217 protein-coding genes, 1 tRNA gene and 17 pseudogenes (2 of these 235 only partly in view) are annotated in these 222,296 nt (G+C 67.8%); 108 read left to right on the top strand and 127 right to left on the bottom strand.

Annotated features, from left to right (window positions below):
• The 3 genes and pseudogenes from C2R22_RS20930 to C2R22_RS27580 form a co-directional block, all read right to left on the bottom strand.
• A protein-coding gene (locus C2R22_RS20930; RefSeq protein ID WP_103427491.1) for a class I SAM-dependent methyltransferase crosses the window boundary here: on the bottom strand, nt 1-608 show its 5' portion. The gene continues 73 nt to the left of window position 1, outside the view; 608 of the gene's 681 nt are visible here — the first part of the coding sequence; the start codon lies at nt 606-608; the stop codon falls past the left edge of the window.
• A gap of 86 nt (nt 609-694) precedes the next feature.
• Nucleotides 695-1,252 carry a sensor histidine kinase gene (locus tag C2R22_RS20925; RefSeq protein ID WP_245902834.1) on the bottom strand — a complete coding sequence of 186 codons (558 nt, stop codon included), beginning with the start codon at nt 1,250-1,252 and terminating at the stop codon, nt 695-697.
• Nucleotides 1,253-1,368: 116 nt separating this feature from the next.
• A pseudogene (locus C2R22_RS27580) lies at nt 1,369-1,797 on the bottom strand (PAS domain S-box protein); the annotation flags it as partial.
• A gap of 298 nt (nt 1,798-2,095) precedes the next feature.
• Here C2R22_RS27580 and C2R22_RS20915 point away from each other — a divergent pair.
• Entirely contained in the window at nt 2,096-2,560 is a 465-nt protein-coding gene (locus tag C2R22_RS20915; RefSeq protein ID WP_103427488.1) for a DUF2391 family protein, read from the top strand.
• Nucleotides 2,561-2,610: 50 nt separating this feature from the next.
• Nucleotides 2,611-3,189, top strand: coding sequence for a DUF7090 family protein (locus tag C2R22_RS20910; protein WP_103427487.1), 579 nt, complete (start codon nt 2,611-2,613; stop codon nt 3,187-3,189).
• A 37-nt stretch (nt 3,190-3,226) separates the two neighbouring features.
• On the opposite strand, the gene C2R22_RS20905 is transcribed toward C2R22_RS20910, so the two are convergent.
• The 4 genes from C2R22_RS20905 to C2R22_RS20890 all read right to left on the bottom strand — a co-directional run bounded on the left by C2R22_RS20905 (nt 3,227) and on the right by C2R22_RS20890 (nt 6,291).
• Entirely contained in the window at nt 3,227-4,021 is a 795-nt protein-coding gene (locus tag C2R22_RS20905; protein WP_103427486.1) for a DUF7089 family protein, read from the bottom strand.
• Between the two features lie 437 nt (nt 4,022-4,458).
• On the bottom strand, nt 4,459-5,244 hold the full coding sequence (locus tag C2R22_RS20900; protein ID WP_103427485.1) for a Zn-ribbon domain-containing protein: 786 nt from the start codon (nt 5,242-5,244) through the stop codon (nt 4,459-4,461).
• A gap of 6 nt (nt 5,245-5,250) precedes the next feature.
• Nucleotides 5,251-5,643 carry a DUF2073 domain-containing protein gene (locus C2R22_RS20895; protein WP_103427484.1) on the bottom strand — a complete coding sequence of 131 codons (393 nt, stop codon included), beginning with the start codon at nt 5,641-5,643 and terminating at the stop codon, nt 5,251-5,253.
• Between the two features lie 6 nt (nt 5,644-5,649).
• A complete protein-coding gene (locus C2R22_RS20890; RefSeq protein WP_103427483.1) occupies nt 5,650-6,291 on the bottom strand; it encodes an Era-like GTP-binding protein in 642 nt (213 codons plus the stop codon).
• Between the two features lie 1,177 nt (nt 6,292-7,468).
• On the opposite strand from C2R22_RS20890, the gene C2R22_RS20885 reads away from it, so the two are divergent.
• On the top strand, nt 7,469-9,121 hold the full coding sequence (locus C2R22_RS20885; RefSeq protein ID WP_245902833.1) for a Cdc6/Cdc18 family protein: 1,653 nt from the start codon (nt 7,469-7,471) through the stop codon (nt 9,119-9,121).
• Between the two features lie 143 nt (nt 9,122-9,264).
• On the opposite strand, the gene C2R22_RS20880 is transcribed toward C2R22_RS20885, so the two are convergent.
• On the bottom strand, nt 9,265-10,041 hold the full coding sequence (locus tag C2R22_RS20880; protein ID WP_394342397.1) for a S26 family signal peptidase: 777 nt from the start codon (nt 10,039-10,041) through the stop codon (nt 9,265-9,267).
• A 957-nt stretch (nt 10,042-10,998) separates the two neighbouring features.
• On the opposite strand from C2R22_RS20880, the gene C2R22_RS20875 reads away from it, so the two are divergent.
• Nucleotides 10,999-12,564, top strand: coding sequence for a DNA-directed DNA polymerase II small subunit (locus C2R22_RS20875; RefSeq protein ID WP_103427482.1), 1,566 nt, complete (start codon nt 10,999-11,001; stop codon nt 12,562-12,564).
• An 8-nt stretch (nt 12,565-12,572) separates the two neighbouring features.
• Here C2R22_RS20875 and C2R22_RS25955 read toward each other — a convergent pair whose 3' ends face one another.
• From C2R22_RS25955 to C2R22_RS20865, 3 genes are all read right to left on the bottom strand, one after another.
• Nucleotides 12,573-12,785: a hypothetical protein gene (locus C2R22_RS25955; protein WP_216824764.1), complete on the bottom strand. Its 213-nt coding sequence runs from the start codon at nt 12,783-12,785 to the stop codon at nt 12,573-12,575.
• On the bottom strand, nt 12,782-13,063 hold the full coding sequence (locus C2R22_RS25950) for a hypothetical protein (protein WP_216824867.1): 282 nt from the start codon (nt 13,061-13,063) through the stop codon (nt 12,782-12,784). The genes C2R22_RS25955 and C2R22_RS25950 overlap by 4 nt, the downstream gene beginning before the upstream one ends.
• 186 nt (nt 13,064-13,249) lie before the next feature.
• Nucleotides 13,250-14,419: an SPFH domain-containing protein gene (locus tag C2R22_RS20865; protein ID WP_103427481.1), complete on the bottom strand. Its 1,170-nt coding sequence runs from the start codon at nt 14,417-14,419 to the stop codon at nt 13,250-13,252.
• A 131-nt stretch (nt 14,420-14,550) separates the two neighbouring features.
• On the opposite strand from C2R22_RS20865, the gene C2R22_RS20860 reads away from it, so the two are divergent.
• A complete protein-coding gene (locus tag C2R22_RS20860) occupies nt 14,551-14,730 on the top strand; it encodes a DUF7554 family protein (RefSeq protein WP_103427480.1) in 180 nt (59 codons plus the stop codon).
• A 68-nt stretch (nt 14,731-14,798) separates the two neighbouring features.
• Entirely contained in the window at nt 14,799-15,323 is a 525-nt protein-coding gene (locus C2R22_RS20855) for a 2'-5' RNA ligase family protein (protein WP_103427771.1), read from the top strand.
• On the opposite strand, the gene C2R22_RS20850 is transcribed toward C2R22_RS20855, so the two are convergent.
• The 18 genes and pseudogenes from C2R22_RS20850 to C2R22_RS20780 form a co-directional block, all read right to left on the bottom strand.
• Nucleotides 15,320-15,730, bottom strand: a complete 411-nt coding sequence (locus C2R22_RS20850; RefSeq protein WP_281259252.1) for a LysE/ArgO family amino acid transporter — start codon at nt 15,728-15,730, stop codon at nt 15,320-15,322. The two genes, C2R22_RS20855 and C2R22_RS20850, sit on opposite strands and share 4 nt — an antisense overlap.
• Nucleotides 15,718-15,942, bottom strand: a pseudogene (locus C2R22_RS27060) (LysE/ArgO family amino acid transporter); the annotation flags it as partial. The pseudogene C2R22_RS27060 and the gene C2R22_RS20850, both read right to left, overlap by 13 nt.
• A 37-nt stretch (nt 15,943-15,979) precedes the next feature.
• Entirely contained in the window at nt 15,980-17,317 is a 1,338-nt protein-coding gene (locus tag C2R22_RS20845; RefSeq protein ID WP_103427479.1) for a cytochrome P450, read from the bottom strand.
• Between the two features lie 194 nt (nt 17,318-17,511).
• Nucleotides 17,512-18,336: a hydroxyethylthiazole kinase gene (gene thiM / locus C2R22_RS20840; RefSeq protein WP_103427478.1), complete on the bottom strand. Its 825-nt coding sequence runs from the start codon at nt 18,334-18,336 to the stop codon at nt 17,512-17,514.
• The gene (gene thiE / locus C2R22_RS20835) at nt 18,333-18,977 is read right to left on the bottom strand and encodes a thiamine phosphate synthase (protein ID WP_103427477.1); all 645 of its coding nucleotides are present in this window, start codon (nt 18,975-18,977) and stop codon (nt 18,333-18,335) included. The genes thiM and thiE overlap by 4 nt, the downstream gene beginning before the upstream one ends.
• A gap of 105 nt (nt 18,978-19,082) precedes the next feature.
• Complete coding sequence (locus C2R22_RS20830; protein ID WP_343125780.1) at nt 19,083-21,272, bottom strand: ATP-dependent DNA helicase; 2,190 nt, start codon at nt 21,270-21,272, stop codon at nt 19,083-19,085.
• A gap of 126 nt (nt 21,273-21,398) precedes the next feature.
• Nucleotides 21,399-21,542, bottom strand: a complete 144-nt coding sequence (locus C2R22_RS25315) for a hypothetical protein (protein WP_162562582.1) — start codon at nt 21,540-21,542, stop codon at nt 21,399-21,401.
• 46 nt (nt 21,543-21,588) lie between these two features.
• A complete protein-coding gene (locus tag C2R22_RS20825) occupies nt 21,589-22,239 on the bottom strand; it encodes a hypothetical protein (RefSeq protein ID WP_103427476.1) in 651 nt (216 codons plus the stop codon).
• A 108-nt stretch (nt 22,240-22,347) separates the two neighbouring features.
• The gene (argF, locus tag C2R22_RS20820; RefSeq protein ID WP_103427475.1) at nt 22,348-23,250 is read right to left on the bottom strand and encodes an ornithine carbamoyltransferase; all 903 of its coding nucleotides are present in this window, start codon (nt 23,248-23,250) and stop codon (nt 22,348-22,350) included.
• A 1-nt stretch (nt 23,251) separates the two neighbouring features.
• The gene (locus C2R22_RS20815; protein ID WP_103427474.1) at nt 23,252-24,301 is read right to left on the bottom strand and encodes a [LysW]-lysine hydrolase; all 1,050 of its coding nucleotides are present in this window, start codon (nt 24,299-24,301) and stop codon (nt 23,252-23,254) included.
• Nucleotides 24,301-25,449 carry an aspartate aminotransferase family protein gene (locus tag C2R22_RS20810; protein WP_103427473.1) on the bottom strand — a complete coding sequence of 383 codons (1,149 nt, stop codon included), beginning with the start codon at nt 25,447-25,449 and terminating at the stop codon, nt 24,301-24,303. Before C2R22_RS20810 ends, C2R22_RS20815 begins: the two co-directional genes overlap by 1 nt.
• Nucleotides 25,446-26,348 carry an acetylglutamate/acetylaminoadipate kinase gene (locus C2R22_RS20805; RefSeq protein WP_103427472.1) on the bottom strand — a complete coding sequence of 301 codons (903 nt, stop codon included), beginning with the start codon at nt 26,346-26,348 and terminating at the stop codon, nt 25,446-25,448. Before C2R22_RS20805 ends, C2R22_RS20810 begins: the two co-directional genes overlap by 4 nt.
• Nucleotides 26,349-27,385: pseudogene (argC, locus tag C2R22_RS20800) on the bottom strand (N-acetyl-gamma-glutamyl-phosphate reductase).
• On the bottom strand, nt 27,382-28,257 hold the full coding sequence (gene lysX, locus C2R22_RS20795) for a lysine biosynthesis protein LysX (protein ID WP_103427471.1): 876 nt from the start codon (nt 28,255-28,257) through the stop codon (nt 27,382-27,384). The pseudogene argC and the gene lysX overlap by 4 nt, the downstream one beginning before the upstream one ends.
• Before the next feature lie 2 nt (nt 28,258-28,259).
• Nucleotides 28,260-28,439: a lysine biosynthesis protein LysW gene (gene lysW, locus C2R22_RS20790; RefSeq protein WP_103427470.1), complete on the bottom strand. Its 180-nt coding sequence runs from the start codon at nt 28,437-28,439 to the stop codon at nt 28,260-28,262.
• Between the two features lie 138 nt (nt 28,440-28,577).
• Nucleotides 28,578-28,736, bottom strand: coding sequence for a hypothetical protein (locus C2R22_RS25310; protein WP_162562581.1), 159 nt, complete (start codon nt 28,734-28,736; stop codon nt 28,578-28,580).
• Nucleotides 28,729-30,201, bottom strand: a complete 1,473-nt coding sequence (argH, locus tag C2R22_RS20785; protein WP_103427469.1) for an argininosuccinate lyase — start codon at nt 30,199-30,201, stop codon at nt 28,729-28,731. Before argH ends, C2R22_RS25310 begins: the two co-directional genes overlap by 8 nt.
• Nucleotides 30,202-30,205: 4 nt before the next feature.
• A pseudogene (locus tag C2R22_RS20780) lies at nt 30,206-31,434 on the bottom strand (argininosuccinate synthase).
• Between the two features lie 578 nt (nt 31,435-32,012).
• Here C2R22_RS20780 and C2R22_RS20775 point away from each other — a divergent pair.
• From C2R22_RS20775 to C2R22_RS20740, 8 genes are all read left to right on the top strand, one after another.
• Nucleotides 32,013-33,311 carry an O-acetylhomoserine aminocarboxypropyltransferase/cysteine synthase family protein gene (locus C2R22_RS20775; RefSeq protein WP_103427468.1) on the top strand — a complete coding sequence of 433 codons (1,299 nt, stop codon included), beginning with the start codon at nt 32,013-32,015 and terminating at the stop codon, nt 33,309-33,311.
• An 83-nt stretch (nt 33,312-33,394) separates the two neighbouring features.
• Nucleotides 33,395-34,489 carry an inorganic phosphate transporter gene (locus C2R22_RS20770; protein WP_103427467.1) on the top strand — a complete coding sequence of 365 codons (1,095 nt, stop codon included), beginning with the start codon at nt 33,395-33,397 and terminating at the stop codon, nt 34,487-34,489.
• A gap of 115 nt (nt 34,490-34,604) precedes the next feature.
• A complete protein-coding gene (locus C2R22_RS20765; protein WP_103427466.1) occupies nt 34,605-35,756 on the top strand; it encodes an inorganic phosphate transporter in 1,152 nt (383 codons plus the stop codon).
• Nucleotides 35,757-35,888: 132 nt separating this feature from the next.
• Complete coding sequence (fer, locus tag C2R22_RS20760) at nt 35,889-36,278, top strand: ferredoxin Fer (protein WP_103427465.1); 390 nt, start codon at nt 35,889-35,891, stop codon at nt 36,276-36,278.
• Between the two features lie 120 nt (nt 36,279-36,398).
• Nucleotides 36,399-37,430 carry a prepilin peptidase gene (locus C2R22_RS20755; RefSeq protein ID WP_103427464.1) on the top strand — a complete coding sequence of 344 codons (1,032 nt, stop codon included), beginning with the start codon at nt 36,399-36,401 and terminating at the stop codon, nt 37,428-37,430.
• 169 nt (nt 37,431-37,599) lie between these two features.
• Nucleotides 37,600-37,992, top strand: a complete 393-nt coding sequence (hisI, locus tag C2R22_RS20750; RefSeq protein WP_103427463.1) for a phosphoribosyl-AMP cyclohydrolase — start codon at nt 37,600-37,602, stop codon at nt 37,990-37,992.
• A gap of 5 nt (nt 37,993-37,997) precedes the next feature.
• Nucleotides 37,998-39,128 carry a DUF7118 family protein gene (locus C2R22_RS20745; RefSeq protein WP_103427462.1) on the top strand — a complete coding sequence of 377 codons (1,131 nt, stop codon included), beginning with the start codon at nt 37,998-38,000 and terminating at the stop codon, nt 39,126-39,128.
• Nucleotides 39,128-39,352, top strand: coding sequence for a hypothetical protein (locus C2R22_RS20740; RefSeq protein WP_103427461.1), 225 nt, complete (start codon nt 39,128-39,130; stop codon nt 39,350-39,352). Before C2R22_RS20745 ends, C2R22_RS20740 begins: the two co-directional genes overlap by 1 nt.
• 10 nt (nt 39,353-39,362) lie before the next feature.
• Here the strand turns inward: C2R22_RS20740 and glmM are convergent, their stop codons facing one another.
• Nucleotides 39,363-40,727 carry a phosphoglucosamine mutase gene (gene glmM / locus C2R22_RS20735; RefSeq protein ID WP_103427460.1) on the bottom strand — a complete coding sequence of 455 codons (1,365 nt, stop codon included), beginning with the start codon at nt 40,725-40,727 and terminating at the stop codon, nt 39,363-39,365.
• A 126-nt stretch (nt 40,728-40,853) separates the two neighbouring features.
• On the opposite strand from glmM, the gene hisA reads away from it, so the two are divergent.
• Entirely contained in the window at nt 40,854-41,576 is a 723-nt protein-coding gene (gene hisA / locus C2R22_RS20730; protein ID WP_103427459.1) for a 1-(5-phosphoribosyl)-5-[(5-phosphoribosylamino)methylideneamino]imidazole-4-carboxamide isomerase, read from the top strand.
• A gap of 258 nt (nt 41,577-41,834) precedes the next feature.
• Nucleotides 41,835-42,419 (top strand): imidazoleglycerol-phosphate dehydratase HisB, encoded by a 585-nt coding sequence (hisB, locus tag C2R22_RS20725; RefSeq protein ID WP_103427458.1) that lies wholly within the window; start codon nt 41,835-41,837, stop codon nt 42,417-42,419.
• An 8-nt stretch (nt 42,420-42,427) separates the two neighbouring features.
• Here the strand turns inward: hisB and C2R22_RS20720 are convergent, their stop codons facing one another.
• The 3 genes and pseudogenes from C2R22_RS20720 to C2R22_RS20710 form a co-directional block, all read right to left on the bottom strand.
• Nucleotides 42,428-43,687: a DUF5305 domain-containing protein gene (locus C2R22_RS20720; RefSeq protein WP_103427457.1), complete on the bottom strand. Its 1,260-nt coding sequence runs from the start codon at nt 43,685-43,687 to the stop codon at nt 42,428-42,430.
• 70 nt (nt 43,688-43,757) lie between these two features.
• A pseudogene (locus C2R22_RS20715) lies at nt 43,758-44,923 on the bottom strand (S26 family signal peptidase).
• A 171-nt stretch (nt 44,924-45,094) separates the two neighbouring features.
• The gene (locus C2R22_RS20710; RefSeq protein WP_103427456.1) at nt 45,095-45,721 is read right to left on the bottom strand and encodes a hypothetical protein; all 627 of its coding nucleotides are present in this window, start codon (nt 45,719-45,721) and stop codon (nt 45,095-45,097) included.
• 267 nt (nt 45,722-45,988) lie between these two features.
• Between C2R22_RS20710 and C2R22_RS27690 the strand changes: the two are divergent.
• The 5 genes and pseudogenes from C2R22_RS27690 to C2R22_RS20690 form a co-directional block, all read left to right on the top strand.
• Nucleotides 45,989-46,414: pseudogene (locus tag C2R22_RS27690) on the top strand (DUF7344 domain-containing protein); the annotation flags it as partial.
• A gap of 68 nt (nt 46,415-46,482) precedes the next feature.
• Nucleotides 46,483-46,701: a hypothetical protein gene (locus C2R22_RS20705; RefSeq protein ID WP_103427455.1), complete on the top strand. Its 219-nt coding sequence runs from the start codon at nt 46,483-46,485 to the stop codon at nt 46,699-46,701.
• Nucleotides 46,698-47,360 (top strand): COG1361 family protein, encoded by a 663-nt coding sequence (locus C2R22_RS20700; protein WP_103427454.1) that lies wholly within the window; start codon nt 46,698-46,700, stop codon nt 47,358-47,360. The genes C2R22_RS20705 and C2R22_RS20700 overlap by 4 nt, the downstream gene beginning before the upstream one ends.
• Nucleotides 47,361-47,494: 134 nt before the next feature.
• Nucleotides 47,495-47,998, top strand: a complete 504-nt coding sequence (locus C2R22_RS20695) for an amino acid-binding protein (RefSeq protein ID WP_103427453.1) — start codon at nt 47,495-47,497, stop codon at nt 47,996-47,998.
• A 583-nt stretch (nt 47,999-48,581) separates the two neighbouring features.
• A complete protein-coding gene (locus tag C2R22_RS20690) occupies nt 48,582-49,220 on the top strand; it encodes an IMPACT family protein (RefSeq protein WP_103427452.1) in 639 nt (212 codons plus the stop codon).
• A 26-nt stretch (nt 49,221-49,246) separates the two neighbouring features.
• Here C2R22_RS20690 and C2R22_RS20685 read toward each other — a convergent pair whose 3' ends face one another.
• From C2R22_RS20685 to C2R22_RS20675, 3 genes are read right to left on the bottom strand one after another with little or no spacing between them, the layout of a single operon-like run.
• Nucleotides 49,247-52,108, bottom strand: coding sequence for a TRAP transporter permease (locus C2R22_RS20685; RefSeq protein WP_103427451.1), 2,862 nt, complete (start codon nt 52,106-52,108; stop codon nt 49,247-49,249).
• On the bottom strand, nt 52,105-52,611 hold the full coding sequence (locus C2R22_RS20680; protein WP_103427450.1) for a DUF1850 domain-containing protein: 507 nt from the start codon (nt 52,609-52,611) through the stop codon (nt 52,105-52,107). Before C2R22_RS20680 ends, C2R22_RS20685 begins: the two co-directional genes overlap by 4 nt.
• Nucleotides 52,612-52,668: 57 nt before the next feature.
• Nucleotides 52,669-53,748, bottom strand: a complete 1,080-nt coding sequence (locus C2R22_RS20675; RefSeq protein ID WP_103427449.1) for a TAXI family TRAP transporter solute-binding subunit — start codon at nt 53,746-53,748, stop codon at nt 52,669-52,671.
• A gap of 172 nt (nt 53,749-53,920) precedes the next feature.
• Between C2R22_RS20675 and C2R22_RS20670 the strand changes: the two genes are divergently transcribed.
• The gene (locus tag C2R22_RS20670) at nt 53,921-56,086 is read left to right on the top strand and encodes a S9 family peptidase (protein ID WP_103427448.1); all 2,166 of its coding nucleotides are present in this window, start codon (nt 53,921-53,923) and stop codon (nt 56,084-56,086) included.
• Between the two features lie 3 nt (nt 56,087-56,089).
• Here the strand turns inward: C2R22_RS20670 and C2R22_RS20665 are convergent, their stop codons facing one another.
• Nucleotides 56,090-56,338, bottom strand: coding sequence for a DUF7569 family protein (locus C2R22_RS20665; RefSeq protein WP_103427447.1), 249 nt, complete (start codon nt 56,336-56,338; stop codon nt 56,090-56,092).
• Nucleotides 56,339-56,541: 203 nt separating this feature from the next.
• Here C2R22_RS20665 and C2R22_RS20660 point away from each other — a divergent pair, with 203 nt between their 5' ends.
• The 4 genes from C2R22_RS20660 (at nt 56,542) to C2R22_RS20645 (ending at nt 60,289) form a co-directional block, all read left to right on the top strand.
• On the top strand, nt 56,542-59,034 hold the full coding sequence (locus tag C2R22_RS20660; protein WP_103427446.1) for an ATP-dependent DNA helicase: 2,493 nt from the start codon (nt 56,542-56,544) through the stop codon (nt 59,032-59,034).
• Nucleotides 59,031-59,534: a KEOPS complex subunit Cgi121 gene (cgi121, locus tag C2R22_RS20655; protein WP_103427445.1), complete on the top strand. Its 504-nt coding sequence runs from the start codon at nt 59,031-59,033 to the stop codon at nt 59,532-59,534. Before C2R22_RS20660 ends, cgi121 begins: the two co-directional genes overlap by 4 nt.
• A 98-nt stretch (nt 59,535-59,632) precedes the next feature.
• The gene (locus C2R22_RS20650) at nt 59,633-60,064 is read left to right on the top strand and encodes a hypothetical protein (protein WP_103427444.1); all 432 of its coding nucleotides are present in this window, start codon (nt 59,633-59,635) and stop codon (nt 60,062-60,064) included.
• A gap of 42 nt (nt 60,065-60,106) precedes the next feature.
• Nucleotides 60,107-60,289, top strand: coding sequence for a hypothetical protein (locus C2R22_RS20645; protein ID WP_103427443.1), 183 nt, complete (start codon nt 60,107-60,109; stop codon nt 60,287-60,289).
• A 425-nt stretch (nt 60,290-60,714) separates the two neighbouring features.
• On the opposite strand, the gene C2R22_RS20640 is transcribed toward C2R22_RS20645, so the two are convergent.
• Nucleotides 60,715-60,787 (bottom strand) — tRNA-Gln (locus C2R22_RS20640).
• Between the two features lie 141 nt (nt 60,788-60,928).
• Between C2R22_RS20640 and C2R22_RS20635 the strand changes: the two genes are divergently transcribed.
• A complete protein-coding gene (locus C2R22_RS20635) occupies nt 60,929-61,507 on the top strand; it encodes an IMP cyclohydrolase (RefSeq protein ID WP_103427442.1) in 579 nt (192 codons plus the stop codon).
• Between the two features lie 126 nt (nt 61,508-61,633).
• Nucleotides 61,634-62,292, top strand: a pseudogene (locus tag C2R22_RS20630) (metallophosphoesterase family protein).
• 46 nt (nt 62,293-62,338) lie between these two features.
• Here the strand turns inward: C2R22_RS20630 and C2R22_RS20625 are convergent.
• The 4 genes from C2R22_RS20625 to C2R22_RS20610 form a co-directional block, all read right to left on the bottom strand.
• Entirely contained in the window at nt 62,339-63,523 is a 1,185-nt protein-coding gene (locus tag C2R22_RS20625) for an aspartate kinase (protein ID WP_103427441.1), read from the bottom strand.
• A gap of 194 nt (nt 63,524-63,717) precedes the next feature.
• Nucleotides 63,718-64,131, bottom strand: a complete 414-nt coding sequence (locus C2R22_RS20620) for a CBS domain-containing protein (protein ID WP_103427440.1) — start codon at nt 64,129-64,131, stop codon at nt 63,718-63,720.
• A 90-nt stretch (nt 64,132-64,221) separates the two neighbouring features.
• Entirely contained in the window at nt 64,222-65,283 is a 1,062-nt protein-coding gene (locus tag C2R22_RS20615) for a zinc-dependent alcohol dehydrogenase family protein (RefSeq protein ID WP_103427439.1), read from the bottom strand.
• Between the two features lie 96 nt (nt 65,284-65,379).
• Nucleotides 65,380-66,552, bottom strand: coding sequence for an NAD(P)/FAD-dependent oxidoreductase (locus tag C2R22_RS20610; protein ID WP_162562587.1), 1,173 nt, complete (start codon nt 66,550-66,552; stop codon nt 65,380-65,382).
• Between the two features lie 97 nt (nt 66,553-66,649).
• Here C2R22_RS20610 and C2R22_RS20605 point away from each other — a divergent pair, with 97 nt between their 5' ends.
• Entirely contained in the window at nt 66,650-67,609 is a 960-nt protein-coding gene (locus C2R22_RS20605; RefSeq protein WP_103427437.1) for an ornithine cyclodeaminase family protein, read from the top strand.
• A 26-nt stretch (nt 67,610-67,635) separates the two neighbouring features.
• Here C2R22_RS20605 and C2R22_RS20600 read toward each other — a convergent pair whose 3' ends face one another.
• The 4 genes and pseudogenes from C2R22_RS20600 to C2R22_RS20585 all read right to left on the bottom strand — a co-directional run bounded on the left by C2R22_RS20600 (nt 67,636) and on the right by C2R22_RS20585 (nt 72,899).
• A complete protein-coding gene (locus C2R22_RS20600; protein WP_103427436.1) occupies nt 67,636-69,294 on the bottom strand; it encodes a tryptophan--tRNA ligase in 1,659 nt (552 codons plus the stop codon).
• Nucleotides 69,291-70,342: pseudogene (gene endA / locus C2R22_RS20595) on the bottom strand (tRNA-intron lyase). The gene C2R22_RS20600 and the pseudogene endA overlap by 4 nt, the downstream one beginning before the upstream one ends.
• 57 nt (nt 70,343-70,399) lie before the next feature.
• Entirely contained in the window at nt 70,400-71,167 is a 768-nt protein-coding gene (locus tag C2R22_RS20590) for an Sjogren's syndrome/scleroderma autoantigen 1 family protein (protein ID WP_103427435.1), read from the bottom strand.
• Between the two features lie 61 nt (nt 71,168-71,228).
• Nucleotides 71,229-72,899, bottom strand: a complete 1,671-nt coding sequence (locus C2R22_RS20585; RefSeq protein ID WP_103427434.1) for a PGF-CTERM sorting domain-containing protein — start codon at nt 72,897-72,899, stop codon at nt 71,229-71,231.
• A 199-nt stretch (nt 72,900-73,098) separates the two neighbouring features.
• Here C2R22_RS20585 and C2R22_RS20580 point away from each other — a divergent pair, with 199 nt between their 5' ends.
• Nucleotides 73,099-73,749: an HAD family hydrolase gene (locus C2R22_RS20580; RefSeq protein WP_281259251.1), complete on the top strand. Its 651-nt coding sequence runs from the start codon at nt 73,099-73,101 to the stop codon at nt 73,747-73,749.
• Nucleotides 73,750-74,042: 293 nt separating this feature from the next.
• Here the strand turns inward: C2R22_RS20580 and C2R22_RS20575 are convergent, their stop codons facing one another.
• Both C2R22_RS20575 and secF read right to left on the bottom strand, forming a co-directional pair.
• Nucleotides 74,043-75,596, bottom strand: a complete 1,554-nt coding sequence (locus C2R22_RS20575) for a preprotein translocase subunit SecD (protein WP_103427432.1) — start codon at nt 75,594-75,596, stop codon at nt 74,043-74,045.
• Complete coding sequence (gene secF / locus C2R22_RS20570; protein WP_103427431.1) at nt 75,596-76,471, bottom strand: protein translocase subunit SecF; 876 nt, start codon at nt 76,469-76,471, stop codon at nt 75,596-75,598. The genes C2R22_RS20575 and secF overlap by 1 nt, the downstream gene beginning before the upstream one ends.
• Before the next feature lie 573 nt (nt 76,472-77,044).
• Between secF and C2R22_RS20565 the strand changes: the two genes are divergently transcribed.
• The 3 genes from C2R22_RS20565 to C2R22_RS20555 all read left to right on the top strand — a co-directional run bounded on the left by C2R22_RS20565 (nt 77,045) and on the right by C2R22_RS20555 (nt 79,990).
• Nucleotides 77,045-78,547 carry a lipopolysaccharide biosynthesis protein gene (locus C2R22_RS20565; RefSeq protein ID WP_103427430.1) on the top strand — a complete coding sequence of 501 codons (1,503 nt, stop codon included), beginning with the start codon at nt 77,045-77,047 and terminating at the stop codon, nt 78,545-78,547.
• A 135-nt stretch (nt 78,548-78,682) separates the two neighbouring features.
• On the top strand, nt 78,683-79,009 hold the full coding sequence (locus tag C2R22_RS20560; protein WP_103427429.1) for a hypothetical protein: 327 nt from the start codon (nt 78,683-78,685) through the stop codon (nt 79,007-79,009).
• Between the two features lie 573 nt (nt 79,010-79,582).
• Nucleotides 79,583-79,990 carry a cupin domain-containing protein gene (locus C2R22_RS20555; protein WP_103427428.1) on the top strand — a complete coding sequence of 136 codons (408 nt, stop codon included), beginning with the start codon at nt 79,583-79,585 and terminating at the stop codon, nt 79,988-79,990.
• Between the two features lie 16 nt (nt 79,991-80,006).
• On the opposite strand, the pseudogene C2R22_RS20550 reads toward C2R22_RS20555, so the two are convergent.
• Nucleotides 80,007-80,521, bottom strand: a pseudogene (locus tag C2R22_RS20550) (DUF5812 family protein).
• A 404-nt stretch (nt 80,522-80,925) separates the two neighbouring features.
• Between C2R22_RS20550 and C2R22_RS20545 the strand changes: the two are divergent.
• The 4 genes from C2R22_RS20545 to C2R22_RS20530 all read left to right on the top strand — a co-directional run bounded on the left by C2R22_RS20545 (nt 80,926) and on the right by C2R22_RS20530 (nt 83,718).
• Complete coding sequence (locus C2R22_RS20545) at nt 80,926-81,507, top strand: GNAT family N-acetyltransferase (RefSeq protein ID WP_103427427.1); 582 nt, start codon at nt 80,926-80,928, stop codon at nt 81,505-81,507.
• Nucleotides 81,508-81,674: 167 nt separating this feature from the next.
• A complete protein-coding gene (locus C2R22_RS20540; RefSeq protein ID WP_103427426.1) occupies nt 81,675-82,370 on the top strand; it encodes a CDP-alcohol phosphatidyltransferase family protein in 696 nt (231 codons plus the stop codon).
• Entirely contained in the window at nt 82,367-83,038 is a 672-nt protein-coding gene (locus C2R22_RS20535; RefSeq protein WP_103427425.1) for a CehA/McbA family metallohydrolase, read from the top strand. Before C2R22_RS20540 ends, C2R22_RS20535 begins: the two co-directional genes overlap by 4 nt.
• A complete protein-coding gene (locus tag C2R22_RS20530) occupies nt 83,038-83,718 on the top strand; it encodes a TVP38/TMEM64 family protein (protein ID WP_103427424.1) in 681 nt (226 codons plus the stop codon). Before C2R22_RS20535 ends, C2R22_RS20530 begins: the two co-directional genes overlap by 1 nt.
• Nucleotides 83,719-83,725: 7 nt before the next feature.
• Here the strand turns inward: C2R22_RS20530 and C2R22_RS20525 are convergent, their stop codons facing one another.
• The gene (locus C2R22_RS20525; RefSeq protein ID WP_103427423.1) at nt 83,726-84,235 is read right to left on the bottom strand and encodes a hypothetical protein; all 510 of its coding nucleotides are present in this window, start codon (nt 84,233-84,235) and stop codon (nt 83,726-83,728) included.
• Between the two features lie 158 nt (nt 84,236-84,393).
• On the opposite strand from C2R22_RS20525, the gene C2R22_RS20520 reads away from it, so the two are divergent.
• The 3 genes and pseudogenes from C2R22_RS20520 to C2R22_RS20510 all read left to right on the top strand — a co-directional run bounded on the left by C2R22_RS20520 (nt 84,394) and on the right by C2R22_RS20510 (nt 87,615).
• Nucleotides 84,394-85,482: a hypothetical protein gene (locus C2R22_RS20520; protein ID WP_103427422.1), complete on the top strand. Its 1,089-nt coding sequence runs from the start codon at nt 84,394-84,396 to the stop codon at nt 85,480-85,482.
• Between the two features lie 45 nt (nt 85,483-85,527).
• Nucleotides 85,528-86,813, top strand: a pseudogene (locus C2R22_RS20515) (glucose-6-phosphate isomerase).
• A gap of 52 nt (nt 86,814-86,865) precedes the next feature.
• A complete protein-coding gene (locus tag C2R22_RS20510) occupies nt 86,866-87,615 on the top strand; it encodes a CPBP family intramembrane glutamic endopeptidase (protein ID WP_103427421.1) in 750 nt (249 codons plus the stop codon).
• A gap of 252 nt (nt 87,616-87,867) precedes the next feature.
• Here C2R22_RS20510 and C2R22_RS20505 read toward each other — a convergent pair whose 3' ends face one another.
• Nucleotides 87,868-88,326 (bottom strand): NOB1 family endonuclease, encoded by a 459-nt coding sequence (locus tag C2R22_RS20505; RefSeq protein ID WP_103427420.1) that lies wholly within the window; start codon nt 88,324-88,326, stop codon nt 87,868-87,870.
• Between the two features lie 8 nt (nt 88,327-88,334).
• Nucleotides 88,335-88,565, bottom strand: a complete 231-nt coding sequence (locus C2R22_RS20500; RefSeq protein ID WP_103427419.1) for a PRC-barrel domain-containing protein — start codon at nt 88,563-88,565, stop codon at nt 88,335-88,337.
• 234 nt (nt 88,566-88,799) lie between these two features.
• On the opposite strand from C2R22_RS20500, the gene infB reads away from it, so the two are divergent.
• Nucleotides 88,800-90,596, top strand: a complete 1,797-nt coding sequence (gene infB / locus C2R22_RS20495) for a translation initiation factor IF-2 (RefSeq protein WP_103427769.1) — start codon at nt 88,800-88,802, stop codon at nt 90,594-90,596.
• Between the two features lie 204 nt (nt 90,597-90,800).
• Nucleotides 90,801-91,097, top strand: coding sequence for a hypothetical protein (locus tag C2R22_RS20490; protein WP_103427418.1), 297 nt, complete (start codon nt 90,801-90,803; stop codon nt 91,095-91,097).
• A 50-nt stretch (nt 91,098-91,147) separates the two neighbouring features.
• Here C2R22_RS20490 and C2R22_RS20485 read toward each other — a convergent pair whose 3' ends face one another.
• The 4 genes from C2R22_RS20485 to pepF all read right to left on the bottom strand — a co-directional run bounded on the left by C2R22_RS20485 (nt 91,148) and on the right by pepF (nt 95,345).
• On the bottom strand, nt 91,148-91,534 hold the full coding sequence (locus tag C2R22_RS20485) for a DUF5811 family protein (protein WP_103427417.1): 387 nt from the start codon (nt 91,532-91,534) through the stop codon (nt 91,148-91,150).
• A 127-nt stretch (nt 91,535-91,661) separates the two neighbouring features.
• Nucleotides 91,662-92,156: a pyruvoyl-dependent arginine decarboxylase gene (locus C2R22_RS20480; protein WP_103427416.1), complete on the bottom strand. Its 495-nt coding sequence runs from the start codon at nt 92,154-92,156 to the stop codon at nt 91,662-91,664.
• Between the two features lie 77 nt (nt 92,157-92,233).
• Nucleotides 92,234-93,457, bottom strand: a complete 1,224-nt coding sequence (pan2, locus tag C2R22_RS20475; RefSeq protein ID WP_103427415.1) for a proteasome-activating nucleotidase Pan2 — start codon at nt 93,455-93,457, stop codon at nt 92,234-92,236.
• A 97-nt stretch (nt 93,458-93,554) separates the two neighbouring features.
• Nucleotides 93,555-95,345, bottom strand: a complete 1,791-nt coding sequence (pepF, locus tag C2R22_RS20470) for an oligoendopeptidase F (protein ID WP_103427414.1) — start codon at nt 95,343-95,345, stop codon at nt 93,555-93,557.
• A 91-nt stretch (nt 95,346-95,436) separates the two neighbouring features.
• On the opposite strand from pepF, the gene C2R22_RS20465 reads away from it, so the two are divergent.
• From C2R22_RS20465 to C2R22_RS20445, 5 genes are all read left to right on the top strand, one after another.
• Nucleotides 95,437-96,111: an RNA 2'-phosphotransferase gene (locus C2R22_RS20465; protein WP_103427413.1), complete on the top strand. Its 675-nt coding sequence runs from the start codon at nt 95,437-95,439 to the stop codon at nt 96,109-96,111.
• An 87-nt stretch (nt 96,112-96,198) separates the two neighbouring features.
• Nucleotides 96,199-97,446: a magnesium transporter gene (locus C2R22_RS20460; RefSeq protein WP_103427412.1), complete on the top strand. Its 1,248-nt coding sequence runs from the start codon at nt 96,199-96,201 to the stop codon at nt 97,444-97,446.
• Nucleotides 97,447-97,519: 73 nt separating this feature from the next.
• The gene (locus C2R22_RS20455; RefSeq protein ID WP_103427411.1) at nt 97,520-97,888 is read left to right on the top strand and encodes a universal stress protein; all 369 of its coding nucleotides are present in this window, start codon (nt 97,520-97,522) and stop codon (nt 97,886-97,888) included.
• Nucleotides 97,888-98,418, top strand: a complete 531-nt coding sequence (locus C2R22_RS20450) for a GNAT family N-acetyltransferase (RefSeq protein WP_103427410.1) — start codon at nt 97,888-97,890, stop codon at nt 98,416-98,418. The genes C2R22_RS20455 and C2R22_RS20450 overlap by 1 nt, the downstream gene beginning before the upstream one ends.
• Before the next feature lie 79 nt (nt 98,419-98,497).
• Nucleotides 98,498-99,274 carry a hypothetical protein gene (locus tag C2R22_RS20445; protein ID WP_103427409.1) on the top strand — a complete coding sequence of 259 codons (777 nt, stop codon included), beginning with the start codon at nt 98,498-98,500 and terminating at the stop codon, nt 99,272-99,274.
• A 32-nt stretch (nt 99,275-99,306) separates the two neighbouring features.
• Here C2R22_RS20445 and C2R22_RS20440 read toward each other — a convergent pair whose 3' ends face one another.
• The gene (locus tag C2R22_RS20440) at nt 99,307-100,230 is read right to left on the bottom strand and encodes a hypothetical protein (protein WP_162562580.1); all 924 of its coding nucleotides are present in this window, start codon (nt 100,228-100,230) and stop codon (nt 99,307-99,309) included.
• Between the two features lie 119 nt (nt 100,231-100,349).
• On the opposite strand from C2R22_RS20440, the gene C2R22_RS20435 reads away from it, so the two are divergent.
• Nucleotides 100,350-100,652 carry a DUF7853 family protein gene (locus C2R22_RS20435; protein ID WP_103427407.1) on the top strand — a complete coding sequence of 101 codons (303 nt, stop codon included), beginning with the start codon at nt 100,350-100,352 and terminating at the stop codon, nt 100,650-100,652.
• Between the two features lie 6 nt (nt 100,653-100,658).
• On the opposite strand, the gene C2R22_RS20430 is transcribed toward C2R22_RS20435, so the two are convergent.
• The 6 genes from C2R22_RS20430 to C2R22_RS20405 all read right to left on the bottom strand — a co-directional run bounded on the left by C2R22_RS20430 (nt 100,659) and on the right by C2R22_RS20405 (nt 106,565).
• Nucleotides 100,659-101,123, bottom strand: coding sequence for a universal stress protein (locus tag C2R22_RS20430; protein WP_103427406.1), 465 nt, complete (start codon nt 101,121-101,123; stop codon nt 100,659-100,661).
• A gap of 313 nt (nt 101,124-101,436) precedes the next feature.
• Nucleotides 101,437-103,083 (bottom strand): dihydrolipoamide acetyltransferase family protein, encoded by a 1,647-nt coding sequence (locus tag C2R22_RS20425; RefSeq protein ID WP_103427405.1) that lies wholly within the window; start codon nt 103,081-103,083, stop codon nt 101,437-101,439.
• Complete coding sequence (locus tag C2R22_RS20420; protein ID WP_103427404.1) at nt 103,080-104,075, bottom strand: alpha-ketoacid dehydrogenase subunit beta; 996 nt, start codon at nt 104,073-104,075, stop codon at nt 103,080-103,082. The genes C2R22_RS20425 and C2R22_RS20420 overlap by 4 nt, the downstream gene beginning before the upstream one ends.
• Nucleotides 104,076-104,079: 4 nt before the next feature.
• Nucleotides 104,080-105,183 carry a pyruvate dehydrogenase (acetyl-transferring) E1 component subunit alpha gene (gene pdhA / locus C2R22_RS20415; RefSeq protein WP_103427403.1) on the bottom strand — a complete coding sequence of 368 codons (1,104 nt, stop codon included), beginning with the start codon at nt 105,181-105,183 and terminating at the stop codon, nt 104,080-104,082.
• A 142-nt stretch (nt 105,184-105,325) separates the two neighbouring features.
• Nucleotides 105,326-106,273 (bottom strand): lipoyl synthase, encoded by a 948-nt coding sequence (lipA, locus tag C2R22_RS20410; RefSeq protein WP_103427402.1) that lies wholly within the window; start codon nt 106,271-106,273, stop codon nt 105,326-105,328.
• Between the two features lie 67 nt (nt 106,274-106,340).
• A complete protein-coding gene (locus tag C2R22_RS20405) occupies nt 106,341-106,565 on the bottom strand; it encodes a YgaP family membrane protein (protein WP_103427768.1) in 225 nt (74 codons plus the stop codon).
• Between the two features lie 178 nt (nt 106,566-106,743).
• Between C2R22_RS20405 and C2R22_RS20400 the strand changes: the two genes are divergently transcribed.
• From C2R22_RS20400 to C2R22_RS20380, 5 genes and pseudogenes are all read left to right on the top strand, one after another.
• Complete coding sequence (locus tag C2R22_RS20400; RefSeq protein ID WP_103427401.1) at nt 106,744-109,083, top strand: DEAD/DEAH box helicase; 2,340 nt, start codon at nt 106,744-106,746, stop codon at nt 109,081-109,083.
• Between the two features lie 438 nt (nt 109,084-109,521).
• The gene (locus tag C2R22_RS20395; RefSeq protein WP_103427400.1) at nt 109,522-109,773 is read left to right on the top strand and encodes a hypothetical protein; all 252 of its coding nucleotides are present in this window, start codon (nt 109,522-109,524) and stop codon (nt 109,771-109,773) included.
• 105 nt (nt 109,774-109,878) lie between these two features.
• Nucleotides 109,879-110,253, top strand: coding sequence for a helix-turn-helix domain-containing protein (locus C2R22_RS20390; protein ID WP_103427399.1), 375 nt, complete (start codon nt 109,879-109,881; stop codon nt 110,251-110,253).
• A 178-nt stretch (nt 110,254-110,431) separates the two neighbouring features.
• Nucleotides 110,432-111,735: pseudogene (thrC, locus tag C2R22_RS20385) on the top strand (threonine synthase).
• 95 nt (nt 111,736-111,830) lie between these two features.
• The gene (locus tag C2R22_RS20380) at nt 111,831-112,337 is read left to right on the top strand and encodes a hypothetical protein (RefSeq protein ID WP_103427398.1); all 507 of its coding nucleotides are present in this window, start codon (nt 111,831-111,833) and stop codon (nt 112,335-112,337) included.
• 120 nt (nt 112,338-112,457) lie between these two features.
• On the opposite strand, the gene serA is transcribed toward C2R22_RS20380, so the two are convergent.
• Nucleotides 112,458-114,053 (bottom strand): phosphoglycerate dehydrogenase, encoded by a 1,596-nt coding sequence (gene serA / locus C2R22_RS20375; RefSeq protein ID WP_103427397.1) that lies wholly within the window; start codon nt 114,051-114,053, stop codon nt 112,458-112,460.
• Nucleotides 114,054-114,593: 540 nt separating this feature from the next.
• Between serA and serB the strand changes: the two genes are divergently transcribed.
• The 3 genes from serB to C2R22_RS20360 all read left to right on the top strand — a co-directional run bounded on the left by serB (nt 114,594) and on the right by C2R22_RS20360 (nt 117,276).
• Nucleotides 114,594-115,250 carry a phosphoserine phosphatase SerB gene (gene serB, locus C2R22_RS20370; protein WP_103427396.1) on the top strand — a complete coding sequence of 219 codons (657 nt, stop codon included), beginning with the start codon at nt 114,594-114,596 and terminating at the stop codon, nt 115,248-115,250.
• A 112-nt stretch (nt 115,251-115,362) separates the two neighbouring features.
• Nucleotides 115,363-115,719: a hypothetical protein gene (locus C2R22_RS20365; protein ID WP_245902830.1), complete on the top strand. Its 357-nt coding sequence runs from the start codon at nt 115,363-115,365 to the stop codon at nt 115,717-115,719.
• A complete protein-coding gene (locus C2R22_RS20360; RefSeq protein ID WP_103427395.1) occupies nt 115,720-117,276 on the top strand; it encodes a methyl-accepting chemotaxis protein in 1,557 nt (518 codons plus the stop codon).
• A 79-nt stretch (nt 117,277-117,355) separates the two neighbouring features.
• On the opposite strand, the gene C2R22_RS20355 is transcribed toward C2R22_RS20360, so the two are convergent.
• From C2R22_RS20355 to C2R22_RS20335, 5 genes and pseudogenes are all read right to left on the bottom strand, one after another.
• The gene (locus C2R22_RS20355; RefSeq protein WP_103427394.1) at nt 117,356-117,556 is read right to left on the bottom strand and encodes a hypothetical protein; all 201 of its coding nucleotides are present in this window, start codon (nt 117,554-117,556) and stop codon (nt 117,356-117,358) included.
• 104 nt (nt 117,557-117,660) lie between these two features.
• Nucleotides 117,661-117,906: pseudogene (locus C2R22_RS20350) on the bottom strand (metal-dependent hydrolase); the annotation flags it as partial.
• A 302-nt stretch (nt 117,907-118,208) separates the two neighbouring features.
• Nucleotides 118,209-119,636 carry a dihydrolipoyl dehydrogenase gene (gene lpdA / locus C2R22_RS20345; RefSeq protein WP_103427393.1) on the bottom strand — a complete coding sequence of 476 codons (1,428 nt, stop codon included), beginning with the start codon at nt 119,634-119,636 and terminating at the stop codon, nt 118,209-118,211.
• A 278-nt stretch (nt 119,637-119,914) separates the two neighbouring features.
• Nucleotides 119,915-120,604 carry a DUF5828 family protein gene (locus C2R22_RS20340; protein ID WP_103427392.1) on the bottom strand — a complete coding sequence of 230 codons (690 nt, stop codon included), beginning with the start codon at nt 120,602-120,604 and terminating at the stop codon, nt 119,915-119,917.
• 104 nt (nt 120,605-120,708) lie between these two features.
• Entirely contained in the window at nt 120,709-120,939 is a 231-nt protein-coding gene (locus tag C2R22_RS20335; RefSeq protein WP_103427391.1) for a hypothetical protein, read from the bottom strand.
• 157 nt (nt 120,940-121,096) lie between these two features.
• On the opposite strand from C2R22_RS20335, the gene C2R22_RS20330 reads away from it, so the two are divergent.
• The 3 genes from C2R22_RS20330 to C2R22_RS20320 are packed head-to-tail and all read left to right on the top strand — an operon-like array spanning nt 121,097 to nt 122,683.
• The gene (locus tag C2R22_RS20330; protein WP_103427390.1) at nt 121,097-121,573 is read left to right on the top strand and encodes a DUF4385 family protein; all 477 of its coding nucleotides are present in this window, start codon (nt 121,097-121,099) and stop codon (nt 121,571-121,573) included.
• 46 nt (nt 121,574-121,619) lie between these two features.
• Nucleotides 121,620-122,009, top strand: a complete 390-nt coding sequence (locus C2R22_RS20325) for a cupin domain-containing protein (RefSeq protein WP_103427389.1) — start codon at nt 121,620-121,622, stop codon at nt 122,007-122,009.
• Nucleotides 122,006-122,683: a hypothetical protein gene (locus C2R22_RS20320; RefSeq protein WP_103427388.1), complete on the top strand. Its 678-nt coding sequence runs from the start codon at nt 122,006-122,008 to the stop codon at nt 122,681-122,683. The genes C2R22_RS20325 and C2R22_RS20320 overlap by 4 nt, the downstream gene beginning before the upstream one ends.
• A 122-nt stretch (nt 122,684-122,805) precedes the next feature.
• Here the strand turns inward: C2R22_RS20320 and C2R22_RS20315 are convergent, their stop codons facing one another.
• The 3 genes from C2R22_RS20315 to C2R22_RS20305 all read right to left on the bottom strand — a co-directional run bounded on the left by C2R22_RS20315 (nt 122,806) and on the right by C2R22_RS20305 (nt 126,055).
• Nucleotides 122,806-124,626, bottom strand: coding sequence for a carbon starvation CstA family protein (locus C2R22_RS20315; protein ID WP_103427387.1), 1,821 nt, complete (start codon nt 124,624-124,626; stop codon nt 122,806-122,808).
• Nucleotides 124,627-124,790: 164 nt separating this feature from the next.
• A complete protein-coding gene (locus C2R22_RS20310; RefSeq protein WP_103427386.1) occupies nt 124,791-125,756 on the bottom strand; it encodes an ArsA family ATPase in 966 nt (321 codons plus the stop codon).
• 2 nt (nt 125,757-125,758) lie between these two features.
• Nucleotides 125,759-126,055 carry a hypothetical protein gene (locus C2R22_RS20305; RefSeq protein ID WP_103427385.1) on the bottom strand — a complete coding sequence of 99 codons (297 nt, stop codon included), beginning with the start codon at nt 126,053-126,055 and terminating at the stop codon, nt 125,759-125,761.
• A 142-nt stretch (nt 126,056-126,197) separates the two neighbouring features.
• Between C2R22_RS20305 and C2R22_RS20300 the strand changes: the two genes are divergently transcribed.
• Together C2R22_RS20300 and C2R22_RS20295 are read left to right on the top strand one after the other, a co-directional pair.
• A complete protein-coding gene (locus C2R22_RS20300; RefSeq protein ID WP_103427384.1) occupies nt 126,198-127,724 on the top strand; it encodes an amidase in 1,527 nt (508 codons plus the stop codon).
• A gap of 63 nt (nt 127,725-127,787) precedes the next feature.
• Nucleotides 127,788-129,092, top strand: a complete 1,305-nt coding sequence (locus C2R22_RS20295; protein ID WP_103427383.1) for a CobW family GTP-binding protein — start codon at nt 127,788-127,790, stop codon at nt 129,090-129,092.
• Between the two features lie 46 nt (nt 129,093-129,138).
• Here C2R22_RS20295 and C2R22_RS20290 read toward each other — a convergent pair whose 3' ends face one another.
• The 3 genes from C2R22_RS20290 to C2R22_RS20280 all read right to left on the bottom strand — a co-directional run bounded on the left by C2R22_RS20290 (nt 129,139) and on the right by C2R22_RS20280 (nt 130,270).
• Complete coding sequence (locus tag C2R22_RS20290; protein ID WP_103427382.1) at nt 129,139-129,360, bottom strand: hypothetical protein; 222 nt, start codon at nt 129,358-129,360, stop codon at nt 129,139-129,141.
• Between the two features lie 117 nt (nt 129,361-129,477).
• On the bottom strand, nt 129,478-129,888 hold the full coding sequence (locus C2R22_RS20285; RefSeq protein ID WP_103427381.1) for a polyketide cyclase: 411 nt from the start codon (nt 129,886-129,888) through the stop codon (nt 129,478-129,480).
• A 70-nt stretch (nt 129,889-129,958) separates the two neighbouring features.
• A complete protein-coding gene (locus C2R22_RS20280; RefSeq protein WP_103427380.1) occupies nt 129,959-130,270 on the bottom strand; it encodes a hypothetical protein in 312 nt (103 codons plus the stop codon).
• Between the two features lie 58 nt (nt 130,271-130,328).
• Here C2R22_RS20280 and C2R22_RS20275 point away from each other — a divergent pair, with 58 nt between their 5' ends.
• From C2R22_RS20275 to C2R22_RS20265, 3 genes are all read left to right on the top strand, one after another.
• On the top strand, nt 130,329-130,511 hold the full coding sequence (locus C2R22_RS20275) for a hypothetical protein (protein WP_103427379.1): 183 nt from the start codon (nt 130,329-130,331) through the stop codon (nt 130,509-130,511).
• Nucleotides 130,512-130,582: 71 nt separating this feature from the next.
• Nucleotides 130,583-131,263, top strand: a complete 681-nt coding sequence (upp, locus tag C2R22_RS20270) for a uracil phosphoribosyltransferase (protein WP_103427378.1) — start codon at nt 130,583-130,585, stop codon at nt 131,261-131,263.
• Nucleotides 131,264-131,436: 173 nt separating this feature from the next.
• Nucleotides 131,437-131,679, top strand: coding sequence for a ferredoxin (locus C2R22_RS20265; protein WP_103427377.1), 243 nt, complete (start codon nt 131,437-131,439; stop codon nt 131,677-131,679).
• A gap of 122 nt (nt 131,680-131,801) precedes the next feature.
• Here the strand turns inward: C2R22_RS20265 and C2R22_RS20260 are convergent, their stop codons facing one another.
• Complete coding sequence (locus tag C2R22_RS20260) at nt 131,802-132,542, bottom strand: bacteriorhodopsin (protein ID WP_103427376.1); 741 nt, start codon at nt 132,540-132,542, stop codon at nt 131,802-131,804.
• A gap of 225 nt (nt 132,543-132,767) precedes the next feature.
• Here C2R22_RS20260 and C2R22_RS20255 point away from each other — a divergent pair, with 225 nt between their 5' ends.
• From C2R22_RS20255 to C2R22_RS20245, 4 genes are all read left to right on the top strand, one after another.
• A complete protein-coding gene (locus C2R22_RS20255) occupies nt 132,768-133,625 on the top strand; it encodes a lycopene cyclase domain-containing protein (RefSeq protein WP_103427375.1) in 858 nt (285 codons plus the stop codon).
• Nucleotides 133,622-134,686, top strand: coding sequence for a Brp/Blh family beta-carotene 15,15'-dioxygenase (locus C2R22_RS20250; RefSeq protein WP_103427374.1), 1,065 nt, complete (start codon nt 133,622-133,624; stop codon nt 134,684-134,686). The genes C2R22_RS20255 and C2R22_RS20250 overlap by 4 nt, the downstream gene beginning before the upstream one ends.
• Nucleotides 134,687-134,770: 84 nt before the next feature.
• Nucleotides 134,771-134,947 carry a hypothetical protein gene (locus C2R22_RS25305; RefSeq protein ID WP_162562312.1) on the top strand — a complete coding sequence of 59 codons (177 nt, stop codon included), beginning with the start codon at nt 134,771-134,773 and terminating at the stop codon, nt 134,945-134,947.
• A gap of 73 nt (nt 134,948-135,020) precedes the next feature.
• Nucleotides 135,021-137,636 carry a DEAD/DEAH box helicase gene (locus C2R22_RS20245; RefSeq protein ID WP_103427373.1) on the top strand — a complete coding sequence of 872 codons (2,616 nt, stop codon included), beginning with the start codon at nt 135,021-135,023 and terminating at the stop codon, nt 137,634-137,636.
• Here the strand turns inward: C2R22_RS20245 and C2R22_RS20240 are convergent.
• On the bottom strand, nt 137,633-138,022 hold the full coding sequence (locus C2R22_RS20240; RefSeq protein ID WP_103427372.1) for a universal stress protein: 390 nt from the start codon (nt 138,020-138,022) through the stop codon (nt 137,633-137,635). The genes C2R22_RS20245 and C2R22_RS20240 overlap by 4 nt on opposite strands.
• Nucleotides 138,022-138,729, bottom strand: coding sequence for an Sjogren's syndrome/scleroderma autoantigen 1 family protein (locus tag C2R22_RS20235; RefSeq protein WP_103427371.1), 708 nt, complete (start codon nt 138,727-138,729; stop codon nt 138,022-138,024). Before C2R22_RS20235 ends, C2R22_RS20240 begins: the two co-directional genes overlap by 1 nt.
• Nucleotides 138,730-138,874: 145 nt before the next feature.
• On the opposite strand from C2R22_RS20235, the gene mdh reads away from it, so the two are divergent.
• Nucleotides 138,875-139,798, top strand: coding sequence for a malate dehydrogenase (gene mdh / locus C2R22_RS20230; protein ID WP_103427370.1), 924 nt, complete (start codon nt 138,875-138,877; stop codon nt 139,796-139,798).
• 398 nt (nt 139,799-140,196) lie between these two features.
• Nucleotides 140,197-140,820 carry a CPBP family intramembrane glutamic endopeptidase gene (locus C2R22_RS20225; RefSeq protein ID WP_245902829.1) on the top strand — a complete coding sequence of 208 codons (624 nt, stop codon included), beginning with the start codon at nt 140,197-140,199 and terminating at the stop codon, nt 140,818-140,820.
• Here the strand turns inward: C2R22_RS20225 and C2R22_RS20220 are convergent.
• Together C2R22_RS20220 and C2R22_RS20215 are read right to left on the bottom strand one after the other, a co-directional pair.
• Nucleotides 140,817-142,553: an excinuclease ABC subunit C gene (locus C2R22_RS20220; protein WP_103427369.1), complete on the bottom strand. Its 1,737-nt coding sequence runs from the start codon at nt 142,551-142,553 to the stop codon at nt 140,817-140,819. The two genes, C2R22_RS20225 and C2R22_RS20220, sit on opposite strands and share 4 nt — an antisense overlap.
• Before the next feature lie 166 nt (nt 142,554-142,719).
• On the bottom strand, nt 142,720-143,214 hold the full coding sequence (locus tag C2R22_RS20215) for a DUF7344 domain-containing protein (protein ID WP_449329040.1): 495 nt from the start codon (nt 143,212-143,214) through the stop codon (nt 142,720-142,722).
• Nucleotides 143,215-143,387: 173 nt separating this feature from the next.
• On the opposite strand from C2R22_RS20215, the gene C2R22_RS20210 reads away from it, so the two are divergent.
• The 3 genes from C2R22_RS20210 (at nt 143,388) to C2R22_RS20200 (ending at nt 145,667) form a co-directional block, all read left to right on the top strand.
• Nucleotides 143,388-143,690 carry a hypothetical protein gene (locus C2R22_RS20210; RefSeq protein WP_103427367.1) on the top strand — a complete coding sequence of 101 codons (303 nt, stop codon included), beginning with the start codon at nt 143,388-143,390 and terminating at the stop codon, nt 143,688-143,690.
• 85 nt (nt 143,691-143,775) lie between these two features.
• Nucleotides 143,776-144,750 carry an ABC transporter ATP-binding protein gene (locus C2R22_RS20205; RefSeq protein ID WP_103427366.1) on the top strand — a complete coding sequence of 325 codons (975 nt, stop codon included), beginning with the start codon at nt 143,776-143,778 and terminating at the stop codon, nt 144,748-144,750.
• The gene (locus C2R22_RS20200; RefSeq protein ID WP_103427365.1) at nt 144,747-145,667 is read left to right on the top strand and encodes an ABC transporter permease; all 921 of its coding nucleotides are present in this window, start codon (nt 144,747-144,749) and stop codon (nt 145,665-145,667) included. Before C2R22_RS20205 ends, C2R22_RS20200 begins: the two co-directional genes overlap by 4 nt.
• A gap of 46 nt (nt 145,668-145,713) precedes the next feature.
• Here C2R22_RS20200 and C2R22_RS27055 read toward each other — a convergent pair whose 3' ends face one another.
• Together C2R22_RS27055 and ligA are read right to left on the bottom strand one after the other, a co-directional pair.
• The gene (locus C2R22_RS27055; RefSeq protein WP_281259250.1) at nt 145,714-145,842 is read right to left on the bottom strand and encodes a hypothetical protein; all 129 of its coding nucleotides are present in this window, start codon (nt 145,840-145,842) and stop codon (nt 145,714-145,716) included.
• Between the two features lie 114 nt (nt 145,843-145,956).
• A pseudogene (gene ligA / locus C2R22_RS20195) lies at nt 145,957-148,061 on the bottom strand (NAD-dependent DNA ligase LigA).
• Between the two features lie 260 nt (nt 148,062-148,321).
• Between ligA and C2R22_RS20190 the strand changes: the two are divergent.
• From C2R22_RS20190 to C2R22_RS20165, 6 genes and pseudogenes are all read left to right on the top strand, one after another.
• Complete coding sequence (locus C2R22_RS20190) at nt 148,322-148,846, top strand: hypothetical protein (RefSeq protein ID WP_162562578.1); 525 nt, start codon at nt 148,322-148,324, stop codon at nt 148,844-148,846.
• Nucleotides 148,847-149,008: 162 nt separating this feature from the next.
• The gene (locus C2R22_RS20185; protein WP_103427363.1) at nt 149,009-150,292 is read left to right on the top strand and encodes an O-acetylhomoserine aminocarboxypropyltransferase/cysteine synthase family protein; all 1,284 of its coding nucleotides are present in this window, start codon (nt 149,009-149,011) and stop codon (nt 150,290-150,292) included.
• A pseudogene (gene metX, locus C2R22_RS20180) lies at nt 150,289-151,490 on the top strand (homoserine O-acetyltransferase MetX). Before C2R22_RS20185 ends, metX begins: the two are co-directional and overlap by 4 nt.
• Before the next feature lie 130 nt (nt 151,491-151,620).
• The gene (locus C2R22_RS20175) at nt 151,621-153,258 is read left to right on the top strand and encodes a S1C family serine protease (protein WP_162562577.1); all 1,638 of its coding nucleotides are present in this window, start codon (nt 151,621-151,623) and stop codon (nt 153,256-153,258) included.
• Between the two features lie 79 nt (nt 153,259-153,337).
• Nucleotides 153,338-153,787: an ester cyclase gene (locus C2R22_RS20170; RefSeq protein ID WP_103427361.1), complete on the top strand. Its 450-nt coding sequence runs from the start codon at nt 153,338-153,340 to the stop codon at nt 153,785-153,787.
• Between the two features lie 77 nt (nt 153,788-153,864).
• Entirely contained in the window at nt 153,865-154,857 is a 993-nt protein-coding gene (locus C2R22_RS20165; protein ID WP_103427360.1) for a sodium:calcium antiporter, read from the top strand.
• Nucleotides 154,858-155,144: 287 nt separating this feature from the next.
• Here the strand turns inward: C2R22_RS20165 and C2R22_RS20160 are convergent, their stop codons facing one another.
• The 6 genes from C2R22_RS20160 to C2R22_RS20135 all read right to left on the bottom strand — a co-directional run bounded on the left by C2R22_RS20160 (nt 155,145) and on the right by C2R22_RS20135 (nt 160,509).
• The gene (locus tag C2R22_RS20160; RefSeq protein WP_103427359.1) at nt 155,145-156,350 is read right to left on the bottom strand and encodes a cation:proton antiporter; all 1,206 of its coding nucleotides are present in this window, start codon (nt 156,348-156,350) and stop codon (nt 155,145-155,147) included.
• A 1-nt stretch (nt 156,351) separates the two neighbouring features.
• The gene (locus tag C2R22_RS20155) at nt 156,352-156,837 is read right to left on the bottom strand and encodes a cation:proton antiporter regulatory subunit (RefSeq protein ID WP_103427358.1); all 486 of its coding nucleotides are present in this window, start codon (nt 156,835-156,837) and stop codon (nt 156,352-156,354) included.
• Nucleotides 156,838-156,908: 71 nt separating this feature from the next.
• A complete protein-coding gene (locus tag C2R22_RS20150; RefSeq protein WP_216824763.1) occupies nt 156,909-157,127 on the bottom strand; it encodes a YgaP family membrane protein in 219 nt (72 codons plus the stop codon).
• Between the two features lie 140 nt (nt 157,128-157,267).
• Nucleotides 157,268-157,861, bottom strand: coding sequence for a diacylglycerol/polyprenol kinase family protein (locus tag C2R22_RS20145; protein WP_103427357.1), 594 nt, complete (start codon nt 157,859-157,861; stop codon nt 157,268-157,270).
• A gap of 3 nt (nt 157,862-157,864) precedes the next feature.
• Entirely contained in the window at nt 157,865-159,661 is a 1,797-nt protein-coding gene (gene glyS, locus C2R22_RS20140; protein ID WP_103427356.1) for a glycine--tRNA ligase, read from the bottom strand.
• Nucleotides 159,662-159,663: 2 nt separating this feature from the next.
• Entirely contained in the window at nt 159,664-160,509 is an 846-nt protein-coding gene (locus C2R22_RS20135) for a CBS domain-containing protein (protein ID WP_103427355.1), read from the bottom strand.
• A 307-nt stretch (nt 160,510-160,816) separates the two neighbouring features.
• Here C2R22_RS20135 and C2R22_RS25720 point away from each other — a divergent pair, with 307 nt between their 5' ends.
• From C2R22_RS25720 to C2R22_RS20120, 4 genes are all read left to right on the top strand, one after another.
• Nucleotides 160,817-160,981, top strand: coding sequence for a DUF7556 family protein (locus C2R22_RS25720; protein ID WP_173862824.1), 165 nt, complete (start codon nt 160,817-160,819; stop codon nt 160,979-160,981).
• Between the two features lie 107 nt (nt 160,982-161,088).
• Entirely contained in the window at nt 161,089-161,508 is a 420-nt protein-coding gene (locus C2R22_RS20130; protein WP_103427354.1) for a PPC domain-containing DNA-binding protein, read from the top strand.
• Between the two features lie 13 nt (nt 161,509-161,521).
• On the top strand, nt 161,522-166,576 hold the full coding sequence (gene polC / locus C2R22_RS20125) for a DNA polymerase II large subunit (RefSeq protein ID WP_103427353.1): 5,055 nt from the start codon (nt 161,522-161,524) through the stop codon (nt 166,574-166,576).
• A gap of 192 nt (nt 166,577-166,768) precedes the next feature.
• A complete protein-coding gene (locus C2R22_RS20120; RefSeq protein WP_103427352.1) occupies nt 166,769-167,083 on the top strand; it encodes a DUF7130 family rubredoxin-like protein in 315 nt (104 codons plus the stop codon).
• Between the two features lie 28 nt (nt 167,084-167,111).
• Here the strand turns inward: C2R22_RS20120 and C2R22_RS20115 are convergent, their stop codons facing one another.
• The 10 genes from C2R22_RS20115 to C2R22_RS20070 form a co-directional block, all read right to left on the bottom strand.
• The gene (locus C2R22_RS20115) at nt 167,112-167,516 is read right to left on the bottom strand and encodes a tautomerase family protein (protein WP_103427351.1); all 405 of its coding nucleotides are present in this window, start codon (nt 167,514-167,516) and stop codon (nt 167,112-167,114) included.
• 49 nt (nt 167,517-167,565) lie between these two features.
• Nucleotides 167,566-169,116 carry a sulfatase gene (locus C2R22_RS20110; protein WP_103427350.1) on the bottom strand — a complete coding sequence of 517 codons (1,551 nt, stop codon included), beginning with the start codon at nt 169,114-169,116 and terminating at the stop codon, nt 167,566-167,568.
• Nucleotides 169,117-169,370: 254 nt separating this feature from the next.
• On the bottom strand, nt 169,371-169,733 hold the full coding sequence (locus tag C2R22_RS20105; RefSeq protein ID WP_103427349.1) for a NifU family protein: 363 nt from the start codon (nt 169,731-169,733) through the stop codon (nt 169,371-169,373).
• Between the two features lie 114 nt (nt 169,734-169,847).
• Nucleotides 169,848-170,174: a DUF5783 family protein gene (locus C2R22_RS20100; protein WP_103427348.1), complete on the bottom strand. Its 327-nt coding sequence runs from the start codon at nt 170,172-170,174 to the stop codon at nt 169,848-169,850.
• Between the two features lie 174 nt (nt 170,175-170,348).
• Nucleotides 170,349-171,383 carry an ABC transporter ATP-binding protein gene (locus C2R22_RS20095; protein WP_103427347.1) on the bottom strand — a complete coding sequence of 345 codons (1,035 nt, stop codon included), beginning with the start codon at nt 171,381-171,383 and terminating at the stop codon, nt 170,349-170,351.
• 3 nt (nt 171,384-171,386) lie between these two features.
• Nucleotides 171,387-172,196 carry an ABC transporter permease gene (locus C2R22_RS20090; protein WP_103427346.1) on the bottom strand — a complete coding sequence of 270 codons (810 nt, stop codon included), beginning with the start codon at nt 172,194-172,196 and terminating at the stop codon, nt 171,387-171,389.
• Complete coding sequence (locus C2R22_RS20085; RefSeq protein ID WP_103427345.1) at nt 172,171-173,079, bottom strand: extracellular solute-binding protein; 909 nt, start codon at nt 173,077-173,079, stop codon at nt 172,171-172,173. Before C2R22_RS20085 ends, C2R22_RS20090 begins: the two co-directional genes overlap by 26 nt.
• An 86-nt stretch (nt 173,080-173,165) precedes the next feature.
• Nucleotides 173,166-174,593 (bottom strand): single-stranded-DNA-specific exonuclease RecJ, encoded by a 1,428-nt coding sequence (locus tag C2R22_RS20080; RefSeq protein ID WP_103427344.1) that lies wholly within the window; start codon nt 174,591-174,593, stop codon nt 173,166-173,168.
• Between the two features lie 191 nt (nt 174,594-174,784).
• Entirely contained in the window at nt 174,785-175,507 is a 723-nt protein-coding gene (locus tag C2R22_RS20075; protein WP_103427343.1) for an enoyl-CoA hydratase/isomerase family protein, read from the bottom strand.
• Nucleotides 175,508-175,571: 64 nt separating this feature from the next.
• Nucleotides 175,572-177,098, bottom strand: a complete 1,527-nt coding sequence (locus C2R22_RS20070; protein WP_394342372.1) for a helix-turn-helix transcriptional regulator — start codon at nt 177,096-177,098, stop codon at nt 175,572-175,574.
• Between the two features lie 345 nt (nt 177,099-177,443).
• Here C2R22_RS20070 and C2R22_RS25945 point away from each other — a divergent pair, with 345 nt between their 5' ends.
• Complete coding sequence (locus C2R22_RS25945) at nt 177,444-177,698, top strand: hypothetical protein (protein ID WP_216824762.1); 255 nt, start codon at nt 177,444-177,446, stop codon at nt 177,696-177,698.
• Nucleotides 177,699-177,786: 88 nt separating this feature from the next.
• On the opposite strand, the pseudogene C2R22_RS20060 reads toward C2R22_RS25945, so the two are convergent.
• The 3 genes and pseudogenes from C2R22_RS20060 to hemC form a co-directional block, all read right to left on the bottom strand.
• Nucleotides 177,787-178,529 (bottom strand): annotated as a pseudogene (locus tag C2R22_RS20060) (uroporphyrinogen-III synthase).
• Nucleotides 178,526-179,361 (bottom strand): annotated as a pseudogene (gene cobA / locus C2R22_RS20055) (uroporphyrinogen-III C-methyltransferase). Before cobA ends, C2R22_RS20060 begins: the two co-directional pseudogenes overlap by 4 nt.
• Nucleotides 179,358-180,440: a hydroxymethylbilane synthase gene (gene hemC / locus C2R22_RS20050; RefSeq protein WP_103427341.1), complete on the bottom strand. Its 1,083-nt coding sequence runs from the start codon at nt 180,438-180,440 to the stop codon at nt 179,358-179,360. The pseudogene cobA and the gene hemC overlap by 4 nt, the downstream one beginning before the upstream one ends.
• A gap of 126 nt (nt 180,441-180,566) precedes the next feature.
• Between hemC and C2R22_RS20045 the strand changes: the two genes are divergently transcribed.
• The gene (locus C2R22_RS20045) at nt 180,567-180,992 is read left to right on the top strand and encodes a hypothetical protein (RefSeq protein ID WP_103427340.1); all 426 of its coding nucleotides are present in this window, start codon (nt 180,567-180,569) and stop codon (nt 180,990-180,992) included.
• A gap of 28 nt (nt 180,993-181,020) precedes the next feature.
• Here the strand turns inward: C2R22_RS20045 and C2R22_RS20040 are convergent, their stop codons facing one another.
• Nucleotides 181,021-181,626 (bottom strand): hypothetical protein, encoded by a 606-nt coding sequence (locus tag C2R22_RS20040; protein ID WP_103427339.1) that lies wholly within the window; start codon nt 181,624-181,626, stop codon nt 181,021-181,023.
• A 150-nt stretch (nt 181,627-181,776) separates the two neighbouring features.
• On the opposite strand from C2R22_RS20040, the gene C2R22_RS20035 reads away from it, so the two are divergent.
• Nucleotides 181,777-183,159 carry an MATE family efflux transporter gene (locus tag C2R22_RS20035; protein ID WP_103427338.1) on the top strand — a complete coding sequence of 461 codons (1,383 nt, stop codon included), beginning with the start codon at nt 181,777-181,779 and terminating at the stop codon, nt 183,157-183,159.
• Between the two features lie 90 nt (nt 183,160-183,249).
• On the opposite strand, the gene hemL is transcribed toward C2R22_RS20035, so the two are convergent.
• The 6 genes from hemL to hemB all read right to left on the bottom strand — a co-directional run bounded on the left by hemL (nt 183,250) and on the right by hemB (nt 190,097).
• Nucleotides 183,250-184,587, bottom strand: coding sequence for a glutamate-1-semialdehyde 2,1-aminomutase (gene hemL, locus C2R22_RS20030; RefSeq protein ID WP_103427337.1), 1,338 nt, complete (start codon nt 184,585-184,587; stop codon nt 183,250-183,252).
• A gap of 244 nt (nt 184,588-184,831) precedes the next feature.
• A complete protein-coding gene (locus C2R22_RS20025) occupies nt 184,832-185,179 on the bottom strand; it encodes a P-II family nitrogen regulator (RefSeq protein ID WP_103427336.1) in 348 nt (115 codons plus the stop codon).
• Entirely contained in the window at nt 185,176-186,504 is a 1,329-nt protein-coding gene (locus C2R22_RS20020; protein WP_173862839.1) for an ammonium transporter, read from the bottom strand. Before C2R22_RS20020 ends, C2R22_RS20025 begins: the two co-directional genes overlap by 4 nt.
• Before the next feature lie 568 nt (nt 186,505-187,072).
• Nucleotides 187,073-187,426, bottom strand: a complete 354-nt coding sequence (locus tag C2R22_RS20015; RefSeq protein ID WP_103427335.1) for a P-II family nitrogen regulator — start codon at nt 187,424-187,426, stop codon at nt 187,073-187,075.
• Nucleotides 187,423-188,802: an ammonium transporter gene (locus C2R22_RS20010; RefSeq protein WP_103427334.1), complete on the bottom strand. Its 1,380-nt coding sequence runs from the start codon at nt 188,800-188,802 to the stop codon at nt 187,423-187,425. Before C2R22_RS20010 ends, C2R22_RS20015 begins: the two co-directional genes overlap by 4 nt.
• 314 nt (nt 188,803-189,116) lie before the next feature.
• Nucleotides 189,117-190,097 carry a porphobilinogen synthase gene (hemB, locus tag C2R22_RS20005; protein ID WP_103427333.1) on the bottom strand — a complete coding sequence of 327 codons (981 nt, stop codon included), beginning with the start codon at nt 190,095-190,097 and terminating at the stop codon, nt 189,117-189,119.
• A 338-nt stretch (nt 190,098-190,435) separates the two neighbouring features.
• Between hemB and C2R22_RS20000 the strand changes: the two genes are divergently transcribed.
• Nucleotides 190,436-190,972, top strand: coding sequence for a DedA family protein (locus C2R22_RS20000; RefSeq protein ID WP_103427332.1), 537 nt, complete (start codon nt 190,436-190,438; stop codon nt 190,970-190,972).
• Between the two features lie 85 nt (nt 190,973-191,057).
• Complete coding sequence (locus C2R22_RS19995; RefSeq protein ID WP_103427331.1) at nt 191,058-191,489, top strand: universal stress protein; 432 nt, start codon at nt 191,058-191,060, stop codon at nt 191,487-191,489.
• Between the two features lie 27 nt (nt 191,490-191,516).
• Here C2R22_RS19995 and C2R22_RS19990 read toward each other — a convergent pair whose 3' ends face one another.
• From C2R22_RS19990 to C2R22_RS19985, 3 genes and pseudogenes are all read right to left on the bottom strand, one after another.
• Nucleotides 191,517-192,722 carry an inorganic phosphate transporter gene (locus tag C2R22_RS19990; RefSeq protein ID WP_103427330.1) on the bottom strand — a complete coding sequence of 402 codons (1,206 nt, stop codon included), beginning with the start codon at nt 192,720-192,722 and terminating at the stop codon, nt 191,517-191,519.
• Nucleotides 192,723-192,899: 177 nt separating this feature from the next.
• Entirely contained in the window at nt 192,900-193,064 is a 165-nt protein-coding gene (locus C2R22_RS25715; RefSeq protein WP_173862823.1) for a DUF6757 family protein, read from the bottom strand.
• 171 nt (nt 193,065-193,235) lie between these two features.
• Nucleotides 193,236-194,044 (bottom strand): annotated as a pseudogene (locus C2R22_RS19985) (PHP domain-containing protein).
• Nucleotides 194,045-194,229: 185 nt separating this feature from the next.
• Between C2R22_RS19985 and C2R22_RS19980 the strand changes: the two are divergent.
• Nucleotides 194,230-194,514: a DUF5789 family protein gene (locus tag C2R22_RS19980; RefSeq protein ID WP_103427329.1), complete on the top strand. Its 285-nt coding sequence runs from the start codon at nt 194,230-194,232 to the stop codon at nt 194,512-194,514.
• A 204-nt stretch (nt 194,515-194,718) separates the two neighbouring features.
• Here C2R22_RS19980 and C2R22_RS19975 read toward each other — a convergent pair whose 3' ends face one another.
• Nucleotides 194,719-195,708: a DUF5784 family protein gene (locus tag C2R22_RS19975; protein WP_103427328.1), complete on the bottom strand. Its 990-nt coding sequence runs from the start codon at nt 195,706-195,708 to the stop codon at nt 194,719-194,721.
• Nucleotides 195,709-195,849: 141 nt separating this feature from the next.
• Between C2R22_RS19975 and C2R22_RS25710 the strand changes: the two genes are divergently transcribed.
• On the top strand, nt 195,850-196,023 hold the full coding sequence (locus tag C2R22_RS25710) for a DUF5786 family protein (protein ID WP_173862822.1): 174 nt from the start codon (nt 195,850-195,852) through the stop codon (nt 196,021-196,023).
• 11 nt (nt 196,024-196,034) lie between these two features.
• Here the strand turns inward: C2R22_RS25710 and C2R22_RS19970 are convergent, their stop codons facing one another.
• From C2R22_RS19970 to C2R22_RS19960, 3 genes are read right to left on the bottom strand one after another with little or no spacing between them, the layout of a single operon-like run.
• Nucleotides 196,035-196,745, bottom strand: a complete 711-nt coding sequence (locus tag C2R22_RS19970; protein WP_103427327.1) for a DUF7530 family protein — start codon at nt 196,743-196,745, stop codon at nt 196,035-196,037.
• Between the two features lie 16 nt (nt 196,746-196,761).
• Nucleotides 196,762-197,787: an NAD(P)H-binding protein gene (locus tag C2R22_RS19965; protein ID WP_103427326.1), complete on the bottom strand. Its 1,026-nt coding sequence runs from the start codon at nt 197,785-197,787 to the stop codon at nt 196,762-196,764.
• A gap of 25 nt (nt 197,788-197,812) precedes the next feature.
• Entirely contained in the window at nt 197,813-198,691 is an 879-nt protein-coding gene (locus C2R22_RS19960; protein ID WP_103427325.1) for a YkgJ family cysteine cluster protein, read from the bottom strand.
• A gap of 77 nt (nt 198,692-198,768) precedes the next feature.
• On the opposite strand from C2R22_RS19960, the gene C2R22_RS19955 reads away from it, so the two are divergent.
• The 3 genes from C2R22_RS19955 (at nt 198,769) to C2R22_RS19945 (ending at nt 201,346) form a co-directional block, all read left to right on the top strand.
• Complete coding sequence (locus C2R22_RS19955) at nt 198,769-198,990, top strand: DUF7561 family protein (RefSeq protein ID WP_103427324.1); 222 nt, start codon at nt 198,769-198,771, stop codon at nt 198,988-198,990.
• A 30-nt stretch (nt 198,991-199,020) separates the two neighbouring features.
• Nucleotides 199,021-200,880 (top strand): helicase C-terminal domain-containing protein, encoded by a 1,860-nt coding sequence (locus C2R22_RS19950; RefSeq protein WP_103427323.1) that lies wholly within the window; start codon nt 199,021-199,023, stop codon nt 200,878-200,880.
• 274 nt (nt 200,881-201,154) lie between these two features.
• Complete coding sequence (locus tag C2R22_RS19945) at nt 201,155-201,346, top strand: UPF0175 family protein (protein WP_103427322.1); 192 nt, start codon at nt 201,155-201,157, stop codon at nt 201,344-201,346.
• Between the two features lie 103 nt (nt 201,347-201,449).
• On the opposite strand, the gene C2R22_RS19940 is transcribed toward C2R22_RS19945, so the two are convergent.
• Nucleotides 201,450-202,583, bottom strand: coding sequence for a 60S ribosomal export protein NMD3 (locus tag C2R22_RS19940; RefSeq protein WP_103427321.1), 1,134 nt, complete (start codon nt 202,581-202,583; stop codon nt 201,450-201,452).
• A gap of 55 nt (nt 202,584-202,638) precedes the next feature.
• A complete protein-coding gene (locus C2R22_RS19935) occupies nt 202,639-203,298 on the bottom strand; it encodes a phosphoribosyltransferase (RefSeq protein ID WP_103427320.1) in 660 nt (219 codons plus the stop codon).
• A gap of 616 nt (nt 203,299-203,914) precedes the next feature.
• Here C2R22_RS19935 and htpX point away from each other — a divergent pair.
• The 3 genes from htpX to radA all read left to right on the top strand — a co-directional run bounded on the left by htpX (nt 203,915) and on the right by radA (nt 206,602).
• Entirely contained in the window at nt 203,915-204,799 is an 885-nt protein-coding gene (gene htpX, locus C2R22_RS19930; protein ID WP_103427319.1) for a zinc metalloprotease HtpX, read from the top strand.
• Nucleotides 204,800-205,405 carry a PspA-associated protein PspAB gene (gene pspAB, locus C2R22_RS19925; protein ID WP_103427318.1) on the top strand — a complete coding sequence of 202 codons (606 nt, stop codon included), beginning with the start codon at nt 204,800-204,802 and terminating at the stop codon, nt 205,403-205,405.
• A 165-nt stretch (nt 205,406-205,570) separates the two neighbouring features.
• Nucleotides 205,571-206,602, top strand: coding sequence for a DNA repair and recombination protein RadA (gene radA, locus C2R22_RS19920; RefSeq protein WP_103427317.1), 1,032 nt, complete (start codon nt 205,571-205,573; stop codon nt 206,600-206,602).
• 80 nt (nt 206,603-206,682) lie between these two features.
• On the opposite strand, the gene C2R22_RS19915 is transcribed toward radA, so the two are convergent.
• Nucleotides 206,683-207,093 carry a cupin domain-containing protein gene (locus C2R22_RS19915; protein ID WP_103427316.1) on the bottom strand — a complete coding sequence of 137 codons (411 nt, stop codon included), beginning with the start codon at nt 207,091-207,093 and terminating at the stop codon, nt 206,683-206,685.
• Between the two features lie 180 nt (nt 207,094-207,273).
• On the opposite strand from C2R22_RS19915, the gene C2R22_RS19910 reads away from it, so the two are divergent.
• The 10 genes from C2R22_RS19910 to C2R22_RS19865 all read left to right on the top strand — a co-directional run bounded on the left by C2R22_RS19910 (nt 207,274) and on the right by C2R22_RS19865 (nt 214,699).
• On the top strand, nt 207,274-207,672 hold the full coding sequence (locus C2R22_RS19910; RefSeq protein ID WP_103427764.1) for a DsrE/DsrF/DrsH-like family protein: 399 nt from the start codon (nt 207,274-207,276) through the stop codon (nt 207,670-207,672).
• Between the two features lie 10 nt (nt 207,673-207,682).
• A complete protein-coding gene (locus C2R22_RS19905) occupies nt 207,683-207,922 on the top strand; it encodes a sulfurtransferase TusA family protein (RefSeq protein ID WP_103427315.1) in 240 nt (79 codons plus the stop codon).
• A gap of 7 nt (nt 207,923-207,929) precedes the next feature.
• Nucleotides 207,930-209,072 carry an NAD(P)/FAD-dependent oxidoreductase gene (locus C2R22_RS19900; protein ID WP_103427314.1) on the top strand — a complete coding sequence of 381 codons (1,143 nt, stop codon included), beginning with the start codon at nt 207,930-207,932 and terminating at the stop codon, nt 209,070-209,072.
• Between the two features lie 9 nt (nt 209,073-209,081).
• Nucleotides 209,082-209,705: a DUF1641 domain-containing protein gene (locus tag C2R22_RS19895; RefSeq protein ID WP_103427313.1), complete on the top strand. Its 624-nt coding sequence runs from the start codon at nt 209,082-209,084 to the stop codon at nt 209,703-209,705.
• A 46-nt stretch (nt 209,706-209,751) separates the two neighbouring features.
• Nucleotides 209,752-210,105 carry a DUF7475 family protein gene (locus tag C2R22_RS19890; protein WP_103427312.1) on the top strand — a complete coding sequence of 118 codons (354 nt, stop codon included), beginning with the start codon at nt 209,752-209,754 and terminating at the stop codon, nt 210,103-210,105.
• Nucleotides 210,106-210,467: 362 nt separating this feature from the next.
• Entirely contained in the window at nt 210,468-210,662 is a 195-nt protein-coding gene (locus tag C2R22_RS27195) for a hypothetical protein (RefSeq protein ID WP_321169879.1), read from the top strand.
• 170 nt (nt 210,663-210,832) lie between these two features.
• A complete protein-coding gene (locus C2R22_RS19880) occupies nt 210,833-211,876 on the top strand; it encodes a zinc-dependent alcohol dehydrogenase (RefSeq protein WP_109745705.1) in 1,044 nt (347 codons plus the stop codon).
• Between the two features lie 412 nt (nt 211,877-212,288).
• The gene (locus tag C2R22_RS19875) at nt 212,289-212,672 is read left to right on the top strand and encodes a 6-pyruvoyl trahydropterin synthase family protein (RefSeq protein ID WP_103427311.1); all 384 of its coding nucleotides are present in this window, start codon (nt 212,289-212,291) and stop codon (nt 212,670-212,672) included.
• Nucleotides 212,673-213,755: a glycosyltransferase family 4 protein gene (locus tag C2R22_RS19870; protein ID WP_103427310.1), complete on the top strand. Its 1,083-nt coding sequence runs from the start codon at nt 212,673-212,675 to the stop codon at nt 213,753-213,755. It abuts the gene before it with no gap.
• Complete coding sequence (locus C2R22_RS19865; protein WP_103427309.1) at nt 213,752-214,699, top strand: class I SAM-dependent methyltransferase; 948 nt, start codon at nt 213,752-213,754, stop codon at nt 214,697-214,699. The genes C2R22_RS19870 and C2R22_RS19865 overlap by 4 nt, the downstream gene beginning before the upstream one ends.
• On the opposite strand, the gene sufU is transcribed toward C2R22_RS19865, so the two are convergent.
• The 7 genes from sufU to C2R22_RS19830 all read right to left on the bottom strand — a co-directional run bounded on the left by sufU (nt 214,696) and on the right by C2R22_RS19830 (nt 219,266).
• The gene (gene sufU / locus C2R22_RS19860; RefSeq protein WP_103427308.1) at nt 214,696-215,115 is read right to left on the bottom strand and encodes a Fe-S cluster assembly sulfur transfer protein SufU; all 420 of its coding nucleotides are present in this window, start codon (nt 215,113-215,115) and stop codon (nt 214,696-214,698) included. The genes C2R22_RS19865 and sufU overlap by 4 nt on opposite strands.
• A 182-nt stretch (nt 215,116-215,297) precedes the next feature.
• Nucleotides 215,298-215,807: a GNAT family N-acetyltransferase gene (locus C2R22_RS19855; protein ID WP_103427307.1), complete on the bottom strand. Its 510-nt coding sequence runs from the start codon at nt 215,805-215,807 to the stop codon at nt 215,298-215,300.
• A 70-nt stretch (nt 215,808-215,877) separates the two neighbouring features.
• Complete coding sequence (locus C2R22_RS19850) at nt 215,878-216,462, bottom strand: mechanosensitive ion channel domain-containing protein (protein WP_103427306.1); 585 nt, start codon at nt 216,460-216,462, stop codon at nt 215,878-215,880.
• Nucleotides 216,463-216,564: 102 nt separating this feature from the next.
• On the bottom strand, nt 216,565-216,858 hold the full coding sequence (locus C2R22_RS19845; RefSeq protein ID WP_103427305.1) for a hypothetical protein: 294 nt from the start codon (nt 216,856-216,858) through the stop codon (nt 216,565-216,567).
• A 14-nt stretch (nt 216,859-216,872) separates the two neighbouring features.
• Complete coding sequence (locus C2R22_RS19840) at nt 216,873-217,397, bottom strand: DoxX family protein (protein ID WP_103427304.1); 525 nt, start codon at nt 217,395-217,397, stop codon at nt 216,873-216,875.
• Nucleotides 217,398-217,681: 284 nt separating this feature from the next.
• Nucleotides 217,682-218,959, bottom strand: a complete 1,278-nt coding sequence (sufS, locus tag C2R22_RS19835) for a bifunctional cysteine desulfurase/selenocysteine lyase SufS (protein ID WP_103427303.1) — start codon at nt 218,957-218,959, stop codon at nt 217,682-217,684.
• Nucleotides 218,960-219,047: 88 nt separating this feature from the next.
• Nucleotides 219,048-219,266 carry a hypothetical protein gene (locus tag C2R22_RS19830; RefSeq protein ID WP_103427302.1) on the bottom strand — a complete coding sequence of 73 codons (219 nt, stop codon included), beginning with the start codon at nt 219,264-219,266 and terminating at the stop codon, nt 219,048-219,050.
• 135 nt (nt 219,267-219,401) lie between these two features.
• Between C2R22_RS19830 and C2R22_RS19825 the strand changes: the two genes are divergently transcribed.
• Nucleotides 219,402-220,334 (top strand): winged helix-turn-helix domain-containing protein, encoded by a 933-nt coding sequence (locus C2R22_RS19825; RefSeq protein ID WP_162562576.1) that lies wholly within the window; start codon nt 219,402-219,404, stop codon nt 220,332-220,334.
• Nucleotides 220,335-220,414: 80 nt separating this feature from the next.
• On the top strand, nt 220,415-221,761 hold the full coding sequence (locus tag C2R22_RS19820) for an FAD-dependent oxidoreductase (RefSeq protein ID WP_103427300.1): 1,347 nt from the start codon (nt 220,415-220,417) through the stop codon (nt 221,759-221,761).
• Between the two features lie 12 nt (nt 221,762-221,773).
• On the opposite strand, the gene C2R22_RS19815 is transcribed toward C2R22_RS19820, so the two are convergent.
• Both C2R22_RS19815 and C2R22_RS19810 read right to left on the bottom strand, forming a co-directional pair.
• Nucleotides 221,774-222,076 (bottom strand): DUF424 domain-containing protein, encoded by a 303-nt coding sequence (locus C2R22_RS19815; RefSeq protein ID WP_103427299.1) that lies wholly within the window; start codon nt 222,074-222,076, stop codon nt 221,774-221,776.
• Nucleotides 222,076-222,296: the 3' end of a tetratricopeptide repeat protein gene (locus tag C2R22_RS19810; RefSeq protein WP_103427298.1), read on the bottom strand. The gene runs 529 nt beyond the window's last position; the window shows 221 of its 750 coding nt (coding positions 530-750); the start codon falls outside the window, past its right edge; it ends in the stop codon at nt 222,076-222,078. Before C2R22_RS19810 ends, C2R22_RS19815 begins: the two co-directional genes overlap by 1 nt.

Here is a 222,296-nt window from a genome sequence, read left to right as displayed (position 1 = left end):
AACCCTTCGGTGGGAAACTCGTCGGCGGGGGGGATTTCGACCTCTCTGTCGGGGACGTTGTCCTGTCCGGCGACGTACAGGCCGGCCTCGCGGAACTTCGCTCTGTACTCGGGCGCGGACCAGCGCGTCATCGGGACCGAGATGCGCTCTTGCCACTCGTGGGAGTAGCGGTTCTCCTCGTAGAAGTTCACCGCGCAGTAGAACGTCCCGCCCGGCCGAAGGACCCGGTGCAGTTCTTCGAGGGTGTGCAGGGGGTCGGGAGCGTAGTAGAACGCCTCCATCGAGAAGCAGTGGTCGAAGCTGTCGTCGGCGAAGGGGAGCGCACCGAAGTCGCCGACGACGAACTCCACCGACTCGTCGTCGGTGTACTCGCGGGCGTTCTCGACCATTCCGGGCGCCCCGTCGAGGCCGACCGCCCGCCCGGCACCACCGGCTTCGCGGAGGGCGCGGGCGGCGTACCCGCTTCCGGAGCCGAGGTCGAGGACGGCGTCGCCCGACTCGACCGGCATCCGCGAGAGGACGTGTTTCGCGGTGTGCCAGTGGCGCTGTTCCATCCCGCGGTCACGGCCGTCGGCGGCCCACGCGTCGAACTCGTCGCGAACGCTCATGGTCGCTTGTGAACCGCGCGTGGCAAAACCGGTTCGACTCTCGGTTGTCAGAGACCGATCGAACTCATCGAACGGGAAACCGTGTCTCACACCGAGTCGGGAGAAACGCCGTTACAGCGGTCGACCGCAGAGATTTCGAAGCGAGCCCCACCGTCGGAGCCGCTGTCCACTTCGATGACCCATCCGTGGGCGTTGGCGATCTGTTCACAGATGGCCAGTCCGAATCCCATCCCGTCCGGACTGGTCGAGTACCCCATCTCGAACACGTCGTCCCGGTCGTCCTCGGCGATGCCGGGCCCGTCGTCTGCAACGTAGAACCCCCCGTCTTCGAGGGGACCCACCCTGACGGTCACGTCGGTCCCGACGTGGGCGACGGCGTTCGTGAAGAGGTTTTCGAGCAGTTCTTGGAATCGTGATCGGTCCGCAACGATTGTCGTGTCTCCCTCGACACCTAACTCGGCTCCATCGGTCTCGACGACGCACCACGCAGCCTCGGTCACCGTGCGGAGGTCGGTCGGTTCGGGGTCGAGGGTTTCCTTCTCCTCCCTCGCCAGCGTCTGGAGGTGGTCAAGCAGTTCTGCCGCCCGGTCGAGCGCCTGCATGGCCGTTTCGAGGTGTGTGAGGTCGCCGGTTTCGAGAGCCAACTGGACGTTCCCCCCGCGACGTTGAGGGGGTTGTTCAGGTCGTGTGAGAGGGCTGCGATGTGACTTTTCAACTGTCGGTTCTGTTCGAGGAGGATCCGTTCTCGACGGTCACGGGTGCAGTCGCACATCGTCACCGCGTATCCCACGTGGGTGTCTTGTTCACGGAGCGTCGTGAGTGTCACATCCGCCCAGAACTCCGAGCCGTCCTTGCGCACGCGCCATCCCTCGTCCGTGACACGCTCTTTTGTCTCCGCCTCCTGAAGGAGCCGGTCGGGAGCGCCAGCCGCGACATCGGACTCGCGTGAGAGAGTCGAAAGGTGTTCGCCGACGACTTCGTCGGCCGTGTACCCGCTGAGCGTCTCTGCACCCGCGTTCCACGTCCGGATGTGGCCGTTCTCGTCAAGCACGAAGACCGCACACTCGTCGATATTCTCGACGAGTAACTCGAACTGGAATTGGGTTCGCTGGGAGTCCTCTCGCGAACCCTCGTCGTCCCGCCAGTAGACGAGAGATCGATTAACTGTGAGAGAGTGGTCGACAGCCATACCTCAGAACACAGACGCCGGGGTGACTTGGTAGGTAACTACTGTCACGGACTGTTTCGAACTGTTTCGAACTGTTTTACACTGTTTCACGCGGCCGATATCGGCGCGTAGACGCGTTTTAGGGGCGCTCGACCGGTTTGGGGAGTCCGGCCGCTTCGACGGGCTGTTCGGACCGATTCCCACCGCCCACCCGCGAATGCCGCAACGGACAGACCGACTCAGGCGACCCCACTGGGAACCGACGTGGGACCGGCGTCTATCCCGTGCGGTCTTTACCGGCAGGGAACGGAGGAGAGGTATGGTCGGGAAGAACCGACGCTTCGCGCTCGCGGACACGGCCCAGCAGGTCGTCGGCGGGTTCCTCCTCGCCGGGCCGTTCGTCGTCACCGAGGAGGTGTGGGTGCTCGCGCGGAGCATGTCCGCCGTCCAGGGACTGTTGACGTTCGTCATCGTCCTCGCCATCGGCTACGGGACGCTGTACAAGGCCGACAACCGCGACCCCGACCGCGAAGCCGACATCGCCGGGGTTCCCGCGCGGTTCGTCTCGCTCATCCTCGTCTCGTACCTCTCGGTGTTCATCCTCGCGCTGGCGTTCGACGCGCCGGGGACGTTCCTCGCCGACATCGCGCAGGCGGACCCGGGTGCGGTCGACATCCTGGGGATGACCCTGAGTGGGGCGGTCCTCGGCGTCACGCTGAAGGCGACGAGCGTCGGTGCAATCTTCAGCGTCATCGGGGCGGCGACGGCCGACACGCTGTTTTAACATCCCTCGCCATCCCGCAGTCTTAAGTCGGTTCGGTCGGTCAATCGCGTATGGATTACACCCTCGCCATCGAGAACACGCCCGACAGTATTCCGGGCGGGACAGGGCTTCTCCTCCTCCATCCGAGCATCGGCGAGACGGACCGGATCGACACCGACTTCCTGAAGACCGACACCGACCACTTCCTCGTCGTCTCCACCCGAACGACGGCGCGGGAGGTCGAACAGAAACTCGAATACTACGACGTCGACGAGTCGCGTGCGGTCATTCTCGACTCCATCTCCGTCGAGCGCGGCTACTCGCGACGCCGAACCGAGAACATCCACTACGTCCGCTCGCCGGACGACCTCGCGGGCATCGTCGAGCAGGTCCGCACCTTCCTCGAAACTCACGACGGCAAACTCCGCGTGAGCGTCGACTCCGTCACGGAGATGGCGTACTACGCCGACGTGGACCAGGCGTACGCGGCGACGAAGGAACTGCTCGACCTCCTCGACGAACACGACGCCGTCGGCCTCTTCCACCTCTCGAAGGAGGTCCACGACGAGGAGACGCTCGACCGGTTCCGCGAACTGTTCTACGGCGTCATCGACCTCGACGTCGAAGGGACCGTCAGCTACGAGTCCTAGACGAGGAGGAGACAGAGACGAGTCCCGAGACGAGACGTCAGTCGTCCGCGCGCAACTGCTCGAACGTCTTCTCGGCCCACCGGACCGCGTACTCGGCACCGTGGTCGAGATACGCCCCCGTGTCGAGCGCGGCGAACGGGGCCGGGAGGTCGAGGTCGTGTTTCACCGCCGAACAGGCGTACTCGGTCGCGGCCGCGAACGAGGTCTTCCCGCGGGCGACTTCGGCAGGGAGGTCCGCGAGCCTCCCGGAGAGACGGTCACCGGCGTCGTCCCACGCGTCGTACAGGCCGGGGTAGTCGTCGTCCCACCCCCGGAAGACCTCGCGGGTCTGGAGGCCCACCCACGCGTCGTACAGCGCCGCGGCGACCTGGTAGACGTCGGCCGGGCCCGACCCGACCGCCGCGTCGAGGGCGACGTACCGCTCGCCGAAGAAGGGGAGGAAGCTCTCCGGAACGTCGAGCGAGAGTTCGACGAACGCCTCCGCGAGGAGAAAGTCGAGGAACGCGTCGGGCGTCCCGCGGGCGCGGTACTTCACGAGGACGGTCGGGGGGACCGTCTGCCGCGTCCACACGACCGTCCCGTCGTTGGGTAGCCCGATGGTGAAGTCGGAACCGGCGTAGTGTGCGAGCGTCTCGGGGACGTCGTCGGGGAACCACTCGCGCGGATAGCTCGCCGGGTCGAGCGAGTCGGCGAGCAGTCCCAGGTCCTCGGCGACGGCGGGCGGGAGCGTCTCGAAGTCCCGGCCGACGTCTAAGACGAGCGAGTCGGGGGCGTACGCGTCGTGGACGGCCGCGGCCTCTCCCGTGAGCGACCGGCGCTCGAACGTGGGCATCGGCGCTATCCGAACGCGGCGACGCCGATGAGAAGCAGCACCAACACGACCGCGAGGCCGACTGTCCCGAGCACGATCTTCGTCGCTTGGCTCATGTCCTCACGGTCTGGGGCCGGTCGCTTAAAAGCTTCAATTCCGGCCACGGCTGCGCTCCGCCGCATCTCACGCGTTCGCGTTACCGGTCCCACTGTGACCGCCGCCGGGGGCCAGAAACCCCTTCGTTTCCGGTGGAACGTGAACACGTGACAATCCGTCCTCGGGTATCGACTGCGGTACTCGAAGCGATGCAGTGTAGCGATTCGAGTGGAGTCTCGTCGAAGAACTTCTCACGGGGTTCCAGTCGAAGCGAAGGGGTTTAGTGGGTCCATCCGAAGGGGAGCGCTCGGTGGGGGAGAACCACCACTCGGAGGAGGAACGCGAGGAAAATTCGGGAGCGCTCAGTCGTCGCCGCGGTCGTCCCAGGAGCCCGGGACCTCGATGACGTACCTGCCGTCCTCCTGGAGGGAGATGATGTACTCCTGACGGTCGTACAGTTCCATCAGGTTGAGTTCGTACTGTCCCGGGCTGACGATCTTGATGCTCTCGAACTGGCTGTTGAGTTCCTCGCGGAGTTCTTCGAGGCCGGGACGGTCCTCGTTCTGTGGTTCGATGACGCGACCGTCGACCGATTCCGGAGTCTGACGGGACTGTGAGGCGGCGTCGGCGAGTTCGTCGGGGCTGACGAAGTCCGTCCGGGCGCTCGCTTGCGCGTGGTCCTCGGCGGGCGGGCGGGCGTCGTCCGTCCGTCGTTCGACCTCCGCGTCGTTTTGGTCGTCGGTCTCGGACGGAGGAGTCCCCTCGTCGGTCTCGGACGGAGGGGTCGACTGCGACGGGGCTGACGGGGCCGAATCCGCGGATGCGTCCGCCGTCGACGACGGGTCCGCGGACGGAGGCGGGGACGACCGGGACGGTGACGAGGACGGACGAGGAGGCGAATCGGCGGTGTCGGCCGGACCGTCACCAGCGTCGGTCGACGAACGGTCGGAGGGAGTCGGTCGGCCGGCCTCCGCCGCCGAGTCAGAATCAGCGGCGTCGTCCGTGGCTGGGGTCGAATCGGACTCCCGGGCGCGGGGTGAGGCGGGCTTGAACTGGAACTTGTTGCCGCCACAGTCGGGGCAACCCGAGAGCATCTCCTTGGAGCCGTCGGCGAACGTTCGCCCGCAGGTGGTACACTGGTGGGGCATCGGGGGTTACTTCCGCGAGACGAGCGCGCTGATGAAGTCCTCGTCCTTGTGGAGCGTCTTGATCTGGTTGGCGGGGCCGATGACGGTGAGCTTCTTCGGGGAGTCGCGGCCGATGAGTTTCCCGAAGAGGCCGCCGCTGCTTCCGCCCGTGGTGGGATAGGTCTCGATCTCGATGCCGTTGAACTCGTCGGGGCTGATCTCGGTCATCGTCACCTCGATGAGCTTCGACTCCTCGTCGGGGGAGAGCCCCTCTTCGAGGATGACGATGTTACCCTCGCGGACGCCGTCGAGGATGAGTCGGATCTTCTCCATCGACCGGAGCTTCTCCATCCGGGCGCCGCTGATGAGGTCTATCTGAACACCGTCGGGCGATTCCGGTTCGGGGGTTGCTTCAGGCATCGTGGCTCACCCGAAGTACTCCGCGATCTTCTCGTACACTTCGTCCATGTTCTCTCCTTCGAGTGCCGACAGGGGCACCGTCTCGTGCTGTGGGTAGGCGTTCGCGATGCGCTGGACGTTCGACTCGTCGAGGTCGATCTTGTTCGCGAAGATCAACACGGGGAGGTTCTGGCTCTCGATGATGCCGATGAGCATCGTGTTCACCTGGGTGAAGGGGTCCTGTGTCGAGTCGAGGACGTAGATGACGCCGTCGACGTCCTCCCGGAGCCAGTGCATGGCCTCGGCGACGCCCTCGGTCGCCTCCCGGGAGCGGCGGACCGCGTCCTCCTTCTCCATGTCGTGTTCGATGAACTCCTTGTAGTCGACCTTGGTCGTCACCCCCGGGGTGTCGACGATGTCGATGGTGACGGTCTTGCCGTTCCGCTCGATCTCGACGTTCTCCTTCCGTCGGGCGCGTCGGGTCTCGTGGGGAATGTGGCTTTCGGGACCGACGGCGTCACCGGTCCAGTCGCGTGCGATTCGGTTCGCGAGCGTCGTCTTCCCGGCGTTCGGCGGCCCGTAGATACCGATGCGCTTGGGCTCGGCGTCGACGAACAGCCGGTCGACGACTCGCGATATGCTGTCTCTGAGGTCTGTGAACAGTCCCATCCTGGCCTCCAGCGCCCTCTACGTTCCCGCAGAGGGGCGTATGCGGTTACAACATATTCCACTCCACTTAAGTCTGCGTCAGACATGCGTCATCGATTCCCACGACGCTTCCCTGCGGTTCTTGGGCGGTTGCGAAGACGGCGAAGACGCGGACAGGGCGCTCGAAGCGTTGTCACCCCCGCCCGAAACCCCTTCATTTCCGGTGGAGTCGGGCAGACGACAGCGCCGTCGCCTCCCCGACGGCGACCCCTGGTAGCGACACGAGGACGGGACGTGCTGTTGGCTCGGATCGATTGGCGTCGGAACGGTGGCGTCGGTCTTACCCGACGGTGAGTGATGCCCGCTCCGGACTGGGAACGCCGAGATACCGTGCCGGTCGGACGGCCCCCCACCCCTTCGTTTCGACTGGAACGTCCTCCGGGACTCCCCCTCGAAGCAGGTCGAGGGCGACTATCCTCTCTAGATACCTAGAAGAGCCCTTCGAAAATATGTTGTTGTACTGCAGTACGGATTTGGTTGAACGGAAGCTATCTTAGTTCTTTCTGTCTAGAGAGAGGCCCCACCCCCACCCCTCCCGTGCCCCGTTCCAGTTGAAACGAAGGGGTGGGGGGGTTCGTGATATCTCATAGACACGAGAGGGTCTGAACCGGGCAACCGCTCCGTCGACCCTGTTCCCGCCTCGCTCGCGCGCTCCGGTGGAACCCCCGATTCGCCTGCACCTCCCCGTCGTTTCGACTCCGTCACTCATCGCCCCGGTCCTACGCACCGTTTCCGCTCCAGATAATCGACGGAGACGCCGCCGGCGTCACGAACCGTCGCTCTCGCACCCGGTTCAGTTCGTCTCTCAGCGTCTCTCAGCGACTTCAAAATGTTTGTATTATTGATGGTTACTCGACTCGTGACCCCGTCTCAAACCCGTTCGTCCCCTCGTTTCAGGTCGACAGCGAAACGGCCGAAGAGCCGCGAATTCCGGCGTTTCCCTCCGGATTTCGGGTCGATTCGAGGTGAAACGTGGCTGGCGAGAGACAATCTTTTTATACCTCCTCTTCATCTGTTTCGTCTGCATCATCTGGACGCCTTTCGCGACCGTCCCGGCGGGACATGCCGGTACGCGCCGTGTATCCCACGATACACCGGCGTCAGGTCGGTTCTCCAGTTGAAATGGTGGGGTACGAACATGGGTGAAAACGAGGATGACACACGCGGTACGAACGACTACGCTCGACCCGAAGGAACGGACGTCGATGGGGCCCTCGACGAAACGAACGACGCGCACGACGCGACCGAGACGGACGATACAGACGGGACGGACGATACAGACGGGACGGACGGAACGGACGGGACCGCCCCGGATTCGGTCGAAGACCTGACCGACGCGGGCGAGTCCACCTCCCGACCGACGGCGGGCCTCGACTTCGACGAGGTCGTGCTCGAGGAGACGACGGAGAGTACCGGCCTGTTCGACGACCTGCTCTCCGGCGAGCCAATCTTCGAGAACAAGGAGGTGCTCCGACCGTCGTACACGCCGCACGAACTCCCCCATCGGACGGAGCAGATCAACCAGATGGCGACGATCCTCGTCTCCGCCCTCCGCGGGGAGACCCCTTCGAACATCCTCATCTACGGGAAGACCGGGACGGGAAAAACTGCCAGCGCGAAGTACGTCTCCCAGGAACTCGAATCCACGTCACAGAAGTACGACGTCCCCTGTGAGGTCGAGTACATCAACTGCGAGGTGACCGACACCCAGTACCGCGTCCTCGCCCAGCTCGCGAACAAGTTCATCGAGAAGAACGAGGCCGTCATCGAGAGCCAACTCGAACGCCTGCACGACCTCAAGACGCGTGCGGCCGACAACACGGACGTCCTCGCGGAGACGGAGTTCGACTCGCTCGACGCGCTCGACGCGCGCATCGAGAGCTTGGAGGCCGACCGCGAGGAGATGGAGACCGTCCCCATGACCGGGTGGCCGACCGACAGAGTGTACTCGACGTTCTTCGACGCCGTCGACTACCACGAACGGGTCGTCGTCATCATGCTCGACGAGATCGACAAACTCGTCGAGAAGTCGGGCGACGACACTCTCTACAACCTCTCGCGGATGAACTCCGAACTCACCAACTCGCGCATCTCCATCATGGGTATCTCGAACGACCTGAAGTTCACCGACTTCCTCGACCCGCGCGTGAAGTCCTCGCTGGGCGAGGAGGAGATCGTCTTCCCGCCGTACGACGCCACCCAACTGCGAGACATCCTCCAGCACCGCGCCGACGTGGCGTTCAAATCGGGCGCGCTGACCGACGACGTCATCCCGCTCTGTGCCGCCTTCGCCGCCCAGGAACACGGCGACGCCCGCCGCGCGCTCGACCTCCTCCGGACGGCCGGGGAACTCGCCGAACGCGGCCAGGCCGACACGGTCGAAGAGCGCCACGTCCGCCAGGCGCAGGACAAGATCGAACTCGACCGGGTCGTCGAGGTCGTCCGAACCCTCCCCACCCAGTCGAAAATCGTCCTCTTCGCCACCATCCTCTTAGAGAAAAACGGCGTCCGCAACATCAACACCGGCGAGGTGTTCAACATCTACAAGCGCCTCTGTGAGGAGATCGACGCCGACGTCCTCACCCAGCGCCGCGTGACCGACCTCATCTCCGAACTCGACATGCTCGGCATCGCGAACGCCGTCGTCGTCTCCAAGGGTCGATACGGCCGAACGAAGGAGATCTCCATCTCCGTACCCATCGAGGAGACCGAAGCCGTCTTACTCTCCGACTCCCGCCTCAGCGACATCGAGAACGCCCAGCCGTTCGTCCAGGCCCGCTTCGACAACTGAGCGGCGGGAGGATCGGACTCCACCCGTTCCACCCGAAACAGCCGTTCCTCCCGAACGAACCGATTCATCCGAAACAGTGGACACACCGGAAACGGCGGCTCCACCCGAAACGGTGGGTTCTGCCGACCTCCGTGCTCTCCGACTCAGGCTGCGGCCGCGTTCGGCGGAGGGGCCTCGACCACGTCGACCTGTGCGGTGTCCGCTTCGAGACGCTGACGGGCCTCGCGCTCTCCGGGAATCGGGTCCCTGTCAGTCGCGGTTGGTTCCACCGCCAGTTGTCGCGTCTCGTCCGTGACACGGACCTCCACGAGCCCGTACGCTCCCGTCTGGACGATGTCCGAGAGGCCCAGTCGAACCCAGCCCAGATACGGGATGCGGATCCGCGCGATTCCCGTGACCCACGAGGGTTTCACGGGTTCGGCGATGCCCGACACCTGGTCGTATCGGCCGTTCGCGTCGCCCTTCGTGATGAACCCGCCGTGCGGGGCGGGGCAGTTGCGGAGTTCGTCACAGCTGTCGGCGGAGATGAACTCGGGGTCCGCGCGGTCGTACCAGTTCTCCCCCTCTTCGACGTAGAACTCCGCGCGGTGGATGATGGGGGGGCCTCCCCGACCCGGGTCGTCGTAGACGACGACCGAACCCGGCCCGCCGAACGTGCGGTAGTCGATGTCGCTTCCCGTCTCGGCCGTCACGACACCTGTCTCCTCGTACGCCGCGTCGGGCGTGTACCGACCGGGCTCGGTGATGAACACGAGGTCACCCTTGTGCATGTGCGGCTCCATGCTCCCCGACTCGACGGCGACCATCGGCGGCCACACGCCGCTGACGCCGAACAGCACCAGTCCGACGAGGACGACGGCGCCGATACTCGTCCCGACCTCGCGCAGGAAGAACAACGGCCCCGACTGTGCGGTCCACAGCCGACGAACGAACGGCTCGTCCGTCTCGCTGCCGGGAACCGGGTTCGGCGCACTGTCGTCGGGCACGTCCGCGTCGTTCAGACTGCCCGCGTCGTTCAGACTGCCCGCGTCGTTCGGGCTGTCCGCGTCGTTCGGGCTGTCCGCGTCGCTCGGGCCGTCCGCGTCGTCGCCGACAGCGTCCGGTCCGTCACGACCACTGGACGGTGTCGTTGACTCGTCGTCGGGGTCAGAAGACGGGGTGGAGGGGCTGGTGGCGACCGCGTCGTCGACCGGGGATTCGTCGTCGTGCGAGGACCGGCGGCCCTCATCGGCGGTCATCACCTCTCTTACCTCCGCCCCGGATTTCAACCTTCTGGGTTGACAGTGTTTCCCGCGTTCGGTACGGGGAAGAGACGTGGTGGCTGCGGGTGGGGAGTGTAGTTTAGTGAGTGTATTCGCGAGCACGACGACCGCACGATACACGGGTGCAGTGGGGCCGCAGCCTCACCCACCCCGGCCGGTCCGGTCGGGCTTCGTCCCGGCCGGGACCCTCGCGCGCCGTTCGCTCCCGCCGGTCGCTCACTCCCGCGCCCCAGCCGCCGACACAGTGCGGTGGCGCGTGACGTCACGCGGTCCCGCCGCGTGAGGCACGCGCGAGGGATGAGTGAGTGACCGAGCGGAGCGAGGGAACGAACGAATCGGCTGGGGAGGGCGTGGCTTCACCGCGCCCGTACGCCGTGTGATCGCTGTCCCGCCCGCTGCTCGGTCGGCCGCCGTCTCTCCCGGTGTCCCACGCAGTCGCCATCTCGTCCGATGTTCACATCCCGTCCGGTGTTCACTGGTCGTCGTTTCCTTCTCCGGCTACGCGCCTGACGCGCACAGCCACGCCGACCGCTTCTCGACGTCCACTCACCGTCCACTCACGAAACCGAACACGTCGTCCGGCACGCTTTTCTCACGGCCTCACCACCTGCAGGTGTGCCGCTGGAGACGACGACACGCATCGTCCGCGAACTCGCTCGACACGGCTACAACGCCGAACGGGAGGCGGTCACGCTCATCGCGGGCGCGGACGACCCCGCCCGGGTGCTCGAACACGCCGTCGAACGCGCGCCCGACGGTGCCCTGCGGATCACGACCGACCACGTCCGTGCCGTCCTCGACGCCGAGACGACCCCCGCACCCGACCCACCCGGCGTCGGGAACGAGCCTTCCTCGGAGGCGTCCGCTCTGGACCCCTCCGTTTCGAGTGGAAACCAGGTGAAAGAGGCGCACTCTTCGAGCGACATTCCAGTTGAAACGAAGGGGTCTGTTCGCCCCCGAAACAGGGACACGACGCTTCAGTCGGTCGCCATCGACGGCGACATCACGGACCGGTCGACCGGGACCGGGGAGTACGACGACTTCGTCGCCATCTTCCGGGACCGATACGAGCGGCTCTCGAAGCAGTTGCGCGGGCGCGTCAACCACCGTCCCGCGACGGCCATCCAGGACATGCCGGGACGGAGCGACGCGGAGATGATCGGCCTCGTCAACGACATCCGCTCGACGGCGTCGGGCCACTGGCTCGTCGAACTGGAGGACACCACCGGCGTCTTCCCGTGTCTCGTGATGAAGGACAAGGACATCGCTTCTCTGGTGGAGGAACTCCTCCTCGACGAGTGCGTCGCGGTGTCGGGGACGCTCGCGGACGACGCCGGCATCCTGTTCGTCGACGACCTCTACTTCCCCGACGTTCCCCGCACCTACCGACCCTCGACCGCCGACCGCCACGTCCAGGCGGCGCTCATCTCCGACGTCCACGTCGGGAGCCAGGAGTTCGTCGCCGACGCGTGGTCGGCCTTTGCCGACTGGCTCCACACCGAGGAGGCCGACCACGTCGAGTACCTCCTCATCGCCGGCGACATGGTCGAGGGGGTCGGGGTCTACCCGAACCAGGACGACGAACTGAGCATCATCGACATCTACGAGCAGTACGAGCAGTTCGCGGAGCACCTCAAGGAGGTACCCGGCGACATGGAGATCGTGATGATCCCGGGGAACCACGACGCGGTTCGCCTCGCCGAACCACAGCCGGCGTTCGACGAGAACCTCCGCGAGATCATGTCCGCTCACGACGCGCGCATCACGGGCAACCCCTCGACCGTCACCGTCGAGGGCGTCTCGGTCCTGATGTACCACGGCGTCTCGCTCGACGAGGTCATCGCCGAACTCCCCGAGGAGAAAGCGAGCTACGACAACCCCCACCTGGCGATGTATCAGCTCCTGAAGAAGCGCCACGTCGCCCCGCAGTTCGGTGGGCGAATGCGTCTCGCTCCCGAGGAGAAGGACTACCTCACCATCGATACCGTCCCCGACATCTTCCACACGGGCCACGTCCACAAGCTGGGATACGGGAAGTACCACAACGTCCTCGCCGTGAACTCGGGCTGCTGGCAGGCACAGACCGCGTTCCAGAAGTCGGTCAACATCGACCCGGACGTCGGGTTCGCCCCCATCGTCGACCTCGACACGCTGAACCTGACGCTCCGGAAGTTCACCTGAGGCCGCTCCTACGGATCGAGCCGGTATTTGACCGTCTTCCGTCCCCCGAAGCTCGGGCCGCGTCCCTCCGCGTCGAACCCGGCGCTCTCGGCGACCGACGTGATCGTTTCGTCCGTCGCCTCGACGATGAGTTCGACGCTCATCCGCTCGTTCGTCGCGAAACGGATGGGCTCGCCGATGAGCCGTTCGCAGGCCTCGGCGGTCCCCCCGAACTGCGTCACGTACACCGTGTCCTCGCGCGCGTCGAAACTGACGAACCCGAGGACGCTCTCGGCCGTCCGGTCTTTCGTTCCTGCTCCGTCCCCCGCTCGGCGTCGCTCCCGTTCTCGACGTCGACGCCGGTGTCCATCTCGACATCGGCGTTCGGCCCGGGGTCGTTCTGTCGAACCGCGACGCGCACCGTCCGGTCGTGGACGACGTTGCGCATCACGTCCGCCGGCGCGTCGACGATGGCCGCCAGGGCTTCGGCGTCCGCTTCGACGGCGTCACGCACCTCCATGCCCCTCCTAGCCACCGACCCGATATAAATCTCCGTCGGTCGGTACCGTGTGACTCGGTACGGGCGAGATCCAACGGTACGAGTGGGGTGTGACTCGGTCTGTGAGGACCCGCTGTCGGAACTAGACGTCCAGCACGGAGGCTGCACAGGACACACGGATGCGGTGAAACCGCGGGCTCGTCCTCCTCAGTTCTCGGCTTCCTCGTACTCGAACTCCACTTCTTCCCGACTCCCGTTCGTCACGTCCGCCGCCTCCGCGACGAGTTCGTCCACGCTGTCGAGGTCGAGCAGTTCGCGCGTCTCGGCGTCGAACTCCCTGCTTTCGAGGCCGGCGGATTCCTGAACGTCGCTCCCGGTCAACTGCCGGCCGTATCTCCCGAGGAGCGAGGTGAGTTCCTGCGGGAGGACGTACGTCGTCGACGGCGCCTGGCCGATTCTCGCCAGCGTCTCCATCCCCTTGTCGACGATGGCGCGCTCGCCCATCGACTCCGCCGCTCTGGCCTGGAGGACGGTCGCGACGGCGTCACCCTGTGCTTCGAGGACCGCCGCCTGTTTCTTCCCGTGGGACTCGATGATGGCCGCCTGTTTCTCCCCCTCCGCACGCTCGATGGCGCTCCGGCGCTCGCCCTGCGCTTCGAGGATCATGGCACGGCGGTGTCGCTCGGCGGAGGTCTGTTCTTCCATCGCGTTCACCACGTCGGCGCTCGGGGTCACCTCGCGCACCTCCACCGACTCGACGCGGATACCCCACCGGTCGGTGGGTTCGTCCAGCTCTCTTCGAATTCGACTGTTGATCTGGTCGCGCCGAGAGAGCGTCTGGTCGAGTTCCATATCGCCCAGCGCCGCCCGAAGCGTCGTCTGCGCGAGCAGCGAGACGGCCCGCCGGTAGTCGTCGACTTCGAGGAAGGCGCGCTCGGCGTCCATCACCCTGATGTACACCACCGCGTCGGCCGTGACGGGCGAGTTGTCCTCGGTGATGGCCTCCTGTGAGGGGACGTCGAACGTCTGGGTCCGCATGTCGAACGCGTACGTCCGCGAGACGAACGGCGGGACGAAGTTCAGGCCGGGTCCGAGAAGGCCCTGGTACTCGCCGAAGACGGTGAGCGCGCGGGTCTCGTACGCCTCGACGATCTCGACGGCGCTGTACACGGCCGAGACGGCGAGCGCCAACACGGCCAGCCCGATGACCGTCACGGGCGTGATCGGGACCACGAGGAGGGCGAGCCCGACGAGGACCGCGGCGACCACTCCCGTCTTGAGCGCGCTGGAGAGCCCGCCGCGTTCGTAGACGGTGTCGGGCGACTCTCCGGAGGTGAGTCGGCCGACCGTCCGGCCGAGCCAGCGGAAGAAGCTCATACCGGACCTAGGGGCGTGGTCGTGATAAGGGTTGACGTGGACGACGCGACGAACGAGACGGACGCCGTGAGGGGTGAGCGGGACCACACGATGCACAAGACACTCGTACCGTTCTCTCCTCCCTCTCGTTGATGACACGCGCATCCATCGACGTCGAAGACCTGCTGAAGCTCGTTCTCGTGCTCGTGGTGGTCTGGCTCGTCCTCGAAATCGTGGGCGAGGTCGTCGGGCTGTTCACCGCGTTGCTCGGTCCCCTCGTCGGTGTCGTCATCGTCGTCGTCATCGTCCTCTGGTTCCTCGACTATCTCTGACCGCTCGGACGCCCGCCGGCCCACCTCCGAGACGAGACACTGAAGCGACTCCCCGACCAGTGTCGACCGTGTTCAGTCTCAACGTCCCCGTTCCCGGCGTCGTCTCGCGGGAGGCGGCGGAGCTCCGCCCCGCCCTGTCCGGCGCGGGCGTCACCCGCTTCCGCGACCGACACTCGCTCGTCGTCAAGCGGTTCGAGGACGCGCACGAGGAACGGCACGTGGTGCTCCCCAGACTCCGTGAGCGACTCCGGACGGTCCTCCGGGGACAGCCGGCGTTCGAGACGAGCGTAACCGGCGTCGACGTCTTCGAGAACCCGCCACGAGGGCCGGGACCGGTCGTCTACCTCGCGGTCGAGAGCCCCGGACTCTCCGCGCTGCACGACCGACTCGTCGACGCGTTCGGAGCCGTCGAGGGGCTGGAGGGCGACGACTACACCCCGCACGTGACGCTCGGCCGCGGCGGGAGGTTCGACGCCGACGTACTCGCCGACCTCTCGGCGCGGGTCGAACCCCTGACCTGGACCGTCTCCGAACTCGTCGTCTACGACGCCGCGAGTCGGGAGACGGCCGCGCGGGTGTCGTTGCCGGCCTAGAGGGTGAGGAATCGATAGGCCATGTAGCCCGCGACGCCCCAGATGACGAGCGCGGCGGCCGCATCGAGTTTGCCGAGCACCGCGTCCGCGGCGTCCGATTCGGTACGACCGAGCAGTCGCCCGCTCGCGGCGAGCGAGACGAACCAGAGCCACGAGACGGTGACGACGCTCCCGGCGAACACCCACCGCTGCTCGCCCTCGTACGCGAGCGCGCTCGTCCCGATGACGCCGACGGTGTCGAGAATCGCGTGGGGGTTGAAGAGCGAGACGGCGGCGGTGAAGCCGACCTGCCTCCGGGGGAGAGCGCCTCGCCGCCCGAAACGGAGAGCGCCGGACTCCGGTACACCTGCCAGCCGACGTAGACGAGAAACACCGCGCCGATTCCGAACAACCCCTGCTGAAGCCACGCGTTCCCGAGAACGGCGACGGAGACGCCAAACACCGCGAGCGAGACGAGGAGCGTGTCCGACAGCGACGCGGTGACGACTGTCGGGAGCGCCCGGCGAAAGCGCGGCTGGGTGGCCCCTTGCTGAAAGACGAAGACGTTCTGCGGGCCGAGTGCGACGATGAGTCCAACGGCGAGGACGACACCGTGGACGAGCGCGGTGAGGCGGGTCACGGTGTCGGAGCCGATGAGGACAGAGAGGGCGCTCCCGTTACCGTTCGACCAGCCGCATCTCCATCGGCTGCCGAGGGTGCATCGTCAGCGACCCGCGGAGGTCGAACGGCTCGTCGCGGGTGTATTCGAGGCGGTACTGCTGGCAGACGGTCCCCATGATGAGTCGCGCTTCGAGCAGCGAGAGCTGTTTGCCGATGCAGAAGCGGGGACCCCCGCCGAACGGGAAGTACGCGAACCGGTGTCTCGCGTCGGCCCGTTCGTCCAGCCAGCGGTCGGGGTCGAACTCCAGGGGCGCGTCCCAGTACCGCGACGAGCGGTGGACGGCCCACTGCGAGAGCATGACCGCGCTCCCCGCGGGAACGCGATACCCTCCCAGTCGCACGTCGACCTGCGGTTCGCGGAAGATGGTGTATACGGGGGGATAGAGCCGCATCGCCTCGTTCAGAACGGCTTCGGTGTACTCCATCGCCCGAACGTCGGCGAACGTCGGGCGCTGTCCCTCCAGAAGCCCGTCGAGTTCGTCGTGGACGCGCGATTCGACCTCGGGGTGCTGTGAGAGCAGGTACCAGGTGTACGTGAGGGTGAGCGCCGTCGTGTCGTGGCCCGCGAGCAGCATCGTCACCATCTCGTCGCGGAGGTTCTCGTCCGTCTGCTCGCCCCGGTCGCGGGCGCGCAGGAGGACCGAGAGGAGGTCCATCGGCTCCTCTCCGTCCCCGTACTGGGTCCCCTCCCGCTCGTCGATGAGGTCCCAGACGACCTCCTCGATGGTCGACAGCGCCTTCTTGTACTCGCGGTTCTCGCGGGTGGGCGCCCAGTCGGGGATGGCAAAGCGGAACGGGTTCGGCTCGAAGCGCGACCCGAGCGGTTCGAGGTTCTCCTGTACCGTCCTGACTCGGTCGTCGTCGATGGTCGCCCCGAACATCGCCTCGACGATGATCTTCACCGTCAGCCGGGCCATCTCCAGGTGGACGTTGATCACCCCTCCCTCGCGCCAGTCCGCGAGCATCTCCTCGGTGTAGTCGACCATCAGATCCGACAGGCCGGAAAGTCGCGACATCAGGAACGACGGCTGCGCCAACTCGCGTTGTGTCCGCCACGTCTCCCCCTCGCTCATGAGGAGTCCATCGCCGAGCAGGTCGCCGATGGCGTCGTCCTGGAACTTCGGTTTCCGGTACTTGGCGTCGTCGGTCACGAGCACCCGCTCGATGTCCGCGGGGTTCGTGATCATGTACGTGTCGATGGGGCCGAGTTCGAAGTGGGCGACGTCGCCGTACGCCTCTTCGACCGCCGTGATGAACTCGAACGGGTTCTTCGCGTACTGGCCGCTGTTCCCGATGAGTGGCACCCCCTTCGGACCGGGCGGTTCGGTGCTCATTACCCCTCCTTCGACTGGAGAGACATGAAGCGTTCGGCCCCACCTTTTTACGTCGGCGGGTCTCCTCGGCCGCCTCCGGCGGCCTGCGGGGACCCACCTCGCAAAAAGGTGGGTCAAAAACCCCCGGCGGTTCGCGGTCTTCGGCCGCTCTCCGCCGGTCGGTGTGCTCGACGACCGCCCCGCCTCGTGGTCGGTTACTCGACGACCTGGTCGATTCGACCTGTCGCGTCCGGGAGGTCAGCTTCCGAGAGTCCCGCGACGGCGTCCAGAAACGCCGTCTCGTAGCTCGCCGGCCCGAAGTACTCGCCGAACGCGCCGTCGGCCGCGAGTTCCCCGGCGAGACCGAACGCGGCGGTCCCGGCGAGCGCGGCCTCCTCGTTCGGGAGGGCCGCGGCGAACGCCGCCAGCGTCCCGCCGAGCATACAGCCCGTTCCGACGACCTGCCCCATCATCGGGTGCCCCGCGTCGACCTCGAAGGCGGCGTCGGCCGTCGCGACGATGTCGACCTCACCGGAGGCGACGACGACGGCGTCGACCTTTCGGGCGCACGCGATGGCCGTCTCGGCGATGTCGGCGTACTCGCCCACCGATTCGACGCCGCGCACCTCGGCGTCGTCGCCGACGAGCGCCGTCACCTCGCCGTAGTTCCCCTTCACGACGGCGACGTCGAGTTCGGTGACGAGTCGTTCGGCGACCCGTGACCGCGTCGGCGTGGCACCGACGCCGACGGGGTCGACGACGACCGGAACGCCGTGGTCGTTCGCCGCCTCGCCGGCCGTGACCATCGCCTCCTCGCCGCGTTCGCTCACGGTCCCCATGTTCAACAGGAGGGCGTCGGCGATGCTCACCATGTCGGCGACCTCCCGGGTGTCGTCGGACATCACCGGCAACGCGCCCCAGTGGAGAATCACGTTCGCCACCTGATTGACCGTCACCTCGTTCGTCAGGGCGTTCACCAGTGGCTGGTCCGCCTCCACTGCCGTCAACGCCGCGTCGAGGTCGATTTCTCTCGCCGTCATCGTCGGTTCCTCCCTGCCGCCACTGCCTCGGCCAGCCGTCTGGTGGCCGCCTCGGGGTCGTCAGCTCCCGTAATCTCGGAGACGACGGCGACGCCGTCGGCCCCTGCTTCGACGATATCGCCCGCCCGTTCGTGCGTCACGCCGCCGATGCCGACGACCGGGATGGAGACCGCCTCGCACACCGCTCGAACCCGGTCGAGGCCGATTTCGGTCTGTTCGGGCTTCGTCTCCTTCGAGCCTGTTTCGTACACCGCGCCGACACCGAGGTAGTCCGCACCGGCGTCTTCGGCGCGCGTCGCGCCCTCGACGGTCGACACGGACCGGCCGATGAGCGCCTCGGGGCCGAGTTGCTCGCGCGCGACGTCGACGGGGAGGTCGTCGTCACCGAGGTGGACGCCGTCGGCCGTTACCGCAGATGCGAGGTCGATGCGGTCGTTGACCACGAGCGGGACCTCGGCCTCGGCAGTCAACCGCCTGAGTTCCCGGCCGACGGCCAACCGTTCGCGGGCCGTGACGTGCTTCTCGCGCAACTGGACGACGTCGACGCCGCCGGCCAGTGCGGCCCGGACGACGTCGACCGTCGACCGCCCGTTCGTGTGGTTCGACTGTGTGACGAGATACGTCCCGAACGAGGTATTCATCGGTAGTAGTACCTGATTTTGGTCGCCGTGTAATAACCGTTGATGGACTCGTCCCCCGACGCGGAACTACCAGCATCGTCGACGGTGTCTCGCGCGTGACCCGCTTCAGGGCCGCGGCGGGTCGCCCGCGTACGCGTCGTGGTCGGTGAAGAAGTTCAGCATCGCGAACTTCGCCTTCTCGGGGGCGACGTCGACGAACTCCGTCCGCTCCTCCGTCGGAAACGAGCCGCGGACGCCGTACCGCCCCATGTCGCGGCTCTCCCGCGTGTACCGGCGGTCCAGCAGGAGTCGAACCCCGAAGTCGTCCGGCGAGCGGATGACTCGCCCGAGCGCCTGCCGCGTCTTCCGGATGGTCGGAATCTCGACGCCGTAGCGCCACCCCGCCTCTTTCCCCGGGTACGCCCGGTCGTACGCGTCCTGGACCGCCTCCATCCGCTCGGAGAGATGCGGGTAGGGAACGCCGACGACGGCGACCGTCCGCGCGTCGTCCGCGTCGAAGCTCACGCCCTCGCTCAGCGTCCCCCACAGCGAGGTGAACAGCGCGCCGTCGTCGCCCGCGACGAACTCCTTTCGAGCCGCCTCGGTGTCGACGTCGGAGCCGTCGAGCCACAGGTCCGTCCCGACTCCCGTTCCCCGTAACCGCTCGTAGTATCGCTCCGCCTCGGCGTACGAGGGGAAGAAACAGAGCGTGTTCCCCGGCGTGAACCGAAGGACGTCCCGCAGCGTGTCCGCGACCACCGCCTGCGTCTCGGGGTTGCTCCGCTCGGAACTGAAAAGCGGCGGCACGTCGACGGCGAGCGTCCGGCGGTTCGCTTCCGGGTAGGCGAGGCCGTACGCCATTGTCTCCGGGTCGTCCAGTCCCAGCACGTCCTGCGTCACGTCGAAGGGGCGGAGCGTCGCGCTCATCAGCACCGTCGCCGACACCTCGTCGAACAGTTCCTTCGTCACCTCCCGCGGGATGCACGTGTACAGCTCCGCCCGGCCGTACAGTTCGTCGGTGCCGCTGTCGCGCCGAACCGAGCACATCGGGTGCTGGCCCAGTTCGCCGCCCTCGTCCATCCACGTGGCGACGAACGCCGCCGCCTGCAGCGTCTGACACTCCTTGCGCGAGGTGGTCTCCCCGCGCTTGTACTGCTCTTCGTACTCCTCGTCCAGACTCTCGCCGAGTTGGAGTGCGAGTTCGACCTCCGTCGAGATGCCGCGGCCCTCGTACCGGTCGAGGAACGAGAGCGTGAGGTCGTCGCGGCGGTCGGGGTTCGAGACCGAGAGGTCGTACCAGTTCTCGCCGACCTGCTCGCGCTCGCCGAACGCCAGCGCCCCGTCGTACGTCTCACAGAGCGCGTCGTGAAAGGCGCGGAGGACGTTCTCCGCCGCCGCCGCCCGCGAGTCGTCGACGTCCTCTAACTCGGTGAGCGCGGAGGCGAGCGTGTTCTCCGTCAGCGTCCGCGTCGCGTGGTCCCTGGCGGCCGACTCGACGTTGTGCGCCTCGTCGAACACCGTGATCACGTCCTCGGGCTCGCGGCCGAGCCACCGGAAGAACTGCTCTCGAATCAGCGGGTCGAGCAGGTGGTGGTAGTTGCAGACGACGAGGTCGACGCCCTCCATTCCCTCTTTCAGCAGTTCGTACCCGCACAGCCCCTCCCGGTCCGCGTAGTCGTACACGTCTTCGGGGGTTCGAACGTCGTCGAACAGCCACGAGAAGAACGCGCCGGTGTCGCGGGTGAGGTTCGCCCGGTAGTGGTCGCAGACGTTGGTCGACTCGAACCCTTCTACTTCGGATTCGAGCGCGTCGAGTTCGTCGGTCACCGCCTGGTACGCGTCACCCGCGCCCTGGCCCCCCTCGCGCATGTCGTCGAGGAGCGTGTCGGCACGGTCACGGAGTTCCTCCATCTCCTCACGTTTCTCGACCAGGTCGCGCGTCGTGTCGCGGAGGGTCTGACACTCGCGGTAATCTACGTCTATATGGCACATCGACGCTTTCCCCTTGAACACCACGGCGCGGATGGGCTCCGTTCGGGTGATGGCGCGGGCGTCGGCGACGAACTGGCGCATCTGTTGGTGGACGTTCGTCGTGATGACGACCGTCTTGTCCGTCTCCCGGGCGTGTTCGAGCGCCGGCACGAGCGCCGAGAGCGTCTTGCCCGTCCCCGGCGCGCCCTCTAAGAGGACGTTCCGCTCCTCGTCGAGCGCCTCGGCGATGCGCGACATCGCCTCGGCCTGGTTCGGGTACGGCTCGTCGTACGGGAAGAACCGCCAGTGGTCCCGCCCGTCCGACGAGTCACGTGATGCTGCCACACCCGCTCTCGCGCCGCGATGGGCAAAAAACGCTCGCCCCTGCTACGCGGTAGCACTCGTTCACGAACCCCTTCATTTCCGGTGGAACTAACTGTTCACTCGGTTGAGAGTTGTACCCCGACTTCGTCACGTCCACACGCCGAGCAACCCGATGACGACGAGGAGGACGCAGAACCCGACGAACAGGGCGACCGCCCAGAGGAACAGTTTCCGGACGAGCGGGGGGAACACCTCTAGGCGGACGGGAAGCGGGAGGCTGTTCGAGTCCATACCTCACGTCGGACGAACCACGGTAAGTGTCTGGTGGCGCGCTCGCTCACGGTCGGCGGCCGACCATCGACCACCCACCCCCCACGACGGCGAGCGCGGTGAACGTCGCGCCCGCGGAGGCGGTCCAGACCGGCCCGGTCGGCGCCGCGTGTGCGAGGACGATGCCGACGACGGGCGCGACCGATCCGAGCAGGGTCGCCCAGCGCCGTCCCGTCTCCCGCGCGAGGGCGGTTCCGACCGTCGCTCCGCAGAGCGCGAGCACGCCGAGTGGGAGACCGGCGACGAACGCGAGCGCGAGCGTCCCCGGTAACGCGGTTCCGCTTCCGGTGACGACCGCCAGCGGGACGCCCAGTGCGACGGCCGTGGCGATGTCGCCCGCCTCGGCGTAGAATCGGACCGACGCCGTGAGCGTCCCCTGGACGCTCTCGACCTCTTCGTTCGGTGGCAGCAGGCCGACGTACACCGAGCCGACCGCACCCATGAGCACGCCGAACACGAGCGGGGCGTGGACGGTGACGAAGGCGACTTCGGGAGTGGTGCCGTAGGTCGCGGCGGTCGCCTCGACCGCGCGGCGGGTGGTTCCCGTGAGCACGTCGAGGTTCGTCATCACTGCCCCCGAGAGGGCGGCGACGGCGACGCCGAGTCCGACGGTCCCGAGTCGGAGGCGACGGCGGCGCGAAGCGACGAGCGGTGACATCACCCTCCGTTCGGTGAGTAGCCACTCGGGTCTTCCGAACCGTCGTGTCCCGTCGCCGTCCGGTGCAGCGACCGCGACGGGAGACCGGACCCGTCGAGTCAGTCGCTCTCAGTCGTCCGTCAGGAGTTCGACCAAGAGGCCGTTCTGCGCGTGCATGCGGTTCTCCGCCTGCTCCCAGACGACGGCCCGGTCGGATTCGAGCACCTCGTCGGTTATCTCCTCTCCCCGGTGAGCGGGCAGGCAGTGCATCACCTTCGTCTCCTCGCTCACGTACGAGAGGAGGTCCGCGTTCACCTGGTAGCCGTCGAACGCCGCGAGTTTCTCCTCGCGCTCGTCCTCCTCGCCCATGCTGACGAAGACGTCGGTGTAGACGACGTCGGCGTCCGCGACGGCGGCCTCGGGGCTCTCGGCGAGTTCGGGGGCGCTCCCCAACTCGGCCGCCCGGTCGAGCACCGACGCGTCCATCCCGTACCCCTCGGGCGTCGCGACGGTGAGGTCGATGCCGACGAGCGCACAGCCGAGCACGAACGACTGCCCGACGTTGTTGCCGTCGCCGACCCACGCGACTCGGGTGTCGAACCCGAACTCCTCGCGGATGGTCAGGAGGTCCGCGAGCGTCTGACAGGGGTGTGCCTCGTCGGTCAGCCCGTTGATGACGGGGACGTCGGCGTACTCCGCCAACTCCTCGCAGTCGGCGTGGTCGAACAGCCGCGCCATCACCGCGTCCACGTAGCGAGACAGCGCCCGCGAGGTGTCCTTGATGGGCTCGCCGTGGCCGAGGTGGATGTCGTCGGGGCCGAGGTAGACGGCGTGTCCACCCAGCTTCGTCATCCCCGTCTCGAACGACGTCCGGGTTCGAGTCGAGGGTTTCTCGAAGATCATCCCCAGCGTCTGCTGTGCGAGCCGCGTGTCGTCCTCGCCCGCCTTCAGCGCCGCCGCACGGTCGAGGACGGTGTGGACGTCCTCGGTCGAGAGGTCGTCGATGTCGAGCAGGTGCGTCGTCGAGAGCATCTTACGCTCCCTGCAGCCGCCGGGCGACGTCGACGAGGACCTCCACGGAGGTGTCGAACTCGTCGAGGGAGATGTGTTCGTCCGGCGCGTGGTCGAGGTCGGAGTCGCCCGGGCCGTACGTGACCATCGGGCAGTTCCAGGCGTTCGCGTAGAGGTTCATGTCGCTCGTCCCCGTCTTCCGGAGCAGTCGCGGGTTCCCGCCGACCTGTCGGATGGCGACGCGGAAGGCGCGGGCCGCTTCGGTCCGGGACGACTCCATCACCGGCGGGATGGGCTCGTTCCAGTGGACGGTTCCCTCCACCAGCTTCGAGTCGGCGAGTTCGCGCAGTTCGTCGGCCGACAGCGCGGGCGGGATGCGGAACTGTACCTCCATCGTCGCCTCCACCGACAGCCCGTCGGCCCCGAGGCCGCCGTCGAACCCCACCGGCTTGGTGGTGACCTGCTCGAAGATGGGCCGCCACTCGTCGGCCTCGAAGGCGCTTTCGACCTTCTGCCACCAGTCCATCGCCTCCTCGATGGCGTTCATGTCCGGCCGGGAGGAGTGTCCCGACTCCGACGTGGCGACGTACGTTCCGTCGAGAAACCCGCGGTAGCCGAGGGTGATTCCCTCCCAGCCGGAGGGCTCGCCGTTCACCACCGCGTCGGGTTCGGCGCGGTCCTCACAGAGGAAGCGCGCCCCCGAGGAGGTGGTCTCCTCCTCGACGACGCCGGCGAACGAGACGCCCGTCTCCACTGCGGCGACGGCCATCGCCGCGAGCGGGCCGGTGGCGTCGACGCTCCCGCGGCCCCACAGTTCTCCCTCGCGAACCTCGACCGGGATGTTCCCCGGAACGGTGTCGATGTGCGACGTGAGGAGGAGGGCGTCGTCGGCCGGCGCGCGGACGTTCCCCGCCTCGTCGACGTACACGTCCCGGTCGTGCGCCTCGAAGAAGTCGACGAGGACCGCCGCCGCTTCCTCCTCTTCGCCCGACGGCGACGGGGTCGATACGAGGTCGACCAGGAGTTCCTGTGCGTCCAGTTCCGTCGTCCGTGTCTGGGGTTTCGTGCTCATCACGTCATCACCTCGATCAGTGCGTCGACCATCCGGTCCGCGTGTTCCTCTTCGATCGTGAGGGGCGGGAGGAGCCTGAGGACGGTCCGTCCCGCGGGGAGTGCGAGGATCCCCTCGTTCAGCGCGAGGTCTCTCAGCAGGCGGTTCGAACCGCGCTTGACCTCGATGCCGATCATCAGCCCGAGGCCGCGCACGTCCCGGATGGGGAGGTCGTGTTCCTCGGTCGCCGCTTCGATCTCTCCCCTGAGGTACTCGCCGATCTGCGCGGCGTTTCCGGGGACGTCCTCCTCGACGATGGTGTCGAGGGTGGCGTTCGCCGCCGCACAGACGACGGGGCCGCCGCTGAACGTCGAGCCGTGTTCGGGCTCCGCGTCGGCGATCCAGTCCGCACAGAGCGTCGCGCCCAGCGGGAGGCCGTTCGCGATGCCCTTCGCGGCCGTGAGCAGGTCCGGAACCACACCGGCTCCCTCGCAGGCCCACAGCGTCCCCGTCCGCCCGACGCCCGTCTGAATCTCGTCGAAGACGAGCGCCGCGCCCGCCTCTTCGGTGTAGTCGCGCGCCGCCCGCAGGTACTCGGCCGACGCGGGGTGGATTCCACCCTCGCCCTGGACGGGTTCGAGGAACACCGCGGCGGTGTCGTCGTCGACCGCCTCTTCGAGTTCCTCTTCGTCCCCGTAGGTGACGAACTCGATGCCGCCGGCGAGCGGCTCGAACGGCTTCTTGTACTTCTCCTTCCACGTCATCGCCAGCGCGCCCATCGTCCGGCCGTGAAAGCCCCGACGGGTGGCGACGATTTTCGACCGCCCCGTCGCGTTCCGGGCGAACTTCATCGCCGCCTCGTTCGCCTCGGTTCCCGAGTTACAGAGCCAGACGTTGTCGAGCGAGCGCGTCTCGTCCGTGGGCCCGAGCGCCGCGAGCTTCCCGTACAGTTCCGTCCGCGTCGAGTTCGGGTACGACGCCTGCACGTACAGGAGCTTCGCGACCTGCTCTTGGACGGCTTCGGTCACCCGTGGGTGGGCGTGCCCGAGCGCCGCCACCGCGTAGGAGGCGCCGAAGTCCAGGTACTCGGTGCCGTCGTCGGTGTAGAGGTACGGTCCCTCGCCGCGCTCGATCTGAATGGGTTTCTCCGAGAAGACGAATCCGCTCATGCTGTGTCTCCCTGTGTCTCGGTCCCGACGGCGCTGCGCTGGATGTGGGTGCCTCCGGACTGCAGGGCGCTGCTCACCGGGTCGTCGGCGTTCGCGCTCGCGACGACCACCTCGGACGCGCCCCCGTCGAGCGCTTCCTTCGCGGCCATGACTTTCTTGGTCATGAACCCCTCGGCGGCGGCTTCGAGGCCGTCCCAGTCCGCGCTCGTCTCGACGCGCGAGATGAGCGTCGAGGGGTCGTCGGGGTCTTCGTACACCCCTTCGACGTCGGTGAGCAGGACGAGCGTCGCGTCGAGCGCGCCCGCGACGGCCGCGGCGGCCCGGTCGGCGTCGGTGTTCACGGGCGTGCCGGCGGTGACACCGCCTTCACCTCGCGGCGTCTCCGACGCCGCGCCTCCCTCGACACCGAGCATCGGCGGGCCGGTGACGACGGTGTACCCGTCGCCGATGAGCGTCTCCAGCAGACCGGCGTTCACCGCGTCGATGCGGCCCGAGTGCTCGCCGCGTTTGATCTTCTTCTTCCCGTCTTCGACGACTCGCACGGCAGACTTGCGCGGGCCGGTGAGGAGGCCGCCGTCGACGCCGGAGAGGCCGAGCGCGTCGACGCCCTGCGCTCTCAGCCCCGCGACGAGGTCGGTGTTTATCCACGACATCGCCATCGTGAACACCTCCATCGTCTCTTCGTCGGTAAAGCGTCCCGTGACGCCCTCGGGCGTGTCGACGTACGTCGGCTCGATACCCATGCGTTCGAGCGTCTCGTCCACTTTGGTCGACCCGCCGTGGACGACGACGACGTCCTCGCTTCCTCCCCCGTCCGCTCCGACGAGCGAGGCGATGTCGGCGAGCGCGCCTTCGGGGTTGACCGCGCGCGCGCCGCCGATTTTGACGACGACCGACATCTATGGAGCCCCCACGGGGTGAAAGCCCGTCGCCTCCAAGCCGGCGGTCTCCTCCAGGCCGAGCGCGACGTTCGCGCCGTGGACGGCCTGCCCGGCCGACCCTTTCATCATGTTGTCGATGGCCGAGAACACCACCAGTCGGCGGTTCTTCGCGTCGACCTCGAAGCCGACTTCGCCCATGTTGGTGCCGGCGACGACCTTCGGTTCGGGGTAGCGGTAGACGCCGCCCCCGCCCGCGACCGTCCGCATGAACGGCTCGTCCGAGTACGCGTCCCGATACGCGCTCCAGAGGTCGCTCGTCGTCACCTTCGACGACGGGAACGTGTGGCAGGTCGCGCTCGCGCCGCGGACCATGTCCACGGCGTGGACGGTAAACGACACGGACAGTCCCAGGAACTCCTCGATTTCGGCCTCGTGGCGGTGGCCGGTCGGCGCGTAGGGTCGGACGATGCCCGACCGCTCGGTGTGCGAGGAGGCGTCGCCGCCGCCCGCGCCCCCCTCCGAAGAGCCGACTTTCACGTCGACGACGACCTGTTCGTCCCCTTTCAGAACGCCGGCGTCGAACAGCGGCTTCAGTCCGAGGATGGTCGCCGTGGCGTTACATCCGCCCGACGCGAGAAGGTCCGCTCCGGGGAGGTTCTCCCGGTTGAGTTCGGGGAGGGCGTACTCCGCGCGGTCGAGGTACTCGGGGCAGACGTGGCCGTCGTACCACTCGTCGTACTGTTCTTCGGTGGAGAGGCGGAAGTCCGCCGAGAGGTCGACGACCGTGTCCGCGCTGTCGAAGAAGTCGTCGATTTGCTGCATCGAGACGCCGTGGGGCGTCGCCGCGAACAGCACGTCCACGCTCTCTAGGTCCTCTGGCGAACTGAAGCGCAGGTCGAGTTCCCGCAGGTTCGGGTGGACCCTCCCCACTGTTTTGCGGTCGTACGACCGACTCGTCGCCTGAACGACCTCGAACTCCGGATGCTGAGAGAGAAGCCGGAGCAGCTCCCCCCGGTGAAGCCGGAGCCGCCGACGACGCTGGCGCGCAGCGTCATACCGTCGCCTCCGTTTCGGCCTGGGCTTTCGTCTCCAGCCAGTCGACGACCCGGCTGGGCACGTCGACGGTGTCGCCGACCGCGTCGTTCAGCGCCTTGAACTCGACGGTGTGATTCACCTCGTGGACGGTGTACCCATCCTCGCCGACCTCCATCAGGTCGACGCCGAGGAGGCCGCCGCCCACGGCGGCGGAGGCCTTCTCGACCAGTTCGAGCGCGCGGTCGTCGAGTTCGAATTCGGCTGTGGTGCCGCCCTTTGCGGCGTTCGTGAGCCAGTGCTCCGACGAGCGCGTCATCGCGGCGACGGGGTCGCCGTCGACCGCGAGCACACGGATGTCGCGGCCGGGCTTCTCGACGAACTCCTGGACGTAGAACACCTTGTGCTCGTAGTGGCCGAGCGTCGCCTTGTGTTCGAGGATGGCTTCGGCCGCATCGCGCGTGTCGATCTTCGCCATGAGCCGCCCCCACGAGCCGACGACGGGCTTCAGCACGCAGGGATAGCCGAACTCCTCGATGGCTTCGAGCGCCGCGTCGGTCGTAAAGGTGACCGTCGTGTTCGGCGTCGGGACGCCCGCCGCTTCGAGCGCGAGGCTGTTCTTCACCTTGTCGGCGCACAGCTCCGCGGTCTCCGCGCTGTTGACGACCGCGATGTCGTAGGAATCGAGGAACTCCGTGATGTAGAGGCTCCGACTCGTCGCCAGACACCGGTCGAGCACGACGTCGAGGTCGTCGAACACCGCCGGAATTTCCGAGATGTTGAACTGCTCCTTCCGGACGTCGATCTTCGTCACGTCGTGCCCGCGGTCGCGGAGCTCGGAGAGGAGGAGTTTCTCGTCGCGGCGGATCCGGGAGTACAGCAGTCCAACGTGCACCGCTACTCTCCCCAGTCCTCTTCGAGTTCGGGCGCCTCCTCTAGGACCACGGGGTCCAAGGAGACGACCTCCAGTTCGGCGCCGCTCACGGGACTGTCGATGATCTCGCCGACCTCGACGTCGGCCGGGAGCGTGATCTGTTCGCCGGTCACCGGGTCTTCCGCAGTGAGCTCTTCTGGCATCGTGTCTCCTTCTCACCCGTGAGAGACCTTAAAACCATCGAACTTATCGGGAATAATACAATAACGAAGTATCGACTAATCGAGCGAAGTCGGGCAATTTAGAGGTTTCAAACCCGTTCCGTATCAGTAATATGTTAATTAGTCCCCTGACGGGGACGGCGGCGGGACCGCCGGTCCTGCTCGTCCCCGGACTGGAGCGTCTGCGAACGGCGGGAGGGACACGGCGGCCCCCGCGCCGACGACACGCGCAGTCTCGCGTTCGCGTTCGTACTCGTGCTCGTCGTCGTGTTCAGACATACGTCGCCACCCGTTCTTCGAGCGTCGCCTGCGCGTCTTCGAGTCGGTGCCGGCTGGTTTCGATGGCTTCGGCGTCCCCGTCGAGGCCCTCCTCGACGCTCGCGAGCGCGGCTTCGACCGCCTCGGATGCGGGCCCGCCGGTCGAGTCGCGACTCGCGACGCTCGCGGCGGGGTCGAGTGCGGCCTCGACCGCCTCGCGGCTCACGTACTCGAAGAGCGACCCTCCGAGCACGTCCGTCGTGACCGCGTCGAGCGTCGCGACGTCGGGCGTATCTCTCCCCTCTTCCTCGGCGACCGCCGCGGCCTCGGCGAGTATCTCGTGGGCCGTCCGGAAGGGGATGCCCGCCATCGCCAACCGGTCTGCGACCCCCGTCGCCGTCGAGAAGCCCTCGCCTGCGGCCTTCTTCAATCTCGCCTCCTCCCACGTCGCCGTCGCAACCGCGCCCGCGGCCACGTCCGACGCTTCGACGACCGAATCGACGGCGTCGAACGTGTGTGGATGGGCGTTCTGCAGGTCACGGTTGTACGCCCGAGGGAGACCCTTGAGCGTCGTGAGCAGTGCAGTGAGGTCGCCGACCGCCTCGCCCGCCACCGAGCGGACGAGTTCGAGCGTGTCGGGGTTCTTCTTCTGCGGCATGATCGAGGAGGTAGAGGAGTAGTCGTCCGAGAGGTCGACGTACCCCCTGTTGGCGAAGAGGATCAGGTCCTCCGCGAGGCCCGAGAGCGTCACCGCGTGGGTCGCGAGCGCGCTCGTCGCTTCGAGGAGGAAGTCCCGCGCCGACGAGGCGTCCATCGAGTTTTCGACGAGGGCGTCGAACCCGAGCAGTTCGGCCGTGCGCTCGCGGTCGACGTCGAACGGCGTGCCCGCGAAGGCCGCCGCGCCCAGGGGGGAGACGTTGATTCTCGAATACGTGTCGAGCAGTCGCTCGGTGTCGCGGGCGACCGCCGACTCGTACGACAGCAGGTAGTGTGCCACCGTCGTCGGCTGGGCCGGCTGGAGGTGCGTGTAGCCGGGCATCAGCGTCTCGGTGTGTTTCTCGGCTTCCTCGGCCAGCACCTCTCTGAGCCTGAGAGTCGTCTCCGCGGCGTCGAGGAGGTCCTCGCGGAGCCGATAGCGGAGGCAGGTCGCCACCTCGTCGTTACGCGACCGGGCGGTGTGCATCTTCCCACCCTCGTCGCCGACGATGTCGATGACGGCCGTCTCGATGGCCTCGTGAACGTCCTCGCCCTCGGGGAGTGCGCCGTGGCCCGCCGCCTCGACGTCGTCGAGCGCGGCGAGTATCTCGCCGGCGACCGCGTCCTCGACGATGCCCTGCTCGGCGAGCATCACCACGTGTGCGCGGTCGACCGCGAGGTCGGCGTCGAAGATGCGCGCGTCGCCCGCGAGCGAGGAGAGGAACCCCCGCGCGGGGCCGCCGCTGAAGCGGTCGCGGCGGACGGCGCTCTCGGGGACGTCCTCCGTCATCTCGTTACTCGTCGTCGCCGCCGTCGGTCACGGCTTCCGTCTTCTTCTTCGTCGCCGAGTCGTACGCCCGCTTCGCGAGGCGCTCCTGGAACCCGTGGTACTTTGCGACGCCCGTCGCGTCGCTCTGTTCGATACCCGCCTCGATGTCCGCGGAGTTGAACGAGGCGTGCGACTCGGAGTAGACGGCGTAGTCGGACTGACGCCCGACGGCGCGGGCCTGCCCGCCTTCGAGTTTGACCGTCGCGGTACCGGTGACCTTCTCCTGGGTGACCTCGATGAACCCTTCGAGCGCCTGCACGAGCGGTCCGGAGATCAGGCCCTCGTAGGCCTTCTCCGACCAGCGGTGGTCGACCTGCGTCTTGAACGAGCGCTCTTCCTTCGTGAGGACGAGGTCTTCCAACGCTCTGTGCGCGTTCAGGAGGACGGTCGCGGCGGGGTGCTCGTAGTTCTCTCTCACCTTCAGGCCGAGCATCCGGTCTTCCATCACGTCCGTGCGACCGACGCCGTACTCCCCTGCGAGGGTGTTGAGGTGCTGGATGAGCGAGACGGGCGCTAACTCCTCGCCGTCGACGGCCACGGGAATCCCGTTGTCGAACTCGATTTCCACCAGTTCGGTGTCGCCCGTCGGCGCGCTCGTCCACTCGTAGATGTCCTCGGGGGGACGTAGTTGGGGTTCTCCAGTTCGCCGCCCTCGACGGCGCGGGACCAGAGGTTCGTGTCGATGCTCCAGACGCCCTCGTTACCCGCCTCGACAGGCAGGTCCTTCTCCGCGGCGTACTCGATCTCCCACTCGCGGGTGAGCCCGAGTTCGCGGACGGGCGCGATGACCTCCAAGTCGGAGGCGCGCCAGACGGCCTCGAACCGGAGTTGGTCGTTGCCCTTCCCGGTACAGCCGTGTGCGAGCGCGTCGCAGTCGTGCTCCTCCGCGACGTCGAGGATGGCCTGTGCGATGACGGGGCGGGCGAGCGCGGTGCCCAGGGGGTAGCCCTGGTACGTGGCGTTCGCCTTCACGCCGCGGAAACACGTCTCCGCGAACTCCGCCTTGGCGTCGACGACGTAGTGTTCTAACCCCAGGGCTTCCGCCGTCTCTTCGGCCTCTTCGAACTCCGATTCGGGCTGTCCGACGTCGACCGTGACGCCGATTACTTCGTCGTGTCCGTACTCTTCCTCCAGGAGCGGGACACAGACGGTCGTGTCCAGCCCGCCGGAGAACGCGAGTGCGACGCGTGTCATATACATCGATGTAGCACCGCTCACGGGCTTAAATTTGTTGTTTTAGATTATGAAAGAAATGCACAGAGACGCCTATAGCCGACACAAGCGTCGTTGAAGTCGTGTGAGCAAGTCGCGGGGTGAGTGGATAGTAGTGGGCCTAGCGGCCCGGTCGTCGCGGTCGTCGGACGCCGTCGGTGGGCGCGACGAGGACAGTACGGACTCCCGGAGAAGCGTGCCGAGAGGGGGAGATCCGCGTCATTAGTTGTTCATTGATTCTTCGCGCTACTAAAACGTTGCGAGACGGTCGTGAGCGCGCGGGGAGTGTGGATACGGTCTCCGGTGACGGTCGGTCGCGGACGCGTCGACGAAGTTTCCGGAATTTAACGCGTCGACGAAGCTTCGGGATTCAGCAAGACGACCGCGCGGTTCTCTCCGCACCGCCCACCATCGAGCTGTCATCGCTCATCGAACCCAGCCCCGAATCCACACAGAACACAGCCACCCAGAGAAGCGTCCCGAACGACCGTCGTAGTCACCGGCAGTCCCCGCCTCGCACACCTATCTTTACATCCACACCATCTGAACGCAACCCACGCATGTCAGACGACGACTCACAGCCGGGATTCAACACGCGAAGTCTCCACGCCGGACAGGAACCAGACGCCGCGACGGGTTCGCGCGCGCCGCCCATCTACCAGACCACCTCGTACGTCTTCGACGACGCCGACGACGCCGCCGCCCAGTTCGCGCTCGAAGCGGAGGGGTACATCTACTCGCGGTTGATGAACCCCACCCTGGAGATGCTGCAGGGTCGCATCGCCTCGCTCGAAAACGGCATCGGTGCCGCCGTCACCGCCTCCGGCATGGCCTCGTTCGACCTCGCGACGTTCCTCCTCGCGGAGGCCGGCGACAACATCGTCACCGCCTCCTCCCTCTATGGGGGGACGTACACCTACCTCACCCACACCGTCGAGCGCCGCGGCGTCACGACGCGGTTCGTCGACACCCTCGACTACGACGCGTACGCGGAGGCCATCGACGAGGACACCGCGTACGTCCACCTCGAAACCATCGGCAACCCCGCGCTGGACACGCCGGACATCGAGCGTATTGCCGACATCGCCCACGAGAACGGCGCGCCGCTGTTCGTCGACAACACGTTCGCCACGCCGTATCTCTGCACGCCGCTCGACCACGGCGCCGACCTCGTCTGGGACTCGACGACGAAGTGGCTCCACGGCGCCGGGTCGACCGTGGGCGGGGCGCTCGTCGACGGTGGCTCCTTCCCCTGGGCCGAGCACGCCGAGAAGTACTCCGAAATCGCCAAACCCAACCCCGCCTACCACGGCGTCAACTTCGCTGAAACCTTTGGTGACGCCGCCTTCACCTACGCCGCCATCGCCCGCGGGCTCAGGGATTTAGGCAACCAGCAGTCGCCGTTCGACGCCTGGGTCGTCCTCCAGAAACTGGAGTCGTTCCCGCTCCGGATGGAGAAACACTGCGAGAACGCGATGATCGTCGCGGAGTTCCTCGACGACCATCCCGAGGTGGCCTGGGTCAACTACCCTGGACTGGAGAGCCACCCGACCCACGACAACGCCTCGAAGTATCTCGACGGCGGGTACGGCGGCATGATCACCTTCGGTCTCGACGACGGGTACGACGCGGCGAAGGGCACCGTCAACGGCGTCGAAGTCGCCTCGTTGCTCGCGAACGTCGGCGACGCGAAGACCCTGGTGATCCACCCCGCTTCGACGACCCACCAGCAACTCACCGAGGAAGAACAGGAGGCCGCGGGCGTCACGCCCGACATGGTCCGTCTGTCGGTCGGCATCGAGGACCCCGAAGACATCCTCGCCGACCTCGACGGGGCCATCGCCGAGGCGACGAAGTAACCCTCTCTCGTCGGCGCCCCGTCACGGACGGTGCTCGACCGCACGACCCGGTGTTTTTGTACGGTGGCGCGAAAGCTTCCCTCGTGACCTCGCTCCTCCTTCTCGTCGGACTCGGTGTCGCCGTCTTCGTCGGCTTCAACGTCGGCGGTTCGAACACCGGTGTCGCGTTCGGTCCCGCCGTCGGGAGCGGTGCGGTCTCGAAACTCGCCGCCGGAGCCCTCATGACCGGCTTCGCTTTCCTCGGCGGATGGACTGTCGGTCGCCGGGTCGTCACGACGCTCGGCTCGAACCTCGTCCTCGGTGACCCCTTCACCCTCCCGGTGAGCATCGGCGTGCTCTTCTTCATCGGTGGGGCGCTCTTCGTCTCGAACGTCCTCGGAGTGCCGGCGTCGACGTCGATGACCGCCGTGGGAGCCATCGCCGGCCTCGGCCTCGCGCGGAACGCGCTGGCGACCGACGTCGTCCTCGAAATCGTCTCGTGGTGGATCGTCGCCCCGCTCATCGCGTTCTGGGTGAGCGGCGTCGTCGGTCGGTACGGCTACGACGCCATCGAGGAACGCCTCGCGGTCGACACGAGCGACGGGTCGTTACTCGAACTCGACCGCTCCGGGATTCCGACGCCCCAACTCGCCGACGAGACCACGCCACGGGAGGCGACCGGTGTCTTCCTGGTCGTCGCCATCGCCTGCTTCATGGCGTTCTCGGCGGGGGCGTCGAACGTCGCCAACGCCGTCGCGCCGCTCGTCGGCTCGGGGCAGCTCTCGATGAACGCGGGCATCATCCTCGCCGGCGGAGCCATCGGCCTCGGCGCGTTCACCATCGCCCGGCGGACGCTCGACACGATGGGCGAGGGGCTCACCGAACTGCCGCTGACCGCGGCGCTCGTCGTCGCCCTCGTGAGCGCGACGCTCGTGACGGCACTGTCGGCCATCGGCATCCCCGCGAGCTTCGTCGTCATCGCCACGATGAGTACCGTCGGACTCGGGTGGGGCCGGGCGACCCGTGCCGAGGGGGCGCTCGTGGTCGACGCCGACGACGTGGTCGAGGAGGTGACCGACCAGGACGTCGCTATCGACGACCTCTATCGGCCGTGGACGACGTTGCGCGTGGTGGTGCTTCAGAACGCCGTGCCCGCCGTCGCGACGGCTGGCGCGTACGTCCTGTTCTCGGTCTGGTAGCGTGGCCTGTCCGCCCGCGACGCGCATCCGTCGCCACGGCACCCACGTCTTCGCCCCCGCTCGGTGACCCACCCTGAACAGCAGGCACTAAGGCCGTGAGGGACAACCCCTCGCCGTGGTCGAACTCCTCCTCATCGTTGGACTCGGCGTGGCGGTCTTCGTCGGTTTCAACATCGGCGGCTCCTCGACGGGTGTCGCGTTCGGCCCGGCCGTCGGGAGCGACGTCGTCTCGAAACTCGCCGCCGCCGGGCTGATGACCGGCTTCGCCCTCCTCGGTGGGTGGACCGTCGGTCGGGAGGTCGTCGAGACTATGGGCGGACAGATCGTCCCGCGCGACGAGTTCACCCTCGCCGCGAGCGTCGGGGTGCTCTTCTTCGTCGGCATCGCGCTGCTCATCTCGAACGTCTTCGGGGTGCCGGCGTCGACGTCGATGACCGCCGTGGGAGCCATCGCGGGCCTCGGCGTCGCGACGGGAACCCTCAACGAGGCCGTCATGCTCGAAATCGTCTCGTGGTGGATCGTCGCCCCCGTCCTCGCCTTCTGGGTCTGTGCGGTCATCGGACGCTACCTCTACCCCTACCTCGACGCCCGCCTCCAGCTCGGCCGCTCGAACGGGCCGCTCCTGACTCTCGACCGCTCCGGGGTTCCGACGCCCAGACTCGGCCCGGGGACCACCGTCCAGGAACTCGGCACCGTCCTCCTCGTCGTCGGTATCGCCTGTTACATGGCGTTCTCGGCGGGGGCGTCGAACGTCGCCAACGCCGTCGCGCCGCTCGTCGGCTCGGGCGTACTGAGCATCGACGTGGGTATCCTCCTCGCCGGCGGAGCCATCGGCCTCGGCGCGTTCACCATCGCCCGGCGGACGCTCGACACCGTCGGCAACGACCTTACCGAACTCCCCCTGCTGGCGGCGCTCGTCGTCGAGACGGTGAGCGCGACGTTCATCGCCTTCCTCTCGGCTATCGGTATCCCTGCGAGCCTGGCCGTGTCGGCGACGATGTGTATCGTCGGTCTGGGCTGGGGTCGGGCGACCCGTACCGTGACGCTCGGCGAGGCTGTCCGTGGTGCCTCGCCAGAGCTGTCGGTCAACGCCCTCGCCGCCGACTCGGCCGACGAAGTCGCCCCCATCGGCGAACCGGACGACACGCTCACCGCACACGAACTGTTCAACCCGGGTACGACGGGGCGGATCATCTTCTTCTGGTTGCTCACCCCCTCGGTGTCGGCCGTCACTTCCTACCTGCTGTTCTCTACGGTGGCGCTCTGAACGCCCGTCGACCCTCCGCGTGGTCACCCGTCCAATCCGACGGGTTTTGGCCGACCAAAACCAGTGACGGCGCGGGGAAACCCGGGCAGAACAGCAAAGCATAATGATGTGCGGTTCAAATCGCCGACCGAGATGCCTACGGTAGAATACCTCAACTACGAAGTGCTCGACGATCAGGGCTGGGATATGGACGACGACGACCTCTTCGACAAGGCCGCCGACGCCGGCCTCGACGACGAGGATTACGGCACCCTGGACGTCAATCAGGGCGAGTACATTCTCGAGGCCGCCGAGGCACAGGGCTACGACTGGCCCTTCTCGTGCCGTGCAGGCGCCTGTGCAAACTGTGCTGCCATCCTGACGAAGGGCGGCATCGACATGGACATGCAGCAGATCCTCTCGGACGAGGAAGTCGACGAGAAGATGGTCCGCCTGACCTGCATCGGCACGCCGACGGAGGACGAGGTCCAGATCGTCTACAACGCCAAGCACCTCGACTACCTCCAGAACCGCGTCATCTGAGCCCGGTCGTCCACCACCCTTCTTCGCTTTATTCTCTCACCAGCCGCAGCAGTGACTGGCGTTCTCGTCGCTGATTCTCCCACCCAAAGGGCTAACTCCCTCCCCTCCCCCGCCGTCTGTATGTTCGCATCGGTACCCGACCTCCTGCGTCTCGTCGCTATTCCCGTGCTGGGCTGGGCGGCGTTCTCCGACATCCGGACGCGCCGGGTCCCCAATCGACTCTGGCTCCCACTCGCCGGCCTCGGCGTCCTCCTCTTGGTGTGGGACCTCATCACGCACCTGCCCCCCGCGACGTTCGACGACCGGCTCTTCCTCGTCCAGGTCGGCGTGAGCGTCCTCTTCGTCGTCCCCTTCTCGTATCTGTTCTGGCGGCTGGGCGGCTTCGGCGGTGCCGACGCGAAGGCGCTCATCGCGCTCGCACTCCTCCTCCCCACCTACCCGGTGTACTTCCTCCCCTCGATGGCGCTCCCCCTCGTCGAGGCTCCGCTCGGCGTGTTCTCGTTCACGGTCCTGACGAACACCGTCGTCGTCGCCGTCGTCTACCCGCTCGCTATCGGCGCGCGGAACCTCCTCGCGGGTGACATCGCCCCCACCATGCTCTTCGGTCGACGGGTCGACGTGACCGACCTTCCGAGCGAGCACGGCCGACTGTTCGAGACGCTCGACGGCTACACTCGCGGCGGCCTCGACCTCGACGCCCTCCGGATGTACCTCCGGTGGCGGGGCAGTTCGTTCGAGACCCTTTTCGGCGCCCCCGAAGCGCTCCGTGACCCTGCGACCGTCGACGAGACGTTCGACCCGACCGACGGCCGCGTCGACCCTCCCGGAGTCGTCACCGACGGCGGCATGGCTCACGACGCCGAAGCGACCGACCACCAGAACCCGTCGATCACCGTTCCCGACGCCGATGTTGACGTGGACGCGTTCGACGACCCCTGGGCGGCCGAGCAGTTCCTCGACAGTATCGAGGGGACCGCCTACGGAACCACACCCGAGACGCTGCGTGACGGCCTCGAACTCGTCTCCGCCCGCGAGCGGGTCTGGATCTCACCCGGCATCCCGTTCCTCGTCCCCATGTTCGTCGGCCTCCTCCTCGCGTTCGCGTACGGGGACGTGCTGTTCGGTCTCCTCGCGGCGCTGGGTCTCGGATGAGACACGCTGTGGCGAACGGACGGCACGCTCCCTCGCGGCCGACGGTGTGCCGTCACGTCGCGGTCCGTCGACCGGTGCTTCTCACCGCATCGCCCCGGTTGGCCGCCGTTCCGCACTTGAATCCTCGGACGTCACAAGACATATCGGCCGTACGTTCCTCGTTGAGTTCATGAGTGATGCAGACGCCGCTGTCGGTGCCGAGGTCGACGTCGACCTCGACTTCGGCGACGATGGCCTCGTGCCGGCGGTCGCCCAGGACGCGGAGACGGGCGAGGTGTTGATGCTCGCGTACGCGACGCGCGAGGCGCTCTCTCGGAGTCTCGAAACCGGTCGCGCCCACTACTACTCGCGGAGCCGCGACGAACTCTGGGAGAAGGGAGCGACCAGCGGACACACCCAGGAACTCAGAGAGGTTCGCGTCGACTGTGACGGCGACGCGCTTCTCTACCTCGTCGACCAGTCCGGTGGGGCGTGCCACACTGGCTACCGCTCGTGTTTCTACCGCCGGGCCGACGGTAGCGTCGTCGGCGACCAGGTGTTCGACCCCGACGACGTCTACTGAGACCGATGGCCGAGACCGTTTCCGCCACCGACGTCACTGTCGACGACCTCGCGGCCGCCCGCGAGCGCCTCCGACAGGCCGAGGCTGCGATCGACGATTACGGCGAAGACGAGGCCCACCGGGTGGCCGAGGCGTACGGGGACGCGACAGACCTCCTCGCGGCGTACGAGGACTCCGCGACGGGCAGCGGCGACTTCGCCGCCTACGTCGAGTTCCAGGAGCGGTTCGTGACCCTCGTCGAGGACCTCCCCGACGACCTCCCGACCCGCGAGTCGTTCGAGGAGGCCAACGACCTGCTCGACCGACGACGCCTCTCCGAGAAACACTTCGAGCAGGCCCGCGACCTGCTCGCCCCCGCCCGGGAAGCCGTCGACGCCCTCGAAGAGCGCGAGGCCGCCCACGAACACCTCCGCGAGACGAGGCAGGCGGTCCGACGGCGGCTCTCGACCCTCGACGAGGAGATCGCCCACCGCGAACGCCTGCTCGACCTCGCTGCGGCCGACCTCGACGCGCCCACCGAACGGCTCCGTGACCCCATCGAGGCATACAACGCGGACGTCACGGACGCGTTCGACCGGTTCCGCCGCGAAGCGCCCGCACGCGACCTGCTCGACCTGATCGCGACCACGACCGCGTACCCGCTCGTCGACTTCGCCCGCCCGCCCGAGTCGCTCCGTGCGTATCTCGACGAGGCCTCCCTCGGGACCGAGCCCCTCCCGACGCTCCTGGAGTACGCCGGCTACTCGCGGTCGAAACTCGACCACTACGTCGACGACCCCGGCCGCTTCCGGACGCAGGCCGCGACGCACGAGACGTACCTCACGCGCCTCGACGCGACGCCGTTGACCGTCGGGTGGCCGCCGCCGGAGGCCGGCGAACTCCGGCGCTTCGCCGAGGAGTTGGTCGCCGTCGTCGCTCGATTCGCCGACGAGTCGGTCGTCGCGCGAGTCCGTCGCGTCCGTGACCTCGCACTCCGCGACGACTACGACCGCCTCCGCCAGTCGGCCGTCGCCCGCGACGAACTCTCCGACACGGAGCGCGACCGACTCGCCTCCGGCACGGTCAGAGAAGAACTCGACGACCTGCGCGCGGAGCGTGACGGCCTCCGGTCGGCGCTCGACGACGGAGGCGCGTGATGTTCACGCCGGTCACGGGCATCGCGACGGTCGTCGGTCTCGTGACGGTGCTCGTCGGTGTCGCGTGGCTCCGCGAGCCCGAGCGGGTTCACCGTCTGCAGGTGCGGTACCTCGGCTCCACGCCCCGTGACCAGTCGACCGTGCGCCGGGGGGCGCTCCCCCGCGGGTTCGCGCTGGTCGTCCTCGGCTGTCTCTGTCTGCTGTTCGTCGTTCTCTCGGTCTGAGCGTGCGCGTTTACGAGTCGTCGCGGCTGTCGAGGAGTACCCCTTCGACCTCTTCGGCCAGCGATTCGGCACGGTCGGCGTCCCGCGCTTCGGCGTAGATTCGGACGACCGGTTCGGTCCCGGAGGGACGGACGAGCACCCACGCGTCGCCGTAGTCGAGCCGGTAGCCGTCGATGGTGTTGGGCTCGACGTCCGCGGTTTCGGCGTACGTCTCGGCAGCTTCGAGCATCGCCGTCAGTTCACCCTCCGATTCGTAGTGGATGTTCACCCGTGCCGCGTGATACGCCGAGAACGGGGCGACCACCTCGCTCGCGGGTCGGTCGGCGACGAGTTCGAGGAACTTCGCGCCGGTGTACGCGCCGTCGCGGACCAGTCGATAGTCGGGGAAGAAGACGCCGCCGTTACCCTCGCCGGCGACCGGCACCGTCGCTCCCTTCGCCTGGAGCGTGCGGATGTGCGTGATGATGTTCGTCGACCCGATGGGCGTGAGTTCGAGCGTCGCGTCCGCCTCGGAGACGGCGTCGACGACCCGCTGTGAGACGTTGACGGCGGAGACGAACGTGTCGCCCGCGTCGAGGTGTGCCCCCGCGAGCGCCGCCATCGACGACTCGCCGTCGACGAACTCCCCCCGCTCGTCGACGAACACCGCGCGGTCGGCGTCGCCGTCGTGAGCGATGCCGAGGTCCGCGTCCGTCGCGCGGACCAGCCGCGAGAGACTGGTCAGGTGGCTCCCGACGGGTTCGGGCTGTCGCCCCGGGAAGCGTCCGTCGGGCGTCGCGTTCACGGTCACGACCTCACAGCCCAGCCGCCGGAAGAACTCGGGGCTGGTGAGCGCGCCGGCGCCGTGGCCCGGGTCGAGCGCCACCGTCAGTCCGGCTTCGGAGATGGTTTTCCGGTCGACCGACGCGAGCAAATCGTCGACGTACGCCCGGTTCGCCGAGTCGACGCGTCGGACCTCCCCGATTCCGTCCCACGGCTTCAGGTCGAACTCCTCGCTCAGCACGTGGTCTTCCACCTCTTCGAGGACGTCCACGGTGAGTTCGACGCCGTCGCTTCCGACGAGCTTGACGCCGTTGTACTCCGGCGGGTTGTGCGAGGCGGTGATGTGGACCGCGGGGACCTCCTCGACCTCACAGTAGCGAACCACGGCCGGAGTCGGCGTCACGCCGAGCCGGTCGACGTCGAGTCCGGCGCTCGCCAGCCCGGAGGCTGCGGCGTTCGTGAACATCTCGCCGGAGGTCCGGGTGTCCCGCGAGACGACGGCCCGGTCGGCGTCCCAGACCGTCCCGGCGGCCTGTGCCACCCGCAGGACGAACGCGGGAGTCAACTCCTCTGTGACCACCCCACGTGTCCCGCTGGACCCGAAAATCTTCATTTGTTGACCCTGTGCGGCCCGGCCCCAAAGCCGTTCCGAACGGATGCTGTGAGACCCCCCGTTCCGGCGGGCGGTTTCTCCCCGTGTGTCGGTGCGTTTACGGCCTCGCTCCTCCTCCGCTCCCGTATGTTCCCGACGTTCGAGGTCGTCCCCGCGGTCGACATGCAGGACGGCGAGGTGGTCCAGCTCGTCCAGGGCGAGCGCGGTACTGAAACCAGATACGGCGACCCGGTCGAGGCCGCCCGCCGGTGGGTCGACGCGGGGGCGAAGACGCTCCACCTCGTCGACCTCGACGGCGCGTTCGAGGGCGAGCGGAAGAACGCCGCCGCCGTCGAGGCGGTCGTCGACGCCGTCGACGTGCCGGTCCAGCTCGGCGGCGGCATCCGGACCGCCGCGGACGCCCGTACCCTCCTCGACAGCGGCGTCGACCGCGTCATTCTCGGCACGGCCGCGGTGAACGACCCCGAGGTCGTCGCCGACATCTCCGAGACGCACCCGGGGAGCGTCGTCGTCTCGCTCGACGCGCGGGAGGGTGAGGTGGTCATCGAGGGGTGGACCGAGGGGACGGGCCTCCGTCCCGCCGAGGCCGCCGGCCGCTACGAGGACCTCGGCGCGGCGGGTATCCTGTTCACCGACGTCGACGTCGAGGGGCAACTGGAGGGCGTCAACACCGACGCGGTCGAGGCTGTCGTCGACGCCGTCGACATCCCCGTCGTCGCCAGCGGTGGCGTGGCGACCCTCTCGGACGTCGAAGCGCTCCACGACGCCGGTGCGGCGGCGGTCGTCGTCGGAACCGCCCTCTACGAGGGGCGGTTCACGCTCGAAGCGGCGATGGCCGCCGTCCGGTGAGCCGAGCGCGCCGCCCCCCACGAAGGTCCGTTTCATCTCGAACCCCCCGGCTCTCGTCGACCTGCTCCGGTCCGTCATCCGTCAGCCACGTGTCTGACGCCCGTCTGCTGTCCGGCGTTTCCCGTCCGTGTCGTGAGTTCTCATTCACCAGCTTCGACCGGAAACCAAGGGGTTCGAATTTCGGACTCGTCCCCCGCCGACACCGCACCGGGCGCGCGGGACGAACCTTCTTTATCCGTCGCTCCCGTCCGCCGGGGTATGACACGGACCGCCGCACGCTCCCGCGAGACGAGCGAGACGAACATCGACCTCACGCTCGACGTCGACGGCGACGGTGACGCGACTGTCGACACGGGCGTGGGCTTCTTCGACCACATGCTCGAAGCGTTCGCCAAGCACGGCCTGTTCGACCTCACCGTCCAGTGCGACGGTGACCTCCACGTCGACGACCACCACACCGTCGAGGACGTCGCCATCGTCCTCGGCGAGGCGTTCACCGAGGCGCTCGGCGACAAGCGCGGTATCCGCCGCTTCGCCGACCGCACGGTCCCGCTGGACGAGGCCGTCGCCTCGGTGGTCGTCGACGTCTCGGGTCGTCCCCACTTCGAGTTCGACGGGGCGTTCTCCCAGTCGACGGTCGGCGAGTTCACGAGCGACATGGCGCGACACTTCGCGCTCTCGCTCGCGATGAACGCCGGTCTCACCCTCCACGCGTCGGTCGAGGGTGAAAATGCTCACCACGAGGTCGAGGCGCTGTTCAAGTCGCTCGCGCGGACGCTGGACGACGCGACGAGACTGGACGAGCGACGAAGCGACACGCCGAGCACGAAGGGCGACCTCTAATCCGAGGCCTACTCGTTCGACTTCGAAGTCCCGTCGCCCTGACCGGTCGCGCCGTCATCGTCCATTGCGCCGTCGCCGCCCATCGTGCCGTTGCCGTCCATCGCATCGTCGTTCCCTTCCGACTTCGCGTCCGCCGGCCGTGCCGGGCCGTCGCTCTCTCCCGACCCGAAATCGAACGTCGACGGCTCCGCCTCGGCCGTCGCTGGCTGCGGTGCGGTGTACACGTAGCGGAACCCCCCGTCGAGAACCGAGTACTCCGTTCCGTCCGGCGATTCGATGACAGCGTTGTTGGTGTCGATGGCGAGGTCGACGAGGTCGGCGAGCGACGACGCCTCCGCCCGTGATCGGTCGAACACCTCCGCCGGGAGCGTGAACGTCGTGATCCACTCGTCGAACTCCGCGCGGTGTTCCCGGTAGGTGAGCCACTCTCGTTCGGCATCCGTGAGTTCGAACCGATGCTGTGAGCGGGCGACGACGAGTCCCGCGAGGCCGACGAGGGAGACGAACAGGAGTACCGGCGCACCGACGCTCCTGAGCGGACCGTACGTCCGCGTCGTCGTGACCTGTCGCGTCGTCTCGAACCGGTTCGTCCCCGCCTCCGCCGGCCCGACGCGGTAGGTCCCCCCTTCGAGCGTGACGGGGAGCGTGTGGACCTGCTGTGTGTCGACCGCCCGCCCGTTGACCGTCCCCTCAACGTCGACGGTCGCCCGGACGAACGTCTCCGTGGTTCCCGTGGTTCCGCCCAGTTCCTCCTCGATCCGGTCGCGTTCCCCTGCGACCTCGGAGACGTTGAACCCGAACCGGACCCGCGCGGTGGTCCCCGGGGCGATGGTCGCGGTTCCCGTCTCCCTGAGGGGTCGGCTCGTCTCCCAGAGGACGGTCTGTTGCTCCTCCCCCTCGCTGATGACGTTCCGCGTGACGAGCACGACGTCGACGGACGTCGTCAACTCTCCACCCCCGCTCGCTCGGTAGCTGAAGACGTAACTGCCGTTCAACACGGGCGAGATGCTGGAGAAGTAGACGCTTCTGTTCTGGAGACGACTCCCCACGGGGAAGAGCGGGTTCTCCTCGGTCACCGTCGCGCTGTGGTCGAACGACCCCGACGTCTGCCACGTCTCGACGACCCGCTCCTCGGTGGTCGTCTCCGGAGAGACGTGCGTCGTGTACGTGACGGCCCCGCCGACGAGTGCGAGGACGGCGAGGACGACGAGAAGCAGGTCGAACTGCTCGTTCAGCAGTCGACGGAGACGGAGCGTTCGTCGAGACACGTATGAATCACATAGTGAGTTAGGCTATATGAACATTCTGCCTGTCGGATGGAATTCCTCTGGAACGGGTTTAGAGGCCCAGCAGCCGCCGTACGCGCCCCGAAAGCGACCCTCTCGTTTTCGTCTCTCGGGTACGCTGACGAATTCTCCCTCTCCCCAGGAGTCCGATGCTGAGGAGGTAGTACGGGACGGCGACCGTGAGGTCGACGGCGACGATGGGTGCCCACGGGTGGACGTCGTGCAGCGCGTCGATGACGGAGACCGGTAGGAGGGCGAGGTAGCGGTGTTCGACCACGAACCGGCGGTAGTAGCCGGTCTGCGGCGGCGCGGAGAGCGTCACGGAGGCGTTCCGTACCTCGCCTCGCTCGACGTAGAGTCGTTCGGGGTAACGCTCACGCCCTCGCTCGCGGGTTCGACGTAGGCGTACACTGGAACCAGACCGCCGTTGCCGACGGGGTAGGGTATCGTCTTCGACTCGCCCATCGGGATGACCGTCGGCCGCTCGGACTCGAACTCGGCGCTGACGACGCCGTACTGCTGTTGGCCCGCCGGCCCGACCATCGCGGCGGTCATCCCTCCGACGAGGAGCAACGTGAGCGCGAGCGTGACGAGGCGCGGGTCGAGGCCGGACGTTCGGCTTCGACTCCGGTCGCGACTTCTTTCCCGCTTCCCCGACGAACGGAGTTCGCCGACGAGGTAGTAGAGACCAGTGACGGCGAAGAGGAGGTACGCGATGCCCTGCGTGCCGAGGAGCGCTCGGGTGCCTGTGAGCGAGGCGAGGTTCCGCTGGACGAAGTCGAGGCTCCCTTGCACGGCTTGGACGACGGTACCGAGCGCCGGAACGACGACCACCTCGCCGCCCGGTGCCCACGCGACGGCGACGATTTGCGCTCTTTTTACAGGAGGTTCCTCACCGTCTTGGTCGGTGAACGGGTTGGCGTCGCCCTGCGTGATGTAGCCGCGCTCAGTCTCGCCGACGATTCGGTGGGTCGTGAGGCCGCCGCCCTGCAACTCTTCGGCGCGGAAGGTGACGACGTCGCCCGCCTCGGGCGGGCCGGTGAGTTGGGCCGGAACGGCGACGAAGCCGTCGCCGGGTTCCATCGTCGGAGCCATGCTGCCGGTTTCGACGAACGCGAGGAGGACGGGTTGGCCGAGGAACTGGCCGGCGAGGAGCGCGAGGACTACGAGGACGACGAGGAGTTCACCGCTGCGGACGACCGTTCGGCGAATGGGCATCTATTAAATTAATTAGTTGTTGGTGTGGCCGAACAAAACACTCTGGCGTCTGTGAGGTAGGTGTGCTACCTATGACTGGTTCAGTATTCGAGCTTTGAATAAAATCGAGTCCACTCTTGGTTTCACGTTTCCAAGGTGGAACCAATTTCACCAGAGATCTCAGTCATCCTGTTACCGGTTGTAGCCCTGTGCGTAGAGTCCCAGCTCGTTGGGTATTGCTGCTGGATACGTCTTGACGTCCGAGAGCGTGGAGGAGTCGCTCAGATAGAATTCTAAGTGAATGTATGCGTCCTCTCCTTCACCAAGTTCCAGAAGAGCGCTTGACGTCCCGTAAGTCTCGTCACCGAGTGGATTCGGTGAACCGGTCATCACGGTCATTTCCCCGTAACCGGGTGAGTTCTCGTCGACCATTTCATCGGTGTAGTACACCGTTAACGGGTCGACGCCGTCTCCGTCGGTCGTACTCGTATCCAGTCCAGTGATAACGACGTTTATGCTATCAGTTGCGTTGTTGACAATTCTGAAGACGTTCTGGAATAGGGTGTTTGCCTCGTCGTTTAACCCGTTCCCGTTTTGTCCGTTCGACCCGTCGAACTGCAGTTCCATCAGGCCGTCCGAGTTGATACTTGCGTACTGACTGATTGTCGGGTCAAGACCGAGATACGCTTGTCGGTCGCCGGCGATGTTGACTGACAGTGTACGACTCGCGCTCACAATCGAGAACGCACCAGTGCCACCAATCGCTGCCCCGCCGGCAGCGAGCGATCCGAGCGCCGCGAGATACTTGCGTCGTTGCATAGTATTGGGTTCCTTTTTCACACCATCGGCCGATCATCACAGCGGCCCGGCCGACGGTGCACACGTCTCCCGTGTGTAGCTACCTTCATGGTAATTCGTTGCACTGTCACGCCGACATTTCTCCACAGTCACCTGTATACCCGAACTATGTCGGTCCACAAACATTCCCATGTCGGGCTGAACCTTCCGTTAAAATCAGCTAAACCGCTGGTTATAGCCCCAATTCTCGAATTTAGCTCCCTTTCGAATCGTCTCTAATTCTTAGAAATGAAATTACAGAAAGAATTATATTTCCACCCTACTGTCACACCATGGGAGCAAAACGTGGGGACGCAAACCGACGTCACGGGGGGGCACAGCACGACGGCCAACACGGTTCAGCAGACGGAGAGCCAGGAGGATGTGGATAAATCGAACACGACTGACCAGGACGACACCACGCGAATCACGGACGCAGACGTCTTCGAGGTGTTGAGCAACCGGCGCAGGCGGTACGCGCTGCACTACCTCATGCAGCGACCCGGCGAGCAGGTGGCGATGGGCGACCTCTCGACGCAGGTCGCCGCGTGGGAGGAGGGCGTCGACCCGGAGGCGGTGACGTACGACCAGCGGAAGTCCGTTCACACATCGTTGTACCAGTATCACGCGCCCAAACTCGACAAGACCGGGCTGGTCGAGTACGACTCCCGCGGCGGCGTCGTCACCCTCACCGACGCGGGGTCGGACGTCGACCTCTACCTCGAAGCCGTTCGGGGAGGGAGATGCCGTGGGCGTCGTACTTCCTCTTGCTCTCGGTGTTCTCGGCGGCGTTCGTCGGCGCGGCGGTACTGCCGATTCCCCCGCTTGCGGGGCTGCCGACGGCCGCCTGCGCCGGCTTCGTCGTCTCGGTTTTCCTCGTCTCGTCGCTCGTCTTCGCGTACGACACCCGCACGGCGATGCGGTTCGGTTCCGTCGGCCCGCCGCCGGGGGTGGAGGAGTGAACCGACGCCACCTCCTCTTCGTCGCACTCGTGGCCGTCGGCCTCTCGTCGGTGACGGGCGTCGGGAGCGTGAGTTCCGTCAGTGCCGACCGCGACATCTCTGTCGCCGTGGCCGACGACAGCGAGGCGTATCTCGGTATCGAGTTCGGCGCGGTCGAAAACGGGACGGCGACCCTCACGGTCACGAACCGAATCTCGACGGAGGCGCTCGACGTCACTGTCGAGGACGGCGACACGACGGAGTTGCAGACGCTCGGCCCCGGTGAATTCGCCGCGTTCGACGTCGCGTGTGGCGAGGAGGCACACGTCTCGGCCGTCGGACCGACCACCGAAATCGACGCGACGCGCTCGGTCGCCTGCGAACACTCCGGTGACGGGGACTCGTCGGACGGCCCGACGAACAACGGCCAGTGTAGCAACAGCGGTGTCCACGGGAAGAGCGGCGAGAGCGGTCACTGCGGCCGTGACTCGAACGAGGGTGATCGAGGCGAGAATCACGGAGACGGCAACGGGGACGAAGACGACCGATGGAGGGACAGAGACGAGCAGGGCGACCCCGAAGACCACAACCACGACGAGGACGGCGACCGGAGCGAGCACGAGAGGGACGAAAACGGAGACCAGAACGACCGCGACGGAGACGACGGCGACGACCACTGACCGCCGCCGCGTCTGTTTCACTGCGTCGACGTTCGACGGAACGCCGGCGGAGCGTGCGCCCCTCACACGATAGCGGAACTGCTCATCGGGTCACAGAAAACGACTAAACGGCCCGCTGTCGTACATCAGCGTAGATGTTCGACGAGATCATGCAGAAGTTCGAGGGGAGCCCGAGCCAGCAGGCGGTTATTCGACTCCTGCTCGAACGGGGGTTCTCCGTGAACGACGACGGTCGGGTCGTCTCGGGCGGCATCGAGATCCCCAACACGGGTATCGCGCGCGAGATCGGCGTCGACCGCCGCGTCGTCGACTCGACGACCGACGCCATCCTCGCGGATCCCCAGCTTCGGCGAATCTTCCAGAACATCTCGTCGATTCCGAGCCTGATGGACCTCGCGCCCGTCCTCGACCTCACCGTTCTCACCGTCGAGGTGGACGACGCCGACGCGCCGGGCATCGTCGCGCAGGTCACGACGCTCATCGCCGACCGCGACATCTCCATCCGCCAGACCGTCAGCGAGGACCCCGAGTTCACCGACGACCCGAAGCTGTATCTCGTCACCGACGGCGACATCCCCGGGGACCTGTTGACCGAACTGTCCGACCTGGCGTTCGTGCGGCGCGTGAGCATCGCGTAATCGGTGACGCACTCGACCTCACAAGCCCACAAGGCACTTTCCGACCCGAGTATCGGTCCTCGTATGCCGAGCGCCTCGACACGACCGAACTCGCTCGTCCGACTGGTCGTGGTGACGCTCCGGGGCGGGGCAGCACTCCTCTTCGCTCTGGGTCTCTCTGTGGGTGTCTGGGGCGTCACCGGAACCGGGGAACTGGCTCCGGCCTTCGTCGTTGGGACGTTCTGGCACCTCGTCTTCGCCGCTTCGTCGAACGCAGAACGGCCGGGAACCCGTCCTGATCGGGGACTCGTACGCTGTTCTGGTTTTTCCTTCCGGTATTCGGATCGGTGTCGGGACGGCCTTCGGACGGCCAGTCTTTCGGAGGCAGGCGAGCGGTCTCTAGAGCGGTGAAACCACAGCCCTCCCCAGCCGACTGTGCTCCTCACCGCTCACGTTCGTTCGCGGCTGCGGTGCTCGTCCCTCGCGTGTCGGTCCGGCACGGAGGCCGGACCCGTCACGCCACCGTGCGCCCTGCGGTTTTCCGTCCCCGTTCTCTCTCGTCGTCGCCATCCTTTTGTCCGCCCCCCGGCGACGAAGAGCCGAGATGACCGCAGGCGACGCCGACGAAGCCCGGGACACCTACCGCACCGTCGCCGGTCCCGGCCGGGCCGAGTTCGAGGTGCGCGGCTCGGAGTTCATCGGCTACGTCTCGCCCGCGGAGACGGTCGCCGACGCGGAGGCCTTCATCGAGACGGTCGAATCGGAACACCCCGACGCGACCCACAACGTCCCGGCCTACCGCGTGCCGACGGACCCTTCGAAAGTCGACGTCATGCTGCGAGAGTGGTGTTCGGACGACGGCGAACCGGCGGGCTCCTCGGGAAAACCGGCGCTGAACGTCCTCGTCCAGCGCGACCTTCGGAACCTGGTCGCGGTGGTCACGCGCTACTACGGCGGGACGAACCTGGGAGTGGGTGGGTTGGCCCGGGCGTACTCCCGCGCCGTGAAAGAGGCCGTCGACGATGCCGGCGTCGTCGAGGAACGCCCACACGAGCGGTTCTCGGCCGTCGTCGCGTACGACGACTCCGGAACCGTCCGGGGCATCCTCGAATCCGCGGGTGTCGAGTTCGACGCCGACTACGACGAGCGGGTCTCCTTCTCGGTTCGGGTGCCCGTCGAGGAGGCGGCCGAACTCAGAGACCGCCTCAGGAGTGCGACGAGCGGCCGGGTCGAACTGTCGTAGAACGCGAGGGGAAACGGAAACAGGGCTCAGTCGGTCGCCTCGGCGCGCCCGGCGGGTCGTGGCGGCTGCTTCTCGCTCGCCGCGCGGTTCTTCAGCGTGAGCGCGCCGAACAGCACCGCACCGGCGGCCCGAAGGCCGAGGTCGACGACGAGCGGTTCGCCCACGTTCCCGACGATGCCGACGAACGAGAGGATGTCGGTCGCGGCGTTGAGCACGAGCAGCGGCGCCATGAGCAGGAAGGCGCTGACGACGAACAGCGCCCGTTCGGTCCGGCCGACGGGCGAGTAGAAGTAGCCGATGACGGTCGCCCCGAGCGCGACGACGCCGACGAACACCCCGATGATGGGGATGACCACCTCGGGGAGGAAGTACGTCACCTCCGTGACGTCGGCGAAGTTCAGCACCCGGAAGTCCTCGTTCTGCCCGCGCAGGAGCAGGATGCCCGGCGTGAGCGCGAACGCGAAGGGGACGATGGCCTTGTTGAGCGACAGCGAGAACGCCTTCGTTCCCGTCCTGAACGGGTCGGATTTGGCCACCCCCGACGCGGCGTAGGCGGCCACCGCCACGGGAGGTGTGATGTCGGCGATGACGCCGAAGTAGAGGATGAACAGGTGCGCCGCGAGCAGCGGAATGTTCGACGACTGCGCGATTGCGGGTCCGAGCAGCGAGACGAGGATGATGTACGTCACCGTCGTCGGCATCCCCATCCCGAGGATGATGGAGGCGATGGCCGTAAAGAGGAGCAAGAGGACGATAGAGCCGCCCGCGACGGCCTTGATGAGCGCCGTCAGGTTCGGTCCTAACCCGGTCGCGCTCACGACGCCGGGGATGATGCCGGCGGCGGCGACGGCGACCACGACTTCGGTCGAGGTGCGCGCCCCCGAATCCATCGACTTCCCGATGAACGTGACGTAGCGGAAGGGGCGCGTCTCGGCGAGACGCGGCCGCGAGATACCCTCGGCGAGGCGTTCGCTCGCGGTGTCGACGGCGTCGTCGAAGTTCAGAAGCGGCGACTCGCCCCGCGGCCGGAGGAGCATGAAGACGAGACTCACGAGGACGATGATGGTCCCCAGCGTGCCGCCGGCGGCGAAGAGCGCCTCGACGAACGTCCGGGACTCGCCGCTCGCGCCCGTGAGCAGGCCGACGATGCCGACGCCGCTCGTGAGGAACGCGCCGAGTTCGGCGAGGAACAGCACGGCGATGGTCGCGACGAGGGGGACGCGCGTCCGTTCGTTGTAGGCGGCGACGAACGCGATGAGCGCCATGATGGCGACGAGCGTGAACCACGCCGACCGCGCGACGGTGAGGCGTTCGACGAGGAGGTAGTACAGCAGCAAGACGAGGGGAACGAGGTAGAACCACCCTCTCGACAGGTGGCTCTTGATGTCGACGACGTCGTCCCGAGAGAGGCCGCCGATGCCCGCTCTGGACGCCTCCAGGTGGACCATCACCCAGACGCCGAAGAAGAACACGATGGCGGGGATGGTCGCGGCGATGATGATGTCCGAGAAGGGGACGCCGATGAACTCGATCATCAGGAACGCCGCGGCACCCATCACCGGCGGGAGGATCTGTCCGCCCGAAGAGGCGCTCGCCTCAACCGCGCCCGCGAACTCCGGTCGGTAGCCGGAGCGTTTCATGAGCGGGATGGTAAAGGCGCCCGTCGTCACCGTGTTGGCGATGGACGACCCCGAGATGGTTCCCATGAAGCCCGAGGCGAGGATGCTCGCCTTCGCCGGGCCGCCCTTTCTGGTTCCCGTCGCGGAGTACGCGAGTTCGATGAACCACTGACCGGCGCCGGACATCTCCAGAAAGGCACCGAACAGGATGAAGATGTAGATGAACTGCACGGAGACGGTGACCGGAATCCCGAACACCCCGTTCTCGGTGTTGTACCAGAGGTTCTGGACGATGTTCGCCCAACTCCCCTCCGGGATGGAGAGGACGCCGATGAGCGGCGTGTCGGGCGTGATGATGAAGCCCCAGCGGGCGTAGACGATGAACGACGCGACGATGAGCATGAGGTAGAGGCCGAGCGCGCGTCGGGTCGCTTCGAGCACCAGGAGGGTCCCGACCGCTCCGAGGAAGAAGGCGTACGAGACGCCGGTGAACGGAACCGCACCCAGCACGGCGGCGACGGGGCCCGAGAGGACCCCGAGCGGACCGACGAACAGTCCGGCGACGTACTCGGCGATAGTGCGTCCGGAGTCGAGACCCAGCACCCGGAGCTGTTGGATTTCGCTGAACTCGGTGACCATGTAGACGGCGGTGAGCGTCGCCAGCACGATGCAGACGACGTCGACGGGCGTCACACGGTCGCGTTCGTCGTCGACGACCAACCAGCGCACGCCGCGTCGGAGTCCCTTCGCGGCGTTCGTCAGCGGATGCGAGGTGCCGGCCCGTTCTTCGAGCGCGGGCACGACCCGCGACAGTCGGGTCGCGACCCTCCCGCCTCCGTCGGTCGGGGGAAAGAGCAGGAATGCGAGGACGAGCGCGAACGCGACGTGGATGGCGTTCACCTGCAACAGTTGCAGGGCGGCGAGTCTGACCTCGCCCACAAAGGGAAGGGAGACCTCGAAGATGAACCCGCGGGCGGCGAGCCAGATCTGAAAGAGCGAGAAGACGATGCCGATGGCGGAGACGGCGACCGCGGCCCCGGCCGACAGGGTCCGCTTCCGCTCGATCCCTTCGAGGATCTCTTCGGCTTCGGCGTCGCTCAGTTCGTCGCCCGCGCCGTCGACATCCTCGTCGGTGTCGGCGTTCGGGTCCGAGCCCCCTTCGGGTTCTCTCGGATCGGTCCGGTCATCGGTGCCTCCGTCGGTCCTGCGGACGGCGTCTCCGTCGTCGGGACCGTCTCGTGCTGGTCGTTCCGGGTCTGAATCTGTCATGGTCGTGTCATCGAGCGTGCGAGGTCAATGAGGGTTCGTTCCGTGATATAGATGCGCACGGACTCCGCGTCCGAGAGCGCGACGAGGTCGTACGTCTCCTCGCCGACGTGGAGTTCGTGGCCGGCGATGCGGCCGGGCTTCACGTACAGTTCGTCGTAGGAGCCCTCGGGGTCGAAGACGAACGACCCGTTCTCCTGGGTGACGTTCACTCGCGCCGGGAGGCCCCAGCCGTACGACTGGAACTCCATGCGCGTCATCACGAGTTCGCCGTCGCGCACGGCGTACGCGTCGAGCACGCGAGTCTTCTCGACGCTGTGGGTGTACTCGAGCGCGACGGTCGTGTTCTCCTCGACGGGCACGCGAAGGAGTTCTTCGCCGGTGTCGGCCGTCTCGACGACGAGCGCCTGCCCGGCCGGGAGCGACGCGGCCGCGGCACCGCTGACCGCGAGCAGCGTCGCTACGACGACGGCGGCCAGAGCGAGCAGTCTGCGTCGGTCGTCCATCGTGTCAAAGAACGTCGAGTGTCCGTCCCCGATCGTCCGCGTGGTCGCTTCCGCTCCTCAGCCGAAGTACGCCTGCGCGCCGGGGTGTAAGTCGATGGACATGCCGTCCTGTGCGGACTCCGCGGAGATGAAGTCCGTCTTGATGGTGAGCGAGTCGGTGTTGTCGAAGATGGCCGCGGTGACCGTCTGGACGATGTCCTCGGGCTGTTCGGCGTTCGTCGCGATCATCGCCTGCACGGCGACGGTCGGGGCGGCCTCTTCGAGCCCGTACGTGCCGGACGGCACCTCGTCGTCCGCGTAGAACGGCGCGGCGTCCTTGACGGCCTGCCGAGCGTCGCCCTCGATGGGGACGATGCGGACGTCCTCGGTCGCGGCGAGTTCCTCGATGGCACCGACCGGGTAGCCGCCGACGACGAACGCGGCGTCGATGTCGCCGTTCTTCAGTTGGTCGGACGCCTGCGAGAAGCCGGTGTTCTGCTCGGTGAAGTCGGAGATACCGAGCGCTTCGAGGATCTGGTTCGCGTTCACCTGCGTCCCGGAGCCGAGGTCGCCGGTGTTGATGGTCGCGCCCGAGAGGTCGGAAGGCGTTTCCACGCCCGTGTCGGCGAGCGTCACGATGTGGATGGTCTCGGGGTAGAGGGTGGCGACGCCGCGGAGGCTGTCGACGGCGTTACCCTGGAACGCCTCTATCCCACTGCCGTTGGCCGCGAAGTACGCGACGTCGTTCTGGATGAGCGCGAAGTCGGCGTCGCCGCTCGCGAGCGACCCGACGTTCTCGACGGAGGCGCCGGTCGACTGGACCTGCACCGTGATGCCGTCGGTGTTGGACTCGATGACGTCCTTGAACTCGTTCGAGAGCGGGAAGTACGTCCCACCGGTGCCGCCCGCGTGCCACGAGAGACGCGTGCTGCCCGACCCGGAGCCCCCGGAGTCGCCGGAGCCGCTGTCGCCACCGGAATCGCCCGAACCGCTGTCGCCGGAGCCGCTATCGCCACCGGACCCACCGGAACCGCTGTCGCCCGAACCGCTGTCTCCACCGGACCCGCCGCCGCCGCCGGAACAACCGGCGAGGCCGGCGAGGGCTGCCGTTCCTGTCGCTGCGAGGAAACTGCGTCGGTCGAACTTCTTCTGGACCATACCCAAAAGGGGTGGCGGGAGATATATATGGTTACCCATGTTTGTATCTGAGTATCGTTATATACACATGATAATATTAGATATTGTGAATTAATCTTCATTTTTCAACTGTGCGTCGAGCCCGGAGTTTCACCATCAGAACGTTCTTTCGTCCGCCTGCCGAGACGCTCGCATGCACCTCTCGGCTGTGGACTACCTCGACCTCACCCGGGTCGACTCGCCGGCCGTTTCCCCCGACGGGGCGACCGTCGCGTACGTCTCTCACCGACCGCGCGACGACGAGACGACCGAGTCGAGCGTCTCCGTCGTCGACCGCGCCGGTGGCGACCCGCGCCGGTTCACCGCCCGGGAGGGCGTCGACGCCGGGCCGGCCTTCTCCCCGTCGGGCGACCGCCTCGCGTTCACCAGCACGCGCGGCGACGACGACCGCGTGCAGTTGTGGGTCGTCCCGACCGACGGCGGCGAGGCCCGGCAGGTCACGACCGTCCCCGGCGGCGTCCGAAACCCGCGCTGGTCGCCCGACGGCACTCGTCTCGCGTTCGTGAGCGAGTCCACACAGGAGGAACGCGACCGCGGCGTCGACTGCGACGCGACCGACTACGAGCGTTCCACGCCCGACCCTCGCGTCGTCGACCGCCTCGTCTACCGGCGGGCGGCCGCGTACCTCGACGGGACACGCCGACACGTCTACCTCGTCGACGTCGGTTCGGGCGACGACGGCGTTCGGGAGACCCTTGGCGCGGTCACCCGACTCACCGACGGCGACCGCGACCACGCCTCACCGACCTGGGGCGACGACGGGACGCTCTACTACGCCGTCTCCCGCCGACGCGACGGCGGCGACCCCAACGACGCCATCGAGTTCGAACTGGTCGCACACGACGTCTCGCGCGCGGACGGAGTTGGCGCGGTCGACCGCGAGGCCGGACCCGGACACGACGATTCGGTCCGACACGTAGCCTGGGGTGAGTCGTGGACGCCTGCGCTCGCGGCGACCGACGACGGCCGCGTGGCGTACCTCGACACCCCGACCGACGACGGCCCCCCGGTTCACGCCGACGTGGTCGTCGTCGCGTGCGGGACCGGCGAGGAAACCGTCCTCACCGCCGACCTCGACCGAACCGTCCTCCCCGACCGGGGGTTCTCGTGGGGCCCCGCATTCGAGTCGTTCTACGCCGTGACCCCCGACGAGGGCGACTTCGTCGTCCGGCGGTTCCGTGCCGCCGAGGACGAGACGGCCGACTCGGCTGGGTCGGATGAGTCGCCCGGACCGGTCGAACACGCAGTCGTCGTCGGGGACGGAGCGGTCGACGGCCTCGCCGTCGGCTCCGACTTCGTCGCCGTCACGAAGAGCGCCAGCGACCACCCGGGCGACGTCTTCGTCGTCGACGCCGCCGACGGGAGCGAACAGCGGCTCACGACCGTGAACGCCGACTTCCTCTCCGACCGGACGCTCGCCACCCCGGAGGAGGTGTGGTTCGAGTCCGAGGCGGGTCCGGTGCAGGGCTGGCTCGTGCTCCCGCCCGAGGGCGTGCGCCCGGGTCCGGACGGGGCTGAGCAGGTCCCGCTCGTCGTCGAAATCCACGGCGGGCCGCACGCGATGTGGACCACGTCGGGGAGCATGTGGCACGAGTTCCAGACGCTCGCGGCGCGGGGGTACGCGGTGTTCTGGTGCAACCCCCGGGGCTCTCTCGGCTACGGCGAGACGTTCACGACCGCCATCCAGCGCGACTGGGGTGCCGTCACGGCCCGGGACGTCCTCGCCGGCGTCGACACCGTGTGCGCCCGCGACGAGATAGACGAGTCACACCTCTTTCTCACCGGCGGGAGCTTCGGCGGCTACATGACCGCGTGGCTCGTCGGGCACGACGACCGGTTCCGCGCCGCCGTCGCCCAGCGCGGCGTCTACGACCTCACCTCCTTTTACGGCTCTTCGGACGCGTTCAAACTCGTCGAGTGGGATTTCGAGACCACTCCCTCCGAGGACGCGGCGTTCCTCTGGGAGCACTCGCCCGCCTCGGTGGCCCATGAGGTGACGACCCCGACGCTCGTCCTCCACGCCACCGAGGACTTCCGCGTCCCGGTGAACAACGCCGAACTCCTCTACCTCCTGTTGAAGAAGGGCGGGGTCGACACGAGGCTGGTGCGGTACCCCCGCGAGGGGCACGAACTCTCGCGGTCGGGCGAACCCGGCCACGTCGTCGACCGACTCGAACGCATCGCCCGCTGGTTCGACGGCTACTCCGATTACCACGACGCCCCGCGCGCGCTGGACCGCGGCGACGAGGGCCTGACTGGAAGTCTGATGGACGACCACGACGGAGACGAACGCGAGTGACGCTCAGTCGACGATTATTTCGGAGTCCTCCGTGTCCCCCTCTCCGGTCGACATCCGGCGGTCGTAGCGGTCGACCCACGCGGCGAAGCAGTCCGGACAGAGCCGGTGGCTGTGTATCTCGCTTCCGTCGACCGTCACCTGTACGCGGCGCGTGAGTGCCTCGGCGACGGACTCCCCGCAGTCCTCGCACGGGACCTCCGGGCGCCCCCCGTCGGGGCGGTGGCGGTCGTTCCCGCCGGGCGCGTCTTCCATGGATTCGACTCTTCGGCAGAGGTCTTAGGTGTGGTGCTGGCGTCCGGTGTGCCGAGCGTTTCGGTCGTCCTCACCGGCATCGACGAACTCTCGACGGGACCGACGAGTCGGTCGCGGAACCGACTGCGACCGCTCTGACTCCGTACGCGGTTCGTGGCTCGACCCGAAACTTAAAACCGGAGACGGAACCAAGCGAGCGACAGATGAACCCCGCCGACGTCCCCGGCCTGCCCGAGGGGGTCGCAGACCGCCTCCTGAGCGAGGGTATCGAGGAGTTGTACCCGCCGCAGGCCGAGGCGGTCGACGCGGGCGTCACCACCGGCGAGAGCGTCGTCGCGTCGGTGCCGACCGCGTCGGGAAAAACGCTCGTCGCCGAACTCGCGATGCTCTCTGCGGTCAAGCGAGGCGGGAAGGCGCTCTACATCGTCCCCCTGCGCGCGCTCGCCTCCGAGAAGAAGAGCGAGTTCGAGCGCTGGGAGGAACTCGGATTCACGGTGGGAGTGTCCACCGGGAACTACGAGTCCAGCGGCGAGTGGCTCGCCTCCCGCGACATCATCGTCGCCACCTCGGAGAAGGTCGACTCCCTCGTTCGAAACGACGCGCCGTGGATCGACCAACTCACCTGTGTGGTCGCCGACGAGGTCCACCTCGTCGACGACCGCAATCGGGGGCCGACACTGGAGGTGACCCTCGCGAAACTCCGGCGGATAAACCCAGGTCTGCAGGTGGTCGCGCTCTCGGCGACGGTCGGCAACGCCGACGAGATAGCCGCGTGGCTCGACGCCGCGCTCGTCGACTCCGACTGGCGCCCCATCGACCTCCGGACGGGTGTCCACTACGGCAACGCCATCACGTTCGCCGACGGCTCACAGCGGGAGGTAAAAGTCGAAGGAAAGCGACAGACACCGGCGCTCGTCGACGACGCGCTCGCGGGCGACGCCGACCACGGACAGGGCTCGTCGCTGGTGTTCGTCAACTCCCGACGGAACGCCGAGGCGGCGGCCAAGCGACTGGGCGACGTGACCTCGAACCACCTCACGGGCGAGGAGCGAGGGGAGTTGAACGACCTCGCCGACGAGATAGAAGGCGTCTCGGACACGGAGACGTCGCGGGACCTCGCCCGCGCGGTCAGGAAGGGCGCGGCGTTTCACCACGCGGGGCTGGCGGCCGAGCATCGCGCGCTCGTCGAGGACGCCTTCCGCGCGCGTCTCGTCAAGTGCGTCTGTGCCACGCCCACGCTCGCCGCGGGCGTCAACACGCCCTCCCGTCGAGTCATCGTCCGCGACTGGCAGCGGTACGACGGCGAGTTCGGCGGGATGAAGCCGCTGGACGTGCTCGAAGTCCACCAGATGATGGGGCGGGCGGGCCGCCCCGGCCTCGACCCCTACGGCGAAGCCGTGTTGCTGGCGAAGGACTACGACACGCGCGACGAACTGTTCGAGCGGTACGTCTGGGCCGAACCCGAGGCCGTCCGGTCGAAACTCGCCGCCGAACCCGCCCTCCGAACCCACCTCCTCGCCACCATCGCGTCGGGCTTTGCCCACACCCGCTCGGGGCTCCTCGACTTCCTCGACCGGACGCTCTACGCGACCCAGACCGACGACCCCGACTACCTGGCGGGGAAGGCCGACACGGTGCTCGACTACTTGGAACGGAACGACTTCCTCACGCGCGAGCGCGAGGACGGCGACGTGCGGCTGAAGGCGACGGGGCTGGGCCACACCGTCTCCCGACTCTACCTCGACCCGATGAGCGCCGCCGAAATCGTCGACGGTCTGGCGTGGGCCGACGAGAACGAGCGCGAGATGCGCCGGAGGCTCGACGGGTCGGCGTCGACAGCAGAGGCGGCGGGGGCGAGCGAGCGGGAGGAACCGAGCGGTTTCCGGACGGCGAGCGAGATGGTCGCCGACACCGACAGCGGCGACGGGGACGGCGACGAGGGTGAGGGTGACGGGGAGGCGTACGAAAGCGACCGGACGTACCCCACGCCGCTCGGCCTCTACCACCTCGTCTCGCGCACCCCCGACATGTACGAACTCTACTTGAAATCGGGGGACCGAGAGCGGTACACCGAGGAGTGTTACGAACGGGAAGCCGAACTCCTGGGGCGGACGCCGTCGGAGTACAGCGACACGCAGTTCGAGTCGTGGCTCTCCGCATTGAAAACGGCCCGCCTCCTCGAAGACTGGGCGAACGAGGTCGACGAGGACCGCATCACCGACAGATACGGCGTCGGCCCGGGCGACATCCGTGGGAAGGTCGAGACGGCGACGTGGCTGCTCGGCGCGACCGAACGCATCGCCGGCGACCGGGGCTTCGACGCCGTCGCGGTGCGCGAGGCGAAGAAACGCGTCGAGCACGGCGTCCGCGACGAACTGCTCGACCTCGCCGGGGTTCGAAACGTCGGGCGGAAGCGTGCGCGGCGGCTGTACGAAGCCGGTATCGAGACCCGCGCGGACCTGCGCGAGGCGGACAAGCCGGTCGTGCTCGGCGCGCTGCGCGGCCGGCGGAAGACCGCAGAATCGATTCTGGAGAACGTCGGGCGCCAGGACCCGTCGATGGACGACGTCGCGGCCGACGAGTCGACGCGGGAGGCAGTCGACGAGGGGGGCGAGTCGGGACCGAAGTCGGCGTCGGGGGCCGGCGGAGAACGCGAGGCGGAGAGCGACCAGGCGAGCCTGGGTGATTTCGGGTGAGACTCGTCGAAGGGAGCGTGGATATCGACGACGTCGACGCGTTCGTCGAGCGACTGAGCGGAATCGGCGAGTCCCACGGCGTGACCGTCCAGGCGTTCGACGCGCGGTACGTCGTCTCGCGCGCGCACCTCGAACGGGCCGTCGAACTCGCCGACCGCGCGTTCGAACGCGGGGAGAACGTCGCCCGCGACCGCGGCGTCGAGATACTCCTCTACGCGGCCGGCCGCCGACAGATCGACCGGGCGCTCACCCTCGGCGTCTCGCCGGGCACCCAGCCAGTCGTCGTGCTCGTCGACTCCGACGCCGGTGACGAGGCGGCAGAGCGGGAAGCGGCCGGTTCCGTCGAGGAGGGACTGGCCCCGGAGGAGACGCTCGGGACGTTCGACGAGGAGCGGGTCAGAACGTACTTCGACGTGAGCGACCGGGAACTCGACGCCGTCGCGGGCACGCTGGAGGACGTCGTCCTCGAACGCGTGGCGCTGCTCGACGTCGAGAAGTGAGGAACCCCTTCGTTTCGTCTGCAGATTCGTATGTGTCTCCCGTTCGATGGTTTCGTCGGACCGACACGTTCTGGTCGATAGAGCGCCTCTGTAGGGTTATGAACCTTCGAACGCTGTGGTCGGCCGTCGCGCGATGGACGCCGTGGGTGTTCGTCGCCCCGCGGCGATACGTCGGGAGGGGGACGAAGTGGGGGACGTTCGACTTCGAGTCGTGGACCGAGCGGTACGAGTGGCGCGAGGACGAGTGGAACGGCTGGTTCGACGTCGCGCGGACCCCGGGCGAGACGGTCGAGGCCGAAACCGGCGACTGCGAGGACTACGCGCTCGTCGCGGCGTCGTGGGCGCTCGCTCGGGGACGGACGCCGGTCGGACTGGGCTTTTGCTTCACGTCGCGGCTGCCGGTGCCGAGACACGCCATCGCGTACGACCGCGACCGGGTGTACTCGAGCGGCGAGGTGCGCGAGGAGAGCGTCGACGCTTTTCTCGACCGGACGGAGTACACGTGGGCGCTCCGGCGGCGGTTAGCGTGAGCGCCGCGGAACATTCAACCGACTGACGAGCCAAGGGTGGGTATGTACCGAGTCCTGTTCCCCGAAGGACAGCTCGAGTGTGCGCACTACGAGCGAACCGAGTACGGCGCCGACCTCTACGACGAGGACGACGAGATGGTGGCGTTCATCCCCTACTCGAACCTCCACGCGATCATCGACGAGGCGGGGTTCGACGACGACGAGACCGAGCCCTCCGTGATCTGACCGGACCACTTCGTCCACGCTGTGGGGTCGGGTTCGGTGAGCCAACGGGACGTCAGGACCGACTACTCCGCGAACCGGACGGCGCAGGTTACCACGTCCCGGGTCAGTTGCCCCGCCTGCGACGTCATTATCTCGTCGAGGGCGGGGGCCCGCGGACGCTCGCAGAAGCGAGTGTATTACTAACCTTGTCGGAGCCGGGATACTGGAGCAGTGTTCCGAAGCCTCGTTCGGCTACTGCGGATTCTCTCGCTGGAAGGACCGGGGGCTGTGGTCGCTGCGGTGACCCGCTACGGGCGGAACAGACGGTACGGGACGCACGGGGTACCGACGACTTCCGGGACACGAACGCGGAGGCGCTGCTCCGACGGCGCTGTCCGTCAGACGCGATGGTGAACACTCCGGAGACGGAGACGAACGAGGAGAAGTAGTCCCACCAGGATTCGAACCTGGGTCGTTGCCCCCAGAAGGCAACAGGATTGGCCACTACCCCATGGGACTGCACTCGTGACGACGAGACAGCGAAACAAAACGCTGTCGCTTCATTTCGGGGGTGGAATCCGCTCACACGGAGCGGGAGAGAGAACAGGAGAACGTGCATACATCGTCACCTACTTCACCCCGAGATGGCCACTGTCGTGCATGTACATCGGGAGGTTCGTCGTCGTCGGGCCCGGACTCGGAGCGTATCGCGTCTCGTCGCGGTCGTTCCCGAACCGCCGCATCGTCGACAGAGCGGGGACGCTCACGGTCGGTCCCACCGACGCGGCCGAGGAGACGGACAACCCGTACGTCTCGTACAACTGTCTCCGTCCCGCGGGAGACGGCGTCGTCCTCGGCAACGGCTCGCACGTCGACCCGGTCGCCGAGAAGGTCGACATGGGGTATCCGGCGCGCGACGCGCTCGCGCTCGCACTCTTGGCGCTCGACTTCGAGAAGGACGACTACGACACGCCCCGGGTCGCCGGCGTCGTCACCGCCGAGACCGCGTTCGTCGGCACCGTCCGACGCGACGCGCTCTTGGTCGAGGAAGTCGACGAGCCGACGCTCGTCGCGACGTACGAGGAGGACTCGCCGCGGGCGTTCGAGTTCGGGTCGACGACCGCCGACGCCGCCGCCCGGGAGGCGTACGACCTCGACTTCGAACACCCGGTCTGCGCGGCGGCCGCCCGGGTGACCGAAGACGGGGTCGAGACGGCCATCGAGAACGGCGAGGAGTGATACGGCCCGTCGTGAGTCGGTCCCGGCTGTCGCCGCCCCCGGGCGGCGACGACCGAGACACCGTCACGACGGACCGGACGACCAGTCGGCCGACAGTATAAACGGCCGGCGCGTCTCCCCCCGTACATGCGCCTCGGACTCATCTCGGATATCCACGGGAATCGGGTCGCACTGGACGCCGTCTTGGATCAGATGCCCCCCGTCGACCACCTCGTCTGTGCCGGCGACGTCGTCGGCTACAACCCCTGGCCCGCCGAGTGCGTCGCCACGATTCGCGACCGAGCGGTCCCGACGGTGAGGGGGAACCACGACCGCGCGGTCGCTTCTGACACCGGCTTCGCGTTCAACAGCATGGCGCAGGCGGGCGTCGAATACGCCCGCGACCACCTCGACGAGGACGCCCTCGCGTGGCTCGGGGGCTACCCGACGAGCGGACGCTCCTCGACGGCCGCGTCAAAGTCGTCCACGGTCACCCCGACGACCCCGACCGCTACACCTACCCGGCCGACTTCGCGCCGGGGATGCTCGACGGCGAGGAACTGCTCGTGATGGGACACACGCACGTCCAGCACCACGCCGTCTTCTCGGAGGGGATGCTCGTCAACCCCGGGAGCGTCGGGCAACCGCGCGACGGCGACCCCGACGCGGCCTACGCTATCGTCGACCTGGACGAGAGAGAAGTCACCGAACACCGGGTGTCGTACGACATCGACCGGGTCGCGGCGGCCATCGACGAGGCGGGGCTTCCCGCACGACTGGGACAGCGGCTGTACGAGGGTCGGTAACGGGACGGCCGCCCGAGTCGAAACGGGGGAAACGCGACCGACGGACTCAGCCCTGGAACTCTTCTTGGATGATGCGGAGCGTGTCCTCGCGGTCGCCCCAGGCGACGAAGATGGCGACGGAGGTGGCAGAGGTGATGAGGTCGTGGATGTTGATGCCGCCGTCGGAGATGGGCTGGACGATGTCGAGGATGATGCCCGGGCGATTGGGGAGTTCGCCGCCCGTGACGCGGATGACGGCGATGTCGTCATCAACCGTGACCGAGGAGAGCGTCTCGTCGGAGACGACCCGCTCGTGGAGGACCGTCTCGGCGAGTTCGGCGTCGTCCTCTCTCACGTAGAAGGTGATGGAGTCCATCCCGCTGGCGACGGAGTCGATGTTGACCTCGGCCTCGCGGAGCGCCTGGGCGAGTTCGGCGAGGATACCGGGACGGTTCCGGATGGCGCGCCCGGCGATGGTGATGCACGCCAGCGGGCCGTCCTCCATGTCGATGAGGTTCTGGAACTCGCCCTCGATGAGCGTGCCTCCCGTCAGCAGGTCGCCGTGCTGGTAGTGGACGACGCGGACGTTGAGGCCGGCGTCCTTGTACGACAGCGCCGAGGGCGCGACGACTTCGGCCCCGCGGAACGAGAGGTTCCGGAGTTCGTCGACGGTGATGCGCCCGACGTTTCTCGCCCCCTCGACGACGTGGGGGTCGCCCGTCATGACGCCCTCGACGTCGGTGACGATGACGACCTCGTCGGCGTCCATGTACTTGCCCATCATCACGGCGGTCGTGTCGGAGCCACCCCGCCCCAGGGTGGTGACGGTGCCGTCGAGCGTCTGTGCGAGGAAGCCCGTGATGACCGGCACGACGTCGTCGAGTTCGGCGGCGAGTTTCCCCGCGCGCTTCGTCGTCTCCTCGACGTCGACCTCGCCGTACTCGTCGGTGACGACGGGCCAGTCGTCGCTGCCGGGTTCGAGGAACTTCGCCTTCACACCTCGGGAAGAGAGCGCGGCCTTCAGCATCCGCACGGAGGTGCGCTCGCCCATCGAGACGATCTCCGCCTTGTCGCGGTCGTCGGCGTCGAACTTGATCTCGTCGAGGAGGTCGTCCGTCGTCGACCCCATGGCGCTCGCCACGACGGCGATCTCGTGACCCTGCTCGACGGCCCCCGCGATGGAGTCCGCGGCCCGGTTGATACGGTCACCGCTCCCGAGGGAGGTCCCCCCGAACTTCGCGACTACGCGCACGGTCGGGCCTCCGTCGCTCGCTGCATCGCGCCGTTGGAAACAGGCTTCTCAGACATGCCGGCGACTAACACAGGGGCCGGTATAACTGTGTCCAAATCGGTGGCTGCCGTGCTGACCGGGGCGTACTGCGTCGGCGCGGAGGCACCCCGTGACGGTCGATACCGGTGCGAGAGACGGACGGACAGCAGCCCGTCTCAGGGTGATTCGGCCTCGACGATGGAGGCGAGGTGTTCCAGTTCGACGGAGAGGAGGCGGACGAGGTCGTCGAGGGTGACGATGCCGACGATGACGCCGTTGTCGTCGACGATGGGCACGCGGCGGACGCTCTCGACGTCCATCCGCTCCACGAGTTCGAGGAGGCCGGCGTCGTGCGGCATCGTCAGCGGCTCGGACGCCATCACGTCCGCGGCGGTGAGCGTCGTCGGGTCGGCTTCACGAGCCAGCGTCAGCGCCACGTCGCGGTCGGTGACGATTCCCACGACCCGGTTCTCCTCGGTGATGACGACGCTTCCGACCCCCTTCTCGTCCATCGTGTTCGCCAGCATCGGAACGCTGGCGTCCGGTCCTGCGGTCTCGACCCCTCTGATGGCGACGTCTTTCAGCGTCATGGTCCACCGGGGAGTCGACGGGCTGACGCCATAGCTTCGGACGGTCGTTCCCGGAAGCCGAGAAGGGAGCCGAAAGCGGAGAGAAGGGAGTCAGAACCGGTCGATGACCGGAATGCCCACGGTTTCGAAGTCGGTCATGGCGGCGAGCTTATCCGAGACGTCGTCGAGCGACACCGTCTCGGAGATGACGCCGCTCGGGTCGAGCTTACCAGTGGCGACCATCTCGAATATCTCGTCGTACCGCGTCGGCGGCATGCCGAGCGAGCCGATGAACTCGATCTCCCGCATCACCATGAGGTCGGTCGGCAGCGAGACCGCGCCCTGTTCGTCCTGCGTCGTGAGGCCGATCTGGACGTGTTGGCCGCGCGTGCCGAGGCTCATCACGGAGTTGGTGCAGGTCTGGGCGATGCCGAGCGCGTCGACGGAGACGTCGGCCCCGCCGTCGGTGATACCCATGACCTCCCGTGGGACGTCCTCGACCTCGCTCGCGTTGACCGTCTCGAACGCGCCGAGGTCACGCGCCTTCGCCAGTTTCTCCTCTTGGAGGTCGACCGCGACGACGTTCCCACCTAGGGCGTCGGCGATGTGAACGGCCGAGAGACCGACGCCGCCGCAGCCGTGGACGACGACCCAGTCGCCCGCATCGACGGAAGCCCGATGGGCGAGCGCGTGAAACGAGGTCATGAACCGACAGCCCAGCCCGGCCATGTCGGTGGACGAGACGCCGTCCGGGAGGTGGACGAGGTTGTAGTCCGCGGCGGGAACCCGGACCTCCTCGGCGAACGCGCCCTGTGCCGGCTCGACGAAACCGAGCGGCATGACGCTCTCGCAGGTGTTGCCGTGTCCGTTCCGGCACTGGTGACAGCTTCCGTCGCCGAGGTTGAACGGGATGGCGACGTGGTCGCCCTCGCTGATGGTCTCGACGTCGTCGCCGACAGAGAGGACCCGTCCCGCGGGTTCGTGTCCGAGAATCTGTCCCGCCTCGGGTTTGAGCCCCAGCCACTCCCAGTCGCCCTGCCAGCCGTGCCAGTCGCTCCGGCAGATGCCACAGGCTTCGACCGCCACCACCGCGCTTGCGCCGTCTGCCGAGGGAGCGTCGACGTCTCTGATGTCGAGCGGTTCGCCGTACGCGTCGAGTACTGCTGCACGCATAGCCTGGTTATGTTAACAATCGATCAGCATAAATCCGTGCGTCCGCGCGATCGGAGGCGGACGTGTTCACGAGCGAACGCGACTGGACGCGAAGAATCAGGCGACGTTGCGCTCCTCTTCGCCTTCGCCGCGGTCGAACCGCGCACGCGAGAGCGGGGAGACGTCGAGGAGCGACGCCGCGCCGTCGACGCAGAGTTCGGACACCAGTTGCCCCGTCGCGGGCGAGTGCTGGAAGCCGTGGCCGGAGAACCCGCCGGCCGTGACGACGCCGGGGCGTGAGACTTCCACGATGGGATGGTGGTCGGGCGTGACGGCGTACAGGCCGGCCCACCCGCGGACGATACCGGTCTCGGGACCGAAGTACCGCGCCGTCTCCGCGGCACGTTCGACCGCCTCGACCGCCCAGTCGAGGTCCATCCCCGTGTCGTAGCCGTCGGGGTCGACGTCGGGGTCCTCTGCCGAGAAGTGGCCGCCGACGAGCGCCTGTCCCTCCCGCTCGGGGCGGAAGTACGACCCCGTGTCGAGGTCGATGGTGAGGGGGACCGATTCGGGAACCGGCGTTTCGGGCGCGGCGACGGCGACCTGGCGGCGTCGCGGGGCGATAGGCAGGTCGACGCCCGCGAGCGACCCGACCCGCCGCGCCCACGCGCCGGCGGCGTTGACGAACACGTCGGCGTCGAGGGACTCGTCGGGCGTCTCGACGGTGACGGTAGCCGTCACGGCGTCGCCCGTCTCCTCGACGTCGACGCCGGTCACGGGCGTCTTCGTCCGGACGTCGGCACCCGCGTCGCTGGCGGCCTGTGAGAAGCCCTGTAGCGCGAGGTGTGGGTCGGCGAAGCCGTCCGTGGGGGAGTACGTCGCCCCGACGAACTCCTCCGCTCGTAGTTCGGGACAGTGCTCGCGTGCCTCCGCGGGCGAGAGGTACTCGCTCGGGACGCCGCGGTCGTTCTGCATCGCGACCTGCTCGCGGAACCCCTCGGCGGTTTCCTCGGAGCGGGCGAGGAAGAGATAGCCCGACCGACGGTGGGCGATGTCGACGCCGAAGCGCTCCTCGAAGGCGTCCCACACCTCCATCGAGACGAGAGAAAGTTCGACGTTCACGGGCGTGGAGAACTGCGCGCGGATGCCGCCGGCGGAGCGGTCGGTGTTGCCGCTGCCGAGCGACCCCGCTTCGCAGACGGTCACCTCCACACCGCGACGGGCCAGATAGTAGGCGGCGGCGAGGCCGATGACCCCACCGCCGCAGACGACGACGTGCACGGGCCGTATCGACGGGCGGAGGGTATGAAGATTGTGTGCCCCGCGGCCGGGGTGAAGACGAGGCGGCGGGAGAAACGTTCACCATCCGCCCGCGAGACCACGAGGTATGCGCGTTCTCTCCGACAGCGACCTCACACAGGTGCTCTCGCTTTCCGACCTCCTCCCGGTCGTCGAGGAGGCGTTCGTGAAACAGGGCCGCGGCGAGGTCGAACGCCCGCCGCGCCCGCACTTTCCCATCAGCGAGGGCGAGACGACCGGAACGGCCCTCGTGATGCCCGCCGCGATTCACGGCGCGTCGACGTTCACGACGAAGGTGGCGACGGTCCACCCGTCGAACCCCGAACGCGGGTTCCCCACGGTTCGCGCACAGGTCCACGTCACCGACGCGGCGACGGGCGAGACGCGCGCGACGATGGACGGCAGTCGACTCACGAACGCCCGGACGGGCTGTATCGGCGGTCTCGCCGCGCGGGAACTCGCTTCTGGACGCGCTGTCGACCTCGCCGTCGTCGGCGCCGGCGCACAGGCGCGCTGGCAGACGCGCGCCATCGCGGCCGCGACCGAAATCGAGCGCGTCCGCGTCTACTCGCCGACGCCCGACTCCCGAACCCAGTGCGCGGCCGACCTCCGGACGGAGGGACTCGACGCCGAGGCGGTCGACACTCCCTCGAAAGCGGTCGAGGACGCCACCGTGGTCGTGACGGCGACGACGGCCACCGAACCCGTCTTCTCGGGGGCGGACCTCGCGCCCGGCACCCTCGTCGTCGCCGTCGGCGCCTACTCCGCCGAGATGTGCGAACTCGACGCGACGACGGTCGACCGGGCGGCCCGGGTGTTCGCCGACGTGCCGGAAGAGGTGGTCGAGACCGGCGACATCGCGGGCCGCCTCTCGGTCGAAGAGCTGATACCGCTCTCGGAGGTGTTCGAGGGCCGTGCGGGCAGAGAGTCGAAGGAGGAGATACTCGTCGTCGACAGCGTCGGGAGCGCGGTGCTCGACGCGGCCGCCGCCGAACACGTGTTAGAACGGGCCGAAGCGCAGGCGGTCGGAACGGTCGTCGAGGGGTGACGAGTGAGCGGTGAGGGGAGCGAGCGTCAGTCGTCGGCCTCGCCTGCGACGCGCCGCCTGGGCGATTCGAGTTCCATGTCGAGGTCCTCTAGCATCCCCTCGACCTCCGCGCGCTTCTCCTGGTGCTCGCTCAGGAAGTCCTGCATCAACCGGGCGGCCTGCTCCTTGCAGTCGCCACAGAGGCGCTCGCCGCCGACGCATTCGTCGTAGACCCGCTTGGCGAAGTCGTCGTCGTCGCCCGAGAGCAGGTAGGCGTACAGTTCGTACACCGGGCACTTGTCGGCCTCGCCGCCGAGTTCGCGCTGCTCCTCGGCGGTGTCTCGCCCGCCCGTGGTCGCCGACTTGACCTTCTCGTAGCCCTCGGCGGGGTCGTCGAGCAGCGAGATGTGGCTCGCCGGAATCGACGAGGACATCTTCCCGCCCGTCAGCCCGGTCATGAAGCGGTGGTAGAGAGAGGAGGGCATCTGGAAGCCGTAGCCGCCGTTGTCGACTTCCACCTCGCGGGCGAGTTCCTCGGCGTCTTCGGGGGAGAGGTCGAAGGCGTCGACGTGTTCGTCGTACCGTCGTTTCTCGCCGTCGATGCGCTCGACGAGGTCCTCGAAGGCGTCGGGGGAGGCGTTGCGGTCGAGAAAGCGCACTCGGGGACGAAGCGGCTCCATCCCGGCGTTCTGGAGCTTCTTCACCGCTGAGGCTCTGACGGGGTCGTCCAGTTCGGGGACCTCCACGGTGGGTCGGTCGGCGTCGAGCGCCACCGAATTCGGGTCGACGAGGTGCTGCGCACCGTGGACGCAGCGGACGTCCTGGTCGCCATCTGCCACCTCGACGAGCGCCTCGTACGCCTCCGCGACGAGCGCCCGTTCCGCGTCGTCGAGTTCCTGGCTGAAGTACGCCTCCGTCACCTTGAAGAAGCGCATCCGCGCCGCGAGGTCACGGGCGAGTCGGACGTGGGGGTCCTGGTCCGGGCCCACGGGGATGACGGTCGGTTTCGGCTCGTCCATCTGCGGGTAGAGGATGTCCGCCATCTGCGTCACGACGCTCTGCATGTGCGAGATAGACGTCTCACTGTCGAAGCCGTATATGCCCTCGAACTCCGCGAAGCGAGCCTTGGAACCGAGTTCGAAGGCGAGGTCCTGCACCTCCCGGTTGCCGGACTGCCGGTAGAGCGTCCCCTCTTCGGGGTCGAACCCGAGCGCCAGGAGCGAGAGGAGGTAGTCGCGGGCGTGTTCGTCGATTTCCTCCCAGGTGAGGCCGCGGGCGGCGTGGGCTTCGAGGTCGGCGATGAGGCCGTACGCCTCCGCGCCCTGCTGCTGGTGCCAGATGATCTCGTCGAACACCAGTTTGTGGCCGATGTGGGGGTCGCCGGTCGGCATGAAGCCCGAGAGGACCGCCGCGGGGTCGTCGTTCCGGAGCGCCTCGGCCACGGGACCGTAATCGCGGTGTCCGAAGATGACGCCGCGGCGCATCAGATAGTGGGGATTCGGCACACTCTCGATGAGTTCGTCGAACTCCTCGATGCCGAACTCCTCGAACAGTTTCCGGTAGTCGGCGATGGTCGACGAGCCCCACGGGTCGAGCGTCACGTCGTCCGCGCCGGCGGCCGCCCCGCCGTCGGGGAGGTGACGTCGACTCTCGGGCTCGACTCGGGTGTCGTCGGCGTCCGCGTCCGTGGGTGTGTCGTCGGTCATGGGGTCAACCGGGCTACGGAGAGCCAGTCTACTCCACCGTTGGCGTCGGTCAGCGCAAAAACCATTCGTTTGCGGACCCCGCCGGCGAGTCGGACGTCGAGCGAGAGGTCACGCGGGAAGAACGTGTGACCGGGCGAGAGCACGCGGACGAGCGAGTCCGAGTGTGAGAGCTCCGACACCGAGTCGAAGGACTCGTACACCCGGAAGTCGGCGCCGAACTTGAAACCGGACTTCGGAACTCCTCCCTCCCCCGAAGGGTCGTGTAGGTTTCGAGTCGACGGTCGAATCGCTCGCCTTCGACTTCCCGCCCGCGGGCGACGACGGCGCTGTCGTCGTCCATCGGTTCGCCGTCGGCGTCGGTGACCGTCAGCGCATCCCGGCGGACGAGCGACGCCGCCTCCAGGAGCGAGAGCTGCAGCGGGCCCGAGTCGGCGTTTCGACCGTACAGTCGCTGCCCGTAGAAGTGCCCCTCGTACAGCGCCTCGGGAGGGTTCCAGACGAGGACGCGGTCGGCGAGGAGCGTCCCGGTGAGGTCGTCCGGTGGGTCGGCGTCCAGTGTGCCGCCGGGCGCGTCCCGAGCGGTCTCGAAGTACGTGAGGTCGCCGTCCTCGTCGACGACGGCGAGGACGACGTCACCGAGTTCGCGAGCGGGGATCGACTCGCGCTCGCCGACGACGCGGACCCGATGGGCGACCTCGTCGTCCCACGGGCCGCTCCCGCGCGGATAGACGACGAAGTCGGCGTCGCCTGCCTCGTCGGCGTGCCGGGCCGGCGAGAGGTAGAAGCCGCGGTCGCGGAGGTCCTTGTAGACGACGAACTCGAGGACGACGCCCGTCGTCGCGAGAAACGCCTGAAAGTCCAGTTTCCGGCCGTCGGCGTCGACGCCGTCGAGGTCGCCTCGCTGGAGGAGGTGAGCGGCCTCGACGGCGGTCAGTTCGAGCCCGTTGCCGCCGGTCGGCCGACCGTATCCCCGCGAGTCGTAGAACCGCTGACGGGCGTCGTCACCGAGGTGGACGGTCCGCCCGTCGGCGTCGAGCGTCGCGTGCATACGGCGGTTGCGGTTCGGCGGGGTGAAAGCCCCACCGATTGTATCCGTACCGGTCGATCAGGTGCCGTCCGCGCTCTCACAGTCTTCCCCGTCGAGGCGGAACTCGTCGCAGGTGCTGTCGAGGCAGCGCCGGCCCGTCGGGGTCTCGAAGACGGGAAGCCCGCAGTCACAGGTGTCGCGGACGACGCCCGCCGGAATCGAGAAGGCCGTCTCACAGGTCGGGTAGGCGTCGCAGCCGGCGATGAGGCCCGACCGCCGGAGGATTCTGAGCGGAGCGCCGCAGTCGGGACACGACCACGAGCCGTCGAACCGGTCTCTCACCGCGTTGTCGAGGGGCTCACACGAGCGGTCGACGCACACCTCGAAGACCGTGCCGCGCTCGACCCGCATCAGCGGGAGGCCGCAGTCCTCGCACGTTTCGTCGAGGACCTGTGCGCCCGCGACGAGCGGGTACTCGACGCCCGAGTCGAGCCCGGAGATACGACCGGCGGTGCGGACGAGCGGTTCGCCCGTCTCGGGGTGGTGACCGACCGGTACGCCGGCCGCCGAAACCGGGTAGGTCGCCCGCCCGCTCAGGTCGTGCGAGACGACGCGAAGGGTCTGCTCGCCCGCCCGGGCGGTGAGGCCGAAGCCGGACTCGTCCTCCTCGACGGAGAGCGAGTCCGGTCGGGTGAGCCACGCCACCGGCTGGTAGCCGTCGGCGTCGTGGACGAGGACGGTGCGGTCGGGCTTGACGAGGACGACGACGCGACCCCGGGTAGTCCGGTCGCGCGTCCCCTCGAAGGTCGTGGTGCAGTCGCCGGCGAAGAGGCGAGCCGAGTCCATGTCGCGGGGTGGCCGCGGCCTCCGGTTTGAACCCTCGGACGAAGGTTCATCGGGGAGGCCGTCAGTCGCGGCGGGCGAGGAAGAGCGCGGCGAGCGCCAGGGCCGAGAGCGCGACGCCCGCGCCGAAGCCGGGGAACTGCGTCGACGTCGACGGGGTCGAAGTGCCCGTCGACTCGGCGGGTTCGACGACGGTCACCGTCGCCGTCTCGGAGTCGACGCGCGCGGTGTACGTCCCCGGCTCGACGATGCTGAAGCTGAACTCTACCGTCGTCTCCCCACGCGCCGGGACGGTCACCTCCCGCGAGTTCATCACCTGTCCGAACATCTCCAGTTCGACCGGATGTGTGTCCGTCGTCGGCTGTGGGTTCTGCACGGTGACGACGACGGTCGCCTGGACGTTCGTGGAGATCCGCGAGGGCTCGAACGAGACGTCGGTCACGACCGTGTCGTTGGCCGCCGGGAGCGACGCGTCCGACGTGTTCGTGGCCGTCGAGAGGATGGCACTCGAGTTGTTCGGGGTCGTCACCGTCGAGGTGTCGGTGTCGGTGCCGGTCGCCGTCGGCGAATCGGTCTGCTGCCCTCCACCGCCGTTATCGTCGTCGTCGTCGTCACCGCCGAGGAAGTCGAGCACACCTCCACCCCCACCCCCACCCCCACCGCCGCCCCCGCTGTCACTGTCATCGTCGTCGTCGTCGTTGTCGGGCGCTTCGGTCGGCGTGTCCGTCGGTGTGCTGGTCGAGGTGTTGTTCGGCGAGTCAGTCGGTGTGTCTGTCGGCGTGTCGGTCGAGGTGTTGTCCGAGGAGTTGGTCGGTGTATCGGTCGGCGTGTCTGTCGGCGTGTCGGTCGAGGTGTTGTCCGAGGAGTTGGTCGGCGTATCGGTCGGCGTGTCTGTCGGTGTATCAGTCGGCGTATCGGTCGGTGTGTCTGTCGGCGTATCAGTTGGCGTGTCCGTCGGCGTGTCCGTCGGTGTATCAGTTGGCGTGTCCGTCGGCGTATCCGTCGGTTCCTGTGGGAAGAACGGTGGCAACAGTGGCAGCACCGGCGATGGTTCCGGTGTATCGGTTTCCGTGGGTTCCGGCGTATCAGTCTCGGTTGGCTCGGGTGTATCGGTGTCTGTCGGTTCGGGCGTGTCCGTGTCGGTGGGTTCCGGTGTATCGGTTTCAGTCGGCTCCGGCGTGTCTGTATCGGTATCTGTGGGTTCCGGTGTATCGGTTTCCGTGGGTTCGGGCGTGTCCGTATCGGTGGGCTCTGGCGTATCGGTTTCAGTCGGTTCCGGCGTATCGGTTTCAGTCGGTTCCGGCGTATCAGTCTCAGTTGGTTCGGGCGTGTCCGTGTCGGTGGGCTCTGGCGTATCGGTATCCGTGGGCTCCAGCGTGTCCGTCGTGTCGTCGTCTTCAGTCTCTGTGGTCTCTTCTTCGGTTTCCGTTGTGTCCGTCGTGTCGTCGTCTTCGGTTTCCGTCGTGTCGTCGTCTTCAGTCTCGGTCGTATCTGTCGTCTCCTCCTCTTCGTCGTCGGTTTCGGTCGTGTCCTCGTCGTCGTCGGCCTCTGTCGTCTCCTCCTCTTCGTCTTCAGTCTCGGTCGTCTGTTGTTCGAGCGTGTCGGAAGAGCCGATCTGTGCCGAGTCTATCGGTGCGCCGGTCGCTGCCGAGGCCGTGCCGGAAAAGACGGGCGCGGCGGGTGCGAGTACGAGGGCGACCACGAGTCCGATAGTGACGAGGGCGTGCCTGTTCATGGTGCAAGGGGCCACGAAGCGTCTGCGTTGCCTCCGTGGTCAGTCGTACGCCATTCACGTCGCTACCAATTTAAATCACTCTCGGTATCCGTGCAATTTATTCACTGCTGAGAGAGAGTCACCGTCGAATGAACGTCAGTGATGGCTAAACTCGGCGGCTGGTCAGCAGACCTTTGGCCGGGGGCGTTCGACAGGGGATGTGGACGCTGTACTCTTCGACATGGACGGCGTACTGGTCGACTCCGAGCGCTTCTGGCACGCCTTCGAAGACGAGTGGGTCTTCGCCGAGGCGACCGACGGGACGCCCGACCGCGACGAGATCACGGGACGCAACTACCGCGAGATACACGACTATCTCACGGCGAACTACGGGACGAGGGTCTCGAAAGAGGAGTTCGTCGCCCGCTACGACGAGCACGCGATGGAGGTCGTCTACCGCGACGGCGTCGAACTGATGGACGGTGCGGTGGAACTGTTCGCCGACCTCCGCGCGAACGTCAAAATCGCCATCGTCTCCTCCGCGCCCCAGTCGTGGATCGGCGTCGTCCGCGAGCGGTTCGGCCTCGACCCGCTCGACCTGGTGCTGAGCGCCGACGACATCGACGACCCCGGCAAGCCCGAGCCCTACATCTACGAACACGCGGCGAGCGAACTCGGCCTCGAACCCGATGAGTGCGTCGTCGTCGAGGACTCGTACAACGGCGTCCTCGCCGCCGCCCGCGCGGGGACGTACTGCATCGGCTACCGGACGTCCGAGAACCAGCACGTCGACCACTCGGCGGCCGACGAAGTCGTCGAGGGACCGGCGGAACTGCGCGCGGCGTTGACGCGGCTCGGCTGTCTGACGTGACGCGGTTTCGACGCCGAACAGATGTCAGGGTCGCTGATTCTTCGAGGCAGTAGTCAGAAACGCCTTTTGTCGGTTGCGCGAACCGGGAGTCGCCCACCACGTGGGCACCCGAACGCCCTCCATCCCGCTGGCGACGCGTCCCACCTCGGTCGGCGGTCGCGTCGGTGACGGACTGTTGTCGCGCGCAGAGACGGAGAAGGGCCGGGTAGCGAAGTGAAAAGGAGGAACGCGAGGAGGAGCGCGAGGAGAGGGGGAAGCAGCCGACCGGTGCCGGGGAGCGTCTCTACCCCTCCTCAGCGGTCTTCGGTCAACAGCACCCGGAGGATGTCACCGTAGGCGGGGCGCGTGAGGAGCACGCCCACCAGGACGCCGAGGATGGTGAAGATGGCGAAGCCCTGGAGGTCCCCGAGCGAGAGTACCGCCAGCGGCGACATCGCGATCACGGTCGTCGCCGCAGCGGCGCCGATGACCCAGAACGCCTTCTTGAACCGGGACTGGAAGATCCGCCGCGAGGAGACGTCCCCCTCGGCCATCACCTCGTCGGCGATGATGATGAGGTCGTCCACTCCCGTGCCGATGACGGCGATGAACCCGGCGATGGCGGGGAGGTTGAGCGCGTACCCGATGCCGGCGGCAAAGCCGAGGAGGATGAGCACCTCGGAGAAGGCCGTGACGATCATCGGCAGCGCCACCCGCGCCTCGCCGTAGCGGACGAAGACGACTCCTGCGACGGCGAGGACGGCGATGATGCCGGTGATGACGGAGTCGACTTTGAAGCTCTCACCCTGACTCGGCGAGATGAACGAGGAGGTTCCCCCGTCTTCCCCTTCGAGGTCGAGCGCCGCCGGGAGTTCGCCGGCGCGGAGGTTGATCGAGACGCGCTGTGCCTCCGAGAAGTTGCGCGTGGTGAGCTGGAACGCGGGGTCGTCGGCCCAGTCGCCGGCCCGCATGCTCTGGGCGAGGCCGGGTGACATGCCGAAGGAGTTGACGACCCGGTCGTCGACGACGACGAGGAGACACGGCTGCGTCGCGTTGGGGTTCTCCTCGTACGTGCACGCCGCCCCGCCGGGCTGGGCGACCCCCGTCTCGACGACGCCCTGCTGGAACTGCGCCGCGGCCTCCGGACGCACCGTCACCGGGACGAACGGCCCGCGCTCGGACTCCTGAGCGGTGCCGATGTTCTGGAAGTCCTCGCCCGTGAGGACGCCCTCGCGGGTCGTGTACGTCCCGTTCTGCCGGTAGTAGATGTCGACGCGGACCGACCCGCGCGACTCGACGAGGTCAACCACTTCGGAACGGTCCTCGTTCGGAACCTCCACGAGGATGAAGTGCGCGCCGGTGGCGGTCGTCACCTGCTGGACCGTCCCGCCGGAGAGGCCGGCCTCGTTGATCTTGTTCTGGAGGACGCGGACGACCTCCGCGCGCGTGGGCTCGGTGACGCCGTCGCGGACCGTCTCGTACGATAGCCCGAGCGTGTCGAGCGTCGACGCCAGCCGCTGGGTGGAGACGTTCTCGGCCGTCACCTCGACCGTCGCGGTCGACTGGGCGGTGCGGCGGACGATGACGTCGCCCGGGTCCGCGGCCGGAATCTCGCTTGCGACGTTCCGCGCTACCTGTCGGGTGTCGGCGTCACCGATGTCGACGCCCTCGGCCGTGATACCGATGAGCGGCGCGCGGATTCGGGTCCCGCCGGAGAGTTCGAGGCCGTACTTGAGGTTCGTCGGACCCTCCGTCGCGGCGTTTCCGCTCTCGGCGCCCCCGACGGTTGGGGAGAAGAGCGCGAACGTCGACGCCAAGAGGACGATGACGAGCAGGACGATGCGCCAGTTGTCGCGGAGGCCGCTCATCAGCGAGCCACCCCCTCGAACTTGTACCACCGAAGCAGTGAGAGGTTCAGCAGGTAGGTGTTCATGAGGTCCGCGGTGAGGCCGAACACGAGGACGATGCCGATGGCGGCGAGCAGCGAGATACCGAACAGGGTGGCGACGATGGTCATCACGACCATCGCGGCGATGGAGGTGAGCGTCATCGTCACCCCCGTTCGCATCGCGCGGTAGGTCGATTCGTAGAAGTCGCCCGACCGCCGCAGGATGTGGTTGTTCAGGAGGATGTCCGAGTCGACGGAGTACCCGATGATCATCAGGAGGGCCGCGACCGTCCCGAGCGAGAGTTCGATGCCGAGGAGGTTCATCAGGGCCACGGGAATGACGATGTCGGAGAACGCCGAGATGACCACGGCGATGGAGGGAACGAACGTCCGGAACATCAAGAAGACGAGCACGCTCATCCCGAGGAAGGCGATGAGGACGCCGAGGAGCGCCTGGCTCTGGGTCTCGGAACCGAACGCGGCCGAGACGGCGTCGATAGAGCGTATCTCGAAGCCGGCCGCCTCCGCCTGCTGTTCGATTTCCGACGTCGTGGCGGCTCCCGATTGGAACGTGACGATGTACGTTCCGTCCGAGGGGACCGAACGGATCGACTCCGGCTGCGTCTCGAACGCCGCGCGGATCTGCTGCTCGGCCTGTCCCTCGGGGGCGTCCACGGTGATACGGAGCTCCGTCCCGCCCGTGAAGTCCAAGCCGGGATTGACCGGCGAGCCAGTCACGACGGTCCACCCCGCGATGACGAGGAGGGCGACAGCGAGAACCGCGAGCGGAACCGCCGCGAGCTGACGATTCGTGTACCGGGTGTAGTCGACCTCCGGTACGTCGAACTCGACCATGTTCACCGGTGTTCCTGCCCGCCGAATAAGCCTTCTTATGTGCGACTCATGGGGAGAATCCCCGTCTCAGGCTCGGCAGCGGCGCCGGTGTGAGTGCGGGAACCACGAGAGCGAGTGTCACTCAATCGGGTATCGATGCCGCCCCGTAGGCCGTTAGTCGACGCGTTACGTGGCTCGTTTCCTCGTACGGGGGAACGTTCCGCTCCACGCGGACGCGGTCGAATCCCGAACCGCGGTTCCGGCACGAACGCGTCGAAGACAGCCCGTCCTGCGGAAACGCGGTTGCCCGTCTCCACACCTCCCTGAGTTCGTCACCCTGCGCTCCCCGACGAGCCCGTGTCCCCGTCGACGAGCCCGACCGGCGTGGTTTAGTTCCCCGTTAAGGACGGCCGAACTCCCCGAAATCGGGCGGCAGCCCCACCCTGCCGGCGGTGGCGGATGCCGTTACTACGGACATAACAATGCCCCGTAGAGGGATAGGTACGACCACGTCCGAAGTGGTCGTCTCGCCTCGCTGGGTTCGACACCCGGTCCGGGTGAACTGCGGCTTCTGGCTCCCCACTCGCATCCATCATGTCTCGAAAGCTCACCTCACTCGTCCGTCGACTCGTGCCGAGCGGCGGAACCGGCCAGCGCGCCGCCAAGAGCGCCGTCTGGCTCTTCGGTCAGAACATGGTCGACCGGCTGTTACCTCTCGTCCTGCTGGTCATCCTCGCGCGCCTCGTCGGCCCGCTCGAACTCGGACTCGTCGGCATCGCGCTCGTCTCGATGAGCGCCCTCCGCAGCCTCACGGAAGTGGGACTGAACGAGGCGCTCATCCAGCGTATCGAGGACAACGTCGACCGCTACCTCAACACCGTCCTCGCCATGGAAATCGCCCGCGGCGTCCTCATCTTCGGGGTGCTGTTCCTCGCTGCGCCGTTCATCGGCCGACTGTTCGACGCACCCGCGGCCGTGCCGCTCATCCAGGTGCTCGCCGTCTCGGCCGTCCTGCGCGGCCTGAAGAACCCCGCCGTGGTGTACTTCCAGAAGAACCTCGAGTACCACAAGATGTTCGTCTACACCACCGGCGGGACGCTCGCGTTCTTCGTCACGGGGCTCGCCCTCGCCCTGTGGGACCCCTCCGCGTGGGCGTGGGTCGGCGCGTTCCTCGCCTCGGACCTCGTCCGACTGGTGGCGTCGTACCTCATCCACGACTACCGTCCGGGCATCGGCTTCGACCGCCAGGCGGCGGGCGAACTCATCCAGTTCGGCAAGTGGATCACGGGGACCTCCATCCTCTACTTCCTCTACAACGAGGGTGACGACGTCTTCGTGGGGTGGCTTCTCTCGCCCGTTGCCCTCGCGTACTACCAGTACGCCTACCGGATGTCGAACGCGCCCGCGACGGAACTGAGCCAGGTCATCGCCGGGGTCATGTTCCCCGCGTTCTCGAAGTTCCAGACCGACGTGGAGCGCCTCCGCGAGAGCTACTTCGCCACCGTCCGCCTGGCGTCGTTCGTCGCGGTCCCGATGGGTATCGGCTTCGCCGTCGTCACACCCGCGTTCGTCGCGGCCGCCTTCGGAACCGACTGGCTCCCGATGGTCGCCGCGATGCAGTTGCTGGCGCTCTACGGCGTGTACCGCGCCATCGGCAAGACGATGGGCGCGCTCTGGAAGGCCGTCGGCCGCCCGGACTACGTCACGAAGCTCTCGCTGCTCAAGGTGGCGTTGCTCGCCGTCCTCATCTACCCGGTGACGGTTCGCTGGGGCATCACGGGTACCGCCGCGCTCATCGTCGCGGTGAACCTCGTCGTGATGGCGCCGCTGGACCTGTACATCACGGCGAAGATTCTCGAGACGACCAGCACGAGAATCCTCTCGGAGGTCACCTACCCGCTCCTCGCGAGCGCCGTCATGGCCGGTGCGACCTGGTACGTCGGTCAGGCGCTCGTCCTCCCTGCGTGGATCGAACTCTGCGTCATGGTCGTCACGGGCGGCGTCGTCTACGCGGCCGCCGTGCTCGCGCTCGACCTCGGCACGAACTGGGGCATGCGCGCGAACCTGCGCCAACTCGTCTCGAACGTCGTCAGCTGAACGGGCACGACCCCTTCATCCCGTCTCTTCTTCCGGTTTCGCTCTGCCTCGTCGGCGCTCGTCCGTCGCCGTGACACGCGCCACCTCGCTTCTCCTCCCACCACGCTCTTCTCGTTCCTCCTCCTACACACGTCCATGACACGAGCGACGCGCGTCGTCCTCTCGTACCCCGAGGCGCTCTCGAAGTGGGGGCGCGACCAGGTCGAGAGCCCTCGGTACGTGAACTACCTCCGGAAAGTCGTCGACGACCTCCGCGTGGGCAGCGAGTTCGAGGAGTTCGCCGACGTGGGCTGCTGTGGCGACTCGCTCGACATCCGCTTCCGGGTGGAGGCTGTCGAGGGCGGCGACGAGATGGGCCCCGAGACCGATGTCGCGTTCACGACCCGCGTGGCCGACCACGACGGGGGCTGGAAGGTCCAGAGCGCCGCCGGACCGAACGCTGAGAGCGGCCGTCGCTCCTGACGCCGGTCGCAAAACGGTTATGTGACAAACGTTGTCGAACACTTCCCGATAGAGCGGAAAGGCCATGGCTTCCACTGGAGATGCCCCCGGCCGGCTCTCGTCCGGGGATATATACCGTCCATAGCGGACTGTACTCGATAGAGTCGAAAGGCCCTTGCTTCGACTGGAGGTGACCGCCGGCCGGGTCGCCGTGTCGCGGACGGACACGTGAACCCTCACCGGAGTCGATTCGAATCGAGCGATACCGAGCTATCCCCCTGCGTGCGTCCCTCCACATACCGCTCCCGAGCGGAAAGACCACTGTTTCGACTGGAGACGGTCGAGTGGTCCCGGTGGGTTGGGGCTTCGACGAGCGGTCGTCGGCCGCCTGAGCGTAGCTCAATACTCAACAGTGCGAATACGTACCAAACGGAGCGAAAAGGGCATCGCTTCGACTGGAGATGACGACCGCTCGGGCGTGTGCGTCGTGGTTGTCGCTGGACCGGTGACGGGACAGTGGCGCCGTGGCGCGGCTATCGTGACTTCCCGCGCCCACGAAATAGTTAATTCCGTGTCACGAGTGGTGGGCAGTGTATGGTAACGCACTACATCGAACCCGACGACGTCGACACACAGCAGTTCGACTGGGGGACGCTCAAGTGGATGGCGACACCGGAAGTGAGCGACTCAGAGCGGTTCAGCGCCGGGGTGGTACTGCTCGAACCCGGGAAGGGACACGAACTCCACACCCATCCCGACAGCGACGAGATCCTCTACGTCGTGAGCGGGACGGGCGAACAGACCGTCGCGGGCGACACGCGCGAGGTCGGTGCGGGGGAGATGGTGTCCATCCCCGCCGGCGTCGAGCACGGGACCGTGAACACGGGGTGGGAGACGCTCAAACTGCTCGCGGTGTACGCCCCGCCCGGCCCCGAGGACGTGCTGGCCGACCTCCCTGGCTGTACCATCGTCCCCGCGGGGGAGATTCCGACGCGCGACTGAGCGCGCGGCCGCACCGTCAGGGCATGTAGCGGACGACGACGACGCCCGGCTCCGACCTGATCTCGACGCGGGCGACGCCGAGTCGGGCCGCCCGCGAGAGCGCCCCCTCTCTGTCGCTGAGGACGTCCTCCACGGCCTCGTCGGTCCCGTCCTCGGGGACCGAGATGACGTGGAGTTCACCCGTCCCGCGCGTTCTTTCCGCGTGAGGTCGCCGACCGACTGGTCGGCGGCGATTTCCCGGGCGTGCGTCGTCGGCGACTCCTCGCTCACTTCGAGCGACAGTTGCCACTGGCGCTCGACCTCGACGAGTCGCCACGAGACGTTCAGCGGCGGTTCGGGCGCGACGGTCCCCTCGACGGCCTCGTCGCGCTCGACGCCCGGGTTCGCCGCGAGCGTGTGGACCTGCCCGCTCGTCACGTCCTTCAACACGGCTGACTCCTCGTCGGCGGCCGTGACGAGGAACGTGCCCCGTTTCTCGGCCTCTTCGGTCTGTTCGGTCTCTGCGGTCCGTTCAGACGCGTCGTCGCTCATTGTCGGACGGAGGCGATAGCGCCTGTTCACCCTTTCGTCCTCGTGACGGATGTGTCGAAGAGAGGCGAGATGCTGAGTGGTGAGCGGGTGTGGAGTCGTCGATGGGGCTGGGGAGACCGCAGAAACGCCGCGCACACACGGGCGCGGTGGACCGCAGCCTCGGACCTCCCCACCCGGTGGCTCGCGCACGGAGGCGCGAGCAGGCCCTCGCGCGAGTGGCCGAATCGGCTGGGGAGGGTGTGGCTGCGGTCCACCGCGTCCGTGCACCGCGTGGTCGCAGTCACGCCGTCGTCCTCTCAACACTCTCCCGAACAACGCTTCTGTAGAGACATGCACGCACCATCGCCTCAGTCAGAGACCACCACCCGTTATTACGCCGGGGAGACCACCCCCGGGTGAGACGGATGGCGAACCTCTGGCGACTGACCCGGAACGACCACGCCCGACGGGTGTACGACGCGCTGAAACGCGTCGGTGTCACCGCGACCCGGATGTACGAGTACGTCGCGCCGGCCGCCGAGGAGGTGAGCCGCAACCCCCCGGACGGCGTCACCGTCGAGGCGGAGGAGCCCCATTCGTTGACCCGGGTGGAGTGTCCGGCCCTCCCCGAACACCGCGACGACGAGACGGTCCTCGTCGCGCGCGAGGGAACGGGGAGCGGAGGAGAGGTGCTCGGTTACCTGTTCGTTAGCCCCGCACCGACCATCCGCGTCCACCCGCTGGAGGCTGATCTGTCCTTCGACGGCGCGTACGTCAGGCGGGTGTTCGTCCACCCGCACGCGCGCAACCGTGGGGTGGCGACGGCGCTCGTCGCCCGGACCAGAACGCTCGCCCACGAGTGGGGGCTGGCGACGGTTCACGCGCTCGTCGCCCTCGACAACCGCCCGTCGCAGTGGACCTTCGACGCGAACGGGTTCGAGCGACGACGCGTCCACGCCTACCTCAGGCTGTTCGGATACCGCCGTCACACCGTCAGCGAAGTCTGAGCCGTCCGGAGCGCTCACCGGTCGTCACCACCGCTCGGTGCTGCTCGATACCGATCGGTACCGACCGGTACCACTCGATACGCCCACCTATCTATATATTTGTGAATTTACTATATACTTTAGCGCCGGGTTTTATCTACCGCGTTCACGAAGGACGAAGCGAGGACATGTCCGACGAGAACAGGTCCGCACTCGAACCGGTCGAGGGGTTCGACTCCCGGGCCGAGCGCGTGGTGCGTTCGACGGCCGGGGAGAACATGCTTTCCCGACTGAACGGGGCGGACTGGCTCAGCCTGACGGCACTGTTCTGGGCGTGGGTCGCCGCGCTCCTCGTGATCAGCGGCGAGCCGAACTGGGGGATACTCGCGATGTTCGGCGGGTTCCTCTTCGACAAGGCCGACGGCTACTGGGCTCGTCGGCAGGGGGTCGACTCCGACTTCGGTCGGGCCATCGACTCCTTCATCGACGTCTTCGTCTATCTGGTGACCGCCGCCCTGCTGTATCACACGGTGCTCGCCCCGCACCCGGTCGTGGGAGCGGTCGTCGGCTTCGTCGTCCTCCTGTTCGGCGGCCTCCGCCTCGTCCGACACAACGCCGAGGGCTTCGGCGACGAGGGCGGCACCTCCTACTACGTCGGCACGACGGTCGTCCACACGAACGTCGTCGTCCTCGCGAGCTATCTGCTCGACGCGTTCGTCGGCGCGTGGAACGGCTGGGTCGCGGGCGTCGCCGTCGTCGCCGTCTGCCCGCTGATGACCTCCCGGTACAAGGCGTACAAGACCGACCTCGGCCACTGGCTCGTCGGCATCGGCGGCGCCGTGAGCATCGCGCTGGTCCTCGCGCTCGAGTTCGGTCTCGTATGAGACGGCTCCGGCTCGACCTCCACGTCCACACGGAGGACTCGTACGACGCGGACGAACCCGTCGAACGGATGCTCGAACGCGCGGCGGCGGTCGGCCTCGACGGCGTCGTCGTCACCGACCACGACGCCATCCGCGAGTCGCGCCGGGCGGCGGCGCTCGCACCGTCGTACGGCCTCGTCGGTCTCCCCGGGGTGGAGGTGTCGACCGCCGACGGACACCTCCTCGCGCTCGGTGTCGACGACCGCCCCCCGCGCGCCGACCCGCTTTCGACGACGGTCGACCGGGTCCACGCACAGGGCGGCGTCGCCGTCGTCCCCCACCCGTTCCAGCGGTCGCGACACGGCGCACGGCGGGACGCCATCGTGGCCGCCGACCCGGACGCGGTCGAGGTGTACAACGCACACACGCTCGTCGGCCTCCGCAACCGCCAGACGCGGACGTTCGCCCGCGAGTACGACTTTCCAGGGGTCGGCGCGAGCGACGCCCACTCGGCCCCGCTCGTCGGGAAGGCGTACACCGAACTCCGGGTCGAGGAGACGACGGGGAAGGGGATACTCGACGCCATCCGCGCCGGCCGGACGCGCGTCGTCGGCCAGCGAACCTCCACCCGCCAGTACGTCCGCAAGTACGTGTCCAACGCCGCCATCCGCGCGGCGTCGGTGCGGTGATGCGGCTGTTCGAGTCCCCCGCCGCCCGCCGGCAAACCCTCCTCCGAACCGGCGTCCTCGCCCTCGTCGTGGTCGGCGTCGGCGTGGCCGTGACGCGGTACGCCCCGTTCGTGACCGACCCCGAGTGGGTCCGCGCGACCGTCGACCGGGCCGGTCCCTACGCTCCGCTGGCGTTCGTCGCCCTCCAGGCCACGCAGGTCGTCCTCGCACCTATTCCCGGACAGACGCTGGCGGTCGTCGGCGGCTACCTCTTCGGTCCGGTCGGTGCCGTCTACAGCGTTCTGGGAGTCGCCATCGGCAGCAGCGTCGTCCTCGTCCTCTCGCGGCGGTACGGTCGGCCGTTCGTCCAGCGGGTGGTCACAGACGGGGTGCTGGAGCGGTTCGACACGTTCGTCGACGACTACGGCCTCCTTGGACTGGTAGTCGTCTTCTCGCTGCCGACGTTCCCCGACGACGCCATCTGCGCGCTCGCCGGACTCACCTCAATCAGACTGCGGACGATACTCGTCGTGCTCGTCCTCGCGCGGACGCCGACGTTCGTCCTCGCGACGCTGGTCGGCGACGGCCTCGCCGGCGCGCAGTACCGACTCGTCGTCGGAATTCTCGTCGGTGCGGCGGCCGTAGTCGTGGGCGTCTATCTCTGCAGGGAGCGTCTCCTGGCGGCGCTCCCCACCGCGTAGGCCCGAGTCAGCGGAGGAGTCGATGGACGGCGAGGATGAGACATCCCCCGACGAGCGGGGGCACCACGCCCGCAACCTGGGGAAGCCCGTACAGCGTTTCGACGAGCGGGGCGACGGCGACCGGCGGCGGGCTCTGTTGGTCCGTCGGGACGGTGATGACCAGTCCGACGTACAGCGACGCGATGAACAGGTAGCCCGCGAGCGAGAGCGCGAGGTCGTACCGGGCGTCGTCACCCTCCTGCCGACGGTGTCGACGGGCCACGAAGAGCACGGGCGCGACCAGCGGCGCGACGACGAAGAGGCCGACCACGATGTAGAACGCCCGCGAGAGCGTGAGCGACCCGCCCTCGATGGCAGCCGTTTGAGCGACGAGAACGACGAGTCCCGCGCCGAACAGGAGCGTCACCGCCCCCGCGACGAGCGCGCCGACGAGGACGTAGCTCCGAAAGAGCAGCGACCGGCTCTGCCGGAACGCGTACGGGAACGCACCGAAGACCCCGCGGTAGCCATCGGCCATATCCGCCGTTAGGACCCACGGAGGTTAACCGACGCGGTCCGCCGGAGCGAGTAGACCGACGTGGGGCGGGGACCACCCGAGTCCGTCTCCGTCGGGAGCGTCGGAGGACCGTGCGACGTACTAGTATATGTCACTCCGGTGCGACTAGCGTGGGTGAGATGGGTTCCGTCGAGAGCGTTCCGGGCGAGCGGTCGTCCGAGATAGGGGGTCGGTCGTGGTCGCCGTTCGGGTGGCTCGGCCGGAGGAGTCGCACGAAGAACATGGGGTTCGTCCGGTTGCGCGCGGACTTCGAGGTGTACCGCGAGGAGTTCGACACGCTGGTCTCGCGGGCAGCGGGCGACGGCACGTTCTGGGAGCGCGACGTCACCGACCTGCTGGAGAAGGTCGAGGAGGCGCTCGAGGCGGGCCGGGTCGAGGACGGCTGGCGCTACTTCCACGCCGCACAGCGACTCGAAATCCACGGCCTGGAGGCCCTGGACGAACGCGAGGCGGCGAAACGGGCACAGGCGGCGACGGAGGCCGCCGAGAACGCCGCGGACGTGGAGAGGGCGGGCGAACCCGACGCGCTCCGGACGCGAGCGCGAGCCATCCGCCTGGAGGCGCTCGACACCCTCGGTGGCTGGCGGAAAGAGGCGGTCGAAGAGCTCCTCGGAGCGGACGGACTGGCCGACGACGTGACCGGGGAGGAGGTCCGCGCGGCGAGCAAAATCCTCCACGACCAGTACGAGGGCGTCCACCTGAAACGCTACTACCTCCAGCTCCAGTTCAACCAGCTGTTCTGGCTCGGGACCCTCGCGGGTTTCGTGTTCGTCGTCCTCTCGATACTGCCGTACTTCGACATCGCGACCTTTTTCCAGCCACCGTTTACGCTCCCGGTCGTCGAGAGCGGGGAGACGACGCAGGCACAACCCGTCGTCACGAGCGCCGGCTTCGCCGTGTTCGTCGCCCTCTCGGGGATGGTCGGGGCGTCGCTGTTCGGGATGCGGTCGCTCCAGAAGAAGCGCGTCTCGACGAAGGTCGCACAGCGCATCACGGGACTGGCGTTTACCTGGGCGCGCGGCCTCATCGGGGCCATCTCGGCGCTCGTCTTCTACTTCTTCCTTCAGACGCCCTTCGTGGGTGACCTCGGAGGAATCACGCCGGCGCTCATGATCGTCGTGGGCTTCGCCGCGGGCTACTCCGAGCGCATGGTCTCGCGGGCGGTCGAGACGGTGTCGGGAGCGACCACGGACGCCGAGTCCGACTGAGGTGACCGGCACGTACTTGTCGCTCCCCGACGCGCGTCGAGATGTATGTACGTCGACATCGGGAACGCACTGGAGACGACGCCGGGCGTCTCGCGCGACTCGCTCGAACGGCTCGACGACCACGTGGCGGCGGCGCACGACCGCATCGAGACCGGACGGGAGGAGAGAGAACACGGCTACGCGGCGCTAAACCTCCCGGAGACCGTCGACACCAACGCCATCCACAACGCCGTCGAGCCGTTCGCGGACGCCGAGGCGTTTCTCAACGTCGGCATCGGCGGGAGCGCGCTCGGGGCCGCGACGCTCTCGGCGGCGCTCGACTCACCCGTCGATGCGTACTATCTCGACAACGTCGACCCCGTCCACACGCGGGCGCTCCTCGACTCGCTCCCGCTCGACCGCACCGTGATGAACGTCGTCTCGCGCTCGGGTACGACGGCGGAGACGCTCTCGACGTTTCTCGTCGTCCGTGAGGCGATGGAGTCCGCCGGCGTCGACTGGACCGAACGGACGCTCGTCACCACGGGCGAGGAGGGGAATCTCCGACGGTTGGCCGACCAGCACGACCTCCCCTCGCTCCCGGTTCCCGACGGCGTCCCCGGTCGGTTCTCGGTGCTGTCGACCGTGGGACTGGCCGCCGCGGCGGTGCAGGGGCACGACCTGGAAGCCCTTCTCGCTGGCGGGGCCGCCGCGGCGGAGTCGCTCTCGGGGTCGCTGTTCGACTCTCCGGCCTACGCGTACGGCGCGGTGTCGTACGCGCTCGCCGAGCGCGGGGCGCTGACCAACGCGATGATGCCGTACGCCGAATCCCTCGAATACTTCGCCGAGTGGTTCGCCCAGTTGTGGGCCGAATCGCTCGGGAAGGACGGCCTCGGACAGACGCCCGCCCGCGCGCTCGGCGCGACCGACCAGCACTCACAGCTCCAACTCTACCGCGCCGGCCCGCACGACAAGATGGTCACCCTCCTGCGACCCGCGAGTACGCCGACGTCGGCATCCCCGAGACGGACCTCGAAGGCCTGTCGTACCTCGGCGGGTCGTCGCTCGGTGACCTCCTCGACGCGGAGTTCGAGGCGACGGAGGCCTCGCTCGCGGCCGCACACGTCCCGAACGTCCGACTCGAAATCGACCACGTCGACGAGTACGCGCTCGGCGAACTCCTCTATGCGATGGAGGCCGCCTGCGTCCTGTACGGGGAACTCGCCGGCGTATCGACGTTCACCCAACCGGCGGTCGAATGGGGCAAGCGGGCCGCCCGTGGCCTGCTCGGCGGCGGCGACTTCGAGGAGGCCGACGCCGTCGCGGACAAGACCCGACTCGAAATCGAGTAGTCCGCGTCGGCAATCGGAGCGTTGAACCGCGCGCAGTTCGAGTTTACCCCTGATGGAGTCTCCGACAGGGAACACGCGCGAGGCGGCCATCTCGCGCCTCGCCGGACTCACACAGGCAGTGCTGGTGGTGTTCGCCGCCTTCCTCGTCGCGGCCGCCGTCGTCGCGCCGACGTCGGCGTGGCTCGTCGACGTCGGCATGCTCGCCGCGGGGAGCCTCGCGCTGAACGTCACGCGGACCGTCCTCCAGTTCGTCGGGTTCGTCGTCGCCATCGTCGGCTTCCTCGCGCTCACCGACACGTGGGGGGTCCTCCACACCCGTCGGCCGACGGGGCGGGCCCTCCTGCTCGCGGGCGGAGCCGTCGTCGCCCTCCTCGCGATGCAGTTCGGGGCGGGCTTTCTGTTTCAGGCGCTGGGCGTCTCCTTCGGCGAGAACCAGGTCATCACCCAGGGCAGGGAGGCACCGGTGTACTTCCTCTACATGATCCCGGTGTCGCTGTTGCTCGTCGGTCCAATCGAGGAGTTGCTCTTCCGGGGTGTGGTACAGGGCGTCCTCAGGAAGGGGTTCGGCGTCCGGTGGGGCATCGTCCTCGCGAGCGCGCTGTTCGGCCTGGTCCACTGGGTGGCGGTGTCGGGAGGTCCGCTGGAGAAACTCGCGTACGTCACCATCGCCGCCGTGTTAGGCATCGTCCTCGGCGTGCTGTACGAGCGGACCGAGACCATCGTCGCTCCCGCGTTGGCGCACGGCGTCTACAACTCGGTGCTGTTCGTCATCCAGTACGCGGGCGCGACCGGGACGGTGTGAGGCTCGGAACCCGTCGGAGTAGTTCGTGGCGCGTGCTGGCGCGGTCTCCGTACCGCGCCGGCACCGCGAGAGGGATGAGTGAGTGACCGGAGGGAGCGAACGAATCGGCTGGGGAGGGTGTGGCCGCGGTCTCACCGCGCCCGTGTGTCGTGCGGTCCTGTTCTTTCCTGCTCTATCAGACGGCCTCACCCGCAACTCCGACCACCGCTTCGCTCACAATCACCGTCACCGAGACGCACCCCTTGCACCGAACTACGACGGGTTCTTCCGCGTCAGGTCCATCCCGCAGACCGGACATCGGCCCTCGTCCTCGTCGAACTCCCGGCCGCAGCCCTGACACTGGTAGCGCCAGGTGCGCTGTTCGGAGATACCGTCCTGGCTGACGACGTCGCAGTCGATGTTCAGCCGGGAGGCGACGTTCTGCATGGCGTAGTCGTCCGTGACGAGCGTCGCGTCGAGTTCGAACGCCGCGGCGACGAGTCGGGTGTCGGTGTCGGAGAGGACGCCCGCGTCGCCGGTTTCCTTCGCTGCCCGGCGGACTTTCGCGACGGTCCCCTCGGTGGGGATGTGGACGTGCATGCCGGCGCCCTCCATCGCCTCGAACCGCATCGCCGCGGAGCCGTCTAGCTCCTCACGGACGGCCGGAATCGACGCCGTCTGGTCGTCGGTGTGGTAGTCGTTGATGAACGCCGACGAGTCGAGAAGTCGCATCGCGCGCGTTACTGGCCGACGACGATGTAGTCTTTCACCGCTTGGACGTCCCCGACCGGGACGTGCAGCAGGTTCTCGTCGTCCGTTTCGTAGTCGCTCGACACTTCGAGGTTCGGTTCGACCAGGAGGTCGTGTAGCTTGCCCGTCTTCAGGTCCATCGTGATGTTGTACAGCGTCCCGAGTTCGGCCCCGTCCGAACCCATGACGGCCTTCCCCGAGAGGTTTTCCGCGAGTACCATACGCCCGCTATGAGAGCGCGGTACCATAAACACCACGGGGACGGCAGACGGGCGTCAGACGCCCGGACGACGCCGTTTCCCCGGCGTGTCGAGAGCGGTTCCGGTGGCGGTCCGAACGGCGACGCGCGGGGCCCACCGGCCACGTCGTGCGGTCACGCGCGTTCGACGTGACGATGGACTTAACTCTCCCCCCCGGCACCTCTCTCGTAAGGAACTTCTTCCGGGGTGATCTTCATGTCCGAATCAGACACCACACCTACCGCACTCCGCACCCCCATCGTCGCCGTTCTCGGCCACGTCGACCACGGCAAGACGAGCCTGCTCGACACCATCCGTGGGTCGGCCGTCTCCGAGGGCGAGGCGGGGGCCATCACGCAGCACATCGGAGCGACGGCGGTCCCGCTCGAAACCATCTCCGACATGGCCGGGAGTCTCGTCGACCCCGAGGACTTCGACCTGCCGGGACTCCTGTTCATCGACACGCCGGGACACCACTCGTTCAGCACCCTCCGCTCCCGGGGCGGGGCGCTCGCCGACATCGCCATCGTCGTCGTCGACGTCAACGACGGCTTCCAGCCCCAGACGGTCGAGGCCATCGAGATCCTCAAACGCACGGGGACGCCCTTCGTCGTCGCCGCGAACAAGATCGACACGACGCCGGGGTGGAACCCACAGGAGGGCGCGCCCATCCAGCAGACGTACGAGGCCCAATCGTCGAGAGCGCGGTCGATGCTGGACGAGAACCTCTACGAGATCATCGGTGACCTCTCGGACAACGGCTTCTCGGCCGACCTCTACTGGCGCGTCCAGAACTTCCAGAAGAACGTCGGCGTCGTCCCCTCCTCGGCGATGACGAGCGAGGGCATTCCCGACCTCCTCGCCGTGCTGATGGGCCTCTCACAGCGCTACATGAAAGAGGAGATGCAGATCGACGTCACCGGTCCCGGCGCGGGGACGGTGCTGGAAGTCAAAGAGGAACGCGGCTTCGGTACCACGCTCGACGTGGTCCTCTACGACGGGAGCATCAAGGAGGGCGAGACCATCGTCGTCGGCGGGAAGAACGACCCCATCGTCACCGAGGTCCGGGCGCTCCTCCGACCCAGACCGAACGCCGAAATCCGAACCGAAAAGCGGTTCGAGCGGGTCGACGAGGTGACGGCGGCATCGGGTGTCAAAATCGCCGCGCCGGACCTCGAAGACGCGATGGCGGGCGCTCCCGTGCGAGTGGTCCGTGACCGCCCCGTCGACGAGGTCATCGCCGAGGTGAAGCGCGAACTCGCCGAAATCGAGGTCGAAACCGCCGAAGAGGGCGTCGTCGTCAAGGCCGACACGCTCGGGAGTTTAGAGGCGATGGCCAACGCGCTCGACGAGGCCGAGGTCCCCATCCTTCGCGCCGAGGTGGGCGACGTCGCACCGCGGGACGTGGCCGTCGCCTCGACCGCGAACGAGGAGAAACACAAGGTCATTCTCGCGTTCAACGTGAGCGTGCTGAAGAACGCCCAGGAGGAACTCGATAAGGCGGGCGTGAAACTGTTCGACGACGACGTCATCTACCAACTCGTCGAGGAGTACGAGGCGTACGTCGACGAGATGCAACGCGCCCAGCAGGAGAACGTCCTCGACAAGATCATCCGGCCGTGTCGGTTCCGCGTGCTCGAAGACCACGTCTTCCGCCAGTCCAACCCCGCCGTCGTCGGCGTCGAAGTCATGTCGGGCACGCTGAAGAACAACCAGTACGTCGTCAAGTGGGAGGGCAACGAGCCGACGCGCGTCGGGCAGTTGAACGGGATTCAAGAACAGGGCGAGGACGTGAGCGAGGCCCGCGCCGGCAAGCGGGTGAGCGTCGCCATCGACGGGCCCACCGTCGGACGACAGATCGACGAGGGCGACGAACTGTGGATCATGCTCCCCGAGAAACACGCGAAGATCCTCGAACAGGAGCTCTCCTCGGACATCCCGGCGGACGAACTCGAAGCGCTGCAGTCGTACCTCGACAAGCACCGGCGACGGGACCCATTCTGGGGGAAGTAGGACCCTCCTCCGGGCGTTACGCTCCGAACCCTCCCGACCGCCAGCCGTCGCAACCGCACGAAACGTGCGCCCACGACCCGTACGTCATTCATAACTTATCCGGAGCTATTCGTAACGTACAGGGATTCACGGGTGCACGTTCACCGAACCCGTCCAGAAATTTTTAGTAGAAAAACGTCGTAGGAAGGAACGAGGTGAGCACCGATGAGTACTCGTAGCGCCCTGAGAAACGGTATCGACGAGAACGCCGAGCGAAACGACCGAGACGCTGTCGCCGACACACGCGCCGGCGGTGCGGCCAGGTGGCAGTTCTCCCGCTACGACCTCCTCCTCCTCGTCTTGCCGCTCCCCCTCGCCCTCGGACTCGGCTGGGCGACGGTGACCGCGGCGCCGATGTCGGCCGGGGTGAGCCTCGGGTCGGTGCCGACGCTCGCGCTGCTCGCGTACAGCCTCTTCGTCGGCGGCCCGACGGCCTCGAAAACCGATCCGTTCGGCGAGTGATCCGACTCGAAACTCGGTGAACGGGTGACGAACGAGAACGAGCGTCTCTCCTACCGCGCGGTCGGCGTCAGGTCGTCGCCGACCGTGGACATCACCTGGAACGCGGCCGAGGCGGCGAGGCCGCGAGCGACCTCGGTACACTCCTCCGAGGAGAGCCCCGACTCCAGGTCGTCGGGGTCGGGCGTGAGCCCGGCGCTGACCGGGTGCCCGACCGGGGGGTGAACGGCAACCGTCGCCCGCGGTCCGTTCGAGCCGTTCGACAGCTCCGACCCGATAGCGTAGCTGTCGGGCAGATACGTCCGCGTCTGCGCGACGATACCGGCGACGGCCTGGCGAAGCTGCCGGAGCTCCGCGGCGGAGAGGTCCTCGACGTTGGCGGACGTCTGTCCGGCACCGACCACGCCAGGCGCACCCGCGTATGGGTTGTTTCCGTTCATCAGACACCCGTGATACGGGAAGCGGCCGCAAAAAGCCGTCGGAGACGGACACATCCGTCAGTTCGGTCGCGAACGAAACGAAACGCGGCGCCCGCGGCGGGGTCGGTTCGGGAGAGGGACGGAGGCGCTACAGGATCGGTTCGCTCTCGCCGTAGGCGGCGAGGACGACTGCCGTGGTGTACGTGTCGGCCCCGTGCTCGTGTCGGTCGGGAACCTCGCCGGTCGCGAGGGCGACCTCCTCGGCGTCGAACGCCCACTCGCGGAGCGCCCGCCCCTCTTCGAGCCCGTGTTCGATGGTGTCGCGCACCCGGTCGGGGTCGTTCCCGGAGGCCTCGTAGAAGAGTCCGGGGCCGGGACCGGTGGTCCAGCCGACGCCCGCACAGACCCGGTCGGCGGTGCCCGCCCGAGCGGTCGCGCGGGACTGGACGACCGTGAGTCGGTTCCCCGCGGGGCCGAGGTCGGGTGCCGTCTCGACCAGGTCGACCGTCGCTTCGGCCGGGATGACGGAGGAGACGGCAACGAGGTTGTAGTTGTGGACGTTGGCGTCCGCGAGCGCCGCGTCGTAGGAGGCCATCGCCGTCCCGGCGCGTCCGACGCCGCGGACGACGCGGATGGTACTCATCGGTTCGAGAACGGGGACGAGAGGAATAATGCGTTACGATACGGCCGCCTCAGCCGAGGGCAGGCGGGGCGAGCGGGTCAGTACTGGTAGTCCAGCCCGGGCACCTCGACGCTGTCGTCCTCTGCGAGTTTCTCCTTGGCGGCGAGGAAGTCCTCGTGGGTGACGTCCGTGCGGCCGTCGCGGATGGCGAACATGCCGGCCTCGGTCGCGAGCGAGGCGAGGTCCGCGCCGCTGTACCCGTCGAGGTCGGCGGCGACTTCGGTCGTGTCGACATCGCCCGCCAGTTGCATGTCGCGGGTGTGGATGTCGAGGATGTGCGCGCGTCCCGCGGCGTCGGGCTTCGGCACCTCGATGAGGCGGTCGAACCGCCCGGGTCGAAGAATGGCCTCGTCGAGCATGTCGAAGCGGTTGGTCGCGGCGATGATACGAATCTCGCCGCGCTCGTCGAAGCCGTCCATCTCGTTCAGCAGTTGCATCATCGTCCGCTGGACCTCCGCGTCCCCGGAGGTCTTCGAGTCGGTGCGTTTCGAGGCGACGGCGTCGATCTCGTCGATGAAGATGACCGCGGGTTCGCGCTCCTTGGCGAGTTCGAAGAGGTCACGCACCAGCCGGGACCCCTCGCCGATGAACTTGCGGACGAGTTCGGAGCCGGCCATCTTGATGAACGTCGCGTCGGTGTGGTTGGCGACGGCCTTCGCGAGCATCGTCTTTCCCGTCCCCGGTGGCCCGTAGAGCAACACGCCCGACGGCGGGTCGATACCGACTTCCCGGAACATGTCCGGGCGTTCGAGCGGGTCCTCGACGGCCTCGCGCACCTCGCGCACCTGCTCGTCGATGCCGCCGATGTCGTCGTAGGTGACCTCGGGCGAGGCGTCGACCTCCATCGCCTGGGCGCGGGCGTCGGTCTCGTCCGAGAGGAGCGTCTGGATGGCGAACGAGTCGTTGATGGCGACGCGGTCGCCGGCGGCGACCTCCTCCTCCAGCCGGGGAGACACCTCGGTCAGGACCTCCTGGTTGTTCCCGTGTTGCTTGATGATGACGCCGTCGTCGCTCCGTTCTTCGACCGTCGCGACGTACAGCGACGACGACTTGAGCGTCTCGTTCCGGCGCTTGAGCTGGTCGACCTCGCCCTTGAGCGACTCGGTCTGTTCGTCGGCTTCGTCGAGGCGCGTTTCGAGTTCCTCGTTGACCGAACGCATCCGTTTGTAGTGCTGTTTGATCGCCGAGAGCCGTTCCCCGTCGGACATCTCCGGGTCCAGATCGAGGCGCGGACGCTCGGGTAACGACGGACTCCGTGACATCAGTTGTCCGCACTATGAACCCCGCATAAATGTGCCTTTGGGTCCCGGGAACCTTTCGAAACGCCCGCTTCAGGCCTCCTATCGACCGAAAAACGGCTCAGAGCAGGGCTGAAGCCTCGTCGAGGTAGTCGCCGTACACCGCGAGCGCACGCTCGATGGGTTCGGAGTCGGTCAGGTCGACACCGGCCGTCTCGAGAACGTCGAGCGGGTACTTCCGCCCACCCAGTCGGAGCGCCTCGCGGTAGTCGGCGGCCGCCGGTTCGCCCTCGTCGAGGATGCGCTCGACGATGGCGGCCGCCGCCGAGATGCCGGTCGCGTACTGGTACACATAGTAGTTGTAGTAGAAGTGCGGGATGCGCATCCACTCCCGCTCGATGCGCTCGTCGGCGACCGCGGGTTCGTAGAACTCCCGCTTCAGTTCGCCGTACATCGAATCCAACCGGTCGGGCGTGAGCGCGCCGTCCTCCTCGACGACCTCGTGAATTCGTAGCTCGAAGTCGGCGAACATCGTCTGGCGGTAGAGCGTCGACCGGAAGCGTTCGAGATACTGGTCGAGGACGTGCATTCTGAATCGGTCGTCTTCGACGGTGTCTAGGAGGTGGTGCGTGAGCAGCGTCTCGTTCACGGTGGAGGCGACCTCGGCGGTGAAGATTTCGTAGCTCGCGTACTGCCAGGGTTGGCTCTCGTTGGCGAGTTCCGAGTGCATCGAGTGGCCGAGTTCGTGCGCGAGCGTGAACATCGACTCGACGTCGTCCTGGTAGTTCATCAGGATGTACGGCTGGGTGTCGTACGTCCCCGCGGAGAACGCCCCCGAGCGCTTCCCCCGGTTCTCGTAGACGTCGACCCACCGCGAGTCGAGCCCCTCCGCCATCCGTCCCTGGTACTCGTCGCCGAGGGGAGCGACGGCCTCGGTGATGTACTCGACCGCCTGGTCGTACTCGACGGTGGGCGACTCCTCGCCCGTCAGCGAGACGTAGAGGTCCCACATCCGCAACTCGTCGAGGTCGTGTGCGTCGCGCTTCAGTTCGGCGTGGTGGTGGAGGTGGTGGAGATGCTTGCGGACCGTTTCGAGGAGGGTGTCGTACACTTCCACCGGAACGTTCGGCCCGTCGAGCGCGGCCTCCCGAGCGGTGTCGTAACCCCGCACCTCGGCCATCGTGACGTCCTTCGTGACGCTGTTCTTCAGCGCGGTCCCGACGGTGTTGCGCACGTCGGCCCAGCGGTCGTAGAAGTCCTCGTGGACCTGCCTCCTGAAGTACCGATCGGGGTGTTTCTGGAGCTTCGTGAAGTTCGACTGGGTGATCTCGACTGCCTCTCCTTCGGGGTTCTCCACCGTCGGGAACTCCATGTCGGCGTTGGTGAGCATCGAGTAGACGTCGCTCGCCGCGCCGGTCACCTCCGAGAGGTCCGCCAGCACCGCCTCGACCTCGGTCGAGCGGGTGTGTGGCTTCATCCGGAGCACGTCGTCGAGGTAGTGTTCGTACCCTTCGAGTTCGGGCTTCTCCTCGACGAGGTCCCGCACCTCCTCGCGGGAGAGCGCCTGGAGTTCGGGTTCGACGTACGACACGGCGCTTTGGGCCTCCGCGGAGAGCGACTGCGCCCTGGCGGAGAGCGCCTGGAACTCCTGGTTCCGCGTGTCCTCCGCGGAGCGGAGGTTGGCGTAGGAGACGACCTTCGAGAGGTCGCGCATCACCTCCTCTTCGAGTTGCAGCACTTCGAGGAGGGTCTCGCCGTCCTCGGTGACCTGCCCCTCGAACTCCTCCAGTTCGGGAATCCGCCCCTTCACCGAGGCGAACGCCGCCTCCCAGTCCTCGTCCGAGGCGTAGATGGAGTCGAGGTCCCACTTGTACTCCGTCGCTATCTCTGACCGTTCGGGAACCGAACTCATTGGCGGTGAGAAGGCCGGGGCGGGCCTAAGGGTTGTCCCCGCGGCACGGCGTGCAGAAGAGAGAGGTGCGTTCGGCTCCTCGTCCGGAACGATGCCCGCGCCGGTTTCGACCTGCTCCGACCACGGGACGTACTTCGAGGCCGCGTGCCCGGTGTGCGGCGATTCCGGACACCTGGTCCTCTCGGGCGCACGCCGAAAGCGACTCTCGACGTTCGTCTCGGGCGCGCTCAGACACTTCCCCGACGACGTCGGGTTCTCGCTCGACGCGGCCGGGTGGACTCCCTACTCGTCGGTCGTCGCGAGCGTCACCTCGCGGTACGACTGGGCCGGCGAACGGGAGGTCGAGGCGGTACTCGCGACGGACCCGAAGGGACGCTTCGAGACCCGCGTGGTCGACGGCGAGCGCGAACTCCGGGCGGCGTACGGTCACTCCGTCGACGTTGACCTCGACGCGGCGGGAGACGACCGGACCGACGCCGACCACCCCGATACCCTCTACCACGGAACCGCGCCGCGAAACCTCGACGCCATCCTCGCGGAGGGGTTGAAACCGATGGGTCGACAGGCGGTCCACCTCTCGGGAACCCGCGAGACGGCGCGGGACGTCGGCCGACGCCACACCGACGGCGACGACAACCCGGTCGTCCTCGCCGTCGACGTTCGCTCGCTCGTCGGAGACGGGTTCGCGGTCCGAAAGCGGGGGACAGGCACCTACACCGTCGCGCGAGTCCCGCCCGAGTTCCTGTCACGTGACGCGGACGAGTGAGGCCACGCGAGCGCCACCGCGGCCGCACGTGCGAGGACCGCCGTCCCCGTTCGCCAGACGTTTAATCGCCCCCTGAAACTTCGAACCATGTCAGAAGCGCTCCAGGACGCGGGGCAGGAAATCGCCCTCTCCCCGACGCCCGCCGAGGAGTTCCAGCGACTCTCGCGGGTCCAACAGCGCGAGCTATTCTTTCGGCTGCCGGAGACGGTCCAGGAGGACCTCGTCGCGGACATGGACGCCGAGGGGTTGCGCGCGTTCGTGCGCCGCCTCGACCCGGACGAGGCGACGGACGTGCTCGGGTTCGCCGACAGGGAGACGCGGGAGGTAGTGCTCCGGCGTCTCGACGAGGACCGTCGCGAGAAGATCGAGTTCCTCCTGGAGTTCAGTCCCGAGAGCGCGGCCGGGCACATGCACCTCGACTACGTGACCGTCGGGAGCCAGCGACCCATCTCCGAGGTGGCCCGCCGCGTCCGGCGGCACGAGGACCGAACCGACCGTTTCCCCACCATCTTCGTGACCGACGGCGACGAACTCGTCGGGGAACTACCGGGGGGAACGCTGGCGCTCTCGGACGATGAGGACATCCTCGACCACGTCATCGAGATTCCGGCGGTGAGATACGACAGCCCCGATACGGACGTCGTCGACGTGTTCCGCTCGAACCCCGAGCGGTCCGTCGCCGTGCTGGACGACGACGGGAGCATCCTCGGCGTCATCTACGCCGGCGACCTCCTGAGCGTCATCGAGGAGGCCGCGGGGGAGACGCTGTACGAGTTCACCGGCGTCCAGGAGGAAGAGAGCGTCCTCGACGGGCCGCTCGTCAAGATACGCAGTCGGTACAAGTGGCTCGTCATCAACCTCGGCACGGCGTTCCTCGCGGCGGCCGTCGTCGGCCTGTTCGAAGAGACCATCGCCGCGTTCACGCTCCTCGCCGTCTACATGCCGGTCGTCGCCGGGATGGGCGGGAACGCCGGCACCCAGTCGATGGCCGTCACCGTCCGCGGTATCGCGCTCGGGCAGGTGTCGCTCCCGACGGGCGGGCGCGCCATCCTCAACGAGGTGGTCGCCGGCGCGGCCAACGGCGCCATCACCGGCACGCTCGTCGCGGTCATCGCGGCGGTGTTCAACCAGAGCCCGCTTCTGGGGCTGGTCCTCGGCGTGTCGATGGTGCTGAACCTCGTCATCGCCGGCTTCTTCGGGACGCTCATCCCGCTGGTGCTCAGCCGACTGGGCGAGGACCCGGCGACGTCGGCGACCATCTTCATCACCACCGCGACGGACGTCCTCGGCTTCCTCGTCTTCCTCGGGATGGCACGGGCCGTACTGGTCGGGTGAGCGCCCCCCGTCGAATCGACTCCCTCCCGCCGCGCCCCCCGTCTTTTTCTCCCGGGCCGTCGATGCGCCACGCATGAAGGTACTCTTGGGAATCGGAGGGGCGGACGACTCCCTCGACGCGCTGGAGCAGACGGTCGCGCGCGCGCTCGAAGCCGGCGACGACCTCACGGTCGGCATCGTCGACAACCCCGCGTCGGGGCTGTCGCCCGACGAGATCGAAGCCCGCGTTCGAGACGTTCTCGACGGAACGGGGCTGGACGCTGCGGTCCGGCGTCTGGAGGGCGACCCCGGGAGCGCCCTGGTCGACCTCTCCGAGGCCGAGGACTTCGACAAAATCGTCCTCGGCGGCGGCGAGACGAGTCCGATGGGGAAGATCCGCATCGGCGGCGTCGCGGAGTTCGTCCTCCTCAACTCACACGTGACGGTGTCACTGGTCAGATAATGAGCGAACGAGTCTACCCCGACGAACCGGCCGAGGCGTTCGAGGCACCGCCGCTCACCTTCGAGGACGGAGAGGGTCGCGATATCGAGATCCGTCCCTACGACGGGAGCGACCGGGAGACGGAGGCGCTCGTCGAGATGTACGAGGCGTTCGACCCGGCCGACCGGGCGCAGGGCATCCCGCCCGGGAAGACCGAACGCATCGAGACGTGGCTCTCGAACATCCTCGACGAGGAGTGTCTGAACGTCATCGCGTGGGACGGTGAGACGGCGGCCGGCCACGCCACGCTCGTCCCCGACGCCGACGCGTACGAACTCGCTATCTTCGTCCTCCAGGCGTACCAGCGCGCCGGCATCGGCCGACGACTCATGCAGACGCTCCTCGGCCACGGGCGCGAGGAGGGCGTCGAGAAGGTGTGGCTCACGGTCGAGCGGTGGAACCGCCCGGCGGTCAACCTCTACCAGGAGACCGGCTTCGAGACGAGCGACGCCGAGAGCTTCGAACTCGAGATGACCATCCGACTGCGCTGAACGGCTCCCGAAACACCCGGTGCGAGGGTTCCACACCGGGACCGCAACACTCGTCCGCGTGGTCGTTCTCACTCACCCCATGACCGAGGACAGACAGGCCACCTTCGGGGCCGACGGGAGCCTCGACACCGAGACGCCGCCCGAGGCTCGGGAGGGGACGACGGACAGGGGGGACGAAAAGGGAGCACACGAGACGAACGGGGGGTACAACCGCTACGACGTCTCCAGCCTCCTCCAGAAGGCCGTCCGCCGGTCGGACGAACGGGTGGCGGCGTGGGCCGCGTGGGAACTCGCTCGCTCCGGATACGCGTGGAACCTCTGGGACCGTCTGAACCTCTACGTGGTAGAGGACCTCCGCGCGGGCCAGGAGGTCGCCCTCCTGGTCGAGCGGTACGAGGAACTGGCGACGGAGCGGTGGGAACCCGACTCGTGGAAGGGACGGCTCTGTGCGATTCACGCCGCGCTCGCGTGTGCCCGCGCTCGCTCGTCGCGCGAGGCGGCCAACGCCGACGAGTGCTTCCGACTCGTCGCCGAGCGACGGGCGGAGAGTCCGGAAGGCGAGGAACCGCCCGTCGACTTCCCCGTCGCTGACCTCGAACCGGGCGGGGAGTTCGACGTCATCTTCGACCAGCATACCGGGGAAGGCTCACGACGCGGGAGGGGCACGCGCTTTTTCAAGACCCGCGGCGCGCGGGTCGGCCCCGACGAGGACGGTACGGAGAGCAGGCGCTGGCAGCGACTGGCGATGGCGCTGTCGGACGTCGAGTACACCGAGGCGGAACTCGACCACGCGCTCGCGCCCGTCGCCGGGGACGACCCCTGGACCGAACCGGACGACGACGAGTTGCGCGAGTAGCACGCGACGGTCGTGCGAACGCGACCGAAACGTCACCAGTGCTGGAGGCCGGCCTCGAAGCCGTAGACGACGGCCGTGTTAGCCAGCCAGAAACAGGCGTACGCGAGGGCTGGCGGCAGGAGCGACCCGGTCCGGTCGGACGCGTAGGCGGCGACGCCGAACGTCGCCAACTGGGTCAACGCGAACAGGCCGCCGGTGACCGACTCGACCTGTGCGACGCCGGCGAGGGAGACGACACAGACGAACAGTGCGACCGGGAGGTACGCGAGAGAGCGGACTCGGTCGACCGCGACTCGGTCGTGACCGTACCGGCCGAGCGCGAGGAGGGCAGTGAAGGCGACGACGCTGACGACTTTCCCCACGTCGGGGACGGACGACAGACGACCGGTGGTGTCGACCATCACGAACGCCGTCACGAGCGTCGTCAGGACGAGCGCCGCGTCGCCGTCGACGGCCGGTCGAAGGCTCCCCTGCACGAGCACCTGGCAGACGGCGACGACGACCGGGACGCCGACGAGCAGGCTCAGCCCGGTGACGGTTATCACCGGCCAGACCGGGGCATCGGCGGCGTAGGCCGTCTTCGTGAGCGAGTTGTACGGGACGCCGTCGAGCGTTCCCACGAGTTTCGTGAGTCCGACGAGCGCGAACGGAAGCGTCACAGCGAGACCGACCGTTTTCGCGTCCGACGGGAGGGTGACCCCCACGTCGATGTCGCGGCCGACGGCGTACGCGCCGGCGAACGCGACGACGCCGACGACGAACGGACCGTCGGTCACCAGCACGTCGACCGCGAGGCCGCCCGACCGCGGCACTGGGACGACGCCCGCACTCAGGAGGCGACTGACGAGATATCGCCACAGGGCCACTGCGGCCAGGGCGGCGGTGAGGAGTGCGAACGCCACCGTTACCGAACGACTCGACCGGACGATGGGAGATGAACCCGGTTGGAGGGACATGGTCTGGACGACCCCTCAGGGGTACGAATGGCTATCGGACGAGGTTTCACTGCTGATAGTCGGCGGTGAATGGGTAATGCTAACATTCATCAATCAGGCGGTTCAACGCGAACCCGACCGTGCCCGAGGAACGACCGTCACCCGCCGTCGAACGGCTGTCGCTCTCCCGTGAGGAACAGTGGACGCTCCACGACGTCCTCCGCGACCACCTCGAAGCCGGAGACGAGCGGAGCGAGGACGCGGACGCGACCGACTGCCGGGCGGCGTTCGAACGGCTCGACGACGGTCGGCTGCGGTTTACGCGCGCACAGCTCGAAACGATGCGGCGGACGCTGGCGCGGGCGCACCACCGGCGGCGTTGGGAGGTCGAGCGACCGCAACTCGAAGGGTTGCTGCACCGGATTTCACGGGCACTCGAGTGAGTCGGGTCAGACCGAGAGGACCGGCTGGGAGGCGTAGAGGAGCACGTACTCGGCAGCCTTCTCCAGCACCTCGCCGGGGTCGCCGGTGACCGGTTCGCGCGGGACGACGATGAAGTCGGCGCCGACGTCCTCGGCAGTGTCGAGGATGGCGCTCCCGGGGTGACGGGTCTTCACCCGGGTGGAGAAGCCGAACGCGGTCGAGTGCGAGATGTGGACGCCCCTGTCGGCGGCGTAGTCGGCGACGCTGTCCATGAACACCTCGTGGTCGCCGACGACGCTCTCCTCGTCGATGGTCCCGTCCTCGATGGCGCGGACCACCTCCTCCCCGAGGAGGTAGACGGCGTGGACCGAGGCGTCGTACTGCTCGGCGATGAAGACGGCGTACTCGACGGCGAGTGCGGACTCCTCGCTCCCGTCGACGGGGGCGAGCACGAGTTCGACGTCGAGCGGGCCCGACGGCGCGTGTTCCATGTCTGGGGGTGTGACGGCCGGTGGCAAAAACCCGTCGCCTCCGCGGATGTGTGGACGCGGCGTGTCGCGGTTCCGGCCGGCACGGTGGACGGGCAGCAGTGACTGCGTGGCGGGTCGTCGTCGGACCGACGGCGAGGACGGACAGGTGAGAACGGACTGGTCCTGCGGTTCGCGGTACACGGGCGCGGTGACAGCGTCCCCGCCTCCGACGATGCCGCGAGCGACGTCGGCGTGAATCCGTCGTCACCCGGGTCCGAGATTCGACGTTCGAAGAAGAGAGCTTGAAACGGTCCGACGGCCCAGGCTCACCCGCTCACAACAGCAACAGCCGGGGGTTCTCCAGCAGTTCTATCACCCGGTTAGTGAACCGCCCGGCGTCGGCGCCGTCGACCACCCGGTGGTCGATCGAGAGCGAGAGCGGCAGGGTGTGTCTCGCCACTACCTCGCCGTTCTCGACGACCGGCCGCTGCTCGATGGCGCCCAGGCCGAGAATAGCGACCTCCGGGTAGTTGATGATCGGCGTCGCGTACTCGCCGCCGATGGCGCCGAAGTTGGTGAGCGTGAACGTGCTGCCCTGCATCTCCTCGCGGGTGATCTTCCGCTCTCGGGCCCGCTCGACCAGTCCACCCAGCTCCGAGGCGAGTTCGACGCCTCCCTTGCGGTCGACGTCGCGAACGACGGGCACCATCAGACCCGCTTCGGTGGCGACCGCGACGCCGAGGTGGTACTCCTTGCGGTAGACGATCTCCTCCGCCTCCTCGTCGAGCATCGCGTTGAGGACCGGGAACTCCTTCAGCGCCTTCACCACCGCCGCCATCACGAACGGCATGTACGTGAGCGAGACGCCCCGCTCCTCCGCGTGCGGCTTCAACTCCGCCCGCAGCGCGACGAGGTCGTCCACCACGGCGGTGTCGTGGTGTGAGACGTGCGGCGCGGTGTACTTCGAGCGCTGCATCTGCTCGCCGATGGCCCTTCTGACGCCCCGGTAGGGGACGCGCTCGTCCTCGTCGCCACTGCTCGCGCCGGGAGCGGCCTCCGGTGCCGCCGCGGCGTCGGCACTGGCCGCGGCCTCCGCGTCGCTGGCCTCGGTTTCGCCGGCACCGGTTTCGGTCGCCGCCGCGCCCTCGCCCGCCGCCGACACGGCGGCCGCGTCGGCTTCCTGGGCCGCGCGCTGTGCGTCGGCGTACGCGCGGACGTGGTCGGGCGTGACGAACGCCTCGCCCTCGCGCTCCTCGTCGGTCGGCACGTCGTCGATGTCGAGCCCCTCCTCTTCGGCGAGTTTCCGCGTCGCCGGGGCGGCGAGCGTTCGCGACCGCCCCGCTGGCGTCGCGTCCCCCGTCTCGACCGCCTGCCCGTCGCCGGCGTCGCCACCCGACGTGGCCGAGCGACCGCCGAACGAGACGGCCGCCGGGGCCGACTCCTCGTCCTCGGAGGCCTCCGCAGCGCCCTCCGCCGTCGCTCTGACGTCGCCCTCGGTGATGCGTCCGCCGGGACCGCTGCCGTCGACGGTCGCGAGGTCGACGCCGAGTTCCCGCGCGAGACGGCGGACACTCGGCGGCGCGAACACCCGGGCGTCCGGGGCGTGTTCCTCGGCGTCGGCCGCTGCGTCGGTCTCGGTCTCGGACGCCGGTTCCGGTTCGGGCTCCGGTTCCGCCTCGGACTCCGGCCTTGGCTCTGCCGCCGGTTCCGGCTCTGCGGTCTCGCCGGCTTGTTCGTCCTCGCCGGGCACCTCGAACGTGATGATGACGTCCCCGACCGGGACGATTTCGCCCTCCTCGGCCAGCAGTTCCGCCACGGTCCCGTTGTACGGCGACGGCACCTCGACGAGCGCCTTGTCCGTCTCCACCTCGGCGACGACCTGGTCCTCAACGACCTCGTCGCCGGGTTCGACGTGCCACTCGACCAGTTCGCCCTCCGCCACGCCCTCGCCGACGTCGGGCAGTCTGAACTCTTCGATCATCGGAACTCTGCCGCCTCCCGGATGCCGTCCTCGATGCGAGCCACGCTCGGCAGGTAGTAGTCCTCCAGCGCGTACAGGGGGTACGGAACGTCGTAGCCCGTCACGCGGACGACCGGCGCCTCCTGGTAGTAGAGCGCCCGCTCCTGAATCGTGGCCGTTATCTCTCCCGCCATGCCGCCCGAACGCGGCGCCTCGTGGACGACGCAGGCCCGTCCGGTCTTCTTGAACGAGTCGACGATGGCGTCCCTGTCGAGCGGTGAGACCGTCCGGAGGTCGACCACCTCACAGTCGATTCCCTCCTCCGTGAGATTCTCCGCCGCCTCCAGGGTGCGAGGCGTCATCGCGCCGTAGACGAACACCGAGACGTCCGTTCCCTCCCGTCTGACCTCGGCCTCCCCGATGGGGACGGTGTACTCGCCCTCGGGGACGTCTCCCCTGAACGCGCGGTAGATGAGTTTCGGTTCGAGGAACACCACGGGGTCGGGGTCGCGGATGGCGGAGATGAGAAGCCCCTTGGTGTCGTACGGCGTCGAGGGGATGACGACTTTCAGCCCCGCCTCGTGCGCGTAGAACGCCTCCTTCGACTCGGAGTGGTGTTCGGGCGCGCGGATGCCGCCGCCGTAGGGCGCGCGGATGACCATCGGACAGGTGTACCGCCCGCGTGACCGCGTCCTGAGTCGGGCGGCGTGGGAGACGATCTGGTCGAACGCGGGGTACATGAAGCCCGAGAACTGTATCTCGGGGACGGGCTTGAGGCCGTAAGCGGCCATCCCGACGGCGGTGCCGACGATACCGGACTCCGCCAACGGCGTGTCGACGACGCGGTCGCCGCCGAACTCGTCGTACAGCCCTTCGGTGGCGCGGAAAACGCCGCCGTTCTTCCCGACGTCCTCCCCGAGAACGATGACGTCCTCGTCTCTTTGCATCTCGGTGTGGAGACCGTCCCGTACTGCCTGGACCAGTGTGAGGTTCTGTGTCTGTTGGGTGCTCATTGTATCACCTGTGGAGGAACGCGTCGTCCCCGAACTCCTCGCGGAGCGCGGCGAACGACTCGTACTGTGCGTCGAGGTCCGGCGTCCGCTCGGCGAAGACGTGCTCGAACATCTCGTCGGGGTCGGGGCGGGGCGTCGACTCCGCCGTCTGGATGGCGTCGGCGACTGTCTCCTGGACCTCCGATTCGATTTCGTCTACCCGGTCGTCGTCCAGTCGACCGGTGTCGCGGAGGAACGTTTCGAGGCGCGGAATGGGGTCCTTTCGCTTCCACTTCTCGACCTCGTCGCTGTCGCGGTAGACGGTGGGGTCGTCCGCCGTCGTGTGCGCGCCGAAGCGGTACTGGACGGCCTCGATGAGCGTCGGCCGAAGTTCGCCGGAGTCGTCGGCCTTGGCCTTCTCGACGGCGGCGCGCGTCACTTGGTAGACCGCGAGCGGGTCCATCCCGTCGACCTGGACGCCCTGGAAGCCGTAGGCGTTCGCCTTCTGCGCGATGGTCTCGGACCTCGTCTGTCGCTCCCGGGGGACGGAGATGGCCCACTGGTTGTTGTTGCAGAAGAAGACGGTGGGAGTGTCGAACACGCCCGCGAAGTTCATCGCCTCGTGGGTGTCCCCTTCCGAGGTGCCGCCGTCGCCGAAGTAGACGATGAACGCCTCCTCTCCCGCTTTCAACTTCGAAGCCCAGGCCGCGCCGACGGCGTGGAGCGTCTGCGTCGCGATGGGCACCGCGACCGGGAACGTGTTGACGTCCGGCGGCGCCTCGTTGCCCTGTTCGGTCCCCATCCAGTAGAGCAGGATACGGTCGAGCGGGAAGCCGCGGACGTGGAGCGCGCCGTGTTCCCGGTACGAGGGGAAGAGCCAGTCCTCTTCGTCGAGCGCGTGGGCGCTGGCCACCTGCGCGCCCTCCTGTCCCGAGAGGGGCGGATAGGTTCCCATCCGCCCCTGTCGCTGGAGGCTCACCGCCCGGGTGTCGAAGTGCCGGGCGAGTTTCATCTCCCGGTAGATCGACAGCAGCGTCTCGTCGTCGACGTCGGGCACCTCGCCGACGACGCTGCCGTCCTCGTCGAGGACCTGGACTCGATCCCGCGGGTCGCGCTGTAGCACGCTCACGGTCGGACCCTCCAGTGCATGCGAGAGGGGTCATCCCCCTGCCGTATAGTGTTTTCGTAGAAACAATCGTGGAGGTTCGGTGTGGGCGACGCTCGCAGCCGGTTTCGGGCGTTTCAGGCGCTCGGCGTCGTCGAGTCGGCTGTCAATCCGCGGCCCGGGCGGCCTGCCGCGCCTCCTCGACCGACCGACCCTCGCGGACCAGGGCGTCGACGAACAGTTCTCCCGCCTTGTACGACGAGCGGACCATCGGTCCCGACGCACAGTAGAGGAAGCCCAGTTCCTCTTCGGCCACGCGCTGCCACGTCTCGAACGCGTCGGGGTGGACGTAGTCGTACACGTCCAGGTGCGACCGAGACGGCTGGAGGTACTGCCCGAGCGTGACGACGTCGACGTCGGCCTCCCGGAGGTCCGAGAGCGTCTGGTACACCTCGTGGGCGTACTCGCCCAGTCCGAGCATTATCGACGTCTTGGTGTAGATGTCCGACTCCCGCTGGACCTGTTCGAGGACCGAGAGCGACTGCTCGTAGCCGGCGCGGCGGTCACGGACAGGCCACTGGAGGCGCTCGACGGTCTCGATGTTGTGCGCGATGACGTCCGGGCGGGCGTCGATGATCTCTCGCACGAGGTCGGGTTCACCCTGGAAGTCGGGGATGAGCACCTCCACGAGAATCGAGGAGTCGCGCTCTTTGATCGCGCGGATGGTCTCCGCGAAGTGGCCCGCTCCCTGGTCGGGGAGGTCGTCCCGGTCGACGGAGGTGAGGACGACGTAGTCGAGGCCGATTTCGACCACCGCCTCGGCGACGTTAGCGGGTTCGTCGGGGTCGAGCGCCTCCATGCCCCCGGTCTGTACGTCGCAGAAGTTACAGCCGCGCGAGCAGCGGTCGCCCATCAGCATGAACGTCGCCGTTCCCGGGCCGTCGCGTCCCGACCAGCACTCGCCGAGGTTCGGGCAGTTCGCCTCCTCACAGACCGTGTGGAGGTTCCTGTCCCGAAGCTCGCGTTTGATCTCGGTGAACCGCTGGCCCGACGGCGGCCGCATCTTCAGCCAGTCGGGCTTCCGGCGGTGATTCGACCGGCGACTCCCGCTCATACCTGCTGATAGGGGGAGTGGTGAAAAACGTGCGGACGTGGCTCACGCTCGACCGAGCCCTCCGACCCTACCGGGTGTCGACCGGACAGGTGTCGACGCCGAGCAGTGCGTTCAGCGGACACCGCTGGACCGCGCCGGTCACGGTCAACACGGCGCCGACGACGAGGGAGGCGACGCCGCCGAGCGTCCCCAGCGGAAGCGCCCCGACGAAGGCGGCAATGCCTACGAGGAGCAAGAGCGGTCCGACGACGAGTCGAGCCTTCCGGTCGATTCCTCCGACGTTCTTGTTCATGATGTTCAACTCGTACGTTCGTCACCTGAGGTATTGTAATTTTTGTCCAATACCAATATCCGAGAACCGCTCCCCGTCCGGTTCACTTTCACCTCGCCACCGGAAGTTTTTGGTCGAGCGGGCGCCCCCGTCTTTCCATGACCGCCTTCGGGAACCGGGACGCGGGAGGACGCCACGGGTGAAGGTCGCCGAGGCACTGCCGGAGTTCGCCGACGCCTTCGGGTTCGAGGAGTTCAACCGGATGCAGCGCGAGGCGCTCCCCGCCATCATGGAGCGCGACGAGAACGTCGTCGCCGCCGCGCCGACGGCCTCGGGCAAGACGGCGCTCGCCGAGCTAGCCATCTGCAAGACGCTCCAGGAGGGCGGCACCGCGCTCTTCGTCGCCCCGCTGCGCGCGCTGACGAACGAGAAGGAAGCCGAGTGGGAACGCTTCGAAGACCTGGGCTACTCCGTCTACGTCGTCACCGGCGAGCGCGACCTCAACCCTCGTCGGGCGGAGCGGGCGGACATCCTCGTGATGACGCCCGAGAAGGCCGATTCCGCGACGCGAAAACACGAGTCTCCCCGATACCAGTTCATCACGGACGTCAGTTGCGTCGTCATCGACGAGGTCCACCTCCTCGATTCGGACTCTCGGGGCGGGGTCCTCGAAGTGACCGTCTCGCGCCTCCGGCGGCTGTGCGACCCGCGCGTGGTGGCGCTGTCGGCGACGATGCGGAACGTCGACGACGTCGCCGAGTGGCTCGACGCGGCGCCCGAGACGACGTTCGAGTTCGGCGACGAGTACCGACCGGTGAAGCTCCACGCGGGCGTGAAGACGTACAGTCACGGCGAGAACAGCTTCGCCGACAAGTATCGCCGGCTCTACCGGGCGTTCGACCTCGCCGAACCGCACATCCGCGACGCCGGCCAGGCGCTCGTCTTCGTCTCCTCGCGGCAGGACACCGTCCAGGCCGCGGCGAAGGCCCGCGACGAGTTCGCCGAGCGCGACGTCCCGATGGGCGCCCGCGGCGACTACGACTTCCACAACGAGGCGAAGGAACTGACGAACGACTCCCTGCGAAACTCGGTCGTCGACGGCGTCGGCTTCCACCACGCCGGACTGGGAAAGGACGACCGGGATAGGGTCGAACGGTGGTTCCGCGAGGGCAAAGTTCAGCTGCTCTTCTCGACGTCGACCCTGGCGTGGGGCGTGAACCTCCCCGCGCGGTGTGTCGTCATCCGCGACACGAAGTACCACGACCCGCTGGAGGGAGATGTTGACATCTCCCCACTCGACGTGATGCAGATGCTCGGTCGCGCGGGGCGTCCCGGCTACGACGACGTGGGCTACGGCTGGGTCGTCTGCGACAGCGCAGATGCGGACCGCTACCGGCGGCTCATTCGGGAGGGAAAGGACATCGAGTCGCACCTCGCCGAGGAACTCGATTCCCATCTCAACGCCGAGATAGCCATGGGGACCATCGACGACCTCGACGACGTGCTCTCGTGGCTGGAGACCACCTTCTACTACGTCCGCGCGCGGTCCCGTCCGGCCGAGTACGGCTTCGACGGCCTCCGTGGCCGAGTCCGCGAGACGCTCGAATCGCTCGTCGACCGCGGCTTCGTCGAGATGAACGAGTTGAAAGTCGAGCCCACCGCTCTGGGACGGCTCGCCTCGAAGTACTACCTCGACCTCGCTACCGCCGAGCGGTTTCACGACCTCTCCCAGCGAGCGTACATCGACGCCGACGCGGTGCTCGACTGCGTCGCCGGCGCCTCGGAGTTCGATTCGGTCTCCTGTCGCGCCGCCGAGGTCGACGCGGTCGACTCCGTGCTCACCGGCGTCGACACCAGGCTCGACGGCGGCAACCGGAAGGTGCTCGCCATCTGTCGGGCGTCGATGGTCGGGTCGACGCCCGCCGACCTGCGGAGCGACGCCTGGGTCATCAGACAGAACGCGCTGCGGCTTCTGGCCGCGCTCAGAGAGTTCCTCGACACCTTCGCGGGGCCGCGTGCGGCCAATCTGACCCGCCGCATCGAGGCGCGCGTCGACCACGGCGTCTCCCGGGACGCCGTCGGCCTCACGGCGGTCGACGGCATCGGCTCCCGCCGGGCGAGTCGGCTGGCCTCCGCCGGACTCCGGACCCCGGCGGACCTCGTCTCCGCCGGCGTCACCGAGTTGACCCGTGCGGACCTCTCGGAGGGCGTCGCAGAGCGCGTCGTCGAATCGGCGAAGGGGCTCCCGGCTATCGAGGTCGACTGGGGGGCGTTCCCCGAGACGGTCGAGCGAGGAACGAGCACGGTGAAGCAGGTCGAAATCGCCAACACCGGCGGGAGCGCCCGGACCGGGATCAGGGTGACCGTCAACGACGTGGAGATGACGACGAAGACGACGTACCTCTCGGACTCGACGCGCGTGCCGGTGGGGGTGTTCGGCGCGACCGACGACGAACTCACCTTCCGGATCGAGGTGTCGTTCCCCGACCTCCCGCTCTTACCGGTGCACGAGGAGCGCGTCGTCCGCGTCGTGGATTGAGCGTCCGTCGGTCCGAACGAGACGCGAGTCCGTCTCGAACATCGTGGACGGAGGAACGTTCCGTGGTGCGGCGACGGGAGCGAGTGGTGGGGGACAGGACGGCACGAGGAGCGAGCGGTCCACGGGCGCGGTGAGGCCACGCCACCGGGGCAACGGAGGTGCTCCGAGTCCGCACCCGCTTCGTCGTCGGCGCATGGCGCCGGTTTCCAGCGAAACCTCGGGTTCCGCTCGGCTCACGCGGACACCGAAGCGGCGTCTCCACCCCGGTGACTGCACCTGTTCACCGTGTCCGTTCCCGCGTGTTCCCTGCTGCGCTTCGTTCCGCCGGCAGCCGCCACCTCAGTTCGGACACACGCTGTACCCGCCACACCACTGGCCTCCACGGCTGACCCTCCGACCGCCTCAGTTTTTTTATCACGCACTCACTTCTGCACACACATGCCAGAACCGCTCCGAATCGACTCCGGCGAACTGACCGCCGACGAGATCCTCACCGCAGTCCGGGAGGGACGCCGCGTCGTCGTTCGCACGGAGATGCTGGGCGGGACGTACGAGGTGACGCTCCGTCACGACGGGACGATTTTCTACTGTGACACGCCGACCACGCTCCACAAACACGAGGACGAGGAGGGGATGCGGACCTGTATCGCCAAGATGGGCTACGCTCGGAGCGAACTCACAGAGGACTGACTCTCCCCGTCGTCCCCCTTTCACCGTCCGTCCGACATCGCCTGTGCGTCTCCCGCACACAGCCCCGCGAGGTGATTTAATCACGGCTCCCTTCCTCGTAGCCGTATGGCAGACTCTCCCGACATGGCCAATCTCCTCGAAACCGACGACCCCGGGTTCCAGCACGTCCTCTCGTGTGTGTTCGGCATCCAGGACCACGAGAGCCGGACGTATCTCGTGCTCCTCGACAACCCCGGGAGCACCGTCGCCGAACTCGCGGACGTGCTCGACCGCGACCGGAGCAACGTCAACCGGTCGCTGACGACGCTGATGGAGAAGGGTCTCGCGGGTCGCCAGCGCCGCCTCCTCGACCCCGGCGGCTACGTCTACCAGTACACGGCGACCCCCCTCCCCGAGGCGAAGGAGATGCTCCACAGCGCGCTCGACGCGTGGGCCGAGACGGTCCACGAGCGCATCGACGAGTTCGGGCCCGGAGCGTGAGTGCGGGCAACCCTCCCGCGTCGGCGACGAGGTCGGTGTCGGCGACGAGAGACCCCGTGAACGGGTCGGTCGCGTCCGGTCCCGACGGCCGGCGGAACGGTTCCTCGAACCCCGTTCGGAAGCGTCCACAGCGCCCGGACCGCCCTCCTTTTTGTACTCCGGCACATGCCACAGCACGATGAGCCTGGAGCTGACCGCCGCCGCCCCGACGGCGCCCGACGACGTCGAAGGCGACGTCTGGCTGGAGTGTATCGAGTGCGGTGAGACGTTCGCACCCTTCAGTGAGATCCGCTACACCTGCGACGACTGCGACGGCCTCCTCGAAGCCCGCTACGAGGACCCGCCGACGTTCGACGACTTCGAGGGTCGCGGCGTCTGGCGGTACTCGGCAGCGCTCCCGTTCGAGGAGGGCGTCTCACTCCCCGAGGGGGGACGCCCTTGCACCGCGTCCCGCGACTGGAGAAGGCCGTCGACGTCTCCACCCTCAGAGTCAAACACGAGGGGATGAACCCCACGGGGAGCTTCAAAGACCGGGGAATGACCGTCGGCGTCCGCGTCGCGAAGGAACTCGGCGTCGACCGTCTCGCCTGCGCCTCGACCGGCAACACGTCGGCGGCGCTCGCCGCGTACGGCTCCCGCGCCGGCCTCGAAACGCTCGTGCTCCTCCCCTCGGGGAAGGTCGCCGCCGGCAAAATCGCCCAGGCGGCGCTGCACGACGCGCGCATCCTCGAAGTCGACGGCAACTTCGACGCCTGCCTCGACATCGTTCAGGAACTGGCGGAGGGAGGCGAGGTCTACCTGTTGAACTCCCTCAATCCCTTCCGGTTGGAGGGGCAGAAGACCATCGGCCTCGAAATCCTCGAAGAGTTCCACGACGACTACGGCACCTACCCCGACCGGGTCGTCCTCCCCGTCGGCAACGCCGGCAACACCGCCGCGCTGTACAAGTGCTTCCGCGAACTCGTCCAGTCGGACGCCCTGGAGGAAGACCAGGTCCCGAAACTCACCGGCGTCCAGGCCGAGGGCGCGGCGCCGATGGTCGAGGCCATCGAGAACGGAGCCGACGAAGTTCGAAGGTGGGAGGAGGTCGAGACCATCGCGACGGCGATTCGGATCGGCAACCCGGTGAACGCGCCGAAGGCCCTCCCCGGCATCCGCAACACGGGTGGGACGGCCGTCTCGGTCTCGGACAGGGAGATCACGGCCGCTCAGCGCGCGCTCGCCAAGGAGGGCGTCGGCGTCGAACCCGCCTCGGCCGCCAGCGTGGCGGGACTGAAGAAACTCCGTGACAGCGGCGAGGTCGACGGCGACGAGGACGTCGTCTGCCTCACGACCGGCCACCTCCTGAAGGACCCCGACGCGGCGTTCGAGGCCGGCAACGAACCGGAACCCGTCGCCAACGACACCGAGGCGGTCCTCGACCTCATCGAGGGCGACTCGTCCCGGAAACGGGGCCGTCTCCGCCGACTGCTCCCGTTCTGACGCGCGGACCGACGCCGTCTTCGTTCACCGCCCGCTGAACGTGCGTGACGCGCGTCTGACGTACGCTTTTCGTCGTCGCCCGAGTACCTCTTCTCGTGCCCCCGAGCCTACCAACCGGAACCGTCAGCCAGACGTCGGCGGGCACGCGAACGTTCCCTCCGGAATCGAACTCGGATTCGGACCGCGAGCGTGTCTCCGCCGCGTCGACACCGTATCGTCGGTCTCCCCGGACACAGCAGCCCCCGACGCCCGACCAGCCTCCTGGTCCCCCGTCGCCGGTCATCCCGAGACGCGAGTACGACGCCGCCGTCGCCCGCGAACACGACCGCGTCGCCGAACTCGCCCGCGAGAACGAGGCGCTCCGCGAGTACATCCGGGAGCAAGCGACCGACAGACAGGCCGTCATCGAGCGGTACGAACACCTCCTCCAGCAGCGCGACGCTCACGAGGCGTCGAGACCGGCGCCCGCGCCCGCGTCCGACCGCCCCTCGCCCTCACTGTCGACGGACTCGCCCCCGCCTACGGAGGAGGGTCTCTTCGACGCCGTCCGGACCGGTCTCACGTCCCTCCGGTCGCGGGTCGCCGGGTGGCTCGGCCGCTAGCCGCTCGGCCCGCTCGGGGCCGGCATCGGCGCGGGCTTCGGCGGCGCTTCGGGGTTCATCGCCGGCACCGCGAAGGGAAAACTGAAGTCGAAACTGAAACCCGGCTGTCGCTGACTCGCCTTACTCGTCGTCGCCGTTGTCGAGGGTGATGTACTTCACGTCGGTGATGCGCTCGTCGGCGAGCAGTTCGTTCCGAACGGCCTCGGGGACCGGGTTGTCGAGGTTGTAGACGGTGAGCGCGGCGTCGTCGCCGGGCGCGCGGCGGGCGTTGAACATCCCGGCGATGTTGACGTCGTTGTCGCCGAGGACGGTCCCGATGAAGCCGATGACGCCGGGGCGGTCGTAGTTGCGAGCGACGAGCATCTGCCCGTGCGGGATGGCGTCGACGCGGTAGCCGTCGATGCGGACGATGCGCGGGTCGTCGCCGGCGAACAGCGTCCCGCAGACGCCGAGCGACCGGTCGTCGTTCTTGACGGTGACCGTCACGAGGCTCTGGAAGTCGGCCGACTGGCGTGACTTGGTCTCGACCACGTCGATGCCGCGCTCCTCGGCGATGTTCGGCGCGTTGACCGCGTTGACCTGCCACTCCAGCGGGGCGAAGACGCCCTTCAGCCCGGAGGCGGTGACGAGGTCGAGGTCCTCCTCGGCGATCTCGCCCTCGTAGCTGACCTCGACCTCGGAGATGCGGTCGTCGAACAGCTGTGCGGCGATTTTGCCGGCGGTCTCGGCGATGTCGATGTACGGGCGGATGCGCGGGAAGGCGCTCTGGTCCACCGAGGGCGCGTTCAGCGCGTTGATCACGGGCTCGTCCGCGAACGCGGCCATCACCTGGTCGGCGATGCTCGTCGCGACGTTCTCCTGTGCCGCTTCCGTCGAGGCGCCCAGGTGTGGGGTGACGATGACGTCCTCGACCCGAAGGAGCGGGTTGTCCGGGTCGACCGGCTCGCTCTCGAAGACGTCGATAGCGGCGCCGTCGAGCGTTCCGTCCTCGACCGCGGCGGCGAGCGCCGCCTCGTCGATGACGCCCCCGCGGGCGCAGTTGACGACGTAGCCGCCGCCCATCAGTTTCAGCTCGTCGGTGGAGATGAGCCCCGCCGTCTCGGGGGTGAGCGGCGTGTGGACGGTGAGGAAGTCGGCGCGTTCGAGACACGCCTCGAACTCGACGAGTTCGGCCCCGAGTCGGTCGGCGCGCTCCTCGCCGATGTAGGGGTCGTACGCGACGAGGTTCATCCCGAGCGAGTCGAGCCGTTTCGCGACCTCCTGGCCGACGCGGCCCAGCCCGACGATGCCGAGCGTCTTGCCGTTGAGTTCGGTTCCCAGATAGTCGCCCTTCGCCCACTCGCCGGCCTTCAGTCGCTGGTGTGCCTGGGGGATGGAACGGGCGGCCGCGAAGGCCATCGCGACGGTGTGTTCGGCGGCGGCGCGGACGTTCCCCTCCGGCGCGTTGGCGACGATGACGCCGTGGTCGGTCGCGGCGTCGATGTCGATGTTGTCGACGCCGATCCCCGCCCGCCCGACGATGACGAGGTCGGGGGCGGCCTCGAACACCTCCTGCGACACCTCGGTGCCCGAGCGAACGACGAGCGCGTTCACGTCCGAGACGGCGTCGAGCAGCGCGTCACCCTCGACGTCGTAGTCGGTCACGACCTCGTGACCCGCCTCACGCAACCGTTGGACACCCGCATCCGCGATGGGGTCCGTGATGAGTACCTTCATGCGCGTATCGTTTTTCGGTGCCCGGTTAAGCGTTTCTTCATAAGGCTTGCTGTCGGTCAGCCCCGGCTGTCACCGCCGCTGACCGACGCTCCCGACCGTCGTCCCCCGTTTCGACTCGTCGCATCTGTCACCCCCGTCGCGGCCGTTCGACTCGCGGTGTCCGCTCTGACGACGAACGCACGCCGCGTTCGCTGACAACGACGCACGCCGTGTTCGCTGACAACGACGCACGCCGTGTCGCCGGAGGTGTATACATGATGTCCGCCGGGCGCTGTCTCACCTACCGTGACGGCGTGACCCGCGTCGGCTCCAGTCCCTCTCGACGACGCCCATGGACACCGAGCGACGGCTCTTTCAGTGTCTCCACGTCGTCACGGGCCGCGTCGACAGTTCGGGGTTCGTCGCCCTGGTCTCGGACGACCAACTGGCGTGAGCCGTCGCTCTCGGTTCGAAGTGCTCGGACGAGTTCGCGGAGGGGTTCGGTCCGTCGGTTCGCCCCGAGATGACAAAGCTTCAAACCCGGCCTCCCGTCTAGCCGGTATGAAACTCATCGCGTTCGACTTCGACGGGACGCTCTCGGACTCGGAGATGACGGTCCTCCTCGGGGAGCGAGAGGGGGTCGCCGACGAGATGGCCTCGATCACCGAGCGGGCGATGAACGACGAGATATCCTACGCGAAGAGCCTCCGCGAGCGGGCGGCACTCCTCGAAGGACTCGAGGAGGAACGCGCCGAGGAGGCGTACGGCGAGGTGGCGCTCCGTCCCGGCGCGGCCGACGTCATCCGCCGCCTCGACGACTACGGTCACCACGTCGCTATCCTGACCGGCGGGTTCGAGCGCGGTGTCGAACGCGCCCTCGAATCGGCGGGCGTCGCCGACGCCGTCGACACTATCGTCTCGAATCGGCTCCCCATCCGGGGGGGACGGCTCACCGGCGGCGTCGAGGGGTCGCTCGTCGAGGGGACGAAGGACGAGGCGCTCGAATCCCTCGCTGCCGACCTCGACGTTCCGATGGGACAGACGGTCGCCGTCGGCGACGGCGCGAACGACCTCCCGATGCTCGAAGTCGCCGGACTCGCCGTCGGATTCCTCCCGAAACCGGCCGTCCGACCGCACTGTGACGTCGTCGTCGAGACGATGGCTGAACTGACGACCGTCTTCGAAGAACGCGGCGTCCTGCACGCCGTAGACGAGTAGGCCCGCCCCCGCGCCTCGGACGTGACGGCTCCCGGACGGTTCTCGGACGTGAGAACTACCGTCGCAGTACTGCGCGTGTACTTCTATCCTCGTCTTTCCCGTCCGTACGCTAATGGCATCCGAACTCAGCGCACTGGACCCGAAGGAACTCGTCCTGGTCGCGATTGCGATCCTCGGATTGATACCGGTCCTGAAACTGAACACCGAACGAGCGAAGCTGTTTACGGGTGGGTATCTCCTCCTGTGTCTCGGCGCCGTGGCGACGAACGCGGAGGCGCTCTTCCTCGGCGACGTCCTGAACGGCGTCGAACACATCGCCGGACTGCTCGGCTCCGGCGTCGTCTTCCTGGCGGCGGCGTACCTCCGGCGGCAGCAGATCATCCACAGTAACGAGAACGACACCGACGACGCACCGAGCGTCCGTGAGCGGGTGGCCGAGGTGGCCGGCGCCTCGGGGGAGCGGCAGTAGATGGTCGAATACACGGCCATCGTCGACCTCCTCGCAGTGTTCGCGTACGCGGGCGCCATCGTCATCGGCTACCTGAACTACCGTGACACCGACGCCGAGTCGGGCTTCTGGGTGAACTTCACCTTCGCGTCCGTCCTCGGGTGCCTGTGGGTCGGGGTCGTCGCGGCCGAACACTTCGGCCTCGCCGGCGCGGTGCTCGACATCGCCAGCGTGTCGCTTTTGACCGCCACGGTCGCCGTGTTCGCGGTCGGTGCGACCGGCACGCTGGCGGTCGTCGAGGACATGAAAGAGGCGCGGGCCGACGTCGAGAGCGCCCGTCGTGACGCCGAGGCGTCCCGCCAGGAGGCGGTGGAGATGTCCCGGTCGCTCGAAGCCACCGCGAGCGACTTCGGCGAGCGGATGGACCGGGCCGCTCAGGGCGACCTGACGGTTCGGCTCACCGACGGCGGCGAGAGCGACGCGATGGCCTCCATCGCCGACTCGTTCAACCGGATGATGGCCGACCTCGAAGGCACGCTCGTCCGCATTCAGTCGTTCGGGACGGACGTCTCCGCCTCGACACAGGAGATCAACGCGAGCGTCTCGGAGGTCAGCGACGCCTCCGAACAGGTCAGCACCGCCATGAGCGACATCGCGGCGGACACCGAACGCCAGCACAACCGTCTCGGCGAGGCGACCGACGAGATGAGCACCCTCTCGGCGACCATCGAGGAGATCGCCTCCACCTCGACCGAGGTGGCGACGACGTCGAGCGACGCGGCCGACCGGGGGATGGACGGGCGCGAATCCGCCCGGGCCGCCCTCGACGAGATGGTGGAGATCCGCGACCAGACCGACGGAACCGTCCAGGAGGTCGAAGCGCTCAACAACGAGATCAGCGAGATCAGCGAGATCGTCAACCTCATCACCGAAATCGCCGAGCGGACGAACCTCCTGGCTCTCAACGCCTCTATCGAGGCCGCCGGTGCGGGCGAGGCCGGGAAGGGATTCGCTGTCGTCGCCGACGAGATCAAGACGCTCGCCGGCGAGGCCAGCGAGGCGACGGGCCGCATCGAGCGACTCATCGGCGACATCCGGGCCTCGGCGGACGACACCGTCGAGGACATCCGCCACGTCGGCGAGCGCGTCTCCGACGGAACCGAGACCGTCGAGGAGGCGCTGACCGCGCTCGACGACATCGTCGACGGCATCGAGGACGCGAACCGCGGCATCCAAGAGATCGACCGCGCCACCACCGAACAGGCCAGTTCGACCGAGGGCGTCCTGTCGATGGTCGACGATGCGGCCGCGCTGAGCGACCAGACCTCCGACGAGGTGGCGAACGTCTCGGCGGCCGCCGAGCAGCAGACGGCCTCGCTCGCCGAGGTGTCGACGAGCGCCGACGACCTCACGCACGTCGCGGAGAACCTCTCGAGCCTGCTCGACGAGTTCCGGGTCGAACTCGACGCTGCCGAACTGGACCACACGGCCGCCGGGTCCTCGCGCGCGACCGGCTCCCGTCCCGTCAGCGCCGACGGCGGTGTGGACCGGGATTCGACCGCCCGCGACCGTCGCTGAGGTCAGTCTCCCGCTCCGCCCGACTACTCGTCTTTCCGTTCTCCGCCCGACCGCTCGTTCTCGCCGGAACCGCTCACTCTCAGAGCCCGGGCGTTCCCTCCGCGACCCACACCGCGACCGCGACCACGAGGAGGAGCGACTGTGCGACCGGTTCGGAGCCAGCCACGTCGACGAGGCCGCTCGCCCCCGCCGCCGTGGTGTCGACTTCGGACGCCAGTCGACTGGCGTGTCCGGCCGCCGTCCCCGGTGCGCCGGCGTCGGGGTCGGGAGCAGCGGCCACAGCAGGAACGACAGTTCGTCGACGTTCAGCGCGACGAGGCCGTCCCAGGCGTCGCCGAGGGTGTGTGACAGCGCGCCGACCGCGAACGCGCCGCCGACCTGACGCGCGTCTCGGCGTCGTGCGAAGACCACGACGAGCAGGCAGAGCGGCACGAGCACGAGAAGCGAGTGCGCCAGCGACCGGCCGTACGCGAGGACGCCGACCCACGCCAGCGGCTTGTCGACGAGGTCGGGAAACTGCGTTCCGACGACGAGCGCGAGGAGGGCCGCGCGTTCGTGGCTCGCCCGAACGAGCCTGACGCCGACCGTGTACGACAGGTAACCGACCGCCAGGTGTCCCCACGGCCACATTATCGGGGGGTGCCCGCGACGAGCCAAAGCCCTGGCGATTCCCCCGAACCTCATATATCCGTGTCAAGACTCAATAACAGGACCGGCTTACCTGTGGTCGAGGAATCACGACGCCCCCCTCCCCATCACATTCGGGCCGCGTGGTACCTCGGAGGCACCCCCTCCTGTCGTGACTCGGCTGTCGTCACCCTGTGACGGTAGCCCGTCACCGGCGGACGACCGCCGGCGACACCTTTCTGTCGACCACTACCGCTCGTGAGCGGGCCGTGAGACGCACGTCCGCGTTCGACCCTCCGCCTCCCTTACCTGTTCAGCGTGTGAATCGCCTGTCCGAGCGCGTTCTCGCAGGCCTCCATCGTCGCCTCCGCGAGCGTCGGATGGGTGTGTATCGTCGCCGCCACGTCCTCCAGGGTCGCGCCCATCTCGACGGCGAGTGCGAGTTCGGCGACGAGTTCGGACGCCTCGGGGCCGACGATCTGTCCCCCGAGGACGAACCCGGTCTCCTCGTCGGCGACGACGCGGACGAACCCCGTCGTGTGGCCCGTCGTCAGCGCGCGCCCAGAGGCGTTGAACGGCATCTGCCCGACGACCGGCGTGAACCCGGCCTCCTCGGCCTCGTCCTCGGTCATCCCGACGGTCCCGATTTCGGGGTCGGTGAACACGGCGGCGGGGACGGCCTGGTAGTCGAGGGCCGCTGGCTCGCCAGCCACCACCTCGGCGGCGACGATGCCCTCCTTCGAGCCGACGTGTGCGAGCATCGGTTCGCCGGCGACGTCGCCGACGGCGAAGATCGAGTCGACGTTGGTCCGACACTGGTCGTCGGTCGGGATGAACCCCTTCTCGTCCGTCTCCACGCCCGCTGCGTCGAGGTCGAGGGTGTCCGAGACGGGCGCGCGGCCGACCGCGACGAGGACGACGTCGGCGTCGTACTCGCTCCGCTCCCCACCTTCGGTCTCGGTGGCGACGACGATGCCGCCGTCGTTGCCGTCGCGCCAGTCGGCGGCCCCCTCGCCGAAGTGAAACTCCACGCCCAGTTCCTCGGCGCGCTTGCGGACGACGCGAGCGACGTCGTCCTCGTATCCCGGGAGGGCGTCGTCGAGCATCTCGACGACCGTCACGTCGGTGCCGAGTTTGGCGAAGACGGTCGACAGTTCCATGCCGATGTAGCCCGCGCCCACGACGACCATCCGCTCGGGAACGGAGTCGAGCGCGAGCGCGTCGCGCGAGGAGAGCACGGGGAGGTCGTCGTACGAGAAGTTCGGAATCTCGATCGGCCGCGATCCGGTGGCGACGATGCAGTGTTCGAACTCGATGCTCTCGGAGCCTTGGCCCTCGCCGCCGTGAGCCACTCTCACTCGGTTCGGCCCGTCGAACCGGGCGGTCCCCTCGACGAGGTTGACGCCGTTGGCTTTGCAGAGCTTCTCGACGCCGCCCGTCAACTGGTCGACGACGCCGTCCTTCCACTCGCGCATCCCCGCCATGTCGACGACGGGGTCCGCGTGGATACCCATCTCCTCGGCGTGTCCCGCCCGGTGGGCGAGGTCCGTCACCGTGATGTACGCCTTCGAGGGGATACAGCCGTGGTTGAGGCAGGTCCCCCCGTAGGCGTCGCGCTCGACGAGCGTCGTGTCGACTCCCTTCTGTGCGGCGCGGATGGCGGCGACGTAGCCGCCCGGCCCGGCACCGATGACGAGCAGTTCGGTCCCTGTCGAGATGTCTCCGACGACCATACCTCGCTCTCTTCGCCCGGCGAGTTAAAATGACGCCACGCGGTAGGGCGTGTGTTCGTCGGCTGGTGTGGGTGAGCCGCCGGGGGTGCGCCGGTCCTCGTGCCGTGGTCGAACGAGCGTTCGTCGGCACCGACACGCCCAGTATGACCGTCACACGGTCGCCCTCTCGTTCACGTCGGCCGGTTCGCCGACGCACTCCCGTTCTCACCCCCGCCTTCCGTCCACCCGCACCGCTCTCGCTCGGTACGTCACGGGCCCAGCGGGTTACGGGACTCGAATCAGTTCGTCGTCGACTTCGACTCGGGGTCGTTTCGGGGCGCCTCGACGCCCTCGGCGGCCTCGGCGGTCGTGGTGTCCTTCTCGGTGTCGATGTGCCAGCGGTCGACCTCGTCTTCGTACTCGGTGAGCCGCGCGGAGACCGCTTCCTTGAGGTCGTCGTCGTTGACGTTCACCTCGAAGACGAACTCGACTTCGTCGCCCGCGCCGCGGGTGACCCGCTGGACGTTGGCGCTGACGAGTTCGTTGTCGAAGTAGTACGGCGCGAGTTGGGTCATCACCTTCCGGTAGACGGTGTTCTCGACGGTCCGGAGCGCCTTCCGACTCGCGGAGTCGGCGGCGCGCTTGACGTAGTCGATGGAGTCCTGCCAGCGCTCGACGGCCCCCTCGTTGTCGCCCTCCTCGACCTTCTCGTACGACTCCGAGAGCTTGCGACCGGCGCTCTGGAGGTCCTCCTCGGGCTTCTTCCCCGCCTTCTCCCCCTCGCCCTCGCCGACGCTCGCCTGCTCGGCGGTCTTCTCGTTGACGTCCTGTGAGAGCCGTTCGTGTGACTTCGGCCGCCACTCGTCCCACTCCTCGAACGCCTCGCTGTCGACGCCGGCGTCGCGGAGGGCACTGGTGATGCGTTCACCGTGCTCGACGATATCCCCCCACGAGCCACGGTGTTTGAATCCCGAGATGCTCTCTTCCATTACCTGTCCTGTTAAACAGTGGCTACTCTGTAAAAAACGCTCCGCGGGAAGCGGTGACACGGTCACGCGCCGTCGTGCTGACCGGGCGTCGGCCGGACCCCGTCTCAGCGGTCGCCGTAGGTGAGCCGAGTCGCCGTGTCGTCGAGCCACTGCTTGACGCCGCCGAGCCACGCGCTCGGCGAGACTGCCCGCAGTTGGCGTTCGTCGACCTCGATGCGCGCCTCGCCGAACGGGTCCCGCGACCGGGACTCCTCGTCGCCGTCGCCGTCCTGTGAGAGGCCGACGACGGACGACATGGCACAGCGTCCACACGCTTCGGTCTTCTTTCCGCCCATGCCTCACAGTGCGTGCGCGTTCACATTAAAAACAGTGATAGTGCGACGACGGCGCACGGGCGGTGCGTCGACGTCGAACGAGCGCCGGGTACGAGTGCGGCGACCGTCGACCGCCGACTGCCAGTAGACACATCACGCGACGACCCCACGCCCCGGTATGTCGGACCTGTCTCCTGGCGACGAGACCGACGAGAGCGACGGACCGGAGTACGACATCGACTTCCGGGAGCGGCCGGAGGCGTACGAGGTCGGCCGGGGCGAACAGGGCGCGTTCAAGGTCCAGCCGTACAAGGACGAACTGCTCCCGCTGTGGGAGGTCAAGACGCTCGACGGCGCGGAGACGGCGGCACGGGAGCTGTTCGAGCGGTTCCGGGCGTATCGGGACGAGGACGATTTCGTCGGGATGGACATGGCTCGCAAGTACCTCCAGATGGGCTGGACGCGGAGCCTCCGCTACGCGAAGTACCCCGGCGGGCGGAAGTACGACGACGACGGGGCCGAACGCGAGCCACAGCAGTGGTACGACGAGGAGAAGTACGAGATATCACAGGTGTACCGCGCGTTCCTCGACCGGGTGGAGTCGGACGACACCTACACCGAGCGGCGGGCCGAGTGGACGGAGCGACACGGCTAGCGTCGTTGTCAACGGTCTTTTATCGGATTACCCACTCAGAGCGGGTATGGGATACCGCGTCGTCGACCCGACAGAGGTCGAACCCGTTCCCGACCGGCCCTGTGAACTCCGCCGCATCTCGGAGGCGGCCGGGCTGTCGCAGGTAGCGGTCAACCGATTCAGCGCCGACCCCGGCGAACAACTCCCGCTCGCGTACCACTACCACGACGAACAGGAGGAACTGTTCTACGTCGCCGAGGGGACGCTCGCGGTGGAGACGCCCGACGAGACGTACGACGTCCCCGAAGGGTCGTTCTTCGCCGTCGAGCCGAAGAGCCCCCAGCGGGCGTACAACCCCGCCGACGCCGACGGGCGGGTCACGGTCGTCGCCATCGGCGCGCCGGCCGTCTCGGGCGACGCCCACGCGTACGACCCCGAGGGCGAGACGGACGGATGACCACGGACGAGGAGCGGGCGGGGGAGACAGCCTCGACCGGGGACGTAGACGAACCCGATGCTCCGGAGAGCCCCGTCGACGGGGCGGAGGCGGGTCCCGAGTCCGCCGACGACGCGGACGTCCCCGCGTGGGACGACGAGTACGTCGACCGGGTCTCCGATCGAATCATGTTCAACTACGACCTCGAAAAGGACGTGACGGTCCGGGGAGAGCCGTTCACGCTCCGGGGCGAACTCCGCATGGAGAGCCACAAGCAGTTCTTCCACCCGGCGATCACCTACGGGCACCAGCACGCGTACGAGCACCTCTTTCTCACCGAACGCGGCCCGGTCCGCGTGAGCGACATCGACCGGTTCGTCGACCTCGGCCACACGCTGGCCGACGAGTGGGTCGATGCCGACGAGGAACACTACGCCACCGACTTCACGTTCGTCGCCGTCGCCGACGCGATCAGCGACGACGTCCGCGACCGCGTCGCCTCCTTCGAGGAACGGACCCTCCTCAGATACGGCTACAACGGTCACTACGAGATACACCTGGCCGTCGTCGCTCCGGAGGACGAGGACCTCGTCGTCAGCCGGAACGCCGACGTGGTCGACGCCATCCGGACCTGGGAGCCCATCGAGTCGGACGCGGGGTTCGTGTCGCGACTCAAACAACGCCTGTTCGGGTGAGTCGCGTCGGAGCGACGCCTTCGACGGGTAGGGCGGGAACGCGAGGGACGGGCGGCTCCGAACGTACCGAAGCCGAACAGCGAGCGTGAGCGTGGAGCGGTCCGAACGTCGCTTCGGACGCGTCAGTCGTCGCTCCGGGCGTCGCCGCCGTCGGCGATTGCCGGGCCGGTCGACCGGGCCTTGCGGACGTTGTTGATGCCCATGTAGGCCAACGAGAGCGCCAACCCGACGAGGACGAGCGCGATGACGATCTGGACGACCGTCGACGCGATGGCGATGGTCGTCGCCTCGGCCATCCACGCGTCGTTGAGGAACTTCTGATAGAGGTTCTGGTAGAACGCCAGATACAGCAGCGCGGTCGTGGTGACGGCGAGCATCAGCGCCATCGGCGCGCCGGTGCTGATGAGCTGCTTGGAGTCGTCCCAGTTGGCGAGCCAGATGGTCGCGACGAGCAGCGCGAGCGCCGCGAGCGTCTGGTTCGCGCCGCCGAACAGCGGCCAGAGGTCGGCCCACCGGCCGGAGGCGACGAGGACGTACGCCGGTGCGACCTGCAGGCCCGCGTTGACGTAGCGGTTCGTCGCGGTCTCCTGAAGCGACGTCTCCGGCGTGCCGACGATCTCTTCGAGCATGTACCGACCGAGACGGATCGCCGTGTCGGTCGACGTGAGCAGGAAGCTCACGAGCACCAGCCCCATGAACGGCGCGGCGATGGCCTCGGGGATGCCGAAGCCGATGTTGAGGATGAGCCCGCCGCCCGAGGCGAAGTTCGGCAGGGCGAGGCCGATGCCGCCGCCGGTCGGAACCTCCGCGTAGACGGCGACCGTCACGATGGCGACCGTCGCGAGGAGCCCCTCGCCGAGCATGCCACCGTAGCCGATGGTCCGGGCGTCGGTCTCCTTGTTGAGCTGCTTCGCCGTCGTCCCCGAGGAGACGAGCGAGTGGAACCCGCTGATGGTCCCACACGCGATGGTGACGAAGAGGATGGGGAACAGCGGGAGTCTCGTGTCGACGAGCGCGCCGCCCCAGAAGCCCGCGTAGGCCGGGACGCTGACCGTGAGCTGCTGGCCCGCGCCGGTGGCCGTGCCGACGACGACGGCCAGGAGCGTCCCGCCGACGCCGGCGTACAGCAGGCTCGACGTGAGGAAGTCACGCGGCTGGAGCAGCACCCACACCGGGAGCACGCTCGCGACGAAGCCGTAGATGAGCACCACGGGGATCCACATCGCGATGTTGGCGCTCCCGAGCACCGGCGGGAGGAACCCCTGCGAGAAGAGCACCATCGTGCCGGCGGGGTAGTCGCCGGGCACCAGCGCGATGGGGAACAGCGTTCCGACCCACACGCCCGCGAAGACCATCACGACGAACGCGACCGTCCCCGGCAGGAACGGCAGGTTCAGCTGGTAGAGGTAGACCCCGAACACCAGCGCGAGGAGGATGTAGACGAGCGACGCCGTCGCGGCCTGTGGATACGCGTTGAACACGACGGCGATGACGAGCGCGAAGACGGCGGCGACGAGGATGATCGTGAGGAACGCGAACCAGAGGATCATGTTCTTGCCGCGCTCGCCGACGTACTCGCCGATGATGTACCCGATGGACTTGCCCTCGTGGCGCATACTCGCCGAGAGCGACATGAAGTCGTGAACGGCGCCGAACAGCGGGTTACCGATGGCGACCCAGAGAAACGCCGGGACCCAGCCCCAGACGACCGTCGCGGTGATCGGACCGACGATGGGTGCGCCGCCCGCGATGCTCGAATAGTGATGCCCTAAGAGGACCGGCTTCTTCGATGGAACGTACTCCTGCCCGTCCTCGTACTTGTGTGCCGGCGTTTCCCGGGAGTCGTCGAGTTCGACGAACTGCGAGAGATATCTCGAGTAGCCCAGATACCCGATACTGAACGTGACCAGCACCAGTACCACCAGCGTGATAGCTTGTACCATGTGTGAGCCCCATTTTTGAACATGATAAATCCCTCACTTAAAGCTTCGGATTTGTTTCTGACACACACGACCAGGTACGAACTGTCGAACACGGAGACGGGAGCCGGTTCGGTCTCGCTCGGCCCCGTTCGCGTTCGCAGGTCACAGAGAGACCGTCACCGTTCTCACGCGGCCGGGTCGGCGGCGACGTCGATAGACAGTTCGTCGGCCACGTCGGCGAGCAGGTTCCCCTTCACCTCGGCGACCCGCGTCTCTATCTCCGCGACGAGCGGCTGGTCGAACTCGGTCCGGAGGGTGTCGAGGCGCTCGCGCTCGGTCTCGACGCGGTCGCGGAGGAATCGCGCCCCGCGCCCCTGCTCGTCGGGGTCCGGTTCGGGGGTGAGTTTGTTCACGGCGAGTCCCTCCACGGAGAGGCCGGCGTCGAGGAGGTTCTCGACGGCGCGCGACGTCTCCCGGATGGAGAGTTCGTCGGGGTTGACGACGAGGTAGAAGGTGGCTCTGTTTCGCAGGGCGTCGCCCGCGAACTCGAACAGTTCCTTTCGCTCTTGGAGGCGCGCGATGATGGGGTCGCCCTCCATCATCCGCCGGGGCTCGTTGTTACCGATGGCGGCGCGCTCGAACAGCTTCACCGACTGCTTTCGCTTGTGCATCAGGCGGTCGATCCACCCCTCGAGGAGGTCCGGCAGCGACAGCAGTCTGAGCGTCCCGCCCGTCGGCGAGGTGTCGAAGACGACGCGCTCGTAGTCGTTTTCGCGCATCACGCCGATGAATCGGTCGAACAGCGCCGACTCGTAGGCGCCGGGCGTCTGGTGTGCCATCTCGATCTGTCGGTCGATCTCGTTGACCATCGCGGGGCTCACCTGGTCGCCCATCGCTCGCCTGGTCTCCATGAGGTGTCGCTCGACCTCTTCCTCGGGGTCGATCTCCATGGCGTGGAGGTCGTCGACGCCCTCGACCGGAGAGGGGTCGTCGGAGAACTGCTGGTCGAACACGTCCGAGGTCGAGTGGGCGGGATCGGTCGAGACGACGAGCGTGTCGACGCCCGCCCGGGCGCACTTGAGCGCGTAGGCGCTCGACACGGTGGTCTTGCCGACGCCGCCCTTGCCGCCGAAGAAGACGAACTCGCGCATGGTCAGAAGTGATACTGCTGACCCTTCCGTTCGAGGAGGCTCCCGCGGTCCCACATCCGCCGCTCCCACGCCTCGAACTCGTCTTCGAGGTACGGGAGGAGTTCGGCGGTGTAGTACGACACGGGCGAAGGGATCCCGAACGCGTCGGGAAAACACGCCAGCATGAACGTGTCCTCGATGTCCTCGGCCTCCTTCTCTATCTTCTCGTAGGCCGGATGCGCGACCATCCCGTGATAGAGGCCGCGGGCCCACTGTTCGGCCCAGGCGAGGAAGGCGTCGATGCGCTCGGCGAGCGTCATACGCCGACAGTCATCAAAGACCGGGCAAAAACGTGTCGCTCGTCGCCTCGCCCGTTCTCGACGCGCGACCGGACGCGGGCCGACGACCGGGCGGCCGACGGCAGTGCTTATGTGTGGCTACATTGATATGTCGTGTGGTACCATGTCAGAGCAGCCACCGAACGTCCAGCCGCCGACAGAGGCGGAAATCCGCGAGAAGGCCGCCGCACACCACATCGACCTCACCGACGAGGAAGTCGCGGACTTCGCGGCCATCGTCCCCGGCGTCCTCGCCGGCTACGAACGGCTCGACGAACTCGTCGACCCGAGACCGCGCATCGAGCACACCGACCGCGACCCCGGGTACAAACCCGGCCCCGAGGAGGACCCGCTCAACGCGTTCGTCACGAAGTGTCGAGTCAGCGGCGCCGACGGCGGACCGCTGGCGGGGTACGAGGTGGGCGTCAAGGACAACGTCGCGGTCGCCGGCGTAGAGATGACGCTCGGGTCGAAACTGTTCGAGGGGTACGTCCCGTCGACCGACGCGACCATCGTCACCCGACTGCTCGACGCGGGCGCGACCATCACCGGGAAGCTCAACATGGAGGACATGGCCTTTTCGGGCAGCGGCGAACTGTCCGCGACGGGGCCGGTTCTGAACCCCCGCGACGAGAACCACATCGCGGGCGGGTCGTCGAGCGGGAGCGCGGCCGCGGTCGCGTCCGGTGCGGTCGACGTCGCCATCGGCGGCGACCAGGGCGGGTCGATCCGCATTCCCGCCGCCTGGAGCGGCATCGTCGGCCACAAGCCGACGCACAGCCTCGTTCCCTACACCGGTATCGTCGGCCTCGGCCGGTCGTTCGACCACGCGGGACCGATGGCCTCGTCGGTCGAAGACTGCGCGCGCGTCCTCGACGTTCTCGCCGGAAAGGACGACCTCGACCCGCGGCAGGGGGTCGTGCCGACCGACGACTACGTCGACGCACTCGACGACGACCCCAGCGGTGTCACCGTCGGCGTGCTCGCGGAGGGCTTCGGCCACGACGAGAGCGAGGACGGCGTCGACGAGACGGTCCACGAGGCGCTCGACGAGTTCGAGTCCGCCGGCGCGACGGTGACCGAGGTGTCGCTGCCGATGCACCTCGACGGCCTCCCCATCTGGAACGCCATCGCCATGGAGGCGACGGCCGCCACGGTCGGGAGCGAGGGAATCGGCCACTACGGCAAGGGATTCTACGACACCCAGTTCGCCGACGCGTTCGGCCGCGCCCGACGCGCGCAGGCGGACGACTACGTCACCACGCTCAAACTGACGCTGGTGGTCGGCCAGTACCTCGCCGACGAGTACCGCGGCCACTACTACGCGAAGGCGCAGAACCTGAGTCGAAAACTGGCGAGCACGTACGACGACCTGCTCGCCGACGTCGACGTCCTGGCGATGCCGACGACGCCGCAGACGGCGCACGAACTCGCCCCCGAGATGTCGCGACTGGAAGCCATCGACCGGGCGCTGAACATGCTGCCCAACACGGCCCCGTTCGACGTGACGGGCCACCCCGCCACGTCCGTCCCCTGCGGCACCAGCGACGGCCTCCCGGTCGGACTGATGCTCGTGGGGGAGCGGTTCGACGACGCGACGGCTCTGCGGGGCGCCCGGGCGTTCGAGCGGAGCGTCGCGCCCGAGTTGTAACTTCGACCGGCCGCTCCCGGCGGCGACCGTCCGTTTCAAGACCGTCGACACGGCACAGGGGGTATGGCAAGCGACGACATCCCGGTGACCATCCTCTCCGGGAGTCTCGGTGCGGGGAAGACGACGCTCCTGAACCGCCTCCTCGACACCGCCGGCGACCGCGACATCGCCGTCCTCGTCAACGACATGGGCGAGATCAACGTCGACGCGGAACTCGTGAGCGGGCGTTCGGCGAACGCCGCGGGGTCGGTGACCGAACTGTCGAACGGCTGTATCTGCTGTGAACTCCGCGGCGACCTCGACCGGGCCGTGATGCGACTCGCCCGCGAGCGCGACTTCGACCACCTCGTCGTGGAGGCGTCCGGCATCTCCGAGCCGGGTCCCGTCGCGAAGCTGTTCACCAGGGGTAACGCCTCGGCGCGGTACGTCGTCGACGCGCTGGTGACGGTCGTCGACGCCCGCCAGTTCTACGACGCCTTCGGCGGTGCCGGCGAGGCGACGCGCCGCGGGGCGGCCGACGACGACACCCGACCCCTCTCTGACCTCCTCGTCGAGCAGGTCGAACTCGCGAACGTCGTCCTCCTGAACAAGACCGATCTGGTCTCCGACGAGGAACTCGCGACGGTCGAGGAACTCGTCCACGGCCTCCGGCCCGACGCCGAGATCATCCGGACGGAGTACTCGACGGTCGACCCCGACCGCCTCCTCGGGCGGCGGCTGTACGACCCGGCGCGCGCGGCGGAGGCGGCAGGGTGGCGGCAGGCGCTCGCGGACGCGGGCGACGGCGACCACGAGGCTGACGAGGACGAACACGACGACCACGACCACGAGGGGCACGCTCACGACCACGACCACGGCGATGACCACAGTCACGACCACGACCACGGGGGCCACAGCCACCCGGAGGAGGCGTACGGCGTCACCTCGTTCGTCTACCGGCGGCGACGACCGTTCCACCCCGGGCGTCTCGCGGACCTGCTCGCGGACCTGCCCCCGAACGTGGTCCGCTCGAAGGGGACGCTGTGGGTCGCCGGGCGCGAACTCAACCTCGCGCTCGGGCAGGCCGGCCCCTCCGTTCACGTCGAAGCCGCGGGGCCGTGGGTCGCGACGCGCCCCGAGTTCGAGCAGGACGCCTATCGACGTAATCGCCGGAACCTGGAGTGGGACGACGACTGGGGTGACCGCCGGATCGAACTGGTGTTCATCGGGACGGGCTTCGACGAGGAGTCGTTACGTGCTCGACTCGACGACTGCCTCCTCGACGACGAGGCGTTCGCGTCGTTCGACCCCGGCACCTGGGAGGGGGAGAACCCCTTCCCGACCGAGCAGGGCGAGCGTGTCGTGCTGGCTGCGCCCGACGCGGCGTGAGCGACAGCGGCGGCGTGAGTGACAGCGGCGGCGTGATCCCCGATGGTCAGCAGGCGCACCCGGTCGACCCGGGCGACCGCTCGAACGTCATTTCCGCGCCGCAATCGGGGCACGTCGGCGGCTCGTCGCCCTCGACGTCGAGGTCCAGCAGGCGTTCCGAGCAGTCGTGACACCAGTACGCGCCCTTCGACTGCTCCCCGCTCCCGCCGCGGTCGGTCGACGACGTCGACGCCCTGAGCGTCTCGGAGAGGGTGCTGAACAGTCCCATACGCGACGGTCAGAACCGAGTCGGAAAAACAGCCCGTGGTCTGGTGGCACGGGCGCACGAGCGTCTGTCTCGACCGGGAGCGACCGACTGTGGTTCTCCTCGGTCGCGAGCCGTCCGTCACTCGACGGCGGCGGCGAGGTTGTCGAGCGCGCGGTTCAGTTCCCCGCGTCGCTTCCACGCGGCGACGCGGTCGGTGACGGCGGCGAGCGGGAGGCCGAGGCTCACGCGCGAGCGCGCCGTCAGGCGGGTCCCCTCGTTCTCGCGGGCGAGCGTGACCCACGTCTCCATCGCCTCGAACGGGCCGTCCTGTCCCTCCTGCGTGTAGTAGAGGCCGTCCTCACGGGACTCGAACCGGAGCGAGAGCTGGAGCCCCCCGCCGCCGGCCGTGACGAGCGTCGCCCCGTCGACGTCGTCGACCGCCCGGACGCTGAAGCTGTCCTCGGCCTCGACGACGGTTGTCGGCGACAGGTGTCGGCGGAGTTCGCGCGGCGTCGCCCGGACGAACCGCGACACCCTGACTTCGCGCATGGGGGTACGTTTCGGGGGTGAGGGTTAAACGCTCGGACCCGGGGCGAGCGTCGGGTGGGTGACGTGAGCGTCACAGCAGCGGGAGCGCGAGCAGGAGCATAAGGAGCGCGAGACAGAGTGCGCCGTAGACGAGGCGAGCGAGGCGGGTCGCCGGCGGAATCTCCGCGCGGAGCGCGGGGCGGGCGTGCCAGACGAGACGGACGTACGCCCCGACGGTGACGGCGACGAACAGTCCGGCCGAGAGCGACAGGCCGACGGGGAGCGACAGTCCGACCGCGCCGGCGTAAATCGGGCCGAACGAGAACGCGACCAGGAACCCCAGGCTCGCCACCACCAGGAAAGGGACGGGGTCGACCGGCGTGCCGTCGCGGTTCCGAAGCACACCTCACAGGTGGGACGCGAACGCAAAGAAGATAAGTCCGACCTCGGATGGGAGGCGTATGGCCTCGGAGGGAGACCCGCGCGTCCTGTTCGTGATGAACCTCGTCCTCTCGGCCGTCTTCGGGACGGCCATCCTCTGGGGGCTCGACTTCGTCGGACTCGCGACGTTTTCGCCCACGAACGCCGCCGTCGCGGCCCTCGTCCTCATGGCGCTGACGGGTATCGTGATACGGGTGCTCTGAGCCGTCAGGGTGCCGGTACGGGGGGATGCCCCCGTTTTATATCGGTGCCCGACCGCACCTCACACAGACCGATGCCTATCGAAGACCGCGACAACGCGTACCTCATCACGCACGCGCTGGCGAAGGACACCCTCTCTCGCCTGCGGGACATCGAGACCGAGCAGGTCGCCTTCAGGAAGGGGCTGGTGAAACTCGGCCGCATCTGCGGCTACGAGATCATCGACGGGGCGATGGAGACCGAGTACGTCTCCATCGAGACGCCGCTGCAAGAGACCACGGGCGAGCGGGTGAAGGGACTCGACGACGTCGTCATCATCAACGTGTTGCGCGCGGCGACGCCGTTCGTCGAGGGGCTGTTGAAGGCGTTCCCCCGGGCGAAGCAGGGCGTCATCTCCGCCGGCCGCGACGAGGAGGCAGGCATGAACGACGCGGGCGAGTTCCCCATCACCATCGACTACGTCAAACTCCCCGAGATTCGCGCGAAGGACACCGTCATCGTCGCCGACCCGATGCTCGCAACCGGGAGCACGATGTGTGCCGTCCTCGACCACGTCCTCGCGAACGCCGTCGAACAGCCGACGGACCTGTTCGTCCTCTCGGCGGTGTCCGCACCGGACGGCCTGCTCCGCGTCGACGAGGAGTACCCGAACGCCGACCTGCTCACCGTCGCCATCGACGACTACCTCGACGACGACGGCTACATCGTCCCCGGGTTGGGGGACGCCGGCGACCGCGCGTTCCGGACGACGTGAGCGGAGGCGAACGTCCCGACCGTGGAGTGAGCGTCACGAGTTCGGGTGTCAGTGGTCACGAACGGCGTCGTTTCAGCCGCGTCGAGACGAGGGAAACCACGTGAGACACGGCGCGGTGAACCGCAGCCCCGTCGGGCGCCACGTCTAAACCCCCCGCCAGTCTACCCCGAGCCATGCACATCGAGTACGACCGCGACACCTGCATCGGGATGTTCCAGTGCGTCGACGAGTGGGAGGCGTTCCAGAAGAACCTCGACGACGGGAAAGCGGACCTGGAAGGGAGCGAGGAGCGAGACGACGGCGTCTTCGTCCGCGAGGTACCCGACGACGCCGAGTTCGACGCCGAGTACGCCGCCCGCGTCTGCCCCGTCGACGCCATCAAACTGTTCGACGACGACGGCGAACAGATCGTCTGACGAGGGCCGTTGTCGCTGCCGGCCGTCCGAAGCCGAACCGGGCGCCCCGTCGCTGCTGCTCTCGGGGCGACGGCGTCGAAAAAACCGGGCCGCGACCGTCCGTGGTCTCCGTTCGGTTCGAGTCAGTCCGCCGTCGCCGACGCGCCCGTCGGCTTCGCCGCGCTGAGGACGTCACGGCTCTGCAACAGGATGAACCCGAAGCCGACCTTCGCCGCCAGGTCGAGCACCATGAACGCCGCCGTTTCGATGCCCAGCGGGACGATGGCGAAACCACCCTCCGTGCCGAGTATCCAGACGACCGGATACGCCGACCAGAGGACCAGTATCAGGTTTCTGAGCCGGCTGAACAGCGCACCGACGTCGCCGGACTGCTGGCTGGCCTGCTCCGACAGCGTGCCGAGCAGGAAGTACAAGAGTACGAGCAGCGCGCCCGTACTGATCGCCCACCAGAGGATGCGGAACAGTTGTCCTTCGGTGGCCAGCGCGCCCGCGAGACCCGTTCCGATCATGAACACGTCCAGCCCGATGAGGGTGTATATCGTGTTCCTGTCCGCGCCCGCCAACAGCGCGAGGTCGAGCAACAACAGCGGCGTCGTGAACAGCCAGTCGGCGTACCGGGCCCAGTAGATGTCGAGCGTTCCGAGCCCGTCGACCGACACCTCGATGAGGCCGAACCCCGTGGCCATCGAGAAGTACGACGCCGCCGCGATGGCGGGGATGAAGATGGTGATGATGTAGTACTCTTGCTGGTCGGGGTCACGCACGGACCATCCCTGTGCGACGAAGTACAGGGTGCCGAGTGTCATCCCGATCGTGCCGATCCACAGCGCTATCGATTCGAGGCCTGCGCCTGGTTGTGCCATACCCGAACGCGGCTAAGGATGAACTCGACTTATATTTGATGGCGGATCGAGAGAAAAATGCGAATATCGGCGCCCGAGAGCGCCTCTACCGGCCAGAACGTTGAAATACCACCCCCGACACGGCGGCGGCCGTGAGCTTCATCCCCGTCGGGTCCTACCCTCTCGTCGAGCGATGACGACCACCCGTCCGGCGACCACCCGCCCGGCGCCTTCCCCCCGTGGCGAATGAGGCTCACCTACCTCGGCTTCCACCTGGTGTTCATCCTCCCTCCCCTCTTGTTGCTCCTCCGCGCCGCGCCGTCGCTCCCGTCGGGACGTCGCCGCGTGGCGCTCACCGGCCTCGTCGGCATCACGCTCCTCGCGCTCGTCTACACCACTCCCTGGGACAACTTCCTCATCGACCAGGGCGTCTGGTGGTACGGCGAGGGGACGGTCGTCGCCTACATCGGCTCCGCTCCGCTCGAAGAGTACCTCTTCTTCGTCCTCCAGCCGGTGCTTTCGGGGCTGTTCCTCTACACGATGGGCTTCTCGCCCGCGTTCGAACCGAGCGACACCCGGCTCCCGCCTCGCCTGGCCGGCGGCGTCGGGTTCCTCGCGCTGAGCGCGCTCGGCGGTGTGCTCCTCACCACCACGTCGGGCTACTACCTCGGGGCCATTCTGGTGTGGGCCTGTCCCCTCCTGGCGCTCCAGTGGGCCGTCGGCGGCGGCTACCTCGTCCGCCGGCGCCACGAGTGGCCGGTCGCCGTCGCCGTTCCCACGCTCTACCTCTGGTTCGCTGACCGGGTCGCTATCGGTCTCGGCGTGTGGACCATCTCGGACACCCAGACGCTCGGTATCGATATCCTCGGGCTCCCGTTCGAGGAGGCCGCGTTCTTCCTCGTGACGAACCTCCTCGTCGTCCAGGGGCTGGTGCTCTTCGAGTGGGTGATGCACCGCTGGGGACGGCTCACCCTGGACGACGAGGGCGACACGGAGACGCTCGACCGCGACCCGGTCGACGAGGCCGAGAGGGACCCCGCCCCGACCCGCGTCTCGCCGCAGGAACCGACCCGACAGGACGCGTCCCCCGACCGAAGTCGATGAGTTCCCCGCGACCGAGCCGAACCGCTCTCGAGTCGCTCTCCCCGCCGATTCGCCGGACGCTCTCGTCGGCCGTGCTCCGTCCCTCGTGGCTCGCGCTGGGCGCGGCCGTCCTCCTCGTCCCGGTTTTGGGGGTGCTCCCTCCCGCGGTTCGCTACCTCCCGTTCGTCGTCAGCGTCCTCGTCTTCGGCCTCCCGCACGGCGCGGTCGACCACCTCGCACCCGCTCGTACCGCCGGTGGCGACGCGGTCCGCTCGATGGTCGTCGTCGGCCTCCTGTACCTCGTCGCCGGCGGTGCGTACCTCGCGTGGTGGTTCGTCGCGCCCGTCTCGGCGGCCGTCTTCTTCGTCCTCCTCACCTGGTTCCACTGGGGCCAGGGCGACGTCTACGCCTTGCTCGCGCTCCTCGACGCCGAGCACCTCCCCACTCGCGTCGAGCGTGCGCTCTCACTGCTCGTTCGCGGCGGCCTGCCGATGCTCGCCCCGCTCGCTTTCCACCCGACCGCGTACCGCCGTGTCGTGGCCGCGTTCGTCGCGCTCTTCGACGGGCCGACCGGTTCCCTGTCCCCGTTCTTCACGCCGACGGCACGCCTCGTCGCCGGCGGCGGCCTCCTCGCGTGTTCGCTGCTCGTTGTCGCGCTCGGCGCGTGGCGCGTCCGCCGGGGCGCGGCGACCCGCCCCTGGCTTGCCGACGGCGGCGAACTCGTCCTCCTCTGGGTCTTCTTCGCGCTCCTCCCTCCCGTCCTCGCCGTCGGCCTCTACTTCACCCTCTGGCACGCGCTCCGACACATCGCCCGCCTCCTCGTCGTCGACCCCGGCGCACAGCGTGCGCTCGCGAGCGGTGACGCCGGTTCCGCGTTCTGGCGCTTCGCCCGCGACGCCGCCCCGCTGACGGCCGTTTCGCTCCTCCTCTTCGTCGGCCTGGCGCTCGCGGTGCCGTCCTCGCCGACGGGGCTGGCCGAGGCCGACGCGTTGCTCGCGCTGTACCTCGTCGGCATCGCCGCGCTCACGCTCCCGCACGTCGTCGTCGTCACCTGGATGGACCGCGTGCAGGGCGTCTGGTGAGGGTTCGAACACTTTCTTCCCGGTCGGTGAGAGTGGACACAACGGTTATATGCTCGGTTCGAGAATCCCTCTCCTGAAGCCACCATGACTCCCCAGACACGTCCGTCCCACGTCGCCGAGTGGGCCGAACTCGTCGGTGACTCCGTTCCGGACGTGGTCCGCGACGGCGATGGTTCCGACTCCGCCTCGCTCGCCGCGGGGCAGACCGGAGACGCCGCCGGTCGCTGGGCCGACGCCGACGGGTCGTCGAACGGCCAGTGAGTTCGCCCGCCCGCCGTTTCACTTTCACCGCGGTTCGCCAACGCTTAACCGACGAGGCGCGCAACTGAGAGCGATGGCGGCCACGTCCGAGGACGCGTACGTCGACCACCCGCTGCTCTCCCCGTCGTTCATCGAACAGCGCCGGTACCAGCTCAGCCTCGCGAGCGCCGCGATGGACGAGCACACGCTCGTCTGTCTCCCCACCGGACTGGGCAAGACGACCGTCTCGCTCCTGGTGACGGCCGAACGCCTCCACGAACTCGGCGGGAGGTCGCTGATGCTCGCGCCGACGAAGCCGCTCGTCCAACAGCACGCCGACTTCTACCGCGAGGCGCTCTCGATTCCCGACGACGACATCGTCGTCTTCACCGGCGAGGTCCGCCCCGACGACCGCGCCGCCCTCTGGGAGGACGCCCGAATCGTCATCGCCACCCCACAGGTGGTCGAGAACGACCTCATCGGCAACCGCATCTCGCTCGACGGGGTGACACATCTCACCTTCGACGAGTGCCACCGCGCGACCGGCGACTACTCGTATGTCTACATCGCCGAGCGCTACCTCGCGGACGCCTCCCACCCCCTGGTGACGGGGATGTCCGCGTCTCCAGGCGGCGACAAGGAGGCCATCCTCCAGGTGTGTGAGAACCTCGGCCTCTCGAACGTCGAGGTGATGACCGACGAGGACGCGGACGTCGCCGACTACACCCACGACACCGAGGTGGAGTGGAAACGGATCGAACTCCCCGATCAGGTGCTCGAAATCCGCGACCTGCTCAACGACGTCATCTCCGACCGCCTGGAGAAACTGAAGGAACTGGGCGTGACGAGGAAGACGTCGCCGGACCTCTCCCAGAAGGAACTCAACGGGATGCGCGCCGAGTTGCAGAAGCTCATCAACGCCGGGAAGTCCGAGGGCTACCAGGGGATGTCCATCCACGCGGAGGTGATGAAGCTCCGCCGAGCGGTCGAACTCGTCGAGACCCAGTCCGTGGAATCGGTACGGAGATACTTCGAGCGCCAGCGCAACGCCGCCCGCTCCTCCGGCGCGTCGAAGGCGAGCCAGCGACTCGTCTCCGAGCCGAAGGTGCGAAAGGCGATGCGCGAGGCGGAGTCGTACGACGGCATCCACCCGAAGTTCTCCCAAACGCGCATCCTCCTCGCGGAGACGCTGGGAATCGGCGGCGGCGAGCGCGTCATCGTCTTCACCGAATCGCGCGACACGGCCGAGGCGCTCGTCGACTTCCTCGCCGAGTCGTTCCACGTGCGGAAGTTCGTCGGCCAATCGGACACGGACGGCTCGGAGGGGATGAGTCAGAAAGAACAGCAGGAGACGCTCGACGACTTTCGCGCCGGCGAGTTCGAGGTGCTCGTCTCCACCTCGGTCGCGGAGGAGGGCCTCGACGTGCCCGAAGTCGACCTCGTGCTCTTTTTCGAACCCGTCCCGACGGCCATCCGCTCCATCCAGCGCAAGGGCCGGACCGGACGGCAGGCCGAAGGGCGCGTCGTCGTCCTCCTCGCCGAGGACACGCGCGACGAGGCGTTCTTCTGGATCTCTCGGCGACGAGAGCGGGAGATGGAAGACGAACTCCGCGACCTGAAGGGCGTCGCCGACGAACTCGAACGCGAACTGGCGGAGACGACGCTCGAAGCGTTCGAAGGGGAGGGCCAGAGCAGCGGAGGCGGACACGGACACGGCGATGCGGACGGCGACGGGAACGCCGAGGACGACGGAGACGCCGACGCGACGCCGACCGCCACACAGGCGTCGGCCGAGCAGTCGACGCCGGCCGCCAACGGCGGGAGCGCCCGCGACTCGTCGCTCACCGACTTCGCGTCGTCGGCCGGGGAGCACGACGGTGCCGGAGAGACGGACGCTGACGCGGGTCCGGGCGCCACGGGCGACGACTCCGCCGCCGATGACGCTCAGGAGGGCACCGTCGCAACCGCCGACTCCGAGGGCGAGGACGTCGTCGAACTCGTCGTCGACCAGCGCGAACTCGACTCGACCATCGCCCGCGACCTCTCCACGCGCGAGGGGATTCGAACGCGGCTGGAGACGCTCGCCGTCGGCGACTACGTCTGCTCGGACCGCGTCGTCGTCGAGCGCAAGACCGTCTCGGACTTCCTCGACACGCTCACTGGGAAGGACCGCTCGCTGTTCGGGCAGGCGCGGGACATGTCCCGACACTACGCCCGTCCGGTGGTGATCATCGAGGGCGACGGACTGTACGAGGAGCGGAACATCCACCCGAGCGCCATTCGGGGGGCCATCGCCTCGCTCGCGGTGGACTTCGGCGTGAGCGTCCTGCACACCAGAGACGAGACGGACACGACGGAACTGCTCGCCACCCTCGCCTCCCGCGAACAGACCGAGCGCGACCGGACCGTGAGCGTCCACGGCGAGAAGGCGGCGAAGACGCTCGACGAGCAGCAGGAGTACGTCGTCGGCGCCATCGCGGACGTCGGCCCCGTCACGGCCCAGTCGCTGCTCGCACACTTCGGGAGCGTCGAGGCCGTGATGACGGCGAGCGAAGAGGAGTTACAGGAGGTTCGCGGCGTCGGTGCAAAGACCGCCGAGCGGATACGCGAGGTTATCGGGAGCGACTACGCGTACGACGAGAGCGGGGACGAGGACGGAGCCGACGGGGACGACGAGAACGACCCGTCGGCCGAGAGCGGCACGGACTAGGGGACGACCGTCACCGGGAGTTCGTTGGCCCGGACCACGGCCTCGGCGGCGCTCCCGAGGATAACGCGTTTGACCGCACCGGAGCCGTGATGACCCATCACGACGTGGTCGTACCCCTCGTCGCGCGTGTAGTCCACGATGGCCTTCCCCACGCCCGCGTCGGTCCAGATGTCGAGGTCGACGAGTTCCACCGTCGGAACGTCGGTGAGTTCCGACGCCCCGACGCGCGCTCGCGCACGCTCCAGAATCGTCTCCGTGGCTTCGGTCTCCTGGTTGGAGAAGTGGACGACGTGGAGGGAGGCGTCGAACCGCCCCGCGAAGTCGAGCCCGAAGTCGAGCGCGCGGAAACTCGGGTCGCTTCCGTCGACGGGGACGAGGACGTCCATCACCGCCCCCGTTCGAGCGCGGCGAGCGCCTCGGCGGCCTCACGCGCCGCGCTCAGGTGGTCCGTCGCCCGCCGCGGGCCGTCGGCCGCCTCGGCCTGCTGTGCGTGGTGGGTCAGCGTCCGAACCAGCGACGCGCGCGCGTCGGCGAGCGCGTCGCCGCCCACCGACGCCGAACCGGTCGACGTCGTGCGTCCCGTTCCCGTCCTCGTTTCCGCCGTCCTTGCACCCGTGTTCGTCGTATCCCTGTCCGCGCCTGTGCCCGCGTGCCCGCTCGTGCCCGCGGCGGTTTCCACCATCGATTCGGCGTCGTCTCCGTACCCACCGCCTCCCTGTCCTGTGGGATGTCCCGCGGCGTCCGCGTCGAGCGCACGCTCGTTCGTCGTGGGGTCGGCCGCTCCGGTCCCCTCGGCGGCCTCCGCCGCGGCGGCCGTCTCGTCCGTCGTCGCGGGCTTCGCGTCGGACTCCGTCTGCGCCTGTGCCTGTGCCTGTTCGTCGGCCTCCTGTGCCCTCCCCTCACAGGTCGCACAGAACTCCTGTCCCTGGTAGCGGAAGAGCGGGTCGCCACACGTGTCGCAGTGGCGGTTCGTCATCGTCGCCCCCTGCAGGAGGAGTTGGCTCATCCGTTCGGTCTCCTTGCGCTTTTGCTTGTCTCGGTCGAACTTCTCGCGGAGTTTCTGTCGCTCCGCCTCCTTGTCGAAGTCGCTCATAGGTCAACCCATGCGACTCGCGTCGAAAAACCCACCGGGGACGCGGAGGCGGACGCGCTGGGCAGCGACCGGTCGTCCTCGCTCGTCCGGCCCGTTCGGGCGTTCCGAAGCGTTTAATCGGAATCCCGCACGGTTTCGAAACGGTATGACGAAAGTTAGCGTGGTTGGCGCCGCCGGGACCGTCGGCGCGGCGGCCGGGTACAACATCGCGCTTCGGGACATCTGCGACGAACTCGTTCTCGTCGACATCCCGAAGATGGAGGACAAAACTGTCGGCCAGGCCGCCGACACGAACCACGGCATCGCCTACGACTCGAACACGCGCGTCGTCCAGGGCGGCTACGAGGCCACCGCAGGCTCCGACGTCGTCGTCATCACGGCGGGCATCCCCCGCAAAGAGGGTCAGACCCGCATCGACCTCGCGGGTGACAACGCGCCCATCATGCAGGACATCCACGACTCGCTCGCCGAACACAACGACGACTTCGTCTCCATCACGACGTCGAACCCCGTCGACCTCCTGAATCGGCACCTCTACGAGGTCGGCGACCGCGCCCCCGAGAAGGTAATCGGATTCGGCGGACGGCTCGACTCCGCACGCTTCCGCTACGTCCTCTCCGAGCGCTTCGACGTGCCCGTCCAGAACGTCGAGGCAACCATCCTGGGCGAACACGGCGACGCGCAGGTCCCCGTCTTCTCGAAGGTCCGCGTCGACGGCGCGGACCCCTCCTTTTCGGACGACGAGAAGGAGGAAATCCTCTCGGACCTCCAGGAGTCGGCGATGGACGTCATCTCCCGGAAAGGGGCCACGGAGTGGGGTCCGGCGACGGGCGTCGCCCACATGACCGAGGCCGTCCTCCGGGACACGGGGGCCGTCCTCCCCGGTTCGATCAAACTCGACGGCGAGTTCGGACAGTCGGACACCGCGTTCGGCGTTCCCCTCAAACTCGGCTCGAACGGCGTCGAGGAAGTCGTCGAGTGGGACCTCGACGATTACGAGGTCGGTCTCTTAGAGGAGGCCTCCGAGAAGCTCTCGACGCAGTACGAGAAGACCACGGCCGACCTCTGAGCGCCGCCACGCCGCGACGACTCCTCACCACACCCACGTTTTTCACCGCTGCAGACGCGTCTCATCGTGTCCATGTCCTCCCCGTCCTCGCTCGACACCAACACGCCGTTCGCCCCCTCCGCTCGGTTCGAGCGCCGTCGCGTCCTGCTCTTCTCGCTCCTGGCGTTCGGCATCGCCTGGGCGGTGAGCGGCGTCATCGCTCTCTCCGGTGGTCTCCGCGACAGTCCACCGCTCGTCGCCGGTTTCTCGCTCGCGACGGTCCTCCTCGCGACGGGCTACATGTTCGCCCCCGCGGTCGCTCACGGTCTGACGCGCCTCCTGACGGGTGAGGGGTTCGCCGGGGCCAGGGCGGTACTCCGGCCGAACCTCCCGGCCGCCCTCCGACCGTACCTCCTCGCGTGGTTCGCCCCCGCCGCGCTCACGCTCGTCGGCGTCGGCTGTTACTTCCTCGTCTTCCCCTCGCGGGTCGACCCGACCTTTTCGACTCTTCGGTCGGTGCTCCCCCCGACGCGCCGCTGTCGCCCGAACTCGTCGTCGGGATTCAACTCGTCGCGGCACTCACCGTCGGCCCGGCCATCAACACCGTCTTCGCGGTCGGCGAGGAGTTCGGTTGGCGCGGCTACCTCCTCCCGAAACTGCTCCCGTTCGGGACGCGTCCCGCCGTCGTCCTCGTGGGTGTCGTCTGGGGGGTCTGGCACTGGCCGATCATCGCGATGGGCTACAACTACGGGTTCGGCTACCCCGGCGCGCCCTGGACGGGGATGCTCGCGATGGTCGCGATGACGACGGCGACGGGGACGTTCCTCGCGTGGGTGACGCTCTGGTCCGAGAGCGTCTGGCCCGCCGCGCTCGGTCACGGGGCCATCAACGCCGTCGGCGGGGTCGGCCTGCTCTTCTCGCGCTCCACCGACTCGCTCCTCCTCGGCCCGACGGTGACGGGACTGCTCGTCGTGGTGCCGTGGGCGCTGCTCGCGGCGTGGTTACTTCTCGATCACGACCGACTGTCGCCCCCGACCGGCTAGAGCCGCTCTTTGAGCGTCCGCGCCGTCTTCTCACCCACGCCGGGCACGTCGGTGAGGTCCTCCACCGAGGCCGCTCGGACGGCGTCGACGCTGCCGAACCGCCGGAGGAGCTTTCGGCGCGTGGCCGGTCCGACGCCGTCGATGTCGTCGAGGACGGTCGAGACGTCGTCGCGGAGGGTCTGGTGGTACTGGACCGCGAAGCGGTGCGCCTCGTCGCGGACGCGCTGGAGGAGGTGGAGTCCGGGGTGGTCGGGCGGCCAGTCGTACGTCCGCTCGGTGGTCACGACCACCTCCTCCTCCTTCGCGAGCGCGACCACCGGAACGTCCCATCCCACCTCGTCGAGCGCGGCGCGGGCGGCGTCCAGTTGTCCGCGCCCGCCGTCGACGAGGAGCAGGTCGGGGTCGGGTCGGTCGTCCCGTCCCTCGACGGCGCGGCGAGCGCGCCACTCGACGAGTTCGCGCATGTGGAGGTAGTCGTCGTTGCCCTCCGAGAGCTTCTTTCGCCGGTACGAACTGGTGTCGGAGTCGCCGCCGACGAAGCAGACGTCGCTGCCGACGACGGCCCGGCCCTGCGCGTGGCTCACGTCGAACCCCTCGATGCGCTCCGGGCGCGAGAGAGAGAGCGCCGCGGCGAGTTCGCCGACGCTGTCCGGTTCGCCGTCGGTCCGACGGGCGTTCTTCAGCGCGAGTTCGACCAGTTTCGCCTCCCGGCCGCTCCCCGGGACGCGAACGGAGACGCCCTCGGTTTCGAGCCAGGCGATCACGTCCTCGTCGTCCGGCCGCTCGGAGAGGAGAACGACGTCGGGCAGGTCGCGCTCGGCGTAGTACTGCGGGAGGAACGCGCTGAACAGCGCCGCGGCGGCCGCGTCGCTCCCCTCGGGCGCGTCGAGTCGATGTCGAGACCGGTCGACGAGTTGGCCGCGCTCCGCGTGGAGGCGGGCGACGACCGCCCGGTCGCCTTCGACGCTCGCGCCGAGGACGTCGACGGTCCGCTCGTCACGGCGGCTACTGACGGCCTCCTCGCCGCCGCCGTGGAACGACTCGACCACCGACAGTCGGTCGCGGAGGTGCGCCGCCCGCTCGAACTCCTGGCCCTGCGCCGCGGCCTCCATCTCCCGGGAGAGGGGGTCGGCGAGCACGCCGGTCTCGCCCTCGAAGAACCGCACCGCCGACTCGACGTCCTCTCGATACCGCTCCTCGCTGATCTCACCGGTACACGGTGCCGAACAGAGTCCCATCTCGTAATCGAGACACGGGCGGTCGCGGCCGCTGTACTTGTGGTCGGAACAGCCCCGGAGGCCGTACGTCTCGCGGATGGCCTTTACGACGGTCTCGACCCGACCCTTGTCGGTGTAGGGACCGAACACCGTCGCGCCCGGTTCGGGGTCGCGCGTCACCTCGATGCGTGGGACGGAGTGGTCCGTGAGTTGGACGAGCGGGTAGGACTTGTCGTCCTTCAGCCGGACGTTGTACCGCGGCTGATGGCGCTTGATGAGGTTCGCTTCGAGTAAGAGCGCCTGCGTCTCGGTGTCCGTGACGGCGACGTCGACCGTCTCCGCCGCGGCGACCATCCGCCGGATGCGCTCGCCCCGCGGGTCGGCGTACGACCGCACTCGGTCCCTGAGGTCGACCGCCTTCCCGACGTACAGCGTGGTGTCACCCGAGAGGAACTGGTACACTCCGGGACTCCGCGGCAGGTCGTCCGCACGCGCTCGAACCTCGTTCGGTTCCACGCCGCCCGCTAGTCGACGGACGGGCTTTGAGGTTTCGCGTCGACTCGCTGTCGGAGCGCGTCCGGCGTGTCCGGCGTGTCCGGCATGTTCCGGTGTGTCCGCTCTCTGGGCGGCGTTACGCTCCGCTCCCGGTCGAGTCGGCGAAAAACGGTGCAGTCCGGTTACGTTACTGTGCTTCTTCCTCGCTCTCCCGCTCGATGCGGGCGTCCGAGAGGACCACGGAGATGACGTCGTCGTAGTCCATCCGTGCGTCGAACCGGTCGTCTCGGCGGATGATTCCGTGGAGCAAGTCGACCGTCTCCGGGCGGAGGTTGACCGAGATACGGCTAGACGACTGCGGTCCGACGTGGTCGCACTCGTTCTCGATGGACTTGCGGCGCCCGGCGTCGGTCAACGAGATGACCTGGTTGTGCGAGTCGTACTCGACGTAGCCCGCATCGGCCAGTTTGGGCGTGTGGACGTGGTGGAGCGCGATTTCCACCTCGTCGATGGCCTCCTCGCTGAGCGACTCGATGTCGGTCTGGAGGTCGCTGACCGCGATCTGCTCTGCGAGGTCGCGGAGTGCCATCGACTCGTGTTCCTGTAACTGGCTGAGCACTAGCTGGCGCCTTCTGTTCGTCAGTACTCCTGTGGGTCCCCCACTGTCGGCATTCTCCCCCATCAGTGCTACCGATGTACGGCCAAGATATTAAGTGCCAGCCAAAGTGTGTCGGTAAATCGCAGCCGCTGACACGAGCACTAGTGACCGACCCTGTCACAGCGGTCGGCCGCTTCGGCCCCGGCGTCCACACCGAACATGACAGCCTGTAAAACCCCGCGTCCCGAACGGCCGGTATGACCGACGGCGACTCCTCCGCTTCCGACGCGGCCGACGCGGACACCGTCCGCGCGTGGCTTGTCGAGCGCTCGTACGACGACCGCAATCTCATCACGCTCGTCTACGCGACTCCCGACGGCGAGCGGGCGCTCCGCAAGGAGATCGCGGCGACCGTGATGCACCAGCGCGGGACGCGCATCACCGCCGCCATCGACGCCGATCCGACGCAACTCGCTCCCGTCGACGGCGAGGAGAGAGAACGCTACGCGACCGAGGCCGCCCGGATGCGCGACCGGTACGACCCCGACGAGGAGGTCTGACCGGTGACGCGCGGGCACCCGACCCAGGGTCAGCGCTGATAGCGGGACCTAAACCCTTTATTCCGTGGTGGGACAAGGCCCTCCCATGGCCGCCATCGAACTCGACGGGGTGACGAAGCGGTTCGGCGACGTCACCGCCGTCCGCGACCTCTCCCTCCAGGTCGAAGAGGGCGAGGTGTACGGTTTCCTCGGCCCCAACGGCGCGGGGAAGTCGACGACGATCAACATGCTCTTGGACTTCGTCAGGCCCTCCTCCGGACGCGTTCGGGTCCTGGGGATGGACGCCCAAGAAGACAGCGTCGCCGTCCGCCGACGGACCGGCGTCCTCCCCGAAGGCTACGACGTGTACACCCGGCTCACCGGGCGGAAACACGTCGAGTTCGCCGCCCGCTCGAAGGGCGTCGAGGTCGACGTCGACTCCGTCCTCGACCGGGTCGGCATCGCCGACGCCGCCGACCGTCGCGCCGACGAGTACTCGAAGGGGATGCGCCAGCGACTCGTCCTCGGGATGGCGCTGGTGGGTAACCCCGACCTGCTCATCCTCGACGAACCGTCCTCGGGGCTGGACCCCGCGGGCGCGAAGGAGATGCGCGACATCGTCCGCGACGAGGCCGACCGAGGGACGACCGTCTTCTTCTCGTCGCACGTCCTCGGGCAGGTCGAAGCCGTCTGTGACCGCGTCGGCATCCTCCGCGGCGGCGAACTCGTCGCACAGGACAGCATCGAGGGACTGCGCGACGCGCGCGGCGGCGACACCCGCCTCGTCGTCACTGTCGGGGGAGCAGTCGACGGCGCGGTCGGGACCGTCCGCGACCTCGACGGGGTCGACAGCGCCGAACTCTCGGGCGAGACGCTCACCGTCTCCTGTTCGAGCGACGCGAAGACCCGCGTCATCAGCGCGCTCGAATCCGCCGGGGTGACGGTCGAGGACTTCAAGACCGAGGAGGCCTCGCTCGAAGACCTCTTCCTCAGCTACACCGACGGATCGGCCGTCTCTGACGAGGACCGAGTCGAACCTCGGGCCGAAGAGACGGACGCCGACACGGGGGTGCGCACATGAGTTGGCAGGCCGTCGCCCAGAAGGACTTCGAGGACGCCGTCCGCTCGCGGTGGCTCTGGGGGCTCTCCGCGTTCTTCCTGCTCTTCTTCGGCGGGACGACGAGCCTCTTCTACGCGTACCTCGGCGGTCCCGAGGCCACCTCCGACTCGCTGTTCGGGCTGTTCGCCTCGGGCTTTCTCTCCTTCTCGTACACGGGCTTTCTCGCCTTCGCGCTCGCGTTCATCGCGCTCATCACCTCCTACGGCGCGATCATCGACGAGCGCGAGTCGGGCACACTGAAGCTCCTCCTGTCGCTCCCGCACGCCCGCCGCGACGTCATCGCCGGGAAGATAGCCGGTCGGAGCGCTGTCGTCGTCATCCCGGCGCTCGTCGGCTTCCTCATCGCGCTCGTCGCGCTCTTGGCGACGGGGACCAGAATCATCCCCGGGCACTTCTTCCCGCAGGTCGCGCTCACCGCGCTCTTGGCCGTCGCGTTCGTCTCTATCGGCGTCGGCGTCTCCGCCTCCGCGGACTCGGGTCGACAAGCGACTCTCGGAACGCTCGGGATGTACTTCCTCTTCGCGCTCCTGTGGTCGTTCGTCGCCCGCGGCTTCCCCCAGTTGCTCACCGAAATCGCCAAGCGGGTGCCGGGAGCGGACCCGCTCTCGACGGCGCTCACGGTGAAGCTTCGTCTCCTCGTCAAGTACCTCAACCCGCTCCGAGCGTACGAGACGCTGGTCGCGGAGGTGTACTTCGGCGACCCGGTGCAGGCTCGGTTGGTCAAGGAGGGCTTTTTCACGCAGGCGCAGGCCGCGCCCGTCCTGCAGGAGTCGCTCCCCGTCTACCTCACGGGACCGTTCATCTTCGCCGTGCTCCTGGCGTGGATCGTCGTCCCGCCCGTGCTCGGCTACTGGAGCTTCCGCGATCAGGACCTCTGATCGGGGTCGGTTCTCTGTCTCTTCCGCCGTCTCGTCGACTGGAGGGTCAGTCCGCGCCGTGAGTTGGGACGTACCGACAGTCGGTACAGCCCCACGAGCCACTGACGCACGCGAGGGTACCGCTGCAGACCGGACAGCGGTACGCGTCGGACGTCGGCTGCTGTTTCGTTGCCATCGATTCACTCCGGGTCGGCAGTGAATATAAGGCTTTGTGCAATATCCGATAGATTATATTAGGTGCCTTAACCACGAACGCCCCGCGCGACGGTCGCGGGCGACCGTTCGAGGGTCACCCGGGCGGGTACTCGACGTCGTACTCCCCGAGAACGGTCTCGAACTCCCCCTCCGAGAGTTCGGGCACGTCGTTCGCCTCGGCGTCGTCGCGCTTGTTCTGTCCCGGCGAGTCGCCGACGACGAGGTAGGAGGTGTTGGAACTCACCGACGAGGTCGCCCGACCGCCGTGTCGCTCGACGAGGTCGCTCGCGTCCGAACGGGGAATCGAGAGCGACCCGGTGAAGACGAACGTCAGCCCCGCCAGCGGCGCGTCGCCCTCCTCGCGTTCGACGTCCTGGGGGTCGACCTCGTCCAGGAGGTCGTCGAGGGCGACGCGGTTCTCCCGGCTCTCGAAGAACTCTCTCACCCGATGTGCGACCGTGGGCCCCACGTCCGGCACGGTCTGGAGTCGCTCCTCGAACGCGTCGAAGTCGGCGTCGCCGTCGAGCGGCAGGGCGTCGACCGAGCCGAACTCCCGGGCGACGTTCCGCGCCGTCGACTCGCCGACCTCGGGGATGCCGAGCGCCGCGAGGAACGCGTCGAGGGGGGGTTCGCGCGCGTCGTCTATCTCGGCGAGGAGCTTCTCGGCGCTGCGCTCGCCCCACCCCTCAAGTTCGGCGAGGTCGTCGACTGAGAGCCGGTAGAGGTCCGCCAACCCGTCGACGAGCCCCTCGTCGACGAGTTGGGCGACGCGCTCGCCTCCCAGCCCCTCGATGTCGAGGCCCTTCCGCGAGCCGTAGTGTTCGACGGCGCGCTCCAGTTGTGCTTCGCAGGCCAGTCCCCCCGAGCAGAACGCGAGCGGCCCGTCGCGCTCGACCGGACTGCCGCAGACGGGACAGCTGTCGGGGAACGCGAACACCCCCTCCGAGCGCTTCTCGACCACCTCGTCGACGTGTGGGATGACGTCCCCGCGCGCTTGATCCGGACGCGGTCGCCGATGTCGACGCCGAGCGTCTCGATTTCGTCGGGGTTGTGCAGCGTCGCCCGCGACACCGTGACGCCGCCGACGTCGACCGGGTCGAGGAGGGCGACCGGCGTCAGCCGTCCCGTTCTGCCTACCTGGACGACGATGTCCTCGACGGTCGTGGCCTCGCGCCGCGCGGGGAACTTGTAGGCGAACGCCCACCGGACGGCGCGGGCCGTCGCGCCCAGTTCCTCCCGCGCGTCCCGGCTGTCGACCTTTATGACCGTGCCGTCGACCTCGTAGTTCAGGTCGTCGCGGTCGGCCATCAGGTCGTTGCGATACTCGATGGCCGCGTCGATGTCCTCGACGTGGTCGACCCGGTCGACGACGGGCAGCCCCCACGCCGCGAACCGCTCCAGCGCCTCGGTCTGCGTCCCCGGTTTATCCTCGTCCGAGGCGTCCATCACGTCGTAGAAGAAACACGCGAGCGGGCGGTCCGCCACCACGGAGGGGTCGAGTTGGCGGAGCGTCCCCGCGGCGGCGTTGCGTGGGTTGGCGAACGGCTCCTCGCCCGATTCGACCCGCTCACGGTTGTGCCGCGTGAAGGCGTCGCGGGGCATGTACACCTCGCCGCGGACCGCCAGCGTCTCCGGCGGGTCGCCGCGGAGCCGAAGCGGCACCGACCGGATGGTCCGCACCTGCGCCGTCACGTCGTCGCCCTCCTGTCCGTCGCCTCTCGTTGCGGCTCGCTCGAAGCGGCCGCCCTCGTAGACGACTTCGACGGAGAGGCCGTCGAACTTCGGCTCGCAGACGTACGTGACCTCGCTCACCGCGTCGCGGACGCGGCGGTCGAACGCGCGGACGTCCTCCTCCTCGACGGACTGGTCGATGGAGAGCATCGGCGCGACGTGTCTCACTGTCGCGAGTTCGTCGACCGGTTCGCCCCCGACGCGCTGGGTCGGCGAGTCGGTGGTGACGAGGTCGAACGCCTCCTCCAGCGTCCGGAGCCGACCGAACAGCACGTCGTACGTCCGGTCGGCGACGAGGGGGTCGGCCTCGACGTAGTACCGCCGGTCGTGTTCGTGGATGGCCTCGCGGAGGCGTTCGGCCTGCGTCTCGGCTTCCTCGTAGGTGAGTTCGTCGACCGGCGTGAACTCCGTCGGCGGGTCTCTCAGGTAGGGATTGTCGGCGTCCGACTCGAGTTCGCCCTCTGTCATCGGTGGGGGATTGGCGGGACGGGAGTAAATGCTCCGGGATGTGTCTTTCGCGGCTTTCGGCACTGGCGTGCGACGAGCGAATCGGCTGGGGAGGCTGTGGCTCCATCGCGTTCGTGCGCCGCGCGGTTCTGCCCCCGTGGACTCTGGTGAAGCGAGTCGATACGCCACGCCCACCTGCTCTGCTCCCGCCCTCTCGACCGATTTTGGCACCCGCCGCTGTCCCCAGAAGACCTTTGCCCGTCACCGTCGACTCCCCGACGATGCGCCGGTCCACCCGCCTCGCTCTCCTCGGACTCGTCCTCCTCGCGACGGCCCTCGCGCTCCCGTTCGTCGACTTCTTCACCGCCGACTGGGACCGCGACTTCCGATACCGCACGCCGACCGACGGCTTCTGTGCGGACGCCGTCGCCGAACTCTCCCTTGGAGAGGCGAACGACTCGGTCGAACCCGAGCGGTTCGTCGTCGACCGCTCGAACCTCTCGGCGGCGGCACGGGCGGACGTCCGCCGTGCAGAGGCGAACGGCTCGTACACCGTCGAACGGTCCGGGGAGGCCGACGGTCCGTTCGTCTTCCCGAGCGACCACGTCGCCCGCGGGACGGGCTGTTACGCCCTCTACGACGCCGAGCGCGACGAGTACCGCGCGCTCGTGACCGAGAGCGTCAACCACCGGACGGACACGTTCCAGCGGCGCGCGGTACGGGTCGGCGGCCCAGTCGTCGCCGGCCTCGGCGTGCTCTCGCTCCTCGCGGGCGTCGTCAGCGCGGTCCGACGACGACGCCACTGACCCGCCGACGCCACCGCCGCCCCTCTCACGCGCTTCGTCCACACGCCGCACGCACTCCCGATATCGAGCGACCGAGCCGTTCTCCCCGACGACCCTGCGAACAACCGCAGGCCTTGCCGTAACTACGGGTTATAAGATATTCGAGAAATATGCGTACTACACATGACCCGTGGCTTCCACACCCGGAGCCTCCACGCCGGACAGCGCCCGGACCCGGCGACGGGTGCCCGCGCACCACCCATCTACCAGACCAGTTCCTACGTCTTCGACGACGCCGACTACGCGGCGGACCTCTACGCCCTCGAAGCGGACGGGTACGTCTACTCGCGCATCTCGAACCCGACGACGCGCGTCCTCGAAGAGCGGATGGCCGCCCTGGAGGGCGGCACCGACGCGGTTGCGACGGCGGCCGGCATGGCCGCACTCGACTCCGCGACGAGCATCCTCGCCGAGAGCGGCGACAACGTCGTCGCCTCAGCCGACATGTACGGCGGCACCGCGACGTACCTCTCGAAGATGGCGTCCAGAAGAGGCATCGAGACGCGCGTCGTCGACACGCTCGACGTCTCCGCGTACGAGGCCGAAATAGACGACGACACCGCGTACGTCCACGTCGAGACGGTCGCCAACCCCTCGCTTCGCACCCCCGACTTCGAGGCCATCGCCGACGTCGCCCACGCCCACGAGACGCCGCTCGTCGTCGACAACACCTTCGCGACGCCGTACCTGTGTCGCCCGCTCGAACACGGCGCCGACGTCGTCTGGGAGTCGACCACCAAGTGGCTCCACGGCTCCGGTACGACGGTCGGCGGCATCCTCGTCGACGGCGGCACCTTCCCCTGGGAGGCGACCGACAAGTACCCCGAACTCGCCGGGGAGAACCCCGCGTTCGGCATCGACTTTTCGACTCGGTTCGGTGACCGTGCCTTCGCCGCCTGTGCCCGCCAGCGCGCCGTCCGCTCGCTCGGGAACCAGCAGTCGCCGTTCGACGCCTGGGTGACGCTGCAGGGTCTCGAAACCCTCCCGTTGAGAATGGAGAAACACTCCGATAACGCGGCGCAGGTCGCCGCGTTCCTCGACGACCATCCCGGCGTGGCGTGGGTCTCGTACCCGGGACTGGAGAGCCACGAGACCCACGACCTCGCCTCTCGGTATCTGGACGGCGGTTACGGCGGGATGGTGACCTTCGGACTGGAAGGCGGGTTCGAGGCGAGCAAGACGCTGTGTGAGTCGGTCGAACTCGCGTCGTTCCTCGCCAACATCGGCGACGCCAAAACGTTGATAATCCACCCGGCGTCGACGACGCACGCCCAGTTGAGCGCCGAGGAACAGCGCGCGGCGGGGGTCGCTCCCGACATGCTCCGTCTCTCGGTCGGCATCGAAGACGCCGACGACATCGTCGCGGACCTCGACCAGGGCATCGAGCGGGCGGTGAGCGGGGCGTGACGACCCGCGACCGCACCTCCATCGGCCGGTTCGAGTTCCAGTGCGGCGACGTCATCGAGGAGTTCACCGTCGCCTACGAGACGTACGGGGAGTTCACCGGGTCGAACGCCGTCCTCGTCTGTCACGCGCTCACGGGCAGCCAACACGTCTCCGGTCGGCAGACGAAGGGGACGGCCGGCCAGGCCCGCGCGTGGTGGGACGACATCGTCGGCCCCGGCAAGGCCGTCGACACGAAGCAGTACTACGTGGTCTGTGCGAACGTCCCCGGTTCCTGCTACGGGACGGACGGTCCCCGAGCGACGACCCCGAGGGCGAACCGTGGGGAACGGATTTCCCGCCCGTGACCGTGAGAGACTGGACGAACGCCCAGCGCGCCCTGCTGGACGAACTCGGCGTCGGCCGCCTCCACGCTGTCGTCGGCGGGAGCGTGGGAGGCATGAACGTCCTCGACTGGGCCGTCGCCTTCCCCGACGACGTCGACCGCATCGCCCCGGTCGCGGCGGCCGCCCGCCTCGACCCGCAGTGTCTCGCGCTCGACGCCATCGCCCGCCGCGCCATCACCACCGATCCGAACTGGAACGGCGGCGACTACTACGGAAGCGAGGAACCGAGGGACGGCCTCGCGCTGGCGCGACAGATCGGCCACGTGATGTACCTCTCGAAGGCGTCGATGGAACAGAAGTTCGGCCGCCGCTCCGCCGGGAGAGACGCCATTCGCGACACCTTTCCGGTGGACCCCGCGGCCTCCTTCTTCCCCTACCGCGACGTGGAGTCGTACCTCGACTACCAGGCCGAGAAGTTCACCAAGCGGTTCGACGCCAACTCCTACCTCTATCTCACGCGCGCGATGGACGACTACGACCTCTCGGAAGGGTACGAATCGGACGCCGCCGCACTCGCCGCGTTCGAGGGGGAGGCGCTCTTGCTCTCCTTTACCGGCGACTGGCACTTCACCGTCGCCCAGAGCGAGGCAGTCGCCGCGGCCTTTCGGGACTCGGACATCCCCGTGGCGCACCACGTCGTCGAGAGCGACCACGGCCACGACGCGTTCCTCGTCGAACCCGAGAAGGTCGGCCCGCCGCTGAAGGACTTCCTCGCCGAGGGTATCGAGGGCAGCGCCATCCACGACACCGCGGAGGAGGACTCGGCCGACGAGCGCGAGTACGCGCCCGTCCACACCTCGCTCTTTTCGGGGTAGTCCGACTCGTCGGCGCGCTCGTCCGCCTCGATTCTCAGGATTTCGTGTCGGTCAGAAAGAATTGACAGTTGACTGTATGTATTTATCGTTCATGACAGCGTACGGTACACTCTCACACGGGTATTCAATCATGAGCTACGCAGCAACCGAACGCGGAGACGACAGACAGAGACTCACACGCCCGGAACCGGACACCGCGACTGCGGCCGTCGACGGGCTGTCCTCCGAGGGAACGCGTCCGACGCTCGATAGACGAGCGTTCCTCGCGGGCCTCGGTGCGGTCGGTCTCGCGGGCCTCGCCGGGTGTACCGGCGGCGGCACCGAGTTCGCCTCGGGCGTCTCCGGCGTGACGAGCGTCGAGGACGCTCGGGCCTCCGTCGTCCGCATCGTCGCACAGGGGTCGTTCGTCGACCCGCAGGTGGGCTATCAGGCGAACTCCGCCGGCAGCGGGACCGGGTTCATCATCGACCCCTCGGGCATCGCGGTCACCAACAACCACGTCGTGACCGGCGCGGCGACGCTCGAAGTGTTCGCGAACGGCCGGTCGTACAACGCGAAGGTGCTCGGGGTCTCCGAGTGCTCCGACCTCGCTGTCATCGAGATTACAGGCGGTGAGTTCCAGGCCCTCCAGTGGTACGACGGCCCCATCCAGACCAACCTCGAAGTGTGGGCGCTCGGCTTCCCCCTGGGCGACCCGAACTACACCGTCACGAGAGGGATCATCTCGAAGCAGGCCTCGACCGTCCACACGGTGTGGGCGTCGGTCGACGGCGTCCTCGAACACGACGCGCGCATCCGGCCCGGGAACTCGGGCGGCCCGCTCGTCGACGAGCGCGGGCGCGTCGTCGGCGTCAACTACGCCGGGGACGACAAGTTCGACATCAACCTCGCTATCTCCGCGCCGCTGGCCCGCGGCATCGTCGAGGACCTCCGGCAGGGCAGAAACGTCAACACCATCGGCATCAACGGCCGCGCCGTCCGGAGCGACGACGGCTCCATCTCGGGCGTGTGGGTCTCGTCGGTCGAATCCGGCTCTCCCGCCTCCCGCGCGGGCATCGAACCGGCAGACATCATCGTCCGCATGGAGGGGCTCACCCTCGGTCGCGACGGGTCGATGAAGGACTACTGCGACATCCTCCGGTCGCGGAACGCCGACGACGTGCTCTCCGTGCAGGTCCTCCGCTTCACCACCGGTGAAATCCTCTCGGGCGAGGTGAACGGCGCCCCGCTCCAGTCGGTGCTCCCTGCCGGTGGTGGCGGCGGTGGCGATGGCGGTTCCTCGAACAGCGGCGACTCGTCCGGTTCCGCCGCCGGCTACGCCAACTACCGGCGGGTCTCCGACAACAGCGGCTCCATCGTCGTCGACGTCCCGGCCGAGTGGTCCGACGTGGACGGGCGCGCGTTCGAAATCGGCCCGGGCCTCGTCGCGGCCCCCGACGTCGACGCGTACAACAGCGGCTACTCGACGCCCGGCGTCTCCATCCTGGCCTCCCGTGACCTCTCCCGGGACCCCGACGTCGTACTCGACGAGTTCAGCTTCCCGGCGTGTACCGCGAGCGGCCGCGGGAACTACAGCGACGGGAAGTTCACCGGTCGCGTGTCGCGCTACGAGTCGTGCGACGGGCGCGACACCGCCATCGTGGTCATCGCGGCGGTGCCGCCGGACGGTTCGTACACGGTACTCGTCGTCGTCCAACTCGTCGCGCCGCGCGACGCCGAGGCGCTGGACGCCATCGTCACCTCGTTCGACGTGACCGGCTCCGTCTGAGCCGCCGCTCACTGTCTCTGGTACGGACGTCCAGCGGTGCCGGTAGCGCTTTGCTCGTGGCGGTCCATCTGACGCCGTCATGTCAACCGAAAGGACACACGACCTCGACGCGAACAAGGCGGTCGTCCGGCGGTTCGTCGAGACCGTTTGGCAGCGGGGCGACGTGAGCGCGATGGACGAGCTTTTCACCCCCGACTCGGTGCTCCACGACCCCTCCGACGACGTCCGCGGCCCGGAGGCGTTCAGGACGTACAACCAGCGGTATCTCGACGCCTTTCCCGACCTGGAGTACACCATCGAGGACGTACTGGCCGAGGGAGACCGAGTCGCCTTCCGTGCGCGGATGCGCGGCACCCACCGCGGGCCGTTCATGGGCATCGAGCCGACCGGTGAGACGTTCGAGGGCGAGGGCATCATCATCGCCCGCATCGAGGACGGGAAGATCGCCGAGCGTTGGGCCAGTTTCGACGCGCTCGGGATGCTTCGACAGCTCGGACTCGTCTCCGACCCCGCTGACGCCGACGTGTGACGCGCCCCGGAACACGCGCACTTTTCACCCCACCCGGTGTGAGTCGAAAACGATGACAGGCTGGGGACGCGACTGAGATGGCACCGGTCCCGCTCACACCCGACCTCGTCGGCTCGCTCGTTCTCGCCGCCGTCGCGCTCGCCGTCCTCGTCAAGGCGGCCGGCGTGACCGTCGACAGCCTCGTCGCGCTGGCCCGTGCGTACGACGTCCCCGACGCCGTCGTCGCCTCGACGCTCGTCGCGCTCGGGACCAGCCTCCCGGAACTCGGCTCGCACCTCGTCGCCTCGCTCGGCATCGTCTCCGGCACGCTGGACCCCGCCGTCGCCAGCGCGACGGTGATGGGCGGCAACATGGGGTCGTCGACGGTTCAGCAGACGCTGCTCGTCGGGCTCTTCCTCGTCGGCTTCGGCCGCGTCACCCTCTCGCACGCGTTCCGTCGGTCGACGTACTACCCGATGCTCGCGGCCTTCGCGCTCACGTTCATCGTCGTGGTCGACGGCCACGTCTCGCGGCTCGACGGCCTCGCGCTCCTCGTTGCGTTCGTCGCCTACGCCTACTGGACGGTCACCACCCACGGCAGAGTGGAGAGCCTCCCCGAGACGGCGAGCGCGGACCCCCGACGGGACGCCGTCGCCGCGTTCGTCGGGTTCCTGCTCGTCCTCGGGAGCGCCTTCGTCGTGCTCCGCGTGGTCGACGACCTCGTCGTCACGCTCGGGCTGAACGGGTCGATGGTCGGCGTCGTCACCATCGGGCTGGCCGCCGCGCTCCCCGAACTCTCGACGGTGGTCGAGTCCCTCAGACGAAAGACGCCCGACCTCGCGCTCGGGACGCTCGTCGGCTCGAACGTCGTCAACCCGCTCGTCGGGTTCGGCCTCGGCGGCGTGGTGTCGACCTACACGGTTCCCCCCTCGGTGATTCGCTGGGACCTCCCGTTCAAGTTCCTCGTCGGCCTCGCGCTCGTCGGCATTGCGAGCCGGGAGGGCTGGGTCATCCGCCGACGCGAGGGCGCGTGGCTCGTCATCGCGTACTTCGTGTTCGTCAGCGTGCGCTTTCTGTTGTTTGCGGTTTGAGCGTGGTCCCGACGAGTGGTTCAGCGATTGCACGGGGTGTCGGGGAGAGCGGTCTGTGTAGAACCGCGTGAAGACGTGCGGTCGCCAGGGCGCTGACGCCACGGGCCTCCCCGGCCGATTCGTCCCTTCACTCGCTCCGCTCGTTCAGGAACTCATCCCTCGCGCGTGAGGGCTGGCGAGACCTGCGGTCTCGCCGCTTCCCGCTCGTTGCACTCGCGGGACGCGGTACGGAGGCCGTTGTCGTCACGCGCCACCGCACCGCTTCTCCCCTCGCGTGTCTCCCGGCCTCAATCGGCCGTCGCCGTCGACTCCTGTGACTCGCGGAACACCAGCGCTTCGAGGCGGTCGGACTCGCTCATCAGCACCGTCCCGAGCGTGCTCATCACGAGGACGTAGCCGACGGCGAACGCGGGGATGAGTTCGGTCATGATGGTTCCCGTGCCCTGTGCGGCGAGCGCCGCGATGACGAGCGAGAACTCCCCGCGTGAGACCATCCCGACGCCGACGCGGAGCGACCGCTTCGGCGTGAGGTCGTAGACGCGGCCCCCGTAGTAGCCCGAGACGATTTTGGTGGGGGTGGTGACGACGACGGCGATTGCCAGCGGGACGGCCGCGGCGAGGACGAGCCGCGGGTCGGTGTTGACGCCGATCCAGAAGAAGAAGACGGCGGCGAACACGTCGCGGATGCCGACGAGGCGGCGCTCGATGCGTTCGCGGTGCTCCGTGGTCGAAAAGCCCATGCCGACGAAGAAGGCGGCGACGGCCTCGCTCACGCCGATAGAGAGCGCGAAGCCGGCGATCGGTATCAGGACGCCGAGCGTCCGCAGGACGAACGGCTCGGGGTTCTCCACGTCGAGTACCGCCGAGAAGAGCCGGGTGCCGTACTGGACGGCGACGAGGAGTACGCCGAGAAAACCGAAGGCGATGGCGAGGCTCCGGACGACGCTTCCCGCGCCGTCCCCGCCCAGCACGAGCGAGGTGACGAGCGCGAGGTAGACGGCGATGACGAGGTCCTCGAAGACGAGCGTCCCGAGGATGGGTTCGGACTCCGCGTTGGCGATCCACCCGAGGTCGATGAGCGACTTCGTGATGATGGCGCTCGAAGAGATGTAGACGATGCCTCCTAACAGGAGGGCCTCGACGAGCGGCCAGCCGAGCGCGAGGCCGATGACCACCCCGACGGGGAGGTTGACCACGATGTCGATGAGGCCCGCCCGAGAGATGTTCGTCTTCGCCGCCAGCAGCCGGTCGAGGCTGAACTCCAGCCCGAGAAAGAACAGCAGAAGGACGATTCCGACCTCGGCGAGGAGCGTCAGCGTCTCCGACTGGAGGACGTACGGGAGGCCGAATCGCCCGGCGACGAACGGGCTGGCGACCATCCCACCGACCACGTACAGCGGGATGACGGAGAGGCCGAACCGTGCTCCGACGGCTCCGGCGACGGCGACGACGACGAACAGTTCACCGAGTTCTAACAGGGAGAACTCGACCATCTCACTCGCCCGTGACGATGGACTGGAACGTCCGGCAGGCCTCCCGCGGGCCGACGGCGAGGAGGGTATCGCCGGCCCGGAGTTCCGTGTCGCCACCGGGGTTGGTGATGGTCATGTCGCCCCGCTGGACGACGATGACGTTCGCGCCCGTCTCCTGCCGGAGGTCGGCCTCGCCGAGCGTCTTGCCGTCGAGGTCCGACCCTTCGGGGATTTCGACCCACTCGATGAGCGTGTCCCCACCCAGGAGCGTCTCGATGCTCTGTGAGCGCACCGGCTGGAAGTACGCCCCCTCCAGAATGGTCCCCACCTGGCGAGCGAGCTGGTCGGGGAGCTCGAAGAGCTTCTCCGAGTCGGCGTCGTCGTCCGCTCGACGGAACACCTCCCGTTTCCCCGTGTTGTGCGTTACGACGACGAGCCGTGAGCCGTCACCGAGCTCTATCTCGTGTTTCTTGCCGACGCCGGGGAGGTCGCTCTCGTAGACGGTCACACACCGCCTTGGGCCGACCCGCTAATAAATTCTCACGGCCCCCGCGTCCACCTCACCCTCTCGAACCAGTATCACGGCTCGCTGCCCGAGGTGTCGATTCCGAGCAAGGCGTTACCGCCACAGTGTCCGGTCAGCGAATTCGACAGCAGGCCTGCTCCCGCGATACCGGCGATGGCAGCCACGACGTTCCGTCGGTCGAGCGCCGCACCGACCGCCATCGCGAGCAACCAGATACCGACGACGCCGCGAACGACGCGGTCGGCCGTCGACATGTTCTGACTCAGGTCCATACTATCGACTCACGGCATGTCACGACAAAAACGCTACGCGGCGGCGTTTCGTTCTCGGGTGGGAGCGTCCGACGCCCGGTCCGCCCTTCGGAGGCCGTGGACGTTCGTCTCCGGGCGGGGCGCCTTCGGGGGAACCACCCTCACCGCAGGACCGAGAGGACGAGCCACATCCCCACGCACGCCGTCGGCGGAATCGAGAGGTTGTCGTCGACGACGTAGCCCGCCACCACGGGCTTGATACCGTCGGCGAGGGTCGCCCCGGCGGCACCGACGGCACCTGCGAGGAGCGCCGACGCATCTACCCCGAGGCCCTCGGCGGCGAACGTTCCGACCGCCAGGAGGAGGCAGACGCCGAACATGACGAGGAGCGTCGTGGCCCGTTTCGTCTCGCCGACGTCGCGCGAGCCCATGAGACCCGAAATGGGGTCGCCGATGGCGAGCATGAGCATCCCCGCCACGGCGACGGGCGGTGAGAAGACGAGCGCCACGCCGGCCATGCTGTAGGTGTACAGCGCGTAGCCCGCGGGGTTGTCCTGCTCGTAGTCGCGGGTGAGTCGGTCGTAGATGGCCCAGTCGAGTCCCACGCCGAGGCGGAGCACCTCCAACACCGTCGCGACGAGGGCGCTCACGACGACGAGGCCTCGCACGAGCGACCACGGGACGAGTCCGGCGAGATACCCCAGCGGTACGAGGCTCCCGCTCGCGTGGACGAGACGTCGCTGGAGTTCGCTCACGCCTTACGCCTCGGTCGCGACGCGGTCGTACTCGTCGAGCACGTCGTCGAACGCCCGGGTTCCAGCACGGAGGTCGACGAGGACGGCGACGAGGGCGTCGACCGGCACCCGGGCCTGCGCGGCCGAGTCGCGCTCGCGCACCGTGACGCTCTCGGGGCCGTCGCCTTCGAGGCCGTCGCGGTCGACCGTCACGCAGAACGGCGTCCCGACCTCGTCCTGCCGGCGGTAGCGCCGGCCGATGCTGCCCGAGTCGTCGTAGACGACGGTGAAGCCGGCGTTCCGAAGCTGACTCGCCAGTTCGCGCGCCCGGTCGGTGAGGTCGTCGACGTTCGAGACGAGCGGGAACACGCCGACGTCGGTCGGTGCCACCGTGGGTGAGAGGTCGAGATAGGTCCGCGTCTCGCCGTCGACCTCGTCCTCGCGCATCGCGTGGGCGACGAGGGTGTACACCGTTCTGTCCACGCCGAACGACGGTTCGACGACGTGCGGCGTGACGTGCTTGCCGGACTCGGTCTGCTCTTCGATACGGAAGTCCGCGACCGCCGTCGGGACCGAGTACTCGCTGTCGCCCACCTCGACGGTCACCTCCTCGCCGTCGAACGCCTCGGGGTCGCGCTCGGCCAGTTCCTGCAACGCGTCCGCGACGCCCGCGGCGGCCCCGCCGAACTCCGGACCCAGGACGCTCATGTCCGGGTCGACGACCGCCCGTTCGACGACCTTCGGCTCGTCGTACTGCTGGAAGACGGTGAAGTCGTCGTTGGCGTGCTCTGCGTGCTTCGAGAGGTCGTAGTCTCCTCTGTACGCGAAGCCGGCGATCTCGATCCAGTCGCCGTCGACCTCCGCCTCGGCGTCCCAGCAGTCGGCGGCGTAGTGGGCGCGCTCGCCCGAGAGGTGCTGGCGGAAGCGGAACCGGTCCATGTCCACTCCCACGGATTCGTACCACTCGTCGGCGACGCCGAGGAAGTAGCCGACCCACGCGCTGCCGATGACACCCGCCTCGACCGCCTCGCCGATGGTGGTCTGGAGTATCTTCCCGTCGTCGTCGACCTGTTCGCTCGCGGGGTACAGTTCGACTTCGCGGTCGGCGACCGTCGAGAGGTCCGGTTCGTCCCGTTCGGGGTCGATGAACTGCTCCAACTCCGCCTGGGTGAACTCACGGGTGCGGACGAGGCTCTTTCTGGGCGAGATTTCGTTCCGGTAGGCGCGACCGATCTGGGTGACGCCGAAGGGGAGGCGGTTGCGCGCGTACTCTTTCAATCGAGGAAACTCGACGAAGATGCCCTGTGCCGTCTCGGGCCGGAGGTAGCCGGGCGTCGACGACCCCGGGCCGATGGTGGTGTCGAACATGAGGTTGAACTCCTCGACCGGTTCGCCGGCGAGGGGGGCACCGCAGTTCGGACACGCGAGGTCGTGTTCGGCGATGAGTTCCTCGACTTCGGGGATGGGGAGGGATTCGGCCTCCTCGATTCCTGTCGAATCCTCGATGAGGTGGTCGGCGCGATGTGATTCGCCGCACTCGGGACACTCGACGAGCATGTCGTCGAAGCCGTCGAGGTGTCCCGACGCCTCGAAGACGGGTTCGGGCATCACGGTGGGGCCGTCGATTTCGAGGTTGCCCTCCTGCACGGCGAAGCGTTCGCGCCAGGCGTCCTCGACGTTGCGCTTCAGGGACGCGCCCTGGGGGCCGTAGGTGTAAAAACCGCCCACGCCGCCGTAGGCGCCCGCGGCGCCGAAGAAGAAGCCGCGGCGCTTCGCGAGTTCGGCGATGGCCTCGCTCTCGCTCGCGCCCTCCGCCGGCATCGTCAGAGCGCCTCCAGCAGGTTGATGTCGCGGACCACGCCGATGAGTTCGTCGCCGGACACGAGCGGGATCTGCTCGATGTCGTTCGAGATCATCATCTGCGCGGCCTCTTTCGCCGTCCGGGTTCGGGAGACGGTCACGAGGTCGGTCGTCATGAACGTCTCGACGGCCTCGGCGGGAATCTCGACGTTCCGCGTCGGGATGTAGCGGTTGCCGACGGCCTTGATGCCCTCCCACATCCAGTCGTTGTCCTGGTTGGCGATGGAGTCACCGGTGTCGTCCTCGCCCTCGACGACGCGGGCGACCTCGATGATGTCGACCTCGGTGAGGATACCGCACATCCGACCGTCGTCGTCGAGGGCCACCGCGTAGGGGACGTTGGCGTAGTAGATTTCGCGCTCGGCCACCGTCAGTGGCGTCCCGACGTAGGTCGTGTTCACGTCCTTCGCGGCGAGGTCACCGACCCCGGCGTCACCGTCGGCGTCGCCGCTGGCGATGGCGTGAACCACGTCCGTCACGGTGATGATGCCGACGAGTCCGTCGTCGACCACCGGTACCCGACGCGCCCCGGTGTCGACCATCAGCTCCGCGACCTCCTCGACAGTCGCGTCGGGCGATGTCGTCGGAACCTCCCGCAGGAGGAGTGCGAGCTGGTCCTCGTCGGGCTGTTCGATGAGGTCCTCTCGGGAGACGAGGCCGCGGTACTCCTCGCCGTCGTCGGTCTGCTTGACGACGGGGACGGAGGAGAAGCCGCGCTCTTGGAGGTAGGTCAGGACGTCGTCACGGGTGCCGGGGAGTTCGACCGTGACCACCTCCGCTCGTGGCGTCATCGCGTCGGCTACGTTCATACCCCCGCTTACAGGCCCCCTCCTCTTGTACTCTGCGAAGCGGATATCACGGACGCACGTCCCGTCGTGCGGTGATTTTCGTCCGTCCCTCGCGTTCGCAGAGCGTTACTGCGTGCGCCGACTCGGGACGGTTCCCGCACTGATTCCCATGTAATTGAAAGACAGCTCACTAGTTCGTTATATTTATTGACGTGCTGCGCGTTAGGCCCATCGAATACAGAAAAACGTCCGAAACTATCGGACTGTTTGGCCGATTCGTCTTCGACACATCGACGAATTTATAAGAGGGTGGTACGTTGTACCAAACATGACGGATGCGACCACTCCCGTCGATGCCTCGAACACTGAGGTCATGGCCTCGGTGGACTCTGCCCCCGGTCGGTCGCAGTTTATCATCGCAGACGTGACCTGCGACGACGCCTGGATGGCAGTGCGACTCGAAGAGGCGTCGACACTTCCGGAGTGGCGCTAGCCGCGTCGGTACGCCCTCGCTTTTCGGCAGTCGCACTCGCACCTCGGGAGACGCATCGCCCGACGCGTGACTGAACTTTTTTGTCGACCACTCCCGATAGCCTGGCTATGAACTATCGGGAAGTCACGCCGACACGGGAGTTCCTCTGCTCGCTCGAACACGGGACGGACTGGCGCGAGGAGATCGAAGAGTTCGCCGCGCGCGAGGGAATCGAGTCGGCGTGGTTCAACGCCATGGGTGCCGTGCAGGACGCCGAGGTCTGGTTCTACGACCAGGAGGACAAGGAGTACCTCTCGGTGCAGTTCGACGAACCGCTGGAGGTCGCGGCGTGCGTCGGCAACGTCGCGCTCCTCGACGGCGAACCGTTCGCGCACACCCACGCCGTGCTCTCGCGGCGCTCGGGGCAGTCGCTCGCGGGCCACCTCAATTCGGGGACCGTGTTCGCCGGCGAGGTCTACCTCCGCGCGTTCGAGGAGCCCTTAGAGCGCGAACACGACGACGTGACCGACCTGGATCTCTGGCTGTGAGCGAGCAACAGGGATGAGACGGGAGGACGAACGCTACTTCGAGCGCATCGAGTCCCGCCTCGACGAGGCGTTCGAGACCGCCGAAGCGGCCAAGGCGCAGGGGTGGGACCCCACCTGCGAGGTCGAGATACCCGTCGCGAAGGACATGGCCGACCGCGTCGAGAACATCCTCGAAATTCCGGGCGTCGCCGAGCGCGTCCGCGAACTCGAAGGCCAGATGTCCCGGGAGGAGGCCGCGCTCGAACTCGTCACGGACTTCGTCGAGGGGAGCGTGGGCGACTACGAGTCGAAGGCGGGGAAGATCGAGGGCGCGGTCCGGACGGCCGTCGCGCTCCTCACCGAGGGCGTCGTCGCCGCGCCCATCGAGGGCATCGACCGCGTCGAGATACTCGACAACGACGACGGCACCCAGTTCGTCAACGTCTACTACGCCGGGCCCATCCGGTCGGCGGGCGGGACGGCACAGGCCCTCTCCGTGCTCGTCGCGGACTACGCCCGGACGCTCCTCGACATCGACGAGTACAAACCCCGAACGGAGGAGGTCGAACGCTACGTCGAGGAGGTCAACCTCTACGACAAGGACACCGGACTGCAGTACTCGCCGAAGGACAAGGAGACCCGCTTCATCGCCCGGAACATGCCCATCATGCTCGACGGCGAGGCGACGGGAGACGAGGAGGTCTCCGGGTACAGAGACCTCGAACGCGTCGACACCAACAACCCCCGCGGCGGGATGTGTCTCGTTCTCGCGGAGGGAATCGCGCTGAAGGCGCCGAAGATCCAGCGCTACACCCGGAAACTCGACGAGGTCGAGTGGCCCTGGCTCCAGGACCTCATCGACGGGACCATCGGCACGGACGACGAAGACGGACAGGCCGAGACGGACGACGCCGAGTCCGGCGAGGACTCGGAACGCGAGGCCGACGACGACGGTGAGACGGCACCTGCCGACGAACCCGTCGGACCTCCCCGCGTCGAACCGGCGACGAAGTTCCTCCGCGACCTCATCGCCGGCCGCCCCGTGTTCGGCCACCCGTCGATGCCCGGCGGTTTTCGACTGAGATACGGCCGCGCACGCAACCACGGGTTCGCCACCGCCGGCGTCCACCCCGCGACGATGCACCTCGTCGACGACTTCCTCGCGACGGGGACCCAGATAAAAACCGAACGGCCCGGCAAGGCCGCCGGCGTCGTGCCGGTCGACTCCATCGAGGGACCGACGGTCAGGCTGGCGAACGGCGACGTCCGCCGCATCGACGACCCCCGGGAGGCGCTGGAACTCAGAAACGGCGTCGAGGCCATCCTCGACCTCGGGGAGTACCTCGTCAACTACGGCGAGTTCATCGAGAACAACCACCCGCTCGCGCCCTCTTCTTACACCGTGGAGTGGTGGCGACAGGACTTCGAACACGCGGGCGGCGACCTCCAGGCGCTCGAAGACGACCCGCACGTCGACCTCTCGAACCCCACCGTCGCCGAGGCGCTCGCGTGGGCCACGGAGCACGACTGCCCGCTCCACCCGGCGTACACGTACCTGTGGCACGACCTCTCGGTCGAAGCGTTCGAGGCGCTGGCTGACACTGTCGAGGCCGGGCACGTCACCGAGGCGACCGCCGACGGTGGGGTCGCGCTCGACCCGACGTCCGAACGCCGGACGGGGACGCTCGTGCTTCCCCGCACCGAGGAGACGACGCGGGCGCTGGAGACGCTCCTCGTCGAACACCGACAGACCGACGACGACGTTCGAATCGCGACGTGGGAACCGCTCGTCCGCTCGCTGGGTTTCACACCCGGGCTGGAACGGACGTGGGACCGGTTGTCCGAGCACGCCCGCACGTGGGACGACGGCGAAAACGCCGTCGAGGCGGTCAACGACGTCGCCCCGTTCCGGATCCGCGAGCGTGCGCCCACCCGCGTCGGAGCGCGCATGGGCCGGCCCGAGAAGTCCGAGAGCCGCGACCTCTCGCCCGCCGTCCACACCCTCTTTCCCATCAGCGAGGCCGGCGGCAGCCAGCGCGACGTGAGCGCCGCGGCACGCGCACGCGGGGAGAACGGAAGACGCGGACAGTTCGACGTACAGATCGGCCGACGGCGCTGCTCAGAGTGCGGGACGGACACGTACAAGACGCGCTGTCCCGAGTGTGCGGCCCACACCGACCCACACTACGAGTGTGACGACTGCGGGCAGGTGATCGAACCCGACGAAGGGGGTCGCGTCCACTGCGGGCGGTGCGACCGCGACATCTCCTCGGCCGCGTGGCAGTCGATCGACCTCAACACCGAACTTCGAGACGCCCTCCAGGACGTCGCCGAACGCGAGGCCTCGTTCGACATTCTGAAGGGCGTCAAGGGGCTCACCTCGTCGAACAAGACGCCCGAACCCCTCCAGAAGGGGATACTGCGAGCGAAACACGGGGTGACCTCGTTCAAGGACGGCACCGTCCGCTACGACATGACGGACCTCCCCGTTACTTCCGTTCGCCCCGCGGAACTCGACGTCACCGCCGACGACTTCCGTGACCTCGGCTACGACACCGACGTCGACGGCGAACCGCTCCGCTTCGACGACCAACTGGTCGAACTGAAGGTACAGGACATCGTTCTTTCCGATGGTGCGGCGGAGCACATGCTCAAGACCGCCGATTTCGTCGACGACCTCCTGCGGCGCTTCTACGACCTCCCGCCCTTCTACGAGGTCGAGTCACGAGAGGACCTCGTCGGCGAACTGGTGTTCGGGATGGCCCCGCACACGTCGGCGGCCGTCGTCGGCAGAGTCGTGGGGTTCACCTCGGCGGCGGTCGGGTACGCCCATCCGTACTTCCACGCGGCGAAGCGACGGAACTGCTTCCACCCGGATACGAAAATCTGGTACGAGGACGAGTCCGGTGACTGCCACCACGAGCGTATCGAGACGGTCGTGGAAGAACGGCTCGAAAACCCCCGTACCGACGATTTCGGGACGCTGGTGGAAGAACTCGACTGCGACATCCGGGTCCCGTCGGTCGATGCCAACGGGTACACCGTGATGAAACCCGTTGAGGCCGTCTCGAAGCATCACTCGACCGACCATCTCGTTCGAGTTGAGACGCGGAGCGGCCGGGAACTGACCGTGACCCCCGACCACGACCTGTTGCGGTGGTCGGGCGAGAAACTGGAGCGGACCTCCGCGATAGAGTTGGAACCGGGACAGCTGATTCCCACTCCTCGCAGCGTCGACTTCGAGGGTGCTCACGCAGAATACGACCTGCTCGAAGAACTGCTCGACGCCGGAACGATTCCACCCGAAAACCTCGTCGTTCGGGGTATCGGGACGGAGCGACTGAAAGAGCTCTTCGATGGTGCGACCGACGCCGACGAGTACCTGACGCCGATTGCGACGGCCTTGGGAGTCAGCACGTCGACGGTCTACAACTGGGTCAGTCGCGACAGCGTGCCCGTCTCGGTGCTGCTCGAACTGTTCGACGAGGAGGAGTTGCTCCGGCGGATCCCCGACGACGTGACGCTCGCGGCTAGGCGGGACACCGCCGAGGTCGACCGCTACCTCGAAATCGACGAGGGGTTCTCGAAACTGCTCGGCTACTACGCGGCGGAGGGGTTCACCCGCCGCGAACCCGGCCAGTGCTACCAGACGACGATCTGTACCCCGGACCGGTCCGTACGGGACCAGATTATCGAGATCTTCGAGCGTTCGCTCTCGGCCGACGCCTACGAGGAGAACCAGTGGAAGGTGACCGTCTCGAGCCGACTCGTCACGGCCGTGTTCGCCGACGTCCTCGACGTCGGCTCCGACGCGGCCTCGAAGCGAATCCCCGACGCAGTCCTGTCGGCTCCGGCCGACTCCCTCGCTGGCTTCCTCGCTGGCTACTTCAGCGGTGACGGGAGCGCCTCCGGTGACCGTGTCGAGGTCCGCGCCCACACCGTCAGTGACGAACTGAAAGACGACCTGATGGCGGCGTTGAAGCGATTCGGTATCGCAACGAAGGTCTACCGGGAGACGCGAACGCACGACACTGGTGTCATCGCCGAATTTTACGACGGTACGCCCGAGTTCGAATCGTGGGTATTGAAGATCACCTCGGAGAACGCTGCCCGCTTCGCAGAGACCGTCGGCTTCGCCCTCGACCGGAAACGAGACGCGCTCGCGAACGCACTGGCGTCGACCGAACTCCGACCGCAGCGGCTCTTCGGCGACGGCAGCACGGACGTCTGGCTCGACGAGGTGACGTCGGTCGAACCCGTCGCCTCGGACATCGCGTTCACCTACAACGTGACCGTCTCCGACACGCACTCGCTCGTCGCGAACGACCTCTACGTCGCTCAGTGCGACGGGGACGAGGACTGCGTCATGCTCCTCATGGACGGCCTGTTGAACTTCTCGAAGGAGTTCCTCCCCGACAAGCGCGGCGGGCAGATGGACGCCCCGCTGGTGATGTCCTCGCGCATCGACCCCTCCGAGATCGACGACGAGGCACACAACGTCGACATCGTCCGCGAGTACCCCAGAGAGTTCTACGAGGCCACCCTGGAGATGGCAGACCCCGAGTCCGTGGAGATAAAAATCGCCGAGGAGACGCTCGACACCGACCACGAGTACCACGGCTTCGAACACAGCCACGACACCTCGAACATCGCCCTCGGACCCGACCTCTCCGCGTACAAGACGCTCGGCTCGATGATGGAGAAGATGGACGCCCAGCTCGAACTCGCGCGGAAGCTTCGATCGGTCGACGAGACGGACGTCGCCGAGCGCGTCATCGAGTACCACTTCCTCCCCGACCTCATCGGGAACCTCCGCGCCTTCTCGCGGCAGGAGACGCGCTGTCTCGACTGCGGCGAGAAGTACCGGCGCGTGCCACTGACGGGCGACTGCCGCGAGTGCGGCGGTCGGGTGAACCTCACCGTCCACCGCGGGTCGGTGAACAAGTACATGGAGACGGCCATCAGGGTCGCCGACGAGTACGACTGTCGACCCTACACCAAACAGCGTCTCGAAGTGCTCGAAAAGTCGCTCGAATCAGTGTTCGAGAACGACCAGAACAAGCAGTCCGGGATTGCGGACTTCATGTAGGCCGACCTTTTTTTGCCCTCGCGGTTCGCACAAAGCGCGAACCGCTCGGAAAAAAGCTCGACCAAAAAACGCCGCGAGCGAGTCGCGCGCGACTCGTTCGCGGTCGGTACGGTTGTGAACTCCGGGTGTCCAAACCGTTCTCTATGGTAGAAAATACCACGATTTTTACCGTCAGCCATCCAACAACTGCGCATGTCCGAGAAGGCATCCGCAACGGACGCTGCTGAATCGGTCGTCGACGTCGACATCGGAACGACGGTGTACGACGCGGACGGAAACGAACTCGGGACCGTCCGTGGTCTCGATGACGTCGGCTTCTACGTCCGGTCCGCCGAGGGGACCGGTCGAGTCGGGTTCGAGGAGGCCCGCGACGCGTTCGGCGTCGGCTACGTCATGTGGCGCTGTTGGGAGTGCGGCGAGATGGGGCAGATCGATGACGAACTCCCCGAATCCTGTCCGGCGTGTGACGCACCTCGCGAGGAGTTGTACTACTGGGCCGAAGACTGATTCGATTCGGTTCCTTTTTCGAAGCTTGCTATCCGGTGTGCCGTCCAGCCCCGGTTTCGGCTTCCACCTCGTCCCACGAGGCGAGCGCTCCCTCGGCGAGGTGGAAGTCGCGTCCGCCGTGTTCGGTGTAGACGAGATAGACGTTCGGTTCGGGAACACCCCACCGTTTCGAGACCGATTCGATAATCGAAGCAGCGAGCGTTCGGCGCTGTTTCTCGCTCCGACCCGCGCGGATGTCGGCGTTGACGAGCACGACGTCCTCGTCGTCACCCGCGCGTCCCATCGAGAGGTCTCGTCGGTCGCAAACGCGGATAGAGACGCCGACGTGGCCCGTCCCGGTCTCCATCACGTCCGCGAACTCGGCGGTGACCCACTCGACGAACCCCGTTCTGTCCGCCGGTGTCGCCGTCGTCTCGAATCGCAGGTGTGGCATACGGGAGCCGAGACGCGCGAGGGAGAAGAAGCCCCGTCTCGTGAGTTCGCTACTCGAGGTAGCCGAGGTCACGCAGTCGTTCCTGTGCCTCGTCGTCCATCTCCTCGACCGTGTCGTCGCTCACCTCGTCGTCGAGGGCGTCGGTCCACGCCCCACCGATGTACTCTTCGAACGCGCTCAGCGCCGCCTCGGTCGCGGCGATAGCCTCGTCGTCGGTGGAGAGCGGTTCCAGTTCGTCGGGGTCGCGGTCGAGTCGGTACGCCTCGTCGGGGATGCGGTCGATTCGGACGTACTTCGCGTCGGGACGCCGCGCCGCGCGCATCCGCGAGTAAAAGCGCGAGTCGGTGGGGAGGGTGATGCCGGCGCCCTTGGCCTTCTCCTCTAACTGTTTGAGTTCGACGACGGGGCGGGAGTACTCGACGAACGCGTACTCGCCCTCGGGCGCGGCCCGCTGACCGGCATCAGGGTTCGACGCCCGACTGAACTGTCGGTACGAGTCGGAGAGCAGCGACCGTGTCCGGTCGCGTGCGATGGCTGTCTCGCCCGCGCTGGTGGGTACTCCGCCCTCGACGTCGAGCGCGTCGAGGACGGTGTGGTAGATGTCGAGCAGTTCGACCTGGTCCGCCCTCCGGTTTGCGTCGAGCGCCGGATGCTTGACCATCAGTGGGACGTTGACGAGCGGGTCGTAGAGGCAGAACTCGTGGCCGTAGAGGTCGTGTTCCCCGTGGAGTTCGCCGTGGTCGGCGCAGACGACGACCGCCGTGTCTTCCCACTCGTCTTCCTCTTTGAGGAAGTCGAACAACCGCGTGAGTTCGGCGTCGATGTGAGCGATTTCGGCGTCGTACAGCCCGCGGATGTCCTCGAACTCCTCCTCTGTGATGTCGCGCGCGCCCGAGTTGTACTCCTTCGAGTTCTGACACACATCGGCGGAGTCGACGCCGGGAGCGAACTCCCGTTTGAACTCCTCCGGCGGGTGGTACGGGAGGTGTGCGTCCATCAGGTTGATGAACGCGAACCACCCCGACTCCGACTGTGAGTCGGAGACGAACGTCTGGGTCTGGTCGATGACGGAGGGTGTCTTCGAGTCCGCACCTTCCCCGCCCGCGAGGTATTCGTGGGCGGTGTTCCCGAGGCTGACGAGTTTGTCGGCGATGGCGCGCAGTCGCTCGTTGTCGTTGAGCGTCTGCCACGCTTTCGCGAGGGGACCCGAGAGGAACTCGCCGGGCATCACCTCGAAGAAGTTATCCTGTTCGTCGAATCCGTCGGTGAGGTGGGTGTAAGGAGTGATCCACGCGTTCGACGAGTAACAGGCCGTGTCGTACCCCTCCCGAGACAGGGTTTCGGCCAACGTGGTCGCCCCGTCGAGGTAGGGGTTCTCCTGGTCGGCACCGTGCTGGCTCGGATACATCCCCGTGAAGAGCGAGGCGTGGACGGGTAGCGTCCACGGCGCAGGCGCGACTGCCTGCTCGAAGACGGTCGCCTCGGCCGCGAACTCCTCCAGACCCGGCGTCGTCGGACGGTCGTAGCCGTACGGCGTGAGGTGGTCCTTCCGGACCGTGTCCATCACCACGAAGAGGACGTTCGTGGGCTGGGTTGCCATGCGCCCGTCTTGCGTGCTGACCCGAATAAACCCCTCTATCCTGATTCGGGCGCTCGAGGGCTGTTTTATATCGCGGTATGGTGTTTATCGGTTACTGTGTGGCTATCGGTCCGTTCCTCGAAATCGGGCTCGTACTGGGCTGAGTAGCTCATTTTCTAGAGAACGTGAGAATTCGGATTCGAACGCGCTCACGGAGCGTACGCTCTGCGGTCAGCGTCCGAAGAAATCGACGAAGTCGGAGCGGTTCGGCGGGTTCAGAACGGGGCCTGCGGCCCCTCGTCGGAATCGGAATCGTCGGTCGTGTCCCCGGGGAACGAAGGGGACATGCCGCCGCCGCCGCCGTGGCCGCCACCGCCCATGCCGGTGTCCGCGTGGACCACTTCGATCTCGGGGATCTCCTTGACCATGCGGGACTTGATGGCCTGGATGGTCATCGGCGAGATGCCACAGCCCGAACAGGCGCCGCCGAGCATGATGGTGACCTCGCCCGTCTCGCGGTCGAGGTTCTGAATCGCGGCACTCCCGCCGTGCATCTGAATCTGCGGGAAGTTCCGGCGCAGGAAGTTCGACACCCGCTCCTTCAGGTCGTCGTCGGCCTCTTGGGCGTCCGTGCTCATGTATTCGAGTAGGAAACGGCGGTGCTTATGCCTTTGGTTCAGCGGGACCAGAGCACTCCGTCCGGGGACGGTTCTCAGGGGAGACGACCGCCGAAGAGCGGTGTGCGAACGACGTTACTCCCCGTCGAGCCCGAAGATTCGCCTGAGTTGGGCCCTGATCTCCTCCGTGTAGTCGTCGAGCGCGGCTTCGAGCGTCTCCTCGCTCACCGGAACCCCGCTGCCCTCCAGTCGTGCCGCCGGGTCCTCGGGGAGGTCGATGCGGAACTCCCCGTCCTCGTAGAACGGTTCCGACTCGTTGAGGACGAACTGGTCGATGGCGTGAACGAGGTCCGAGTCGTATGACTCCCGCATCGTCTCGAACGCGTTCTTGTACGCCCGCTGGAGCTCGGTAAAGTAGTTCGCGTACTTGTCCTCGAACTTCTCGGGGTCGAACTCGGTCATACCCGGCGTTTTCGGGGAAGAGACAAAAGTCAGCCGGTACGGTCTGTCCCCCGAGTCGGGGCTCTGTCGGCCGCCTCGGCGCTCTTCTCGAATCGGGACGTATCTCCGAGGTAAACCATATACTGCGATATCAAAACGACTACCGGGCCGAACTCTGGGTGTCGTCCTCCCCCCTCAACGTGTCGCGATGACGTGAACCGCGTCTGCGGGTACCGCGAGCCGTACCGTCGTTCCCGGTCGCACGTCCCGCCGATCGACCGCTTCCGGGCGAACCTGCGCCGTCACTTCCCAGTCACCGCACGCGACGGTCATCCGGTACTCGTCGCCTTCGTTCAGGGTGCGCCGAACCCTTCCGGTGAGCGTCGGTACCGTCGGAGCCGCGTCGCGTGTGACGAGGCGAACGCGGGCGGGACGGACACACGCCGTGACGGTGGTGCCGACCGCGACGCGTGCCGTCGTCTGGAGCGTCACGTCGCCGACACGGAGGACGGCCCCGTCCCCGCGTGCTTCGACGACGCCCGCCTCGAACACGTTCTCGCTCCCGGTGAACCGGGCGACGAACGCGCTCTCCGGTCGGTTCAGCACCGCGTCCGGCGTGTCGACCTGTTCGACCTGCCCCGCGTGAAGCACGGCGAGTCGGTCCCCGAGGACGGTCGCCGCCCGCTGGTCGTGCGTCACGTAGACGACCGGGATGTCGAGCGAGGCGAAGAGGTCGTGTAACTGGTCGCGGAGTCGGCGGCGGATGGGGGTATCTAAACTGGAGAGCGGTTCGTCGAGCAACAGGGTATCGGGGTCAGCCGCCAGCGTCCGTGCGAGGGCGACCCGTTGTCGTTCGCCGCCCGAAAGCGCTGCGGGGCGGCGGTCCAGCACTCCTTCGATTTCGAGCATTCCGGCGAGTTCGTCGACCCGGTCACGCCCCGTGGCCGCGTACTCGACGTTCTCCCGGGCGGTCATGTGTGGGAACAGCGCGCCCTCTTGAAACACGACGCCGACCCGTCGGGCTTCGAGCGGCCGGCCGACGAGCGAGCGACCGTCGAGCGTCACCTCTCCGCCGTCGGGACTGACGATGCCCGCGACGAGCGACAGCAGCGTCGACTTCCCGCTCCCCGACGGGCCGAGCACCGAGAGCACCCCCCGCTCGACGGAGAGGTCGACCGGGCCGAACTCGAATCCGGGGTACGACTTCGTGAGGGCGGTGAGTTCGAGCATCGGTCACTCCAGGGGCGACGTGCCGAGCGCGTTGATGACGACGAGCGTCGCGACGGCGACCCCGAGGAGGACGACGGCGATGGGGAACGCCTCGTCCAGTCCGCGGGTGGTGAAAGAGACCCATATCTGCACCGGCATCGTCCGGGGGTAGTACGCGAGCATGATGGTCGCGCCGAACTCGCCGATGGCGCGCGCGAAGCCGAGCGTGACGCCGGCCAGGATTCCCGGCCACGCGATGGGAAGCGTCACGCGACGGAACGTCGTCCAGCGCGATTTGCCGAGCGAGCGCGAGGCGTACTCGAGACTCCGGTCGACGCTCTCGACGGCCGCCTTCGCGGTGACGACGACGAACGGCGAGGCGACGAACGTCTGTGCGAGGACGACGCCGACCACGGAGCGCGTCAACGGTACCCCGACCGCCGTCGCCGCGCTTCCGAGAAGCGTGTTCGGCCCGACGACCGTCAGCAACACCATTCCGCTGACGATGGGCGGGAGGACGAGCGGGAGGACGACGAGCGCGGTGACGAGCGCCGAACGCCGACCCTCGGTCCGTGCGAGCCAGTACGCGAGGGGCAGACCGAACACCGTCGCCAGCGCCGTGCTCACGGCCGCGGTGAGGACCGACGTCCGAACCGCCGCCGTGACGTCCGGCGTCGTCAACCGGTCGAGGACGGCACCCGGCGGTTGCGCGACGACGAGCGAGACGAGCGGGACGAGGTAGTAACAGAGCAGCACCGCTCCCAGGAGGAAGGCGACGGAGAGCCAGTCGAGTCGTTCGACGCCTCCCTCAGTTCGTGAGTGCGTCGGGGGCATGAGGCGTGTATCGTGGGTAGTCGGCGGGGACGCCGAAGCCGAACGCGTCGAGGTACGGTCCGGTGACGTGTGCTTCGAAGACGTCGCGAACCGCGGGCGAGTCGCGCAGCATCGTCGACCCGTAGCTGATCGGTCTGCCGCTGACGACGGTCCCGTCCGGCAGTTCGTACGTCGCACGGGCGTAGTGGTCCGCGAGGTGGGGGCTGCTCTGGTCGACCTCCACCGGGAGTTCGATGTAGGCGTAGTCGCGTTCGACGGCCATGTTGCGGTAGGCGACGGCGGCGTCGATGCCTCCCGTCTCGAACCCGCTGATGAGTTGTGTTTCGGGGTAGACCTGCTCGCGGCGCGGAACCGCCTCGCGCAGGTCGACGTCGAGGTCGTAGTACGCCGTCGCCAGTTCGAGCGCGAACAGCGTCCGGTAGCCGAGCGGGTCGAGGTCCGGGTCGGTCCGGCCGAGCGTGACCGCTCCGTCGAGGAGCGGTCGGTACCACTCGTCGGACCCCGCCGCGGCCAGCCGTTTCCCACCCGGCGTCTCCGGGTTGTACGCGATGACGACCGCGTTCGTGGCGAACTCGGCGTACCACGCCGGTTTCACCCACGCGTCGAACAGCGCCACGTCGGCGAGCGAGACGATGTCGGGCGCCTTCGAACCCTCGGCGACGAGCCGAGCGACCTGCGCCGAACCGTGTGCCTCGACTTCGAGCGTCGCGTCCACGGTCGGACGAAGCCCGTTCTCGAGGGCGTCGTTCAGGCTTCCGGCGGCGAGCATCGACACCGTCTCCGACGTGTCGGACTCGCCCGACGCGCCCACGTAGCCGGCACCACCGAGCGCGACGGCCATCCCGGCCAGGGCACGTCGACGACTGACCGGGGCCCCTTCCATGCGGGGTAGTCACACGTGGTTGAGAAAAAGGCTTTCATAAACCGATACTGGTTACGTCTCTTCGAGCAGAGCGCGCGTCCCACGCGTCAGAGCTGCTCGCCGACGATTCGGTCGGAGTGGTCGACGAACGCCTCTCGCTCGCTCGCCGGGATGGTCGCACCCGCGGCCACGTCGTGGCCGCCGCCGTCGCCACCGACTGCCTGCGAGGCCTCCCGCATCACGACCGAGAGGTCCAACCCCTGACGCACGAGGGCGTGTGACCCGCGCGCGGAGACCTTCACCTCCCCGTCGCCCGCGTCGGCGAACGCGATGATGGGGAGGTCGTGGCGGACGCCGCCGGATCCGACGGCCATCCCGGCGACGATGCCGACGATCGTCTCGCGGATTCGCGACCCGGCGTCGAACCACTGAACGTTCTCCTCGACGGTGACGCCCTCGGTCTTGACCCACTGGAGCCCCTCCGAGAGGTTTCGGCGGTGGTTCCGCAGGAGGCGGCGCGCCCGGTCGAGCGCCGGCCCGCGGTCGCCGAGACAGACCGCCAGCCCGACGTCCGCCCGCTCGTACCGGGCGGTCGCGTTCAACAGCGTCGAGAACTCGCTCACGTCTCGCAACTCGGTGCCGGGCGTCTCGTCCGTGAGGACGTACGTCGTGCCGACGAGCGCGTTGATTCGGTCGGCGGGGACGCCGCGCGAGATGGCGTGACGCATGAGCGCGTTGACGAGCGTCCGCCGTTCCTCGCCCGTGAGGTCGACCCAGTGGCGCCACTCTCCCTCCTCTTTGAGGTCGAGGTCCAGGTCGGCGAGGAACGAGACGGCGCCCGCCTCGTCGTTCGAGATGCCCGGGATGCGCGCCTCGCTCGCGTACTCGAGGAGTTTGGGGAGCGGTCGCGTCTGTCGGCCGTAGAGCAAGAGGTCGGTTTCCTCGGCGAGCACGCCCGCCTCGACGCCCTCGCGGACGATTCCCTCGTTCGCCCCCGACAGCCCGCCGTCGCCGTCCTGCATGTCGCCGACGGCGCCGACGACGGCCAGTCCCGCGAGGTCGCGGTTCGCCTCGCCTCCCAGCGCGCGGCCGAGGACGTAGCTCGCGCCCGCACCCGAAAGCTCGGCGGCCCCGTCGATGCCCTCTAGGAGGGGGTTGAGGTGGTACTCCGTCTCCGCGTCGGCCGGCTGGTGGTGGTCGGCGACGACAGGCGTAAACTCGCGCTCGAACTCGGTGATGACGTCGAGTTGCCCGCTGCCGAAGTCGGTGAACAGGACGGTGTCGTACGAGGTCCGGGCGATGCGTTCGATGGCCGCACGGTCGAGCTGTTTCTCGAAGGTCGTCTCGAATCGAATCCCGGCCCGTTCGAGCGCGCGGGAGGCGATGGCGGCGCTCGTCAGGCCGTCGGCGTCGATGTGGGAGGCGAGGAGGACGCGGTCAGCCGCACGGAGGCGGTCGGCACACGCCGCGGCGCGCGCTGTGAGTGCGGGTACCGGTCCACTCGCCACGGCGTCCGTGTCTACGTCCGCGCTCATAGACTCCCCTTAGCGCTCTCTCCGGTATAAACCTCGGTCCTCGCGCTCGCGGCCGAGGGTTCACATACGAGGGCGGGGCCACCGTGGGCTGTGATCTGACGTTCGCCGGCAGACGAGTCGCGACGTGACGGTGCGTCGTCTGCTGGTTTCGACGGCACCGTCCGTTCGCTCCCCTTCGTGTTCGTCCGTGTTCACTCGGTGAACGCCCGGGTCGCCGCTCGACACGCCTCGTCGCGTCGGAGCTGTGACAGCGCTCCACGGATACGGTCACGCGCGCCGTCGTCGGTCGACCGCGCCAGTCGTCTGGCGGTCGCCGTCGCCCGCTTCGGCGACTCGCCGACGCGTTCGACGTACTCCTCGACGGCCGGTTCGAGTTCCTCGGCCGCGACGACGCGGTTGACGAGCCCCCACTCGCGGGCCGTCTGTGCGTCGATGGGTTCGCCCGTGAGCACCAGCTCCATGAGGCGCTTCCGACCGCAGATCTCCCCCACGCGTTCGACGGCGTACGGCGGGTACGCGCCGATGGTCGTCTCGGGCAGTGCGAGCGCCGCGTCGTCGACGATCACTGCGAGGTCTGCGGCACAGACGAGTTCGAACCCTCCGCCGTACGCCAGACCGTTGACCGCTGCGACGACGGGAACCGAGAGTCGTTCGATGCCCCAGAACGTCTCGTACAGGGCATCGGCCAGTGCCTCGACTTCGGCGGCCGACTCCGCTTCGTCGATGACCGCGATGTCGTCACCCGCACAGAAGACGTCATCCACGCCCGTGAGAACTGCCACCCGTGACTCCGACTCCGCCCGCGCGAGTTCCTCGCCGAGTCGACGCCACCCGTCCAGATGGAGGGCGTTTCGTTTCTCGGGCCGGTCGATGGTCACCCAGCGCGCGTCGCCGCGGGTCTCTGCGCGAATCATAGTCCGTCCATGCCGTTCGACGGCAAGAACCTTCGGACCACTCGCCGAGCCGTCCGTGCCTGTCTCACTCCTCGTCGGGCGGGTCGAACGGCGACCCCGCGCCCTCGGGAACCTCGTCGGGATGGGCGACGACGTTCTCCCGTCCGATGGGGATCTTCTCTATCGTGCCGTCCTCGGCCATCCGAGAGAGTACCCGGCTCACCTTCGACTTCGACCAGTCCGTTTCGCTGACGATGACCGACTGTCTCACCTGCCCGCCGTGGTCGTCGACGACCGCGTGGATCCGCTCCTCGTCAGTCATCGCCTTCGGGATGCTCGTCCCGGTCGGTGCGGCGGGTTCGGTTCCGTGTCCACCGTTCGCGGTCGGAGCCTCGGTCTGGGTCGGTTCGTCCCCGGACGAGGTGGTCCACAACGACCCGCGTCTTCGGTGGAGCAGCGCAGCACCGAGAACGAGAGCGAGCGAAACGCCGGCCATGGCTCCGACGGCGACACCCGGTGCGGCCGAGAGCGAGCCGATCACGCCCGGTCCGTCGGTCGCTACGTCCCCGCCGACGGGGTCCTCGGCCGCATCGTCGACTCCGTCGCCGTCGGTGTCGGCCCGTGTCGGGTCCGTCCCGAGCTGGTTCACCTCGCGCCCGTCCGTGAGGCCGTCGCCGTCGGTGTCCGCCTCGGTCGGGTTGGTACCGTACCGGTTGACCTCCGCCGCGTCGTCGAGACCGTCACCGTCGGTGTCGGGACTCGTGGGACTGGTCTCGTGGACGTTGACCTCCGGTCCGTCGTCGAGGCCGTCGCCGTCGGTGTCGGCTACCGTCGGATCGGTCTGATACTCGGTCACCTCGGCGCCGTCGTCGAGGCCGTCACCGTCGGTGTCGGTGTCCGTCGGATCGGTCCCGTGCGTGGTCACCTCGACACCGTCGTCGAGGCCGTCACCGTCGGTGTCCGACTCCGTCGGATTCGTCTGCTGTCTGTTCACCTCGACGCCGTCCGCGAGGCCGTCGCCGTCAGTATCGGTGTTCGTCGGGTCGGTCTCGTGGGTGTTCACCTCCGGGCCGTCGGCGAGACCGTCGCCGTCGGTGTCCGCCGTGTCGAAGGCCGTCCCGAGTTCGAACTCCCGGCGGTTGGCGAGTCCGTCGTTGTCGGCGTCGCCCTCTGCCCCGAGCACCCGGACGTCGACCGCTCGGCTCGCGAGCGGTTCTGCGCTCGCGTTGGTCGTGTTCGCGCTCCCCGCGCTCGCGCTCCGGACGGTGACGGTCAGTTGTTGGTCCCCGGTCGCGCTCGACGGGAGGCTATCGAGCGACAGCGTGACGTTCTCGGTCGTGTTCGTCCCGTTGATCCGGCGGCACGTGGCGTCCGCGTCGCCCACGCCGGCGCAGACGTCGTACGTGTCGGTCCCTGTCGCCACTGTGGCGGTGACGTTCACGCTGCGCCACGCCGCGACCGATGGCCGGTCGCCGTCCGCGACGACGGCCGGTCCCGAGAGCGCGACGCCGTTCACGGCGACCGGCACGGTCGCCGTGGCGACGACCCCCCCACTCAGCACGAGGAGGACGGCCGCAACCGCGATCACGCTGCTTGGGACGGCAGAGCGCACGTTCATTCCTCGTCTCGTGGCACATACCACCAGCGGCGTTTTAACACTTCGTTTATCCTCTGTCCGGCGTGAGTTTTCGCCTGAAACAGTCGAAACAATCTCTATTTCGCGAATGAACGGTCGAGACAGTCGTCCCTGTTTTTGGACTCGTCTCCCGTCGCCGTCGACTGCGACATGACCGAAAACAACCGCTCTCGACGAACGTTCGTAGCTGGCGCAGCCACCACACTCATCGCAGCAATCGCTGGCTGCTCGGGTTCGGGCAGTGACAATGGCTCGACGAATGGCACGACAGAAAGTCAGGGAGCCGCAGGCGAAACGGACACGGCCGAGGAAGACCAGGCCATGACCGAGACGGAGACGGAGATGATGACCGAGTCCGAGACGGAGACGGAGATGATGACCGAATCCGAGACGGAGACGGAGATGACGAACGAGACGGACTCGACGGAGAACGAGACGGCGATGAACGAGACGGACTCGATGGAGAACGAGACGATGACGAACGAGACGGACTCGATGGAGAACGAGACGATGACGAACGAAACGACGACGAACGAAACGACGACGAACGAGACGACGACCGACGACTCGGCCTAACTGCGGTTTCGCGCCGTCTCCGACTGACGCCCGTAAACCTCCTGCACTTCGCTTCTTTCTGCGACTCCCGGCGATTCGACGGCCGCGACTACTCGTGGTACGTCGGCGCTGCGGCCTCGACGACGCGACACGCCAGTTCCTCGAAGTCCGCCCGGTCGGGGACGACGTCGACATCGAGCCCGTGTGCCACGGCGGTCTCTCGCGTCGGGTCGCCGATGACGCCGACGACGGCGTCGTTCAGCCCGGTGACTGCCTCCTCGCGGACGCCGCGGTCGGCCGCCGCTTCGAGGAAGTTCTCGACGGTGAGCGACGAGGTGAAACAGACGCCCCCCAGCTCCCCCGGGCGGCCATCTCCGTCGACCGCCCGGCGCCCTCGGGGAGCGTCAACCGGTAGAGGACCGTCTCGTCGACCGTCGCACCCGCCTCCCGGAGGCCGTCGAGGAGCACGTCGCTTCCGTGGTCCGACCGGGCGACTGCGACCGTTTCGCCCGCGACTACTCCGTCGAGGAGGGCGACCAGTCCGGCCGAGGAGTACTCCTCGGGAACCAGGTCGACCGTCCATCCGGCCGCTCGCGCAGCCTCCGCGGTCGTCGGACCGATACAGACGAGCGTCGCGTCCCCGGGCGACCATCCCGACTCGGCGAGGAGGTCGGCCCCGGTCTTGCTCGTGAGCACGACGTACGGTGCCGGGTCGGGGACGGTTCCCGTCGGCTCGACGGCGAGCATCGGGTCCGGCACCGGCGTCGCACCCAGCGAGTCGAGCAGTTCGACCGCCCGCGCGAGTCGGACGTCGTCGGGACGGAAGACGGCGACGCGGACCTCCCGGGTCATCCCCGCCCCCCGCGCTCGTCAGGCTCTCCCGTCTCCGTCCCGTCGACCTCGTACCCGCTCCGGAGGAAGTCGACGACCCGGTCGCGGGTCGACGCGACTTCGCCGATGACGGTGATGGCCGGCGGTTCGATTCCCTCCGCGTCGCGAACGTCGACGATGGTGTCGAGCGTCCCCGTCGCCACTGACATTCCCGGCCACGTCGCGCGTTCGACCAGCGCGACGGGCGTCTCGGGGTCCGTTCCCACTCTCCGGAGTTCGGCGGTGTAGTCGGGGAGTTTCCCGACGCCCATCAGCACGACGATGGTCCCGCCGGTCGCCGCGAGCGCCTCCCAGTCGACGGCCGACTCCTCCTTCGTCGGGTCCTCGTGGCCCGTGACGAACGAGACCGAGGAGGCGTACTCGCGGTGTGTGACGGGGATGCCCGCCGCGGCCGGACCGGCGATAGCCGAGGTGATGCCGGGGACCACCTCGAAGGGGACTCCCTCCCGCGCGAGGTGTTCCATCTCCTCGCCCCCGCGACCGAAGACGAACGGGTCGCCGCCTTTCAGTCGCACCACGTGTTTGCCCTCGCGGGCGAGTTCGACCAGCCGGCGGTTGGTGTACTCCTGCGGCGTCCACTCCCCGCCGGCGCGCTTCCCGACGTCCTCGCGGCGTTCTTCGGGACGAGCGAGATGATGTCGGGGCCGGGGAGTTTGTCGTGGAGGACGACGTCCGCGTCGTCGAGGAGGCGACGGGCCTTCACCGTCAACAGTTCCGGGTCGCCCGGCCCGGACCCGACGAGCGAGACGTGGCCGACCCTCTCGACGTCTCCGGAGACGTCGGTGTCGCTCATTCGGCCCCCTCCGTCGCTCGCTCGATGAGTTCCGCCGCGCCGCGGTCGCGGAGGTCGGCGGCGAAGTCGGCCGCGGCGGTCCCGTGCTGTTCGGCCGGGAGGTCGCGCGACGCCTCGACGAGGTCGCCGTCGGGACCGAACACCTGGACCGTCGCGTGGACGTACGACCCCTGCAGGACGGCGTAGACGCCGATGGGCGCGATACAGCCCCCGCCGAGTTCGGCGAGCAGCGTCCGTTCGACCGTCGTCTCGACGCGTGTCCGCGGGAAGTCAAGCACCTCGTTGAGGTCTGCGACGTTCTCGGTCGCCGTCACCGCGATGGCGCCCTGACCCGGTGCCGGGACGAACTTCTTCGTCGGGAGTCTGACGAAGGGGACGTGGTGGTCCAGCCCGCTCCGTCGCAGGCCCGCCTCCGCGAGGACGATGGCGTCGTACTCGACGCTCTCCTCCCGGCCGAGGGCGTTCCGCTCGATTTCGCTCAGGGAGTCGAACCACTCCTCGGGACGCTGGTCGTACGCGGGTTCGTAGTCGTCCTCGCCGATGTGCCCCTTCCGTTCCTCGTCGGCTTCGATACGCGCCTCGTGTTCCGCCTGCAGCGACGGCGCCAGCACCTTCTCGACCCGCGTGTCGACGTTCCCCCGGAGCGGTTCGACCGTCAGGTCCGGCCGGGCGTTGTGTAACTGCGCCCGCCGCCGCAGCGACGACGTCCCGACGGTCGCCCCCTCGGGGAGTTCGTCGAGCGTCTTCCCCTCGGGCGTGACGAGGACGTCGTTCGCCGGCGCGCGTTCGAGGACGCCCGCGATGACGAGTTCCTCCGGCTGCTCCGTCGGCATGTCCTTCAGCGAGTGGACCGCGGCGTCGACCGCTCCACTGAGCACCCGCTCGTCGAGCGCGCGGACGAACGCGCCGGTCTTCCCCAGTCGGTGGATGAGTTCGTCCGTGACCCGATCCCCCTCCGTCTCGACCTCGACGATTTCGACCTCGTACCGGCGGTCTTCGAGCGCCTCCCGTACGCTCGCCGCCTGTCTGAGGGCGAGGTCCGACCCGCGCGTCGCCAGTCGGAGCGTCCGTGTAGTCATACGCGGGGATGAGCGACCGACCGTGAAAAGCCCACCACTTCCGCCGTCACGCTCTTGGCTTCCCGTCCTGATGTCCGGTCGTATCCCCCGTCCAGCCCCTCGTCCACCGTCTCGATGCGAGCCCCGATGACCCCTGACTGGCTCGACGCGACAGTCCACGAGGCGGGCGAGTTCCTTCGATTCGTCCTCCTGTGGGCCGGCGTCGCCCCCGCGACCGCACCGCTCCGGACCGTCGCCGCCGTCGCGACCGGCAGCCCCGTCGACTTCTGGCTCGGACCCGTCGGTGCCGCCGTCGCCGCGACCGCCCTCTACTGGTTCCGTGGCGGCGTCTCCTGGCGACTGGTCGGTCGCGCCTGGCTGGTCGGCGTCGCCGTCCCCGTGCTCTCGGTGACGGGACTCGTCTTCTTCCCGCTCGGCGCGCGGTCAGGGCTCGGAGGCGGCGTGGCCGCCCTGTGCTGGTGGCTCCTCTCGGTCGGTGTCGGCGTCGCGTTGACCTCCCCGACCCTCTGGCGGGCGTTCCGTGAGCGGGTGCTCCTCCGCCCGCGGTCGTAGCGTCGTCCCGGTCGCTACCCCACGTCGCTCAGGGCGTTCCGACCGCTTCGTGTCGCTTGTAGAGGTAGTACAGCGCGAGCGGGACGCTGACGATGAAGTTCGTCACGAGGACGGCGACGACGGCGAGCAGCCCCCAGAGGACGGGGTCCGGCGTCCACGCTCCTCCCTCTCGTTCGAGCGCTCGCGCGTCGACGTACACTGCGACGGGGAACATGAACGCGAGAACCACGCCGAGGAGGCCGAGAAGCGCGGCGAACCCGCCGAAGAGCACGAACGTCGAGATGCTCGCGAGACCGCCCAGCCCCACGATGTCGAGCAGCGCCGCGGAGAAGAACAGGACGGCCGCGACCACGCCCCCGGCGAGGGTGACGACGAGGTACGCCGGAACCGCGGCGATCCAGTACCACCAGTTCGAGTCGACGTCGGCGTCGGGGAGGAGTTCGTCGAGCGTTCGCCGGAGGCTCTCGGACGTCGTCTCCGCCGGTTCGTGAGACCGGTGCCGTGGCTCTGTCCCGTCTGGCGCCGCCTCTCTCTCGGAGTCGCCGTCTGTCGGTGGGTCGAACTCGGCGAGCGAGTCGGGCGTCACGTCCTGGCCGTCGTCGTCCGAATCGTGGTCGTCGGATGGAGGGCTCACGGGGTGAGAGAGGACGCGGCGGGACTCAACTCTCACGGTCACGCCGGTTCGACGGTCCGCCCGCATCGGTCGCGCGGTATCCGTGGCTCCCCCTGTCTCTCTTGCTCCTACCCGCGTCGCCTTGCCGTTGCTCCCCGTTCGACGAGAGAGATGTCTCCGGTCCCCGACCGTCTGCTCGGTGTCTGGCAGCGAGCGCTCGCGCTCGGCTGGCCGATCGCCGTCCAGCAGACGCTCAACACGCTGATGCGGACGGTCGACATCGTCGTCACCGGCCTCTTCTCGCCGGCGGCCGTCGCCGCCATCGGTCTCGCCGACCTCTACGCGCAGATTCCGCTCCGGATCGGCCTGGGCTTCGGTGCCGGCGCAATCGCGCTGTCGAGTCAGGACACGGGGCGGGGGGCCGACCTCACGCGCGACCGCGCGGTCACGCAGGCACTCCTCATCGGCGCGCTCTCGGGCCTCCCGCTCGTCGCCGCCGGCCTGCTGTTCGGTCACGCGCTGATCGGCCTCCTGGGCGCCGAGTCGGCGGTCGTCCGTCAGGGCGGCACGTACCTGGCTATCGTGTTCGCCGCCGCACCCATGCGAATCGTCGGGCTCGTCGGCGCTCGCTCGCTCCAGGGGACCGGCGACACGCGGACGCCCATGCTCGTCAACGGGAGCGCGAGCCTGCTCAACATCCTCCTGACGGTTACGCTGGGTCTCGGGCTCTGGGTCGCCCCGTCGCTGGGCATCGTCGGCGTCGGGGTCGCGACGGCGGTCAGTCGAGCGTTCGAGGCGCTCGCGCTCACGGGCGCGATTGCGAGCGGTCGCACGCCGCTGTCGCTGTCGCGGCCGCGAAGCCTCACGATCACCCGACAACTCGTCGCGGTGAGCCTCCCGAGCTTCGCGGAGGGGATGAGTAGCTCGCTCGCGAACTTCCCGTTCAACGCGCTGTTGCTGCTCTTCGGCACCGAGGTGAACGCCGCGTACCACATCGGAAGACGGCTCTACCAGCAGCTCACGGGGCCGTTCTACCGGGCGTTCAGTACCGTCACCAGCATCGTCGTCGGGCAGGCGCTGGGCGAAGGCGACGTCGAGGCGGCGCGGTACGCCACGCGTGCGATTCTCGCGCTCAGCGTCGCTCTCCTCGGCTGTGCCGGCCTCGTGCTGTTCGTCGGTGCCGAGCCGCTGGTGAGCGTGTTCACGCGCGACCGGGCGACGGCCGGCCACGCGGTCGCGTTCACCCGCGTCTTCGGCGTCTCGATGGTCTGGTTCGGGGTGTTCTTCCCGTTGGCGGGCGCGCTACGAGGCGCGGGCGACACCCGGACGCCGTTTTACGCCCGACTGCTCGGGTCGTTCGGGTTCCTGCTCGGCCTGTCGTACCTCCTCGGCATCACGCTCGGCTACGGACTGTCCGGCGTCTACGTCGGGGTCGCCCTCTCGTACCTGTGCTGGGCCGTCGTCGTCGCCGTCGGCTTCCGCTGGGGCGGCTGGGTCGAGACGGCGTCGGCGCTGATGGCCGAGCGTTCCGAGAGCGAGAACGCCCGTCGGTAGTCGTGGACGGTCGTCGCCTCGGGAGAGCGCGGCTGATGTGGGCGGGCGAACCCCAGTGGACTGAACGCGCGACGGACGACCGTTTGCGCGCTAGAGCGCCTCCTTGTACGCTTCGAGCGTCTCCTCGACGTCCTCCTCGGTGTGGGCGTAGGAGACGAACTGCGACTCGAACTGGTTGGCCGTGAGGAAGACCCCCCGCTCTTTCATCTCCTGCCAGAAGACGCGCTCCCACCGCTCGGTCTCGGCGTCGGCGACGTCGCCGCCGGTCTTCGGGCAGTGGTCGTACCGCGGGCAGTCGGTCCGCTGCTCACAGCCGTCGGCGCACTGGTCGCCGAGGCTGCTCGGGGCGTCTCTGGTGAAGACGGTCTTGAACATCGAGTCGCTCCCGACGACCGTGTACTCGGGCGCGCGGTCCTCGCAGAGGTCGGTGATACCCGCTCGGAGCGTCTCACCCAGCCGATTGACGTGCTCGTACACGTCGTGTTCGGCGGCGTAGGTCAGGTAGGCGTGGCCCGCCGCCATCGTCACCGGGTGGCCGGAGAAGGTGCCTGACTGGAACACGTCGCCCGAGGGGGTGAACGACTCGATGATCTCGGCCTTCCCGCCGATAGCGCCGACGGGGAAGCCGCCGCCGATGATCTTTCCGAACGTCGTGACGTCGGGCGTGACGCCGAGTTTCGACTGCGCACAGCCGAGGCCGCCCACCCGGAAGCCCGTGATGACCTCGTCGAACACCAAGAGCGAACCGTAGTCGTCACAGAGTTCTCGCAGCGTCTCGTGGTAGCCGGAAATCGGCTGGACGATGCCGTAGTTCCCGAGGACGGGTTCGACGAGGACGCCGGCGATGTCGTGGCCGTGCTCTTCGAACACTCGCTCGATCGTCTCCTCGTCGTTGAACGGCACCGGAATCGTGTGCTCGGCGAACGACGCGGGGATGCCCGCGGTCGAGGGCCGGGGGTTGTCGGGACCCCCCTCGACGAGTGTCGACTCCTGTGCGCCGTGGTAGCCGCCCTGCATGACGACGATCTTGTCGCGGCCGGTGTAGCCGCGCGCGAGACGAACCGCCGAGACGGTCGCCTCGGTGCCGGAGTTGACGAAGCGGATCATCTCGACGGAAGGGACGTGTCGGGCGACGAACTCCGCGTGGTCGACCTCTATCTCCGTGGGCGCACCGTACATCGGCCCCTCGGAGGCGTGCGACTGGACGGCCGCCCGGACCGGGTCGGGCATGTCGTGGCCGTACAGCAGGGGTCCGTACCCCATCACGTAGTCGATGTAGCGGTTGCCGTCGGCGTCGACGACGTGGGCACCGTCGCCGCGCTCGATGAAGAACGGGTACGGACGGGTCGCCCGGACGGAGGAGTTGACGCCGCCGGGGATCACGGAGAGCGCCCGGTCGTACAGGTCGCGGGAGCGGTCGTGGTTCACGCGTTGTCACCGCCGGAGTCAGCGTCGTTCATAGCCCCGCTTCGGTTGGCCCTGACTTGGTAGTGTCGGGCGAATCCGGCCGTCGCCGTCGTGGCTAGAGCGGTCGTCGCCGTCGAAGGTCGAGCGGTCGTCGCTGCCGAGGCTCAGTTGTCCCCGCCGTCTCCGTTCGTTGCCGCCGCCGGGAGCCACGGCTGGGGGGTCGGCGTGTCGAAAGATATCGAAAACAGGTGGTCGGTGTCGGCCGTCAGACCGCTTCGGGGCCGCGCTTTCCGGTGCGAATCTGGACCGCGTCGGAGACGGGAAGGATGAATATCTTCCCGTCGCCCTTCTCGCCGGTGTTGGCGGCCTCGCTGATGGCGTCGACCACGTCGTCGGCGGGGATGTCCGCGACGACGCACTCGATTTTGACCTTCTGGTGGAGGTCGACGGTGTACTCCTCGCCGCGCCACTGGCCCTTCTTCGCGGGCTGTGAACCCCGTCCCGACACGTTCGTGACCGTCAGCGACGGCGCGCCGATTTCGGCGAGCGACTTCTTGACCGCGCCGAGTTTCTCCGGTCGAATCATCGCGACGACCATCTCGATTTCTGTCATTCTTCGGAACCTCCGTCCGTGCGGACGACGTCCTCGGACTCAAAGGTGATGCCACCGTCGGCGGCGACGTCGGGCTTGCCGAACTCGGGGTAGGTGTCGACGCCGTGTTCGGAGGTGTCGAGCCCGGCCCGTTCGTGTTCGGGGGTGACGCGGGCCTGTCCGATCGACTTCAGGACCGTGAACACCGCGGCGGTCGCGGCGAACGTCCACAGCGCGATGACGGCCACGCCGACGACCTGATTCACCAAGGCACCGACGGTGAACCCGTCGACGCTGAAGAACGGGAACAGGAGTGCGCCGAGCACGCCGGCGGAGCCGTGGACGGGGAAGACCGCACAGACGTCGTCGATGTTGAGGCGCTTCTCGACGAACTCGAAGACGATGGGGAGCTGGGCACCGGCGAGCAGACCGATGACGAGCGCACCGGGCCAGACGACGGCGTCGGTGACCGAGGTGATGCCGACGAGCCCGGCGAGGAGACCGTTGGCGACGTAGAGCGTGTCGACCTTCCCCGTCTTCATCATCGAGAGCGCGGCCGCACCGATGGCCCCCGCGCCCATCGCGAGCGTCGTCGTGAGCGCGACGCGGCCCACGTAGCTGAAGGAGCCGAGCGTGACGCTGCCGTCGTCGGCCATGGCGAGCGGCGCGGCGGCGGTGCCGACGTTGAAGCCGTACCAGCCGAACGCCAGCACCAGCGTTCCGAGGACGGCGAACGTCAGCGAGTGACCGGGGATGACGTTCACGGAGCCGTCCGCGTTGAAGCGGTCCATCCGCGGGCCGATGATCCACGCCGCGGTGAGGCCGGCGATACCGCCCATCCCGTGGACGATCATGCCGCCCGCGAAGTCGTGGAAGTTCGAGAGGAAGCCGCCGGCCCAGGTGAACCCGACCACGACCGGGTAGATGACCCCGGCGAGGACGATGGTGTACGTGACGTACGCGCGGAGCTTCGCGCGGCCTGCGACGGCGCCCGACACGATGGTCGCGGCGGTCATGGCGAAGACGGCACCGAAGAGCCAGCCGACCCACGCGGTCGACTCACCCGGGTACCAGATGTCCATGAACGCGCCGCCGACCGAGTACGACCCGCCGCCGGTGACCCCGCCGACGATGGTCGAGATGGCGGCGCCGACGAGGAAGAACACGATGACGCCCACCGACCAGGTGAGCAGGTTCTTCGTCAGCTGGTTCGCGACGTTCTTCGAGCGTACCTGCCCGGCTTCGAGCATGGCGAAGCCGGCGTGCATGAAGAAGATGAGGAACGTGACGGTGAGGACCCAGACGAGGTTCACGGCCTCGACGATGGCCGAGAGGTCCGACTGCATGAGGACGTTCACGTCCATGGGAACGATCCCTCCGTGGTTGGTGCGTTGATCGAGGGGATTGGACAGTTGGTCATGATTTTGGCTTATTTCCACGTATTTGTATTGTGGATTACGACAGTAGGTATATTCATACGAGTATATAATGGTTGGTCTTTACAAATCCGAAAATACGTCGACCTTAATGGTCATCCGTCTAATCTGGAATCAAATATATGGTATATAAGGTTATACTCATACCATTTCGACCACAAATATTGCCCGTCGAGTGGACGTTTGTCTACCGTACTCGTCCGAGGCACGAACCGCGTGTCTCCGCTGACGCGTGGTGCGCGCTGGCACCCGCCGAGCGTTCGAGGATAGTCCCGCCGGACCGGGTCGGCGCGGCGAGTCGGGCGTCGCCGTCCGCGTCATCGACTCGTCGTCCGTCCGTCTCGTCCGTTCGCCCCGTTCGAGCGACTCGCTCTCGGCGACACGGTGAACGAGAGAAACCAGACGCAGAAGTGTCCGTGTGAGACGGGGTAGCGACAGAGTCTGCGAGGACGAGGATAGGGAGTGTCCGGCGACCGGATCAGACGGCGTCTACGCCGACCGTCCCGGTGCGGATCTGGAGCGCGTCGGAGACGGGCAGGACGAAGACCTTCCCGTCGCCTTTCTCGCCCGTGTGGGCCGCGTCGGCGATGGCGTCGACCACGTCGTCGGCGGGGATGTCCGCGACGACGCACTCGATTTTGACCTTCTGGTGGAGGTCGACGGTGTACTCCTCGCCGCGCCACTGGCCCTTCTTCGCGGGCTGTGACCCCCGTCCCGAGACGTTCGTGACCGTCAGCGACGGCGCGCCCGCCTCCGCGAGCGACTTCTTCACGTCGCCGAGTTTGTCGGGCCGGATGATCGCCACGACCATCTCGATATCCGAGTCGCTCATTCGTCAGCACCTCCGTCGGTGCGCACGCCGCCATCGGCGGTCATGGTCGGCCGCTCGGACGACCGGTCGGGAACGAACTCGGGGTAGACGGACACGCCGTGTTCGCTCTCGTCGAGACCGAGTTCCTCCTCCTGCTCCGAGACGCGGAGGCCGAAGAGGGCGCCGGCGATTTTGAACGCGACCATGGTCGCGAGCACCGTCCAGGTGCCGATGACGAGCACGCCGACGACCTGCATGACGAGTTGGTTCACGCCGAGGAACGTGTAGCCGCCCGCCGCGGTGACGCCGAACACCGGGATCAGGATGGTCCCGATGGCGCCCGCGCTGCCGTGAACCACGAAGACGCCACAGACGTCGTCGATCTTCAGCGAATCGACGACCCAGCGGAACGTCGGCAGGACGAGCGCGCCCGCGATGCCGCCGAGGATGACGCCGCCCCACCACGTGACGTGGGGGACCGCGCCGGTGACCGCGACGAGACCGGCCAGCAGGCCGTTCGCCATCCAGAGGGGGTCGGGCTTGCCCTGCCAACTCGTCGAGACGATCATCGCGGCGACGCCGCCGGCGCCCATCCCGAGCGTCGTGTTCAGCACGACCTGGCCGAGCGCGCCGCCCATGAAGGTGAGGCCGCCGTCGCTGGCTGCCAGGACGGTCGCCTGCGTGCCGACGTTGAAGCCGTACCAGCCGAACGCGAGGAAGAGCGTCCCCAGCACGGCGAGCAGCATCGAGTGACCGGGGATGGGCTGGGAGTTGCCGCTCGAATCGAACCGCCCCTGGCGCGGACCGACCATCTTCGCGCCCACGAGACCGGCGAGGCCGCCTACCATGTGGACGACGGTTGCGCCGGCGAAGTCGAGGTAGCCCGCCCCGAGCGCGAGGCCGATGTAGCCGCTCCCCGAGAGGAGGCCGCCCGCCCACGTCATCCCGGTCACTACGGGATAGATGAACGCCGTCATCGCCGCCGCGACGAAGACGTACGCCGTGAAGTTCATCCGGCCCGCCACGGCACCGGAGACGATGGTCGCGGCGGTCATCGCGAACACCGCGCCGAAGAACCAGCCGATGTACGCCGTCGGGTCGTTGATGTACGCGAACGCGCTGCCGATGTCGAGCGCCGTCCCGGGCGCGGTCAGCATCCCGACGATGGAGCTGACCGCGGCCCCGATGGCGAAGAACACGAGGACACCGAGCGTCCAGTCGGTCATGTTCTTCATCAGGACGTTCCCGACGTTCTTCGCGCGGACCTGACCCGCTTCGAGCAGCGCGAAGCCCGGCTGCATGAAGAAGATCAGGAAACAGACCACGAGGATCCAGACGTTGTTGACGCCGTTGGCGATGGCGCCGGCGTCGAGCTGGAGCGCGAGTCCGAGCGTCATTTCGCCCCCCTCCGCGACGGACGAACGTCTACTTCTACACCGTATCGCGTTGCATTGTTATCGTGAATCACGGTTCAACGACAAGAACAGGTCATATATAAAATGTTGCGTTGACAAAGTGTCTTTTTCCACAGAACTAATATACGAACGTCTAATATGGGGTACAATAATATGTATATAAGGTTCACGTTCGTTGCGATCGCGTGCGAATATTGCACGGAATCTGGACGTTCATCGACACGGTTCCTCGGCCGGTTGGACCGTCGCGCGCGCCGTGGCGGAGCCCTGCCGACGGGGTGCGACGTGCCGACCCGTCAGAGGTGGTCCGCGACGTCCTCGGCGAAGTACGTCAAGAGGAGGTCCGCCCCCGCGCGTTTGATCGAGAGCAGCGACTCCAGCGCCGTCTCCTCCAGCGAGAGCCACCCCTTCTCGGCGGCGGCGTGTAACATCGCGTACTCGCCGGAGACGTTGTACGCCGCGACGGGGTGGTCGAACTCCTCGCGGACCCGGTGGACGACGTCCAGATACGCGAGTGCGGGCTTGACCATCAACACGTCCGCGCCCTGTTCGACGTCCAGACGCACCTCCCGCACGGCTTCCCGTGCGTTCGCGGGGTCCATCTGGTAGTGTCGCCGGTCGCCGAACGCGGGGGCACCGTCGGCCGCGTCGCGGAACGGGCCGTAGAAGGCGGATTCGTACTTCGCGGCGTACGACATGATCGCGACGTCCTCGTGGCTCGAGGCGTCGAGTTCCCCTCTGATGACTCCGACCATCCCGTCCATCATCCCGCTCGGCGCGACCATGTCCGCGCCGGCCGCGGCGTGCGAGCGCGCCGTCCGTGCGATGAGGTCGAGCGTCGCGTCGTTGTCGACCGTCAGGTGCGCGTCCTCGTGCGCACCCGGTTCGAGGACGCCGCAGTGGCCGTGGTCGGTGTACTCGCACAGGCAGACGTCCGTGGCGACGTAAACGTCCGTCTCGCGGCTGATGCGCCGCGTGGCCTCCTGGACGACGCCGTCTTCGGCCCACGCCCGGGTGCCCTCGGGGTCTTTCGACTCGGGGATGCCGAACAGCATCACCGCCCGTACGCCCGTCTCGCGCACCTCCTCGACGCGCGCGACCGCCTCGTCGACCGGGACGCGCTCGTGTCCCGGCATCGACTCGATGGGGACGCGCTCGTCGGTGGTGGCGTCGACGAACACCGGTGCCATGAGGTCCGTCGCGTTCAGGCTCGTCTCGGAGACGAGCGGCCGAACGCCGTCCGTCCGGAGCCGTCGCGGGCGGTCGGTGAGGTTCATGGACGAGGGTTGGACGGTGTCTCTCAAAGGCGCATCGTTCCCGTTCCGCGCGCCGACCACTACAGCGGTCGCATAGAGGCGGTGGCGCGGCGGGGACGACGCCATGTCGCCCCGTCACGCGAGGGATGAGAGCGCGACTGAACGGAGTGAAGGAGTGCTCGAATCGGCTGGGGAGGTCCGTGGCTTCAGCGCCCTCGTGGCCGCTAGATTGCCCGGTTCGTCCGCAGTTCCACGCCTCCGTCTCCGAGGAACTTCACAGCGTCGCCGACATCGTCTCACCGCTGTGACACGGTACGGACCACAACCGATTTGACCGCCGACGCTGTGAACATCGGACGATGGTACCCGTCTCGCCACCGGTGTTCGCCCAGTTCGTCGGCGAGATGCCGCCCGCCCTCCGCGCCCTCCTCGACTCGGAGTGGGCGCTCGTCGCCCTCTTCGGCGTGTTCGTCCTCGAAGGGGCGATGCTGATGTACTTCATGCCGAGCGAACTCATCGTCCCCGGTTCCATCGTCCTCCTCGGTCCCGAGGCGCTGATTCCGGTGCTGGCCGTCGCCGTCCTCGGCGCGACCCTCGGCCAGTACGCGCTCTTTCTGGTCGCCAAACACGGCGGTCGGGCCTACCTGGAGGAGAAACGCTGGTTCCGCGTCTCCCCCGAACGCCTGGACAAGTTCGACGGCTGGTTCGACCGCTGGGGACCCGTCGCGGTGCCGGTGAGCAACGCGCTGCTTTTCACCCGCGGCATGCTCACCGTCCCCGCCGGCTTCGCCGAGATGGACGACCGACGGTTCGTCGTCTACTCCGCCGTCGGTACCCTGGTCTTCGAGTCGGTGCTGGCCACGCTCTACTTCGTCGGCGTCTCGTGGCTGTTCTGACCGGGTACGGGAATCGAGAGTACGAGACTCGAAAGTACGGGAACCGAAACGCTCCTTGCGCGTGCCCGCGCACATGTGACTCACAATGCCGCCCTCGCACGTGCTCGTCCCGCTCGACGGCTCTCCCCTGGCCGACCAGGCACTGGTCCACGCCATCGAGACGTTCGACTGCCGGACGACGGTCCTCAACGTCGTCCAGCCGCTCGACTCGGGGATGAGCGAAGGGGGCGTCCTCGACCCCGGCGACGACCGACTGGCGGCCGCGCGTGACCGCGCGGAGACGCTCGTCGACCGCGCCGAACGCCGAGCGTCCGACCTCGGCGGGCGAGTCGAGACGGCGGTCGAGACGGGCGACCCCGCCGAGACCATCCTCGCGTCCGTCGACTCCCGGGACGTCGACCACGTCGTCATGGGCGGCCACGGCGGGACGAAGAACGACCTCGCGCGCCGACTGCTCGGTACCGTCGCGACCGCCGTCGTCGGCGAGGCGCCCGTGACGGTGACGGTCGTCCGCTGACCGCTCGTCCCGCGTTCGGCGCGTGTCTCACCCGCCGAGTGCGGTCGCGAACGCCCGGTAGAGCCCGAACCCGACGGCGACCGACGCCACCAGCGTGAGCACCCAGAAGAGGAGCGTCACGCCGATCTTTCGACGCGAAACCCCCGCCGAGCCCCCGGCGAGACCGCCGCCGATGACGCCCGAGATGATGATGTTGTTGAACGAGATGGGGATGCCGAGCGCGATGGCGGCCTGAGCGATGATAAAGCCCGGGACGAGCGCGGCGATGGAGCGGCGCACTCCCAACTGGGCGTACTCGCGGGAGGTCGCCTGGAGGAGCCGCGGCGCGCCCATCCAGGCCCCGCCGAGGATGCCGGTCGCACCCACGGCCAACAGCGCGATACCCGGGAGGCCGAGTTCGGCGCGGTAGAGGTTTTCGAGGGGGCCGGTCGCGAGCCCCACTTGGCTCCCGCCGCTGGAAAAGGCGACGACGCTCCCGAGCAGCACCAGAAACGTTCGGACGCCGCGGTCGACCGACTCCTCGGTGCGGCGCTGGATGAACCGGAAGCTCACGGCCGCGGCGACGAGTGTCACGAGGAGGACGCCGAGTTCCACACCCAGGACCGAGGGCGTCTCGACGACGCTCCCGAGAAAGCCCGCGAGCGACCCCTGGTCGCCACCGGCGGGGTCGGGGATGACGCTCAGTCGGACGTTGGCGACGATGCCTCCGACGACCGCGGCCAAGAGCGGAACCCCGACCGTCTCTGGGATGTCGTCCCTTCGAAGCACGGTCGCGGTGAGGTACGCCAGGCCGCCCGAGACGGGCGGGACGAGCACCCAGAACGTCGCGATCCGTCGGTAGGTGTCGAACGCGGGCGTCCCGCCGAGCGAGAGGCCGACACCGACCATCGCGCCCGTCGTGGCGAACGCGGCGGGCACGGGATAGCCCGTGTAGACGCCGAACGCCATGAACGCCGTCGCGGTCAGCAGTCCGGCAGTGGCCGCGAGCGACGTGATCGAGACGCCGTTTATCAGCCCGGCTCCGACGGTCTCGGAGATGCTCCCGCCCTGTGCGAGCGCACCGAGCGCGGCGAGGATTCCTATCAGAAACGCGGCGCGCATCGTCGAGATGGCGTTGGCGCCGATGGCGGGCGCGAAGGGCGGGGAGTTGCTGTTCGCACCCAGCGCCCACGCCGTCGCCAGTCCCGTCGCGGTCGCAAGCGCGACCAGCGCCCAGAAGGTGACGCTCACCACGGGCCGCTCAACACCTCTGGCTGGTGACGCGTAGCACGTTCGGGCCGGTCCCGCGGCCGTCCGTCGTCGGTCCCTTCCAGCCGGCAGCGACCGTCACCTCCGGTCTCCATTGACGCGGTAACCCATCGGCCGAGTGATAAGCGTTCCGTCGGGACTCTCGGTCGGGAGAACGAGCCGCTACTCGGTGCGGTCGATGTCGAGTTGCTCTCGGAGGGCCGAGAGCTCCTCGGACTCCGCGAGCGTCTCGAGCCGCTCGTGGAAGTGTGTGTCGCAGAGGCCGACCTTCACCCCGTCCTTCTCGGCGGCGTACGCGGCCTCCCGTTCGCAGTAATGACAGCGCATACTAGCCCTCGGGACCCCGGCGGGATAAGCCTGCCTTCTCCGGCACGGTTGGCGGTTCCGCGCGTCGTCGCTCCGAGCGATTACCGTCGTCGACGAGTGGCGATCACGTGCCGTCGACGACCGGCAGTCACGCGCCGTCGACGACCGGCAGTCACGCGCTGCGGACCGCGGTCACGCCCTGCCGTCGACCCGCGCGAGAAACGCCGTCGCCTCCTGTCCCACGAGTCCCGCCCGGCCGAGCGTCCGGTCGTGCGCGTCGCTTCCCCCCGTGCGGAGCAGGTCGGCCTCGCGGACGGTGCGTTCGATCCGTCTCTCGTCCACCGGCCGGCCGTACGCGTAGTAGCGTTCGACCGCCCCGAGCCCCCGGGCGAGTTCGAGCGCGCGGTCGAGGTTTCGGTAGCGGAACGGGTGCGCCAGCGAGACGACCGCACACGCGTCGCGGAGGAGCGCGGCCCCCGCCTCGAACGTCGGAATCGCTCGGGCCCGGTAACAGGGACAGTCGCTCCCGATGAGGTCGTCGAACGCCTCCTGATAGTCGTACGGCGCGTCGCTCCGCTCGACCGCCCGCGCGATGTGGGGCCGACCGACCCCCTCGCCAGGGTCGATGTCGAGCGCCACCCCCAGTTCGTCCTCGACGCAGTCGACGATGGCGCGGGCCCGCTCGATGCGGTCCCGCTGGAGGCGGTCGAGTTCGGCCCGGAGCGCGCTGTCGTCGCGGACCGCATAGCCCAGGAGGTCGACGCGGATGTCGCCGGCGTCGACCCGGAGTTCGACCCCCGAACGAGTCGGACGCCCTCCGTGACCGTCACGGGCGCGTCGAGGCCCGGATGGACCCGGTCGTGGTCGGTGACGGCGACGGTGTCGACGCCCGCCGCGCGCGCCGCCTCCGGCACCTCGTCGAGGGTCAACGTCCCGTCCGACGCCGTCGTGTGGACGTGGAGGTCGGCGTCGACCCGCTCCGACCCGTCGCTGTCCGTCATACTCGGTCGTGGGGTGGCCCGACGCAAAGCGCTTGTGTCACGCCGCGTATAATCACGACTCCTCTGACACGAGAGAAACTATGTCATGACAAACCGTGACATTTTAACACTCAAAGGGGCTTGCAAGCGACTAAGGTCGTACATGGACAACCATTATAGTTGAGGGCGGGTTTCGACTGAATGTAATGCGCCTGAACGGCACCCAAGAGGCAATCGACGCGGCCGAGTACCCCCTCAGCAGCGAGGAGTTCATCTCACAGCACGGCGACCACACCATCGAACTCGCGAACGGGTCCGAGACGGTCGCCGACGTACTCGGACGCCTGGGGCCGGAGACGTACGCCTCCGCCGAGGACGTCACGACAGCCCTCTACTCCGCAGTCTCGCACAAGGGTATCGGTCGACGCTTCTACAGCGACCGCGACGTCTACACCCTCGGCGAGGACGGCCCGACGCCCGAATCGTTCTGAGGCGCTCGTCGACCCGAACACGGTCCTCGACCTGAGACAGCCCTCGAACCGACTCTTCTGGACGCCGGGGATAGACCCCGGTTCGGCTTCCGACACGCCAGCGACTGCACTCTCTCGCGTGGGTTTTTCGTCGGTCGCGCGTCGGACAGTGGTCCTCTTCCCCGGGCCCGTCGGGTTGGCCGTGGCCGAGGTGCTGACGAATACCTAGAACGGCAGGTCCAGCGGGACGCTCCCCTTCGTGTAGCCGTCGACCCGCCCGTCGGGCCGCACGCGGAAGACGACGGCCGGCCGGTGTCTGACCTCCGGTCTCTCGCCCCGGACCGCGTTCCAGTCGTCGTCCGGGAACGACGAACAGTCGACGAACAGCACCGCACCGCCGGCGTGTCGCTCCAGTTGGCCGTCGGTCTTCGTCTGGGCCGTGTCGCGAACCGCGGTGACGGGGCTGTTCGCCGCGCGTCGACTCGGCGGGAGCGGGCGCGTCACCTCGACGAGCGTCACCCTCCCGCCCTTCTCGACGCGGAAGTCCAGCGAGTGGCCCGTCGTCACCTCCGCCTCGGGTTCGAGGCTGTAGCCGGCGTCGTGGAGGAGTTTCGCGGCGTTGAACTCGCCCATCGCCGCGCTCATCCGCACGAGGTCGAGCGACGTCGACGTGCCCAGTTTGCCCGCCATCAGTTCCCGGTAGGGGTCCAACACCCCGGTCGACAGGAACGCCTCGTAGTACGAGAGCGCCTCCTCGGCGGTGGCGTCGGGGAACCCCGCCGCGTGTTCAGAGAAGAACGCCCTGGTCGTCTGACGGCCGTCCTTCGAGCAGAACACGGGGAGGAAGAACCACGACAGGTGTGGGTAGGGCTTCAGCCACGGCGACTCGTCGTGCAGTTCGGCGAGGAGTTCCCGCTCGACCCACTCGGTGATCGCCGCGGGCGCCTCCTCCAGCGCGATCTTGTCCGTCCGCCACAGCGCCGAGGGCGTCTCGGTGTTGCCGACCCAGTAGGCGTCGTCGCCGTCCCAGGCGAAGAGCGCCGTGTCGCCGTTGTCCATGTCGAACCGGCGGGCGTCGTACCCCTCGGGCTGGCGGTACCACGGCCGGGACATGGACGCTCCCAGGTTCCCGTCGAGGTCGGCGTAGATGTCACGCCGTATCCGGTCGAGCGTCCAGCGACCGGGGGCGTGTCTGAAGCGGAGCGGTCGTGCCACGGCGGCGTCTACTCGACCGGCACGGTTATGCGTTCCGTGCCGCGTGCCGGCTCGAACCGTTCGCCGGCAGCGTACTATCATGGTCGTTCCGGATGGTCACCGGAACCTATATATTGGCAACTTTCCAAGATAATATGTACCATGTCAATGGGTGCCTATGACGAGGACGAGCACGAGCGACGTGAACAGAAGACCTCGCGGGTCGACGCCGCCTTCGACGACGAGCGAGTTGTGTACCAGGGGACCATCGAGTACGACTCCGGGGACTCCACAGAGGCACTCCTCGACCAGTTCAAGCGCATCAAAGAGCAGTAACGCGACGCTTCTCACTCGGCTTCGACAGTCACCAGAGCCACCGTCGAGACGAGGGTCACCGCGACGACGTGCCCCGCGACAGCCGCGAAGAGCACGGGTTCGGTCGTGAGGAACGGCAAGAGTACCACCTGGATCAGGCCGAACGCGACGTTCGTCGCGTCGGTCCGCCGGAGCGCCGCCGCGGTCGCCGGGTCGAACGTATACCGGTACGAGCGCCACGCGGCGACCACCGCCGCCCACCACGACGTCCCGATTCTGTAGCAGAGGTCCCAGAGGACGAGCAGCATCAGGTAGACGACGACGACCGGCGGTTCCGGCCCGAACAGGGCGGTGAGAATCGTCGGCTCCCCCGACCGGGGTGCGAAGACGAACAGGTGGGTGACGAGCGCGACGAACGCCAGCACGCCCAGCACCACCTCGATTCCGGAGGAGAACAGGAAGCGCTGGTACGCGGTCGGCAGGTCTAATCTCCGGGTGGCGGCGCTGAACCGCAGCATGAGGACGCTCCCGACCGCCGCGACGCCGATGGCGGCCGTCCCCGCCGGGACGACCGCCCAGAGGTCGTACACCCACGCGAGGACGAACAGGCTGACCTGGAAGATGGCGACCTGGAGGGCGACGGCGGCCGTCCCCGACAGCGACGCCCCCGGGAGCGCGCCGACGATGCTCTCGTACACCCACGTCTCGCCGTACTGCGGCCCCTCCTCGTTTGCGACCGTCATCGCCTCACGGGGGGCGTCACTGTAGCTCCGTCCCCGTCCCGACCGCCGGCTCCGGGTCGAACTCACGCACCTCGACGGTCACCGGCTCTCGCGTGTCGGGGTCGCGGCCGAGCGCCCGGGCGACCGCCACGTCGAACGGCGTCAGGTCGACGTCGACCAGGTCGCGGATGCGCGTGTCGGTCACGACGACGGGGTTCTTCAGCCCCTCGATGAGCGGCCGGGCGACCGAGCGGGGCACGTCGGTCACGAAGTCGAGCCAGTACGCCGAGAGCCGCGGCGTCAACACCGGCACCGAAACGATTCGTGGCTCGTGACCCAGCTGTCGTCCGGTCTGTCGCATGATCTCCCCGTAGGTGAGCACCTCCGACCCCCCGATTTCGTACGTCTCGCCCGCCGTCTCCTCCACCCCGAGAACGCCCACGAGGTAGGCGACGACGTCGTCGATGGCGATCGGTTGACAGGGCGTCTCGACCCACCGCGGCGTCAGCATTACCGGCAGTCGGGACGAGAGCTGACGGATGAGCTCGAAGCTCGTACTCCCCTCCCCGACGATGATCGCCGCCCGGAGCGTCGTCAGTTCCGCCTCCCCCTCCGAGAGGATGCGCTCGACCTCCCGTCGGGAGCGGAGGTGTGGCGACAGTCGGTCGCGCTCGCCGCCCAGCCCCCCGAGGTAGACGATGCGCGCGACGCCTCCCTCGGAGACACCGCGGACGAACGTCCGGGCCGCCGTTCTGTCTCTCGTCTCGAAGTCGCCGCCCGAGCCCATCGAGTGGACGAGATAGTACGCCGCGTCGACCCGCAGGTCGCGGAGGACGTCCCCGAGCGACCGCCGCTTCTTCGCGTTCTCTCCCGGGGACTCCCTGTCGACGAGGCGGAACGAGCCCGGGTCGAGCAGGTCGCCCTCGACGACCTCCACCGCCGACGGGCCCTCGTACCGCGTCGCGTCACGGGTCAGGGCGACGACCTCGTGACCCGCGTCGAGGAGGGCCGGGACGAGCCGGCTCCCCACGAACCCGCTCGCACCCGTCACGAACACCTTCATACGCTCCCCGAAGGACGGAAACGAATTAACCCTTGTCGCCGTTCGCCTCCCATCCGGGCGTCGACGGCGCGCCGAGGCGGTCGTCGACGCCCGTGTCCGCGCCGGTGGCGTCCGTGCCGACCGCACCGGCCGTCGCTTCCCACGCCTCGATGGCTCGGCCGACCCACGACGACGCGTCCTCGACTCGCTCGCGGACCGCCGCGAGCCGCGACTCGTCGACGTCGGTCGAGCCCGGAGACGACGCGACGGCGCTCCCGACGAACTCCGCCCTGTCCGCTGCTCGGAGCGCCCCCCGGACGAGTCGGTCGACGACGCCGTCGAGTCGCTCGGGGGCGGGGTGGACGAACACCTTCGTGCCGACCGCCTGCGGACCCAGCGCCAGGTTCCCCGTCGGGGGGTCGCTCCGGTCGCGGAGGCGCGTCCCGCCGTGGACGCGTTCGACCCGCTCGCACTCCGTCTCCTGGTCGAGCGCGAGGTTGTGACCGGGGTAGTCCGCACACTCCCCGGGGTACCGGTCGTCGCCGTGGATGCGACACTGCAGCGTCTCGGGGTCGAGGAAGACGCAGGCAGGGAGCCAGCGTCGGTCGGTCTCGAACGGTGCGACCGGCTTCGGCGGCTTCCGCAGGCCGACGAAGAAGACCGGCCTTCCGTCGATGGCGGCCACGTCGTGCCCGCCGAGTCGGACCCGGTCGTCCCGCTCGCCCGGTTCGAACAGCCGCGGCGTCAGCGCGTCGCCGTACCCCGCGTCGACGAACCCGCTGACCTCGTCGCGGCTGAGCGGCACGAGGTTGTACGCGTCGTCCAGCGGGACGCGCCCCCCGCGACGTTCGTGGTCCAGCGGCTCCGCGGAGAGGGGACGCCAGTCCAGGCAACAGCCCGCACAGCCCGCGCAGTTCACCTCCATGACCGTGAATTGTTGTCAGATAATATAGATTCTCGGCTCCCAGCGCGCTTATCCGACTCCTCTTCGTACCTCCGCCGATGGGCTCTCAACGGTGTGACGGCTGCGGCTCGACGGTCAGAATCGCCGGCGGCATCGGCGACTTCTGGACGTTTTCGAGCGAGACGTCGGGCGGTATCGACCTCGAACTCGCGGACGGGAGCGACCACTTCCTCTGTTTCGACTGCATCGAGCGCCTCCCCGACGACCGCGACGTGACGAGCGCCGACGTCGTCGCCCTGGGTGAGAAAAACGAACGCTAGATTTACCCGCCGGAGTCACGACGCTCCGGTGTGGACCCCTCCCGGATTATCGACGAGTTCCCCGCGCCGTCGTTCAGAGGTGCCCAGGAGCAGGCACTTCACGACATCCGCGACGCGTTCGCCGCCGGCAACGACGTCGTGCTCGTCCGCGCACCGACGGGGAGCGGGAAGTCCCTCCTCGCGCGAGCCATCTGCGGCGCGGCGGCGACCGTCGAGGAGTCCCGGCCCAGAGACGCGACCGACGCGTACTACACCACGCCGCAGGTCTCCCAACTCGACGACGTCGCTTCCGACCCGCTGCTCGACGACTTCCAGGTCATCCGGGGGAAACGCAACTACAACTGTATTCTCGACGGCGAGGAGGACACGCCGGTCAACCAGGCGCCGTGTGCCCGCCAGCGCGGCTTCGACTGCGCGGTCAAACACCGCTGTCCGTACTACTCGGCGCGCGCTATCGCCTCCAACCGAACGATTGCGGCGATGACGCTCGCGTACTTCATGCAGACCGCGGGCTCCGACGTCTTTCGAAAACGAGACGTCGTCGTCGTCGACGAGGCGCACGGCCTCGCAGAGTGGGCCGAGATGTACGCGACCATCGACCTGAATCCGAGGACGGTTCCCGTCTGGGAGGACCTGCGCGTTCCCGCGGTGGGGGAGGCGTCGGACCCGCTCGAACGCACGATCAGATTCGCCGACGCCCTCGTCGGCGTCTGTACGCGGGCGAAAGACGACCTGCTGGCGAAAGAGGAACTCTCGCCGGACGAGGCCGCCCGTCGGGACCGCTTGCAGGAACTCATCTCGGAACTGAAGTGGTTCGTCGACGACGCCCGAGACCCCCAGTCACCGACGACGTGGGTCGTCGACCAGCCCGACGGCGCGGGCTCACAGATACAGATCAAGCCGCTCGACCCCGCGCGCTACCTGAAGCACACCGTCTGGGACAGAGGGAACAGATTCGCGCTGCTCTCCGCCACGATTCTGAACAAGGAGGCGTTCTGTCGCGGCGTCGGGCTGAATCCCGACAGGGTCGCCCTGGTCGACGTCCCCCACACCTTCCCCCTGGAGCACCGCCCGCTGTACGACGTCACGCAGGGGAAGATGACGTACGAGCACCGCGACGACACCGTCCCGAAGATCGCCCGCTTGCTCGTCCGTTTACTCGCGAGACACCCCGACGAGAAGGGACTCGTCCACTGTCACTCCTACAGCATTCAGGAACGCCTCCACGAGCGCCTCGCGGGCATGGGCGTCGGCGCGCGCGTCCGCGCTCACGGGAGGGACGACCGAAACGAGGTGTTAGAGGAGTGGAAGGCGAGTTCCGAGCCGACGCTGTTCCTCTCGGTGAAGATGGAGGAGGCGCTGGACCTGAACGGCGACCTCTGTCGCTGGCAGGTGCTCTGTAAGGCACCGTACCTCAACACGAGCGACTCGCGGGTCGCTCGTCGACTGGAGGACGGCCAGTGGGCGTGGTACCACCGCGCCGCGCTTCGGACCGTGATCCAGGCGTGCGGGCGTGTCGTCCGCGCGCCCGACGACCACGGCGCGACCTACCTCGCGGATTCGAGCCTCCTCGACCTGTTCGACCGCGCCCGGGGCGACCTCCCGCCGTGGTTCCGCGAACAGGTCGACGCCATGCACGCGCCGACGCTCCCCGACTTCGACCCGGCGGCCGCCCTCGCCGGTATCGACGCGACGCCCTCCCCGAGTCGCGTCGACCGCTCGTCGCGGTCGGCCTCTTCGTCCTCCCCTTCGAACTCGTCCGGTTCGACGTCCGCGTCGTCCCCCTCCGATTCCTCCTCGTCCGGGTCACGTTCTGCGACCCGGTCCGCTTCGGGGTCCGACCGCGACCGCGACAGTCGCCACCCGCTCTCGGACGTCTGGGGCGAGTGATTCGCGGCGTCCTCACCGCCGCTACCGTGTGATTTCGTGACGCACATCCACGTTACGCCGTACCGAACGTTCTCCGAAATGGAACGAATCTCCGGCGTTGCCCGCTCGGATTCGACGTAACTAACACGGTTGTTAATTACGTTAGGTGGATGTCCACTGAATGCGCGAAAAAATTTGTTCTTTGAGGACGTTAGAGCGGCAATAACCGAGTGTCTGTGACGGTATCTCACGGTATACTTAACAACTAGGCATCTGTATGAGTGGTTGTACGACGATGAACCCACACGCCCTCAACACGGCGCTCACCCTGTACCGCAGCAGAACGCTCTCCCTCTCTCAGGCCGCCCACCGGGCCGGCTGCTCGGAGCGCGAGATGGTGCGGACCCTCGGCAAGCACGGAATCGCCGTTCGGGAACGGTTCGTCTCCCACACATCGCTGAACAATCCCTCCGCGAGCGCCGACTGACCCCTGCTCGCGGTAACCGTCCAGAGCCCGCCGTTTTCCCCGCCTTCGTCGTTCTCCCCGCCGTCCCCTCGCTCTCCTTCGTGCGTCCGCTCACACCGCTCGACTACTCGTCTTCCGTCTCCGCTCCCTCTTCGGGCAGGACGTGCAGCCCCGCTCGGCTCTTGAGCACGGGGACCGCCTCGGCGGCCGGGTCGAAGTAGTCCGGACGTGAGACCGTCTTCGCCTCGTACGTCTCGGGGTCGAGCACCTGCACCGCGTGGTCGTCCTCGACGGTCACGACCGTCGTCTCCTGTGCGTCCTCGCGGGTCCCCAGGCGGCGTGCGTCCGGGGCGATTCCGTCCTCGTACGCCGCCTCGTAGTTCGCACCCGTCGTCAGTCGGACGCCCTTGAGGCGCTGTCGCGCGCTCCGGACGAGCACCGGTCCGTCGCCGTCCTCGGGGTCGATGACCGTCCCGGGCGGGTACGGTGGCAGGCGGACCGCGAACGTGACCCGATAGACTTCGTTGCCGTCGCCGTCCTCGGTCACGAGCGTCGGGTACTCCTCGACGCTCCCGCCGAGTTCCCGCGTGATGCGCTTGGCGATGCCGCCGCCCATCTGGTTCGTCGATATCTTGATGTCGACCCCGTCGTCGGTCTCTTTCACCTCGGAGATGAACGCGTTTCTGTCACCCGTCGCCTCCCGTTCGGCGATGTACGCCTCGGCGATTTCGACCGCGCGTGTCGTCTCCTCGCGCGTCGGCGCCCGGTCGTCCGCGCGGACCTGTATCTCGGCCGCGTAGTAGCCGCCGGCGATGCGCCCACAGCGGTCACAGGTCCCCCGCGCGATGAGGACGGGCACCGTCACCTCCTCTTCGACGTACGTGCCGCGGACGACGCCGGAGAACCGACAGTGCATCCGGATGGTGTTCTGATCGACCTGCTCGGGTTCGATGCCCCACTGCACCTCCTCGGCCGAGAGGTGGACGCCCAACGCGCCGCCGACTTCGTCGATGGCGACGTCGGTGTAGTCCTCCGCGCCCACGTCGACCCAGCGGTTCCCGCGGTGGACCGCGCCGCAGCCCGAACACACCTGCACCTCGATGCGGTCGGGCGCGTCCACGAGGTCGAAGTCGGCGAAGTAACAGGCGTTACAAAGGACCGCGTCCTGCTCGCGCGGCCGACCCGGCAGGGGTTCCTCGCGCTCGGGAACCGGGTCGCCACACCGCGGGCAGAACTCGCGCGACGCCGCGTCAGTCATACTCCCCTCTACCGGGTCGCCGTGGTTAAGCCCCGCGAACCGCGCGTCGGTCGGACTACTCTCGGTCCCCGCGGCCCCGCTCTTCGTTCTCGCGCTCCCCGAGATACGACCGCGCCTCGGCGTCGCGCACCTGCCGGAAGTCGCGGTAGAACTGCCCGACGGCACCGAACGAGTCGGGCGTCTCGACGGCGACCACTCGCGCGCCCTCGTCGCGGACGCGTCCGGTGGAGTCCGGGGCCGCGACCGGCACCGCCAGCACCACCTCGTCGGCTCCGGCCGCCTGCACCTGTCGAACGCACGCCAGCGCCGTCGCGCCCGTCGCGAGCCCGTCGTCGACGACGACGACGCGCTTCCCATCCAGTCGAGCGAGCGACTCGCCCCGGCGGTACTCGCGGAGCTTCTGGGAGGCCGCCGCCTGCGCCCGCGCCTGCTCTTCCTGCAGGTACGCGTCGTCGACGCCGAGCCGCGAGACTATCTCGTCGTTCGTCCAGACGCTCCCGTCGCCCGCCACCGCGCCGAGCGCGAGTTCGGGGTTACCCGGCGCGCCCAGTTTCACCGCGACGACGACGTCGAGCGGGGCGCCGAGTCGGTCCGCGACGACCCGACCGACCGGCAGCCCGCCGCGGGGGATGGCCAGTACGAGGTCGGCGTCGACACCCTCCTCCACGAGCCGGTCGGCGAGGCGCTCGCCCGCGTCGCTCCTGTCAGCGAACATACGACCGCTACACGCGGCGTGGACAAAACCTCTCGCCCGGTTCCGTGTCGCGTTCTCGTCGGGGAACTCCCCCCGGTGAGCGTACACCCCCCTCCAGAAGCGTGCCGCACCACTCAGATGCGCGTACCGAAGACGACTCCGACGGCGTCGCCGGTGGTTCGATGGGTCATCTCCCAGGGCGACCACGGCCGCCGGTGACGAACGAAGTCGCTCCTCGCGTCTACGTGTGGCGGCGAAAGAACGCACGAACCGCGTGCCGTCGTCGGCACCCTTTTCGACTCAGTACGGGGTGAAGCCGTGTACCTCTCGTGCGTGTGCGAGAAGTTCCTCCGTCGTGTCGAAGGCTTTCCCGCAACTGCACGTGTGATACGCCGATTGGGGTGTCTGACCAACGGCCATATCACCTATTCCAGCGCGCGTCTATAATAATCTTTCGTAGGTTGTATGCTGATACGTCACACAGCGACGAATAACTAGGTATTCGTCACGAACGTCACCCTGTTCGACCTCGTTTGTTACGTTATCTTGTATGTTTGTGGATACCACTCCTGAGGGGTGCCAGCCTACGACACGATCACCCGGCAGGGTTTATGCCGTCGGGCCAGTACACACTCCCATGCAGTGGAAACCAGATTGGGGGCTCCGCGGTCGGATGGTCCTCACCATGTTCCTGCTGTTCGCCCTCTACATCGTCTTCATCGGCGTGTTGAGTCTGTACTTCGGACGACTCCTCCCCGTCGTCGCGTTCATGGGAATCTTCCTGTTCGCGCAGTTCTTCTTCAGCGACAAACTCGCCCTGTACAGTATGGGCGCTCACGTCGTCGAGGAGGACGAGGCCGATGCCGAAATGCGGAAGGTCCACCGGATGGTCTCCCGCCTCTCACAGCAGGCGGACCTCCCCAAGCCGAAGGTCGCCGTCGCCGAGATGTCGATTCCGAACGCGTTCGCGGCCGGCCGCTCGCGGAAGAGTTCCACGGTGTGTGTCACCCGCGGCATCCTCCGGACGCTCGACGACGACGAACTCGAAGGCGTCCTCGCGCACGAACTCGCCCACATCAAGAACCGCGACGTGATGGTGATGACCATCGCGTCGTTCCTCTCGACGCTGGCGTTCCTCATCGTCCGCTGGGGCTGGTTCCTCGGCGGCAATCGGGAGAGAGGCGGCGCGCCCGTCATCGTCGCCATCCTCGTCTCGCTGGTGGTGTGGATCGTCTCGTTCCTCCTCATCCGCGCACTGTCGCGATACCGCGAGTTCTCTGCCGACCGGGGCGGGGCCGTCATCACGGGCAAGCCCTCCGCGCTCGCGTCCGCCCTCCTCACCATCGAGGGGCGGATGGACCGCGTGCCGAAAGAGGACCTCCGCGAGACCTCGGAGATGAACGCTTTCTTCGTGATTCCGATCAAGGGCGACTTCATCGGCCGGGTGTTCTCGACGCACCCCTCCACTGACAGGAGGGTCGAACGGCTCCGCGAACTCGAACGGGAGATGGAAACCGCATAGATGGGCCTCTTCGACTCGCTCAAGTCCGTCCTCGGCATGAGTGCCGAGGCGGACGCGACCCGCGCGGCCGACCCCGAGGACCTCTTCGGGATGTCGACGGCGTATCTCACGATGGAGGCCGATCTCGGCGTCCCCTCGGCGGGCGAGGCGGCGCTGTGCTTTTCGAACGTCGACTCCACGGACTTCGCCTCCACAGTGGAGGAGGTCGAGGCCATCCTCGACGCCGGGAAGGAGGAGACGGGCACCGACCACTGGCGCCACAGCGACGACTACGGCTACCACTGGTTCGTTCTTCACGACGAGGACCCCGAGGACCTCGTCACCTCCGTTCACTTCGCCGCCGACGAGTTCGTCGAGCGCGGCTACGGCTCTCGACTGCTCGCGGCCCTCTTTGCCTTCGAGGACGAGTCGAAGAACGTCTACTGGGTGTACTCCTTCCGCCGGGGCGCGTACTACCCGTTCGTCCCCACGGGGACGAGTTCGCGCGACTCGAAACTCGAATTCAAACTCCAGTCCGTCCTCGACGGCGAACTCTCGGTCGAGGACGACGAGGGCTACTGGTACCCGCTGTGGCCCGACCGCGCCGGGCAGCATCCGTGGGAGTGACGCCGTCCCCGCCCGGTTCGGAGTACTGACGCCGCTCCCTCGCTCGCGGCATCGGATTTGAACCCTCACGCGACGCTCTGACCGACGGCCCTGGCGTCGTCCGATTTCACTTTCACCACGCTGTTAACGAGGCTTTATGTGTGAACGGGCAGAAGGGAGAGATACATGCCAGACGACGACCTCGAGTCCCTCCCCGGTGTGGGGCCAGCGACAGCGGACAAACTCGTAGAAGCCGGTTTCGAGAGCTACCAGTCCATCGCGGTCGCCAGCCCCGCCGAACTGTCGAACACGGCCGACATCGGCGACTCCACCGCGTCGGACATCATCAACGCCGCCCGGAAGACGGCCGACATCGGCGGCTTCGAGACCGGGTCCGCAGTGTTGGAACGCCGGAAACAGATCGGCAAACTCTCGTGGCACATCGACGAGGTCGACGACCTCCTCGGCGGCGGCCTCGAAACGCAGTCCATCACCGAGGTGTACGGCGAGTTCGGTGCCGGAAAGTCACAGGTCACCCACCAGATGGCGGTCAACGTGCAACTCCCCACCGAAGTCGGCGGCCTCCGCGGGAGCTGTATCTTCATCGACTCCGAGGACACGTTCCGCCCCGAGCGCATCGACGACATGGTCCGCGGCCTCGACGACGACGTCATCCAGGCGACGCTCGACGACCGCGAAATCGAGGGCTCGCCCGGCGACGAGGAGACGATGGAGGAACTCGTCAACAGCGTCCTCGACAAGATCCACGTCGCGAAGGCGTTCAACTCCAACCACCAGATCCTCCTCGCGCAGAAGTCCAAGGAGATCGCCTCCGAACACGAGGACAGCGAGTGGCCCGTCCGCCTGCTCTGTGTCGACTCGCTCACGGCTCACTTCCGCGCCGAGTACGTGGGTCGTGGCCAACTGGCGGACCGCCAGCAGAAGCTCAACAAGCACCTCCACGACCTGATGCGCGTGGGGAATCTCTACAACAGCGTCGTCCTCGTGACGAACCAGGTCGCCTCCAACCCCGACTCGTACTTCGGCGACCCCACCCAGCCCATCGGCGGGAACATCCTCGGTCACACCTCGACGTTCAGAATGTACCTCCGCAAGTCGAAGGGCGACAAGCGTATCGTGCGACTGGTCGACGCTCCGAACCTCGCCGACGGCGAGGCCGTGATGCGCGTCCAAGACGGCGGCCTCAAGCCCGAGTAGGGGCTCGACCGGCGGCCGACGGCCTCTTGTTTTCGGCACTCACAGCGAACCGTTCCCCGAGCGACACGCGTCTCCGTCGGTCACTCCCGTTCGGCGAGTAGTTCTTCGCTCGTCCGAACCTGCGTGACCGGCCGGCGCCCCTCCGGCGGCCAGCCGATGGCGACGAGTCGACACGGGCGGTCGAACGGGTTGTGGACCAGGTGAACTCCCTCTGGACCGGCGGCGAACCGGACGGTGTCGCCCGGTTCGGCCACGAAGCGGTCGTCGGCGACTTCGACCCGACACCGCCCGTCCGACACGTGGATCAGTTCCTCCTGGTCGTCGTGGTAGTGGAAGTGGTTCTGCGAGAGGCGCTCGCCGGGTTCGAGCACCGCGACGTTCAGATTGAACGCCTCGATGTCGAGAAGTGGCGACAACTCCCAGCGCTGTCCCGGCTTGTCCGCTCGCGTCTCGTGGTCTTGCAGTCGTAGCCGCTGCCAGCCATCGGTCATCTCGCTACACAGTGTCGGACGGGAGTATAAACCCTGTCCCGAGCACCACGGGTAGGGGGTTCGAGACGCTCGCGTGCTCGGTCAGCCGTGACGTGCCCGACTCGCTCGTTCCCACAATCTTGGAATCTCTATACAATATTATCTCCGAGTCGAGCGTCCCTCTACGTGTAGGTGTCCACGATGAACGGATTCGCCGTCGTCCTCGCCTCCGAGGACCTAGAGGAGTTGACCGCCGCCAGCACCATCGCGTCCGTCGCTGCCGCGTCGGACGTCCCGGTCGAGATGTTCGTGACGATGAACGCGCTGGGAGCGTTCGAGCACGAAACCGTCGAAACCCGGTCGTTCGAGGCGGGCGCCGTCGGGCAGGCGATGCTCACGCGCGAAGACGTCCAGGTACCGCTGTTCGTCGACCAGCTCCGCGACGCCAAGGAGCTGGGCCCCCTCTCCATCTACGCCTGTACCATGGCGATGGAGCTGATGGGCCGCTCCCTGGATGACTACGTCGACGTCTTCGACGACGAACTGGGCGTCGCTGGCTTCCTGAACCACGCGATGGACAAGCAGGTCATGTTCATCTGAGGCGATCACAATGAGCACACTAACTCCGGACGTCACGGTCGACTCGCGCGGTGCCGGCTGCCCCGGTCCCCTGATGGACCTCATCGGGAAGGTCAAGAAGGCCGATCCGGGCACCGTCATCGAACTACAGACCTCCGACACGGGCTCGAAGGACGACGTGCCCGAGTGGCTCGACAAGGCGGGCCACGAACTCCTCGAAATCGTCGAGCACGACGACTACTGGAGCATCTACGTCCGCACGACGGGGTGAAGAAACCATGACACAACGAATCGTCATCGTCGGCGCTGGCACTGGAGGCTCGGTGCTGGCGAACCGACTCGCGGACCGACTCGCCCCCGACATCGACGCGGGCGACGTCGAGGTAACGCTCGTCAACGAGAGCGAGATGCACGTCTACAAGCCCATCTGGCTGTACGTCGCCTTCGGCAAGCGCGACCCTGAAGACGGCGTCCGACCGGTGGTCGACCTCGTCGACCCGCGGGTCTCGCTCCGCTTCTCGCGCGTCGAGGCCATCGACGCGGAGGAAAAACGGCTGGCGCTGAACGGCGGCGACACGCTCGCGTACGACTACCTCGTCCTCGCGACGGGGGCGCGAATCGTCCCCGACGAGGTTCCCGGCCTGCAGGAGGCGGGCCACGACTTCTACAGCGAGGAGGGAGCAATCGCGCTCCGTGACGCGCTCGCCGACTTCACCGAGGGACATCTGGTCCTCTCGGTCGTGGGGACGCCGCACATGTGTCCCGCCGCGCCGCTGGAGTTCGTCTTCATGGCGGACGACTGGCTCCGTGAGCGCGGCATCCGCGACCAGGTGGACATCACGTACACCTACCCCATCCAGCGCGTCCACGGGAAGCCGACCATCGCCGAGTGGGCCGCTCCTCGGATGGACGCGCGCGACATCCGCGCCGAGACGTTCTTCAACGTCGAGACGGTCGACGCCGAGGCGGGGGTGTTGAAGTCGCTTGAGGGCGAGGAACTCGCGTACGACCTCCTCGTCACCATCCCGCCGCACGACGGCGTGCCGATGATCCGTGAGGCTGGCCTCGGCGACGACGGCTGGGTCGCAGTCGACCGGACCACGCTCGAAGCCACGCACGCCGACGACGTGTTCGCGCTCGGCGATGCCGCCGACGTGCCCGCTCCGAAGGCCGGCAGCGCCGCTCACTACCAGGCGAGCGTCGTCGCCGACCGACTCACGAGCCTCGTCCACGGACAGGTCCCGACGGCGACGTACGACGGCAAGGTCGTCTGCTTCCTCGAAGCCGGGATGGACGAGGCGACGTTCGTTTCGTTCGACTACACGCACGAACCCCAGTTGCGCCCCGAGTCGCGCCCGGTCCACTGGGCGAAACTAGCGTACAACGAGTCGTACTGGCTCACCGCCAGGGGGCTTCTGTGAGGTGATTCGATGAGCGAATCATTCACCGACGCGCTCGCCGACTCGGAGTACGACTCCCTCGAAGCCGTCGTCGCCGAGAACCCCGAGGCCGTCGCCGCGTTCGTCCGCCGACTCGACGCGGTGAACGAACTGCTCGACGTGGTCGCGCTCGGCACCTCCGCGCTGGAGGACGACATGGTGGCCGAACTCGCGGGGACGGCCGCGACGCTCGCCGAGGCGGGCGACGGCCTCGCCACCGAGGAGACGGTTCGACTCGCCACGCTCGTCGGCGAGCGCGGCGACGACCTCGCTGCCTCCCTCGAAACGCTCGTCGAACTCCAGCGGGCGGGGACGCTCGACGAACTCGTCGGCTTCGTCGACGCGCTGTCGCTCCTCACCGCGGCGCTGGAAGACGACATGGTGGCCGAACTCGCCCGGACCGGGTCGCGTCTCGGCGAAGTCGCCGACGAGGCGTCTCGGCCCGAGTCCGTGCGGGGGCTGACCCGCCTCGTCCGCGCGGTGGGTGAGGCCGAGGCGGCGGAAGCGGAACCGGTCGGCCCCGTCGGCCTGGCGAAGGCGACGCGCGAACCGGCGGTGCGGTCGGGGCTCGGCTACCTGCTCGCGCTCGCGCGTGCGGTGGGTCGACAGCGCTGACGGCGCGCACGAGTTTTTATCCCGTTCTGTGGGTTATACATGTGATATGGTTACTCTCGACACGGACTCGATGACGACGCTCCACTGGATCGGGGTCGCTCTCGCGGCGGTGTCCGGAATCGTCCACCTCGTCCTCGGCGTCCGCTTCCTCCCGGGGGCGTTCGGGATTTCGTTCCTCGTCGCGACCGTCGGTTTCGCCGCCGGCATCGCCGCCATCCTTCTGAACTATCGACGACGCCTGTTCTACGCCGTCGGTATCCCGTTCACCGCCGGACAGGTCGTCATCTTCGCGTGGACGGTGGTCCAGGGGATCAACGAACTCGGCGCCATCGCCATCGTCGACAAGGTCGCACAGATCGGGTTCATCGTCGTCCTCGTGCTCCTCCTCCAGCGCGACTGACGCATGATGGTCACCTCCCACGCCGTCGTCGGCGTCGCGCTCACGACGCCGGTGCTGTTCGTCGCCCCGGAACTCGCGCCCGTCGCCGCGCTCGCGGGCTTCGCGGGGGGTGTCCTCCCCGACCTCGACCTCCTCGTCGGCACCCACCGGAAGACGCTTCACTTCCCACTGCTCGGCTGGGCCGTCGCCCTCCCCGTCCTCGTCGTCGCTTCTGTCACTCGGACGCCGGTCGCCGTCGGACTCGCGGCGTTCACGGTTGCGAGTGCGGTTCACGCGGGGATGGACGCGTTCGGTGCCGGCGAGGAACTCCGGCCCTGGGAGCGAACCAACCCCGACGCGGTCTACCTCCACGCCCGCGGGAGGTGGCTCCGCGCCCGGTACTGGGTGCCGTACGACGGCTCCCCGCACGACCTGGCGGTGACGCTCGTCGGCGCGCTGCCCGGACTGGTGTTCTTCTCGGGACCGTCCGACTCCTCTGTGCGCTCGCCGTCGCCGTCGCGGCCCCGTACACGCTCGTCCGAAAACGGCTGCCGCCGTACTTCGAGCGCATCGTCTGACCCGGTCGGCTGTCGCCGTGTGACGGGAGTCGGCACCGCGGCCTCTTCACGAGCGGATAGCCGGCGGTACGACCTCCGAACCGAGCGCTCCGCGTCCACGACAGCTTTACACCGGACGACTCCTACGGTCCGGCTATGCACGGGAGGACGCGGTGGTCCGGGGGCACGCGATGACCGCCGAGAGCGGAGCGGACGTCGGCGGTGGCGGCGACGGCGCGGCGCGACGGGTGCGCTTCGTCGCCCCTCGCCGAGTCGAAGTGGTCCGAACGCCCGTCGAGACGCCCGCCTCCGACGAGGTCCGGGTCGAAGCGTCGCTCTCTGCGGTCAGCCCGGGGACGGAACTGCTCGTCTACCGCGACCAGGTCCCGGCGGACCTCCCGCTCGACGAGACCATCGACGGACTCGGACACACCGCTACCTACCCGCTGTCGTACGGCTACGCCACCGTCGGACGGGTCACGGCCGCCGGCGCCGACGTCACCGACGACTGGGTTGGCCGGCGCGTCTTCGCCTTTCATCCCCATGCCAGTCACTTCTGCGTCGACCCGTCCACGCTCGTCCGCCTGCCCGCGGGCGTCACCGACGAGGACGCCGCCCTCCTCGCGATGGTCGAGACGGCGGTGAGTCTCGTCATGGACGGCCGCCCCCGCATCGGCGAGCGCGCCGCGGTGTTCGGACAGGGCGTCGTCGGCCTCCTCACGACGGCACTGCTCGCGCGCCATCCGCTCTCGAAGCTCGTGACGTTCGACCACTACGCCGCCCGCCGGGAACGCTCGCTGTCGCTGGGTGCCGACGCCTCGCTCGCGCCCGACGCCGCCGGCGAGTCGTTCGATACCGGTGACGGCCGCGCCGACATCTCCTTCGAGGTGTCCGGCAACCCCGCCGCCCTCGACGCGGCGCTCGATACCACCGGCGACGACGGCCGCGTCGTGATCGGCTCGTGGTACGGCGCGAAGCCAACCGAACTCGGCCTCGGCGGTCGCTTCCACCGCAGCCACATCCGCCTGCAGGCCAGCCAGGTTTCGCGCATCGACCCGGCGCACGCGGGCCGGTGGGACAAAGAACGGAGAATGGGTCTCGTGCTCGACCTCCTCGCGGACCTCGAACCGTCGCGGCTGGTGACGCACCGGCTTCCCGTCGAGAGTGCGCCGGACGCGTACCGACTGCTCGACGAGTCGCCCGACGAGGCGCTGCAGGTGCTCTTCGAGTACTGATCCTCGCTGTCGTCGACGCTCCGCATCGCAGGCGCCGTCGGCGATGGTCCGGTCGGGACGAGTGTGGGTGAACGAATCGATAGCAGTCGATAGCGTCGGCGTTCACGATGCAGTCGGCGGGTTCGGGGCTCGCGACGACGGAGAGCGCACGAAGACGATGGTCGCGCGGTGTCTGCCTCGCTCCTCCCCAGTTCGGTGTCTCCGCGCCGTTCGTTCGCCGCACGCCACCGCTGAAACGGTGCGGGAGGACGTGGCTCCTCCGCGCGTGTCGTGCGGTGTTCGCGTCGTCACTCCTCTCTTGGGCGACGAATCCACTCCCACACGACCACCACCGAACTCTCCCCGTCCCGAACGATGCGGCCGCACACCACACGAGACGCACCTTTACAACCGCTCCCCCAACGCCCTGCGCATGTACACCGTCACCGTCGTCCGCCCGCTCATCGCCCAGCACTTCCTCACCGTCCCGAATCCCGGGCCCGAGGGCGACCTCCACTCGCACCACTTCCGCGTCGAGGTCGAACTCGCCGGCGAGGAGTTGAACGAGTACGACTACCTCGTCGACATCGACGAGGTGGAGGCCGCCCTCGACGCTATCGAAGCGCGGTACTCGGACGAGACGCTCAACGACCTCCCGGAGTTCGAGGGGTACAACCCGAGCGTCGAGCGGTTCGCCCGCGTCGTCCACGAGCGTCTCTCCGAGGAGGTCTCCACCGGGGGCGTCGACCGCCTCACCGTCACCATGTGGGAGGACGACGTCGCCAACGCCGCCTACGCCGCCGCTCCCTCCTCGTAGATGCGGGTCGCCTTCGTCGTCCCCGGCGACTTCGACACCACCTCCGGCGGGTTCCGGTACGACCGCCGCCTCGTCGCCTCGCTCCGAGAGACGGACGACGTGACCGTCCACTCGGTCCCCTGGCGGCGCTATCCGCTGGCCGTCGCCGACGCCCCCACCACCCCGCTATCACGGTTTTCGAACCAGGCCGACGTGGTCGTCGTCGACGAACTCGCCCACCCGACGTTCGCCCCGCGCTGTGGTCGGTCGCCCGGAGACGACACGCCCGTCGTCGCCCTCGTCCACCACCTCCGGTGCGACGAGGGCGGTCCCGAAGCACCCGTCGCCCGCGCGCTCGAACGCCGCTTTCTCGCCCGCGTCGACGCCGCCGTCTGCACGAGTTCGGCGACCGAACGCGCGGTCGAGACGCTCTCTCCGTCGCCGCTCCCGACGCTCGTTGCGCCCCCCACGGCGGACCAGTTCGACCCCGACGTCTCCGGGGAGGACGTCGACGCCCGATCGACCGAGACGCCGTTTCGGGTCGTCTTCCTCGGGTCGGTCGTCCCGCGCAAGCGGCCGCTCGCGCTCGTCGACGCGCTCGCGGCGCTCGACGACCCGTGGGAGGCCACGCTCGTCGGCCCGCAACCGGACGAGCGGTACGCCGCGCGGGTTCGAAGCCGGTGTCGCCGTCGCGGCGTCGCCGACCGCGTCACCCTCGCGGGGCCTCTCGAAACGGCGGACCTCGCGGACGTACTCCGCCGGAGCCACGTCCTCGCGCTTCCTTCCCGACACGAGGGGTTCGGCATCGCCGCGCTCGAAGGCATGGGGTTCGGCCTCCCCGCGGTGGTGACTCACTCGGGCGGGGCGACCGACCTCGTCACCCACGGCGAGACGGGCTTTCTCGTCCCGCCCGAGGGCGTGGGTGCCGTCGCCGCGGCGCTGTCGGCGCTCGCCGGGGACAGAACGCGCCTCGCCCGGATGGGCCGGGCCGCACTCAACCGGTACCACGCACACCCGCCGTGGGAGGAGACGGCAGAGCGGGTCCGGTCGTTCCTGTCCCGGTTGGCGGATGAGTCAGTCACGCCCACGCCGGAGGCAGCGTGAAGGGCGACTTCGAGCGGTACCTCTCCGCGAAGGCGACGGTCGACGACCGCGCGCTGAACCGGGAGGTCCTCGCGCGGTTTCGCGACGACGTCCTCACACAGCGCGAGCCGCGAATCCTCGAAGCCGGCGCGGGCACCGCGGCGTTCTGCCGACGGTTCCTCTCGTGGGAGGACCTCCCCGACTGCACCTACGTCGCCGTCGACACCGACCCCGACCTCCTCGCGACGGCCCGCGAGCGCGTTCTCGAAGCCGCGCGCGAGGAAGGGTTCAGCGCGTCGCTCGCCGACCCCTCGCTCGCACCCGGGCCCGTTCCCGACGTCGACGGGGCCACCACCGTCGCGGCCATCCGCCTCTCCGGCCCGGCCCGCATCGACGTCTACCTCGTCGCCGGCGACGCGCTCGCGGTCGCTTCCCGGGGGTGGGACGTCCTCGTCGCGCAGGCGTTCGTCGACCTCCTCTCGCCTCCCGACGTCGAGCGACTCGTGAGCGGCGTCGCCGCCGGCGGTCCCGTCTACTTCCCCATCACGTTCGACGGCGGCACCGCCTTCTCGCCCCCGCACCCGGCCGACGACGCCGTTCTCGACGCGTACCACGCGACGATGGTCGGCGACGGCGAGGGTGACCGACTGGGCGCGCGCGCCGGTCGACGGCTCCGAACGCTCCTCCCCGACTTCGGCGTCGACCTCGTCTCGGTCGGCGACTCGGACTGGTGCGTCGAGCCCACGGACCGGGCGGGCGAAGGAGCGGGCGATGAGAGCAAGTCGTACCCCGCGGACGAGGCGTACTTTCTCGCCGTCCTCGTCGACACCGTCGCCGACGCGGTCCGCGGGAGGCTCTCGGACGAGACGGTGGACGCGTGGCTCACTGCACGGAAGCGTCAGCGAGACACGGGAGAACTCCGGTTCGGCGCGCGGAACCTCGACCTGTACGGGCAGCGAAGCTAGTCTTCGGTCGTCGTCCGGTCGATTTCGAGTTCGCCCGTGTGGATGCGGGCGCCGTCCTGGGCGACCTGTCGCGCGAGGACGGCGCACTTGATGCGCATCGGGCTGATGTCGACGCCGAGCATCTCCGTGACGTCGTCGGTGTCGAGGTCGGCGAGTTCGTCGAGCGTCATCCCCTGCAGTCGCGAGGTGAGCATCGACGCCGACGCCTGCGAGATGGCACAGCCGTCGCCACTGAACGAGGCGTACTCGATGGTCTCGCCGTCGTCTTCGAGTTGGATGTCGACGCGGATGGTGTCGCCACACGAGGGGTTCTCGCCCGTGTGGGTGAACGTCGGGTCCTCGAGTTCCCCGTAGTTCCGGGGGTTCTTGTAGTGGTCGAGGATCTGCTGCCGGTACATGTCCGAGCCCAGGCCCATTGTGTTTCACGCTAGGGAAGAGCGCTGTAAAACAGTTCCGCCACTGCCCACAGCCACCGATATCGCCTCCTCGCGTCCGGTGAATCCGGTTCGTCTTCGACCGACCGAAGCGCTCTCTCCCGCGCTCTCCACCGATTTCTGTGGTCGTACCGACCCGCGACCCGTCGACGCGCTCGACCGGATCAGACGAACCCCCCGTCCGACCCCGATTCGAGCACGTACCTTCGCTCCGGGTAAGTCTCCTCGCCGATGGTGGTCGTCCGCTCGTCGGCGAACTCGAAGCCGAAGTGCTCGTAGAAGTCGGCCCCGGGTTCGTTCGCCGCGAGCACCATCGCGTTGATCCGTTCGACGCCCTCGGCCCCGAGGTCGGCACACGTTCGTTCGAGCAACGCGCGGCCGATCCGCTCGCGCCGGTGGTCGGGGTCCACGTAAATGCGGAGGATGTACCCCGTCGCGTCCTCGTCGCTCCACGTCGCGTGGGAGAACCCGACGATTTCGTCCGCTTCCGCGACGAGCACGAGCGTCCGCTCCGCCCCGAGTTCGGCCTCGATGCGTTCGGGCGCGTACCAGTCGTTGACGGCCGTCTCGACCGTCTCTCGGGTCAGTGCGGGCCGGTAGTCGGTTCGCCAGGACCGCTCCGCGACCGCTCGGACGGCGTCGACGTCTTCCCGTGTCGCCTGTCTGATAGACATGTGTTCACGTACCACGCGAGCGACGATACGCTTTCGGCGTCGGCCGCGCGTCGTCGGGGCTCCGTGGCTCTCAGCCGCTCGACTCGTCCGCCGTCGCCGTCGCGAGCGACTCGTCCTCCAGCGTCCACTTCTTCTCGACGGCGCTGTTGGCGACCACGACGGTTTCGCCGCCGTCCAGTTCGAACCGGCTCTTGCGCAGACCGATGTCGGTCACTTTGCCGGTGGTCTCGTCGGCCGTGACGCGGTCACCGGGGTTGAAATCGGGGTCTCGAAGCAGGTAGACGCCGGCGACGGTGTCGGCGATCATGCTCGACAGCGCGTAGGAGACCCCCAGCGCGATGAAGCCGGCGGCCGTCCCGAGGCTCGCGGCGATGTCGCCCATCCCGAGTATGTTCAGGAGGGTGAGCGCCACCGTGAACCAGAGGAACACCCCGACGACGGTCGTCGCGAGGTTCACGATGAGGTCCTGTTCGTCGGGGTAAATCGCGTCGAGCGTTCCGCGGACCACTCGGAGAACGATCTTGATTCCGACGTAGGCGACGGTGACGAAGACCAGCGCCATGATGAGATTCGGGACCGCATCGATGAGGCTCTGCTGGATACCGATGACCGTCTCCTCGACGAGTTCTGCGAGAAAACCGACGGATGACTGCATGGGTTCATGCCACGGCCGGACTCCAAAAACGGTTCGGCCGCTCGGACTCACGTCGGGTACGCGAGCGAGAAGTGCCGGTTCAGGACGGACTCCGCGCGCACGTCACGTGTTCGCGGGCGCGCCCGCCCGCTCCTCTCTGTCGGTCCCCTCGGCCAGCGTCATCCTGTAGAGGCCCCAGAGGAACAGCACCACGAGGCCCGCGACGACGAGGCCGGTCCGGAGCACGGGGTCGACCGCCGGGGTGGCGACGACTTCGCCCGCCTCGTTCGTCACGGGGGCCGCCCCGTAGGGCTGTCCCGCGAGAATTTCGACGATACCGAGGACGACGACGCCGACGAGCATCGTGGCGCCGGCCAGTCCCAGTGCGAGTCTGTCGACGGTGTCTTGTGGTTGCATCTGTGGTCACCTCCTCAGCCGAGCAGGTACCGGAGCTTCGGGTGTGCGTTCACCAGGCGGGTCTTCTCGATGATCGCGTCGAGCCCGTAGTACCGCCCCGCCGCGAGCACGATCATCGTGACGAACAGCAGCAGGCCCATCAGGTCGCTGTTGACCAGGCCGTGGCCGAATTCGGCGTTGCCGACCCAGAACAGGGTCATGAAGACGACCCCGCCGAAGGCCGCCAATCGGGTCAGGGCACCGACCATCAGCGCCAGCCCGATGAGCGTCTCGAACAGCGGGACGCCGGGTTCGATGAGCCACGCGAGGTGGGTGCCCGTCCAGACGGGGATGGGACCGAGCGCCGTGCCGGTCATCCCTTTCAGGTAGGCCGGACCGGCGGTGAACGCGAGGCCGTCCTCGATGAGCTTCGTCACGCCGGCGTGGAAGAACCACCAGCCGGTCAGGACGCGCAGCATCGCCATCCAGTAGGCCGCGAGCGGGCCGTCAGCTTCGAACGCGAACTCGTTCTTCAGCCGCGTCTCGGGTTGGTACGCCATCGGTCTCACCTCACATGTGCGGGTTGCGGGTGAAGAGGGGTATAAATCCGACCAGCTTCCCACCGGCTGAAAACCGGTCTCGTGTCCCGACCGGCGGGTGCATATACTCTCCCGGGTGTTCCCAGTCCGTGAAAATTCGCTGGGTGTGCGAGAGACACGGTGTTCGTACCCTGTCACGCAACCACCGACAGCCTCGACACGAGAGCTACCTCCCGCTTCTGTCACAAACGATGCGTCCTACCCACTGGCCGACTCGCCGACTCGAAAACCACCGACGACGAGTCTCAGGCGAACAACTGCCGAGCCTCGTCGACAGCGTCGACCAGCGCGTCCACTTCCTCGCGCGTGTTGTAGATGTAGAAGGAGGCGCGCGCGGAGGCCGCAGCCCCGAGTTTGTCGTGCAGCGGCTGGGTGCAGTGGTCGCCGGCGCGAATCGCCACGCCGTGGTCGTTCAGGATGGAAGAGAGGTCGTGGGCGTGGACCGAGTCGAGGTTGAACGACACCAGCCCACCCCTGTCGTCGCCCGGCGGGCCGTAGATGGTGACGTCGTCGAACTCGGTCAGTCGGTCGTACGCGTACTCGACGAGGTGGTCCTCGTGGGCCTGGACCTTGTCCATCCCCAGGTCGTCGAGGTAGTCGACGGCGGCGTGGAGCGCGACGCCCTGAGCGATGGGGGGCGTACCGGCCTCGAACTTCCACGGGAGGTCCTCCCACGTCGAGTCGTCGTAGGTGACAGAACGGATCATGCTCCCGCCGTAGAGATACGGCTGCATCTCGTCTAAGAGGTGTTCCTTCCCGTAGAGGACGCCGATACCGGTCGGACCGCACATCTTGTGGCCCGAGAAGGCGAAGAAGTCGGCGTCGATCTCTTCGACATCGACGGGCCTCGTGGGGACCGACTGCGCCCCGTCGACGAAGACGTACGCGCCGACCTCGTGGGCTACGTCCGCCAGTTCCGAGACGGGGTTGACGGTGCCGAGGGTGTTCGAGATGTGCACGACGGAGACCATCTCGGTCGAGTCGTCGATGAGGTCGCGCGCGTGGTCCATGTCGAGGTAGCCGTCCTCGTCGACGCGGATGTACCGGACCTCAGCGCCGGTTTTCTTCGCGATCTGTTGCCACGTCACGAGCGAGGCGTGGTGTTCCATCTCGGTGAGCACCACCGAGTCGCCCGGGCCGAGTTCCGACAGACCCCACGCGTAGGCGACGAGGTTCATCGACTCCGTGGTGTTCTTCGTGAAGACGATCTCTTCTCTCCCGTCGGCCCCGATGAACTCGGCGACGCGGTCGTGGGCCTGCTCGTACGCGACCGAGGCCTCCTGGCTCAGGTGATGGATGCCCCGGTGGACGTTCGAGTTGTAGCCGCGGTAGTAGTCGCAGATGGCCTCTACCACCGACTCGGGCGTGTGACTCGTCGCGGCGTTGTCCAGGTAGACGAGGGGGACGGTGTCGTCGGGTCCCTCCCCGGGCGTCTCCGGGTCGCCGCCGACCTTCCGGCCGAGGATCGGGAACTGCTCCCGGATGGCCTCGACGTCGAGGGGGTACGATTCCTGCGTTTCCATTAGGGATACCTAAAGACTCGAACAACAACACACCTTCGGTCCGACACGCGAAATGTAACGACACGTGGTTGCGTCGGGTCCGAACGAGTTACCGTGACGCGTTCCCCGTGGTCGCTTCGGCGTACGCGCGAACGCCGTTCAGATAGCTGTAGACGCCCACGAGGACGACGCCGAGCAGGATCAGCCCTCCAACGACCCCGACGACCGGGTTCACGGCGACGGCGAGGAGCACGAGCGCGAGCGCGACGAGGACGAGCGCGCCGACGACGAGGTCGAGCCTGAACAGGAGGGCGCTGGAGGGTGTCATACCGCGCGTACGTTCTCGACCCAGATGAGTTCGTACGGTCGCCTGTGGTACTGGTCCCTCACCGAGCGCCGAGCGCCGTCGAACGGGGGCCTGCGTGTCCGGAGCTTTATCGTCCGGTTCGTGGTACGTGAACACATGACGTTCAGGGAGGAGGGAGAGGCCGCGACGCGGTCGCCCGACAGCGTCTTCGGGCTTCTGGGCGACGAGACGCGACTCGGCATCCTGCAGGCGCTGTGGGAGCGGTACGACCCGAACGCGACCGACAACGCGGTTCCCTTCTCCGAACTCTTCGACCGGGTCGACGTCGCCGACACCGGGAACTTCAACTACCATCTGGGGAGGCTGACCGAACACTTCGTCCGACGAACCGAAGGGGGATACGAACTGACCGCGCCGGGGCTCAAACTCGCCCGGGCGGTCGTCGCCGGGGGCGTCACGGGCGACCCGGTGCTCGAACCCACCCCGGTCGACGCGGCCTGTGAGCGGTGTGGCGCGCGGATGGCCATCGACTACGAGGACGGGACGACCTGGGTGCGGTGTACCGCCTGTGAGGGGTACTGGCCCCGGCGCGGGGGCGAACTCTTCGGCTTCAGCCTCCCGCCCGCGGGCCTCCGCGACCGCGACCCCGACGGAGTCCTCGCCGCCACCATCGTCTACTCCATCCACCGCTTCGAGACGATGACCCGGGGCGTCTGCCCCGAGTGCGGCGGTGCCGTCGACGCCGCGCTCGCCGTCTGCGAGGACCACGACCCGGACGGCGGGGTCTGCGAGGCGTGTGGCTCGTCGTTCCTCGGCGTCGTCCGGTTCGTCTGCACCACGTGCAAGTTCGCCTGGCGCTGTCCCAGTTACGCGGTGGTCAGCCATCACCCCGCCCTGGTGTCGTTCTACTACGACCACGGGGTCGAACACGTTCCTGCCACCTGGGCGGGCATCGCTCGCGGACTCCACTGGGCGGAGGACCTCGTCTCGACCGAACCGGTGACGCTCCGACTCACCGTCCGTCACGACGGGGACCGGATCCGCTTTCTCCTCGACGACACTGGAACGGTTGTCGACGTGTGCGACTGAGTTCTCGCAGCTCTTGATACATTCCTTACAGTAACCCCGTGCTGAATACGGCTATACTGTCTCGCCGACGACAGTCCGTCATGACGCTGAGCACGATTCCGGGCTACGACGGCACCCGGGTGTCCGAGCGGGGCGACCACGCGGTGGTGGTGGGCGCGGGCATGGCCGGTCTGTTCGCGGCGCGCGTCCTCGCCGACGCGTTCGAGTCGGTCACCGTCCTCGACCGCGACAGTCTGCCCGACGAACCAACCGCGCGACGAGGCGTGCCGCAGGGGCCACACCCTCACGCCCTGCTGGAGGCCGGTCGGGCGACGATGGCGGACCTCCTGCCGGGCTGTGTCGAGGACGTGGTCGCCGGCGGCGGCGTGGTGACCGACTTCACGCGCGGCGTCGACTTCTACAACGAGGGCGACTTCCTCGCCGAGGGACCGGTGTCGATGGAGACCGTCTCGGCGACTCGGCCGCTGTTCGAACACGTCGTCCGACGGCACGTCGCCGCCCACGACGGCGTCTCCCTCCGGACGAACTGCCTCTGTACCGAGTACTGCCTCGACGACGCCGGGACGACCGTCGAGGGCGTCGTGGTTCGTTCGAACACCGGGTCCGAGGAGCTTCCGGCGGACCTGGTCGTCGACGCCAGCGGCCGGACGAGTCGGACCCCGGCCTGGCTGGAGACGCACGGCTACGCCCCGCCCTCGGTCGACGAGGTGACCATCGACGTGGCCTACAGCACGGCGTTCCTCGACCGGCCCGCCGGCGACACCCGGACGTACCTCGTCCCGCCCTCGGCCCCCCGTACCCGCGGTGGCATGGCCGCCCCTGTCGATGGGGACCGCTGGATCGTGAACCTCTCGGGCGTCCACGGCGAGACGCCGCCGACGGACCGCGAAGGGTTCGCCGGCTACGCGGCGCGCCTCCCGGTGCCCGAACTGGCCCGACTCGTCGACGAACACGAGTGGACCACCGAGGGGGTCCACTCCTACCGGTTCCCGTCGAACCGCCGCCACCGCTACGAGACCCTCGACCGGTTCCCGGAGGGCCTGCTTGTCGTTGGCGACGCGGTGGCGAGTTTCAATCCGGTGTACGCACAAGGCATGTCGGTCGCCGCGCTCGAAGCGCTGGTGCTCCACCACGCGCTGGCGTCCGACTCGACGAACCTCCCGGGTCGGTTCTTCGACCGGGCAGCGAGCGTCGTCGACATCGCGTGGTCGCTGGCGGTCGGAGCCGACTTCGGGTTTCCCGAGACACGGGGACAGAAGCCGCGCGGGACGGCCTTCTTCAACTGGTATCTGGGTCGACTGCTCCGCCACGCTCACACCGACGGCAGGCTGACCGACGCGTTCGTGCGCGTCCTCACGATGGAGCGTCCCCCGACATCGCTGTTGCGCCCGAGAATCGCGTGGCGTGTCCTCAGACCGACGCGGTGACCTCTCCACCCCTCACCGCAGCCAGAGCAGTTGCGCGTGGAGCGTCCCCTCGATTTCGAGGACGCGCTCCTCGTCGACGATACCGGCGTCGATGGCGACTCTCACCGATTTCTCACCGACGATGTTGGCCGTCGTCGCTCGCATGAGACTGTCGACGACCGCCTCCTCGGTCGCCCGTTCGGCCTCGTCACCGCCGTAGAAGTCCTCCGTGACGTCGATGGAGACGGGGCCTTCCTCGTACGTCTCGCCGAGGCAGTCGGCGTCACAGACCGACACCAACAGACCCTCGGGCGTGTCGCGCTCGCGGAGCAGCATCACTTGTTGTCCTCGACGAGGCGCTCCTCGCGCTTCTCACGCAGTTCGTCGGCGCGTTCTTGCACCCGTTCGGCCTCCTCGCTCTCGCCGAGTTCTTCCAGGGCGAGCGCCTTCTCCTCCAGCACCTCCGCGCTTCGCATTCCCAGGCGGATGGCGTTGTCGAATGCGTTGACGGCGTCCTCGAAGAGGCCGCGCTCGGAGAGGAAGAAGCCGCGGTTGT

This window comes from Salinigranum rubrum (genome assembly GCF_002906575.1).
GTDB classification, from domain to species: Archaea; Halobacteriota; Halobacteria; order Halobacteriales; family Haloferacaceae; genus Salinigranum; species Salinigranum rubrum.
Note: the sequence above shows the minus strand (reverse complement) of the source record. Positions and strands in the feature narration are given on the sequence as shown.

Bases quoted from the DNA above. Each gene is read 5' to 3' on its own strand.
- C2R22_RS20330 (WP_103427390.1), top strand. From the start codon at position 121,097: ATGTCGGACCTGTCTCCTGGCGACGAGACCGACGAGAGCGACGGACCG.
- radA (WP_103427317.1), top strand. From the start codon at position 205,571: ATGCCAGACGACGACCTCGAGTCCCTCCCCGGTGTGGGGCCAGCGACA.
- C2R22_RS19875 (WP_103427311.1), top strand. From the start codon at position 212,289: ATGTACACCGTCACCGTCGTCCGCCCGCTCATCGCCCAGCACTTCCTC.
- C2R22_RS19825 (WP_162562576.1), top strand. From the start codon at position 219,402: ATGACGTTCAGGGAGGAGGGAGAGGCCGCGACGCGGTCGCCCGACAGC.
- C2R22_RS20520 (WP_103427422.1), top strand. From the start codon at position 84,394: ATGGGTTCCGTCGAGAGCGTTCCGGGCGAGCGGTCGTCCGAGATAGGG.
- C2R22_RS20175 (WP_162562577.1), top strand. From the start codon at position 151,621: ATGAGCTACGCAGCAACCGAACGCGGAGACGACAGACAGAGACTCACA.
- C2R22_RS20075 (WP_103427343.1), bottom strand. From the start codon at position 175,507: ATGATTCGCGCAGAGACCCGCGGCGACGCGCGCTGGGTGACCATCGAC.
- C2R22_RS20135 (WP_103427355.1), bottom strand. From the start codon at position 160,509: ATGAACGTAGCCGACGCGATGACGCCACGAGCGGAGGTGGTCACGGTC.
- C2R22_RS19945 (WP_103427322.1), top strand. From the start codon at position 201,155: ATGAACCCACACGCCCTCAACACGGCGCTCACCCTGTACCGCAGCAGA.
- C2R22_RS20015 (WP_103427335.1), bottom strand. From the start codon at position 187,426: ATGAGCGACTCGGATATCGAGATGGTCGTGGCGATCATCCGGCCCGAC.
- C2R22_RS20090 (WP_103427346.1), bottom strand. From the start codon at position 172,196: ATGCCCCCGACGCACTCACGAACTGAGGGAGGCGTCGAACGACTCGAC.
- C2R22_RS19845 (WP_103427305.1), bottom strand. From the start codon at position 216,858: ATGCAACCACAAGACACCGTCGACAGACTCGCACTGGGACTGGCCGGC.
- C2R22_RS20105 (WP_103427349.1), bottom strand. From the start codon at position 169,733: ATGAGCACGGACGCCCAAGAGGCCGACGACGACCTGAAGGAGCGGGTG.
- C2R22_RS20890 (WP_103427483.1), bottom strand. From the start codon at position 6,291: ATGGGACTGTTCACAGACCTCAGAGACAGCATATCGCGAGTCGTCGAC.
- C2R22_RS20085 (WP_103427345.1), bottom strand. From the start codon at position 173,079: ATGGAAGGGGCCCCGGTCAGTCGTCGACGTGCCCTGGCCGGGATGGCC.
- C2R22_RS19815 (WP_103427299.1), bottom strand. From the start codon at position 222,076: ATGCTGCTCCGCGAGCGCGACACGCCCGAGGGTCTGTTGGTGTCGGTC.
- C2R22_RS20815 (WP_103427474.1), bottom strand. From the start codon at position 24,301: ATGAGCACGAAACCCCAGACACGGACGACGGAACTGGACGCACAGGAA.
- C2R22_RS20500 (WP_103427419.1), bottom strand. From the start codon at position 88,565: ATGGTACTCGCGGAAAACCTCTCGGGGAAGGCCGTCATGGGTTCGGAC.
- C2R22_RS20045 (WP_103427340.1), top strand. From the start codon at position 180,567: ATGACCCCTGACTGGCTCGACGCGACAGTCCACGAGGCGGGCGAGTTC.
- C2R22_RS19915 (WP_103427316.1), bottom strand. From the start codon at position 207,093: ATGACCGATGGCTGGCAGCGGCTACGACTGCAAGACCACGAGACGCGA.
- C2R22_RS25950 (WP_216824867.1), bottom strand. From the start codon at position 13,063: ATGGAGGTGCGTGACGCCGTCGAAGCGGACGCCGAAGCCCTGGCGGCC.
- C2R22_RS25710 (WP_173862822.1), top strand. From the start codon at position 195,850: ATGTCAATGGGTGCCTATGACGAGGACGAGCACGAGCGACGTGAACAG.
- C2R22_RS25720 (WP_173862824.1), top strand. From the start codon at position 160,817: ATGACGGATGCGACCACTCCCGTCGATGCCTCGAACACTGAGGTCATG.
- fer (WP_103427465.1), top strand. From the start codon at position 35,889: ATGCCTACGGTAGAATACCTCAACTACGAAGTGCTCGACGATCAGGGC.
- C2R22_RS19935 (WP_103427320.1), bottom strand. From the start codon at position 203,298: ATGTTCGCTGACAGGAGCGACGCGGGCGAGCGCCTCGCCGACCGGCTC.
- hemB (WP_103427333.1), bottom strand. From the start codon at position 190,097: ATGAACCTCACCGACCGCCCGCGACGGCTCCGGACGGACGGCGTTCGG.
- C2R22_RS20635 (WP_103427442.1), top strand. From the start codon at position 60,929: ATGTACATCGGGAGGTTCGTCGTCGTCGGGCCCGGACTCGGAGCGTAT.
- C2R22_RS20600 (WP_103427436.1), bottom strand. From the start codon at position 69,294: ATGACCGACGACACACCCACGGACGCGGACGCCGACGACACCCGAGTC.
- hisB (WP_103427458.1), top strand. From the start codon at position 41,835: ATGACACGGACCGCCGCACGCTCCCGCGAGACGAGCGAGACGAACATC.
- C2R22_RS20480 (WP_103427416.1), bottom strand. From the start codon at position 92,156: ATGAGTACCATCCGCGTCGTCCGCGGCGTCGGACGCGCCGGGACGGCG.
- lipA (WP_103427402.1), bottom strand. From the start codon at position 106,273: ATGAGCGGGAGTCGCCGGTCGAATCACCGCCGGAAGCCCGACTGGCTG.
- C2R22_RS20910 (WP_103427487.1), top strand. From the start codon at position 2,611: ATGGATTACACCCTCGCCATCGAGAACACGCCCGACAGTATTCCGGGC.
- C2R22_RS19850 (WP_103427306.1), bottom strand. From the start codon at position 216,462: ATGCAGTCATCCGTCGGTTTTCTCGCAGAACTCGTCGAGGAGACGGTC.
- C2R22_RS20360 (WP_103427395.1), top strand. From the start codon at position 115,720: ATGGTCGAATACACGGCCATCGTCGACCTCCTCGCAGTGTTCGCGTAC.
- C2R22_RS20390 (WP_103427399.1), top strand. From the start codon at position 109,879: ATGGCAGACTCTCCCGACATGGCCAATCTCCTCGAAACCGACGACCCC.
- C2R22_RS20560 (WP_103427429.1), top strand. From the start codon at position 78,683: ATGACACGAGCGACGCGCGTCGTCCTCTCGTACCCCGAGGCGCTCTCG.
- hemC (WP_103427341.1), bottom strand. From the start codon at position 180,440: ATGACTACACGGACGCTCCGACTGGCGACGCGCGGGTCGGACCTCGCC.
- glyS (WP_103427356.1), bottom strand. From the start codon at position 159,661: ATGCCGGCGGAGGGCGCGAGCGAGAGCGAGGCCATCGCCGAACTCGCG.
- C2R22_RS20615 (WP_103427439.1), bottom strand. From the start codon at position 65,283: ATGCGTGCAGCAGTACTCGACGCGTACGGCGAACCGCTCGACATCAGA.
- C2R22_RS20805 (WP_103427472.1), bottom strand. From the start codon at position 26,348: ATGTCGGTCGTCGTCAAAATCGGCGGCGCGCGCGCGGTCAACCCCGAA.
- C2R22_RS20675 (WP_103427449.1), bottom strand. From the start codon at position 53,748: ATGGTCCAGAAGAAGTTCGACCGACGCAGTTTCCTCGCAGCGACAGGA.
- glmM (WP_103427460.1), bottom strand. From the start codon at position 40,727: ATGAAGATTTTCGGGTCCAGCGGGACACGTGGGGTGGTCACAGAGGAG.
- C2R22_RS20010 (WP_103427334.1), bottom strand. From the start codon at position 188,802: ATGACGCTCGGACTCGCGCTCCAGCTCGACGCCGGCGCCATCGCCAAC.
- C2R22_RS20645 (WP_103427443.1), top strand. From the start codon at position 60,107: ATGTACCGAGTCCTGTTCCCCGAAGGACAGCTCGAGTGTGCGCACTAC.
- C2R22_RS20255 (WP_103427375.1), top strand. From the start codon at position 132,768: ATGAGGCTCACCTACCTCGGCTTCCACCTGGTGTTCATCCTCCCTCCC.
- C2R22_RS20485 (WP_103427417.1), bottom strand. From the start codon at position 91,534: ATGAACGGAAACAACCCATACGCGGGTGCGCCTGGCGTGGTCGGTGCC.
- C2R22_RS19895 (WP_103427313.1), top strand. From the start codon at position 209,082: ATGAGCGAATCATTCACCGACGCGCTCGCCGACTCGGAGTACGACTCC.
- C2R22_RS20080 (WP_103427344.1), bottom strand. From the start codon at position 174,593: ATGAGCGCGGACGTAGACACGGACGCCGTGGCGAGTGGACCGGTACCC.
- C2R22_RS20325 (WP_103427389.1), top strand. From the start codon at position 121,620: ATGGGATACCGCGTCGTCGACCCGACAGAGGTCGAACCCGTTCCCGAC.
- C2R22_RS20585 (WP_103427434.1), bottom strand. From the start codon at position 72,899: ATGAACAGGCACGCCCTCGTCACTATCGGACTCGTGGTCGCCCTCGTA.
- C2R22_RS20300 (WP_103427384.1), top strand. From the start codon at position 126,198: ATGTCAGAGCAGCCACCGAACGTCCAGCCGCCGACAGAGGCGGAAATC.
- C2R22_RS20755 (WP_103427464.1), top strand. From the start codon at position 36,399: ATGTTCGCATCGGTACCCGACCTCCTGCGTCTCGTCGCTATTCCCGTG.
- C2R22_RS20190 (WP_162562578.1), top strand. From the start codon at position 148,322: ATGCGCCGGTCCACCCGCCTCGCTCTCCTCGGACTCGTCCTCCTCGCG.
- C2R22_RS20340 (WP_103427392.1), bottom strand. From the start codon at position 120,604: ATGGAAGAGAGCATCTCGGGATTCAAACACCGTGGCTCGTGGGGGGAT.
- argH (WP_103427469.1), bottom strand. From the start codon at position 30,201: ATGACGGAGGACGTCCCCGAGAGCGCCGTCCGCCGCGACCGCTTCAGC.
- C2R22_RS19880 (WP_109745705.1), top strand. From the start codon at position 210,833: ATGACCGCCGAGAGCGGAGCGGACGTCGGCGGTGGCGGCGACGGCGCG.
- lysW (WP_103427470.1), bottom strand. From the start codon at position 28,439: ATGCCAGAAGAGCTCACTGCGGAAGACCCGGTGACCGGCGAACAGATC.
- C2R22_RS20465 (WP_103427413.1), top strand. From the start codon at position 95,437: ATGCCCGCGCCGGTTTCGACCTGCTCCGACCACGGGACGTACTTCGAG.
- C2R22_RS20845 (WP_103427479.1), bottom strand. From the start codon at position 17,317: ATGAGCACCGAACCGCCCGGTCCGAAGGGGGTGCCACTCATCGGGAAC.
- C2R22_RS20160 (WP_103427359.1), bottom strand. From the start codon at position 156,350: ATGGTCGAGTTCTCCCTGTTAGAACTCGGTGAACTGTTCGTCGTCGTC.
- C2R22_RS19900 (WP_103427314.1), top strand. From the start codon at position 207,930: ATGACACAACGAATCGTCATCGTCGGCGCTGGCACTGGAGGCTCGGTG.
- argF (WP_103427475.1), bottom strand. From the start codon at position 23,250: ATGCTCTCGACGACGCACCTGCTCGACATCGACGACCTCTCGACCGAG.
- hisA (WP_103427459.1), top strand. From the start codon at position 40,854: ATGTTCCCGACGTTCGAGGTCGTCCCCGCGGTCGACATGCAGGACGGC.
- C2R22_RS20695 (WP_103427453.1), top strand. From the start codon at position 47,495: ATGTTCGACGAGATCATGCAGAAGTTCGAGGGGAGCCCGAGCCAGCAG.
- C2R22_RS20430 (WP_103427406.1), bottom strand. From the start codon at position 101,123: ATGGAACACGCGCCGTCGGGCCCGCTCGACGTCGAACTCGTGCTCGCC.
- C2R22_RS20185 (WP_103427363.1), top strand. From the start codon at position 149,009: ATGACCCGTGGCTTCCACACCCGGAGCCTCCACGCCGGACAGCGCCCG.
- upp (WP_103427378.1), top strand. From the start codon at position 130,583: ATGCCTATCGAAGACCGCGACAACGCGTACCTCATCACGCACGCGCTG.
- C2R22_RS27055 (WP_281259250.1), bottom strand. From the start codon at position 145,842: ATGGCAACGAAACAGCAGCCGACGTCCGACGCGTACCGCTGTCCGGTC.
- thiE (WP_103427477.1), bottom strand. From the start codon at position 18,977: ATGAATACCTCGTTCGGGACGTATCTCGTCACACAGTCGAACCACACG.
- C2R22_RS19940 (WP_103427321.1), bottom strand. From the start codon at position 202,583: ATGACTGACGCGGCGTCGCGCGAGTTCTGCCCGCGGTGTGGCGACCCG.
- C2R22_RS20290 (WP_103427382.1), bottom strand. From the start codon at position 129,360: ATGGGACTGTTCAGCACCCTCTCCGAGACGCTCAGGGCGTCGACGTCG.
- C2R22_RS20170 (WP_103427361.1), top strand. From the start codon at position 153,338: ATGTCAACCGAAAGGACACACGACCTCGACGCGAACAAGGCGGTCGTC.
- C2R22_RS20525 (WP_103427423.1), bottom strand. From the start codon at position 84,235: ATGGCCGATGGCTACCGCGGGGTCTTCGGTGCGTTCCCGTACGCGTTC.
- C2R22_RS20275 (WP_103427379.1), top strand. From the start codon at position 130,329: ATGGCCTCGGAGGGAGACCCGCGCGTCCTGTTCGTGATGAACCTCGTC.
- C2R22_RS20335 (WP_103427391.1), bottom strand. From the start codon at position 120,939: ATGGGCGGAAAGAAGACCGAAGCGTGTGGACGCTGTGCCATGTCGTCC.
- C2R22_RS19995 (WP_103427331.1), top strand. From the start codon at position 191,058: ATGCCGCCCTCGCACGTGCTCGTCCCGCTCGACGGCTCTCCCCTGGCC.
- C2R22_RS20775 (WP_103427468.1), top strand. From the start codon at position 32,013: ATGTCAGACGACGACTCACAGCCGGGATTCAACACGCGAAGTCTCCAC.
- C2R22_RS20320 (WP_103427388.1), top strand. From the start codon at position 122,006: ATGACCACGGACGAGGAGCGGGCGGGGGAGACAGCCTCGACCGGGGAC.
- C2R22_RS19840 (WP_103427304.1), bottom strand. From the start codon at position 217,397: ATGGCGTACCAACCCGAGACGCGGCTGAAGAACGAGTTCGCGTTCGAA.
- C2R22_RS20455 (WP_103427411.1), top strand. From the start codon at position 97,520: ATGAAGGTACTCTTGGGAATCGGAGGGGCGGACGACTCCCTCGACGCG.
- C2R22_RS20420 (WP_103427404.1), bottom strand. From the start codon at position 104,075: ATGAGCACCCAACAGACACAGAACCTCACACTGGTCCAGGCAGTACGG.
- C2R22_RS20530 (WP_103427424.1), top strand. From the start codon at position 83,038: ATGCGGCTGTTCGAGTCCCCCGCCGCCCGCCGGCAAACCCTCCTCCGA.
- C2R22_RS20150 (WP_216824763.1), bottom strand. From the start codon at position 157,127: ATGGACCTGAGTCAGAACATGTCGACGGCCGACCGCGTCGTTCGCGGC.
- C2R22_RS20665 (WP_103427447.1), bottom strand. From the start codon at position 56,338: ATGGAAGACGCGCCCGGCGGGAACGACCGCCACCGCCCCGACGGGGGG.
- C2R22_RS20025 (WP_103427336.1), bottom strand. From the start codon at position 185,179: ATGACAGAAATCGAGATGGTCGTCGCGATGATTCGACCGGAGAAACTC.
- C2R22_RS19820 (WP_103427300.1), top strand. From the start codon at position 220,415: ATGACGCTGAGCACGATTCCGGGCTACGACGGCACCCGGGTGTCCGAG.
- C2R22_RS20510 (WP_103427421.1), top strand. From the start codon at position 86,866: ATGGAGTCTCCGACAGGGAACACGCGCGAGGCGGCCATCTCGCGCCTC.
- C2R22_RS20810 (WP_103427473.1), bottom strand. From the start codon at position 25,449: ATGAGCGGATTCGTCTTCTCGGAGAAACCCATTCAGATCGAGCGCGGC.
- infB (WP_103427769.1), top strand. From the start codon at position 88,800: ATGTCCGAATCAGACACCACACCTACCGCACTCCGCACCCCCATCGTC.
- C2R22_RS20690 (WP_103427452.1), top strand. From the start codon at position 48,582: ATGACCGCAGGCGACGCCGACGAAGCCCGGGACACCTACCGCACCGTC.
- C2R22_RS20450 (WP_103427410.1), top strand. From the start codon at position 97,888: ATGAGCGAACGAGTCTACCCCGACGAACCGGCCGAGGCGTTCGAGGCA.
- C2R22_RS20590 (WP_103427435.1), bottom strand. From the start codon at position 71,167: ATGGACTCGGCTCGCCTCTTCGCCGGCGACTGCACCACGACCTTCGAG.
- C2R22_RS20095 (WP_103427347.1), bottom strand. From the start codon at position 171,383: ATGCTCGAACTCACCGCCCTCACGAAGTCGTACCCCGGATTCGAGTTC.
- C2R22_RS19855 (WP_103427307.1), bottom strand. From the start codon at position 215,807: ATGTCTATCAGACAGGCGACACGGGAAGACGTCGACGCCGTCCGAGCG.
- C2R22_RS20200 (WP_103427365.1), top strand. From the start codon at position 144,747: ATGAGTTGGCAGGCCGTCGCCCAGAAGGACTTCGAGGACGCCGTCCGC.
- C2R22_RS20895 (WP_103427484.1), bottom strand. From the start codon at position 5,643: ATGCCTGAAGCAACCCCCGAACCGGAATCGCCCGACGGTGTTCAGATA.
- C2R22_RS19890 (WP_103427312.1), top strand. From the start codon at position 209,752: ATGGTTACTCTCGACACGGACTCGATGACGACGCTCCACTGGATCGGG.
- C2R22_RS25315 (WP_162562582.1), bottom strand. From the start codon at position 21,542: ATGGACTCGAACAGCCTCCCGCTTCCCGTCCGCCTAGAGGTGTTCCCC.
- hisI (WP_103427463.1), top strand. From the start codon at position 37,600: ATGAGTGATGCAGACGCCGCTGTCGGTGCCGAGGTCGACGTCGACCTC.
- C2R22_RS20245 (WP_103427373.1), top strand. From the start codon at position 135,021: ATGGCGGCCACGTCCGAGGACGCGTACGTCGACCACCCGCTGCTCTCC.
- C2R22_RS20685 (WP_103427451.1), bottom strand. From the start codon at position 52,108: ATGACAGATTCAGACCCGGAACGACCAGCACGAGACGGTCCCGACGAC.
- C2R22_RS20710 (WP_103427456.1), bottom strand. From the start codon at position 45,721: ATGCAACGACGCAAGTATCTCGCGGCGCTCGGATCGCTCGCTGCCGGC.
- pan2 (WP_103427415.1), bottom strand. From the start codon at position 93,457: ATGTCACGGAGTCCGTCGTTACCCGAGCGTCCGCGCCTCGATCTGGAC.
- C2R22_RS20285 (WP_103427381.1), bottom strand. From the start codon at position 129,888: ATGCGCGAAGTCAGGGTGTCGCGGTTCGTCCGGGCGACGCCGCGCGAA.
- C2R22_RS20295 (WP_103427383.1), top strand. From the start codon at position 127,788: ATGGCAAGCGACGACATCCCGGTGACCATCCTCTCCGGGAGTCTCGGT.
- C2R22_RS20130 (WP_103427354.1), top strand. From the start codon at position 161,089: ATGAACTATCGGGAAGTCACGCCGACACGGGAGTTCCTCTGCTCGCTC.
- C2R22_RS20650 (WP_103427444.1), top strand. From the start codon at position 59,633: ATGAACCTTCGAACGCTGTGGTCGGCCGTCGCGCGATGGACGCCGTGG.
- C2R22_RS20315 (WP_103427387.1), bottom strand. From the start codon at position 124,626: ATGGTACAAGCTATCACGCTGGTGGTACTGGTGCTGGTCACGTTCAGT.
- lpdA (WP_103427393.1), bottom strand. From the start codon at position 119,636: ATGGTCGTCGGAGACATCTCGACAGGGACCGAACTGCTCGTCATCGGT.
- C2R22_RS20445 (WP_103427409.1), top strand. From the start codon at position 98,498: ATGACCGAGGACAGACAGGCCACCTTCGGGGCCGACGGGAGCCTCGAC.
- mdh (WP_103427370.1), top strand. From the start codon at position 138,875: ATGACGAAAGTTAGCGTGGTTGGCGCCGCCGGGACCGTCGGCGCGGCG.
- C2R22_RS20460 (WP_103427412.1), top strand. From the start codon at position 96,199: ATGTCAGAAGCGCTCCAGGACGCGGGGCAGGAAATCGCCCTCTCCCCG.
- C2R22_RS20260 (WP_103427376.1), bottom strand. From the start codon at position 132,542: ATGGCACAACCAGGCGCAGGCCTCGAATCGATAGCGCTGTGGATCGGC.
- C2R22_RS20215 (WP_449329040.1), bottom strand. From the start codon at position 143,214: ATGGGGGAGAATGCCGACAGTGGGGGACCCACAGGAGTACTGACGAAC.
- C2R22_RS20440 (WP_162562580.1), bottom strand. From the start codon at position 100,230: ATGTCCCTCCAACCGGGTTCATCTCCCATCGTCCGGTCGAGTCGTTCG.
- C2R22_RS20020 (WP_173862839.1), bottom strand. From the start codon at position 186,504: ATGCAGTCGGACCTCTCGGCCATCGTCGAGGCCGTGAACCTCGTCTGG.
- C2R22_RS20305 (WP_103427385.1), bottom strand. From the start codon at position 126,055: ATGACGCTCGCCGAGCGCATCGACGCCTTCCTCGCCTGGGCCGAACAG.
- pspAB (WP_103427318.1), top strand. From the start codon at position 204,800: ATGGGCCTCTTCGACTCGCTCAAGTCCGTCCTCGGCATGAGTGCCGAG.
- sufU (WP_103427308.1), bottom strand. From the start codon at position 215,115: ATGGGCCTGGGCTCGGACATGTACCGGCAGCAGATCCTCGACCACTAC.
- sufS (WP_103427303.1), bottom strand. From the start codon at position 218,959: ATGGAAACGCAGGAATCGTACCCCCTCGACGTCGAGGCCATCCGGGAG.
- C2R22_RS20535 (WP_103427425.1), top strand. From the start codon at position 82,367: ATGAGACGGCTCCGGCTCGACCTCCACGTCCACACGGAGGACTCGTAC.
- C2R22_RS20575 (WP_103427432.1), bottom strand. From the start codon at position 75,596: ATGAGCGGCCTCCGCGACAACTGGCGCATCGTCCTGCTCGTCATCGTC.
- C2R22_RS19965 (WP_103427326.1), bottom strand. From the start codon at position 197,787: ATGAAGGTGTTCGTGACGGGTGCGAGCGGGTTCGTGGGGAGCCGGCTC.
- C2R22_RS19905 (WP_103427315.1), top strand. From the start codon at position 207,683: ATGAGCACACTAACTCCGGACGTCACGGTCGACTCGCGCGGTGCCGGC.
- C2R22_RS20865 (WP_103427481.1), bottom strand. From the start codon at position 14,419: ATGAGCTTCTTCCGCTGGCTCGGCCGGACGGTCGGCCGACTCACCTCC.
- thiM (WP_103427478.1), bottom strand. From the start codon at position 18,336: ATGACGGCGAGAGAAATCGACCTCGACGCGGCGTTGACGGCAGTGGAG.
- C2R22_RS19870 (WP_103427310.1), top strand. From the start codon at position 212,673: ATGCGGGTCGCCTTCGTCGTCCCCGGCGACTTCGACACCACCTCCGGC.
- C2R22_RS19830 (WP_103427302.1), bottom strand. From the start codon at position 219,266: ATGACACCCTCCAGCGCCCTCCTGTTCAGGCTCGACCTCGTCGTCGGC.
- C2R22_RS20035 (WP_103427338.1), top strand. From the start codon at position 181,777: ATGTCTCCGGTCCCCGACCGTCTGCTCGGTGTCTGGCAGCGAGCGCTC.
- C2R22_RS20565 (WP_103427430.1), top strand. From the start codon at position 77,045: ATGTCTCGAAAGCTCACCTCACTCGTCCGTCGACTCGTGCCGAGCGGC.
- C2R22_RS25945 (WP_216824762.1), top strand. From the start codon at position 177,444: ATGACCGAGACGGAGACGGAGATGATGACCGAGTCCGAGACGGAGACG.
- C2R22_RS20740 (WP_103427461.1), top strand. From the start codon at position 39,128: ATGTTCACGCCGGTCACGGGCATCGCGACGGTCGTCGGTCTCGTGACG.
- C2R22_RS25310 (WP_162562581.1), bottom strand. From the start codon at position 28,736: ATGTCTGAACACGACGACGAGCACGAGTACGAACGCGAACGCGAGACT.
- polC (WP_103427353.1), top strand. From the start codon at position 161,522: ATGAGACGGGAGGACGAACGCTACTTCGAGCGCATCGAGTCCCGCCTC.
- C2R22_RS20265 (WP_103427377.1), top strand. From the start codon at position 131,437: ATGCACATCGAGTACGACCGCGACACCTGCATCGGGATGTTCCAGTGC.
- serA (WP_103427397.1), bottom strand. From the start codon at position 114,053: ATGAAGGTACTCATCACGGACCCCATCGCGGATGCGGGTGTCCAACGG.
- C2R22_RS20210 (WP_103427367.1), top strand. From the start codon at position 143,388: ATGACCGACGGCGACTCCTCCGCTTCCGACGCGGCCGACGCGGACACC.
- pepF (WP_103427414.1), bottom strand. From the start codon at position 95,345: ATGAGTTCGGTTCCCGAACGGTCAGAGATAGCGACGGAGTACAAGTGG.
- C2R22_RS20240 (WP_103427372.1), bottom strand. From the start codon at position 138,022: ATGGACGTCCTCGTCCCCGTCGACGGAAGCGACCCGAGTTTCCGCGCG.
- C2R22_RS19980 (WP_103427329.1), top strand. From the start codon at position 194,230: ATGCGCCTGAACGGCACCCAAGAGGCAATCGACGCGGCCGAGTACCCC.
- C2R22_RS20745 (WP_103427462.1), top strand. From the start codon at position 37,998: ATGGCCGAGACCGTTTCCGCCACCGACGTCACTGTCGACGACCTCGCG.
- C2R22_RS20100 (WP_103427348.1), bottom strand. From the start codon at position 170,174: ATGACCGAGTTCGACCCCGAGAAGTTCGAGGACAAGTACGCGAACTAC.
- C2R22_RS19955 (WP_103427324.1), top strand. From the start codon at position 198,769: ATGGGCTCTCAACGGTGTGACGGCTGCGGCTCGACGGTCAGAATCGCC.
- secF (WP_103427431.1), bottom strand. From the start codon at position 76,471: ATGGTCGAGTTCGACGTACCGGAGGTCGACTACACCCGGTACACGAAT.
- C2R22_RS20205 (WP_103427366.1), top strand. From the start codon at position 143,776: ATGGCCGCCATCGAACTCGACGGGGTGACGAAGCGGTTCGGCGACGTC.
- C2R22_RS20620 (WP_103427440.1), bottom strand. From the start codon at position 64,131: ATGACGCTGAAAGACGTCGCCATCAGAGGGGTCGAGACCGCAGGACCG.
- C2R22_RS20425 (WP_103427405.1), bottom strand. From the start codon at position 103,083: ATGATCGAAGAGTTCAGACTGCCCGACGTCGGCGAGGGCGTGGCGGAG.
- C2R22_RS19970 (WP_103427327.1), bottom strand. From the start codon at position 196,745: ATGACGGTCGCAAACGAGGAGGGGCCGCAGTACGGCGAGACGTGGGTG.
- C2R22_RS20165 (WP_103427360.1), top strand. From the start codon at position 153,865: ATGGCACCGGTCCCGCTCACACCCGACCTCGTCGGCTCGCTCGTTCTC.
- C2R22_RS20555 (WP_103427428.1), top strand. From the start codon at position 79,583: ATGGTAACGCACTACATCGAACCCGACGACGTCGACACACAGCAGTTC.
- C2R22_RS20120 (WP_103427352.1), top strand. From the start codon at position 166,769: ATGTCCGAGAAGGCATCCGCAACGGACGCTGCTGAATCGGTCGTCGAC.
- C2R22_RS20545 (WP_103427427.1), top strand. From the start codon at position 80,926: ATGGCGAACCTCTGGCGACTGACCCGGAACGACCACGCCCGACGGGTG.
- C2R22_RS20505 (WP_103427420.1), bottom strand. From the start codon at position 88,326: ATGCGACTTCTCGACTCGTCGGCGTTCATCAACGACTACCACACCGAC.
- C2R22_RS20115 (WP_103427351.1), bottom strand. From the start codon at position 167,516: ATGCCACACCTGCGATTCGAGACGACGGCGACACCGGCGGACAGAACG.
- C2R22_RS25715 (WP_173862823.1), bottom strand. From the start codon at position 193,064: ATGCGCTGTCATTACTGCGAACGGGAGGCCGCGTACGCCGCCGAGAAG.
- C2R22_RS20680 (WP_103427450.1), bottom strand. From the start codon at position 52,611: ATGGACGACCGACGCAGACTGCTCGCTCTGGCCGCCGTCGTCGTAGCG.
- C2R22_RS20310 (WP_103427386.1), bottom strand. From the start codon at position 125,756: ATGCGCGAGTTCGTCTTCTTCGGCGGCAAGGGCGGCGTCGGCAAGACC.
- C2R22_RS20860 (WP_103427480.1), top strand. From the start codon at position 14,551: ATGACACGCGCATCCATCGACGTCGAAGACCTGCTGAAGCTCGTTCTC.
- C2R22_RS20490 (WP_103427418.1), top strand. From the start codon at position 90,801: ATGAGTACTCGTAGCGCCCTGAGAAACGGTATCGACGAGAACGCCGAG.
- C2R22_RS20905 (WP_103427486.1), bottom strand. From the start codon at position 4,021: ATGCCCACGTTCGAGCGCCGGTCGCTCACGGGAGAGGCCGCGGCCGTC.
- C2R22_RS20825 (WP_103427476.1), bottom strand. From the start codon at position 22,239: ATGTCACCGCTCGTCGCTTCGCGCCGCCGTCGCCTCCGACTCGGGACC.
- C2R22_RS20705 (WP_103427455.1), top strand. From the start codon at position 46,483: ATGCCGTGGGCGTCGTACTTCCTCTTGCTCTCGGTGTTCTCGGCGGCG.
- C2R22_RS20405 (WP_103427768.1), bottom strand. From the start codon at position 106,565: ATGAACAAGAACGTCGGAGGAATCGACCGGAAGGCTCGACTCGTCGTC.
- C2R22_RS20250 (WP_103427374.1), top strand. From the start codon at position 133,622: ATGAGTTCCCCGCGACCGAGCCGAACCGCTCTCGAGTCGCTCTCCCCG.
- C2R22_RS19910 (WP_103427764.1), top strand. From the start codon at position 207,274: ATGAACGGATTCGCCGTCGTCCTCGCCTCCGAGGACCTAGAGGAGTTG.
- C2R22_RS20235 (WP_103427371.1), bottom strand. From the start codon at position 138,729: ATGAGCGACTTCGACAAGGAGGCGGAGCGACAGAAACTCCGCGAGAAG.
- C2R22_RS25305 (WP_162562312.1), top strand. From the start codon at position 134,771: ATGACTCCCCAGACACGTCCGTCCCACGTCGCCGAGTGGGCCGAACTC.
- C2R22_RS20900 (WP_103427485.1), bottom strand. From the start codon at position 5,244: ATGCCCCACCAGTGTACCACCTGCGGGCGAACGTTCGCCGACGGCTCC.
- C2R22_RS20395 (WP_103427400.1), top strand. From the start codon at position 109,522: ATGCCAGAACCGCTCCGAATCGACTCCGGCGAACTGACCGCCGACGAG.
- C2R22_RS20915 (WP_103427488.1), top strand. From the start codon at position 2,096: ATGGTCGGGAAGAACCGACGCTTCGCGCTCGCGGACACGGCCCAGCAG.
- C2R22_RS20660 (WP_103427446.1), top strand. From the start codon at position 56,542: ATGAACCCCGCCGACGTCCCCGGCCTGCCCGAGGGGGTCGCAGACCGC.
- C2R22_RS20000 (WP_103427332.1), top strand. From the start codon at position 190,436: ATGGTACCCGTCTCGCCACCGGTGTTCGCCCAGTTCGTCGGCGAGATG.
- C2R22_RS20110 (WP_103427350.1), bottom strand. From the start codon at position 169,116: ATGGCAACCCAGCCCACGAACGTCCTCTTCGTGGTGATGGACACGGTC.
- C2R22_RS20885 (WP_245902833.1), top strand. From the start codon at position 7,469: ATGGGTGAAAACGAGGATGACACACGCGGTACGAACGACTACGCTCGA.
- C2R22_RS20605 (WP_103427437.1), top strand. From the start codon at position 66,650: ATGCGCGTTCTCTCCGACAGCGACCTCACACAGGTGCTCTCGCTTTCC.
- C2R22_RS20365 (WP_245902830.1), top strand. From the start codon at position 115,363: ATGGCATCCGAACTCAGCGCACTGGACCCGAAGGAACTCGTCCTGGTC.
- htpX (WP_103427319.1), top strand. From the start codon at position 203,915: ATGCAGTGGAAACCAGATTGGGGGCTCCGCGGTCGGATGGTCCTCACC.
- C2R22_RS20540 (WP_103427426.1), top strand. From the start codon at position 81,675: ATGTCCGACGAGAACAGGTCCGCACTCGAACCGGTCGAGGGGTTCGAC.
- serB (WP_103427396.1), top strand. From the start codon at position 114,594: ATGAAACTCATCGCGTTCGACTTCGACGGGACGCTCTCGGACTCGGAG.
- C2R22_RS20670 (WP_103427448.1), top strand. From the start codon at position 53,921: ATGCACCTCTCGGCTGTGGACTACCTCGACCTCACCCGGGTCGACTCG.
- C2R22_RS19960 (WP_103427325.1), bottom strand. From the start codon at position 198,691: ATGGAGGTGAACTGCGCGGGCTGTGCGGGCTGTTGCCTGGACTGGCGT.